This window comes from Vibrio litoralis DSM 17657, assembly GCF_000426765.1.
Classification (GTDB): Bacteria; Pseudomonadota; Gammaproteobacteria; order Enterobacterales; family Vibrionaceae; genus Vibrio; species Vibrio litoralis.
Genome location: NZ_KE384567.1, coordinates 115,344 through 346,029, shown reverse-complemented (window position 1 = coordinate 346,029; position 230,686 = coordinate 115,344). Strand labels below are relative to the sequence as shown.

At 42.5% G+C, this 230,686-nt stretch carries 201 protein-coding genes, 12 tRNA genes and 1 pseudogene (1 of these 214 running past the window's edge); 127 read left to right on the top strand and 87 right to left on the bottom strand.

The annotated features are described in order from the left end of the window. Positions 1 to 120: 120 nt before the first annotated feature. A complete protein-coding gene (locus tag K358_RS0115200; RefSeq protein WP_027697619.1) occupies positions 121 to 915 on the bottom strand; it encodes a cytochrome C assembly family protein in 795 nt (264 codons plus the stop codon). A gap of 298 nt (positions 916 to 1,213) precedes the next feature. Here K358_RS0115200 and ffh point away from each other — a divergent pair, with 298 nt between their 5' ends. The 8 genes from ffh to carB all read left to right on the top strand — a co-directional run bounded on the left by ffh (position 1,214) and on the right by carB (position 10,692). Next, positions 1,214 to 2,584 carry a signal recognition particle protein gene (gene ffh, locus K358_RS0115195; RefSeq protein ID WP_027697618.1) on the top strand — a complete coding sequence of 457 codons (1,371 nt, stop codon included), beginning with the start codon at positions 1,214 to 1,216 and terminating at the stop codon, positions 2,582 to 2,584. Positions 2,585 to 2,828: 244 nt separating this feature from the next. Next, on the top strand, positions 2,829 to 3,077 hold the full coding sequence (rpsP, locus tag K358_RS0115190; protein WP_027697617.1) for a 30S ribosomal protein S16: 249 nt from the start codon (positions 2,829 to 2,831) through the stop codon (positions 3,075 to 3,077). Between the two features lie 42 nt (positions 3,078 to 3,119). Further along, complete coding sequence (gene rimM / locus K358_RS0115185; protein ID WP_027697616.1) at positions 3,120 to 3,653, top strand: ribosome maturation factor RimM; 534 nt, start codon at positions 3,120 to 3,122, stop codon at positions 3,651 to 3,653. A gap of 28 nt (positions 3,654 to 3,681) precedes the next feature. Continuing rightward, positions 3,682 to 4,434: a tRNA (guanosine(37)-N1)-methyltransferase TrmD gene (gene trmD / locus K358_RS0115180; protein WP_027697615.1), complete on the top strand. Its 753-nt coding sequence runs from the start codon at positions 3,682 to 3,684 to the stop codon at positions 4,432 to 4,434. Between the two features lie 51 nt (positions 4,435 to 4,485). Further along, a complete protein-coding gene (rplS, locus tag K358_RS0115175; protein WP_027697614.1) occupies positions 4,486 to 4,839 on the top strand; it encodes a 50S ribosomal protein L19 in 354 nt (117 codons plus the stop codon). Between the two features lie 120 nt (positions 4,840 to 4,959). Further along, entirely contained in the window at positions 4,960 to 5,769 is an 810-nt protein-coding gene (gene dapB / locus K358_RS0115170) for a 4-hydroxy-tetrahydrodipicolinate reductase (protein ID WP_027697613.1), read from the top strand. Between the two features lie 521 nt (positions 5,770 to 6,290). After that, the gene (carA, locus tag K358_RS0115165) at positions 6,291 to 7,445 is read left to right on the top strand and encodes a glutamine-hydrolyzing carbamoyl-phosphate synthase small subunit (RefSeq protein ID WP_027697612.1); all 1,155 of its coding nucleotides are present in this window, start codon (positions 6,291 to 6,293) and stop codon (positions 7,443 to 7,445) included. 16 nt (positions 7,446 to 7,461) lie between these two features. Next, positions 7,462 to 10,692 carry a carbamoyl-phosphate synthase large subunit gene (carB, locus tag K358_RS0115160; protein ID WP_027697611.1) on the top strand — a complete coding sequence of 1,077 codons (3,231 nt, stop codon included), beginning with the start codon at positions 7,462 to 7,464 and terminating at the stop codon, positions 10,690 to 10,692. Positions 10,693 to 10,998: 306 nt separating this feature from the next. Here the strand turns inward: carB and dacB are convergent, their stop codons facing one another. Beyond that, positions 10,999 to 12,420, bottom strand: coding sequence for a serine-type D-Ala-D-Ala carboxypeptidase (gene dacB, locus K358_RS0115155; protein WP_038150264.1), 1,422 nt, complete (start codon positions 12,418 to 12,420; stop codon positions 10,999 to 11,001). A 110-nt stretch (positions 12,421 to 12,530) separates the two neighbouring features. Continuing rightward, positions 12,531 to 13,583, bottom strand: coding sequence for a porin (locus K358_RS0115150; RefSeq protein WP_027697609.1), 1,053 nt, complete (start codon positions 13,581 to 13,583; stop codon positions 12,531 to 12,533). A 720-nt stretch (positions 13,584 to 14,303) separates the two neighbouring features. Between K358_RS0115150 and greA the strand changes: the two genes are divergently transcribed. Then, the gene (gene greA, locus K358_RS0115145; RefSeq protein ID WP_027697608.1) at positions 14,304 to 14,777 is read left to right on the top strand and encodes a transcription elongation factor GreA; all 474 of its coding nucleotides are present in this window, start codon (positions 14,304 to 14,306) and stop codon (positions 14,775 to 14,777) included. Between the two features lie 248 nt (positions 14,778 to 15,025). On the opposite strand, the gene yhbY is transcribed toward greA, so the two are convergent. Beyond that, a complete protein-coding gene (gene yhbY / locus K358_RS0115140) occupies positions 15,026 to 15,322 on the bottom strand; it encodes a ribosome assembly RNA-binding protein YhbY (RefSeq protein WP_027697607.1) in 297 nt (98 codons plus the stop codon). Positions 15,323 to 15,535: 213 nt separating this feature from the next. Here yhbY and rlmE point away from each other — a divergent pair, with 213 nt between their 5' ends. The 15 genes from rlmE (at position 15,536) to nlpI (ending at position 32,127) form a co-directional block, all read left to right on the top strand. Next, positions 15,536 to 16,165: a 23S rRNA (uridine(2552)-2'-O)-methyltransferase RlmE gene (gene rlmE, locus K358_RS0115135; protein WP_027697606.1), complete on the top strand. Its 630-nt coding sequence runs from the start codon at positions 15,536 to 15,538 to the stop codon at positions 16,163 to 16,165. A gap of 40 nt (positions 16,166 to 16,205) precedes the next feature. Beyond that, positions 16,206 to 18,194, top strand: a complete 1,989-nt coding sequence (gene ftsH / locus K358_RS0115130) for an ATP-dependent zinc metalloprotease FtsH (RefSeq protein ID WP_083962843.1) — start codon at positions 16,206 to 16,208, stop codon at positions 18,192 to 18,194. A gap of 124 nt (positions 18,195 to 18,318) precedes the next feature. Next, a complete protein-coding gene (gene folP / locus K358_RS0115125; RefSeq protein ID WP_027697604.1) occupies positions 18,319 to 19,149 on the top strand; it encodes a dihydropteroate synthase in 831 nt (276 codons plus the stop codon). Positions 19,150 to 19,217: 68 nt separating this feature from the next. Further along, positions 19,218 to 20,555, top strand: a complete 1,338-nt coding sequence (gene glmM / locus K358_RS0115120) for a phosphoglucosamine mutase (RefSeq protein ID WP_038150262.1) — start codon at positions 19,218 to 19,220, stop codon at positions 20,553 to 20,555. 212 nt (positions 20,556 to 20,767) lie between these two features. Next, positions 20,768 to 21,112 carry a preprotein translocase subunit SecG gene (gene secG / locus K358_RS0115115; RefSeq protein WP_027697602.1) on the top strand — a complete coding sequence of 115 codons (345 nt, stop codon included), beginning with the start codon at positions 20,768 to 20,770 and terminating at the stop codon, positions 21,110 to 21,112. 38 nt (positions 21,113 to 21,150) lie between these two features. Continuing rightward, positions 21,151 to 21,235, top strand: a tRNA-Leu gene (locus K358_RS0115110). Between the two features lie 67 nt (positions 21,236 to 21,302). Then, a tRNA-Met gene (locus K358_RS0115105) sits at positions 21,303 to 21,379 on the top strand. Between the two features lie 328 nt (positions 21,380 to 21,707). Continuing rightward, positions 21,708 to 22,163 (top strand): ribosome maturation factor RimP, encoded by a 456-nt coding sequence (gene rimP / locus K358_RS0115100; protein ID WP_027697601.1) that lies wholly within the window; start codon positions 21,708 to 21,710, stop codon positions 22,161 to 22,163. Between the two features lie 19 nt (positions 22,164 to 22,182). After that, positions 22,183 to 23,670 (top strand): transcription termination factor NusA, encoded by a 1,488-nt coding sequence (gene nusA / locus K358_RS0115095; protein WP_027697600.1) that lies wholly within the window; start codon positions 22,183 to 22,185, stop codon positions 23,668 to 23,670. 22 nt (positions 23,671 to 23,692) lie between these two features. After that, on the top strand, positions 23,693 to 26,374 hold the full coding sequence (infB, locus tag K358_RS0115090) for a translation initiation factor IF-2 (protein ID WP_027697599.1): 2,682 nt from the start codon (positions 23,693 to 23,695) through the stop codon (positions 26,372 to 26,374). A 126-nt stretch (positions 26,375 to 26,500) separates the two neighbouring features. Then, complete coding sequence (gene rbfA, locus K358_RS0115085) at positions 26,501 to 26,902, top strand: 30S ribosome-binding factor RbfA (RefSeq protein ID WP_027697598.1); 402 nt, start codon at positions 26,501 to 26,503, stop codon at positions 26,900 to 26,902. Continuing rightward, positions 26,902 to 27,837, top strand: coding sequence for a tRNA pseudouridine(55) synthase TruB (truB, locus tag K358_RS0115080; protein WP_027697597.1), 936 nt, complete (start codon positions 26,902 to 26,904; stop codon positions 27,835 to 27,837). Before rbfA ends, truB begins: the two co-directional genes overlap by 1 nt. Positions 27,838 to 28,089: 252 nt before the next feature. Continuing rightward, complete coding sequence (gene rpsO / locus K358_RS0115075; protein ID WP_027697596.1) at positions 28,090 to 28,359, top strand: 30S ribosomal protein S15; 270 nt, start codon at positions 28,090 to 28,092, stop codon at positions 28,357 to 28,359. A gap of 440 nt (positions 28,360 to 28,799) precedes the next feature. Further along, the gene (gene pnp, locus K358_RS0115070; RefSeq protein WP_027697595.1) at positions 28,800 to 30,914 is read left to right on the top strand and encodes a polyribonucleotide nucleotidyltransferase; all 2,115 of its coding nucleotides are present in this window, start codon (positions 28,800 to 28,802) and stop codon (positions 30,912 to 30,914) included. 205 nt (positions 30,915 to 31,119) lie between these two features. After that, on the top strand, positions 31,120 to 32,127 hold the full coding sequence (gene nlpI / locus K358_RS0115065; RefSeq protein WP_027697594.1) for a lipoprotein NlpI: 1,008 nt from the start codon (positions 31,120 to 31,122) through the stop codon (positions 32,125 to 32,127). 148 nt (positions 32,128 to 32,275) lie between these two features. Here the strand turns inward: nlpI and K358_RS0115060 are convergent, their stop codons facing one another. Further along, the gene (locus tag K358_RS0115060; protein ID WP_027697593.1) at positions 32,276 to 33,166 is read right to left on the bottom strand and encodes a U32 family peptidase; all 891 of its coding nucleotides are present in this window, start codon (positions 33,164 to 33,166) and stop codon (positions 32,276 to 32,278) included. Between the two features lie 13 nt (positions 33,167 to 33,179). After that, complete coding sequence (gene ubiU / locus K358_RS0115055; protein WP_027697592.1) at positions 33,180 to 34,193, bottom strand: ubiquinone anaerobic biosynthesis protein UbiU; 1,014 nt, start codon at positions 34,191 to 34,193, stop codon at positions 33,180 to 33,182. Positions 34,194 to 34,390: 197 nt separating this feature from the next. On the opposite strand from ubiU, the gene ubiT reads away from it, so the two are divergent. The 12 genes from ubiT (at position 34,391) to deoD (ending at position 45,830) form a co-directional block, all read left to right on the top strand. Then, positions 34,391 to 34,903 carry a ubiquinone anaerobic biosynthesis accessory factor UbiT gene (ubiT, locus tag K358_RS0115050; protein ID WP_027697591.1) on the top strand — a complete coding sequence of 171 codons (513 nt, stop codon included), beginning with the start codon at positions 34,391 to 34,393 and terminating at the stop codon, positions 34,901 to 34,903. Positions 34,904 to 35,091: 188 nt separating this feature from the next. Beyond that, positions 35,092 to 35,604, top strand: a complete 513-nt coding sequence (locus tag K358_RS0115045; protein ID WP_027697590.1) for a GNAT family N-acetyltransferase — start codon at positions 35,092 to 35,094, stop codon at positions 35,602 to 35,604. A gap of 7 nt (positions 35,605 to 35,611) precedes the next feature. Beyond that, positions 35,612 to 36,067, top strand: a complete 456-nt coding sequence (locus tag K358_RS0115040; RefSeq protein WP_051241345.1) for a DNA polymerase III subunit psi — start codon at positions 35,612 to 35,614, stop codon at positions 36,065 to 36,067. Beyond that, a complete protein-coding gene (rimI, locus tag K358_RS0115035; RefSeq protein WP_027697588.1) occupies positions 36,060 to 36,557 on the top strand; it encodes a ribosomal protein S18-alanine N-acetyltransferase in 498 nt (165 codons plus the stop codon). Before K358_RS0115040 ends, rimI begins: the two co-directional genes overlap by 8 nt. Positions 36,558 to 36,720: 163 nt before the next feature. After that, positions 36,721 to 38,301, top strand: coding sequence for a peptide chain release factor 3 (gene prfC, locus K358_RS0115030; protein WP_027697587.1), 1,581 nt, complete (start codon positions 36,721 to 36,723; stop codon positions 38,299 to 38,301). Between the two features lie 166 nt (positions 38,302 to 38,467). Beyond that, entirely contained in the window at positions 38,468 to 38,623 is a 156-nt protein-coding gene (locus tag K358_RS19365) for a hypothetical protein (RefSeq protein WP_169716303.1), read from the top strand. After that, positions 38,616 to 39,446 (top strand): TatD family hydrolase, encoded by an 831-nt coding sequence (locus K358_RS0115020; protein WP_038150259.1) that lies wholly within the window; start codon positions 38,616 to 38,618, stop codon positions 39,444 to 39,446. Before K358_RS19365 ends, K358_RS0115020 begins: the two co-directional genes overlap by 8 nt. A gap of 219 nt (positions 39,447 to 39,665) precedes the next feature. Further along, positions 39,666 to 40,919: a NupC/NupG family nucleoside CNT transporter gene (locus tag K358_RS0115015; protein ID WP_027697585.1), complete on the top strand. Its 1,254-nt coding sequence runs from the start codon at positions 39,666 to 39,668 to the stop codon at positions 40,917 to 40,919. A 552-nt stretch (positions 40,920 to 41,471) separates the two neighbouring features. Further along, on the top strand, positions 41,472 to 42,245 hold the full coding sequence (gene deoC / locus K358_RS0115010; protein WP_027697584.1) for a deoxyribose-phosphate aldolase: 774 nt from the start codon (positions 41,472 to 41,474) through the stop codon (positions 42,243 to 42,245). A gap of 84 nt (positions 42,246 to 42,329) precedes the next feature. Next, on the top strand, positions 42,330 to 43,679 hold the full coding sequence (deoA, locus tag K358_RS0115005) for a thymidine phosphorylase (protein ID WP_027697583.1): 1,350 nt from the start codon (positions 42,330 to 42,332) through the stop codon (positions 43,677 to 43,679). 28 nt (positions 43,680 to 43,707) lie between these two features. Continuing rightward, positions 43,708 to 44,928, top strand: a complete 1,221-nt coding sequence (gene deoB / locus K358_RS0115000; RefSeq protein ID WP_027697582.1) for a phosphopentomutase — start codon at positions 43,708 to 43,710, stop codon at positions 44,926 to 44,928. A gap of 185 nt (positions 44,929 to 45,113) precedes the next feature. After that, positions 45,114 to 45,830: a purine-nucleoside phosphorylase gene (gene deoD / locus K358_RS0114995; RefSeq protein ID WP_027697581.1), complete on the top strand. Its 717-nt coding sequence runs from the start codon at positions 45,114 to 45,116 to the stop codon at positions 45,828 to 45,830. 220 nt (positions 45,831 to 46,050) lie between these two features. Here deoD and K358_RS0114990 read toward each other — a convergent pair whose 3' ends face one another. Continuing rightward, the gene (locus tag K358_RS0114990; RefSeq protein WP_027697580.1) at positions 46,051 to 46,653 is read right to left on the bottom strand and encodes a YtjB family periplasmic protein; all 603 of its coding nucleotides are present in this window, start codon (positions 46,651 to 46,653) and stop codon (positions 46,051 to 46,053) included. A gap of 217 nt (positions 46,654 to 46,870) precedes the next feature. Here K358_RS0114990 and serB point away from each other — a divergent pair, with 217 nt between their 5' ends. Further along, positions 46,871 to 47,872, top strand: a complete 1,002-nt coding sequence (gene serB, locus K358_RS0114985; protein ID WP_027697579.1) for a phosphoserine phosphatase — start codon at positions 46,871 to 46,873, stop codon at positions 47,870 to 47,872. A gap of 219 nt (positions 47,873 to 48,091) precedes the next feature. Further along, positions 48,092 to 49,474: a DNA repair protein RadA gene (gene radA, locus K358_RS0114980; RefSeq protein WP_027697578.1), complete on the top strand. Its 1,383-nt coding sequence runs from the start codon at positions 48,092 to 48,094 to the stop codon at positions 49,472 to 49,474. Between the two features lie 99 nt (positions 49,475 to 49,573). On the opposite strand, the gene mtgA is transcribed toward radA, so the two are convergent. Next, a complete protein-coding gene (gene mtgA / locus K358_RS0114975; protein WP_027697577.1) occupies positions 49,574 to 50,263 on the bottom strand; it encodes a monofunctional biosynthetic peptidoglycan transglycosylase in 690 nt (229 codons plus the stop codon). A 242-nt stretch (positions 50,264 to 50,505) separates the two neighbouring features. Here mtgA and fusA point away from each other — a divergent pair, with 242 nt between their 5' ends. Continuing rightward, positions 50,506 to 52,596 carry an elongation factor G gene (fusA, locus tag K358_RS0114970; RefSeq protein ID WP_027697576.1) on the top strand — a complete coding sequence of 697 codons (2,091 nt, stop codon included), beginning with the start codon at positions 50,506 to 50,508 and terminating at the stop codon, positions 52,594 to 52,596. A gap of 166 nt (positions 52,597 to 52,762) precedes the next feature. Here the strand turns inward: fusA and K358_RS0114965 are convergent, their stop codons facing one another. From K358_RS0114965 to K358_RS18865, 3 genes are all read right to left on the bottom strand, one after another. Continuing rightward, positions 52,763 to 52,975 carry a VF530 family protein gene (locus K358_RS0114965; RefSeq protein ID WP_027697575.1) on the bottom strand — a complete coding sequence of 71 codons (213 nt, stop codon included), beginning with the start codon at positions 52,973 to 52,975 and terminating at the stop codon, positions 52,763 to 52,765. Positions 52,976 to 53,220: 245 nt separating this feature from the next. Then, positions 53,221 to 54,900, bottom strand: coding sequence for an AMP-binding protein (locus tag K358_RS0114960; protein ID WP_027697574.1), 1,680 nt, complete (start codon positions 54,898 to 54,900; stop codon positions 53,221 to 53,223). Positions 54,901 to 55,002: 102 nt separating this feature from the next. Then, a complete protein-coding gene (locus K358_RS18865) occupies positions 55,003 to 55,797 on the bottom strand; it encodes a helix-turn-helix domain-containing protein (RefSeq protein ID WP_051241344.1) in 795 nt (264 codons plus the stop codon). A gap of 246 nt (positions 55,798 to 56,043) precedes the next feature. On the opposite strand from K358_RS18865, the gene K358_RS0114950 reads away from it, so the two are divergent. The 14 genes and pseudogenes from K358_RS0114950 to K358_RS0114885 all read left to right on the top strand — a co-directional run bounded on the left by K358_RS0114950 (position 56,044) and on the right by K358_RS0114885 (position 67,910). Beyond that, positions 56,044 to 56,229: a Flp family type IVb pilin gene (locus K358_RS0114950; protein ID WP_027697573.1), complete on the top strand. Its 186-nt coding sequence runs from the start codon at positions 56,044 to 56,046 to the stop codon at positions 56,227 to 56,229. A 5-nt stretch (positions 56,230 to 56,234) separates the two neighbouring features. Beyond that, positions 56,235 to 56,741, top strand: a complete 507-nt coding sequence (locus K358_RS18860; RefSeq protein WP_051241343.1) for an A24 family peptidase — start codon at positions 56,235 to 56,237, stop codon at positions 56,739 to 56,741. A 129-nt stretch (positions 56,742 to 56,870) separates the two neighbouring features. Then, positions 56,871 to 58,226 carry an ATP-binding protein gene (locus tag K358_RS0114940; protein ID WP_027697572.1) on the top strand — a complete coding sequence of 452 codons (1,356 nt, stop codon included), beginning with the start codon at positions 56,871 to 56,873 and terminating at the stop codon, positions 58,224 to 58,226. Next, the gene (gene cpaB, locus K358_RS0114935) at positions 58,223 to 58,975 is read left to right on the top strand and encodes a Flp pilus assembly protein CpaB (protein WP_027697571.1); all 753 of its coding nucleotides are present in this window, start codon (positions 58,223 to 58,225) and stop codon (positions 58,973 to 58,975) included. The genes K358_RS0114940 and cpaB overlap by 4 nt, the downstream gene beginning before the upstream one ends. A gap of 9 nt (positions 58,976 to 58,984) precedes the next feature. Continuing rightward, positions 58,985 to 60,436 (top strand): type II and III secretion system protein family protein, encoded by a 1,452-nt coding sequence (locus K358_RS0114930; protein WP_027697570.1) that lies wholly within the window; start codon positions 58,985 to 58,987, stop codon positions 60,434 to 60,436. Beyond that, positions 60,426 to 60,713 (top strand): hypothetical protein, encoded by a 288-nt coding sequence (locus K358_RS0114925; protein WP_027697569.1) that lies wholly within the window; start codon positions 60,426 to 60,428, stop codon positions 60,711 to 60,713. Before K358_RS0114930 ends, K358_RS0114925 begins: the two co-directional genes overlap by 11 nt. A 77-nt stretch (positions 60,714 to 60,790) precedes the next feature. Next, positions 60,791 to 61,987 (top strand): TadE/TadG family type IV pilus assembly protein, encoded by a 1,197-nt coding sequence (locus tag K358_RS0114920; RefSeq protein ID WP_027697568.1) that lies wholly within the window; start codon positions 60,791 to 60,793, stop codon positions 61,985 to 61,987. Continuing rightward, positions 61,987 to 62,433 carry a TadE/TadG family type IV pilus assembly protein gene (locus K358_RS0114915; protein ID WP_038150257.1) on the top strand — a complete coding sequence of 149 codons (447 nt, stop codon included), beginning with the start codon at positions 61,987 to 61,989 and terminating at the stop codon, positions 62,431 to 62,433. The genes K358_RS0114920 and K358_RS0114915 overlap by 1 nt, the downstream gene beginning before the upstream one ends. Positions 62,434 to 62,443: 10 nt before the next feature. Continuing rightward, positions 62,444 to 62,929, top strand: coding sequence for a TadE/TadG family type IV pilus assembly protein (locus K358_RS0114910; protein WP_038150256.1), 486 nt, complete (start codon positions 62,444 to 62,446; stop codon positions 62,927 to 62,929). Positions 62,930 to 62,936: 7 nt separating this feature from the next. Next, a complete protein-coding gene (locus K358_RS19460; RefSeq protein WP_083962842.1) occupies positions 62,937 to 63,941 on the top strand; it encodes an AAA family ATPase in 1,005 nt (334 codons plus the stop codon). Then, positions 63,920 to 64,873, top strand: a pseudogene (locus K358_RS18615) (TadA family conjugal transfer-associated ATPase); the annotation flags it as partial. The gene K358_RS19460 and the pseudogene K358_RS18615, both read left to right, overlap by 22 nt. A 13-nt stretch (positions 64,874 to 64,886) precedes the next feature. Further along, positions 64,887 to 65,852 carry a type II secretion system F family protein gene (locus tag K358_RS0114895; RefSeq protein ID WP_027697565.1) on the top strand — a complete coding sequence of 322 codons (966 nt, stop codon included), beginning with the start codon at positions 64,887 to 64,889 and terminating at the stop codon, positions 65,850 to 65,852. Positions 65,853 to 65,854: 2 nt separating this feature from the next. Further along, a complete protein-coding gene (locus K358_RS0114890) occupies positions 65,855 to 66,808 on the top strand; it encodes a type II secretion system F family protein (protein WP_027697564.1) in 954 nt (317 codons plus the stop codon). Positions 66,809 to 66,911: 103 nt separating this feature from the next. Then, complete coding sequence (locus K358_RS0114885) at positions 66,912 to 67,910, top strand: tetratricopeptide repeat protein (RefSeq protein ID WP_027697563.1); 999 nt, start codon at positions 66,912 to 66,914, stop codon at positions 67,908 to 67,910. Between the two features lie 84 nt (positions 67,911 to 67,994). On the opposite strand, the gene K358_RS0114880 is transcribed toward K358_RS0114885, so the two are convergent. The 10 genes from K358_RS0114880 to K358_RS0114835 form a co-directional block, all read right to left on the bottom strand. Further along, positions 67,995 to 69,473 (bottom strand): O-antigen ligase family protein, encoded by a 1,479-nt coding sequence (locus K358_RS0114880; protein ID WP_027697562.1) that lies wholly within the window; start codon positions 69,471 to 69,473, stop codon positions 67,995 to 67,997. An 81-nt stretch (positions 69,474 to 69,554) separates the two neighbouring features. Continuing rightward, positions 69,555 to 70,745 carry a chromate efflux transporter gene (gene chrA / locus K358_RS0114875; protein WP_027697561.1) on the bottom strand — a complete coding sequence of 397 codons (1,191 nt, stop codon included), beginning with the start codon at positions 70,743 to 70,745 and terminating at the stop codon, positions 69,555 to 69,557. Between the two features lie 165 nt (positions 70,746 to 70,910). Beyond that, positions 70,911 to 72,056, bottom strand: a complete 1,146-nt coding sequence (locus K358_RS0114870; RefSeq protein WP_027697560.1) for a glycerate kinase family protein — start codon at positions 72,054 to 72,056, stop codon at positions 70,911 to 70,913. A 21-nt stretch (positions 72,057 to 72,077) separates the two neighbouring features. Then, on the bottom strand, positions 72,078 to 73,439 hold the full coding sequence (locus tag K358_RS0114865; protein WP_027697559.1) for a GntP family permease: 1,362 nt from the start codon (positions 73,437 to 73,439) through the stop codon (positions 72,078 to 72,080). A gap of 178 nt (positions 73,440 to 73,617) precedes the next feature. Continuing rightward, positions 73,618 to 74,754 carry a sugar diacid recognition domain-containing protein gene (locus K358_RS0114860; RefSeq protein WP_027697558.1) on the bottom strand — a complete coding sequence of 379 codons (1,137 nt, stop codon included), beginning with the start codon at positions 74,752 to 74,754 and terminating at the stop codon, positions 73,618 to 73,620. A 100-nt stretch (positions 74,755 to 74,854) separates the two neighbouring features. Continuing rightward, positions 74,855 to 76,060, bottom strand: coding sequence for a nicotinate phosphoribosyltransferase (gene pncB, locus K358_RS0114855; RefSeq protein WP_027697557.1), 1,206 nt, complete (start codon positions 76,058 to 76,060; stop codon positions 74,855 to 74,857). Positions 76,061 to 76,467: 407 nt separating this feature from the next. Next, the gene (gene dapD, locus K358_RS0114850) at positions 76,468 to 77,499 is read right to left on the bottom strand and encodes a 2,3,4,5-tetrahydropyridine-2,6-dicarboxylate N-succinyltransferase (protein ID WP_027697556.1); all 1,032 of its coding nucleotides are present in this window, start codon (positions 77,497 to 77,499) and stop codon (positions 76,468 to 76,470) included. 136 nt (positions 77,500 to 77,635) lie between these two features. Then, complete coding sequence (locus tag K358_RS0114845; RefSeq protein WP_027697555.1) at positions 77,636 to 78,415, bottom strand: nucleotidyltransferase family protein; 780 nt, start codon at positions 78,413 to 78,415, stop codon at positions 77,636 to 77,638. A gap of 255 nt (positions 78,416 to 78,670) precedes the next feature. Next, positions 78,671 to 78,964, bottom strand: coding sequence for a YebG family protein (locus K358_RS0114840; protein ID WP_027697554.1), 294 nt, complete (start codon positions 78,962 to 78,964; stop codon positions 78,671 to 78,673). Positions 78,965 to 79,046: 82 nt separating this feature from the next. Beyond that, entirely contained in the window at positions 79,047 to 79,964 is a 918-nt protein-coding gene (locus K358_RS0114835; protein WP_027697553.1) for a LysR substrate-binding domain-containing protein, read from the bottom strand. Between the two features lie 114 nt (positions 79,965 to 80,078). Between K358_RS0114835 and K358_RS0114830 the strand changes: the two genes are divergently transcribed. The 5 genes from K358_RS0114830 to K358_RS0114810 all read left to right on the top strand — a co-directional run bounded on the left by K358_RS0114830 (position 80,079) and on the right by K358_RS0114810 (position 91,706). Next, positions 80,079 to 81,071 (top strand): TDT family transporter, encoded by a 993-nt coding sequence (locus K358_RS0114830; protein WP_027697552.1) that lies wholly within the window; start codon positions 80,079 to 80,081, stop codon positions 81,069 to 81,071. 89 nt (positions 81,072 to 81,160) lie between these two features. After that, the gene (gene recC, locus K358_RS0114825) at positions 81,161 to 84,688 is read left to right on the top strand and encodes an exodeoxyribonuclease V subunit gamma (RefSeq protein WP_027697551.1); all 3,528 of its coding nucleotides are present in this window, start codon (positions 81,161 to 81,163) and stop codon (positions 84,686 to 84,688) included. Between the two features lie 457 nt (positions 84,689 to 85,145). Continuing rightward, positions 85,146 to 88,820 carry an exodeoxyribonuclease V subunit beta gene (recB, locus tag K358_RS0114820; RefSeq protein ID WP_027697550.1) on the top strand — a complete coding sequence of 1,225 codons (3,675 nt, stop codon included), beginning with the start codon at positions 85,146 to 85,148 and terminating at the stop codon, positions 88,818 to 88,820. Continuing rightward, positions 88,820 to 91,213 carry an exodeoxyribonuclease V subunit alpha gene (gene recD / locus K358_RS0114815; protein WP_051241341.1) on the top strand — a complete coding sequence of 798 codons (2,394 nt, stop codon included), beginning with the start codon at positions 88,820 to 88,822 and terminating at the stop codon, positions 91,211 to 91,213. Before recB ends, recD begins: the two co-directional genes overlap by 1 nt. Before the next feature lie 28 nt (positions 91,214 to 91,241). Next, positions 91,242 to 91,706: a NanQ anomerase/TabA/YiaL family protein gene (locus tag K358_RS0114810; RefSeq protein WP_027697548.1), complete on the top strand. Its 465-nt coding sequence runs from the start codon at positions 91,242 to 91,244 to the stop codon at positions 91,704 to 91,706. Between the two features lie 139 nt (positions 91,707 to 91,845). On the opposite strand, the gene argA is transcribed toward K358_RS0114810, so the two are convergent. Continuing rightward, positions 91,846 to 93,183, bottom strand: coding sequence for an amino-acid N-acetyltransferase (gene argA, locus K358_RS0114805; protein WP_027697547.1), 1,338 nt, complete (start codon positions 93,181 to 93,183; stop codon positions 91,846 to 91,848). Between the two features lie 396 nt (positions 93,184 to 93,579). On the opposite strand from argA, the gene mltA reads away from it, so the two are divergent. From mltA to csdE, 3 genes are all read left to right on the top strand, one after another. Further along, positions 93,580 to 94,662 (top strand): murein transglycosylase A, encoded by a 1,083-nt coding sequence (gene mltA, locus K358_RS0114795; RefSeq protein ID WP_027697545.1) that lies wholly within the window; start codon positions 93,580 to 93,582, stop codon positions 94,660 to 94,662. Positions 94,663 to 94,846: 184 nt separating this feature from the next. Then, positions 94,847 to 95,650, top strand: a complete 804-nt coding sequence (tcdA, locus tag K358_RS0114790) for a tRNA cyclic N6-threonylcarbamoyladenosine(37) synthase TcdA (protein ID WP_027697544.1) — start codon at positions 94,847 to 94,849, stop codon at positions 95,648 to 95,650. Between the two features lie 206 nt (positions 95,651 to 95,856). Beyond that, positions 95,857 to 96,273: a cysteine desulfurase sulfur acceptor subunit CsdE gene (gene csdE / locus K358_RS0114785; protein WP_027697543.1), complete on the top strand. Its 417-nt coding sequence runs from the start codon at positions 95,857 to 95,859 to the stop codon at positions 96,271 to 96,273. Between the two features lie 176 nt (positions 96,274 to 96,449). Here csdE and K358_RS0114780 read toward each other — a convergent pair whose 3' ends face one another. From K358_RS0114780 to K358_RS0114750, 7 genes are all read right to left on the bottom strand, one after another. Beyond that, the gene (locus K358_RS0114780; protein WP_027697542.1) at positions 96,450 to 97,679 is read right to left on the bottom strand and encodes an aminotransferase class V-fold PLP-dependent enzyme; all 1,230 of its coding nucleotides are present in this window, start codon (positions 97,677 to 97,679) and stop codon (positions 96,450 to 96,452) included. A 112-nt stretch (positions 97,680 to 97,791) separates the two neighbouring features. After that, on the bottom strand, positions 97,792 to 98,679 hold the full coding sequence (locus tag K358_RS0114775; protein WP_027697541.1) for a 2-dehydropantoate 2-reductase: 888 nt from the start codon (positions 98,677 to 98,679) through the stop codon (positions 97,792 to 97,794). Between the two features lie 133 nt (positions 98,680 to 98,812). Continuing rightward, positions 98,813 to 99,628 carry a nucleoside-specific channel-forming Tsx family protein gene (locus K358_RS0114770; protein ID WP_027697540.1) on the bottom strand — a complete coding sequence of 272 codons (816 nt, stop codon included), beginning with the start codon at positions 99,626 to 99,628 and terminating at the stop codon, positions 98,813 to 98,815. 266 nt (positions 99,629 to 99,894) lie between these two features. After that, positions 99,895 to 101,238 carry an AmpG family muropeptide MFS transporter gene (locus K358_RS0114765; protein ID WP_027697539.1) on the bottom strand — a complete coding sequence of 448 codons (1,344 nt, stop codon included), beginning with the start codon at positions 101,236 to 101,238 and terminating at the stop codon, positions 99,895 to 99,897. Between the two features lie 124 nt (positions 101,239 to 101,362). Next, positions 101,363 to 101,905 carry a peptidylprolyl isomerase gene (locus tag K358_RS0114760; protein WP_038150252.1) on the bottom strand — a complete coding sequence of 181 codons (543 nt, stop codon included), beginning with the start codon at positions 101,903 to 101,905 and terminating at the stop codon, positions 101,363 to 101,365. After that, complete coding sequence (locus K358_RS0114755) at positions 101,905 to 102,480, bottom strand: YajG family lipoprotein (RefSeq protein ID WP_027697537.1); 576 nt, start codon at positions 102,478 to 102,480, stop codon at positions 101,905 to 101,907. Before K358_RS0114755 ends, K358_RS0114760 begins: the two co-directional genes overlap by 1 nt. A gap of 11 nt (positions 102,481 to 102,491) precedes the next feature. Beyond that, positions 102,492 to 103,655, bottom strand: a complete 1,164-nt coding sequence (locus K358_RS0114750; RefSeq protein ID WP_027697536.1) for a methyltransferase — start codon at positions 103,653 to 103,655, stop codon at positions 102,492 to 102,494. Between the two features lie 434 nt (positions 103,656 to 104,089). Here K358_RS0114750 and bolA point away from each other — a divergent pair, with 434 nt between their 5' ends. From bolA to dinB, 10 genes are all read left to right on the top strand, one after another. Further along, entirely contained in the window at positions 104,090 to 104,398 is a 309-nt protein-coding gene (gene bolA / locus K358_RS0114745; RefSeq protein WP_027697535.1) for a transcriptional regulator BolA, read from the top strand. A gap of 366 nt (positions 104,399 to 104,764) precedes the next feature. After that, on the top strand, positions 104,765 to 106,105 hold the full coding sequence (locus K358_RS0114740; protein WP_027697534.1) for a Na(+)-translocating NADH-quinone reductase subunit A: 1,341 nt from the start codon (positions 104,765 to 104,767) through the stop codon (positions 106,103 to 106,105). A gap of 3 nt (positions 106,106 to 106,108) precedes the next feature. After that, the gene (locus tag K358_RS0114735) at positions 106,109 to 107,353 is read left to right on the top strand and encodes an NADH:ubiquinone reductase (Na(+)-transporting) subunit B (RefSeq protein WP_027697533.1); all 1,245 of its coding nucleotides are present in this window, start codon (positions 106,109 to 106,111) and stop codon (positions 107,351 to 107,353) included. Continuing rightward, positions 107,343 to 108,113 (top strand): Na(+)-translocating NADH-quinone reductase subunit C, encoded by a 771-nt coding sequence (locus K358_RS0114730; protein ID WP_027697532.1) that lies wholly within the window; start codon positions 107,343 to 107,345, stop codon positions 108,111 to 108,113. Before K358_RS0114735 ends, K358_RS0114730 begins: the two co-directional genes overlap by 11 nt. Beyond that, entirely contained in the window at positions 108,113 to 108,742 is a 630-nt protein-coding gene (locus K358_RS0114725; protein WP_027697531.1) for an NADH:ubiquinone reductase (Na(+)-transporting) subunit D, read from the top strand. Before K358_RS0114730 ends, K358_RS0114725 begins: the two co-directional genes overlap by 1 nt. Positions 108,743 to 108,747: 5 nt before the next feature. After that, the gene (gene nqrE / locus K358_RS0114720; RefSeq protein ID WP_027697530.1) at positions 108,748 to 109,344 is read left to right on the top strand and encodes an NADH:ubiquinone reductase (Na(+)-transporting) subunit E; all 597 of its coding nucleotides are present in this window, start codon (positions 108,748 to 108,750) and stop codon (positions 109,342 to 109,344) included. Positions 109,345 to 109,374: 30 nt separating this feature from the next. After that, positions 109,375 to 110,601 (top strand): NADH:ubiquinone reductase (Na(+)-transporting) subunit F, encoded by a 1,227-nt coding sequence (gene nqrF / locus K358_RS0114715; protein WP_027697529.1) that lies wholly within the window; start codon positions 109,375 to 109,377, stop codon positions 110,599 to 110,601. 152 nt (positions 110,602 to 110,753) lie between these two features. Continuing rightward, positions 110,754 to 111,785, top strand: coding sequence for an FAD:protein FMN transferase (locus K358_RS0114710; RefSeq protein WP_038150317.1), 1,032 nt, complete (start codon positions 110,754 to 110,756; stop codon positions 111,783 to 111,785). Between the two features lie 12 nt (positions 111,786 to 111,797). After that, on the top strand, positions 111,798 to 112,031 hold the full coding sequence (gene nqrM / locus K358_RS0114705; RefSeq protein ID WP_027697527.1) for a (Na+)-NQR maturation NqrM: 234 nt from the start codon (positions 111,798 to 111,800) through the stop codon (positions 112,029 to 112,031). A gap of 183 nt (positions 112,032 to 112,214) precedes the next feature. Further along, positions 112,215 to 113,273: a DNA polymerase IV gene (gene dinB, locus K358_RS0114700; RefSeq protein ID WP_027697526.1), complete on the top strand. Its 1,059-nt coding sequence runs from the start codon at positions 112,215 to 112,217 to the stop codon at positions 113,271 to 113,273. A 72-nt stretch (positions 113,274 to 113,345) separates the two neighbouring features. Here the strand turns inward: dinB and K358_RS0114695 are convergent, their stop codons facing one another. Further along, a complete protein-coding gene (locus K358_RS0114695) occupies positions 113,346 to 114,818 on the bottom strand; it encodes an aminoacyl-histidine dipeptidase (RefSeq protein WP_027697525.1) in 1,473 nt (490 codons plus the stop codon). 748 nt (positions 114,819 to 115,566) lie between these two features. Between K358_RS0114695 and K358_RS0114690 the strand changes: the two genes are divergently transcribed. From K358_RS0114690 to K358_RS0114660, 7 genes are all read left to right on the top strand, one after another. Next, positions 115,567 to 116,862: an NCS2 family permease gene (locus K358_RS0114690; protein ID WP_027697524.1), complete on the top strand. Its 1,296-nt coding sequence runs from the start codon at positions 115,567 to 115,569 to the stop codon at positions 116,860 to 116,862. A gap of 38 nt (positions 116,863 to 116,900) precedes the next feature. Next, complete coding sequence (gene gpt, locus K358_RS0114685; protein WP_027697523.1) at positions 116,901 to 117,365, top strand: xanthine phosphoribosyltransferase; 465 nt, start codon at positions 116,901 to 116,903, stop codon at positions 117,363 to 117,365. A 153-nt stretch (positions 117,366 to 117,518) separates the two neighbouring features. Continuing rightward, complete coding sequence (locus tag K358_RS0114680) at positions 117,519 to 117,797, top strand: GNAT family N-acetyltransferase (RefSeq protein ID WP_027697522.1); 279 nt, start codon at positions 117,519 to 117,521, stop codon at positions 117,795 to 117,797. Between the two features lie 28 nt (positions 117,798 to 117,825). Next, positions 117,826 to 119,070: an esterase FrsA gene (gene frsA / locus K358_RS0114675; protein WP_404818175.1), complete on the top strand. Its 1,245-nt coding sequence runs from the start codon at positions 117,826 to 117,828 to the stop codon at positions 119,068 to 119,070. 85 nt (positions 119,071 to 119,155) lie between these two features. Further along, positions 119,156 to 119,542, top strand: coding sequence for a sigma factor-binding protein Crl (gene crl / locus K358_RS0114670; protein ID WP_027697520.1), 387 nt, complete (start codon positions 119,156 to 119,158; stop codon positions 119,540 to 119,542). A gap of 175 nt (positions 119,543 to 119,717) precedes the next feature. After that, positions 119,718 to 120,872 (top strand): glutamate 5-kinase, encoded by a 1,155-nt coding sequence (gene proB / locus K358_RS0114665; protein ID WP_038150250.1) that lies wholly within the window; start codon positions 119,718 to 119,720, stop codon positions 120,870 to 120,872. 28 nt (positions 120,873 to 120,900) lie between these two features. Beyond that, positions 120,901 to 122,151, top strand: coding sequence for a glutamate-5-semialdehyde dehydrogenase (locus tag K358_RS0114660; RefSeq protein ID WP_027697518.1), 1,251 nt, complete (start codon positions 120,901 to 120,903; stop codon positions 122,149 to 122,151). Positions 122,152 to 122,285: 134 nt separating this feature from the next. Here the strand turns inward: K358_RS0114660 and lipA are convergent, their stop codons facing one another. The 12 genes from lipA to leuS all read right to left on the bottom strand — a co-directional run bounded on the left by lipA (position 122,286) and on the right by leuS (position 135,667). Next, positions 122,286 to 123,251 carry a lipoyl synthase gene (gene lipA / locus K358_RS0114655; RefSeq protein WP_027697517.1) on the bottom strand — a complete coding sequence of 322 codons (966 nt, stop codon included), beginning with the start codon at positions 123,249 to 123,251 and terminating at the stop codon, positions 122,286 to 122,288. A 36-nt stretch (positions 123,252 to 123,287) separates the two neighbouring features. Continuing rightward, on the bottom strand, positions 123,288 to 123,980 hold the full coding sequence (lipB, locus tag K358_RS0114650; protein ID WP_051241340.1) for a lipoyl(octanoyl) transferase LipB: 693 nt from the start codon (positions 123,978 to 123,980) through the stop codon (positions 123,288 to 123,290). Positions 123,981 to 124,430: 450 nt separating this feature from the next. Then, positions 124,431 to 124,700 (bottom strand): DUF493 family protein YbeD, encoded by a 270-nt coding sequence (gene ybeD / locus K358_RS0114645; RefSeq protein WP_027697515.1) that lies wholly within the window; start codon positions 124,698 to 124,700, stop codon positions 124,431 to 124,433. Positions 124,701 to 124,951: 251 nt separating this feature from the next. After that, positions 124,952 to 126,139 carry a serine hydrolase gene (locus tag K358_RS0114640; RefSeq protein ID WP_027697514.1) on the bottom strand — a complete coding sequence of 396 codons (1,188 nt, stop codon included), beginning with the start codon at positions 126,137 to 126,139 and terminating at the stop codon, positions 124,952 to 124,954. Positions 126,140 to 126,286: 147 nt separating this feature from the next. Beyond that, positions 126,287 to 127,072, bottom strand: a complete 786-nt coding sequence (locus K358_RS0114635) for a septal ring lytic transglycosylase RlpA family protein (RefSeq protein WP_083962841.1) — start codon at positions 127,070 to 127,072, stop codon at positions 126,287 to 126,289. A gap of 4 nt (positions 127,073 to 127,076) precedes the next feature. Continuing rightward, on the bottom strand, positions 127,077 to 128,201 hold the full coding sequence (rodA, locus tag K358_RS0114630; protein WP_027697512.1) for a rod shape-determining protein RodA: 1,125 nt from the start codon (positions 128,199 to 128,201) through the stop codon (positions 127,077 to 127,079). 1 nt (position 128,202) lies between these two features. Beyond that, positions 128,203 to 130,110: a penicillin-binding protein 2 gene (mrdA, locus tag K358_RS0114625; protein WP_027697511.1), complete on the bottom strand. Its 1,908-nt coding sequence runs from the start codon at positions 130,108 to 130,110 to the stop codon at positions 128,203 to 128,205. A gap of 6 nt (positions 130,111 to 130,116) precedes the next feature. After that, a complete protein-coding gene (gene rlmH, locus K358_RS0114620; protein ID WP_027697510.1) occupies positions 130,117 to 130,587 on the bottom strand; it encodes a 23S rRNA (pseudouridine(1915)-N(3))-methyltransferase RlmH in 471 nt (156 codons plus the stop codon). Between the two features lie 28 nt (positions 130,588 to 130,615). After that, positions 130,616 to 130,933 carry a ribosome silencing factor gene (gene rsfS / locus K358_RS0114615; protein WP_027697509.1) on the bottom strand — a complete coding sequence of 106 codons (318 nt, stop codon included), beginning with the start codon at positions 130,931 to 130,933 and terminating at the stop codon, positions 130,616 to 130,618. Between the two features lie 100 nt (positions 130,934 to 131,033). Beyond that, entirely contained in the window at positions 131,034 to 132,071 is a 1,038-nt protein-coding gene (holA, locus tag K358_RS0114610; RefSeq protein WP_027697508.1) for a DNA polymerase III subunit delta, read from the bottom strand. A gap of 5 nt (positions 132,072 to 132,076) precedes the next feature. Further along, positions 132,077 to 132,796, bottom strand: coding sequence for an LPS-assembly lipoprotein LptE (locus K358_RS0114605; protein WP_027697507.1), 720 nt, complete (start codon positions 132,794 to 132,796; stop codon positions 132,077 to 132,079). Positions 132,797 to 133,072: 276 nt separating this feature from the next. Continuing rightward, entirely contained in the window at positions 133,073 to 135,667 is a 2,595-nt protein-coding gene (gene leuS / locus K358_RS0114600) for a leucine--tRNA ligase (RefSeq protein ID WP_027697506.1), read from the bottom strand. Positions 135,668 to 135,868: 201 nt separating this feature from the next. Here leuS and K358_RS0114595 point away from each other — a divergent pair, with 201 nt between their 5' ends. The 4 genes from K358_RS0114595 to K358_RS18610 all read left to right on the top strand — a co-directional run bounded on the left by K358_RS0114595 (position 135,869) and on the right by K358_RS18610 (position 141,273). Next, a complete protein-coding gene (locus K358_RS0114595) occupies positions 135,869 to 136,351 on the top strand; it encodes a zinc ribbon-containing protein (RefSeq protein WP_027697505.1) in 483 nt (160 codons plus the stop codon). A 217-nt stretch (positions 136,352 to 136,568) separates the two neighbouring features. Next, positions 136,569 to 137,939, top strand: coding sequence for an anaerobic C4-dicarboxylate transporter DcuC (dcuC, locus tag K358_RS0114590; protein WP_027697504.1), 1,371 nt, complete (start codon positions 136,569 to 136,571; stop codon positions 137,937 to 137,939). A 59-nt stretch (positions 137,940 to 137,998) separates the two neighbouring features. Continuing rightward, a complete protein-coding gene (locus tag K358_RS0114585; protein WP_027697503.1) occupies positions 137,999 to 139,123 on the top strand; it encodes a M20 family metallopeptidase in 1,125 nt (374 codons plus the stop codon). 155 nt (positions 139,124 to 139,278) lie between these two features. Then, positions 139,279 to 141,273, top strand: coding sequence for an LTA synthase family protein (locus K358_RS18610; protein WP_083962840.1), 1,995 nt, complete (start codon positions 139,279 to 139,281; stop codon positions 141,271 to 141,273). A 116-nt stretch (positions 141,274 to 141,389) separates the two neighbouring features. Here the strand turns inward: K358_RS18610 and lnt are convergent, their stop codons facing one another. From lnt to miaB, 5 genes are all read right to left on the bottom strand, one after another. Beyond that, positions 141,390 to 142,910: an apolipoprotein N-acyltransferase gene (lnt, locus tag K358_RS0114575; protein ID WP_027697502.1), complete on the bottom strand. Its 1,521-nt coding sequence runs from the start codon at positions 142,908 to 142,910 to the stop codon at positions 141,390 to 141,392. Between the two features lie 38 nt (positions 142,911 to 142,948). Further along, positions 142,949 to 143,854: a CNNM family magnesium/cobalt transport protein CorC gene (gene corC / locus K358_RS0114570; protein WP_027697501.1), complete on the bottom strand. Its 906-nt coding sequence runs from the start codon at positions 143,852 to 143,854 to the stop codon at positions 142,949 to 142,951. Between the two features lie 208 nt (positions 143,855 to 144,062). Then, the gene (gene ybeY / locus K358_RS0114565; protein WP_027697500.1) at positions 144,063 to 144,527 is read right to left on the bottom strand and encodes an rRNA maturation RNase YbeY; all 465 of its coding nucleotides are present in this window, start codon (positions 144,525 to 144,527) and stop codon (positions 144,063 to 144,065) included. A gap of 8 nt (positions 144,528 to 144,535) precedes the next feature. Next, positions 144,536 to 145,639 carry a PhoH family protein gene (locus K358_RS0114560; RefSeq protein ID WP_027697499.1) on the bottom strand — a complete coding sequence of 368 codons (1,104 nt, stop codon included), beginning with the start codon at positions 145,637 to 145,639 and terminating at the stop codon, positions 144,536 to 144,538. A gap of 85 nt (positions 145,640 to 145,724) precedes the next feature. Continuing rightward, complete coding sequence (gene miaB / locus K358_RS0114555) at positions 145,725 to 147,149, bottom strand: tRNA (N6-isopentenyl adenosine(37)-C2)-methylthiotransferase MiaB (protein ID WP_027697498.1); 1,425 nt, start codon at positions 147,147 to 147,149, stop codon at positions 145,725 to 145,727. A gap of 282 nt (positions 147,150 to 147,431) precedes the next feature. Between miaB and K358_RS0114550 the strand changes: the two genes are divergently transcribed. After that, positions 147,432 to 148,613, top strand: coding sequence for a 2-octaprenyl-3-methyl-6-methoxy-1,4-benzoquinol hydroxylase (locus tag K358_RS0114550; protein ID WP_027697497.1), 1,182 nt, complete (start codon positions 147,432 to 147,434; stop codon positions 148,611 to 148,613). 58 nt (positions 148,614 to 148,671) lie between these two features. On the opposite strand, the gene K358_RS18605 is transcribed toward K358_RS0114550, so the two are convergent. From K358_RS18605 to pth, 9 genes are all read right to left on the bottom strand, one after another. Further along, a complete protein-coding gene (locus K358_RS18605) occupies positions 148,672 to 149,709 on the bottom strand; it encodes a lactonase family protein (RefSeq protein WP_051241339.1) in 1,038 nt (345 codons plus the stop codon). Between the two features lie 164 nt (positions 149,710 to 149,873). Then, a tRNA-Leu gene (locus K358_RS0114540) sits at positions 149,874 to 149,958 on the bottom strand. Between the two features lie 109 nt (positions 149,959 to 150,067). Continuing rightward, positions 150,068 to 150,142, bottom strand: a tRNA-Gln gene (locus K358_RS0114535). A 26-nt stretch (positions 150,143 to 150,168) separates the two neighbouring features. Next, positions 150,169 to 150,253: transfer RNA gene (locus K358_RS0114530), tRNA-Leu, on the bottom strand. A gap of 211 nt (positions 150,254 to 150,464) precedes the next feature. Further along, a tRNA-Gln gene (locus K358_RS0114525) sits at positions 150,465 to 150,539 on the bottom strand. A gap of 8 nt (positions 150,540 to 150,547) precedes the next feature. Then, positions 150,548 to 150,632: transfer RNA gene (locus tag K358_RS0114520), tRNA-Leu, on the bottom strand. Positions 150,633 to 150,738: 106 nt separating this feature from the next. Then, a tRNA-Met gene (locus K358_RS0114515) sits at positions 150,739 to 150,815 on the bottom strand. Between the two features lie 260 nt (positions 150,816 to 151,075). Continuing rightward, positions 151,076 to 152,167 carry a redox-regulated ATPase YchF gene (gene ychF / locus K358_RS0114510; RefSeq protein ID WP_027697496.1) on the bottom strand — a complete coding sequence of 364 codons (1,092 nt, stop codon included), beginning with the start codon at positions 152,165 to 152,167 and terminating at the stop codon, positions 151,076 to 151,078. A 69-nt stretch (positions 152,168 to 152,236) separates the two neighbouring features. Next, positions 152,237 to 152,827: an aminoacyl-tRNA hydrolase gene (pth, locus tag K358_RS0114505; RefSeq protein ID WP_027697495.1), complete on the bottom strand. Its 591-nt coding sequence runs from the start codon at positions 152,825 to 152,827 to the stop codon at positions 152,237 to 152,239. Positions 152,828 to 152,981: 154 nt separating this feature from the next. Here pth and K358_RS0114500 point away from each other — a divergent pair, with 154 nt between their 5' ends. Continuing rightward, on the top strand, positions 152,982 to 153,200 hold the full coding sequence (locus K358_RS0114500) for a hypothetical protein (protein ID WP_027697494.1): 219 nt from the start codon (positions 152,982 to 152,984) through the stop codon (positions 153,198 to 153,200). Positions 153,201 to 153,255: 55 nt separating this feature from the next. Here the strand turns inward: K358_RS0114500 and K358_RS0114495 are convergent, their stop codons facing one another. Genes K358_RS0114495 through lolB form a run of 3 tightly spaced genes read right to left on the bottom strand, consistent with a single transcriptional unit; the run spans position 153,256 to position 155,846 of the window. Then, positions 153,256 to 154,200 (bottom strand): ribose-phosphate pyrophosphokinase, encoded by a 945-nt coding sequence (locus tag K358_RS0114495; RefSeq protein WP_027697493.1) that lies wholly within the window; start codon positions 154,198 to 154,200, stop codon positions 153,256 to 153,258. Positions 154,201 to 154,227: 27 nt separating this feature from the next. Beyond that, a complete protein-coding gene (ispE, locus tag K358_RS0114490) occupies positions 154,228 to 155,184 on the bottom strand; it encodes a 4-(cytidine 5'-diphospho)-2-C-methyl-D-erythritol kinase (RefSeq protein WP_027697492.1) in 957 nt (318 codons plus the stop codon). Then, a complete protein-coding gene (gene lolB, locus K358_RS0114485) occupies positions 155,184 to 155,846 on the bottom strand; it encodes a lipoprotein insertase outer membrane protein LolB (RefSeq protein WP_051241337.1) in 663 nt (220 codons plus the stop codon). The genes ispE and lolB overlap by 1 nt, the downstream gene beginning before the upstream one ends. A gap of 257 nt (positions 155,847 to 156,103) precedes the next feature. Here lolB and hemA point away from each other — a divergent pair, with 257 nt between their 5' ends. From hemA to ybaK, 8 genes are all read left to right on the top strand, one after another. Further along, positions 156,104 to 157,363 carry a glutamyl-tRNA reductase gene (gene hemA / locus K358_RS0114480; RefSeq protein WP_027697490.1) on the top strand — a complete coding sequence of 420 codons (1,260 nt, stop codon included), beginning with the start codon at positions 156,104 to 156,106 and terminating at the stop codon, positions 157,361 to 157,363. A gap of 69 nt (positions 157,364 to 157,432) precedes the next feature. Then, positions 157,433 to 158,521, top strand: coding sequence for a peptide chain release factor 1 (gene prfA / locus K358_RS0114475; RefSeq protein ID WP_027697489.1), 1,089 nt, complete (start codon positions 157,433 to 157,435; stop codon positions 158,519 to 158,521). A gap of 5 nt (positions 158,522 to 158,526) precedes the next feature. Next, positions 158,527 to 159,375, top strand: coding sequence for a peptide chain release factor N(5)-glutamine methyltransferase (prmC, locus tag K358_RS0114470; protein ID WP_038150246.1), 849 nt, complete (start codon positions 158,527 to 158,529; stop codon positions 159,373 to 159,375). Between the two features lie 57 nt (positions 159,376 to 159,432). After that, positions 159,433 to 159,813: a SirB2 family protein gene (locus tag K358_RS0114465; protein ID WP_027697487.1), complete on the top strand. Its 381-nt coding sequence runs from the start codon at positions 159,433 to 159,435 to the stop codon at positions 159,811 to 159,813. Positions 159,814 to 159,858: 45 nt separating this feature from the next. Further along, the gene (locus K358_RS0114460; RefSeq protein ID WP_027697486.1) at positions 159,859 to 160,674 is read left to right on the top strand and encodes a SirB1 family protein; all 816 of its coding nucleotides are present in this window, start codon (positions 159,859 to 159,861) and stop codon (positions 160,672 to 160,674) included. 93 nt (positions 160,675 to 160,767) lie between these two features. After that, positions 160,768 to 161,619, top strand: coding sequence for a 3-deoxy-8-phosphooctulonate synthase (kdsA, locus tag K358_RS0114455; RefSeq protein WP_027697485.1), 852 nt, complete (start codon positions 160,768 to 160,770; stop codon positions 161,617 to 161,619). 207 nt (positions 161,620 to 161,826) lie between these two features. Further along, positions 161,827 to 163,488: a bifunctional UDP-sugar hydrolase/5'-nucleotidase UshA gene (ushA, locus tag K358_RS0114450; RefSeq protein ID WP_027697484.1), complete on the top strand. Its 1,662-nt coding sequence runs from the start codon at positions 161,827 to 161,829 to the stop codon at positions 163,486 to 163,488. A gap of 121 nt (positions 163,489 to 163,609) precedes the next feature. Further along, positions 163,610 to 164,086 (top strand): Cys-tRNA(Pro) deacylase, encoded by a 477-nt coding sequence (gene ybaK / locus K358_RS0114445; RefSeq protein WP_027697483.1) that lies wholly within the window; start codon positions 163,610 to 163,612, stop codon positions 164,084 to 164,086. A gap of 56 nt (positions 164,087 to 164,142) precedes the next feature. On the opposite strand, the gene K358_RS19305 is transcribed toward ybaK, so the two are convergent. The 3 genes from K358_RS19305 to K358_RS0114430 form a co-directional block, all read right to left on the bottom strand. After that, positions 164,143 to 164,787, bottom strand: coding sequence for an HNH endonuclease (locus K358_RS19305; RefSeq protein WP_156888752.1), 645 nt, complete (start codon positions 164,785 to 164,787; stop codon positions 164,143 to 164,145). Positions 164,788 to 164,957: 170 nt separating this feature from the next. Beyond that, a tRNA-Cys gene (locus K358_RS0114435) sits at positions 164,958 to 165,031 on the bottom strand. A gap of 62 nt (positions 165,032 to 165,093) precedes the next feature. Continuing rightward, positions 165,094 to 165,180 (bottom strand) — tRNA-Leu (locus K358_RS0114430). A gap of 232 nt (positions 165,181 to 165,412) precedes the next feature. Here K358_RS0114430 and K358_RS0114425 point away from each other — a divergent pair. From K358_RS0114425 to K358_RS0114415, 3 genes are read left to right on the top strand one after another with little or no spacing between them, the layout of a single operon-like run. Continuing rightward, entirely contained in the window at positions 165,413 to 166,408 is a 996-nt protein-coding gene (locus tag K358_RS0114425) for an HlyD family secretion protein (RefSeq protein WP_051241336.1), read from the top strand. Continuing rightward, entirely contained in the window at positions 166,401 to 167,327 is a 927-nt protein-coding gene (locus K358_RS0114420) for an ABC transporter ATP-binding protein (protein WP_027697481.1), read from the top strand. Before K358_RS0114425 ends, K358_RS0114420 begins: the two co-directional genes overlap by 8 nt. Next, the gene (locus tag K358_RS0114415; RefSeq protein ID WP_027697480.1) at positions 167,324 to 168,436 is read left to right on the top strand and encodes an ABC transporter permease; all 1,113 of its coding nucleotides are present in this window, start codon (positions 167,324 to 167,326) and stop codon (positions 168,434 to 168,436) included. The genes K358_RS0114420 and K358_RS0114415 overlap by 4 nt, the downstream gene beginning before the upstream one ends. Before the next feature lie 103 nt (positions 168,437 to 168,539). Here K358_RS0114415 and rluF read toward each other — a convergent pair whose 3' ends face one another. Further along, positions 168,540 to 169,589 carry a 23S rRNA pseudouridine(2604) synthase RluF gene (rluF, locus tag K358_RS0114410; protein ID WP_027697479.1) on the bottom strand — a complete coding sequence of 350 codons (1,050 nt, stop codon included), beginning with the start codon at positions 169,587 to 169,589 and terminating at the stop codon, positions 168,540 to 168,542. Between the two features lie 98 nt (positions 169,590 to 169,687). Further along, on the bottom strand, positions 169,688 to 170,269 hold the full coding sequence (smrA, locus tag K358_RS0114405) for a DNA endonuclease SmrA (protein ID WP_027697478.1): 582 nt from the start codon (positions 170,267 to 170,269) through the stop codon (positions 169,688 to 169,690). 215 nt (positions 170,270 to 170,484) lie between these two features. Here smrA and K358_RS0114395 point away from each other — a divergent pair. After that, positions 170,485 to 170,561: transfer RNA gene (locus K358_RS0114395), tRNA-Pro, on the top strand. Positions 170,562 to 170,885: 324 nt separating this feature from the next. Here K358_RS0114395 and gdhA read toward each other — a convergent pair. Continuing rightward, entirely contained in the window at positions 170,886 to 172,238 is a 1,353-nt protein-coding gene (gene gdhA, locus K358_RS0114390; RefSeq protein WP_027697477.1) for an NADP-specific glutamate dehydrogenase, read from the bottom strand. 173 nt (positions 172,239 to 172,411) lie between these two features. On the opposite strand from gdhA, the gene K358_RS0114385 reads away from it, so the two are divergent. Next, positions 172,412 to 172,924, top strand: coding sequence for an RNA methyltransferase (locus tag K358_RS0114385; protein ID WP_226980970.1), 513 nt, complete (start codon positions 172,412 to 172,414; stop codon positions 172,922 to 172,924). Between the two features lie 15 nt (positions 172,925 to 172,939). On the opposite strand, the gene K358_RS0114380 is transcribed toward K358_RS0114385, so the two are convergent. Together K358_RS0114380 and K358_RS0114375 are read right to left on the bottom strand one after the other, a co-directional pair. Further along, positions 172,940 to 173,821, bottom strand: a complete 882-nt coding sequence (locus K358_RS0114380; RefSeq protein ID WP_169716302.1) for a TraB/GumN family protein — start codon at positions 173,819 to 173,821, stop codon at positions 172,940 to 172,942. Between the two features lie 97 nt (positions 173,822 to 173,918). Next, positions 173,919 to 176,705 (bottom strand): heavy metal translocating P-type ATPase, encoded by a 2,787-nt coding sequence (locus K358_RS0114375; RefSeq protein WP_027697474.1) that lies wholly within the window; start codon positions 176,703 to 176,705, stop codon positions 173,919 to 173,921. A 761-nt stretch (positions 176,706 to 177,466) separates the two neighbouring features. Between K358_RS0114375 and gltX the strand changes: the two genes are divergently transcribed. Continuing rightward, complete coding sequence (gene gltX, locus K358_RS0114365; RefSeq protein ID WP_027697472.1) at positions 177,467 to 178,894, top strand: glutamate--tRNA ligase; 1,428 nt, start codon at positions 177,467 to 177,469, stop codon at positions 178,892 to 178,894. A gap of 377 nt (positions 178,895 to 179,271) precedes the next feature. Here gltX and K358_RS0114355 read toward each other — a convergent pair whose 3' ends face one another. The 3 genes from K358_RS0114355 to K358_RS0114345 are packed head-to-tail and all read right to left on the bottom strand — an operon-like array spanning position 179,272 to position 182,298. Next, a complete protein-coding gene (locus K358_RS0114355) occupies positions 179,272 to 180,030 on the bottom strand; it encodes a DeoR/GlpR family DNA-binding transcription regulator (protein WP_027697471.1) in 759 nt (252 codons plus the stop codon). Beyond that, entirely contained in the window at positions 180,027 to 181,013 is a 987-nt protein-coding gene (gene pdxA / locus K358_RS0114350) for a 4-hydroxythreonine-4-phosphate dehydrogenase PdxA (RefSeq protein ID WP_027697470.1), read from the bottom strand. Before pdxA ends, K358_RS0114355 begins: the two co-directional genes overlap by 4 nt. Position 181,014: 1 nt before the next feature. Then, positions 181,015 to 182,298, bottom strand: a complete 1,284-nt coding sequence (locus K358_RS0114345; protein ID WP_169716301.1) for a four-carbon acid sugar kinase family protein — start codon at positions 182,296 to 182,298, stop codon at positions 181,015 to 181,017. Positions 182,299 to 182,508: 210 nt separating this feature from the next. On the opposite strand from K358_RS0114345, the gene K358_RS0114340 reads away from it, so the two are divergent. The 19 genes from K358_RS0114340 (at position 182,509) to yegD (ending at position 202,744) form a co-directional block, all read left to right on the top strand. Beyond that, a complete protein-coding gene (locus K358_RS0114340; protein WP_027697468.1) occupies positions 182,509 to 183,651 on the top strand; it encodes an iron-containing alcohol dehydrogenase in 1,143 nt (380 codons plus the stop codon). A 9-nt stretch (positions 183,652 to 183,660) separates the two neighbouring features. Beyond that, positions 183,661 to 184,539 carry a dihydrodipicolinate synthase family protein gene (locus tag K358_RS0114335; RefSeq protein ID WP_027697467.1) on the top strand — a complete coding sequence of 293 codons (879 nt, stop codon included), beginning with the start codon at positions 183,661 to 183,663 and terminating at the stop codon, positions 184,537 to 184,539. A gap of 30 nt (positions 184,540 to 184,569) precedes the next feature. Then, the gene (locus K358_RS0114330) at positions 184,570 to 185,577 is read left to right on the top strand and encodes a TAXI family TRAP transporter solute-binding subunit (protein WP_027697466.1); all 1,008 of its coding nucleotides are present in this window, start codon (positions 184,570 to 184,572) and stop codon (positions 185,575 to 185,577) included. Positions 185,578 to 185,706: 129 nt separating this feature from the next. Continuing rightward, positions 185,707 to 187,569: a TRAP transporter permease gene (locus K358_RS0114325; RefSeq protein WP_244875263.1), complete on the top strand. Its 1,863-nt coding sequence runs from the start codon at positions 185,707 to 185,709 to the stop codon at positions 187,567 to 187,569. A gap of 79 nt (positions 187,570 to 187,648) precedes the next feature. Further along, positions 187,649 to 188,800, top strand: a complete 1,152-nt coding sequence (locus K358_RS0114320; protein ID WP_027697464.1) for a sialidase family protein — start codon at positions 187,649 to 187,651, stop codon at positions 188,798 to 188,800. A 65-nt stretch (positions 188,801 to 188,865) separates the two neighbouring features. Continuing rightward, positions 188,866 to 189,342, top strand: a complete 477-nt coding sequence (locus K358_RS0114315) for a NanQ anomerase/TabA/YiaL family protein (protein ID WP_027697463.1) — start codon at positions 188,866 to 188,868, stop codon at positions 189,340 to 189,342. Continuing rightward, the gene (locus K358_RS0114310; RefSeq protein WP_027697462.1) at positions 189,339 to 190,016 is read left to right on the top strand and encodes an SDR family oxidoreductase; all 678 of its coding nucleotides are present in this window, start codon (positions 189,339 to 189,341) and stop codon (positions 190,014 to 190,016) included. The genes K358_RS0114315 and K358_RS0114310 overlap by 4 nt, the downstream gene beginning before the upstream one ends. Before the next feature lie 75 nt (positions 190,017 to 190,091). Then, positions 190,092 to 190,298: a DUF6999 family protein gene (locus K358_RS19595; RefSeq protein WP_425315040.1), complete on the top strand. Its 207-nt coding sequence runs from the start codon at positions 190,092 to 190,094 to the stop codon at positions 190,296 to 190,298. A gap of 161 nt (positions 190,299 to 190,459) precedes the next feature. Then, entirely contained in the window at positions 190,460 to 191,311 is an 852-nt protein-coding gene (locus K358_RS0114300; RefSeq protein ID WP_051241334.1) for a DUF3450 domain-containing protein, read from the top strand. Next, positions 191,311 to 192,684, top strand: coding sequence for a MotA/TolQ/ExbB proton channel family protein (locus K358_RS0114295; RefSeq protein ID WP_027697460.1), 1,374 nt, complete (start codon positions 191,311 to 191,313; stop codon positions 192,682 to 192,684). The genes K358_RS0114300 and K358_RS0114295 overlap by 1 nt, the downstream gene beginning before the upstream one ends. Before the next feature lie 35 nt (positions 192,685 to 192,719). After that, positions 192,720 to 193,229, top strand: a complete 510-nt coding sequence (locus K358_RS0114290) for a MotA/TolQ/ExbB proton channel family protein (protein WP_027697459.1) — start codon at positions 192,720 to 192,722, stop codon at positions 193,227 to 193,229. Beyond that, positions 193,226 to 193,633: an ExbD/TolR family protein gene (locus tag K358_RS0114285; RefSeq protein WP_027697458.1), complete on the top strand. Its 408-nt coding sequence runs from the start codon at positions 193,226 to 193,228 to the stop codon at positions 193,631 to 193,633. The genes K358_RS0114290 and K358_RS0114285 overlap by 4 nt, the downstream gene beginning before the upstream one ends. Positions 193,634 to 193,673: 40 nt before the next feature. Further along, complete coding sequence (locus K358_RS0114280; RefSeq protein WP_027697457.1) at positions 193,674 to 194,330, top strand: energy transducer TonB; 657 nt, start codon at positions 193,674 to 193,676, stop codon at positions 194,328 to 194,330. Between the two features lie 71 nt (positions 194,331 to 194,401). Beyond that, on the top strand, positions 194,402 to 195,676 hold the full coding sequence (locus K358_RS18595) for a tetratricopeptide repeat protein (protein ID WP_244875262.1): 1,275 nt from the start codon (positions 194,402 to 194,404) through the stop codon (positions 195,674 to 195,676). Beyond that, entirely contained in the window at positions 195,676 to 196,599 is a 924-nt protein-coding gene (locus K358_RS0114270) for an AraC family transcriptional regulator (protein ID WP_038150243.1), read from the top strand. The genes K358_RS18595 and K358_RS0114270 overlap by 1 nt, the downstream gene beginning before the upstream one ends. Before the next feature lie 162 nt (positions 196,600 to 196,761). Beyond that, complete coding sequence (locus tag K358_RS0114265) at positions 196,762 to 198,921, top strand: TonB-dependent siderophore receptor (protein ID WP_244875261.1); 2,160 nt, start codon at positions 196,762 to 196,764, stop codon at positions 198,919 to 198,921. A 412-nt stretch (positions 198,922 to 199,333) separates the two neighbouring features. Continuing rightward, positions 199,334 to 200,068, top strand: a complete 735-nt coding sequence (locus K358_RS0114255) for a siderophore ferric iron reductase (protein WP_027697453.1) — start codon at positions 199,334 to 199,336, stop codon at positions 200,066 to 200,068. 88 nt (positions 200,069 to 200,156) lie between these two features. After that, the gene (locus K358_RS0114250; protein ID WP_027697452.1) at positions 200,157 to 201,305 is read left to right on the top strand and encodes a Gfo/Idh/MocA family oxidoreductase; all 1,149 of its coding nucleotides are present in this window, start codon (positions 200,157 to 200,159) and stop codon (positions 201,303 to 201,305) included. A gap of 86 nt (positions 201,306 to 201,391) precedes the next feature. Beyond that, complete coding sequence (yegD, locus tag K358_RS0114245) at positions 201,392 to 202,744, top strand: molecular chaperone (RefSeq protein ID WP_027697451.1); 1,353 nt, start codon at positions 201,392 to 201,394, stop codon at positions 202,742 to 202,744. 276 nt (positions 202,745 to 203,020) lie between these two features. Here yegD and K358_RS0114240 read toward each other — a convergent pair whose 3' ends face one another. Next, positions 203,021 to 204,625, bottom strand: coding sequence for an ABC-F family ATPase (locus K358_RS0114240; RefSeq protein ID WP_083962838.1), 1,605 nt, complete (start codon positions 204,623 to 204,625; stop codon positions 203,021 to 203,023). A gap of 178 nt (positions 204,626 to 204,803) precedes the next feature. On the opposite strand from K358_RS0114240, the gene K358_RS0114235 reads away from it, so the two are divergent. After that, a complete protein-coding gene (locus tag K358_RS0114235; protein WP_027697449.1) occupies positions 204,804 to 205,388 on the top strand; it encodes a DUF938 domain-containing protein in 585 nt (194 codons plus the stop codon). Positions 205,389 to 205,496: 108 nt separating this feature from the next. Here K358_RS0114235 and K358_RS18590 read toward each other — a convergent pair whose 3' ends face one another. The 5 genes from K358_RS18590 to K358_RS0114210 all read right to left on the bottom strand — a co-directional run bounded on the left by K358_RS18590 (position 205,497) and on the right by K358_RS0114210 (position 212,420). Next, positions 205,497 to 206,024, bottom strand: coding sequence for an OmpA family protein (locus tag K358_RS18590; RefSeq protein ID WP_051241332.1), 528 nt, complete (start codon positions 206,022 to 206,024; stop codon positions 205,497 to 205,499). Between the two features lie 335 nt (positions 206,025 to 206,359). Then, positions 206,360 to 208,336 carry a Fe(3+)-hydroxamate ABC transporter permease FhuB gene (gene fhuB / locus K358_RS0114225; protein ID WP_027697448.1) on the bottom strand — a complete coding sequence of 659 codons (1,977 nt, stop codon included), beginning with the start codon at positions 208,334 to 208,336 and terminating at the stop codon, positions 206,360 to 206,362. A gap of 141 nt (positions 208,337 to 208,477) precedes the next feature. Next, on the bottom strand, positions 208,478 to 209,392 hold the full coding sequence (locus tag K358_RS0114220) for an iron-siderophore ABC transporter substrate-binding protein (RefSeq protein ID WP_051241331.1): 915 nt from the start codon (positions 209,390 to 209,392) through the stop codon (positions 208,478 to 208,480). Between the two features lie 70 nt (positions 209,393 to 209,462). Continuing rightward, positions 209,463 to 210,233, bottom strand: a complete 771-nt coding sequence (locus tag K358_RS18585; RefSeq protein WP_038150240.1) for an ABC transporter ATP-binding protein — start codon at positions 210,231 to 210,233, stop codon at positions 209,463 to 209,465. Between the two features lie 87 nt (positions 210,234 to 210,320). Continuing rightward, positions 210,321 to 212,420 (bottom strand): TonB-dependent siderophore receptor, encoded by a 2,100-nt coding sequence (locus tag K358_RS0114210; RefSeq protein ID WP_038150238.1) that lies wholly within the window; start codon positions 212,418 to 212,420, stop codon positions 210,321 to 210,323. Positions 212,421 to 212,684: 264 nt separating this feature from the next. On the opposite strand from K358_RS0114210, the gene K358_RS0114205 reads away from it, so the two are divergent. Continuing rightward, complete coding sequence (locus K358_RS0114205) at positions 212,685 to 214,550, top strand: ABC transporter ATP-binding protein (protein WP_027697445.1); 1,866 nt, start codon at positions 212,685 to 212,687, stop codon at positions 214,548 to 214,550. Positions 214,551 to 214,633: 83 nt separating this feature from the next. On the opposite strand, the gene K358_RS0114200 is transcribed toward K358_RS0114205, so the two are convergent. After that, positions 214,634 to 214,710 (bottom strand) — tRNA-Arg (locus tag K358_RS0114200). A gap of 205 nt (positions 214,711 to 214,915) precedes the next feature. Here K358_RS0114200 and K358_RS0114195 point away from each other — a divergent pair. Then, the gene (locus tag K358_RS0114195) at positions 214,916 to 216,178 is read left to right on the top strand and encodes a DUF2254 domain-containing protein (protein WP_027697444.1); all 1,263 of its coding nucleotides are present in this window, start codon (positions 214,916 to 214,918) and stop codon (positions 216,176 to 216,178) included. 11 nt (positions 216,179 to 216,189) lie between these two features. On the opposite strand, the gene K358_RS0114190 is transcribed toward K358_RS0114195, so the two are convergent. From K358_RS0114190 to K358_RS0114145, 10 genes are all read right to left on the bottom strand, one after another. Next, complete coding sequence (locus K358_RS0114190) at positions 216,190 to 216,684, bottom strand: DUF2878 domain-containing protein (RefSeq protein WP_027697443.1); 495 nt, start codon at positions 216,682 to 216,684, stop codon at positions 216,190 to 216,192. Further along, a complete protein-coding gene (locus K358_RS0114185) occupies positions 216,662 to 217,927 on the bottom strand; it encodes a class I SAM-dependent methyltransferase (RefSeq protein WP_027697442.1) in 1,266 nt (421 codons plus the stop codon). Before K358_RS0114185 ends, K358_RS0114190 begins: the two co-directional genes overlap by 23 nt. A gap of 180 nt (positions 217,928 to 218,107) precedes the next feature. Next, the gene (locus K358_RS0114180; protein WP_083962835.1) at positions 218,108 to 218,935 is read right to left on the bottom strand and encodes a DUF1365 domain-containing protein; all 828 of its coding nucleotides are present in this window, start codon (positions 218,933 to 218,935) and stop codon (positions 218,108 to 218,110) included. Beyond that, positions 218,932 to 220,185 carry an NAD(P)/FAD-dependent oxidoreductase gene (locus K358_RS0114175; RefSeq protein ID WP_027697440.1) on the bottom strand — a complete coding sequence of 418 codons (1,254 nt, stop codon included), beginning with the start codon at positions 220,183 to 220,185 and terminating at the stop codon, positions 218,932 to 218,934. The genes K358_RS0114180 and K358_RS0114175 overlap by 4 nt, the downstream gene beginning before the upstream one ends. After that, positions 220,185 to 220,916 (bottom strand): SDR family NAD(P)-dependent oxidoreductase, encoded by a 732-nt coding sequence (locus tag K358_RS0114170; RefSeq protein WP_027697439.1) that lies wholly within the window; start codon positions 220,914 to 220,916, stop codon positions 220,185 to 220,187. The genes K358_RS0114175 and K358_RS0114170 overlap by 1 nt, the downstream gene beginning before the upstream one ends. Continuing rightward, positions 220,913 to 221,347 (bottom strand): nuclear transport factor 2 family protein, encoded by a 435-nt coding sequence (locus tag K358_RS0114165; protein WP_211232245.1) that lies wholly within the window; start codon positions 221,345 to 221,347, stop codon positions 220,913 to 220,915. Before K358_RS0114165 ends, K358_RS0114170 begins: the two co-directional genes overlap by 4 nt. A 19-nt stretch (positions 221,348 to 221,366) precedes the next feature. Beyond that, positions 221,367 to 222,749 carry a deoxyribodipyrimidine photo-lyase gene (gene phrB, locus K358_RS0114160; protein ID WP_027697437.1) on the bottom strand — a complete coding sequence of 461 codons (1,383 nt, stop codon included), beginning with the start codon at positions 222,747 to 222,749 and terminating at the stop codon, positions 221,367 to 221,369. Positions 222,750 to 222,795: 46 nt separating this feature from the next. After that, positions 222,796 to 223,746, bottom strand: a complete 951-nt coding sequence (locus K358_RS0114155; protein WP_027697436.1) for a YbgA family protein — start codon at positions 223,744 to 223,746, stop codon at positions 222,796 to 222,798. Between the two features lie 37 nt (positions 223,747 to 223,783). Further along, entirely contained in the window at positions 223,784 to 224,452 is a 669-nt protein-coding gene (locus K358_RS0114150; protein WP_038150236.1) for a ChrR family anti-sigma-E factor, read from the bottom strand. Then, the gene (locus K358_RS0114145; protein ID WP_156888749.1) at positions 224,449 to 225,030 is read right to left on the bottom strand and encodes a sigma-70 family RNA polymerase sigma factor; all 582 of its coding nucleotides are present in this window, start codon (positions 225,028 to 225,030) and stop codon (positions 224,449 to 224,451) included. The genes K358_RS0114150 and K358_RS0114145 overlap by 4 nt, the downstream gene beginning before the upstream one ends. 414 nt (positions 225,031 to 225,444) lie before the next feature. On the opposite strand from K358_RS0114145, the gene ccmA reads away from it, so the two are divergent. The 7 genes from ccmA to K358_RS0114110 all read left to right on the top strand — a co-directional run. After that, on the top strand, positions 225,445 to 226,065 hold the full coding sequence (gene ccmA / locus K358_RS0114140; protein WP_027697433.1) for a cytochrome c biogenesis heme-transporting ATPase CcmA: 621 nt from the start codon (positions 225,445 to 225,447) through the stop codon (positions 226,063 to 226,065). Between the two features lie 3 nt (positions 226,066 to 226,068). Further along, on the top strand, positions 226,069 to 226,737 hold the full coding sequence (ccmB, locus tag K358_RS0114135) for a heme exporter protein CcmB (RefSeq protein WP_027697432.1): 669 nt from the start codon (positions 226,069 to 226,071) through the stop codon (positions 226,735 to 226,737). Between the two features lie 132 nt (positions 226,738 to 226,869). Beyond that, entirely contained in the window at positions 226,870 to 227,640 is a 771-nt protein-coding gene (locus K358_RS0114130; RefSeq protein ID WP_027697431.1) for a heme ABC transporter permease, read from the top strand. Then, complete coding sequence (gene ccmD / locus K358_RS0114125) at positions 227,641 to 227,847, top strand: heme exporter protein CcmD (protein WP_027697430.1); 207 nt, start codon at positions 227,641 to 227,643, stop codon at positions 227,845 to 227,847. Then, positions 227,844 to 228,329, top strand: a complete 486-nt coding sequence (gene ccmE / locus K358_RS0114120) for a cytochrome c maturation protein CcmE (RefSeq protein ID WP_027697429.1) — start codon at positions 227,844 to 227,846, stop codon at positions 228,327 to 228,329. The genes ccmD and ccmE overlap by 4 nt, the downstream gene beginning before the upstream one ends. Before the next feature lie 5 nt (positions 228,330 to 228,334). Then, a complete protein-coding gene (locus K358_RS0114115; protein ID WP_027697428.1) occupies positions 228,335 to 230,311 on the top strand; it encodes a heme lyase CcmF/NrfE family subunit in 1,977 nt (658 codons plus the stop codon). A gap of 2 nt (positions 230,312 to 230,313) precedes the next feature. Then, positions 230,314 to 230,686, top strand: partial view of a DsbE family thiol:disulfide interchange protein gene (locus tag K358_RS0114110; RefSeq protein WP_027697427.1) — the 5' portion only. 212 nt of this gene lie beyond the right edge of the window; the window shows 373 of its 585 coding nt (coding positions 1-373); the start codon lies at positions 230,314 to 230,316; the stop codon falls past the right edge of the window.

Here is a 230,686-nt window from a genome sequence, read left to right as displayed (position 1 = left end):
ATTTGAGGTTAGAAGTTATGACGAAATCTCATTACCCTGCCAATAGGTGTGACAATTATACCTAAGTGACCTCAAGATAGCTCTGAATTCTACATCTTGAGGTTACTTAGTGATAAAAAATCAGTTTAAAATTATTTCTCTTACAAAACGGCTGCCGAAGTAGGCCAGTGTGAGTAGGCTTGTGCCACTAATGGATAGCCAAAGTACTCTTCTACCACGCCAACCTTGTTGGTAATGCCCCCACAATAAGATGCAATATAAAACCCAAGCAATAAAGGAGAGAACACTTTTATGGGCATTAGGTGATGAGAACATACCTTCGGTGTAGATAGCACCAGTAATAAGTGTTGCGGTTAATAAAACCGTACCAATCAGTATGACCTTGAAAAGATGCCTTTCCACCATCATTAAAGGAGGAAGGTTAGGGTTAATGACCAATGACTTTTTGCTTTTTAGTTGATGATCAAGCCACGCCAATTGCAGGGCAAATAGAGCCCCGATGGTAAGCGTTGAATAAGCAAATAGCGCAATGGTGATATGAATCAGTAATTCAATTTTACCTTCAAAGTGGGTAATGAAGGTGCTTGGCAAAAAGTTAGCAGCGCATAGGTTAATTGCAGCAAAGCTATAAACGACAGGCAATAAAAACCAAAGACGTGTTTTCCACATCGAAACCGTGAGTACTAAACAGATAATAAAGCCAATTAAAGACGCGACATTCAGAATACTCATGTTCTGCCCATTAGGGTTAAAAATGAGATCGCTAATTAGCCAACCGTGAGTGGCGATGGCGAGAATGGCTAAACTAAATACCAGTTTAATTCTGATGCCAGAGCGGTGCACTAGCCCCGGGACGATCATGCAAGTCGCCGCGAAATATAAAATAACAGCAATGATTGAAAGCAAATTTTCCATATTACTCATTAAAAAATCCATCAGATAAGTGATTATAACTCGTATGCACAACATGGGCTACGTGTGTCATATAATTAAAGATTCTACCACTTTAAAGTGATGAATTATCCCTAATAAAGAAGAAAAAATAGTCAAGAATAGGAAAGTCAGTGAAACATCGAGCTTGCATCGTTATACTGTCTAGTACTAGAGAGCCAAATGGCCCAACTTAATTAGAGTAAAAAGCTGAAATATTCCTGAATCCTCAGTGTCTTCATTCGGCTTTTTCAATAAAACTTATGTTTAATTAGGCAGAATCATGTTTGATAATTTAACCGAAAGACTGTCCGGTACACTGAAAAACATCAGTGGCAAAGGGCGCTTAACAGAAGATAACATCAAAGATACCTTGCGCGAAGTGCGTATGGCGTTGCTTGAAGCGGATGTTGCCCTTCCTGTTGTTCGTGATTTCGTAAAACAAGTAAAAGAGCGTGCGGTTGGTATTGAGGTTTCTAAGTCTCTAACTCCAGGCCAAGAGTTTATTAAGATCGTTCAAGCTGAACTTGAGTCAGTGATGGGTGAGTCGAACGAAGCGCTAAATCTTGCCGCTCAACCACCGGCTGTCATTTTGATGGCGGGTTTACAAGGTGCGGGTAAAACCACCAGTGTTGGTAAATTATCGAAATTATTAACTGAGCGTGATAAGAAAAAAGTGCTGGTGGTGTCTGCCGACGTTTATCGTCCAGCCGCGATCAAACAGCTTGAAACCTTAGCGACTGAAGTTGGGACGGATTTCTTCCCATCTAGCGCTGATCAAAAGCCGATCGATATTGCTAATGCAGCCATCGATCACGCGAAGAAAAAATTCTATGATGTTGTGATTCTTGACACCGCTGGTCGTTTAGCGGTTGATGAAGAAATGATGTCTGAAATCAAAGACCTTCATCAAGCTATTAAACCGGTAGAAACGCTGTTTGTGGTTGATGCAATGACAGGTCAAGATGCGGCGAACACCGCAAAAGCATTTGGTGATGCACTACCGTTAACCGGTGTGATCCTAACTAAAGTAGATGGTGATGCGCGTGGCGGTGCGGCACTGTCGGTTCGTCATATCACGGGTAAGCCAATCAAGTTCTTAGGTGTTGGTGAGAAAACCGATGCATTAGAAGCTTTCCACCCCGATCGAGTTGCTTCACGAATTTTAGGTATGGGCGATGTTCTGTCTCTTATTGAAGACTTAGAGAAGAATGTTGATAAAGCCAAAGCCGAAAAAATGGCGAAGAAGTTCAAGCAGAAGAAAGGTTTTGACTTAGAGGATTTCCGCGAACAACTTGGCCAGATGCAAAACATGGGCGGTATGGCTGGCATGATGAACAAACTGCCAGGCATGGGTAATTTACCTGCTAATGTTAAAGATCAAGTTGACGATAAAATGTTCACGCAAATGGAAGCGATGATTAATTCGATGACCATGAAAGAGCGTGAACATCCTGAACTGATTAAAGGCTCACGTAAAAAACGTATCGCTGCTGGTTCAGGCACACAAGTTCAAGACGTTAACCGCATGCTAAAGCAGTTCACTCAAATGCAGAAGATGATGAAGAAAATGCAAAAAGGTGGAATGAAAGGCATGATGCGTAACATGCAAGGCATGATGGGCGGAGGGGGAATGGGCGGCTTCGGTCGTTAATTCTATCCCCAAGTAACTTCATCTAAATGCGTTCCGTGACATGAAGTGTTAACTCTGTCACACTATGTTTTGATGAAAACTTAAACATAAAGATACTTAAAGCTCTTGCATTGACTCTGAATAAGAGTAAAATTCGGGGGCTTTATTTTGGCACGAGGCCCCAAGTCGTTTTTATCCTCACATTGTGAGTGAAGAAACAAGGTTTGGGGCTAATTTAATTATTGAGAAAGCAAAAGAGGACGACATGGTAACCATTCGTTTGGCACGTCACGGCGCTAAGAAGCGTCCATTTTATCAAATCGTTGTAGCTGACAGCCGTTGTGCAGCAACTGGTCGCTACATTGAAAACGTAGGTTTCTTTAACCCTACAGCTCAAGGTCAAGAAGAAGGTCTACGTTTAGATCTAGATCGCGTTAACCACTGGGTTGGTCAAGGCGCATCTGTATCTGACCGTGTTGCTAAACTAGTTAAAGACGCTCAAAAAGCGGCTTAATTATTAGCACATTAGTAGTTGTAAAGGTTGAAGGTAAAAACAATGAGTAAACAACAAAACGAAAAAATCGTTGTAGGTAAGCTTGGTTCTTCTTACGGCATTCGTGGTTGGCTTAAAGTTTTTTCCTATACCGATAATGCTGAAAGTATTTTTGAGTACAGCCCTTGGTTTATTAAACAAAAGGGTCAATTGGTTCAATATAAAGTTGAAAGCTGGAAACGCCATAATAATGGTTATGTTTGTAAGCTTGAAGGCATTGATATTCGCGAAGACGCACAATTGTACGCTAACGTGGAAATCTGGATTGATCCAATCGCGCTACCTGAACTGTCAGAAGAGGAATTCTACTGGCGTGAGTTGTTTGGCATGCAAGTTTACACAACTCAAGGCTATCACCTAGGTGAAGTGACTGATTTGATGGAAACGGGCTCGAATGATGTTCTGGTAGTAAAAGCGAATTTAAAAGATGCCTTTGGCCAAAAGGAACGATTAATTCCGTTCCTTGAAGAGCAAGTGATCAAAAACGTTGATCGCACAGCTCAACGGATCGAAGTTGACTGGGATCCTGGATTCTAGACACCTAACTAGATAAGCGAGAAACACAATGTGGATTGGCATAATTAGCCTGTTTCCCGACATGTTCCGAGCCGTATCTGATTATGGTGTAACTGGTCAAGCGGTTAAAAAAGGTCTTTTATCATTAGAGTCATGGAATCCTCGTGATTTCACTCATGATAAACATCGCACTGTTGATGATAGACCTTACGGTGGTGGCCCTGGCATGTTGATGATGGTTCAGCCTTTGAGCGATGCCATTAATGCAGCCAAGCAAGCTTCACCGGGTAAGGCGAAAGTAATCTACCTATCTCCCCAAGGTCGTAAACTCGACCAACAAGGAGTAGAGGAGTTGGCAACCAATGAGAACTTGATTCTGATTTGTGGCCGCTACGAAGGAGTAGATGAGCGCATTATTGAATCCTATGTTGATGAAGAATGGTCGATAGGGGATTTTGTAATGACGGGTGGGGAAATCCCGGCCATGACGTTAATTGATTCAGTATCTCGGTTTGTTCCGGGTGTACTTGGAGATTTTGCTTCGGCAGAAGAAGATTCTTTTGCCAATGGCTTGTTGGATTGTCCACACTACACACGTCCTGAAGTGTTAAACCAGAAAACGGTACCAAGCGTACTGACTTCTGGAAATCACGAGGACATTCGTCGCTGGCGGTTGAAACAATCGCTAGGCCGTACTTGGCTTAGAAGACCAGAGCTTCTGGAAAACCTAGCTCTGACTGACGAACAGGAACAATTGCTGGCGCAGTTCATTAGTGAACAGCGGTCTTTGAAAAAAAGATAGAAGCAACTAGCCTAATAAATTTAGTATCAGTTTAATCTAGGAAATAGACACATGAGTAATATCATCAAGGCTCTTGAAGAAGAGCAAATGAAACAAGATATCCCTGCATTTGCACCAGGTGACACTGTTGTAGTTCAGGTTAAAGTTAAAGAAGGCGACCGTGAGCGTCTACAGGCATTCGAAGGCGTAGTTATCGCTAAGCGTAACCGTGGTCTTCACTCAGCATTCACAGTTCGTAAAATCTCGAACGGTGAAGGCGTTGAGCGTGCTTTCCAAACTCACTCTCCAATGGTTGATAGCATTGAAGTTAAGCGTCGTGGTGCAGTACGTCGTGCCAAGTTGTACTACCTACGTGAGCGTTCTGGTAAGTCAGCTCGTATCAAAGAGAAGCTGGCTAAGAAGTAACGCACGCTGCGTTCTCAAAGTAAACGGGTCCCATTTGGGACCCGTTTTTTTTTCTTCTTCCCATTCTTTTCTAAAAACGCTACATTCCTAATAACAAAATCATCAAAGGAGAGAGATGCAATGGTTCGTATTGCGATTGCAGGCGCAGCAGGTCGAATGGGCCGCAACTTAGTAAAAGCTACCCACTTAAATCCAAACGCTCAAGTAGGAGCAGGTTCGGAAAGACCTGAGTCATCATTAGTCGGTGTTGATATTGGTGAGCTTTGTGGTGAAGGGCAATTTTCCGTTGCATTAGTCGATGATTTATCAAAGGTTATTTCACAGTTTGATGTGATTGTTGATTTTACAGCTCCTAGCAGCACGTTAGCCAATATCGAACTTTGTAAATCGCATGGTAAAAAAATCGTGATTGGTACAACTGGTTTCTCTGAGGAAGAAAAGCAGCTTATCGATCAGGCTGCTAAAGAAATCTCTATCGTGATGGCACCCAATTACAGTGTTGGTGTGAACCTGATGTTCAAACTGTTAGAAAAAGCTGCCAAAGTGATGGGAGATTACTGCGATATTGAAGTGATTGAAGCTCATCACCGCCATAAAGTAGACGCACCATCGGGTACCGCTTTAGGTATGGGGGAAGCCATTGCTGGCGCGATGGGTAACAAACTCAGTGATGTTGCCGTTTATGCTCGTGAAGGGATTACCGGTGAAAGAACCAGAGATGAAATTGGTTTTGCAACCATCCGTGCTGGCGATATTATCGGTGAACATACCGCAATGTTCGCAGATATTGGTGAACGAGTTGAGATCACCCATAAAGCCACCGATCGTATGACATTTGCCAATGGTGCAATTAAAGCGGCCGTTTGGTTAGAAACACAACCGTCAGGCTTTTACAGCATGCAAGATGTATTGGGGTTAAATGAGTTGTAACGACTTATAGCTAGTACTTGAGTATATATTCATTTTAGAATCAGCGAAATATACCGAAAGTGTTACTTTCAACGAAAATCCGTTCAGATAGTGAGCGGTTTTTTTTGTGTTTTAGCCTGGCTGAAGAAACGATTACGTGAAATTGTTTTGTTGTTTTTATTATGGTCTATGGTGTTGCTCTGTGTTTGATGTCTGAAATTTGCAGTTATCTTGGCTGTTTTTGATGAAAAGTAGTCAGTTAATTTTTTATTGGGCGAAAATAATACTAAGTAAAGGTTTAGGCATCTTAGTGTGTGGTTAACGCCACTAAGAGATAGGTAGATTGTTGTTTTTGAGCCTTTAGTGAAATAAATGGGGTAAGTTGTCTTTTATTGTAGATTTCTTTTTCTAACACTATTGACACATTTAGCCACCATCTCTAGAATAGCGCCAATTTACCTAAATTCCATAATTATGGTGATTTAGAAAGATAAGAGCGAGAGCTTATACATTTATTTTGCATATTTATTCTGGAGGTTATCTTGAGTAATTCCGCACTGTTAGTCCTAGAAGATGGGACAGTGTTCCGCGGTCAATCCATTGGAGCAGATGGGTCCGCCGTTGGAGAAGTTGTTTTTAATACCTCGATGACGGGGTATCAAGAAATTCTCACTGATCCTTCCTATTCACAGCAAATCGTTACTCTAACTTATCCTCATATTGGCAATACCGGTACTAACTCAGAAGATGAAGAGTCCTCTTCAATCCATGCTCAAGGCTTAGTTATCCGTGATCTTCCTCTTATAGCTTCAAACTTCCGCAGTGAACAAACCCTTTCAGAATACTTAAAATCACAAAATATCGTCGGCATTGCTGATATTGATACACGTAAACTCACTCGTGTATTACGTGAAAAGGGTGCGCAAAACGGTTGTATCGTAGCGGGCCCTTCTTTTGGTGAAAAATCGCTAGATGAAGCACTGGCACTTGCTAAAGCTAAAGAATTCCCTGGCCTTAAAGGCATGGATTTAGCAAAAGTGGTTTCTACCAAAGAGTCTTATTCTTGGAAGCAAGGTTCATGGACCTTAACTGGCGGACTACCAGAAGCAAAATCTGATGCTGAATTACCCTACCATGTTGTGGCTTACGATTTCGGTGCGAAACGTAACATCTTACGCATGTTAGTTGACCGTGGTTGTCGCTTAACCGTGGTTCCAGCTGAAACCTCAGCGGAAGAAGTATTAGCGTTAAATCCAGATGGCGTATTCCTATCAAATGGCCCTGGCGATCCAGAACCTTGTACTTACGCCATTGAAGCGACCAAAACTTTCCTTGATAAAGGTTTACCTATTTTTGGTATCTGTCTTGGTCACCAGATCTTAGCCTTAGCCTCTGGCGCTCAAACCATCAAGATGAAATTTGGTCACCATGGTGCTAACCACCCAGTAAAAGATCTTGATCGTAACGTTGTAATGATCACTTCTCAGAACCACGGTTTTGCCGCGGATGAAGCAACATTACCAGACAACCTACGTGCGACTCACAAATCATTATTTGACGGTTCGCTACAGGGTATTCACCGTACGGATAAGCCGGCATTTAGCTTCCAAGGTCACCCTGAAGCAAGCCCTGGTCCACACGATGCTGCGCCATTGTTTGACCACTTCATTGAATTAATCGAACAACATAAGAAATAATTGGGAGTTGTAGAAAATGCCAAAACGTACTGACATAAAAAGCGTACTGATTTTAGGTGCTGGCCCAATTGTTATCGGTCAGGCTTGTGAATTTGACTACTCTGGCGCTCAAGCATGTAAAGCTCTGCGTGAAGAAGGTTACCGAGTTATCTTAGTTAACTCTAACCCAGCAACCATCATGACTGACCCAGAAATGGCCGATGCAACTTATATCGAGCCAATTCACTGGGAAGTGGTTCGTAACATTATTGCTAAAGAGCGCCCTGATGCGGTACTACCTACCATGGGTGGTCAAACGGCTCTGAACTGTGCACTTGATTTAGAAAAACACGGCGTACTTGAAGAGTTTGGTGTGGAAATGATCGGTGCGACCGCGGATGCAATTGATAAAGCAGAAGACCGTTCTCGTTTCGATAAAGCAATGAAATCAATTGGCCTAGAGTGTCCACGTGCGGATACGGCGAAATCGATGGAAGAAGCTTATAAAGTTCTCGATATGGTTGGCTTCCCTTGTATCATCCGTCCTTCATTTACTATGGGTGGTACCGGTGGTGGTATCGCGTATAACAAAGAAGAATTTGAAGAAATCTGCCGTCGTGGTTTAGATCTTTCACCAACTAATGAACTTCTTATTGATGAATCATTGATTGGTTGGAAAGAGTACGAGATGGAAGTGGTTCGCGATAAAGCGGATAACTGTATCATCGTATGTGCGATTGAAAACTTCGATGCAATGGGCATTCACACAGGTGACTCGATCACTGTGGCTCCAGCTCAAACTCTAACAGATAAAGAATACCAATTAATGCGTAACGCTTCTTTAGCGGTATTGCGTGAAATTGGTGTTGAAACAGGTGGTTCAAACGTACAGTTTGGTATCAACCCGAAAGATGGCCGTATGGTTATCATCGAAATGAACCCACGTGTATCTCGTTCATCAGCGCTTGCTTCTAAAGCAACAGGTTTCCCAATTGCTAAAATCGCAGCAAAACTGGCGATTGGTTATACGCTTGATGAGTTAATGAATGACATCACTGGTGGTGCAACGCCAGCATCATTTGAACCAACCATCGACTACGTTGTGACTAAGATCCCTCGTTTTAACTTTGAGAAATTTGCCGGTGCCAATGACCGTCTAACCACTCAAATGAAGTCGGTTGGTGAAGTAATGGCAATTGGCCGTAACCAACAAGAATCACTACAAAAAGCATTACGTGGCCTAGAAGTTGGTCGTGATGGTTTTGATGAAATGGTCGATTTGGATGCACCAGATGCATTGACTAAGATCCGCCAAGAATTGAAAGAAGCGGGTTGTGACCGTATTTGGTACATCGCTGATGCATTCCGTGCTGGCATGTCAGTGGATGGTGTATTCAATCTAACTAATGTTGACCGTTGGTTCCTAGTTCAAATCGAAGAGCTAGTGAAATTGGAAGAAGAAGTCAAAGCGGGCGGTTACGCTGGTCTAAACGAAGAAGTATTACGCAAAATGAAGCGCAAAGGCTTCGGTGATGCACGTTTAGCGAAACTACTTGGTGTGGCTGAAAGTGAAATTCGCCGTGCTCGTGAGCAATACAATATCCACCCAGTCTACAAGCGTGTTGATACTTGTGCTGCTGAGTTCTCTTCAGATACGGCTTACATGTACTCATCATACGATGAAGAGTGTGAAGCGAACCCAACTGACCGCGATAAAATTATGGTATTGGGCGGTGGTCCAAACCGTATCGGTCAAGGTATCGAATTTGACTACTGTTGTGTGCACGCATCACTGGCATTACGTGAAGACGGTTACGAAACCATCATGGTGAACTGTAACCCTGAAACGGTTTCTACCGATTACGATACGTCTGACCGTTTATACTTCGAACCAGTAACACTGGAAGATGTGCTTGAAATCGTACGTATCGAGAAGCCAAAAGGCGTGATCGTACAGTACGGTGGTCAAACGCCACTGAAACTGGCTCGTGCACTAGAAGCGGCTGGTGTGCCAATTATTGGTACTAGCCCAGATGCGATTGACCGCGCGGAAGACCGTGAGCGTTTTCAAACGGCAGTCGATCGTTTAGGTTTATTACAACCTGAAAATGCCACTGTAACCACAATGGAACAAGCGATTGAAAAATCACGTGAAATTGGTTACCCGTTAGTGGTTCGTCCGTCGTATGTACTTGGTGGTCGTGCGATGGAAATCGTATATGATGAGCAAGATTTACGTCGCTACTTCAACGAAGCGGTAAGCGTATCGAATGAATCTCCAGTTCTTCTAGACCTATTCTTAGATGATGCGGTTGAAGTTGACGTTGACGCGATTTGTGACGGCGAGCAAGTAGTGATTGGCGGTATCATGGAGCACATTGAGCAAGCCGGCGTTCACTCAGGTGACTCAGCATGTTCACTACCTGCTTATACCTTAAGAAAAGAAATCCAAGATGTTATGCGCGAGCAAGTTGAAAAGCTAGCGTTTGAGCTTGGTGTTCGCGGCTTGATGAATACTCAGTTTGCAGTTAAAGATGGCCAAGTATACTTAATCGAGGTGAACCCTCGTGCCGCGCGTACGGTTCCATTTGTATCAAAAGCAATTGGCGCCCCGATTGCTAAAATTGCCGCTCGCGTAATGGCTGGTCAATCTTTAGCATCACAAGGTTTCACTAAAGAAATCATTCCACCTTACTACTCAGTTAAAGAAGTTGTATTACCATTTAACAAGTTCCTAGGTGTGGATCCACTGTTAGGCCCAGAAATGCGCTCAACCGGTGAAGTGATGGGCGTAGGTAAAACCTTTGCTCAAGCGTTTGCGAAAGCGGAACTGGGTATTGGTAATGTTTACCCTGAAGGTGGCCGTGCACTGCTTTCTGTTCGTAAAGAAGACAAAGAGCGTGTTGTAGAGTTGGCATCTCAGTTAATCAAACTGGGTTACCAATTAGATGCAACACACGGTACAGCAGTCGTGCTAGGCGAAGCTGGTATTAACCCTCGTTTGGTGAATAAAGTACATGAAGGTCGTCCTCATATTCTTGACCGTATCAAGAACAATGAATACACCTACATTGTGAACACGGCAGCCGGTCGTCAAGCAATTGAAGACTCAAAAGTACTACGTCGCGGCGCATTACAAGAGAAAGTGAACTACACCACGACCTTGAATGCGGCTTTCGCAAGTTGTATGGCTCATAAAGAAGACAACCGCTCGAATGTTACCTCTGTACAAGAGTTGCATGCGAAAGTGAAAGAGTCTTTGGCGTAATAAGCAAACGTTAATAAACAAGCGTTAATAAGTAATAAAAATAAACCCACTTTAGTTGTTGTAGCTAAAGTGGGTTTTTGTTTAGTTGCGTTTCTCGGGGCTCGAGCGCTTTGCTTCTTGTCACTCGAAGTCAATACGGAAAGTTCGAGAAATTAAATAAACGCCATTGATGTGAATGTAATGATTTTAAATTGTTCACTCAACACTCACTAGTCTTTTCGGCTCCCGAGCGTAGCGTCCCCGTAACTCGTATCCACTCTTCTTTTTCGAGTCACGAGTAGCAAAGCGTCCTAGCTACGAGTACCGCTACTTTTCCTTCGTCGCCTTAATCAAATTCTGATAAAACGCTTGCTCAAATTGGGTTAGTGGTGGAATGGTGCTGGTATTATTTTGTGGGTGATAATCCGTCACTAATTGAACAAACATAGTTGTTGGTTCACCTTGCTCATTGAGTACGAAACCCGCCATATTGTGAGTGGCAAATAAAGAACCACTTTTCGCGACTATGTTGCCTTTTATTGGCGCTTTTCTCATGCTAGAGCGGTATTTTAATGTGCCGTCTATGCCTGCTGTTGGCATTAAGCGAATGAAGTCCAGGTTATGATCATTGGCTTTAATAAATTTTAATACTGAGTACAGTTGATTTGGAGTAACGCGGTTGTTACGAGACAGCCCTGAACCATCTTCTAAAACCGCATTAGATAAATCGACTTTGGCTTGTTTGTTTAAAATCTGCTTAATGGCTTCGGTGCCATTAGCAAAGGAACCCGCTTGATTAAAGTAATGTTCGCCTAAGGTTTTAGTTAAGTTGTTGGCGTATAGATTATCAGAGTCTTTTAGCATGTGCTCGAGTAGAACAGGCAATGGCACCGATAGATGTTTAGCCAGTACCTTTGTATTCTTGGCCTGCTTTTTGGTAGTAACAGCTGTTGCCAATTTAATGCTGCCTTTAAGCTTGATACCTTGTTCATCTAAGATTTGATGCAAGGTTGCCGATGCATACAAGAAGGCGTTTTGCACTGCAAAGTTAAGCGGTAATGGCTGATCTCGTTTCACTAAACAGCCTGATAAGCGGTAATGGTTAGCTGGAGTGGTAGTCAGTTCTAAATCACAGTACTGCTCTTTTTGTTGCTTACGGGTAATTGCTGTCGCTGTCGTACTGACATTGACAGGCTGATGCTTAGGCGTAAACACACGAGTGCTACCATCTGCATTGGTATAAATGGATGCCATCACACAGTTACCATTTAAGGTAATTGCGCTAGAAGGTGTGCTGTAACAAACGCCAAGAATATCCCACGGCCAACCAACCGCTTTTTCATAGCCAGTAAAAGCGCTGCTATCTAAGATAAGGTCGCCGCTAATTGTTGAGATGTTTGCATTTTTTAGCAGTTGACTAATGTCGGCGGAAGTTAAGCTCGGATCGCCAGAAAAGCGTACTACTAGATCCTTACCATTTTGCTCTAATTGTGTTGAGTAGCGAAAATCATCACCTAGTTCGATTTTAGCTGCCAGTGCGGTCACTAGCTTTAAGGTGCTAGCTGGTGGGAATAGCTGATCATTGTTTTGTCCCAATAATGTCGAGCTCGGTGACTTGGCGATTAAGCCCACTCGAGTCCCTGACGGTAGGATATCGCTACTTGGGAAATGTGGTTTTGGTAATGCAGCTTGTGATGAGAATGAACTCAACAAGAAGAAAAGATTAATAAAAACAAAAAATAAGCGCATTATTCACCTGTGGGGTAGGCATTGAAATTGAGCGCTAAGTATAAACAAAAACGCCTACTAAAATAAGTAGGCGTTTTAAGATTCTTATCTAACCTCTAAGAGGTGCTAGATTAGAATGCGTAGCGTAGACCAACTTGGATTTGGTCTTCAGTTTGTGCGTCAGTAGCAGCATCGCCGTCAGAAAGAAGGTTTAACTGGTATGCACCGTAAACAGTTGCGTGCTCACCAAAGTAACGAGCGTACTCAAAGTTCACATTGCTCATGTTTAGTGAATCAAATTGATCTTTATCAGCATCAAAGTAGTTGTATGTTAGGTTTACGTTGTTGTCGCCAAAAGTGTAACCAGCGTAAAGGTCAGCAGCGTTGAAGTCTGTTTCTGCAATAGAAGTATCAGCAGTGGAGATTGTACCGCCTTCATACGTTGCAGCAACTAAAATGCCATTTTTCGAGTAACGAGCAGCCGCTGTGTATGTGTTATTGTCGCCAGTACTGAATTGGTCATCACCTGCAGCATTAGCATCAGTTTGTGCATAACCTAAACCAAGCTCGATAGCGTCAGTGATTTTGTATGCAGCAATAACGCCAAAACCATCAGCATTTTGAGTTACAGGAGTACCATCTGAATCAGAGTCACCTTGAACACTTGCTTGAATAGTTAGCTTTTCAGTGTTGAATGCATAACGTAGAACATTGTTAGCACGGTCAGAAGTTGCAACGTTATATTCGTTGATGTAACCAGAGAACACTTCAGCCATATCGGTGAAGTTAGTTAGGTAAGTGAATGCGTTGTCTTGGTGACCGTAAGTTAGCGCACCGTAAGTTTGTGACGTTACACCAGCATATAGGTAACGAGTGTTGAATAATGCGTCGTCAGTATTAGTTGCATCTGATTGATCTTCAGTTACTTCAAACTCAGTAAAACCGATGAAAGAGATATCTTCATTTAGCTTTTGTTCACCACCAATGTTTAAGCGGATACGAGAAGCGTCTTTGTACATGTTGTCATCTTCAGCAGTTTTGTTTGCATCAGAGAAGTTAGCACGAACTTCAACACGGCCACCCATGTTTAAAGTAGAAGTGTCATCTTTGTAGATAGTTGCTGCAGAAGCTGCAGTTGATACTGAAGCAGCGGCCACTGCTAAAGCTAGTAATGTTTTTTTCATTGTATTAATCCTAACTGATTTTTAATTATCCATATATAGAATGAAAGCCATTCTATGGGGGCGAATTTTACTGCATTTTTCTTTTTAAACGTAATAAATTTCGTATTGATTTTAAGTAATTGTTATAAATTAACATAAATAAAACGCCTGGTTGTATTTATCCTAATCGTTTAATTGATTAAAGTTGGTAGCTAATGACTACTCTATAACTTTTGTTTGTATACACGCTTGTTGCATACATGGGTTTTATTTGATCCAACTAATATATAGTGCATATATTGATAGCTGGCATAAATAATTCCTACATGTGTTGTACCGTGTAAGTTCCCGCTCAAGATAGTCAAATGATCTCAAAATACCTAAAAATCATAACTCTCACAGTGGTTTTAGTTTTTTTGTTCTGGTATTTTTCATTTTATTCAGTAGGTTATGGTGGTGTCCTGGTTTTTGTGATGGAGATCTCAAGTTTGATTTTTTTAGATTTTAGCCACGAAATTGACTAAAAGTAGTTGTGTTTTAGAAAAAAGTTAAAGTTTTAAAAGTGCCTGTATTTTCAATGAAATGTGATTGAGATCTTATTTTTATAGTGACGAAATAACCAAGTTTAATTACACTAGTTGCCAATTAAATATTCTAACGGCACCTACTCAGCAACAAGTTGAGTGGGTATTTTTTGTCTGAGGTTCGCTCTTTGGAGTTGAAGTCGGAGTGAGGTTTAAAATGGATAAAGTCCCAATGACCGTGTGTGGTGAGCAATTACTACGTACAGAATTAGAAGCATTATTAAAGCGCCGCCCATTGATCTCGGCGGCAATTGCCGAAGCGCGTGAATTAGGTGATTTAAAGGAAAATGCTGAATACCATGCTGCTCGTGAAGAACAAGGCATTTGTGAAGCTCAGATCCGCGATATTGAGTATAAGTTGTCGGTTGCTCAAGTAATTGATGTGTCTAAGATGGAAAATACCGGAAAAGTTATTTTTGGAACGACGGTAACTTTGCTTGATATTGATACTGACAAAGAAGTGAAATATACAATTGTCGGTGACGATGAAGCTGACATTAAAGCTGGTAAAATTTCAGTAAGTTCACCAATTGCTCGTGGTTTGATCGGTAAAATGGAAGGTGATGAAGTGGTTATCTCAACCCCAGGTGGCGATAAAGATTTTGAAATCACTCAGGTAGATTATATTTAAGCATCCAGAGTAAGATATTTATTTAAAAAAGCCGCAGTTAATGCGGCTTTTTTGTATAAGATGGAAGCGAGGTGTGGAGACGTTTTGATCGAGTAACGAAAAGCTTAAACGTGCTTTAGTTGACGTATGCTATGTGATGCATAAGTGCTTTTATTCGCAACTCTAAGCGCTCTCTGAACTAGTAACATAAAAAAGATCGCACTAGGCGATCTTCTATTTGAAATGAATTGAAAACAGCAAGTAAGTGGTTACTTACGAGGGATCTCAATTTTACGCTGCTCGCTTTGACGGAATAAAACCAAAATTTTACCAATAGTTTGTACTTTTTCCGCTTTAGTTTCACGAACAATGGCGTCTATAATTAGCGACTTTGTTTCACGGTCTTCAGAAGCGACTTTGACTTTAATCAGCTCGTGATGGTCAAGTGCAAGCTCAATTTCCGCAAGAACAGCTTCAGTCAATCCATTTGCGCCCATTAGCACGACAGGTTTTAAATTGTGAGCTAGTCCTTTCAAGTGCTGCTTTTGTTTGGTGCTTAGGTTCATTGTGCGGCCATTTTTTTATAGTATAAGGGTTGAAAACATCTATTTTAGCGCCATCTATTGTGGAAGACTATATTTTCCGTAATAGTTTTTATATCCAAGTGACTTAAAGTCACTTGGATATGTTAATCGCAACGGCTCTTGTGATGTTTTCTGCAGTAGCAGAAGCTTTCTACCATAGAGTGTAGGAAGCGTTGAATAATCAGTAGGAATAAAATGAGTAAGAAAAAACACTCGGCTAGTTCTGGTCGTTGGTTACAAGAGCATTTTGATGATAAGTATGTAGCAGAAGCCCAAAAGCGAGGTTACCGTTCACGTGCTATTTTCAAAATTGAAGAGATTCAAGAGAAAGATAAACTCTTAAAACCTGGAATGACAGTAGTAGATTTAGGTGCAGCACCTGGCGGCTGGTCTCAATATGCTGCTGAAATTGTAGGCGATGAAGGACAAGTAATAGCTTGTGACATTTTATCTATGGATTCAATCGTAGGTGTTAGCTTTCTTCAAGGGGATTTTCGTGAAGAAGCCGTATTAGATGCCTTACTAGAACGCATTCAACCTGATATGGTGGATGTAGTTATGTCTGACATGGCGCCTAATATGAGCGGAAACCTTGCTGTAGACCAACCAAGAGCTATGTATTTAGTTGAATTAGCGTTGGATATGTGTCGACAAGTTCTAGCTCCTGATGGTAGTTTTATAGTTAAGGTATTCCAAGGCGAAGGCTTTGATCAGTACGTCAAAGATGTACGAGATATGTTTAAAGCTGTAAAAATTCGTAAACCAGACTCTTCACGTGCGCGTTCTCGTGAGGTATATATCGTAGCTACAGGATATAAACTGTAGTAATCTACTTTTAATTAATAGTGACCGAGAGGCTGACACCTTGAGTGACATGGCAAAAAATTTAATTTTATGGCTAGTAATCGCCGTAGTTTTGATGTCAGTTTTCCAGAGCTTTGGGCCTGGGGACAGTAACGGAAAAGCGATTGATTACACATCCTTTGTAAAAGACGTTGGTCAAGGCCAAGTTCGTGAGGCAAAGTTTAAGGATAGAGAAATTACCTTTGTTCGAACTGATAATTCTCGCAATGTAACTTATATGCCAGTTTATGATGATAAGCTTCTCGACGATCTTATTAATCAAAACGTGAAAGTATCGGGTACAGCACCAGAGCAACAAAGCTTATTAAGTACTATCTTTATCTCTTGGTTCCCAATGATCTTACTGATCGGGGTGTGGATTTTCTTCATGCGACAGATGCAAGGCGGCGGCGGTAAAGGCGCTATGTCGTTTGGCAAGAGTAAAGCTCGCATGATGGGTGAAGAACAAATCAAAACAACTTTTGCCGACGTTGCTGGTTGTGACGAAGCAAAAGAAGACGTAAAAGAGCTGGTTGATTACCTACGCGACCCTAGCCGTTTTCAAAAACTTGGTGGTAAAATTCCAACAGGTGTATTGATGGTTGGTCCTCCAGGTACAGGTAAAACTTTATTGGCGAAAGCAATTGCTGGTGAAGCAAAAGTACCATTTTTTACTATTTCTGGTTCTGATTTCGTAGAAATGTTTGTTGGTGTTGGTGCATCTCGTGTGCGTGATATGTTTGAACAAGCCAAGAAAGCATCTCCTTGTATTATCTTTATCGATGAAATTGATGCGGTAGGGCGTAAACGTGGTGCAGGTGTTGGTGGCGGTCATGATGAACGTGAACAAACACTAAACCAAATGCTGGTTGAAATGGATGGTTTTGAAGGTAATGAAGGTATTATCGTTATTGCGGCAACTAACCGCCCTGACGTACTAGACCCTGCATTGCTTCGCCCTGGCCGTTTTGACCGTCAAGTTGTGGTTGGCTTACCTGACGTTCGAGGTCGTGAGCAAATTCTAAAAGTACATATGCGTAAAGTTCCGCTAGCGGAAAATGTTGAGCCATCGCTGATTGCTCGTGGTACACCTGGTTTTTCCGGTGCCGATCTTGCAAACCTAGTAAACGAAGCTGCATTATTTGCTGCTCGTGGTAATAAACGCAATGTATCTATGGTTGAGTTTGAGCTTGCTAAAGACAAAATCATGATGGGCGCAGAGCGTCGTTCAATGGTGTTGACGGAAGAAACCAAAGCATCGACGGCATACCACGAGGCAGGGCATGCGATTGTTGGCCGTTTAGTGCCAGAACATGACCCGGTTTATAAAGTATCCATTATTCCACGTGGCCGTGCGCTGGGTGTGACGATGTACTTGCCTGAACAAGATCGTGTGAGTATGTCTCGCCAACACTTAGAGTCTATGATTTCTAGCTTGTATGGTGGTCGTTTGGCTGAAGAACTTATTTATGGTTCAGATAAAGTGTCAACCGGTGCCTCAAACGACATCGAACGTGCAACGGATATTGCTCGCAAAATGGTCACTCAATGGGGCTTCTCTGAAAAACTTGGACCATTGCTTTATGCCCAAGAAGATGGTGAAGTCTTCATGGGGGCTGGAATGTCTCAAGCTAAACAAGTATCGGATGAAACCGCTCGCTTGATTGATCAAGAAGTACGAATTCTTATAGACCGTAACTATGAACGTGCTAAAAAGATATTAGAAGATAATATGGATATCATGCATGCAATGAAAGATGCGCTGATGAAATATGAAACTATTGATGCTGGTCAGATTGATGACTTGATGAATCGTGCAGAGACAGTTCGTGCTCCACAAGGCTGGACTGATAGCGAAGTGAAAACTGCTGAGCCGACTGCTAAGGCACCTGATGCCAAAGTAGAAGAAGATAAGGTAGAAGAAACCAAGTCTGAGGAAGCTAAAGGTGAAGCGAAGCCTGATTCTGAACAGTCACAAGATGACAATGAATCAAAAAATAAAGATTCATAAGCTTTTATAAGCATACTCAAGCCCTGATGAAAGTCGGGGCTTTTTGCTTTTTACCTTACAGAAGAAATCATCTTTACTTTAATCTCCAATCTCTCCTAAGCAAATTGTGAGTAATATTCTTGTTATGAAATTAATTTTTAATCACAAACAACTTGATCTTAGCCGTCCTCAAATTATGGGGATTTTAAATGCCACGCCTGACTCTTTTTCTGATGGTGGCAAGTTTAATCTACTTGATAAAGCTCTCCTACAAGTTGACGCTATGATAGCGGCGGGGGCGACTATTATTGATATTGGTGGTGAGTCGACGCGTCCTGGCGCAAAAGAAGTATCGCTAGAAGATGAATTAAATCGGGTTATTCCACTGGTTAAAGCGATCCGCCAAAAATCTGATGTCTGGATTTCTATTGATACCAGTAAAGCGGAAGTGATGAAGCAAAGTATCGAATGTGGTGCTGATATTATTAATGATGTGCGCTCTCTTAGCTTACCTGGGGCGCTAGATGTGGTTGCCAAAGCAAATGTTCCTGTTTGTATTATGCATATGCAAGGTGAGCCTAAAACCATGCAAGATAATCCTGAATATCATGACGTATTACAAGATGTCGATGACTTTCTGACTCTGCGTATCGATGAGTGTGTTACGGCAGGAATTAAGCGCGAGAATATAATTATCGATCCAGGTTTTGGCTTTGGTAAAACTTTAGCGCATAATTATCATTTACTGGCAAACCTTGAACGTTTTCATCAATATAAGTTACCGATTCTTGCAGGAATGTCGAGAAAGTCTATGGTATCGAAGGCTTTGAATAAGCCAACTAGTGAATGTGTTATAGGCAGTGTGGTTTGCGCGACTATTGCTGCTCAGCAAGGGGCTCAAATTATTCGAGTCCATGACGTACAAGAAACTCAAGATGCCATGCGTATTCTTGAAATGATTCAAACTAATCAATAATTCAATTTAATTAATGGTGGTTATTCATATTTGCCATTAATAAGCCGCTTGAAGAATAAGGACAAATCATGTCAACGAGAAAATATTTTGGTACCGATGGTGTACGTGGCAAAGTTGGTGACTATCCAATTACTCCTGATTTTGTATTAAAGCTAGGTTGGGCTGCGGGCCGTGTATTAGCCAAACAAGGGACCAAGCAAGTTATTATAGGTAAAGATACTCGCATCTCTGGCTATATGCTGGAATCGGCATTAGAAGCGGGTCTGGCTGCTGCTGGGTTAAAAGCGATCTTAACTGGCCCAATGCCAACACCTGCTGTTGCTTATTTAACGCAAACATTCCGAGCAGAAGCGGGCATTGTGATCTCGGCATCTCATAATCCTTACTACGATAACGGTATTAAGTTCTTTTCATCGGAAGGCACCAAATTGCCAGATGATATTGAACTGGCGATTGAAGCGGAACTGGAAAAAGATATCGAATGCGTTGAATCAGCCATGCTGGGTAAAGCTAAGCGCATGGTCGATGCGGCAGGTCGTTATATTGAGTTTTGTAAGAGTACTTTCCCTAATGAATTAAGTTTGAAAGGCTTAAAGATCGTAGTCGATTGCGCACATGGTGCGACGTATCATATTGCTCCGAGTGTCTTTACTGAATTAGGTGCTGATGTTATTGCGATGGGGTGTGAGCCAAATGGTCTGAATATCAATGATCAAGTTGGAGCGACGGATGTAAATGCTTTACAGCAGCGTGTTATTGATGAAAAAGCAGATCTGGGCTTAGCATTTGATGGCGACGGTGACCGAATCATCATGGTTGACGAACTAGGCAACAAAGTCGATGGCGACCAAATTGCTTATATCATTGCTCGCGATGCCCTGCGTCGTGGTGAGCTGAAAGGTGGGGTAGTCGGTACTTTGATGACTAACCTAGGCATGGAAAACGGCTTGAAACAGCTAGGTATCCCTTTTGTTCGTTCAAAGGTCGGCGACCGCTACGTAATGGAACAGTTATTAGAAAAAGGCTGGAAAATTGGTGCAGAGAACTCTGGCCATGTTATTTTGCTTGATAAAGTGACAACGGGGGATGCGATTGTTGCCGCACTACAAGTGCTTGCTTCAATTGTCGGCAGTAAACTATCACTCAGTGCCTTAGCATCAGGAATGACGCTATATCCGCAAGTTTTGGTGAATGTACGTTTCGCAGGTGATAGCGATCCGTTGCAAAACCAAGCGGTACTTGATTCAGTTAAAGATGTTGAATCTAAATTGGGCGATAAAGGCCGAGTACTATTACGTAAATCAGGTACCGAACCACTGATTCGAGTAATGGTTGAAGGTGAAGATGCCCAGTTAGTTGAATCTTCGGCGAATGCAATTGCTGAAAAAGTTAAAGAGAATTGCTAAAACAACTCAAGGCTGGTGGTGAATCGTCACTGGCCTGTTTATTGTTGTTTTGTCCCTTTTTTAATCGTTTGAACCGCAAGTTATACTTTTTTGGCAATTTTCACTTGTCAGTTAGTGTCGCTTTGGTTAGTATCACTGCGCCTCATTAGGGAGGTGCGTTATTGTTTTTAATTAAAAGCAATAGCTCAAAAATTTAGAACATAGGTGGAAAAATGTTAACAGTTCTACTTGTGATTTATCTACTGGTTGCGCTTGGTGTAATTGGCCTAGTGTTGATTCAGCAAGGTAAAGGCGCAGACATGGGAGCCTCTTTCGGGGCTGGAGCATCAAATACAGTATTTGGCTCTGGTGGCTCAGGTAATTTCCTTACCCGTTCAACAGCGATCTTCGCAACAATTTTCTTTATCATCAGTTTGGTTCTTGGCCATATGTCAACAGCGAAGCATGAATCTAAGTTTGCTGCACCACAATTAAGTGTTGAGCAGAAGACTGATAAAGAACAAGTTGCTACTGATGAAATTCCAGCGCCTAAGAGCGGTGACGAAATTCCTCAGTAATTGTTACTTTGGTAACAGTTATTCTTAATAAGAATATTGCCGAGATGGTGAAATTGGTAGACACGCTAGCATGAGGTGCTAGTGCCTTATGGTGTGGGGGTTCAAGTCCCCCTCTCGGCACCATTGTTTGTAAAGCTTGTAATGTCTATTGCAGCGAGTATAATGCGCTTAGATAGAAAGCAAAATCGGACGCGGGGTGGAGCAGCTTGGTAGCTCGTCGGGCTCATAACCCGAAGGTCGTCGGTTCAAATCCGGCCCCCGCAACCAATCCTTTATAGGATATGCTGTTATAAGTTTTCGTGTTAAAAGTCTGACTTTTGACACAGCTAAGCAAAATATATGCTTAGTAATATCAGGGTCCAGCAATAAAAAACCCCGACTTATCGGGGTTTTTTATTATCTGCATAACTTGATTGGTCAAAATTGACCGTTCAAATTATTGACTATGCAGATAATGCATGGTGTTTGAATTGGGCTTTAAGCCCTTTTTTTGTTTCTGGACGATTGGCTTTAAGTGTAGCTTCTTGGTTTTGTTGGCTTTTTTATGTGTTAAAGCGACAGAGAGTGTGGAGAAGGCTTCATTTCCGGAGAGAGTATGACTGGTTTAGAAAAACAATTAACCGAATTATTGGAAGCGCCAGTGGCAGCTTCTGGTTATGAATTAGTTGGCTTGGAATTTATCCGAGCTGGTGAGCACTCCACATTGCGTATTTTTATTGATCATGAAAATGGCATCAATGTTGATGATTGTGCAGAGGTTAGCCGCCAAGTAAGCGCGGTGATGGATGTTGAAGATCCAATTACGGTTGCATATAACTTAGAAGTTTCCTCACCAGGTTTAGAACGTCCACTGTTCAAGCCTGCTCACTACCAACAATTCATCGGTCACGATGTAAACTTGGTGTTGAAAATGGCGGTCAATAACCGTCGTAAGTGGAAAGGCGTGATTACTGCTATTGAGGGTGAAATTGTTACCATTACCCTAGATGGCACCGAAGAACAATTTGCTTTAAGTAATATTTCTAAAGCTAACTTGATACCAAAATTTTAAGTCTGAAGAGGCGATAACAATGAACAGAGAAATTTTAGCGGTTGTTGAAGCAGTTTCGAATGAAAAAGCTGTTCCCCGTGAGCGTATTTTTGAAGCATTAGAAATTGCTTTAGCTACGGCAACAAAAAAGAAAAGCCCACACGAAATCGAAGTGCGTGTTGAAATTGACCGTAAAACAGGTAATTTCGAAACTTTCCGTCGTTGGTTAGTGGTTGAAGAGGTAGAATTTCCAACGAAAGAGATTTCAATTGAAGCTGCTAAATACGATAATGAAGAAATTGAGCTTGGTGGTTACATTGAAGATGATATGGAGTCGGTAACTTTCGACCGTATTACCACTCAAACCGCTAAGCAAGTTATCGTACAAAAAGTACGTGAAGCTGAGCGCGCTCAAATCGTTGAACAATTCATCGACAATGAAGGCGAACTAGTAACAGGTGTTGTGAAGAAAGCAACACGTGATGCAGTTATCGTTGATCTTGGTAATAACGCAGAATCTGTGATTTTACGTGAAGATCAATTACCACGTGAAAACTTGCGTTCAGGTGACCGTATTCGTGGTCTTCTATATGCAGTTAAACCTGAAGCTCGCGGTTTCCAACTATTCTTAACGCGTTCTAAACCTGAAATGCTGATTGAACTTTTCCGCATTGAAGTGCCAGAAATTGGTGAAGAACTGATTGAATTGAAAGCGGCTGCTCGCGATCCAGGTTCTCGCGCTAAGATTGCAGTAAAAACCAACGACCGCCGTATTGATCCAGTTGGTGCTTGTGTTGGTATGCGTGGTGCCCGTGTACAAGCGGTATCTGGTGAACTTGGTGGTGAGCGTATCGATATCGTTCTTTGGGATGATAACCCTGCGCAATTCGTGATTAACGCAATGGCTCCTGCCGATGTGGCTTCAATCATTGTTGATGAAGACTCACACTCAATGGATATTGCAGTTGAAGCAGATAACTTAGCTCAAGCTATTGGCCGTAGCGGTCAAAACGTACGTCTTGCTTCTCAGCTTACTGGTTGGGAATTAAATGTCATGACGGTAGCTGAGTTGAATAGCAAGCACCAAGAAGAATCAGTTGTTGCTATCGAAAGCTTCATGAAGCATTTAGATATCGAGCAAGATTTTGCCGAATTACTGGTTGAAGAAGGTTTCTCTACTCTTGAAGAAATCGCTTACGTTCCAGTAAACGAATTACTTGAAGTTGATGGTCTTGAAGAAGAGTTAGTTGAAGAGTTACGTACTCGTGCGAAAAATGCACTGACTACGTTAGCGCTTGCTCAAGAAGAATCATTTGAAGGTTTAGAGCCTGCTGAAGACCTACTTGCTTTAGACGGCTTAGAGCGCGAAATGGCGTTTAAACTCGCGGCTAAAGGGGTAGTGACTTTAGAAGATTTAGCTGACCAAGGTACTGATGAGTTAGAAGGCATCGAAGGCCTAAGTGAAGAACGTGCAGGCGAATTAATTATGGCTGCGCGTAACATTTGCTGGTTTGGCGACGAAGAATAATTTTCAGCAAGGAGAAAGCAGTATGACAGAACTGACAGTGAAAGCACTAAGTGAAGAAATTGGTACTCCAGTTGAGCACTTGGTAGAACAACTTGCTGATGCTGGTATGAAAAAAACCAGTACAGACAGTGTTACAGATGATGAGAAGCAAAAACTTCTTGCTCATCTAAAAAAAGGCAACGGTTCAACAAGTGACTCAGAACCGACTCGCCTAACTTTGCAACGCAAAACTAAAAGTACATTAAGTGTGTCTGCTGGTGGCGGTAAGAGCAAAGAAGTACAAGTTGAAGTACGTAAAAAGCGTACTTACGTGAAACGTTCTGCGGTTGATGAAGAAGCCCAACGTGAAGCGGAAGAATTAGCAGCACGCGAAGCAGCAGAAGTAGCGAAGCGTGAAGCAGAAGAAAAAGCAAAATTAGACGCTGAAGTTAAAGCGAAAGCTGATGCTGAAGCAAAAGCAAAACGTGAAGCAGCAGATGCCGCGAAACGTGAAGCTGCGGAAAACGCGAAAGCTGAAGAAGCGAAAGCGGCCGCAAAACGTTCTCCTGAAGAAAAAGCGCAACATGACGCTGCTAAGAAAGAAGCAGAAGCATTGAAGCGTCGTCAGGAAGAAGAAGCTCAACGTAAAGCAGAACAAGAAGCACAAAAATTGGTTGAAGAAGCTCGTAAGTTAGCAGAAGAAAACGAAGTTCGTTGGTCGGAAGAAGAGAAGAAGAAAAAAGAATCTGAAAACTCTGATTACCACGTAACGACAAACAAACATGCACGTGCAGCTGAAGATGAAGCTGACCGTCGTAGCGAAGCAAGTCGTCGCAAGAAGAAAAAGCCAGCGAAAAAAGAAGATGACCGTTTTGGTGGTCGTAATGCTCGTGGCGGACGCAACCGTAAAGGTAAATTGTCTAAACCAACGTCTATGCAACAAGGCTTTGATAAAAATGCCACTGTTGCAAAAGCAGAAGTTGTGATTGGCGAAACAATCGTTGTTTCTGAACTGGCGAATAAAATGTCAGTAAAAGGTACCGAAGTCATCAAAACCATGATGAAGATGGGCGCTATGGCGACGATCAACCAAGTGATCGACCAAGAAACTGCTGCTCTAGTAGCGGAAGAAATGGGTCACAAGGTAGTACTTCGTAAAGAAAACGAATTAGAAGAAGCGATTCTATCTGATCGTGATAACACAACTGAAGCAACACCTCGTGCGCCAGTGGTTACTATCATGGGTCACGTTGACCACGGTAAAACATCGACGCTTGATTACATTCGTCGTAGCCGTGTTGCATCAGGTGAAGCGGGTGGTATTACTCAGCATATCGGTGCTTACCACGTTGAAACTGAAAACGGTATGATTACCTTTTTGGATACTCCAGGACACGCCGCATTTACTTCAATGCGTGCTCGTGGTGCTCAAGCAACGGATATTGTTGTGCTTGTTGTCGCTGCCGATGATGGTGTTATGCCACAAACAATTGAAGCGATTCAGCATGCTAAAGCCGCTGGTGTACCTTTGATTATCGCAGTAAACAAGATTGATAAAGAGGGTGCAAACCCAGATAACGTCAAAAACGAGCTAGCTCAATACGACGTTATTCCTGAAGAGTGGGGCGGCGAGAATATGTTCGTCCATATCTCTGCTAAGCAAGGCACCAACATTGAAGGCCTACTAGAAGCTATCTTATTACAAGCTGAAGTTTTAGAACTTAAAGCGGTAACTGATGGTATGGCTTCAGGTGTGGTTGTTGAATCTCGTCTTGATAAAGGCCGTGGTCCAGTAGCAACTGTACTTGTTCAAGAGGGTACTCTACGTAAAGGCGATATCGTACTTTGTGGTCAAGAATACGGTCGTATCCGTGCGATGCGTGATGAGAATGGTAAAGAGATCACTGAAGCTGGTCCTTCTATTCCGGCTGAGATCCTTGGTCTATCAGGTGTGCCAGCTTCAGGTGATGAAGCTACTGTAGTTCGTGATGAGCGTAAAGCACGTGAAGTCGCAAACTACCGTCAAGGTAAATTCCGTGATGTGAAACTTGCTCGCCAACAAAAATCGAAACTTGAAAACATGTTCTCTAACATGGAAGCCGGTGAAGTTGCTGAGCTTAACGTAGTACTAAAAGCAGACGTTCAAGGTTCTGTTGAAGCTATCGCCGATTCATTACGTAAACTTTCAACTGAAGAAGTGAAAGTGAACATCGTAGGTTCTGGTGTTGGTGGTATTACTGAAACAGATGCAGTACTTGCAGCAGCATCTAACGCTATCATTCTTGGCTTTAACGTACGAGCCGATGCTTCAGCTCGTCGTACCATTGAAAATGAAAACCTAGACTTACGTTACTACTCAATCATCTACCAATTGATTGATGAAGTAAAACAAGCGATGGGCGGCATGCTTGCTCCTGAATTTAAGCAAGAGATCATTGGTCTTGCGGAAGTTCGTGATGTCTTCAAGTCACCTAAACTAGGCGCTATCGCTGGTTGTATGGTTACTGAAGGTGTTATCAAACGTAATAACCCAATTCGTGTACTTCGTGAAAACGTAGTTATTTACGAAGGTGAGCTTGAATCTCTACGTCGCTTTAAAGATGACGTACAAGAAGTTCGTAATGGCTACGAGTGTGGTATCGGCGTTAAGAACTATAATGATGTTCGTGCTGGTGACCAAATCGAAGTATTCGAAATCGTTGAAATTAAGCGTACTCTTGATTAATCAAGTTTCGTTACCTTTCAAAGGTATATGACGAACGGTTGTTTAATACACCATGGGGAGCATTATGTGCTCCCCATTCTTTCTGTAGAAACACTCTAAATTGAGTGAACAGATGTGAGAAAAGATATGTCAAAAGAATTTAGCCGTGCACAACGTGTTGCACAACAATTACAAAAAGAATTAGCGTCAATCCTTCAGCGTGATGTACGTGATTCACGTATCGGCATGGTGACCATTTCAGATGTAGAAGTGTCACGTGACCTAGCTTATGCCAAAGTATTTGTGACCTTCCTATGCGTCGGTGAGCAAACGCCAGAATCTAGCCTAGAAGCTTTAAAAGAGCACGAAGTTGCCGTTCGTATGGCACTTGGTAAGCGTATTCGTCTACGTCTAACGCCAGAGATTCGTTTTACTTATGACAACACTCTCGTTGAAGGTATGCGTATGTCTAACCTGGTAAGCGAAGTGGTTAGCAAAGATAACAAACGTAAGAAAGATGCTGGTCGTGAGGACGAAGGAGAAGAGTAATGGCTCGTAGACGTCGTGGTCGTCCTATTGATGGCGTTTTATTACTAGATAAACCAACCAGTATTAGCTCAAATGATGCGTTGCAAAAAGTAAAGCGCATCTATTTTGCTGAAAAAGCTGGGCATACTGGTGCGCTTGATCCTTTAGCAACCGGCATGCTGCCAATTTGCCTAGGAGAGGCGACTAAGTTTTCTCAATTCTTATTGGATTCAGATAAGCGTTATCGTGTGATCGCCAAACTAGGTGAGCGTACCGATACTTCTGACTCTGATGGCGAAGTGGTACAAACTCGCGAAGTGAAAATAGACCGAGGTTTGCTTGAGCGTTGCATTGCCAAGTTCCGTGGTACGACTGACCAGATTCCATCGATGTTTTCAGCATTAAAATACCAAGGTAAGCCTTTGTATGAATATGCTCGTCAAGGCATCGAAGTTCCGCGTGAATCTCGTAAAATTACGGTTTTTGAGATTACCTTGATTCGCTTTGAAGGTCATGAAGTTGAGATGGAAGTGCATTGCTCAAAAGGCACTTACATCCGTACAATCGTTGATGATCTAGGTGAAATGCTAGGCTGTGGCGCGCATGTTACTTACCTTCGTCGCACTGGAGTTGCGCGTTATCCCTATGAGAAAATGGTGACACTTGAGCAGCTTGAAGCCTTGTTAGAGCAAGCACGTGAGCAAGATATTGAACCTAGTGAATTACTTGATCCATTGTTATTACCTATGGACACTGCGGTAGAAGATCTCCCTGAAGTGAACATGATTCCTGAATTAGCCGAATTAGCCCAACATGGTCAACCTGTGCAAATTTTAGGCTCACCGACTGAAGGTGTGGTTCGTATGACGATGGGTGAAAAACGTACCTTTATTGGTGTGGCGAATATCGATGATGATGGACGTGTCGCACCGAAACGATTGGTGGTGTTTAGGTAAAGAGCGGAAGCGAGTATTTTAGTTCCTAGTTCCTAGTTCCTAGTTCTTAGGAGATCGACCCTCGTGGTTCGGGCGCTTCGCTTCTCGTATCTAGGGGTGAGCGACGAATAGCAAAGCACGAAACTCGAGCGGCGAGTAATGAAGAATGTCTTGCTCTTCCAGTTTTGTTCCCCTATAATCCGCGCTTCGCGTGTCGGCTGAATCAGAGATTGGCTGACACATTTATACACTCACTCTTATTAGGAGAGCATTATGTCTCTGAATGCAGAAACTAAAGCAGCAATCGTTGCAGAATACGCACAAGCTGAAGGCGATACAGGTTCACCAGAAGTACAAGTAGCATTACTTACTGCTTCTATTAACCACCTACAAGGTCACTTCGCTGATCACAAACAAGATCACCACAGCCGTCGCGGTCTACTACGTATGGTTTCTCGTCGTCGTAAACTTCTAGATTACCTAAAAGGTAAAGATCTAGATCGTTACTTCGCTCTAATCAAGCGTCTTGGCCTACGTCGTTAATTCGTCGTTTGGTTTAATACCAAGATTAGAAAGCATTTGTTTTATCTATGGCTGCTTGCTCAACAAGCAAAGATAAATTAAACAGATACTGAAAAAAGGAGCTTCGGCTCCTTTTTTTGTGCGTGTAATCTAGCCAATCTCACAGTGATTAAGCATTTATCTAGTGTTGAAATAAGACATTTCTCCCTAAGTGGTTTATACTACGACTCGTTTGTTTTAGTTAACGTGCTCATTATGTCTAACTTAAAATAAACCTCTGTTGATTAACTTTACAGTCACCGATGTCGACCATGAAGGTCGCGACTAATAACAGCCTTTTCTTGTACCGCCTTTTCACTATTGAGCGAGTTACCATTTGAAAAATCTGCTATTAGTCGCGATTGGTAAAGTAGTCACAGTGTATTGATATACTTTGAAATTATTTAATTAAGGATCTTTACGTGAAAGCAATCGTAAAAAAATTCCAGTACGGTAACCATACCGTTACTCTAGAAACTGGCGTAATGGCTCGCCAAGCAACTGCTGCTGTAATGGCAAGCATGGATGACACTTCTGTATTCGTATCTGTTGTTGCGAAAAAAGAAGCGGTTGAAGGTCAAGACTTTTTCCCTCTAACAGTAAACTACCAAGAGCGTACATACGCTGCAGGTAAAATCCCGGGTGGTTTCTTCAAGCGTGAAGGTCGTCCTTCTGAAGGTGAAACATTAACCGCTCGTCTGATTGACCGTCCAATTCGTCCACTTTTCCCTGATGCATTTAAAAATGAAGTTCAAGTGATTGCGACTGTGGTTTCTGTAAACCCAGACATTCAACCTGACATGATCACTATGATCGCAACATCAGCGGCATTAGCTATCTCTGGTGTTCCATTTAATGGTCCTATCGGTGCGGCGCGCGTAGGTCACATTAATGGTGAGCTAGTACTTAACCCAAGCCAAACTGAACTTGAGTCTTCTAAATTAGACTTAGTGGTTGCGGGTACTGAAGGTGCAGTGCTAATGGTTGAATCTGAAGCAGACAACCTAACTGAAGAAGAAATGCTAGCAGCGGTTGTTTATGGTCATGACCAACAACAAACCGTTATCAGCGCGATCAATGAGTTTGCCGCTGAAGTGGCGACGCCTTCTTGGAACTGGGAAGCGCCTGCTGAAAACACAGCATTAAAAACAAAAATCGCAGAACTTGCAGAAGCGAAAGTAACCGAAGCTTACCAAATCACTGAAAAAATGGCGCGTTACGATCGTATTCACGCTATTAGCGATGACGTAAAAGCAACATTACTAGCCGAAGATGAAACCCTAAATCCAAAAGAAATCCACGCGATTTTCCACGATTTAGAGAAAAACGTTGTACGCAGCCGCATTATTGCAGGTAGCCCACGTATCGATGGCCGTGAAAAAGACATGGTTCGTGCACTTGATGTACGTACTGGCGTTCTTCCACGTACTCACGGTTCTTCACTATTTACACGTGGTGAAACTCAGGCGCTTGTAACTGCAACGCTTGGTACACAACGTGATGCGCAAATCATCGACAGCTTACTAGGTGAGAAGAAAGATAACTTCCTTCTACACTACAACTTCCCTCCATATTGTGTGGGTGAAACTGGTTTTGTTGGTTCTCCTAAGCGTCGTGAAATCGGCCATGGTAAATTAGCAAAACGTGGTATTGCTGCAGTAATGCCTTCGGTTGAAGAATTCCCATACACAGTACGTGTTGTGTCTGAAATCACTGAATCAAACGGTTCGTCTTCAATGGCATCTGTTTGTGGTACCTCTCTTGCGCTTATGGATGCAGGTGTTCCAATTAAAGCTTCTGTTGCGGGTATCGCGATGGGTCTAGTTAAAGAAGGCGACGACTTTGTTGTTCTTTCTGACATCCTAGGCGACGAAGATCACCTTGGTGACATGGACTTTAAAGTAGCGGGTACTAACGACGGTATCACTGCGCTACAAATGGATATCAAAATCGAAGGTATCACCAAAGAAATTATGCAAATTGCGCTTAACCAAGCACAAGGCGCACGTAAGCACATCCTAAAAGTGATGGACGAAGCAATTTCTGGTGCTCGTGAAGAGATTTCTGAATTTGCTCCACGCATCTACACCATGAAGATCAGCTCTGAGAAAATCAAAGACGTGATCGGTAAAGGTGGCGCTGTGATCCGTGCACTAACTGAAGAAACTGGCACCACCATCGAAATCGATGATGATGGCACGATCAAAATTGCAGCAACAGAAGGTAAAGCCGCGAAAGAAGCGATCCGTCGTATCGAAGAGATTACTGCGGAAGTTGAAGTAGGCCGTATTTACTCAGGTAAAGTAGCTCGTCTTGCTGACTTCGGTGCATTCGTAACGATTCTTCCTGGTAAAGATGGTCTAGTACACATTTCTCAAATCGCTGATAAGCGCATCGAGAAAGTATCTGACCACCTATCTGAAGGCCAAGAAGTTCAAGTTAAAGTACTTGAGATTGACCGCCAAGGCCGTGTTCGTCTAAGTATGAAAGAAGCGGTAGAAACAACTGAAGCGCCGGCTGAACCATCAGCTGAGTAAGTTGTCTTAATCTAGACGCTGATAAAAAGAGGGGCTTCGGCTCCTCTTTTTTTATAATAGTAGTTGTCGTTCCCGTTCCCAAGGTTCTACTTTATAAGAAGTGGTTACTAGAAGAAACAACGTGTATATTGGTCGCTAACCCCATGTCATTAAACTGATATTCGAATATGCAACAACAGTTATACTGCAGAGGAGCTCGTTATTCGTGAAAAATGTTAAATGGTTTAGCCTTATTGCCGCCTTCTTTTTAATGGGTTGTGCAAACCAAGGTAACTCTTCAAATTCATGGGCATATCCGCCGATGGCGATTCCATTGCAGCCTTCTATTCAGCAAGAAGTTCAGATTGCTCGCTTAAACCAACTACTAACCCGCAAAGATGTGAGCCAAAATGTACGAGCTCAAATGTTTGCTGAACGTGGTCGCTTTTTAGATAGTGTCGGTTTAGCTGATTTAGCGCGCCTCGACTACGAACGTTCACTAAAACTCAATCCTGCACAATCGGAAGTCTTTAATGTGCTTGGGGTGTATTTTACCCAAATGAGTGATTATGACTCTGCTTTTGATGCGTTTGATTCAAGTTTAGAGCTGGATCCAAATAATCAATATGCTGAACGTAACCGTGCGATTGCTTTGTATTACGCAGGACGTAATCCTCTAGCGTTGCAGGATATGACCAGTAACTACGAGAAAGATACTTCTGATCCGTATCGCGCACTGTGGTTGTACTATATTCAGCGTGAAGACAATGCGGAACAAGCAACGGCAGATCTAAAACAACGCTATCAACAAAAAGGTGAGCAATGGGGCTGGGATCTTGTCGGCATGACACTGGGTGAACTAAGTGAAAATGAAGTCCTAGAGTCGGTTGCCATGACGACACAAAATAATGTCGAACTGGCGCAAAAACTAACAGAAGTGTATTTCTATTTAGCGAAGAATTACCAATATAAAGGTGATTACTCTAACGCGATTGCACTGTATAAACTGTCGATTTCATTGAACGTCTATGAGTTTTCTGAGCACCGCTACGCTTTCTTAGAGCTAGGTCGTATCTTTAAGTCTATTCAAGCTGAACGCGCTGAAGAGGCCCCAAAAGATAACCAAGATCAAGATAATAAGGCAAATGAAACGCAAGAAGGTGAGCCTACACCGCAGCAAGAATCGAATAATCAACAGCTACAAACTTATCAAGCACCAAAACTGAGTGCTTAATACTCTTCGTACTTGAAGTTGCAGCTTTGTTGACGGCGTTCATTCACCCCAATCGAATAGGCAAGCTATGCTCATGGGGCTTCATTCACTTGTCGCCTCACTGCAACTCCAATTACTTTGAGTATATAACGCCTGTATGCGTGAGGCGTTAGTTTTGAACTAACCCTGCCAATTGATGCCAATAGCCATTACATTGTTTACTATCGGTAATGATGCGTTTTGGGGTGTCTTGATTGGCTTTAAAGTCCGATAAAGTGGTTAAGGTTTCTGCGCCTAGAGGGCTTAAACGCACCACATCTACCAATCCTTGCATGCTTTGCAGATCATTACCTAGATTATAACAATAGCCAGATTGAGTTTGGATGCCATTTAAGTTGAACACCTCTTGGCCTTCTTGGCTGCTGACTTGAATTCCTGTTGGGTACTTAATACAGCAAGTTTCACAATCATCTTTGGCCTTATCTTCAGCGCGAGCAGTAAAGCAACGAGCAGAGTAGGCTAAAGGTAAGTATCCGTAGCTGAACACTTCCACTTCAAATTGGTCACGAATACCAATTTCATCGCATTGTTCTAATGTATTGCGTAGCCAGTCGCGAGATAATTCCACCGGCATACACCAGCGAATCATACCTTGCTTGGCAAAGACTTTAAGCGTGTGAGCATTATAAGTATTGACCGCAGCACCGACCACGAAAGGCACTTTCGCTTCGTATGCCAACTGAATAGCAGACACATCGTTAGCTTCAATCGCAAAATCACCGTTATCGATGTATTTCTTCATTACATTGACTTCACTCGGCGCTTCTAATAACGCCATGGTAGACAACACTACTTGTTTACCAGATTGAGCTAAGTCTTTGGCGATTTCAAACCACTGTGCCGGTTTCATCTCACGACGTTTCGAGCACACTGCTTCGCCTAGGTAGATAATATCGGCTTGGCTATTTTTCGCTTGTTGGTAAAAGCTTTCTACATCGGCTTTTGGCCAAAAATAAAGAATAGGGCCAAGTGAGTACTGTAAGTTTTTTGCTTGAGTCATTGTCTTGTCCTATCTACTGCCATTTACGATGATAAGCACCGAGTGTGGTTTGTGTGCCTTCGGATACATTGGCTAAGGCGGCATTCCATTGAGGTTCAACTTGATACGCTTCAGGATTCGCAAGATAGTGGTCGATAGCGACGCGCCAAGTGCGAGTGACTTGTTCCACATAAGCCGGACTACGTTGACGACCTTCAATTTTTACTGAAGCGACATTGGCAGCAAAAAGCTCAGGCAGCATGGATAATGTATTGAGACTGGTTGGCTCTTCTAGCACGTGATAACGCTGATCTTCGCCAGTAATATTGATATCAAAGCGGCCTTTGCAAAGGGTTGGGTAGCCTGCATTTTCACCTTCGCCATAACGGTCAATAAGAATGTTATTGAGGCGAGATTCTAAGCCATCTTGGGTTTCTTGCCAGCGAACATATTTGGCAGGAGAGCAAGCTCCGACGGTATTTGGTGATTCACCCGTCAGATACGAAGATAAGTAGCAACGGCCTTCCGCCATAATGCATAGACTGCCAAATGCAAACACTTCAAGTTCAACACCTTGTGGAATATTACGTGAGAGTTGTTTTACTTGATGCATTGAAAGCACGCGAGGCAATACCACACGTTTAACATTAAAGTTGTTGGCGTAGAAGTTAACCGCTGCGCTGTTGGTGGCTGAGGCTTGAACCGATAAGTGTAGTTCCATGTCTGGATATTTATTTGAGGCGTAGTCCAGTAAAGCAATATCCGCGATGATGAGGGCATCGACACCAATATCGACCGCTTGATCGACCGCATTGGTCCAACGTTCGAAGCCATTTGGGTGAGCAAAGGTATTTAACGCGACATGAATTTTTTTATTATGATCGTGTACGTATTGAACCGCTTTATCTAACTTCTTACCGTTAAAATTAAGTCCGGCAAAGTGACGAGCGTTGGTGTCATCTTTAAATCCAATGTAAACGGCATCCGCACCACAATCGATGGCCGTTTTGAGTGCCGGTAAATTACCCGCAGGGCAAAGTAGTTCCATCCTTTTTTCCCTTATAAATTGTAGGATGGGCGTCATTTTATGGGATCTATCACCGTGGGAATTGATGTAAGGCAGGTTTCAGTTCGATACCTCTACCTATAAAGTGGTTTTTTTATAAAAATGTGAGCTTTTTTGATTCAACACAGGTTAGCCGTAGTGTAGCTATGTAAAGTAAGACTCTTTATCATGGAGGTATTATGTTCTCACGTTTTCGTACTCAAGCTGTGGCTAATGCCGCGTCATTACTCGCTATTCCTAGCAAACTTATTCCGCAATCCATTCATAATAAAGTGCTATTAGAAGGACTAAAGCGTGTTTTTCATGAAGCGCTAGAAGATGGTGACTTTGAGTTTTTGCAAGACCGCTGGCTAAAGGTGTCGATTAGCGATATTGGCTTAAGTTGGATGATTAGCTTTGATGATGGCAATTTGATTGTGTCAGATAAATCTCAACAGCAAGATGTCAGTTTTTCAGGTTGCTTGAACGATATGGTTTTGATTGCGGGTCGCAAAGAAGATCCCGATACATTATTTTTCCAACGACGTCTAAAAATTGAAGGGGATACCGAGCTTGGGCTAGAAGTGAAGAATTTAATGGATAGCTTAGATTTAGATTCACTGCCTAAACCGGTCACTCAAACCATGCAGCAATTAGCAAGCTTTGTTCAACAAGGCCTAGTGGAACAACCCTCACAAACCGCGGTAGCGTAAACTCGAATCTTGGCGTCCTTTGGGTATAGAAGACCCTTGGATATAGAGGTGGTTTGACTATATAAGTTACTTGGTTATAAATGTCTGCTTTTTGAGTTTGCCCACAATTGATGTGAGAAAAGTGAGAATGATGGCGTGATTCGGTATAGAATTCACTCCCTATTTTCACAATCATAATGAGAGTCACCATGCAAATTCGTACCGAAGCTCCGGCTGATATTTTAACGATAGATGCATTACTGAAAGCGGCCTTTCCAACGCCAGCAGAAGCTAAGCTAGTTCGCGCTTTACGTGAAAACAGCCGCTTTACGCTTTCGCTAGTCGCTTGTAGTGATGACGGCGAAGTGCTTGGTCATGCTCTATTTACGCCAGTGACGGTCGATGGTGAAGACTATGGTTGGCAAGGTTTAGCGCCGGTTGCGATAAAAGAATCTCATCGCGGCCAAGGTATTGCAGAGCAGTTAATCCGTTCGGGGTTTGATTCGTTACTTGAATTTGGTTATTCCGCTTGTGTGGTACTGGGTGAACCTAACTACTACTCACGCTTTGGTTTTAAGAATGCGGAGTCATTTGGTTTAGCTTCTATTTATAATCAAATGCCGGAATTTACCCCAGGTGCATTTCAAGTGATCGCATTAGAGGATGGCGCTTTAGAAGGTAAGTCAGGCTTGGTAGAATATAGCCCTGAGTTTCAAGGTTAGTAATATCATGTTTGACGATTCCAATTCAGAGCTACACCAACCAGAATTACGCCAACAAAGCTATTTAAAGGAAATGGGTATTTCAACCTTTGAAGTCGCCCATCCTGATAAGCTAGAAGGTTATCAATCTCCTGGTATTAGTTTGCCAACTGACTGCGTTTTATTGCTGGTGGCAGATACTTGCCCGCAAGGTGAAGATGCGACGCTGTTTATTAAAGTATTAGCCAGTATGAAGTTGCAGCCAGAGCAAGCCTTGCATTTAACCCCCGGGCAATTAGCTCAATTGCAACAGCATAGTCTCAATTGGGTGTGGTTTGCCGGATGCGATGATTCAATCGCCAGCAATGATGATTTGCCCCAATGGGACTCGGTGAAGCAGCTGCATTCTCCTGCGCTTAGTGCGATTCATGGTAATACTCAAAACCGTCGAGATCTTTGGCAGCAGATTTGTTCTTATGACTAATAACCTTCGTATTACACCGCTACAAACTGAGCACCTAGATGCCGTGTGGCAAATTGAGCAAATTGCTCATAGTCACCCTTGGTCGGAATCCATGATCCGCGATCTATCTCATCAAAATTCAGCCAACTCTAGTAAGTATCAATTTGCGCTGTGGGCCGATGAGCAATTGGTCGGTTATCTGTATAGCCAAAATATTGTTGGTGAAGTGACATTACTGACCATTGCGGTGGATCCTAGCCAGCAAGGTAAAGGCTATGGACGGGCATTGATTGAGCATTTAATCGAACATAGTGAAAACGACAGTGCTGAGAGTATTTGGTTGGAAGTTCGAGAAAGTAATCGTGGCGCGTATCATTTGTACGAGTCGCTTGGCTTTAATGAAATCGATCGTCGCGTCAACTACTACCCTTCAACAAAAAGCAGCAGTGGTAAAGAAGATGCCATCATCATGAATTTGATCTTGGATGATGATTTTAATCCCTTCGCTTAACTAACCATTAAATAGGTTGAGCCTGAAACTGTGATGAGTTTGGGCTTTCAACTAGAGTTATCACAAATTTTGCGTATAATTCGCCCATCTCACATTTGTGACCCATTATTTATTTTGCTGCGCGAGTGCAGCGATAAGCTAAACTGTTTATAAGGTTTCCTTCATGTCATTCCTTTCAGAAGTTAGTAAGCGTCGTACGTTTGCGATTATTTCTCACCCGGATGCGGGTAAAACGACCATCACTGAAAAAGTATTGTTATTCGGAAACGCTTTGCAAAAAGCCGGTACGGTTAAAGGTCGTGGTTCAAACCAACATGCCAAATCTGACTGGATGGAAATGGAAAAAGAACGTGGTATTTCGGTTACTACTTCTGTTATGCAGTTCCCATACAACGATTGCCTAGTAAACCTGCTGGATACTCCGGGACACGAAGATTTCTCGGAAGATACTTACCGTACGTTAACCGCAGTGGATTCTTGCTTGATGGTGATCGATGCGGCAAAAGGTGTCGAAGACCGTACTCGTAAATTGATGGAAGTCACTCGTTTACGTGATACGCCAATTGTTACCTTTATGAACAAATGTGACCGTGATACGCGTGATCCAATGGATTTGCTCGATGAAGTAGAAAGCGAATTAAAAATGGCTTGTGCACCGGTTTCTTGGCCGATTGGTATCGGTAAAGAATTTAAAGGCGTGTATCACATTCACCGTGATGAAACGATCCTTTATGCCACTGGCCAAGGTCACACCATTCAAGAGGTTCGCACTATTAAGGGGCTCGATAATCCTGAACTTGATTCGGCGATTGGCGAAGAAGTGGCTGAGCAATTGCGTGAAGATCTAGAACTAGTGATTGGCGCGGCTCACGAGTTTGATCAAGAGCTTTTCCTGAAAGGCGAATTAACTCCGGTATTCTTCGGTACCGCTCTGGGTAACTTTGGTGTCGATCACATGCTAACCGGTTTAACCGAGTGGGCTCCAGCGCCACTTGCTCGTGAAGCCAATGAGCGTACCGTAGAAGCGACAGAAGAAAAATTCTCAGGCTTTGTATTTAAGATTCAGGCAAACATGGATCCTAAACACCGTGACCGTATCGCTTTCATGCGTATCGTATCGGGGACTTATACTCAGGGCATGAAAATGAATCATGTTCGTACTGGTAAAATGGTCAACATTTCTGATGCAGTAACCTTTATGGCCGGCGACCGTGCACGTGCTGAGCATGCTTATGCTGGCGATATTATTGGTTTGCATAACCACGGCACGATTCAAATTGGTGATACCTTTACTCAAGGTGAAGCGCTTAAGTTTGCTGGTATTCCGAACTTTGCACCTGAATTATTCCGTCGTATTCGTCTGCGTGATCCGCTAAAACAAAAGCAGCTGCTTAAAGGCTTAGTACAGCTTTCTGAAGAAGGCGCAGTACAGGTATTCCGTCCATTACAAAATAACGATCTTATCGTTGGTGCTGTGGGCGTGCTGCAGTTTGACGTGGTTGTTGCGCGTTTGAAATCGGAATACAACGTAGAAGCGATTTATGAAAGCGTTAATGTGGCAACGGCTCGTTGGGTTGAATGTGATGATGAGAAGAAACTTGATGAGTTTAAGCGTAAAAACCAAACTAACTTAGCACTGGATGGCGGTGATAGTTTATCTTACATTGCGCCAACTATGGTTAACTTAAACTTAGCCAAAGAACGCTTCCCAGATATTGAGTTCCGAGCGACGCGTGAGCACTAAGTTGTAATCATACTTACTGAAGTTATAACGAAAAGGGTTGGCGTAGTGCCAATCCTTTTGCTTTAATTGTTTCGAGACACGAGACACGAGACACGAGACACGAGACACGAGACACGAGACACGAGACACGAGACACGAGACACGAGACACGAGACACGAGGACGTTATGTTATTAGCAAAATTAAAACACTGGCTGGCACGCTATGATGCATGGTGTGAAGAGCTCGGTTTAACGCCAGAGCATAAACGTAGTTGTTGTGCTTATCGTCCTGATCCGGCGCATACCACAAAGCCGACCGATAAAAATGACTTTAATGCCTAATTACACCTTTATAGATACCCACTGTCATTTCGACTTTCCTGTTTTTTCAGATCTCAATAAAGAGTTAGCTAAAGCGCAAGAGGCTGGAGTCAGCAAAATAGTCATTCCAGCGACTCAACAATCCGGTTGGGAATATTTACAATCGCTGTCAGAACAATATCCTTCACTTTATTACTCCCTAGGCTTACATCCTTATTTTCTAGATCAGCATAATTGTCTAGAGCAAAACCGTTTTTTAAACCAATACAGTGAATCCTCGCTTGAGCAACTTGATGCGGCGTTAATTCAAAGAGATCTTAAGTGTGTCGCGGTAGGAGAGTGCGGTTTAGATTTTATGCTCGATGCGCCATTGTTAACAGAGCAAAATATCCAAAAGCAATATCAGCTCTTTGATGGCCAACTACAGCTTGCGATTAAACACGACCTGCCGCTCATTATTCATGCACGTAAATCTCACGATAAGATCTTGCAACGTTTGCGAAATAACCCTCCACAAAAAGGTGGTGTCATTCACGCTTTTTCAGGAAGTTATCAGCAGGCATTGGAATATGTGAAATTAGGCTTCTATATTGGAGTGGGCGGGGTAATTACTTACCAACGGGCGAATAAAACTCGTCAAGCAATTGCCCAATTACCACTAAACCGTTTGGTGCTTGAAACCGATGCGCCAGATATGCCGGTTTTTGGGTATCAAGGTCAACCGAATCATCCTGCGCATTTGTTAGACATATTTGATTCATTATGTGTATTACGCAAAGAGCAAAAATTCGAGATTGCCAAGCAACTTTGGCATAACAGTTGTCAGTTATTTCAAATTGACTAATAAATTGGACGAATACAAGGCAACCGTTTGCTTTGCTGTCAACATGAAAAAAGCAAACGTTTGGTGATATAGATCACGCTAAAATATGTTTTTCATTTATTTTTCATGAATAAGTGTGATTTTGGTATTACTTTGTTGCCTGTTGTCAGAGTATAATCGCCTTCGCTTTTTCGAGCTCCACTTTAAATAACTCACTTAAGAATAAGGAAGCCATATACCATGAGCCTGGTTATGAGCATTGTTGGCATGTTTGTACTGATTGCAATTGCAGTACTTCTTTCTGACAACCGCAAAGCAATTAATTTAAGAACCGTAGGTGGCGCATTTGCCATCCAATTCCTACTTGGCGCATTCGTACTGTATGTACCATGGGGTAAAGATGTATTGAGCTCTATGACTAATGGCGTTCAGTATGTAATAGACTTTGGTAACGAAGGTATCGGGTTCCTTTTTGGTAACTTAGTGAACTTCTCTGTTGAGGGCGTTGGTTTCATCTTCGCGTTTAAAGTACTACCTACTATTATCTTTTTCTCTGCGCTTATTTCAGTACTTTACTATATTGGCATTATGCAATTAGTCATCAAAGTATTGGGTGGTGCTTTACAAAAGGCACTCGGTACTTCCCGTGCAGAATCAATGTCTGCAACGGCTAACATTTTTGTTGGTCAAACAGAAGCACCATTAGTCGTTCGCCCATTTGTCCCTAAAATGACTCAATCTGAACTTTTCGCAGTAATGTGTGGTGGTTTAGCTTCTGTTGCTGGTGGTGTAATGGCTGGTTATGCTGCAATGGGTGTTCCTCTTGAGTACTTAATTGCGGCATCATTTATGGCTGCGCCTGGTGGTCTACTGTTCGCTAAACTAATTAAGCCTGAAACGGGTGAGCCTATCGATCAGCTTGAAGATATCGAACAAGCTGGTGATGATAAACCTGCTAACGTTATCGATGCTGCAGCAAATGGTGCATCATCTGGTTTACAACTTGCATTAAATGTAGGTGCGATGCTATTGGCTTTCGTTGGTCTAATTGCATTGGTTAACGGCGCTCTTGGTGGTATTGGTAACTGGTTCGGTATGCCAGAACTAAGCATGGAACTTATCCTTGGTTACCTATTTGCGCCACTTGCATGGTTAATCGGTGTTCCTTGGTCTGAAGCGACTATCGCAGGTACTTTCATCGGTCAAAAAACTATTTTGAATGAATTTGTTGCTTACTCTAACTTTGCCCCTTACTTAGCTGAAGGTGCACAAGTTGTATTGTCTGAGAAGACCAAAGCAATCATCTCATTTGCTCTATGTGGTTTTGCTAACCTTTCTTCAATTGCGATTCTTCTAGGTGGTCTTGGTGGTCTAGCACCAGCTCGTCGCTCTGAGATTGCAAGTATGGGTATGAAGGCAATTGCCGCTGGCACATTATCTAACTTAATGGCTGCAACGATTGCAGGTTTCTTCTTAACTCTATCAGCAATGTAAGTTAAGGTTTCTTTATATAGACGCCATTTTTATGAAGTGTAAAGCCGTAGCATGAACTTGCTACGGCTTTTTTCGTCTTAATAGTTATAATATTTATATGGGTATTAAGGCTTTTTGAGATACAAACCGTTTGCGTTCAGGATAGTGACTGACCTCACGGAATAAATCAGTATAATCATCAGTAAATTCACACTAACAATGTATGTTCATTCAGTTTTGTTTATCGAACTTATTAAGGATTCAATAAGTTTGTTAGTGAGATATGTTCACAACACATGATGTGTTTGCAGCCAAACTCAGGCTTTACTGGTGAGTTGGTTGTGCGGTGACAGGGATTGCAATTAGCGCGCGATACTAATCAAATGAATTAGTTGACGAGCTAAGTCTTCAAGGAACCAAGTCCGTTCATTTCTGACAACTTGGCTCTGGCGACCTTTAAAACAGATTGTTTTTGAGGAGAGTACAGAGAATCGCACTACACTTTAAACGTGTTATTTGAAGTAGTGTGAAAACAACAGTTGTCATAATAATTTTTTGATATCGGAGATAGAAATGAGCGATTTACAAGCAGCAGCTTTACGTGCACTAAAATTAATGGATCTCACCACATTAAATGATGATGATACCGATGAGAAAGTGATTGCCCTTTGTAAGGATGCAAAATCACCAGCTGGCAATACTGCCGCCATCTGTATTTATCCACGTTTTATTCCAATTGCGAAGAAAACGCTGCGTGAACAAGGTACTCCTGAGATCCGCATTGCCACCGTGACGAATTTCCCTCACGGTAACGATGATATTGAGATTGCGGTTGCTGAAACTAAAGCTGCTGTTGCTTATGGTGCTGATGAAGTGGATGTGGTTTTCCCATACCGCACATTAATTGCAGGTGATGAAAAAACAGGTTTTGAGCTTGTGAAGCAATGTAAAGCTGCGTGTGGCGATGTACTACTGAAAGTGATCATCGAAACCGGTGAGCTTAAAGAAGAAGCCTTGATCAAACGTGCTTCAGAAATTTCAATCGAAGCAGGCGCAAACTTCATCAAAACCTCAACCGGTAAAGTGCCAGTTAACGCAACGCCAGAATCAGCTGAAATTATGCTGAAAGTGATTCGCGATATGGGCGTAGCGGAAACCGTTGGCTTTAAGCCTGCAGGTGGAGTACGTACCGCTGAAGATGCTCAAGCTTATCTTGCAATGGCTGATGAGATCCTTGGTGCTGATTGGGCTGACAGCATGCACTACCGTTTTGGTGCATCTAGTCTACTAGCAAACCTTTTAAATACGTTAGGCAAAGGTGAAAAAGCGGCGGAAGGCGGCTACTAATCTTACCTAATTGATAGTAATGCTTTGGTTGTCAAAGTAACCAAAGTATTACCTTTTCCTCTCGTATCTGAATGGGTGATAGCTATGTATCTTCCTCAAGAAATTATTCGAAAAAAACGTGATGGTGAAGTACTGACGGCTGAAGAAATTAACTTCTTTATCCAAGGCGTCGCCAATGACACGGTTTCAGAAGGTCAAATTGCGGCATTTGCAATGACCATTTTCTTTAATGAAATGAATATGGATGAGCGTATTGCATTAACGTGTGCGATGCGAGATTCCGGAATGGTGATTGATTGGTCACACATGAACTTTCCAGGCCCAATCGTCGATAAGCATTCAACTGGCGGTGTTGGGGATGTGACCTCATTAATGTTAGGTGCGATGATCGCCGCTTGTGGTGGCTTTGTTCCTATGATCTCGGGCCGTGGCTTAGGGCATACTGGCGGTACACTGGATAAATTAGAATCAATCCCAGGTTATAACATTATGCCTTCTAATAAGGTTTTCGGTGATGTAACCAAAGAGGCGGGTGTAGCGATTATTGGCCAAACAGGCGACTTAGCACCGGCTGACAAACGTGTTTATGCCACGCGAGATATCACGGCAACGGTCGATAATATTTCTCTTATTACCGCTTCTATCTTATCTAAGAAGCTGGCAGCAGGTTTAGATTCACTGGTTATGGACGTCAAAGTCGGTTCTGGCGCATTTATGCCAACTTACCAGGCTTCAGAAGAGCTTGCTCAGTCTATTGTTGCCGTGGCAAATGGCGCAGGCACTAAGACCACTGCTATTCTTACTGATATGAACCAAGTCTTGGCTTCATCGGCAGGTAATGCTTTAGAAGTGAAAGAAGCGGTACAATTTTTAACCGGAGAGAAAAACTCTCGCGGTGAAGTTCGTAACCCTCGTTTACTTGAAGTGACTATGACGCTATGTGCCGAAATGTTAGTGCTTGGCCATTTAGCCGATAGTACTGACGATGCTCGAATTAAATTACAGGCGGCTTTAGATAACAGCCGTGCAGCGGAATGTTTTGGCAAAATGGTAGCCGGTCTTGGTGGCCCGAAAGACTTTGTACAAAACTACGATGCTTACCTACCTAAAGCTGAAATTGTTAAGCCAGTCTACGCAGAGCAAGCGGGTACAGTAACCGCTATGGATACTCGTGCGATAGGAATGGCTGTGGTATCAATGGGTGGTGGCCGTAAAGTGGCATCGGATAGCATTGATTACGCGGTTGGCTTTGACCAATTTATCCGCCTAGGTGAGCAAGCCGATAGCAATACCCCATTAGCGATGATTCACGCAAGAAGTGAAGCGCAATGGCAGCAAGCGGCTAACCAATTACAACAAGCGATCACGGTGTCTGATGAAACTTATCAACCGACACCAGAGATTTATCGTCAAATCCGAGCAGAAGATCTATAACGGTCACTGTTTGGCAGGAGTATCAACTATGAAACGTGCGATTATTTTAGTATTGGATTCTTTCGGTGTTGGCGCAACGCAAGATGCTGATAAATTTGGTGATGTAGGTGCCGATACCTTAGGTCATATTGCCGAGCAATGTAATAAAGGTTTAGCGGATAATGAAAACCGCAGTGGTCCTTTACGTCTACCTAACTTATCGAAACTAGGTCTAGGTAAAGCCGCTCAAGAATCAACCGGAACTTTCCCTGTAGGGCTTGATGAAAATGCCGAAATCACCGGTGCTTATGGTCATGCGGCTGAATTATCTTCAGGTAAAGATACGCCGTCAGGTCACTGGGAAATTGCTGGTGTACCAGTACTGTTTGATTGGGGCTACTTTACCGATGAGAAAAACAGCTTCCCTCAAGAGTTGCTCGACAAGATTGTTGAACGCGCTAACTTGAAAGGTTATCTAGGTAACTGTCATTCATCGGGTACGGTGATTTTAGATGAGCTTGGCGAAGAGCACATGAAGAGTGGTAAACCTATCTTCTACACTTCTGCTGATTCAGTGTTCCAAATTGCTTGCCACGAAGAAACCTACGGCCTAGACAACTTACTTGAGCTATGCCAAATCGTACGTGAAGAGCTTGAGCCTTATAATATTGGCCGTGTCATTGCGCGCCCATTTGTCGGTAATAAGCCAGGCGAATTTACTCGTACTGGTAACCGTCGTGATTTATCCGTTGAGCCGCCATCTGCAACTGTGTTGCAAAAACTGGTTGATGAGAAAAATGGCGAAGTGATCTCGATTGGTAAGATTTCAGATATCTACGCAGGTTGCGGTATTACACAAAAAGTAAAAGCAACAGGCTTAGAAGCATTGTTTGATACAACTCTAGAACAAGTGAAGACCGCGGGTGGTAACACTATCGTGTTCACTAACTTTGTGGATTTCGATTCATCTTACGGCCACCGCCGTGATGTAGCAGGTTATGCTGCAGCATTAGAGTACTTCGATAAGCGTTTACCTGAAATCCAAGCAATGCTGCAAGAAGATGACGTACTGATTTTGACCGCTGACCATGGTTGCGATCCAACGTGGCCAGGAAGCGACCATACGCGCGAACATATCCCAGTTTTAGTGTCAGGCCCTAAAATCCCAGCCGGATCATTAGGTCGCCGTGATACTTTTGCCGATATAGGCCAAAGCTTAGCAGAATACTTCGGTACATCTGATATGGAATACGGTAAGTCGTTTTTATAGACGAATCTCGTTTCTCGAATGCTCGTAACTCGATAGCGACGGCATTCGATTAAACAAATGTCTAAAAATTAATTGTCCGAGTGCTTTGTTCGAGAAGCAAAGCGCTCTAGTTACGAGAAGCGTAGCGCACGAGCTACGTACCTCATTAACGATTAAACAAAAATACATATAAAGGATATACAAACATGGCAACTCCACATATTAATGCTGAAATGGGTGATTTTGCAGACGTCGTACTTATGCCGGGTGATCCACTTCGCGCACAGTACATTGCAGAAAACTTTTTAGATAACGCAGTTCAAGTGTGTAATGTACGTAATATGTTTGGTTACACAGGGACTTACCAAGGCCGTAAAGTGTCAGTAATGGGTCACGGTATGGGTATTGCGTCTTGTTCTATCTACGTCACTGAGCTAATCAAAGATTTTGGCGTAAAGAAAATCATTCGCGTTGGTAGCTGTGGTGCGGTAAGTGACGGCATTAAATTGCGTGATGTTGTGATTGGCATGGGCGCGTGTACGGATTCAAAAGTAAACCGTCTACGTTTTAAAGATCACGACTTTGCAGCGATTGCTGACTACCAAATGGTAAAAAATGCAGAAGAAGCGGCGAAAGCTCGCGGTATTGACGTGAAAGTAGGTAACTTATTCTCTGCAGATTTATTCTACACGCCAGATCCAGACATGTTCAAAGTAATGGATAAATACGGCATTCTAGGTGTAGAAATGGAAGCAGCTGGTATCTACGGTGTTGCAGCAGAGTACGGTGCGAAATCAGTAGCGATTTGTACGGTATCTGATCATATTAAACACGGTGAGCAAACTACCTCTGATGAGCGTGCAACCACCTTCAACGATATGATTCATATTGCTCTAGATTCTGTACTACTTGGCGACAAGTAAGCAGCTAAGCAACGAAGTTAAATCTTAACAATAAAAAACCTCTTGATGGGTCGACCATCAAGAGGTTTTATTTTTTCTGTTCTTTTGGCCGTCATACCGTGCATGAGCCTAAGCGAAGAAGATAGGTAATCTCCTACCACACGTGACTTAGCCACTCGCTGTCGGAGATCCTGAACTGCGCTCCTACGTCGCTATTCAGGGTGACAATGATTACTACCGTCTATAAATCTTTAAGTAAAATATTTTCTACTTGATCTTTTGGCTTATAAAGCAGTAGTAAGCACAATAGCACGCCACTAATAAAGCTTAATATCAGCATCATATACATTAAATGATCACTATTACGGTAGCGGTGATCGGATATCGCTGTGACCTTGCCTTTTTCAAAGGTAATACGCATAAAACCAACGATAGTACCGTCATTAACAATTGGTTTAACTAATTGCTCTCGACCGATAGAAGCGGTTTTTAATGGCGTATCTAAACCGAGAATTTCTCTTACATCTTTTGCTTGATCACTGGCAACCAGCTTGATCCCTTCTGCATTGTAAATGGTGGCATCAAACACTAATTCGTCAGAGGCTATTTGGTTGGCCAGTTTGAGTAAGTTGTCTTGGTCATCATTGGCAATTAAATCGGTTGCGGTTAATGCGGCTTGTGATATTAAAAGGTTGGTTAGGGTTTCAAGCTGCTGACTTTGGATATGTTCGTTATCACGGCTGATCACAAAGCTATTAATGATAGTATAAGCAAACATTCCGCCTAGCAGGATGATCGCGACAAAGCGTAAAAAAACACGCCAAGAAAACAGCGAAGTTTGCATCAAGAGTTTCCTTTATATCGTAATAATTAACGAAAAGAAGTGAATTGTTAGTTTGGGACTTGCGTTAATAAATTGCAATAGGGTAAGTTGCTATGCATTATTGTGAGATAACGCATAAAACCCAGTTACTTGAGGGTAAACCTAGCCATTGCTGTTTGGGTAATATTAATACCGCAATGACATAAATTCTAATTGTTTGGATAAAAAAGGCAAAAACATGGACGTGTCAGCATCTTTCAGTATTCCGCAACGCAGTTTAAAAATTCAACGAAGTATGTCGTTGGTAAAGCGTTTGCCGGAATCTCGTTTGTATTCGAGTTTAGATAAACAAAAAGCTCAGTGGATCATTTTTGGTGAGCATTTAGCGATTGGTCACTTTGACCGAATTGACGTGTTTACGGGACGCTTTAACCCTGTGCTTGATTCATGGAAAGTTGGTCATTATGAAGTCGCTTTAATGGGCGGCGAGCTTATTCCTGAAATGATTGAGTTTATTCATGCGCTTGGTTTAGATTGCGCGTCTATCAGCGTACTGCCTGAATTAACCAAGCCGGGTTTAATTGTGATGGATATGGATTCCACCGCAATTCAAATCGAATGTATTGACGAAATTGCCAAGCTAGCAGGTGTTGGTGAGCAAGTATCCGAAGTCACTGAGCGAGCAATGCAAGGTGAGTTGGATTTTGAAGAAAGCTTAAGAGAACGTGTTGGCGCATTAAAAGGCGCAGATGAATCGATTCTAGCTCAGGTACGCGAGAATTTGCCTCTAATGCCAGATTTAGCAGAACTTGTGACGACTCTAAAACAACTAGGCTGGAAAACCGCGATTGCTTCAGGTGGCTTCACCTATTTCTCTGACTACCTAAAAGAAACACTAGGGTTAGACTACGCCCAATCAAATACCTTAGAAATTGTTGATGGTAAATTAACCGGAAAAGTTCTCGGCGATATTGTTTCGGCAGAAACCAAAGCTGATATTTTAGTAACCCTTGCCGATGAATATGACGTCGAACAACACAATACGATTGCGGTGGGTGATGGCGCGAACGATCTCATTATGATGGCAACTGCCGGTTTAGGGGTGGCTTATCATGCAAAACCTAAAGTTGAACAACAAGCTAAAACCGCGATCCGTTACGCCGGCCTTGGCGGAGTGTTGTGTATTTTGTCAGCGGCATTAGTACAGCAAAAACGTGTGAGTTGGAAAGCGATTCCGTAGTTATAAAAGAAGGTTTCTAGGAGTTGGTGCTGAATACATACAGCAAAAAATTACTTATTTATTTGCTTTATATCCTGAGCGATTGAAAGCAGCCTTCCAGGAACCAGGAACCAGGAACCAGGAACCAGGAACCAGGAACCAGGAACCAGGAACCAGGAACCACCATTTAACGCAGAACTTTAATCGTTCTGCTTTTATTAAACACTTTGAGATTTTTTCATGGCGAGTAAAGCAAAACGAGCGTATGTCTGTAATGACTGTGGTGCGGATTTTCCACGTTGGCAAGGGCAATGTAATGCCTGTGGTGCATGGAATACCATTACCGAAGTTCGATTAGCAGCTTCGCCTCAAGTGGCGCGTAATGAACGTTTATCTGGTTATGCCGGTTCCGTGTCTGATGCACAAGTTCAAAACCTATCAGAAATTGATTTACAGGAAGTACCACGCTTTTCGACAGGCTTTAAAGAGTTTGACCGCGTACTAGGCGGAGGGATTGTTCCCGGCTCAGCGGTGTTGATTGGTGGTAACCCCGGTGCAGGTAAAAGTACCTTATTACTGCAAACCGTATGTCGTTTAGCGGCGCAAATGCCAACCTTATATGTCACTGGTGAAGAATCTCTACAACAAGTGGCGATGCGTGCTTCACGTCTTGGTTTGCCTAAAGAGCACTTAAAAATGCTGTCGGAAACCAATGTCGATAAGATTTGTCAGATCGCAGAAAAAGAACAACCGAAAATCATGGTGATCGATTCCATTCAGGTAATGCATGTTGCCGATGTTCAATCATCGCCAGGGAGTGTTTCTCAAGTTCGTGAATCGGCCACCACCTTAACTCGTTACGCCAAGCAAAATAATGTCGCGGTATTTCTGGTAGGTCACGTAACCAAAGATGGCACCTTAGCTGGCCCGAAAGTTCTAGAGCATATTATTGACTGTTCTGTATTACTGGATGGTAGTGCGGATAGTCGCTTTAGAACTCTACGCAGTCATAAAAACCGTTTTGGCGCAGTCAATGAATTAGGCGTATTTGCCATGACAGGCCAAGGGTTAAAAGAAGTTAGTAATCCTTCGGCGATCTTCTTGTCGCGTGGTGATGAAGAAACCTCTGGCAGTTCGGTGATGGTGGTATGGGAAGGTACCAGGCCTTTGTTGGTCGAGATTCAAGCGCTGGTGGATTATTCTCAGCTATCCAATCCACGACGCGTGGCTGTCGGCCTCGACCAAAACCGTTTGTCCATGTTACTTGCAGTGCTACATAAACACGGCGGTTTGCAAATGGCGGATCAAGATGTATTTGTTAACGTCGTCGGTGGTGTGAAAGTTGCAGAAACCAGTGCTGACTTAGCATTATTAATGGCGCTGCTCTCTAGCTTTAAAGACCGCCCACTACCCAAAGATGTGGTGGTGTTTGGTGAAGTTGGTTTAGCTGGTGAAATTCGCCCGGTACCAAGTGGTCAGGAGCGCTTAATGGAAGCGTATAAACATGGCTTTAAAAAAGCGATCGTACCAGCCGCGAATATGCCGAAAGGTGGAATCACGGGGATGCAGATCCACGGAGTGAAGAAGTTATCGGAAGCGATAGATGCGTTTGATGAGTTGTAAGAACGAAGCTCGGGCGCTGCGCTTATCGTTGCTCGGTACTCGATGTGTTCTTTCGATAAACGAACAGCGTAGCGTCCGAGACACGATAGACGAGCTTCGTTAATCCATCCCCCTCAAATATCCCAATCCTAATTGATTCATCTGAGTTTCTATCCAATCAATCCGTTGCCAGACATAAGGTGTTGGGCTTTGGACATGAAACTTATAGGGATTGGGAAGCACTGCGGCTAATCGTGCGGCTTGTGACATAGAAAGTTGACTGGCTGAAATTCCATAATAATGTAGGCTGGCAGCTTGTACGCCAAAAATGCCCGGGCCAAATTCGACTATATTGAGATAAATCTCTAGAACTCTAGATTTACCCCATTCCAATTCAATCAATAAGCTGAGATAGGCTTCCAGTGCTTTGCGGAAGATATCTTTACCGGGCCAGAGATATAAGTTTTTAACGGTTTGTTGAGTTAAGGTACTGGCACCACGAAAGCGTTCGCCAGAGATCATATCTGCAATGGCTTTTTGGGTTGAAACAAAATCAATACCGTAATGTTTTGGAAAACGTTGATCTTCTGAAGCGATCACTGCTAGTTGCATATATGGGGAAATATTGTCTAAATTTACCCAGTCAGTGGGAGAGTAGTGGTGGTATTGTTCTGGTGGAAACCAAGCGCGTTGCACTTTCCAGCTCCATACGAATGGATTGATGAATTTAAGTGGCAAAGTGATGACGATGGTAACAACGAAGAAAGAGATTAATATCCGTATTAACCATTTTTTAAACCACTGACTCATGCGCTTCCTTTGCTTGAATATGTTTAAAGTAGAATAATGTGAAGCAATTAGAATAGCGAGAGTTTGAGAAAAAGCTAACCGATTAATGACGAAATAATCACTTTATATCTAAGTGACTTCAAGATGCAGAATTCAAACTGGCAAAAAAAGATTTTTTATCCAAATGCACGCAGGGGATATCAGTCTTGACAGATTGTGTTATACTCTGCGCGAACTTTATATCCTATTAATAGAGTAAGACAATGACTGACTTATCAAAATACAGAAACATTGGTATTTTTGCGCACGTTGATGCGGGTAAAACTACCACAACTGAACGTATCCTTAAGCTAACTGGTACTATCCACAAAAGTGGTGAAACGCACGATGGCGAATCAACTACTGACTTCATGGAACAGGAAGCTGAGCGCGGTATTACTATCCAATCTGCAGCAGTAAGTTGTTTCTGGAAAGATCACCGTTTCAACGTTATCGATACTCCGGGACACGTTGACTTCACAGTAGAAGTATACCGTTCTCTTAAAGTTCTTGATGGCGGTATCGGTGTATTCTGTGGTTCTGGTGGTGTTGAGCCTCAGTCAGAAACAAACTGGCGCTACGCGAACGAATCTGGCGTTGCACGTATCATTTTCGTAAACAAACTGGACCGTATGGGTGCAGATTTTTACCGTGTTACAGATCAAGTGAAGAAAGTACTTGGTGCAACTCCACTTATCATGACTCTTCCAATCGGTGTTGAAGATGACTTTAAAGGCGTAGTTGACGTTCTTGAGCGTAAAGCTTACATCTGGGACGAAACTGGTCTTCCAGAAAACTACACTGTTGAAGACGTTCCTGCGGACATGGTTGACGATGTTGAGCAATACCGTGAAGAGCTAATCGAAACTGCTGTAGAGCAAGATGATGAGTTAATGATGGCTTACATGGAAGGTGAAGAGCCTTCTGTTGAAGAAATCAAACGTTGTATCCGTAAAGGTACTCGTGACCTAGCATTCTTCCCAACTTACTGTGGTTCTGCATTTAAGAACAAAGGTATGCAACTTGTACTTGATGCTGTTGTTGATTACCTACCAGCTCCAACAGAAGTTGATCCACAACCTCTTATGGATGAAGAAGGCAACGAAACTGGCAATTACGCTATCGTTTCTGCTGATGAAACTTTCAAAGCACTAGCATTCAAAATCATGGATGACCGTTTTGGCGCGCTAACTTTCGTTCGTATTTACTCTGGTAAATTGAACAAAGGCGACACTATTATGAACTCATTCACTGGTAAAACAGAGCGTGTTGGTCGTATGGTTGAGATGCAAGCGGATGACCGTAAAGAACTGACTTCAGCACAAGCAGGCGATATCATCGCTATCGTAGGCATGAAAAACGTTCAAACAGGTCATACTCTATGTGATCCAAAAGATAAAGTGACTCTAGAACCAATGGTATTCCCAACTCCAGTAATCTCGATTGCTGTACAGCCTAAAGATAAAGGCGGTTCTGAGAAAATGGGTATCGCGATCGGTAAAATGGTTGCAGAAGATCCATCATTCCAAGTTGAAACTGATGAAGAAACTGGCGAAACCATCCTTAAAGGTATGGGTGAGCTTCACTTGGACATCAAAGTTGATATCTTGAAGCGTACTTACGGCGTAGATCTAATCGTTGGTCAACCTCAGGTTGCTTACCGTGAAACTATCACCAAAGAAATTGAAGATAGCTACACGCATAAGAAACAGTCTGGTGGTTCTGGTCAATTTGGTAAAATCGACTACCGTATCAAGCCTGGTGAGAAAAACTCTGGCTTTACGTTCAAATCAACTGTTGTGGGTGGTAACGTACCAAAAGAATTCTGGCCTGCAATCGAGAAAGGTTTTGCTAGCATGATGGACCAAGGTGTTCTTGCTGGCTTCCCAACTCTAGATGTTGAAGTTGAACTATTCGATGGTGGTTTCCACGCAGTCGATTCATCTGCAGTAGCATTTGAAATCGCAGCGAAAGGTGCATTCCGTCAATCTATGCCTAAAGCTGGCGCGCAACTTCTTGAACCTATCATGGCCGTGGACGTGTTCACTCCAGAAGATCACGTTGGTGATGTAATTGGTGACCTTAACCGTCGTCGTGGTATGATCAAAGACCAAGAAGCAGGCGTTACAGGCGTTCGCATCAAGGCTGACGTACCGCTTTCAGAAATGTTCGGTTACATCGGTTCTCTACGTACAATGACTTCAGGTCGTGGTCAGTTCTCTATGGAGTTCGCAAACTACTCACCTTGTCCTGCAAACGTAGCAGAGCAAGTTATTGCTGACGTTAAAGCACGTAAAGAAGCTGAGAAGAAGTAATTCTTTTTTAGCTGATTAAATCTTAATAAAAACCCGCTATCTGATAGCGGGTTTTTTTATGTCGGAATAATGAAGGTAGCTAGTTTCTAGTCCCTAGTTTCTAGGAAAAGCGGGTTCAGGGTACGAGGACGCTTTGCTCGAGAGCCGAAAAGCAAGATGTTCTCAACTATCCTTTTAAATCAATATAGATCTGTTCAACTTTTTCTCTTGCCCAAGGTGTGCGGCGCAAAAACTTTAAGCTTGATTTAATGCTTGGATCTTTTTTGAAGCAGTTAATGTTTACCATTTGACTGAGTTGTTCCCAACCGTAATGCTCAACTAGATCGGTTAGTAATTTTTGAAGTGTGATTCCATGTAGAGGATCGTTGTTTTGAGTCATGTTAGGGGAAACCTGCTATAAAATAAGATGATCCGAGTATAGCAAGGCGCAATATGAATAAACATAAAAGGATGAATAGACATAGAAGGTATTGACAGGAAATTGGACGTTTGAAAAATTAGTCCCCGAGCCCCGAGACCCGAGACCCGAGACCCGAGACCCGAGACCCGAGACCCGAGACCCGAGACCCGAGACCCGAGACCCGAGACCCGAGACCCGAGACCCGAGACCCGAGACCTAGAAACTTACTCTTCCCAAACAATAAACTTATCACTTGGCCAATTGGCTCCAACGTCGTGATATTTTTTCTCTAGTATGTGACGCTTGATTTTAAGAGTCGGCGTGAGAATACCATTCTCGATACTCCACGGTTCTTTAATCATCAGAACCCCTTTGATCTTGGCGTGAGATTCTAAACCATCGTTGACTTGATTGATGATCTTAATCGTTTTACGTTCATATCGCTCACGATCAAAATTCTTAAATGAATGAGGAATAACCAGTAAAATTGGTGCAGGTAAGCCCAAACCAATTAAGCACATCATTTCGACTCTAGAGTGTTCAAAGATTTTTTTCTCAATTGGTACAGGTGAGACGAACTTTCCTTTGGCTGTTTTGAACGTGTCTTTTTTACGCCCTTCAATCGATAAATAACCTTCATCATCTAGGCTACCGATATCACCAGTATGCAGCCAACCTTCATCATCAAATGATTCTTTTGTTGCTTCATCATTTTTATAATAGCCAGCAAATAGTCCCTTACCGCGAACCATGATCTCTTGGTCATTGGCAATGCGAACATCAACCCCTGGACCTACTGCGCCAACAGTGCCAATTTTATCGGCGCGGAATGGGTAGTTGATGGTGCTATAAGCGAAGGTTTCTGTCATGCCCCATGCTTCGGTAATATTCATCCCAACACTGCGATACCAGTGCAGTAGTGATGGAGAAATCGGTGCAGAGCCACAACCGAGCACGCGAGCATTTTCTAGTCCTAAGCCTGTGATTATTTTTTTCTTCACAATGCTATTTAAGAAAGGTATTGCAAGTAGGATGCTGAGTTTTTTCTGTGGCATTTTATCCAAAATACGTTGCTGGAAAACCGTCCATAAGCGAGGCACAGAAATAAACAAGGTAGGCTTGTGAGCCTTAACATCATCGATAAAGGTATCCAGATTTTCGGCAAAACTGGTCGGTACACCACCTAATACAGAAGACCCAAAAACATAGACGCGTTCGGTAATATGGGCGAGTGGCAAATAAGAGAATAATCGATCATTTTCTTGTAAACCAATATGCTCAACAATTTTTGATGCACACCATGCAAAGCCGCCATAAGTCAGCATTGCGCCTTTAGGTAGACCTGATGTACCTGAGGTATAGACTAAAGACATCAGCGTATCGTCGTTGTGCTGAGGGCGTTCTGTGCTAGGTTGATGGCTGTCGATTAAATTATTGAACTCATATTGGCAGCTTGGCGCACTGTCGTAAGGTAAAGAAATAGAGATGAGTTGTTGGTGTTTGCCTAATACTTCTAGCGTGGCTGCATCGTCATCGAGTTTACCGACAATAATCGCTTTGGCTTCACTGTGGATAAGGCAATGTTCGATAGTGTCACTGCCTGCCGTTGGGAAAATCGGTACGCTTACGTAGTCACCTAGCATTAAGGCTAAATCACAAATAAACCACTCCGCGCAGTTCTTCGAAAGCAAGGCAACTTTATCTTTAGGCTCTAGACCTAAACCTCTTAATGCCGACACTAGGCTCAACGCTTGATCGGCCACTTCAAAGAAAGTGAATTCTTTAATTTCACGGTTAATCGGCTGAGTGAGATAAACATCATTAGGTCGCTCTTTTGCCCATTTTAAAATCATCTCATGGGGAAATTGCGTGGTGGATGTTGGTTGTTGGTTGAGTTCAGTCATCATTTCCGCCTTATATAACAAGTTATTAACACTTTTAGGCTATTAACGATCAAACCACAATAAGACAAAGGTCCAACCAGTGGAATCTTGTGAACTGAAGCATCAATTTGATTGTAAATATTTTTGTCTGTAACTCGATGGGGTTATGCCAACTTTCTTTTTGAAGTGACGAGTAAAGTAAGCTTCATCACGAAAGCCACACTGAAAAGCGATGCTAGAAATTTTTTCGCTAGGTCGAGTGAGTAACATGTGCTTGGCCATTTCGGTGCGTTTTAAAGACACATAGTTACGAAATGACATACCTACCACACTGTGAAACTGGCGTGAAAAGTAATAAGTCGAGCAATGACACATTGCCGCCAGAGTTTCGATCTTTATCGGTTCATGCAGGTTGATCTGAATATGATCCAAGCAAACCATCAACTTGCGTGTAAAGTCATTGTTTAATGGGGCTTGTTCGAATGGTTGTTGACTACTAGCGGCGTCGGAGGTGTCTTGGTTATCTACTTGATTACTATATTCATGATAAAAATGGGTTTGTAGCTGCTCCACTAAAATATTGACCGGTTTAGATTCGATATCAAGGCAAAATAAAACACAGGGTGAATTAGCAATGTAGTCCATTATTTTATGGTGATGAATAACGATTAATTTTTTATTTAAGTTTTTACAAATAATTAATGCGCACTCAATTTGTAGGTATTTATTTGAATTTAAGTAATAAATTGAGGTTTGTATTTTACCCTCCGTTAACATTGACACGTTGTTTGCTGTTTCTAGTAGATCAAAATGATTGCGGAACCCTCGCTGAACACTTTGTGGTAGATCGGAGAAGTTCCCCCCTAACCATGGGATATCAAGCTTTTGGGGTGGGAGTGATTCACAATCGCTAAACATAATTTACCTATAGAAAGTCCATTTTCTAATCAATGTTAATGTCAGTATAGTGTGAAAAATAAAAACTTTTGGAAAGTTATTTTTATCAATTGGCAAGAAAGTGCAATAGCCTAGCAATAAAGTCCTATCACATTAAAAAAACAAATTCTAATCTAAAGTTGTGTCAAATATATTTTGTTTGATGCGTGTAAATGACGTTGTAGATAAAAGTTGCGTTATAAAAAACATATAGATAAGGAGTTCAATATGAACAAATTTATGCAATTAACTAAAGATTTTATTGATGATGAAGAAGGTCTAACCATTGTGGAGTATGTAATTGGTGCTGCTGCATTAGTTTTAATAGGCACTTCATTTTTCACGGATTTCTTTACTGGTCTAAAAGGAAAGCTTACATCTTCATTAGATAATATATCTACTTCTGGTAGCTAATAAGTATGACTCCCCTCACTTGGTCGGTCTTGCTGGCGATCGCAATTTACGATGCTCGCGAAAATAAAATCCCCAACCGTTGGGTCGGCTATTTGTTGTTAGCCTTTTTACTTGAAGGCAGCGTGCAACATTTCACTATCGAACAATGGTTGGAGCACACCCAAGCAGGTTTCACCATGTTTGCCGTGTGTTTAGGGTTATATTTTTTCGGCGCCATGGCTGCGGGGGATGTCAAGTTATTAGGGGTAGTGGGATTGCTCATAGGCTGGAATGGTTTGTGGCCTTTTACCCAAGCGTTATTAATGTTTGGTGCGGTGTTTAGCGTGTTTTACTGGCTAAGCGGTTTTGCCAGTAAAACACAGTCTAATCGCTCACTAAAACTGCTGACTCAACAAGCTTATATGCGAATAACCTATGGACAAAAAATGCAAGCTGGGGTCATTACCAAAACTTATGTTCCGTTTGCCCCTGCAATAGTCTGCGCACTGGCTTGGTATCACTACAACATTTAGTACTTAGTTAGTAGAGATTGGGGAATGTAAAAGCAGTAACAACTGAGCTTATAAAAAATCACGAAATGCGTTGTGAATGATATATCACAGCCAAGAATCATGGATTGATAACAAAGATAAGGGGAAGTTATGCAGCTCTCAAAGACGCCTGAAACACATGGCCACGCCCCTGTTAACCCTCCGCAAATGGCGACTTCATTAGAAGGGCTCGGTGTGCCAAGCTATGTTGCTGAAGCCTTACTTCTCAAATTATTAAACATTGAGCCTAAAATTAATCTATTGCAGTTAACTCAAAAACTGGCGATTAGCAGCAATTTGATTCAGCTGCTGATTAACCAATTAAGAGAGTATGGTTATATTGAAGTTCTCCAGCCGGATAGTTTGAAAACACCGGTTAATGGCGCGCAAGGGCTCAACAGTTCTATTTTGCGCTATCAATTGACCTCATCCGGTGAAGAGCAAGCTAAAGCGGCCTTAAAAAAAGATGGTTATGTTGGGCCGGTTCCTGTGCCATTACGTGATTATCAATATATGGCGAAGCAACAAAGTTTGCGTCATTCGCCGATCACCCAAGATTTACTACGTGAAGCGCTAAACGATGTCTATGGCGCGGATCAATATGTTGACCTCATCGGTCCTGCGATTAACTCCGGTCGTGCGATTTTATTTTATGGCGACCCAGGTACCGGCAAAAGTTATATCGCCAATCGAATTATTCGTTCTTTGAATACCCCAATTTATATTCCTTATGCAGTGTTTGTTTCTGGCAATATCGTGCGTTTATTTACTCCGCAACATCATCATGAATTAGCGCCTTCATCAGAACAAGCCGAAATCTTTTTTAATCAGCATCATGATCGACGCTGGGTACTCTGTTCTCGCCCGTTAGTGCAAGTTGGCGGCGAACTCACCATGAATATGCTGGAAGTGTCAAAATGTGAGGCGACTGGCGCATGGCTGGCACCATTACAAATGATGGCTAATAACGGCATTTTTATTATCGATGATTTTGGTCGTCAGGCCATGGCAACCGACCGTCTGCTAAACCGTTGGATAGTGCCAATGGAATATCAAATAGACTACTTATCGTTACCTAATGGACAACAAGCCACCATTCCATTTGTGACCACACTTATTTTCTCAACCAATTTGACTCCTAAAGAAATAGGCGATCCTGCTTTTTTACGTCGCTTAGGTTACAAAGTGCATTTTCCGCCATTAGAGGCTCACGATTATCAAGCTCTGTGGCAAGCGCAATGTGAGCTACAAAACTTCCTTTTTGATGAAGCGCCGCTGCAACACTTATTGCTATTACATAAGCGAGATCAAGTGGCGTATTACCCCTGCATACCGAAAGACATCACGAGAATTTGCCACGATTTGATGGCGTATAAAAAATTAGAAGCACGTATTACCCCTGTTTTGGTGGAGTCAGCGTGGCAAATTTACTTTAGTGATGAACAACTTAAGAGGATAGCGCTATGAGTCGGATACAAGTGGTGTTGCTATTTATACTCTCCATTCTACTTGGGCTTGGCGCAGTCTATTTCGCCCAACAATGGATGAGTGAACAAGTTCAGCCAGAAGTGAAAGTTGAACAAGTGGATCGTCAGCCGATTGTGGTTGCGGCATTAGAGCTTGAGCCGGGAAGAATCATTAAAGACACCGATCTAAAGCTGAAGTTGATAGAGGATTCATGGCGTAACGAATTTCAATTTGATAAGCCGGAATTAGTGATTGGTAAGGTAACCACTTCAATGATCTATCAAGATGAACCGATTACCCAACAGCGTGTATCACTACCGGGCGAAGGGTCTACCTTGGCGGCTTTAATTTCGGAAGATAAACGTGCCGTGACTATTCGCGTGAATGACGTGATTGGGGTGGGTGGCTTTCTACTTCCAGGTAATAAAGTGGATGTGATGAACACGGTGTCTTACGGGCGCAATAGTGCTAACACCAATACCATTTTAAAAGACATTAAAGTGCTGGCGGTGGATCAAACGGCTAAGACCAATGATAACAAGCCGATTATCGTTCGTGCCGTCACGTTGGAAGTGAGTCCGAAAGATGCAGAAAAGTTACTCACCGCGAAAAGCAAAGGTGACATTCAGTTGGCACTGCGTAATCCACACCAAGAAGATAAACCTGAAGTGGTTCGTCGCACCGTGTCACAACCACGAGTGACGATTATTAAAGGTACTGAATCATCGAGCATTAAAGTTCGAAATTAGGGGGCAAGTATGAAGGGATTAATACTAAAAATAAGCTTTCTTGTTCTGCTGTTATCGAGCTGGAATGTTGCGGCACTGACTCAAACCGGTAAGACACTAACGGTGCCTCATCATAAATCGGAGCATGTGCTGTTATCGGGCAATGCTCAGCGGGTGTCTTTAGGGGATCCGGATGTGCTGGATATTGTGATGCTTAAATCCAATGAATTGTTTTTGATTGGTAAGAAACTCGGTTCGACCAACTTAATGGTGTGGGACCGAAATGGCCAACTGATGGAATCAATTAATGTTGAAGTGACTCATGACTTGAACTCATTAAAGCAAAAAATCTATGAGTTTATGCCTAATGAAAAAATTGAAGTCCATAGCGCACAAGATCGTTTAGTACTGAGTGGTCAAGTGAGTAGTCAGGAGCAAATGAACAAGGTTCTCAAAATTGCCGAGACTTACACCGCAGGCCAAGCAGCAGATCAAAGCAAAGGATCTTCCGATGAGCAAATTGCCAACACTGGGGTAGTGAACCTAATGTCGATTGGTGGTGCACAGCAAGTGACGCTTGAAGTATCGGTAGCGGAAGTGCAGCGCAATCTCGTGCGTAAATTTGATGCCAACTTTAACTTTCTACAACTGAGTGGATCGAAAATAAGTTGGGGCGCGACCTCTATTCCTAATGTTGGTGGAGTCTTGCCAGCTCCGAGTACCAATGACTACGGCTTATTAGGCGCGTTTGCCGATAGCAATACTATTTTTGAAGTAGCTTTAGATATCGCCAAACAAAACGGCATGGCCAAAGTATTAGCCGAGCCTAACTTAACCGCATTAAGTGGCTCAAAAGCAGAGTTCTTAGCCGGTGGTGAATTCCCTATTCCTGTGCCCGATGGTGATGATGGGGTGACGATTGAATACAAAGAATACGGGGTAGGGCTTAAATTCATTCCAACCATTTTAAGCGATCAAAAAATCAATTTAGAACTGGTGGTTGATGTGAGTGAAATTTCCAATTCAAGCTCACTGGTACTCAACCCATCAGGCACCAACGGAACTTACATTATTCCGCCGATCACTCGCCGTAGTGCCGCTTCTACCCTTGAGCTTGCTGATGGCCAGACTATTGGTATTGCAGGGTTACTTAGTGAAAACGTAAGGGATAACGCCAGCAAAATGCCCGGCTTTGGTGACATTCCTATTTTAGGTCAATTGTTTAACAGTGAAGAGTTCGTTAAAGGTGAAACTGAGCTGGTGATTTTGGTAACGCCTCGTTTAGCTAAGCCGATTGACCGTAGCAAGGTCACCTTACCAACTGATGCCTTTATTGAGCCCAATGACTTGGAGTTTTACATCCTAGGTATGGGAGCCAGAATTCAAGATCGCGAGTTAGAAGATTCAAATACGAACAATGCTGACAATACTGAAGTTGCCACCCTTGGGGGTAGTGAAGGTCAGTTCGGACATGATTTATAAGGAGAGCACGATGAAAACGACGCAATCAGTTTTTATGAGCCTGTGGGCGGCATCGTGTTTGATGCTGGTGGGCTGCGCTAATGATAAGCCACTTGGGGTGTCAGTTGCGCAAGTTCAGCAACAGCAAGTGTATAACCCGAATGCTAGCGAAGAAAACAAAGATGTGATCCCAACGGGAACAGGAGCTCGTTCGCAAGTGGCATACGATGTGTACAGCGGGCAAACCGAACAAGGAATAAGTGGCACATTACTTGAGCCACTTACAACAGATGAATAGCGATTGTCTGTGATGCCAGTTCTAGAAGTGTAGTAGTAAACACTTATTGACTAGGCATAGCAGGGTAGGAGGTCAGGATGAACCATCATTATACGAATCGCAATAATTGTAAACTCAGGAATAAGCAACAAGGCTTAACGCTGATTTTAGTGACTTTCATGATGATCGTGATGCTGTTTTTTTCTGCCTTAGCGATTGATTACAACCATGCTATTTCTAATAAAACCCAGCTGCAAAATGTAGTGGATGCAGCCGCACTTGCTGGCGCATCGGAAATCAATCAAGCATTAATTAATGAAGAAGCCTCGATTGATCAAAGTGAAGTCGAACAAGCAATTAATACCAGATTGAGCAAGATGGTTGAACCGGATAATAGCACGGTGCTAATTGAATACCTGACTTCACCAACGGAAAAAGAGGATAGATCTTCTTCGCCCTCCATTTCTCAAACCTATGTACGAGTCGCCGTATCGGATGTGAATTTGGAAAGCTATTTTACGCAAGTTTTTGGTGTGGGTAAGCAAGTTTCGGCTTCCGCATTGGCAGGGCCGGCGGTGAAGGTAGTTAATCAAGTATGTAATGACATTATGCCAATTGGGGTATGTGATTTGCGATCGGCAGGTGATACCAGCAATGATTTTGGCTATACCGGCGGCAGTAATTATGAAGTGAAGTCCAAAAAATTCTCAGGTAATGATGATGCAATAGGCCCAGGGAACTTTGGTTTTTTGGCGTTTGATGGCCGAGGGGCGAGTAATTTGGGAGATAACTTAAGGGATGATTATGAAGGCTGCTTAACCATTGGACAACCTGAAGATGTCACAGTGTGTGATGTTAATGCTGATGGAGAAGAAGTCGGTTGTAGTGTAACCACTGAACCGGGCAATAAAAACTCAGTGAATGATGATTACAACAGCCGATTTGGTGAAGATTCGACGATTAATTCTTATGAAGACTACCTTGCGGCATTAAACAACTGTGATACCGATGCTTGTAAAGCCAGCTTAGTCGCAGAGTACAAACAGCGTATTGCTGCTTTACCGGTACTCGACTGCCAAGTCAGTGGGCGTAAATCGGTAGATGTAGTCGGCCTAGGTTGCTTCTTTTTAACAGAAAAGATTCAAGGGAATGGTAAAGATGCAATTATTACAATGGAGTACATCGATGATTGTACTGCAGGTCTAGGTGACTACGGCGAGCTCGGCGGTGAAACGACTATTGTGACCGAAGACAAAGTCCAACTTTATAAAGATCCACTGAGTGGAGAATCCTAATGAAGATCAGATCGCATCAACAAGGCTTGGCCGCTATCGAGTTTATCATTGCTCTGCCTGTGTTGTTGTTACTGATGGCGGCAATGGCCGATATTGGACACTTATTCATTCAATATAACGTACTAAACAAAACGGTACAAAATGGCGCTAATTACGCAGCGATTCGTATGCAGGAGGCAACCTTGCTAGAGCCTACACCGAATATTAATAGTGTCTCTAATGATACTAAGACAGTCGTGGTTTATGGCAGCCCGGATATGAGTCAATCCAGCGTTATGACAGGGATGAGCACGGGCGATGTCAATGTGGCTATTGATGATGCAGCTAAAACCATATCGGTTAGCGCTAGTTATCAATACAACGCATTTTTTTCACCTCTACCCTTTACCAATATTGAGGTAGGAAAAAATTTAACCGCATCGGCTGATGTACTGTACCGCAACTAAGGAGGCGAAGATGAAAACAACAACAATCAAACGCCAACTTGGCCTCACTATTGTGGAATTTACCCTAATAGCTTCCGCTTTAATGTTGACCTTATTCGGTGCCTTTGAAGTGGGGCGTTATGTTTTTACTTATCAAATGATGAATGAAATGACACGTAAAGCGGCGCGATTGGCGAGTGTGTGTACTGTGGATAGCAATATTCCCAACTTACCCAGAGTACAACAAAACTACCCACCGAACTTTCAGCCGGAAAAACTGGTGATCGATTACCTACGCGATAACGGGCAAGTGGTGGCAGATCCGGCCAATAATCAGGGCAGCATCTATTTTGTGCGTGCAAGGGTCGACAATTATCAATATCAATTTATTCCACTGTTAAATTTTATTGGCAATAGCGGCGCGCTGACTATGCCTAGTTTTGAAACCGTATTACCGCGTGAGAGTTTAGGGATTACCGTGAATAGCTCTGATGAAGAAGTGAATCAATCATGCTGAGGTACTTATGAATATGCAAAACCAATATCAGAATACTTCACCATTATTGTCGATTAAGACAACCTTAACTATTTGGGTGATTTTCCAAAGCGAAGGCTTTAAGTCTCATATCCAAAATCAGCTAGAGACACACAGTAAGCTGAAAGGTGTGTTTGTGCATGCTGTGGATTTAGCGGCACTGACGAAAAAAGATTCAATCGCGCCGGATCTCATCTTTGTTGAAGCACAAGACAACTGGATGCAAACCATTAATGAATTGCAGTCTTTATCGTATCCATTCAAAGAAATTGCAGCCGCATTGATTGTGTTTGGGGATGAGCATGATCCTATGGCGTTAAAGTCGGCGCTCAAACTTGGGGCGTCGGATTTCTTATCTCATAACAGCAGTATTGAGCAACTATCTGAACTACTAGTGCACACGGCGCAAGAAAAGCTGACCAATGTGGCACAAGGTGAAAGTTTTGCTTTTATTAATACCAAAGGCGGCACCGGCACCACGACGGTATCTATGAATACCGCTCTGGTTTTAGCTGAATATCATCCCGGCAAAGTACTGTTTCTTGATATGGATAATCAGTTTGGGGTGGCGGCTTCTTATATGGATGTCTACCCGAAATACAATATTCAAGATGTTTACGATGAGCTAGATGGGTTAGATGAATCCTCTCTTAGTGCTTTAGTGACGCAACTAGAATCAGGGCTGCACTTCCTTAGCTTATGCCAAAACAGTGTATTTAACGATATCGATAGAAATATGAATGTGGATCAGTTCTTCTCAGTACTACGTCGTTATTACGATTATATCGTGGTGGATTTTTCTCGTGGGGTAGAGCCTTTTATGTCTGAGGCGGTCTCTCATTTCACCAAAGTGGTTTTAGTGGTTCAGCAAAATATTACCTCTATTCGTAACGCCAGCTTAGTAGCTAAAACCTTGACCTTTGATTATGGGGTATCTAGTGAGCAACAAGTCTTACTGATTAACCGCTATGAAAAACGCCTTACACCTTTTTAGACGATCAACATCTACGCAATATTATTGACCGCATTGTCAGTCAGGTTGGCCGACGGATTGATGAGTCGTCACCTATGGTAGATGCGCGTCTTGCTGATGGTTCAAGGGTTAATGCGATTATTCCACCACTGGCGATTGACGGGCCATCGGTATCAATTCGCCGCTTTGCGGTTGATCGTTTAGTGATGGATAACTTACTAAGCTTTGGTTCGATATCACCACCGATGGCAAAATTTATTCAAGCCGCGGTAAAAGGTGAGTTGAATGTATTGATCTCGGGCGGAACCGGCTCAGGGAAAACCACTACCTTGAATATTCTGTCTGGTTTTATTCCCGAAACACAACGAATCATTACCATTGAAGATTCCGCTGAATTACAACTGCAACAACCGCATGTTATTCGCCTTGAAACGCGTCCTTCCAACCTAGAGGGCAAGGGGGAAATAACCCAGCGTGAGTTAGTCAAAAATGCGCTGCGTATGCGACCTGACCGAATCGTCGTCGGGGAGGTGCGTGGTAGTGAAGCGGTCGATATGCTTTCGGCGATGAACACAGGTCATGATGGTTCGCTTGCTACCATTCACGCCAATACGCCTAGAGATGCATTAAGCCGAATCGAGAATATGTTTGCTATGGCCGGTTGGACGATTTCCACCAAAAATTTACGTTCGCAAATTGCTTCGGCCATTCACATTGTGGTGCAGATGGAACGCCAAGAAGATGGTAAGCGTCGCATGACCAGTATTCAGGAAATTAATGGCATGGAAGGGGAAATCATTACTATGTCGGAAATTTTCCGCTTTGTACGAACCGGGGTCAATGACAAAGGTGATGTGCTGGGACGTTATATGGCAACAGGGATCATTCCTGAATGCCATGATGCACTGGTTAAACGGGGTATTGATCTACCGATTGATACTTTTAATGACTAGTTGAGGAGGCGGTATGCAAGATTTATGGATGTTTTTTATACTGCTATTTTTATCGGTGTTTTTTATTTCTCAAGCACTGATCTTGCCTGCGGCCGGTCGTAAGGCAAAGCATTCAGAGCTAGTGAAAAGGTTAGAAGCCAGTCGCAGTAAATTAGATAGTAAAAGTCGTTCTTTATTGAATGAACAGTACTTGAAAGGCTTAACGCCATTTGAGCGCACTTTAGTTAAACTGCCTCTTATCGCTCGCTTACAAAAAAGCGTTGAGCTGGCGGGGATCAATTCAAGCTTTGGTAACCTTTTTATCGTTACCTTAATTATCAGTATTGCCTTCGGTTTATTTTTGCTACTGGTTGGTGCTCAGTGGTATTTGATTATTGCTGCAATGGCGAGTGTTTGGGTGGTTCTGCATTTTCATTTACAACAAAAAATCATCAAAAGACTGAATAAGTTTGAAGAGCAACTGCCAGAAGCCTTAGATATTATTCGCCGGATGCTGCAAGCCGGTAAGCCGCTCAATCAAACCTTTCATGAAGTCGGCATGGAAATGGATGCGCCGATCAGTGAAGAATTTGAAAATACCTTTAACCTGCTTAACTACGGCTACGACTTACGCTTAGCGATCTTACAAATGGCCGATAGAGTACCCACCGTCTCCATGCTGGCGTTTTCTTCTGCGGTGATGCTGCAAAAAGAGACCGGCGGTAACCTTTCTGAAAACCTTGAAAAAGTCTCTATCGTATTACGTTCTCGTTTTAAATTGGCGCGAAAAATCCGTACCTTATCTGCCGAGAGCCGTTTATCTGCCTGGATCTTAGTGCTAGCTCCTTTTGGCTTGTTTCTCGGTTTAACCTTTTTAAATCCAGAATATCTTGATCCTCTTTATGATGATCCTGCTGGAATAAAAATGGTCAGCATTGGGGTAGTGAGCTTATTTCTTGGCTCAATATGGATCAAAAAAATCATTAACTTCGAGGTGTGATTATGGACAGCTTATTGAATGTTTTTGATTTTTCGCAACTCAATAATACCTCAAGAGAATGGTTGGTTTTATTGGCGATTATGCTCGCGACCATAATGGCAGTGATGGCGTGTGGCATGTTGATTTTTGGTCACCATAATTCCGTTAAGCGACGTTTAGCTTCGGTGAATGGTCAAGAGACGTCGAGCTCGAGTGCTCGTTATTCACCTAAGGTTTCCAATACATTAGAAAGTTTATCTTCTTATATTCTGCCTACCAATGAGAAAGAAAAAGAAGGCGTTCGTCATCAACTTATGCACGCTGGTTTTTACCAAAAGACGGCGGTGGCCAATTTTTATGCTATCAAGTTATTCGCTTCTCTTTTCTTTTTATTTATCGCGGCACTTGTTTATATCTTTATGGGGGGGGATGTTTCGATTCTTACCTTATTGATTGCGGCACTAGCGGCCGGTGTCTTTTTACCTAATATTGCCTTGAACCGCTTAATTAAACGTAGGCAGAGAGAAATTCGTAATGGTATTGCCGATATGTTGGACTTATTGGTGGTATGTACTGAATCTGGACTAGGTTTCGTTGCATCGCTGCGCCGCGTGAGTGATGAACTCTATATCTCTCACCCAGAGTTGGCTGATGAGTTGGATACAGTGTGCGTCAAAATCAAAGCTGGGGTGGAAATGCCGGATGCTTTTCATGGCCTGATCACTCGTACTGGCTTGGAAGAGTTCCGAGGCTTAGTGGCGATGCTGGCTCATGCCAATAAAGTGGGCGGTAGTATTGCCAAAACATTGCGAGATTATGCCGATGATTATCGTGATAAGCGTAATCAAGCAGCAGAAGAAATTGCCGCTAAGATCCCGACTCAAATGTTATTTCCGATGCTGATATTTATCTGGCCCTGTTTCTTTATTGTCGCGGTTGGCCCCGCAATTTTATCTTTAATGGATGCATTTAAATAGCTACACCTATAAATAACTATACCTATAAATAACCACACCTAAGTGAATTCGAATAGAAGCTACTTTGGGGATAAATATAAGTCGTCAATTTAAGGAGAGCAACATGAATAAATGGATAGTGATGATGATTGTTGTGGCACTACAAGGCTGCAGCTCGCAAGATCCAGTGAGTGCTTTTGATGACTCTTTGTATTCTGGTAAGCCAGTAGATAGCTTGTCTTCTAGTGAAGCGCCAAAAACCGAAACAGAAGCGATTACCCGAGGTGACAGAGCGCTAGCCAATAAAAAAATGGATTTGGCCTTGTATGAATATATTCGTTCGCTTGAGTTTGACGATTTAGAGTTCGCCGATAAGACCTTAATGACTATTGGTGACATTCATCAGGCGAGAGGAAATATACCATTAGCTGAAAAAGCCTACACAAGAGCGGTAGAAGAGAACCCGAACAATGCCGCTGCGCTTGAAAGACTCGGTGTTTTATATAGTCGAAATGGCAATTTACCTGACGGCCAAGTGTATTTCTATCGCTCGATTAATGCGGATCAAATTCGGCTAAAACAAACCGAACCTTTTGCTCGTGGTAAAGATGATGTTACGGCTGAACAAGTCGAATCATTGACGTTTGATACCGATTCACCTCTACAAGCTTATATCGGTTTAGGGATCCTCGCCGATGTAAACCAAGAAATTGAGGTTGCTCAGGCGTATTATCAAAAGGCATTAGCGATTGAACCTTCATCGAGCCTTGCCAAGCTTAATCTAGGCTATTCCTACTATATGGCAGGAGAATACAAACAAGCGCTTTTTTATACCAAGCAAGTGGTTGCCATGCAGCCGGATAATCAAAGAGCGGTGAATAATTTAGCCTTGATTTATATTCGTCAGGGGCAAGTGACCAATGCATTGAATGTGTTTATGAGAGTGATGCCAGACTACCAAGCGCTAAATAACGTAGGCTATTTGCTAATGCTCAATCAACAACAAGAACAATCGGTCCCTTACTTTAAGCAAGCTATCAATAAAAAGCCGTCTTACTACCCACTCGCGAATGATAATTTATCGCGCGCATTAGCGGAAATTCGCGCTAAGGGTGCAGCATAGAAGTTTCAGCGTGAAAAGCACTACCTAATTCCTAATTGCTGTTTATTCATTGAGTAGCCTCTGCGATGTTTCCAGAGGCATTTTTTATTTAGAGGAAATGGATTTCAATTTGGGCTCGGCATCCATACAGTTATGTTCTATCCAAAATTGCGGCATGTAGTATTCCACGTTTAAATGGCGATATTGATTATTGTCGATGCGTTGGTAGGTTTTGTAACCGATAAAAACGATGGCCCAAATCGATAATAGTATTAATGCGCCATGGCTAATGATGGTCAATCTCTTGGAGAAAGGTTGTGCGGCTTGCTGGTTTGTTGCTGTTGATGATGTTGCCAACGGTGTAGGAGCGCTCATTGCCCAAAATGAAGCCACGGAAATGACCGCCAAGCCTTGGCTAATAGGTGTGTTGAGTACACCTGAGATTAAGCTGTAAGCAAAGCCAGATAGTACCGTAATACCTAAAACTTGTAGCTTTTCATTGGCGCAGGTGCAAACACGATAAAAGGTCAGTAGTAGTAGGCTGATGTAGCATAGTGTCGCGACAATTCCCCATTCGATTGCAATATTCAGCACTGAATTGTGAGTCGTGTGGGCAATCACATCATTATTGCAAACGAAGGTATCGCCACCATGCCCCCAGAAAGAAATCATCGCGCTAGCATTGCTCCATAATGCTAGGCGGTTTGAATCGCTTAATCGAATGTCGCCTTGTCCTTCTGGCCATACACCTTGCATAAAAAATTGGGGTAAAGGGGTAAACAGCAGCCACTTAATTAATAGTCCTAGCGCGAGTAATGTGCCCAGCCATTTTAAATGCTCAATCTTATTAGGGGAGAGGATTATCCAAAGCACGATCCCACCTAAACTGGCGATAAACGCGCCGCGAGCATCTAAGGCAAATAATAAGCTGAAATGCATGACCGCTGGAATGGCATAGATCCAAGAGCTTGGTTGTTTCCGGTACTGCTTTTCTTTATGTAGGTAGGCCCAATACAGTAAAGGCAGAATCAACCAAACTTGAATATGGTTGATGTTTCTTGGGTTTACAAAACTGAAAATGTATCGGTAGTTAGGAGTGTCACCTTGCCAGGTCGCAATGCCATGAAATAGCAGCACTGACATGAAAATGCTGCAAGTCAGCCAAATATACAGGCGCAAAATGACATCGCGGTTTTGTATCACGACATTGCGCAGTAACGTGGTCACGGTGATTAACATCAATCCATAACTAAATACGGCCTGAGACTTGACCCAATACAGACTGGTGAGGTTGGCAAATAGCGCGCATGTGACTGCCAATAACAGTAGCCATTTGCTCAATCTAGATTGGTTACTCAATGAATGGATGATGTCTTCTCGTAGGCTGGAAGAGCACAAGGTCATCAGTGCACTGAGTAATAAATAAAACACAATAAAGAAGCGTTTTGAATCAAACAAGGTCGTGGGATCGAGCCAATATGGGGTAAAGCTTAATAGGATGCTGCCTCCTAAAATCAAAGACAGCAGAAATTGCGGGTAATAGCCGATATTGATGTATGAAGGGGAGACCGCACTCGTTTTCATAAAGCCTCATGATAATTATGCTTTATTTTGAGTATAGAAAGGCTGGCCTATTAAGGTGATGTTTTTGCTCTGATTCTAGATTTAATTTATTAAAAATGAGATGCCACAGCCGACAATCGCAAATGAAGCAACAAGCGCAATAATCGGAAGTTTGATACTACGTAGTACAAAAATACCAGCGACTACCGCTATCATATCGAGTGAATGGTGAATGGCTGAAACAAAGATAGGTTGGTACAAAGCGGCCATTAATAAACCAACCACTGCAGCATTCACACCGGCGATCATTGGTAGTACATGGCTACGCTGGCTAAAGTTCTGCCATTGTTTTAATAATCCAATCACCAACAAAAATCCCGGCAGAAAGATCATTAGAGTCGCTAATAACGCACCAATAATCGGCATACTCGGTAGCAACATATAACCAAGATAAGTGGCAAAGGTAAACATTGGGCCGGGCATCGCTTGAGCGGCGGCATAGCCTGTCATAAAGGTATCGTTGGATAATTGACTACCTACGGTCGATTGTAATAATGGCAACACCACATGGCCACCACCAAACACTAGACTGCCGGCTGAGAAAAAGTCTTGCAGCATGCTTGTGAACACATTGGTTGCAGGCCAAAAAATGGCGAATAAGAATAAGCTAACGAACAGTGTTAATGCCAATTTTGCTGATAGAGATAGGTTTATTGAGACGGCTGTTGAGGCATTGCCGACAGGGGGCTTAGTCGCTGTATTTTTGGCAGAAGTGACATTGAAAAAATAACTAATGCCAGCTGCGATAATTAAACAAATAATTTGGCTAATGGCAGAGGGCCAAAGTAAGCACACACAGGCAGTGAGCACACATAACGCTTGATGTTGCTTTTGCTGGCAAAACTGTTTGAACATGGTGTAAGTTGCATCAAATACCACTACCACGGCTAACAATTTTAGCCCATGAATAACGCCTTGCATCCAAGTATTATCTAGCCACTGTCGGCTAAATGCCGCTATGGCGATCATTAACAGGATAGAAGGTGTGGTGAAGCCAAGAAAAGCAGCGATCCCACCTAAAAGCCCACCACGCTGATAACCAATTGAGAATCCAATTTGGCTAGAACCTGGGCCGGGTAAAAACTGGCTTAAGGCAATGAGTTGAGCGTATTCAGATTCAGTTAGCCATTGTCGTTTTTCAACAAACGCAGTACGAAAGTAACCAATATGAGCAGCCGGGCCGCCGAAGCTCACCCAGCCAAGTAGGAAGAAGGTTTTGAATAGTTCGAACATGAAGTCAAAATGATAAAGAAAATATTTGGGTATATTGACTATAGTTTATGACAGTAGGATGAAGGGGGTTATCGTTACTCGAATCTTGGGCGCTTCGCTGCTCGTTGCTCGAATAGGCCAAAAGCCCGGATCGAGTAACGAGAAACGAAAACCGCTTTATCCGCTCTATCCTGTCATTCCTATCTTGATTGTTCTCGCGACATTTTCGGCAAGGTTAGCCATGTTCACTTCTGCTTCGGCAAAAGCGGTCTCTAAATCAAAGGGTCTTGGAATCGCAGCAAATACTGCATCAATACCGTGATCGTAAACCGCTTGGTAGTTATCGCCGACACAACCTGCTAGTGCGATTACTGGAAGGTCAAACTTCTTCGCCGCTTGAGCAATTCCAACTGGGGTTTTTCCGTGGGCGCTTTGCCAATCAATTCTACCTTCACCGGTAATCACCAGATCGGCATCTTGTAGATGATCTTCAATCGATAGTGTTTCTAATACAATGGCGATCCCCGGTTTTAAAGTGGCAGAGGTAAATCCTAAGAAAGCAGCACCAAGCCCACCGGCAGCACCTGCTCCCGGTTTATCTTTTACTTGTCGATCAAGTTGAGAGGCAATTAAATCTGCATAATCACTTAAAGCGTTATCGAGCAATTTGGTATCTTCTGCTGTTGCACCTTTTTGTTTACCAAAGGTCGTGGTCGCCCCATGCTCTCCACACAATGGATTATCAACATCACTGGCTATTACAATTTCACAATCGGCCAGCTGAGGGTGTAAGGCATTAATATTGATTGATTTAATTTGCGTAAGACCAATGCCATTACCTGAAATTATATGGCTATTACTGTCTAGAAATTTAACCCCTAGCGCTTCTAACATGCCCATGCCGCCATCATTAGTGGCACTGCCACCTAGGCCAATTATTAGTTTCTTAGCGCCATTTTCTAGCGCGTGTGCAATCAGCTCGCCAGTACCAAAGCTGGTGGTGATTTTCGGGTCACGTTGTGCACTTGGTACATGATGTAGTCCGCTTGCTGCTGCCATTTCAATCACAGCGGTGTGGCTTAACTCTCCACCTAGTCGACCATAAAAAGCGTCAACTTGATGGCCAAGAGGTCCTGTTACTGCGCAATCAATTATCTCACCTTGTGTCGCATCGACTAAAGATTGCACTGTCCCTTCACCGCCATCCGCCAGCGGGATATGTACATATTCAGCGTCTTGCCAAACTCGCTTCAGCCCGCTTTCAATGGCTTGGCAAACTTGCTTAGCAGTTAAGCTTTCTTTAAACGAATCAGGAGCAATAATGATTTTCATACTAGGACCTCAAAGTAAAAGTTAAAGTAACACTAGGCTTAATAGGTAAACCAACAGCATAGCTGTCACACCTTGGACTAGGGTTGCCATGGTTTGAGCACGATAGGCCAAGCCTACACTCATGCGACTGAATTGAGATACGACCCAGAAGAAGCTGTCATTAGCATGAGATACTGTCATTGCGCCAGCACCGATAGCCATTACCGTTAACACTCGACCCATTTCTGAATCTAAGCCTAATTGAGCAAGCAAAGGAGCAACAAGTGCAGAGGTCGTGACTAGGGCAACGGTTGAAGAACCTTGCGCCGATTTAAGCGCAGCCGCCACGATAAATGGCATGAAAATACCCACACCTAAAGTAGATAGTGTAGTCCCTAAATATTCGCCAAGTGGTGTCGCTTTTAAAACTGCACCAAATGCACCGCCAGCACCAGTGATGAGTAGGATAGGAGCTGCAGCCACAATACCTTGGCTAATTCTTTCGCTAAATTCAGTGATTTTTTGTTCTGACTTTAGAAGGCGAGTGGCTAATAAAAGGCCAATAAACAATGCCGTTAAAGGTTGACCTAGAAAGGCTAGAGTTGCTTGAAAACTTCCGCTACCAAATGGTTGACTCGGGAAGTTTGCAATAGAAGCAAAACAGATTAATACAATAGGAACGAAAATAGGTGCAAAGGCTTGAGTTGGTGATGGAAGCGTTCCGTATGATGCTTTTAGCGCTTGCCAGTCTTGATTTTCAGCCGGTGTTAGGTCGTCATTTTCAATACCATCGGGTTCTACATCAGAGAAACGGCTAGCCCAAAGCATACCGGCAATGGCAGCCACTGCCGCGACAAACACACCGACACCAATCACTAAGCCCAAATTTGATTCTAAGCCTAGGTTACCAGCCGCTGCAATAGGGCCAGGGGTTGGCGGCACAAAGGTATGAGTTGCATACAAGCCGGTAGCCAGCGCGACACTCATTGCAACACTAGAGGTTTGCATGCGTTTGGCTAATGATTCTTTTAAAGAGTTTAAAATAACAAACCCAGAATCACAAAAGACTGGAATTGATACTAAGTAACCAATAATAGACATAGTTAAGGTTGGAAACCTTTGTCCTAGGCACTTTATGACACTATCTGCCATCGTAATTGCTGCGCCACTTTTCTCTAGAATAACGCCAATAATAGTACCAAGCACAATGACTAAACCAATGTAACCTAAAATGCCACCAAAGCCGGAAGCTATGGTTTTTGCAATGGATTCAGGGGGTAGACCGTAGGCAAATGCTGCGATAAATGCAGACATTAATAGTGCTAAGAAAGGGTGGATTTTAAATTTTGTAGTCGTAATGACGATAAACGCTATTACGGCTAAGAGGATTAATATCAGACTCATCGTAGGGTAACTCCATGTTTTAATTATTATGCTACGAGAGGATCGGTTTCTCCGATTTTGGGTTGGGATCTCGTAGTTTTATTATTATCAATGAAGTTTTCAAAAATTACTTTGGACAGTTAACCAAATTATATGTCGATAAATAGCACTGGCTTTGTTCGTTTGACTAGTTTTTCGATCATTGTGTGATCTGGCAAGCAATATAGAGTTCAACTAATCCGGTGAAGTTATGTGGCGATATTTGAGTGATGCTTTCAATTTTATTTAAGCGATAGCGAAGAGTGTTTCTATGGATATACAGGCTATTAGCGCATTGAGATAGATTGCCTTGGTGTTCAAATAAACTGAATAAGGTTTTGATTAACTGTCCGGATCGGTCTTGGCTTTTGAGTTTAGCTATAGCACTGCATAATTGTGCACCTTGCCAATTTTCTGTTAATGGAGAAAGTAGCACTGGCATGCGGAAACCTTCAAACAGGTACTTAGTTTGTTTCGGTTGGTAGTGTTTGCCCAACGCGAGTACTTGCTGTGCACTTTGAAACGACAGTGGCATATCCATGACGGAAGGGAAGTATTCGCCTAGTGCAATATGAAGCTGGTGTATATCGTGTTGTTGAAGTGTATGAATGAGCTGATCAATACGCTTACTTTCAATGGTGTAGTCCCAGCGTTCAGCCGCTTGTTGGCATGGTTTGAGAACGAGGATTTGATTCATCGCAATGACAGCGATTAAGTTACTACGCTCAGGATATTCAAGCAGTTCCACGATTTTTCTGATGGTATCGAGCTGGTTGCGATTGGAGGTTTCGCTGATTTCAATTAATACCGCAACTCGTGGCTGTTCTATATTAATCGACAAGCGTTGTGCCCAACTTTCTAGTGCTTCTTTGGTTAATTCATTATTCACCCAAGATGAAATAAATTCCTCAATATGGCGTTTATCCCACTGCAATTGCTCAATCAAAAGTGAGCGCTCGATGATCATCTCTGAAGTCATTTTGACCAAAGCCGCATAGTTGCGGATCTCATCAGGGTTTCCGGTGATGCCGACCACGCCAATAATTGTGTCATCATGTTTTAAGACTAGGTTGATACCCGGTTTAACGCCTTTTAAATTCTGACTAGTTTGCTGGGTAATTTCAGTAGTGTCGCCATGTTGGATCGCCAGTAAAGCACCATCGTGCAACTGCCCAATTCGCTCAGATTCTCCGCTACTTATTATGATGCCACGATCATTCATAACGTTGATGTTAGTGTCGATGATTGCCATGGTGCGATCTACGATTTGCTGGGCAAGCTGGGTATCTAGGTACATAAAAAAGCCGATAGGAAAGTGCGTATAATAAAACACTAACCTAGTCGGCTTCTTTCGTCATGATGGAGTGATAAATTTGTGAATATGCACAAATAATAGCTTAGCTTGCTAAATGAAAAGCCTGCTTTAATGCTTGTAAATATGCTTCATCACGGCACATGCTTTTACCTGGCTCATCGGAAATCTTCGCTACGGGTTTGCCTTGGCAAGCGGTGAGTTTAAGTACGATGTTGAGGCTATCCACATTCGGGATATCGCAGGTTAATTTGGTGCCGATACCAAAACTGGTTTGAATACGTTGGGCAAAATGTTGGTAGATCTCTATGGCTTTAGCAAGTGATAAACCATCTGAAAATACCAATACTTTCGATTTAGGAGCAATCCCCAGTTTCTCATAGTGAGCAATCGCCTTTTCTCCCCATTCAATTGGGTCACCACTGTCATGGCGTAGTCCAAGAAAGGTCTTGGCAAGGATTGGCGTGAAATCGCGTAAAAAGGCATCCATGTTTATGCAGTCGGTCAGCGCAATACCTAGTGTGTCCGGATATTCCTTTATCCAATTATGCAGAGCTAATTGTTGCGAGTCGGCAAGTTCTCCTGCTAATTGCTGATGTGCTTGAAACCACTCATGAGCTTGGGTGCCAACTGGCTTTAATCCTTTGCTAAAGGCGAGGTAGTAATTGGACGTGCCATCAAATTGAGGGAAGTGATCGATTAATTGGTCGACAATATTAGCCTGCAATGCTTTAGAGAAACGACGACGCGTACCAAAGTCGATTAAAGAAAAGCCAGACATATCTAAGGTTGGGTGATCTTGTTTGAGTAATTTCAGCTTGTGGTGCAAATGCTGACAGGCTTGCTCAACACTGGCTTGTGGGTAACGACGACGTCCTCGAATTTCACTGATAATCGCCAGCAATGGTACTTCCCATAAAATCACATCTAACCATTTACCACGCAGTGTTATTTGTAGCTGCTCACCATCTTTACGGACTTCAACATTACTTTGCTGAAAACGAAATGCCGCTAAGTACTCAAGGTAGTCAGTTTCAAAGAAGGGGAGTTGTGCAAGGTAGTCTAGTTCTTCGGGCTGAAAGCGCAGTTGGCATAAGTGATCGATTTGCTGCAACACTTCATCGAAATATGGGCGTAAATCTTCTTGGCTTCGGCAATGAAATTCAGCGACCACTTCTACATCAGGGTACTGGTGAAATACTGCTTGCTGCATATGCAATTTATAAGCATCGGTATCCAGTAGTGATGTAATGATCGGTTGCGAGTGAGACGTATGAGAAGAAATGGTCATAGACAATATTTAATAAGGAGTTTATCAGAGTAGTGTACTCGATCTCGCTCCAATTGAAAAAGTCGTGCATAAAAATAGACTTGTACAGCGACTAGAGTATTTGGCCTATGATGATCCAAAAGCTTTTAGATCATCATAACCCTCCCTTATTTATACCCTTCGTACTTGAAGCCGAAGATTTGTTGACGGCGCTCATTCACCCCAATCACATAGGCGAGCTATGCTCATGGGGCCTCATTCACTTGTCGCCTCACTGCAACTCCAATTACTTTGTGTATAGATATAAAAAAATCCCGCCAAAGTGACGGGATTTCAATTAGTTAAACTGTACAGCTTTTTATAGTTTCCAGATTAATAGGTATTTAACCTACCATAACCCTAAAGCTATTTTTCTAGTATCAAATACATTAGTTATTTGAATGCAGCTCGCTGTTTAACTCAACCGCAGATTTATTAGTTAAGCATTCAATCTTGCCGGTTACCGAGTTACGACGGAATAGTAGGTCTGGTTTGCCAGCGAGATCGCGCGCTTTGGCAACTTCTACTTCATTACCAGAAGCATCAAGCATAGTCACTTTAGTGCCAGCTGTGATGTAAAGACCTGACTCAATCGTACAACGATCACCTAGTGGGAAACCAAGACCTGCGTTAGCACCTAGTAGGCTGTTCTCACCAATTGAGATCACTACTTTACCGCCGCCAGATAGCGTACCCATGATGGAAGCACCACCACCGATATCAGAACCTTCGCCAACCATAACGCCAGCAGAGATACGACCTTCAACCATACTTACACCGGTTGTGCCCGCATTGAAGTTGATGAAACCTTCGTGCATCACAGTAGTACCTTCACCCACGTGTGCGCCAAGACGTACGCGTGATGTATCAGCAATACGGATACCGGTAGGAACAATGTAATCCACCATTTTCGGGAATTTATCAACGCAATCGACAGTGAGAGTTTCGCCGTTTAAGCGAGCTTCAATTTGACGGCTTGCTAATTCAGGTAGATCGATGGGGCCTTGGTTCGTCCATGCGATGTTGTGCAGTAGACCAAAAATACCATCAAGTACGATGCCATGTGGCTTAGCTAAACGATGCGAGATCAGTTGTAGTTTTAAGAAACCTTCAGCTACAGAGCTTGGTTGCTCATCGCTTGCTAGAACTACTAATACTAATGGTTGAGAAGATTGAGCGGCTTTTTCTGCAAAATCAGCATTGGCAATGTCGCCGTTTGCTGCAAATGCATTCGATAGTTCACCAGCAAGTTTGTTGCTGATTTCAATCGCTTGGTTGCCTTCTGAATATCCTGAAACTTGCGCAATTGCCGCAACAAGAGCGTCTGATGGGTTTAATACCGGGCTTGGGAAAAATGCTTCGATGATTTTACCATCACGGTTTTTGGTAGCCGTACCAAAGGCAAGTGCGAAATGTGCCATTACTGAATAATCTCCGTTTATAGGGGGTTAAGATAAAAATTAAGTCTAATGCTAAGAAAGTATAATGATTAGCGATTTAAAACAAACCTTAATTTTCTAAGGGCATATTCTTTATTAGGCTGCTACTTGCTTCTCGCTAGGCAGCTTGCTCTAAAGCGGGAGGCGTTAAGTAATACTGCCAAACATCATTATATAGGCTTAATGACTGATTTCTAAGCTGGTCTACTTTGGCTTTTTCGAAGGTGTTGAGGTCACGGTTTTCGATCATCGCGGTGCGTTCAATATGCTGGATTTTTTCGTAGAGACGGTGCTCTTCACCACTCTTAATCTTGGCTATCTCGTCTAGGTGGAATTGTACTTCAGCAACTAAGCCTGAATGGGGCATTTGCACGAGGACTTTAAGATCTCGATAGCCAGAAGGTGCTGGAGTTTTAAAGCGGTTTTTTACTTGTAGTACGTTAGTTTGTTGGTGAAGCTGTTGATAGGCTCTAACTAGGCTCGGTAAGTCTTGCGAGACAATGGTTGCTCGAGCTAAATCGGTAATTCTATCGGCTTGTCCGTTGAGCTCTTTCTCGACTTTTTCTTTTGCTCGCTGTTGAGACTTAATACCAGCAAAGATAGGTTGTGTTTGGGTATTTAAGGCGATGCTTTTACATAGTACTTCTAGCTCATGTTGAGCTTGTGGTACTTGTGAATAGAGGTTCTCGAAATCAGCAATGGGCTGTCGAATGGTCGCTGAGTTGATATCAGGAATGCTATATAAACCGCTGAGTGAGAGTTTAAAGGCTTGAGGACAAGCTTGATTGATTTGCGGACGGGATTGTGATGATTGCGCTTGATTTAGCGGAACTGCAAGAGCAGGCGTGCGACTGAGTAGCAGCAACATGAGCGTTGTCGTACGTAAGAAAAACTTCATTAGCAACCTCTATCAGACAATAAAACGGTGTAACTAAAGGGTGTGTTTTGTCTTTAAGTGGAAACGAATTGTATTAGCTCGTAATAGATAGCTTGGGGTGAATTTTGATAGTTACAATAGCAGTTTTTAAATTGCGGAAATGTTATGGCAGTTTTAGTTTTGGCTTCAATCTGTTAGTTAACTGTAAGGGAGTGTAAAAACAGCCAGTTGCGATAGGGCGAACTGGCTGTTTAATCTGGATAGTCAACTTCAGGTTTAAGCTGCTTCGCTATCTTTATCTTCGGTTGCTTTTGGTGCTTTGGCTTTTTTCTCAGTAGGGCGACGTTTCGCACCTAGTGCAAAGAGTACTTCATCTTTGTTTTGGGCAAGGAACATAGATAACTCTTCTTTTTGGTTATCATCTTCAATAATCTTGCTGTTTTCTAACAAAGTGAAAAGCTCGTCCGCCATATCCAACATTTTGTCATAAGCGTCAGCTTCAGCCTTGGAAGTAAAAGTCATCTTTTCTTCTCCGTTGCGTTCCACCACGTACTTGACGATTACAGCCATGGTTATCCTCGTATGCAATTTTTGAATGAATTTAACTGGTTTTTTATACAGTTATTTATGGGGGATGTCCAGTAGTTATCTGTTATTTGGCACCGGTTTTCAATGATTCGAGCATTTTCCAATCGGTGCAAAATTGCATGAAGGTTTTGAGTAGTGGGCTTTGGTATTTTTCTTTATGTACTAACAGCCAAAAACGGCGCGTCATATCAAGAGGAACTTTAAGCTCTACCACTCGATGACTTTCAAGTGCCGATTGAGCCGCTAAGCGAGATAGACAAGCTAAACCAAGGTTGGCAGCGGTGGCGTTAATAATCGCTTCCGTAGTATTTAATTGAAATGATTCAGTCCAGACTTCAATTCTTGGAGCTACGGTGCGTAAGAAGAACTCACGAGTTCCCGATCCCGCTTCACGCAGTAGCCATTGAGTATTCTCGAAGTCTCTGGCTAGAACCGAATCTTGTTGCGCTAGCGGATGAGTAGGGGCGCAGATGATGCACATTTCATCTTGGTTCCAAGCTTGCATTAACAGTTGATCGGATTGAACTTTACCTTCGACTAAACCTAAATCGAGTTCGTAATCGGTTAACTTGTCACAAATTAAACGGGTATTGGAAATCAATATGCTTTGTTGTTGGTGTTGTGAATGCTGACGAAAATCGCGCAGCAGGTAAGGTACAACTTGGTTGCCAATGGTATCACTGGCACCGATTTTTAATTGCCCGTGCAGCGCTTGATCAAAGGTAAACATATGTTGAATATCTTCACTGCGGTGTAGCAGTTCATCGGCCAAAGGCAGTAAGCGTTTACCTTCTTGATTCAATACTAAACGGTTATTTACGCGATCAAACAATACGTGGCCGAGTTGCTTTTCAAGTTCACCGAGTGACAAGCTTACCGCAGCTTTTGATAGGAACAATTTTTCAGCCGCTGCCGTCAAGGTTTCATGTTGAGTTAAAGCTGTGAAAACCTTGAGTTGTTTGAGGGTGACATTAGTGGCCATAAAAATTCATCTCGTTTTGTTTTTTTTAACGCGTGTTAAGTATAATTAGATATATTAAAACAACTTGCAAGTTTATTATTGATTCATCGGTCACCTTTACCTTGTGAGGCAATTATGAATAAGACATTAAAAAACTTAGTCAGTGGTGCTCCAACCCCGATGGCAGGTTTGGCGCTTGGTATCGCAAGTTTAGGCTGGTGTTGGGAAAATGCCCTAACACTTAACCGCCATGCTCAACATTGGGGCGCGGGGATTGCTGCCGTTTTATTACTTATCTTAACGGTTAAGTTTATCTTTCATCCGAAATTGATTGCCAATGATCTTGCGCATCCGGTTGTTGGTAGTGTTGTACCGACATTCTCAATGGCAACGATGGTGGTATCAAGCTCAGTTGGTCATTTTAACCCAGCTTTAGGTGACAGTTTGTGGTTATTCGCGGTAGCGCTGCATATTATTTTCTTAGCTGCGTTTATCTACCATAGGGCAAAAGAGTTTGAAGTCCATCATATGGTGCCGAGTTGGTTTGTTCCACCGATTGGTATTATTGTGGCAGACGTTTCGTATTCAGGTAACCCAGCACTTTATTGGATTGCTTATTCGGTATTGGTTTTTGGTATCGCATGCTACGCCGTAATGTTACCAGCGATGATTTATCGGTTTATTTTTTGCCAAGAAGTACCGGATGCCGCAAAACCAACATTAGCTATTATGGCGGCACCTGCAAGTCTATCGCTTGCTGGTTACCTTACATTTACCTCTGATCCATCGTTATTGTTGGTGATGGTATTGATGTCGATTGCTATTTTGATGACGATTATTATTTATTTGTCATTTTTTACTTTGCTCAAACTACCGTTCAGCCCTGGTTATGCGGCTTTTACTTTCCCAATGGTGATCGGTGCTACCGCGCTATTTAAAACATCACATTGGATGTCAACCATGGAGGTATTAACTCAATATGCCCATCAAATTCAGATTCTTGCGGTGATTGAGCTAGTAGTTGCCACCTTGATTATGAGTTATGTAGCGCTGCGTTACTGGATGTTCTATACCCCACATAAAGTATTAGTTTCAGCGAATAATCACAAAGTTGTAGAGCACGTATAACGGAAAGAATAATTTCAGCTAAACATTTCAGCTAAACAAGGCACTTATGCTAATCTGTGGGTATCTAAACCCCGTAGCGTGAGTGCCTTGTGTTTACTGTTTACCATTCCAATCAAGTCGATGTTTTAAAGTCCTTACTGGTTGAACTTATTCGTTTAAATCCGTTAGACAATCCATTCCAAGCTGAACAAATTTTGGTGCAAAGCCCCGGTATGTCGCAATGGCTGAAAATGGAGCTTGCCAAAGAATTTGGTGTGGCAGCGAATCTCGAATTTCCTCTTCCTGCGACTTTCATTTGGAATTTGTTTACCCAAGTTTTGCCAGATGTTCCCAAGCGTAGTGCATTTAATAAAGATGCGATGACCTGGAAGTTAATGCAAATTCTGCCAACTCAACTCGAACGTGAAGAATTCTCTCCCTTAAAACGCTATTTAGAGCATGACGATGATCAATCTAAGCGTTATCAATTAGCTGAAAAAATTGCCGATATTTTTGATGGTTATCTAGTGTATCGCCCTGAATGGATTGCTGCGTGGGAAGCGGGAGAAACGGTTAAAGAACTCAATGGTGAACATCCGTGGCAGCCTATTTTATGGCAAGCTTTATACGATCAAACGGTCTCGCTGGGTCAATCGCCTTATCATCGCGCCAATTTGTATGAACACTTTATTGATATGCTGGAAAACTACGTAGGCGATTTAAGTCAGCAAGCGAATTTGCCGAAGCGTTTATTTGTGTTTGGCATTACCGCATTGCCGCCTCGTTATATGGATGCGCTGCGTGCTCTGGGCGAACATATTGATGTGCACTTAATGTTTACCAACCCTTGTCGTTATTACTGGGGGGAAGTGCGCGATCGTAAATACCTTGCCAAACTGGCCGCTAAATCTCGTCAAATCGTGCATAGTCATCAATCATCGGCTTGGCTCAAAGGTTCAATTGAACAAAATGCCCTAACCGAATCTGAAACCTTGCACACCAAAGATGCGGTGGGGAATAGCCTGCTCGCCTCAATGGGCAAGTTGGGGCGCGATAATCTGTACTTATTATCTCAGCTGGAAGCTAATGAAATTGATGCGTTTGTCGAAAGTGAGCTCGACAGTTTATTGCATGCGATTCAGCTAGATATTTTAGAGCTGCGCGAACATCAAGATGACGATCTATCCGCGACGATAAGTCGTTATAAGCCGGTAGTTTTACCTGATGATACTTCAATACAATTGCATGCTTGCCATAGTCCAATGCGCGAAGTGGAAGTACTGCACGATCGTTTATTGGCGATGTTTGATGCTGATCCGAATCTAAACCCTCGCGATATTATTGTGATGGTGGCGGATATTAACGCTTACAGTCATGCCATTCAGGCCGTCTTTGGTAATGTTGCTGGCGAGCGTTTTATTCCTTATTCAATTTCCGATCGTAGTGTTGACCAAGAAAACCCAATTCTACAAGCCTTTATGCGTTTGATGTCGCTGCCAATGCGCCGTTGTCAGGCGACTGAGTTGCTTGAGTTATTAGAGGTACCTGCGGTGATGCGGCGTTTTGCAATCAGTGATGATGAGTTTGAACGAGTCGCACAATGGATCCAGCAAGTGGGCATTCGTTGGGGACTCGATGAGAAAACCGCGCCACAATTTGAATTGCCGAGTCATAAACAAAACACTTGGCTATTTGGTATTGAGCGAATGCTACTTGGTTATGCGATGCCAGAATCGGCTGGTTTGTATCAAATCGGTGAGCAACAGATTGCCGCCTTTGATGAAGTCCAAGGCTTAGATGCAGAACTTGCCGGCAAGTTAGCGAGTTTTGTTAGCTTATTGCAGCAATATCGCGACCGTTTATCTCAAGCGCAGCAGTTTTCTAGCTGGCAGCAATATTTGTTATCGATGCTAGATGACTTTTTTGCGGTGGAACTAGAAGGCGAAGTGGTACTTGGGTCAATTCGAGAATGCATTCAACAACTCAGCCAACAATTGCACGATGCTGGAATTGCTCAAAATGAAGAGATTTCGCCGCAAGTTCTCGAACAATACCTGCAAAATCATCTTTCGAATGCCAGAGTCAGCCAGCGTTTCTTAGCCGGGCAAGTCAACTTCTGTACCTTGATGCCAATGCGTTCGATTCCTTTTAAAGCGGTTTGCTTACTGGGAATGAACGATGGCTTATATCCGCGCAGTGTCGCGCCAGAAGGGTTTGATTTGATTAATGGACGTACCCGTCATGGTGACCGTTCTCGTCGTGATGATGACCGTTACTTATTCTTGGAAGCCTTGTTATCAGCGCAGCAGTATTTGTATATCAGCTACGTGGGACGCTCGATTCAAGATAACAGTGATAAAGAGCCATCGGTGCTGGTGGCGGAATTACTGGAATATTGCCAGCAAAACTACACACTTGCTCAGCATCAAGAATTGCCGAGCGATCAATCCGGGCAAGCGTTAGTTGAGCATTTAACTCATATTCATCCTTTAGTGCCTTTTAGTATCAAAGCGTTTGATGGTAGTGATGCTGCGCTCGCCAGCTATGCCAAAGAATGGTTACCTGCTGCGCAACAAGCGAACCAACCACCAAGTGAAAACCAATCGCTGCCATTTATTCAGCCACTAGAGCCGTACTATTTGCAGCTGGATAAAGAAGCCAACGGGCAATATTGGCTAGAACTGCAAGAGTTGCTGCGTTTTTGGCGCTTGCCAGTGAAGTACTTCTTCAATCAACGTTTAAAAAGTTATTTAGATATTAGCCCGTTATTGGTCAATCAAATTGATGATGAGCCTTTTGCTATTAATGGCCTAGATAACTACTGGTTTGGCGAAAATCTACTAGATCAATGGTTGCAATCAGAAATGCCTACTCTAGAAAACTTTGAAGATTGTGCCAAAGTGTATTTGCAGCAGTATCAGGCCAAAGGGCAGTTGCCGATGTCGGGCTTTGGTGAATTGGCTGCACAAAGTTTACTGGCGAATATCCAACCTTTAGCTGCCAGCTTATTGCCTTATCTTGCAGCGCCTAAAGCGGATGTTGAGATCGCTCTTGAATTTGAATTAACGCTCGGTGGTTACAAACAAACCCACCACTTAGCCGGTTGGCTGGGCGGACAATATCAACAGGGTATGTTGCGTTATCGTAGTGGTGGAGTTCACAGCGCAAACTTATTGGGATACTGGATTGAACACTTGTGTTTAAACGCGAGTGGGTACTCACTCCCTACTCATTTATTTGGCGTTGGTAAAGGCCAGGTTCAGCAACTGGAATTAAAGCCTTTAAGCTCTGAGCAAGCCAAACACTATTTGCAATCTTTACTGGAAGCCTATTATCAAGGTATGGATGAGCCACTCTGGTTTGCTCCAAAGTGCGCCTTTGCTGGTATCGAACAAGGATATGATAAGCAAGGACAATGGCTTGGCTTTGACGATGAAGAGATCAAGCACAAAGCGTATCAAGCAATGGAAAATACCTTTAACGATAACTTTGTTTCGTCAGGTGAAGGCAGTGATCATTACATTCAACGAGTTTGGAAAGAGTGGAATAGTGAGCTGGCGGAATCATTATTCCAAAAATCGCAGCAGTGGTTATGTCCATTAATGGAGCATTGCCAAGATTGCAGTGATGATGAATAGTATAATGCTTAATGCTTAATGCTTAATGCTTAATGCTTAATGCTTAATGCTTAATGCTTAATGCTTAGTGTTTAGTGCGGATAAAAAGAAACGCCGCCAGCAAGTCATTATAGTGTAGGGCGCTTGCTGGGCGGCGGAGAGTAGAGGTAATCGTTTTGTTTCTGTCTACTTTTTTATTACCGATACGAAATAAATATCATGACGGTAACCTAAGTAGATCGTTATTAGATTGGTATTTTATATAAGCCATGTTAACGATGGCTCGATATGGCCGGCATAGTAAGTCAATCATAAGGTAATAAATGTGAGTCAATTCTCACTATCTGTTTTGCCTAGCGTTTGAGTCGTATTCATCGCTTAAAGTGAGAATTTCCTCACGAAATATATACCCAAGTGACTTCAAGATGCAGAATTCACTTGGGTATATAAACGAAGAATTTTAATTAGGACAAAGTTAATGGCGCAATCTCTCAATAGTATGGCTTTTCCACTTCACGGTGCTCGCTTAATTGAAGCGTCTGCCGGTACGGGCAAAACCTTCACCATTGCAGCGTTGTATTTACGTTTGCTACTGGGCCATGGCAAAGATGGCTCGGCACACCAAACGCCATTAACGGTAGATCAAATTCTTGTGGTGACTTTTACCGAAGCGGCCACCGCAGAGCTACGTGGCCGAATTCGCCAACGTATTCATGAAGCGCGTATCGCGTTTGCTCGTGGCGAAACGACCGATCCTGTACTTGAGCCGTTATTAGCTGAGACGACAAATAAACAATCGGCGATTGAAACCTTACTGCAAGCCGAACGGCAAATGGATGAAGCGGCGATCTTTACAATCCACGGTTTTTGCCAACGCATGCTGACCCAAAATGCCTTTGAATCGGGCAGTCGTTTTCAAAATGAATTTATTACCGATGAAAGTCAGTTAAAACTGCAAGTAGTGAGTGATTACTGGCGTCGCCATTTTTATCCATTGCCGACGGTATTAGCCGCGCAAATTCAATCGTTATGGAGCAGTCCTGAGCAGTTATTGCGTGAAATCGGCAACTACCTTTCTGGCCCTGCGTTAAGTTTTCCGAGCATCAAACTGGATGTCGATTTACCGGCGCTTTATCAGCAGCACCTAGATCGCATCGAAAAAGTGAAATCGCTGTGGCATGCCAGCCGCAATGATTTGTTTAGTTTGATTGATGGTTCAGGCATTAAACGCAATCCATACAATAAAACGCGTTTGCCAGCTTGGTTAGATGAAGTGCATGAGTGGGCGGCTAGTGAGCGAAACGATGGTCAAATTTGCGATAAATTGATTCGTTTTTCTCAAAGCACGTTAACGTCGGCCACCGATGCCAAAAAAGGCCCTGTAGCAGAGCATTCTGCGTTTGTAGCGATTGATCAATTGCTTGATAACCAGCCGGAATTTGAGTTGATTTTTAAATACCAAGCGATTCAAGGTTGTCGCCAGTTATTGGCACAAGCCAAACAGCGTCAGGCACAACTTTCTTTTGATGATCTACTCAGTCAGCTTGAGCAAGCGATAGTACAGGACGAGGAAGGTTTATTGACCAGTCGAATTCGTCAGCTTTATCCAGTGGCGATGATCGATGAATTTCAAGATACCGATCCGCAGCAATATCATATTTTCCGTGAGATTTATTTGGATCAACCACAAACTGGTTGGTTTATGATTGGCGATCCAAAGCAGGCGATTTATGGCTTCCGTGGCGCGGATATTTTTACCTATATTCAAGCGCGTAATGAAGTGACTGAACATTACACCTTAGACACCAACTGGCGTTCAAGTGAAGCGGTGATCCAAGGAGTAAATGGTATTTTCAGCTTTGATGACAGACCATTTCTCTACGATGACGATATTCCATTCCTACCAGTTAAAGCCAGCCCGAAAGCCGACAACATGCATTGGACGATAAATGGCAAAGCTCAACCGGCGATTGGATTATGGCTACATCAACCCGATGCTGGGCTGCCTGTTGCGGCGCAAGATTATAATCATCACATGGCCGAACATACGGCTCATTACATTCATCATATTTTGAGCGCCTCCCAGCAACAACAAGCGCAATTTATTGATAAAAAATCCCAAGCGCATCCGATTCAAGCCGGTGATATTGCGGTGCTAGTGCGTACTGGGCGAGAAGGTAAATTAATTAAAGAAGCATTGGCGAATCAGGGCATTGCCAGTGTTTACCTTTCCAATCGTGACAGCGTGTTTGATAGTGAAGTGGCACAAGATGTGCTGCGTTTATTGATGGCGGTGGCCAGCCCGAGTGATGAATATTCACTGCGCGCGATTCTTGCTAGTGATTTGTTTGCCTTGAATATGGCGCAGCTCGATCAGTTTAACCATGATGAAACAGCTTGGGAGAATGTGGTTAATGAGTTTGAGCAGTATCATCAACTGTGGTTAAAGCGTGGCGTTCTACCTATGATGCGCGCGGTGATCAGCCAGCGAAAAATCGCCGAGCGTTGGTTATTGGAAACGCATGGTGAACGCAAATTAACCGACTTGCTGCATTTATCTGAATTGGTGCAACAAGCCAGTTTATCGCTAGAAGGTGAAAGTGCGCTGATTCGTTGGTTGGCCGAAAATATTGAACAGCATGATGGCGAAATTAGCGAGCAAACGCAGCGTTTAGAATCTGAGCGTAACTTGGTGCAAATCATCACCATTCATAAATCAAAAGGCTTGGAATACGACTTGGTGTTCCTACCGTTTGCCAATAACTTTAAAGCTGCCAAAGTGGCGAAGTATTATCAAGCCGATAAGCAGCAAACTATTTTGGATTTATCCAAACCCGATGAAGGTTTAGCGTTGGCTGAAAAAGAGCGCTTAGCCGAAGATCTGCGTTTGCTTTATGTTGCTCTTACACGTGCGGTGTACGGTTGTATTATTGGCCTGGCACCACTCAAAAAAAGCAACAGCAAAAAGGATGAATCGACCGCCCATTTAAGTGCGATTGGGGCGATCTTGCAACATCATCAAGCCAAAGAAAGTGCCGGATTAATGGCGGCGTGTCAGCAATTGGTTAACGATGTGACGAGTGTTGAAATGTTGGATTTTCCGCAACCGCCAAGCGAGCGTTTTGCGCCAATTCAAACCGAGCAGCCTAATTTACAAGCCAAGCGCTTTAGTGCTTCTATTGATCGTCAATGGCGCATGACCAGTTATTCAAGTTTAGTTAAGCAAGGTCATCATGCGGCGCTTAGTCAAGGTGAAGCGGCGGATTTTGATGTGGCCATCGATGCGCAAAAGCCGATAGATTCGGACGCGGCGGAAAATAACAACACGGTAGAAGTGGGTGCCTCTATTGAGCTTGAAGCTGAAAGCAGCGTCGATCCTTGGTCGATGTTTGAATTTCCACGAGGCGCAAGACCGGGGACTTTCCTGCATACGATTTTCGAGGAGATCGAATTTACTGAGGCGGCAACCAGCCCGGAAAACACTCAAATCATTACCGATTTATTGCAGCAAGAACAATACGACCTGCAATGGCTGCCAGCAATTCAAGCAATGATCACTCAAGTAATGCAAACGCCTTTAGATGGTGATGGGCTGCGTTTGGGAGATAAAGGGCCCACTCAAAGGTTGGTGGAGATGGAGTTCTTACTGCCGGTTGAATCACTATTGTCTAGCCAGCTTAACAGCTTGGTAAAAGATCATGATGCGCTATCAAAGGTTGCTGGCGAGCTAGGCTTTATGCCAACCAAAGGCATGTTGAAAGGCTTTATTGATTTGGTGTTTGAACATCAAGGTAAGTATTACATCTTAGATTGGAAGTCCAACCACCTTGGTCATTCGATCGAAGATTATCATCCTGACAACCTTAATCATGCAATGATCGATCACCGTTATGATTTCCAGTATCAAATTTATGCTTTAGCCTTGCACCGTTTCTTGCAAAGTCGACTTGCTAACTATGATTATCAGCAACACTTTGGCGGTGTGTACTATCTGTTTTTACGTGGCTTTTCTGCTGAGAAATATGATATTACAGAAGCTCAAGAAGACGCTCCAAAAGGAGAGATTGATCCTCTGTACGGCGTATTTTCAGCCAAACCAAGCGAAGCTTTCTTGCAGCAATTTGACCGCTTATTAGATGGAGAGTCGGCATAATGACCCAGACTATCAACTCGTCGACGATAGAAGGTAACTCAGCGCTAGACTTGCTGTTATCACTTGAAAAACTCGGCGTAATTCGTGCCATTGACGCTCAGTTCGCTCGCTTTATCCATCAACAATGTCTGTTCGCTAATCACGATACTAGTGTGGATTTTCGCCAACAAGCGGATCATATAGCGTTACTCGCCGGCCTTGTCAGTTATGAGTTTGGTCGTGGCCATATTTGTTTGCGTTTAAATGAGCTCGATATTCCTCAAACGTTATCTTGGTCTTTTTTGACTCGCCAACACCCAGAATTGGCAAGCCGCTTTGCCAATCTATTCTCTCAATTACAAAGTGTTAATTGGTTAACGTTAGTTGAAAAATATTCTTCCCAATCAGACGCAGTGGTGGGATTAGCACAAGTAAACCAGGCCAGTTTGCAGCCACTACCGCCACCACTACCATTAGTGCTTGAACAAGATCGTTTGTACTTAACTCGTTATTGGCATTATGAATCACAAGTTGCGGATGGTTTTATGGTGCGCGCGAAAACCTTAAGCGTGGCGCCAGATGCATTTTCGGCAATGAAACAAGCGCTCGATCAATTATTTGCTCGTGACTACCGTTATCTTTGGGATGGGCTACAAAGTGGTGAGCATACGACTTCAATTGAGCGTCAGCGGTTGGTATGTGAAATGCTCGATGTGGTGCAAACCGATGGATTAGACTGGAGCCTCATTGATTCTGTGTTAACTCAAGCAACACAAGTCGATCAGCTTAATCAGCTCGATAGGTTAGTGCCTTTATCTGCGTGTTTGAATTGGCAAAAAGTGGCCGCAGCCGTGGCGTTAACTCGTCAGTTTTCGGTGATTTCTGGCGGGCCGGGAACCGGTAAAACCACCACGGTTGCCAAACTATTAGCCGCGTTAATTACTCAGGCTCAACAGCAGTCAATTTCACAAGAGCCAGTTTCTCAACAATCAACTTCACAAGCAGCGAACAGTAAACAAGCACCAATTATTAAATTAGTTGCGCCAACCGGTAAAGCGGCGGCACGCTTGACGGAATCTATTGGTCTAGCGATTGAACAATTACCTGTGAGCGATGAAATCAAAGCGATGATGCCGGCGCATTCTAGTACTATCCACCGCTTGTTAGGGGCGAGACCCAACACGGTTGAGTATAAATACAATCAATCGAATCGCTTACACTTGGATATTTTAGTGGTAGATGAAGCCTCTATGGTCGATTTGCCTATGATGTTCCGATTGCTGCAAGCGTTACCAAGTCACGCGCGTTTGATCTTATTGGGTGATAAAGATCAGCTAGCCTCAGTTGAAGCCGGCGCGATTTTAGGGGATATCTGCCAGTTTACTTCATTCGGTTATCAAGCGGAATTCGGGCATCTTCTTGTCGATCTAACGGGTTATCAAAGTCTGGTTGACCCTCAATCTGCCATCAAAGCGAATGCTATTTCGGATAGCCTATGCATGCTGCAAAAAAGTTACCGTTTCCATGCGCGATCTGGGGTAGGACAATTGGCAAAAGCGATTAATGCTGGCTCTGCGAAACAAGTGGAAAAGGTGTGGCAGCAAGGTTTTGAGGATATTCAGTTACATGTTATCAAAGCGCATTCATCCAGTTCTCAATCTTCTACGGACAGCTCTCCAGAAAGTCTCGATCTTGCACAAGCACAAAACGCGCTATGTCAGATGATGACGGAAGCTTATTCACCTTATTGCCAGCAGCTCAATCAAGCCGTCAATTCAGGTGGAGGTTCTGTCATTCAAGGGGATCTATTTGCCTCGGTTGAAGCGCCCACCAAAGCCATGATGGAACAAAAAGCCCAAGCTGTGTTAAAAGCCTTTTCTCAAGCGAGATTATTATGCGCGGTGCGAGAAGGGGAATTTGGCGTAGAGCGTATGAATCAATTAGTGGAAGACTCATTGGCTCGCATTAAGTTAATCAATCCAGTTGAAAATGAACATTGGTATGTCGGTAGACCTGTGATGATTAGCCAAAATGATAGTGCACTAGGTCTGCATAATGGTGATATCGGTGTTTGTCTATTGGATGAAAGCGAGACGACACCACGCCTACGAGTGTTTTTTGAAATGCCCGATGGACGAATTAAAGGGGTATTGCCGAGTCGAGTCCCTAAGCATGAATTGGCCTTTGCAATGACGATTCATAAATCACAAGGTAGTGAATTTACTCATACCGTGATGTTACTGCCGAATAAGATGAATCAAATATTAACGCGAGAGCTGATTTATACTGGTGTGACGCGTGCCAAATCTCGTTTAGATTTATTTGCCAATCCGGCGATCTTAGCGCAAGGTGTTAGCATAAAAACCCTACGATCTAGCGGGTTAAGTGATAAGCTAATAAAAAACAAAATATAAACAATAAACAGAGTAGTGAAGGTGAAGCATGTTTTTTGGTAACGTTGAGCGCTTGAAGTGGAGTTCTATTCTCCCAGACACATTTTTAAATTATATCCACCAAGCTTTGAAAATAGCACAAGATAACCAAGAAAATGGACGTTATGAGATTGATGGCGATAACGTTTTTTGTTTTCTAATGACACCTGAAACAGAGGCGCGTGAAGAGCGTAAAACTGAAATTCACCGTGATTATTTAGATATCCAAATTATTTTAGACGGTGAAGAAACCTTTGGTTATTCAATAGAAACCCCACAAGCTTTACTCGATAAACCAGACTACACCAACGATGTACTGCTATTTAATGAAGTGGGCAATGAAAGCTTTATTTCATTAAGAAAGGGCGATTTTATTATCTTCTACCCTGGTGAATCTCATCGTCCACAATGTGCGACACGCGAACCAATGACGGTAAGAAAAGCGGTCGTGAAAGTGCATAGGGATTTGATATAGCACGTTACTCGGAAAATACGTGTCTCGTTACTCGATGATTCCAATTAACATTCGAGTAACGAGCTACGAGAAGCCTAGACTCGGCTCTTGCTTTTTCTAGCAGCGCAGCGAATCTAGGAACTAGCCCCTAGAAACCTATTTATATTTTCAACACCAATATCTTCGATTTACGCTGGTAGTTATATAAACCGCGCTTTTCCATTGGTAGTGAGTCTACGCCGACTTCTTCAAAACCTTGCTCGCGAAACCAGTGTAGGCTGTGGGTAGTTAACACAAACAGCTTATTGATGCCCATATTTTTGGCTTCTTGGCTCATATGTTTTAACAGCATCACGCCACGGTCGCCATCGCGATAATCAGGGTGAACCGCTACACAGGCCATCTCAGCCATTTTATCTTCGATATACGGATAAAGCGCCGCGCAGCCGATGATTAAGCGATCTTTCTCGATAATGGTGAATTGGTGAATTTCCTGTTCGAGTTGCTCACGTGAGCGGCGTACTAAAATGCCTTGTTCTTCCAAAGGCTGAATTAAATCAAGAATACCGCCAATATCATGGATCTGTGCATTGCGAGTTTGTTCGGCACTCGCCATCACTACTTGAGTACCTATACCATCAAAAGAAAATAGCTCTTGCAGTAGTGCACCATCTTCTTTGTAGCTAACCAAATGACAGCGTGGTACGCCAGCGCGACAAGCGGTTAATGCACCACGTAAAAATCGGAAAGTACCGCTGGTGTAGCCACTTTCGGTATCTTGTTTTTGTTCTATTTCTTGCAATAGTGTTTCTGCGCAGCTAGGGAAGAGTTCAGGGATCACTCGACCATCTTGCGCTAAGATCCCTTGCTCAGAACAAAAGCCAATCAGCTTATAAGCTTTCAATCGAATCGCCGTTTGAGTGGCGACATCTTCATACATCAAGTTAAAGCTTTCACCCGTCACTGAACTGGCAATCGGGCCAACCACTACAATAGAACCCATATCCAACATGCGATTAATAGCATCACTATCGATACGCCTTACTTTACCACTGTGACAATAATCGACCCCATCATCGATGCCTAATGGCTGGGCGATCACGAAATTACCACTGACTACGTTGAGTTGAGTACCTTGCATAGGGGTATTGTTTAAGCTCATAGAAAGGCGAGCCGTTAAAGCCAGTTGTAACCGTCCAGCCGCTTGCATTGCAAGGTTTAAAGCCGATTCATTGGTGACTCGAATGCCTTTATGATATTGCGATTCACAATGGTTACTTTGTAAGTTGTCATTGATTTGCGGACGTGCGCCATAAACCAACACAATACGCACACCTAGACTGTGTAATAGCGCGATGTCATTAATGATGTTATCGAAATTAGCATCGGTAAACACTTCGCCACCGAGCATAAAGACCATGGTTTTGCCGCGGTGCGCATTCAGGTAGGGGGCAGATTGACGGAATCCTTTAACTAAAGCTGTACTACGTAACTTCACAACACCTACTCCTTGGTTTGTTATTTATACCCAAGTGACTCCAAGATACTGAAACTCGCATCTTTGCAGTTACTTAGGTATATAAATAGTGACTAATAATTCACTTGGTGGCAATAACTATTTATTTAATGTCATTGGTGAATTTATCGTTATTAATAATGACCGGGAATTTGTTGAAAAGCTGACAAAGATTTTGACCTCATCTGTATGCTTTTTGTTTGCTGTTTTTTCTATTGAAGTCTTTATGTTGAAATATGTTTCAATAGGTGGTTTTTGACTTGTGTGGCATGATGATCTTTGTCATTCTTCGGTCGTTTCTTTTTATCTAATTGGTGATTTTTCGTGTTTAATTCGCTTGTTGTTTCTCGTTCATTTTTTTCTTTTCAGGCCAAGCCCATTTTGACTCGTACTTTAATGTTGACTTCAGCGTTAATCTTATTTGGTTGTGCTCAACCGACTGAGCGTGGGCAGCAATATTTGGATGGTAAATTAGATACTACTTTAGAGCATGTTGATAAGATTGAGACTGATTCACCACGAGATTTTAATACCTTTGCAGCACAAGCTGAAAAGGTAGAAGAAACATCCCCATCGTTAAAAGCTAAATACCAAAACTTATATGCGCAATTAAAAGTGTGGGCGCAAGAAAGTGGTGATACGAGTGAGTTAGCTAAATATGGCGTGAATGTTGAACAATTGGCGGGTGGGGATAAAAAGGGCAATATCCTGTTTACTGGTTATTTCTCTCCTGTAATTGAAATGCGCCACACACCAGATCATTTATTCAAATACCCAGTTTATGCCAAACCTCAATGTGGTTCAGTATGTCCTACTCGCGCGCAAATCTATGACGGTGCACTAGAAGGAAAAGGTTTAGTGCTTGGTTATGCATCGAACATGATCGACCCATTTTTGATGGAAGTTCAAGGCAGTGGTTTTGTTCATTATGCGGATAACGATGAATTAGACTACTTTGCTTATGCTGGCAAGAATAACCACCCTTATGTGAGTATTGGTCGAATTCTGATTGAGCGCGGCTTGATTCCGAAAGAAAAAATGTCGATGAAAGCGATCAAAGAATGGGTGGCGGAAAATGATAGTGAAACCGTACAGGAAGTATTAGAACAAAACCCTTCTTATGTATTCTTTGATCGTCAAGCGACGGCTGATGTAGTAGGGGCGGCGGGCATTCCTTTATTACCAATGGCATCAGTTGCTGGAGACCGCAGTATTTTCCCAATGGGAACCCCAATTCTAGCCGAAGTCCCTCTACTGGATGCCAATGGCAAATGGACAGGCGTTCATGTGCTTAAACTGCTGATCGTTCTTGATACCGGCGGTGCAGTGAAAGGTGGTCATTTAGATTTATATCATGGCATGGGCGCACGTTCCGGTATTGCTGCTGGCCACTATCGACACTTTGGCCGTGTGTGGAAGTTAGACTTAACCGCGCCACCGTTGCAGATTCCAGCGAATTAAGAGCGAAGCTCGAAGCTCGGGCGTTTCACTGCTCGTTGCTCGACAACGGTAACGGGCGTGTTTTAATCTTTTTCGAGAAACGAGAAACGAGAAACGAGAAACGAGAAGCGAAGCGCTCTAGCTCCGCGTATCCTTATCCTCTATAATACGCGCTCTTTTTGATCGCGTTAATCTAAGGTTTACCATGAATACTCTTCCTCCTGCTTCTGATAGCTACAACCAACGCTTTGGCGGCACACGTCGTCTGTATGGTAATAGTGAAGTGGATATCTTGCGCGCCGCTCATGTTTGCGTGGTGGGTATTGGCGGGGTAGGTTCATGGGCGGTTGAAGCATTGGCTCGTACTGGTGTCGGTGAATTAACCTTGATCGATATGGATGATGTTTGTGTTACCAACATCAATCGTCAAATTCACGCCTTAAATGGTACGGTTGGACAGAGTAAAATTGAAGTGATGGCTGAGCGCGTTGCTTTGATTAATCCTGAATGCAAAGTTAACTTGGTGGATGATTTCATTACGCCTGACAATGTTAGCCAGTACATCGGTAAAGACTTTGATTACGTGTTAGATGCGATTGATAGCATTAAGCCGAAAGCCGCTTTATTAGCTTATTGTCGTAGTAATAAGATCAAAGTGATCACCACTGGCGGCGCGGGTGGTCAAGTCGACCCGACGCAAATTCAAATTGCTGATTTAACCAAAACGATTCAAGATCCATTAGCGAAAAAATTAAAAGATACGCTGCGACGTCATCATAATTTTAGCAAGAATCCGCAACGTAAATTCGGTATTGATTGCGTTTTCTCAACTGAGCATCTGAAATACCCTCAAGCAGATGGTAGTGTATGTGCGACTAAATCCACCGCTGAAGGCCCAAAACGTATGGATTGCGCCAGCGGTTTTGGTGCTGCGACGGTAGTGACAGCTACTTTTGGATTTGTGGCGGTATCGAGAATTGTTGAGAAGTTGATTCAGAAGTATAAATAGTTCCTAGTTCTTAGAAGATCGACTCTCGTGGCTCGGGCGCTTCGCTTCTCGTATATCGAAAAGCGGTCTGTGGTAGTTGACAGGTTAGCTAATCACATTAAAACTCACTTCGAGCAACGAGCAACGAGCAACGAGCAACGAGCAACGAGCAACGAGCAACGAGCAACGAGCAACGAGCAACGAGCAACGAGCAACGAGACCCCATTATGACTCACCCATTTGGCAGCACCATTACTACAGAGACGATCATAGAAACCATGTCTGGCTTTTCAAGTTGGGAAGATCGCTATCGTCAAGTGATCATGTGGGGAAAATTACTGCCTAAAATGGATGATGCGTTAAAGCAAGAACAGCTTCTTGTTTCAGGTTGTGAGAGTAAAGTATGGCTAGTGTCGGAATTTGATGGCGAACGTTGGCACTTTCAAATTGATTCAGATGCACGAATTGTGCGCGGTTTAATTGCTTTGGTGTTGGCGGCTTTTCATTTGAAAACCACTGCTGAGATTAACGCTTTCGATACACAAGCCTATTTTGCACAATTGGGGCTGATTGATCATTTAAGCCCATCACGTGGTAATGGGCTTAAAGCAATTGTTGAGCAAATTCAGCAATTAGTTGAGTAATACCAATCTCACTAATTATCTGATCATTCTTACTTGTGAAAAGCCTCGATAACTGCGTTATAAATTTTGATTGTAGAGCAACTACTTATCGAAATTTATGTCTTGTTCTCAAGGCTTTTTCCTTAGCAATCTCTGCTCAGCTAATTAATTTGATTGGTATAAATGAATCGATGAAATTAAAGCAGGTCGATAGCTTTATTTAGGCCTGCCAAAAACATCTCAATATCTTTATCATTGTTATAAATCCCCAAAGAAACTCTCACCGTTCCGTTGATTCCCAATGCGTCCATTAGTGGATGCGCACAATGATGACCGGAACGTACTGCAATGCCTTGTTGATCGAGTAGTGTTGCAATATCGTTGTGATGAATATCTTCACCATCAAGCTGTAAGGTAAAACTCACCACGCTGGCATTTGATTGTAAGCCAACAATATTTAGGCCATCAATGTGGTCTAACCCTGAAACGAGTTGCTTGAGTAGTTGTTGATAGTGAGCTTCTACTTGTGGTTTATCAAATTGATTTAGCCATTCAATCGCGGTAGTTAAAGCTATTGCTCCTGCCACATTTGGAGTACCAGCTTCAAACTTTCCTGGTAGTGCAGAATAAGAAGTTTGCTCAAAGCTCACCTTCTCTACCATTTTACCACCGCCATGCCACACTGGCATTGATTCTAAAATGGACTGCTTACCATATAATGCGCCGATTCCAGTCGGGGCGTAGAGTTTGTGCCCAGAAAAAACATAGAAATCACAGTCTAGTGCTTGAACATCAACGCTCTCATGCACAATGCCTTGCGCGCCATCAATTACACAAATCGCATTAAATTGGTGAGCAAGTTGAATGATGTCCTCAATAGGCTGGCGAGTCGCGGTGACATTGGTAATGTGTGCCGCGGCAACAATTTTGGTCTTTTCACTTAAAAGCGCTTGGTAGGCTTGCATATCCCATTGGCAGTCTGAGGTCATTGGCACTTTAACTACTTTAGCACCGGTTTGTTGGGAGGCGATCTGCCACGGCACGATATTGGCGTGGTGCTCCATTTCTCCAACCAAAATTTCATCACTGGCTTGTAAAATGCTACGAGCATAGGTTTGAGCGATTAAGTTTATCGCTTCAGTTGCCCCGCGAGTCCAAATGATTTCTTTACTCGAATTAGCATTGATAAAGCGTTGTACACATTCACGCGCTTGCTCAAATTGAGTGGTTGCTTGCGCCGTTAAGCTGTGACTACCACGATGCACGTTGGCATTTTGCTTGGCGTAATAGTGACTAATTGCATCAATCACACATTGAGGTTTTTGTGTGGTCGCGGCGCTATCAAGGTAAACCATTGGCGTATCATTATTAAGAAAAGGGAACTGCTGGCGAATCGCCTGAATGTCAAAGTGAGTCGAAGAAGACATTAAATAAACCTGTTACGTCAATGAAGTGGGCGAAGTATAGAACATATTAGAATGGGCTTAAACTTTTCTCGCAACTCGCAACTCGCAACTCGCAACTCGCAACAGCTACGCCTTACTCTTCTAATTGTTTCACTTTCTGAAATAGCCGTTGATGGTTTGGAACTTCAATACCATAGCGTTGTGCTTGTTTGATTAGAAATTCGGTGATGAAATCAATTTCAGTGGTGCGCTGGTGGTGAATATCCTGATGCATGGATGAAAAGTTATCGCCAGTGGCAAGCATCACTTGTTTAATGGTAGTGGATAATTCGCTTAACGATGGGCTTTGTCCAGCTGCTTGCATTACCTGATGGCACTCATTAATTAAGTTATCAACTTCTGTCTGGTATTGAGGTTGAAGCAATTCACCGTTCTTGCATTGGTAGATCGCGGTCATCGGGTTGATAACACAATTGATGGCTAATTTTTTCCATAGTGCGTCATTAATTTGGTTGTGCCACATTACTTTAGGGAGGGCGGAATCTAACACCTGAATGATGGATTCTAGTTGAGCTGTTAACTTCTCTGTCTCTCGATATGCCCCAATCAAGGTTTGACCAATGCCGGTATGTTTTACTTGTTGTGAGCTTGGCTTAAAAGCGGCTTGAGTAGTGGTGGCTAAAAATAAAGGGTGCTGATTCCACTGATCGCTAAGTTGGTCAAGTGCCCCCATGCCATTGTGAAGAAAGATAAGCGGTATGTTGGAAGCTAAGTAGTCAAACAAAGGTTCTATGGCTTGTTTTACCTGAGTGGATTTCACTGTGATGATAATTGTTTGGCAAGTGCTGAGTTGAGTTAGGTCATTGGCGGGAATCTCGAACTCCGCTTGTTCATCAAGTGCAATCGCAATGGAACGTTGTGAGTGATCGCGGGTGATCGCAAGTACATCGTGACCAGCTTGCTTCAGTTTAGTTGCCCATAGTGAACCTAGTGCGCCAATGCCAACGATGCCAATCTTCATTCGTTTTCCGTTTCTATTTTGTATATAGGAGTTTTAGTTTATCGCAAATAGTAAAATGGCGCAGACTGAATATTCAATCTGCGCCATAAGTAGCTTAGCAATAGTTTAAATCAAGCAACTAAGTTGCCAGTGATTAGAACTTGTAAGTTACGTCGAAGTAGTGAGATACACCTGTCGATTCTAGAGCGTTAGTGTCTTTGATACCGTAGACATTATAGTAAGCTTTTAAGCCATAGCCCACAGCAAAGCGTTCACTATGCCAGTATAGACCGTTAAACCAAGCACCGCCGTTTGAGGCAGTTGAATACTTATCTTTCATACCAAATTGGTAATCGATGTAGCCTTGGTATGATAAGAATGAACCATTGCTGAATGAGTAGAAAGGCTTGAACCAGTTTGTTGAAACCTGGTAACCATTCCAGTCGTTCTTGTTTGAATCGTAAGTAGCGTAAAGGTTAAGACCCATCTTGCCAAACCAAGGCATGTTGATATCAGAGCCTAGACCGATTTTTTGTGTGTTAACACCAAAAGTTGTATCACGACCACCATCCCATTCAAACAGTGAAGCAACGTAAAGTTCTTGCACTGGGCCAAATGATAGATCGTAGCCAGTCATTGCATCAATTGACATACGAGGAGCAAATTTCATAAAGATTTTATCTTTTTGTCCATTTGCTTTATCTGTATCGTCAGAATCATCATTACTTAATAGGTTAAAGATATCGACATAACCGTATAAGTCAAAGATACCAGAGCGGCCGCCAAATTCCATTTCTAAGTAATCATGAGCGTTAGAGCCAGAACTAGCTTCCGGTTTTTCTCCAACAGAATACATTAGGTTAAAGTTGAGAAACTTATAGTCATTCTTATGAATGTCATCTGAGTAGTCTGCAGCTAAAACAGGCGTTGACGCAGCAACAAGACTAAGAGCTAAAAGTGTTTTACGCATGAGTAGGGCTCTCTTTTAATCTAAGTTAATTTATAGGTACACCGATTAATGGTGTGGGCTTTAAGTGGCGCAGATAATAACGGTTTCAATCTCATTTGTAAGTGATAAAACCTGCAAACCTAAATATTTATTGTGATGGTGGTCACACTGGAGAGATCTTTGATGGAACTAGTTGCTGAAAGCTGTACAGATCTTTGAGTTTAGAACAAAAAAACGCCAAGGCAACCGCTTGCCTTGGCATTTTTCATGTTTTCGAGTAGGGGAAGTTATTGTTGGTTACGCGCTTTTTCCAGTAAATCGTGGAAATAATGACGCAATGTATACAGCATAATTAAACTTGGGATTACCATTATCGCGGTGACAACAAAAAACAGCGGCCAGCTATTTAAGCTATCAGCTAACTCTCCACTGAATGAGGCTAAGGTAGTACGGCCAAAATTGCCTAATGATGCCAGTAATGCATACTGAGTTGCTGAGAATGCTTGTCCGGTTAGTACCGTTAAGAAAGACACAAACGCTACTGTTGAAAATGCAGTAGTGAAGTTATCGACTAATACAGTCGCAAGCAATAGGTGCTCATTTGGGCCAACCGAGGCAATCCAAGCGAACATTAAGTTACTGCTTGCCATGGCTATACCACCTATCATTAACCCTTTCACGATACCAAAGCGAACGTTAAACATACTGCCAACAAAGGTAAACAACATGGTTGCGCCCCAGCCGATCAGTTTGGAGTATTCACCGATTTGTTCGTTGCTAAAGCCGATTTCTTTATAAAAGACGATCGACATGCGACCAAGAAATGCTTCACCGATTTTGAATAGGAAAACGAACAGTAATAAAGTGACCGCAACCCCCACGCCATTGCGACGGAAGAAATCCAGGAAAGGTTCAACTACGGTTACCGTAAGCCAAGCCGCCACTTTTGAGTTGACGACTTTTGCATGTCGTTTTTCTGCTTGATGTTGCAGTTGATCACGCTGTGTTTCCGGTTCACCAGTCAGTAAAGTAAACAGCATTAAGAGTACGATCACTAAAGTCATGCCGTAGTAGACCGCGTTCCAGCCATAAGCATCGGCATTGGAAAAAGCGAGGTAACCGGGAAGAGAATAGCCAGTCCACCAACCAATCACGGCCATTGCTGAGGCTTGTGGGAGTTTGCTGTTATTACTCTTAGGGAAGCTATCGATACGAAAAGCATCGATGGCAATATCTTGAGTGGCTGAAGCGGTTGAGATCGCTAATGCGAATGCAGAAATTAGAATTAAGTTATTAGTTGGGTTTAGACCAGCTAAGAAGAAGGTGCAGACCAGCATGATGATTTGGCATAAAAAGATCCAACTACGTCGCTGGCCTAGCCATTTGTGTAGCAGTGGGATTTTCACTCGGTCGATGAGCGGAGCCCACAAAAAGTTAATCGCATAAACTGCAAAAACAGCACCAAAATAACCAATGGTTGCACGGTTTAGGCCTGCATCGGCTAGCCAACCAGACATGTTTGAGCCAATTAATACCCAAGGAAAACCACTCGAACAACCTAACATGAATACCCACAATAAACGCTTATCTAAGTAGGTTTGTATGGTTGCCTTCCAAGTCATAGAGGCCATGAATTTCTCCTTGGTTGTACTCGGCTATGCAAATAAAAAAGGTAAATAAATTACTGCAGCATAGAAAAATCAGCCATCAAGTTAAGATGGCTGAACAGGTTATTGTATTTATTATGGATAAGGGTTACTTCACCGTTACTTTAGTGATGAAAATCGGTGTAACGGGTATGTCTTTCATCATGCCTAGTGAGCGAGTTGGTTTTTGACCCATAGCTCTTACAACATCAAAACCTTCTGTGACTTTACCAAATACAGCATAGCCAGCAGAGTTACGTGAGAAGTTTAAAAAGTCGTTATCGTTCAGGTTGATGAAAAACTGACGAGTGGCTGAATTCGGGTTATTAGTACGCGCCATTGCTACGGTTGCGGTTAAGTTTTCAAGTCCGTTGCTGGCTTCATTACGAATAGGTGCATAGCTTGAACGTTCATTCATGTCTTTATCAAAACCACCACCTTGCGCCATAAAGCCAGGAATGACACGGTGAAATTGAGTGCCTACATAGCTGCCATCGTTAACGTATTTTAGAAAGTTTTCTACTGTAATAGGTGCTTGTTTTTGGTTCAGTTCAATAGTGAAGTTACCAATGGTGGTTTCAAACTCAACGCTTGGCGCTGCAAAGCTTGTTGCACTAAATAGCATCAGTAATCCAAATAAGATCTTTTTCATTAAAAGTTACCTTTCATATATTTTGTCAATTCTGAATCTTTGGCAATGGTAGTCAATACACGGCTTGATACGCGGTTAATTACTTCTTCGACATCGGTTTTATCAGCAGTAAATGAGCCTGATTTGGTGCCTGAACCGGTATAGGTTCGAACGAACTTACCATTTGGTGTTTCGGCGGTGATTTTCAGAGTCACTTTACCTTCGATATCGTATTTCATTGGCGATTGGTTAACAGTCGCGAGTGCATCAACAACTTGTACATTAACAATGTTGTTGCTGTTTTTAGTCATAGTGAAGCCTTGCGAGAAGAACTGTTGATAAACTGCTGCTTCATAGGCTTTACGCACATTTTGTTTTGCGTGCATAGGTTGAGCTTGTTCTTCGTCATCATGCTTGATTACGGCAATAAATTGCGCACTGCGGATATCTTGGCTAGTGAGTGTAAAGGCTAAACCATCAGCCACTTTACTTGAGCTAAGTGTTGAAGATGGCGTGAGGTTTATCAAATCAGTCTGAGAAACACTGGCACAAGCCGTTAACACCAAAGCGGCGCATAACATAATCAGCTTTTTCATCTTATATATCCTTATTTAGTATTCGGTTTTTTATTTAAATCGTTGTTTTTTATTGCTTCTATAATGACGAATTTATTATTTTCCGCCACTATTGTCACTTGTTGATCGCCAAACAAGCGCGATAACTTGGTTGGATATTCTAAGTGTCGATTCCCTACGACCAGCAATTTACCATTATGGTTCAATGCATCTTTGGCATCGCAAAACATTTGCCAAGCGATATGATCGGTAATGGTGTTGTTTTGATGGAAAGGAGGGTTACACAATACAAGATAACTACTGTTGTCTTTCATACCATCTAAACAGTTATTAGCGATAACTTGAATGTTTCTATCTGGGCCGAGGTTCTTTTCTAAATTCTTTTGTGCTGAGGCAACCGCCATAAAGCTTTCATCAATACTGGTGATTCTCGCTTGAGGGTTAAGTTGACCGGCTTTGATCGATAACACACCGTTACCACAACCAAGATCAATGATGTGTCGTAATTCTTCATCGACCGGAATATGTTCTAGCATGAATCTTGCGCCGAGATCTAAGCTTTCACCTGAATAGACATTGGCATAGTTAGATAAGACGATATCTTCATTGTCTACTTGCCATTCACATTCTGCTGGTACTGGAATGATGGGGTGGCAATTGGCTTTTGAGAACACTAAGCGATGTTTCTTCCAAGCCAGTGAGGTTTTGGTTTCTCCTAAGTGTTTCTCAAACAAATTGAGGGTAGAGGTATGGATTTCTTTGGCTTTATTTACCCCAATCACTGGGCATTCTTCCGAAATGGAATTACGTAATTGAGATAGTTGCCAAGTTAGTAAGCGATTACTTTTTGGGAGTTGCATTAATACCAAATCAACTTGCTGAGGGATCGCTTGCAAGCAATTTAAAAACTGGATTTTAGGACATTTATTTCGCTGTAAATTTCTCAGAGTACCTTTGTGGGAAATAAATGAATCACTCATCATGGTGACGTTATGTTGTGCTGAAAACCAACATGAGAGCGCACCAAAGTGGTCGTTGAGGATGAGGATGTTTTGACCTGCAGGGAGAACCATTTCTTCTACATGATTAATCAAATATTCATCGCCAGCATCCCAAGCTTGTAATGTTTCATTGGCACGTTTAGGGAAGCGGGATAAGGCTAAGGTCCGGTCATGTAATGTTAATTCAGTCTTCATACTTTATCTTTATTCTGTGTCTTAAGGCACTTCAGGTGTTGTATTGTCGCAGAAGGTGTTTGAACAAGATAGTAGAAACATAGTTATACCCAAGTAATTTCAAGATGCAGAATTCAGAGCTATCATTTAAACCTTTAGGCAAGGAAGATTGGCGAAGGAATGTAAGCACCTTTCAAACCAATCTGACGCGGCATAAAGGTTTGAATGAAGCTCCCGAAGGGCAAGTTAAAACAAGCTTTATGCGGCGTTAAATGGAACAGAAATAGAGTAACTATGATCATGTTCAATTTGCCTTGCCTAAAGCTTGTTTTATTCTTGCTGAAACTCGCATCTTGAAGTCACTTGGGTATATGAATGTCATGGTTACATTAATTCCATTGAGCTTTGAACCGTTTTCATGGCATCTTGAAAGAAATAATTAGAAGGTGAGTAATATGATTCAAGATCTAATCGAAAGAAAACTACAAGCGGCTTTTAATCCTATTCATTTAGACGTTCAAAACGAAAGCTATATGCATAACGTACCACCGGGTTCTGAAAGCCATTTTAAAGTGGTAGTGGTGAGTGAACAATTTGAAGATAAAAAATTGATAGCTCGCCATCGTGCGATTAATGCAGCGCTCAGCGATGAGCTAGAGAATCATATTCATGCTCTATCGATTCATGCTTATACTCAATTGGAATGGCAGCAGGTGAGTGGGGCTGTACCAAAATCACCAAAATGCGCGGGTGGCGGTAAATAAATACCGAAGATTGAGGTTAATCCTTGCTCTCATTAGGGAATAGCCTCATTCGATGAGAACATTATTCTGAATAAATGAATAACGATAATTGTGGTGTGCTTCAAATATATACAATTTTGTATTTAATCCCGTTAACTTAGCTGTAAAAAAATAGCTGAATACCCCTAATGAGAATGGCAAGGCATTCATAAAAGATGCTAGAATACGCCACCTAGAAGAGCTTATTGATAAAATTAGGCCTTTTTATATGGATGTTGCGACTCTGCTTTTTACTTAAAAATCAGAGGCGGACACAAAAAAGTCGTGTCTTTAAGTTACGCAATTAAAAGAATCTTATTTCCTTAAAATAAAGTAGTGCAAGCGCGTATGATTACAATAAAAAAGGGCTTGGATCTTCCTATTGCTGGAGTTCCTGCTCAGGTGATTAATGATGGTAAGTCCATCAAAACAGTCGCCTTGCTTGGCGAAGAGTACGTGGGCATGCGTCCAACAATGCATGTTCGCGTTGATGATGAAGTGAAAAAGGGTCAAGTTCTTTTTGTAGATAAAAAGAACCCTGGCGTTCAATACACTTCACCTGCAAGCGGTAAAGTTATCGAAGTAAATCGTGGTGCAAAACGTGTTCTTCAATCTGTTGTGATTGAAGTTTCAGGTAATGACCAAGTGACTTTCGAAAGCTACACTGCCGATCAACTAGTAAAACTTGACCGTGAAGTGGTTAAGACCCAACTTGTTGAATCTGGTATGTGGACTGCATTGCGAACTCGTCCGTTCAGCAAGGTTCCAGCAATCGATTCGACCACTCAGGCGATCTTTGTTACTGCAATGGATACTAATCCACTAGCAGCAGATCCTGCCGTGATTATTAATGAGCAAGCAGAAGCCTTTACAGCAGGTCTTGATCTTCTATCTGTATTAACAGATGGCAAGGTATACGTATGTAAAGCATCAACAACATTGCCACAATCTTCTCAATCTAATGTAGAAGAACATGTGTTTGCCGGTGTTCACCCAGCTGGTTTAGCGGGAACTCACATGCATCACTTGTACCCAGTGAGCCTAGAAAATGTTGCTTGGAGCTTAAACTACCAAGACGTTATCGCGTTCGGTAAGCTATTCCTTACTGGTGAAATTTACACTGATCGTGTGGTTTCATTGGCGGGTCCTGCAATCAAAGAGCCTCGCTTAGTTCGCACTAGCATTGGTGCAAACCTAGATGATTTAACTGAAGGTGAGATTTTACCGGGCGAAGCTCGTGTAATTTCTGGTTCAGTGTTATCAGGTACTGCAGCATCAGGTCCTCATGCTTACCTTGGTCGTTACCATACACAAGTATCTGTTCTTCATGAAGGTCGTGAAAAAGAGCTCTTCGGTTGGGCAATGCCTGGCGCGCACAAGTTCTCTGTGACTCGTTCTTTCTTAAGCCACTTATTCCCAAACCGTGTGTTCAATATGACCACTACGACAAATGGTAGTGACCGTTCTATGGTGCCAATTGGTAACTATGAGCGTGTAATGCCATTAGATATCGAACCAACATTGTTGCTTCGTGATATCTGTGCTGGGGATTCTGATAGCGCACAACGTTTAGGCGTTTTAGAGCTGGATGAAGAAGATTTGGCGTTATGTACCTTTGTATGTCCTGGCAAATATGAATATGGCGATTTACTTCGCGATTGCCTAGACAAGATCGAGAAGGAAGGTTAATTCATGGGCCTTAAGAAATTTATAGAAGATATTGAACCGCATTTTGAACCTGGCGGGAAACATGAGCGTTGGTTTGCTTTATATGAAGCAGCTGCAACGCTATTTTACACCCCAGGTACTGTAACAAAACGCAGTTCTCATGTCCGTGATAGCGTTGATTTAAAACGTATTATGATCATGGTTTGGCTAGCGGTATTCCCAGCAATGTTCTGGGGTATGTACAATACTGGCCATCAAGCGATTGTCGCACTTAACCACATGTATTCTGGTGAGCAACTTGCCACAATCATTTCTGGTGATTGGCACTACTGGCTAACTGAAATGCTCGGTGGCACACTAACCGACCAAGCCGGTTGGGGCAGTATGATGCTGCTTGGTGCAACGTACTTCCTACCTATCTACGCAGTTGTTTTCGCAGTAGGTGGTTTCTGGGAAGTATTGTTCTGTATGATTCGTAAGCATGAAGTTAACGAAGGTTTCTTTGTTACTTCTATCTTGTTTGCGCTAATCGTGCCGCCAACACTACCACTATGGCAAGCTGCGTTAGGTATCACTTTCGGTGTTGTTGTCGCTAAAGAAATCTTTGGTGGTACTGGTCGTAACTTCCTAAATCCAGCATTGGCTGGCCGTGCATTCCTATTCTTTGCATACCCTGCGCAAATTTCTGGTGATGCAGTTTGGACCGCGGCAGATGGCTTCTCTGGTGCGACGGCGCTTAGCCAGTGGGCACAAGGTGGTCACGGGGCACTAGTGAATACAGTAACTGGTCATTCAATTTCTTGGATGGATGCATTCATCGGTAATATCCCAGGTTCTATGGGTGAGGTTTCTACCTTAGCTCTAATCCTTGGCGGTTTGATGATCGTTTATATGCGAATCGCATCATGGCGTATCATTGCGGGTGTAATGATTGGTATGGCTGCTGTAGCAACAATGCTTAACCTTATCGGTTCAGATACTAACCCAATGTTTGCTATGCCTTGGTACTGGCACCTTGTACTAGGTGGTTTTGCGTTTGGTATGATCTTCATGGCGACAGACCCAGTATCTGCATCATTTACTAATAAAGGTAAGTGGGCGTATGGTGCTTTAATCGGTGTGATGTGTGTATTAATCCGTGTAGTTAACCCTGCCTATCCTGAAGGTATGATGCTAGCGATTTTATTCGCTAACCTCTTTGCTCCGTTGTTTGATTATTTTGTCGTTGAAAAGAACGTCAAAAGGAGACTAGCTCGCTATGGCAAATAAAGATTCCATTAAAGGTACCCTAGTTACCGTTATTGCTCTGAGCCTTGTGTGTTCAGTTGTAGTATCAACGGCAGCAGTACTGTTAAAACCAAAACAAGTAGCAAATGCTAAACTTGATGTTCAAAGCAACATCGTAGCGGTTGCTGGTTTTGATGCGAAAAATGCAGACGAAATCCAATCTATCTACCATGAAAGCATTGAACCTCGTTTAATTGACTTCTCTACTGGAGAATTTGTAGAAGGTGACGCAACTCAATATGACATGCGTGCTGCAGCAAAAGATCCAAGTCAATCAACTAAGTTACCGGCTGATGAAGATATCGCTAAAATTATGCGTCTTCCGAATAAAGGCTTGGTTTACTTAGTAAAAGACGGCGAGCAAGTTAAAGAAGTTATTTTACCAATTAATGGTACTGGCCTTTGGTCTATGATGTATGCATTCGTTGCCGTGCAAACCGACGGTAATACAGTAAGTGACATCACATTCTATGAACAAGGTGAGACTCCGGGACTTGGTGGTGAAGTAGAAAACCCTAAATGGCGTGCTCAATTTGAAGGTAAGAAATTGTTTGATGAAAACAACCAGCCTGCAATTAAGATCGTAAAAGGTGGAGCACCTGAAGGATCTGAACATGGTATCGATGGTTTGTCTGGCGCAACGCTAACAAGTAATGGTGTTCAGAACATTTTCGACTTCTGGTTAAGTGATAAGGCCTACGGTCCTTTCTTAGCTAAAGTACGAGCAGGAGAACTGAACTAATGAGTGCAAAAGACTTAAGAAAATCTATTGTTTCTCCAGTGTTAGATAACAACCCGATTGCACTACAGGTGCTAGGTGTTTGTTCTGCATTGGCAGTAACAACTAAGTTGGAAACCGCATTTGTTATGACATTAGCTGTAATGTTTGTAACCGCATTTTCTAACTTGTTCGTATCTCTAATGCGTAATCACATTCCTAACAGTGTTCGTATTATTGTACAAATGGCGATTATCGCATCGTTAGTAATCGTGGTAGATCAGGTATTACGTGCATACTTCTTCGATATTTCGAAGCAGCTATCGGTATTCGTTGGTTTGATCATTACTAACTGTATCGTAATGGGTCGTGCTGAAGCATTTGCAATGAAAGAAGCACCATTTCCGTCATTTATTGATGGTATTGCGAATGGTCTAGGCTACGGCTTTGTATTGATCGTAGTGGGCTTCTTCCGTGAACTTCTAGGTTCAGGTAGTATCTTTGGTATGCAAGTATTGCCTTTAATTTCAGACGGTGGTTGGTATCAGCCAAACGGTATGATGTTACTTGCGCCTTCTGCATTCTTCATCATTGGTTTCTTAATTTGGGTTATCCGTACAATGAAACCAGAACAAGTAGAAGCTAAGGAGTAATCGCAGTGGAACATTATATTAGCTTAATGGTTCGTTCGATCTTCATTGAGAACATGGCACTGTCTTTCTTCTTAGGCATGTGTACGTTCCTAGCGGTATCGAAAAAAGTAAAAACCTCTATCGGTCTAGGTATTGCAGTTGTTGTTGTATTGACGGTAGCGGTACCAGTAAACAACTTGGTTTATACCTATATTTTGAAAGAAGATGCTTTAGTTAAAGGAGTGGATTTAAGCTTCTTAAACTTCATCACTTTCATCGGTGTTATTGCTGCATTAGTACAGATTTTGGAAATGGTGCTTGACCGTTTTTTCCCACCTTTGTACAACGCATTAGGTATTTTCCTACCGTTGATTACGGTTAACTGTGCCATCTTTGGTGGTGTGTCGTTCATGGTTCAACGTGACTATAACTTCACAGAATCAATTGTGTATGGTTTTGGTTCAGGTCTAGGCTGGATGTTAGCTATCGTTGCGTTAGCAGGTATCCGTGAGAAGATGAAATATTCAGATGTACCTCCAGGTCTACGTGGTCTAGGTATTACTTTCATCACGGCGGGTCTTATGGCGTTAGGCTTTATGTCTTTCTCTGGTATTCAACTGTAGGGTAAACGCCCAATAAATAAGGAATAGTCAATGGACATTATTCTTCTTGGCGTCGTGATGTTTACTCTGATCGTTCTGGCTTTAGTTTTAGTAATTTTATTTGCTAAATCGAAGTTGGTTCCAGACGGTGACATTACGATTTCCGTAAATGGCGATCCTGAGAAAGCCATTGTAACTGGTGCTGGTAGCAAATTACTTAATGCACTATCAAGCTCTGGCATCTTCGTGTCTTCAGCTTGTGGTGGCGGTGGCTCTTGTGGCCAGTGTCGCGTTAAAATTAAATCTGGCGGTGGTGATATTCTACCAACAGAATTGGATCATATATCTAAAGGCGAAGCCCGCGAAGGTGAACGTTTAGCTTGTCAAGTGAACGTGAAAACTGACATGGAAATTGAATTGCCTGAAGAAATCTTTGGTGTGAAAAAATGGGAATGTGAAGTTATTTCTAACAATAACGAAGCAACCTTTATCAAAGAATTTAAGATTGCGATCCCTGATGGTGAATCTGTACCATTCCGTGCAGGTGGCTACATTCAGATTGAAGCACCACCCCATCATATTAAGTACTCTGATTTCGATATTCCTGAAGAATATCGTGCTGATTGGGATAAGTTTAATTTATTCCGCTATGAGTCAAAAGTCGAAGAAGAAACCATCCGAGCATACTCGATGGCAAACTATCCAGAAGAAGAAGGTATTATTCTGCTGAATGTGCGTATCGCTACGCCGCCGCCTAATAATCCTGATGTACCGCCAGGTATCATGTCTTCTTACATTTGGTCTCTGAAACCAGGCGATAAGTGTACAATTTCAGGTCCATTTGGTGAGTTCTTCGCGAAAGATACTGATGCGGAAATGGTGTTTGTTGGTGGTGGTGCTGGTATGGCTCCAATGCGTTCACACATTTTTGATCAGCTTAAGCGTCTGAAGTCTAAGCGTAAGATGACCTTCTGGTATGGTGCTCGTTCTAAGCGTGAAATGTTCTACGTAGAAGACTTTGATGGTCTAGCTGCTGAGAATGATAACTTTGAATGGCACTGTGCATTGTCTGATCCTCTTCCAGAAGATAACTGGGAGGGTAAGACTGGCTTTATCCACAATGTTCTATACGAGAGCTACTTGAAAGATCATGAAGCTCCAGAAGATTGTGAATACTACATGTGTGGTCCACCAATGATGAACGCAGCCGTTATCGGATTGTTGAAAGATCTTGGTGTGGAAGATGAAAACATTCTATTGGATGATTTCGGAGGCTAATCACTAAGCCTCTGACAACAATGGCTGACTTGCTTAAGTCAGCCATTGTTTTTTAGAATCATTAGAAATGGATAGATTAGCAACGTATTTATCTCTGATTTCTAATGTTTTTTATTAATACCTCTTAAAGGAGTAAGCAAGTGAAATTACGAATGATTCAACTTGCTAAGTCAGTTCAAACTTGGCTTTTTATCATTGTTTCTGGTTTATTGTTAACTGGTTGTTCTAAGCCAGCAGAGCAAGTGCACTTATCAGGCCCTACTATGGGAACTGGCTATAATATTAAGTACATTGTTCAAGATGAGCAGCCAAAGCCTGACGTTTTACAAAAAGAAATCGACAAAGTGCTGGAAAAGGTCAACGATGAAATGTCGACCTACAGAGAGGACTCTGAATTAAGTCGCTTTAACCAGCATACTAGCAATGAACCTTTTCCAGTATCGAGTGATACCGCGGCGGTAGTACGTGAAGCATTACGTATTAATAAGCTGACTGAAGGTGCAATGGATGTAACGGTTGGACCTATTGTCAACCTCTGGGGCTTTGGACCTGAAGATCGTCCTGACGTAGTGCCAACACCTGAAATGCTATCTGAGCGTCGCAAAGTGACGGGTATTGAACACCTAAGCGAAACCGGTGATGCATTAATCAAAGATATTCCAGAGTTGTATGTTGATTTATCAAGTATTGCGAAAGGCCGTGGTACCGATGAAGTGGCAGAATATTTAGAATCTGTAGGTATTCATAATTACATGGTGGAAGTGGGCGGTGAAATTCGCGTTAAAGGTAAGAACCGTGATGGTGTACCATGGCGTATCGCGGTAGAAAAGCCGGTAGTAAATCAACGTTCAGTTGAGAATATTATCGAGCCAGGGGATATGGCGATTGCCACTTCAGGTGACTATCGTAACTATTTTGAAGAAAATGGTGTTCGCTACTCACATATTATTAATCCGAAGACAGGTAACCCGATTAGTAATAAAGTGGTTTCAGTGACGGTTTTGAATTCATCTTGTATGACCGCGGATGGTTTATCGACTGGCTTGATGGTATTGGGTGAAAAAGACGGATTGCGTATTGCCAACCAAAATAATATCCCAGTCTTATACATAGTTAAGACAAAAGATGGTTTTAAAGAACTCAGTTCAGATGCCTTTAAACCGTATTTGAAAGACACACAATAAACGAGGTGCTCTATGGCAACTTATGGAATTACATTCTTAATATTTTTGGCTATCATTGCAGCAATGTCAGTCGGCTACATCTTCCAAAAGAAAGTGGTAAAAGGCAGCTGTGGTGGTTTAGGTGCGGTAGGTGTTGATAAGGTCTGCAATTGCCCTGAGCCGTGTGATGCACGTAAAAAGCGTGAAGCGAGAGCAGCTCTAAGAGCTGAAAAATTAGCGAAATGGGAAAACGAGCGAATCATGTAAAATGGTTTAAGAGCCGTATTTCTATTTTAATGCCCCTTCTTGCAAGAGTTGGGGCATTTTTATTGCTTGGTACTTTTGGGAAATAGCGCTATTATTTGACTGTGTTTTTATACAGTGGTTGTTTCGGTTGTAGTGGCGGCTAGTTATTTTGACGACTAATTATTGTGACGGCGGATTGTGGTGATGGCTGATCGTAAAATTATTCATATTGATATGGACTGCTTTTTTGCTGCAGTGGAAATGAGAGATTTTCCTCAGTACCGCGATATACCACTTGCGGTAGGTGGAAGCAGTAAGCAGCGCGGTGTGATCAGCACTTGTAACTACATAGCGCGTCAATATGGGGTGCGATCAGCGCTATCCACGGCAAAAGCTTATCAACTATGTCCACATTTAACTTTAGTAAATGGACGAATGGATGTTTATCGCCAAGTATCAAAGCAGATCCGAGAAATATTCTCTCGCTATACTTCATTAATTGAACCGCTATCCCTAGATGAAGCCTATTTAGATGTCACCAATAGTAAAATGCTGCATGGTTCGGCAACCTTAATTGCACAAGCTATTCGGGTCGATATTGAACGAGAACTCAATCTCACCGCATCAGCTGGCGTTGCGCCACTCAAATTCTTAGCCAAGATCGCCTCCGATCTCAATAAACCTAATGGTATTACCGTTATTCCACCAGAGAAGGTTCAGCAAACGATTGATGGTTTAGCACTAGAGAAAATTCCGGGAGTTGGCAAGGTAACCATTGAGAAGCTACACCAAGCTGGTTTGTATACCTGTTTGGATGTTAGGCAATCGAATTACCGTGATTTATTAGGTCAATTTGGCTTGCTGGGCGCTTCTTTATGGAAGAAAAGTAATGGCATTGATAATCGTGAAGTGGTGGTTGAACGCAATCGTAAATCGGTAGGGGTTGAAAGGACCTTTAGTGAGAACATTTCAAGCTTTGGTGAGTGTTGGCAGGTTATTGAACAAAAGCTCTACCCAGAATTAGATAAGCGATTACTCAAAGCATCACCATCAAAGGCAATCACCAAACAAGGTATTAAAGTAAAGTTTGCTGATTTTCAACAAACGACCATTGAGCATAATGCTCAGCTATTTAAGCTAGAAGATTATAAAGAATTGCTACAAGAAGTGCTGACTCGTCAAAAGGGACGTGAAATACGTTTGCTTGGGGTGAGTGTGATGTTAAAACCAGAAGAGCTGGAAAGGCAACTGTGTTTGATTTAACGATTCTCGAATGACGAGTCTCGTTTCTCGAGGGCTAATCGAGAAACGAGAAACGCTAACCGAGCAACGTATTTACTCTTTTTCTGGAATATTTTCCAAAATAGCGATCATCTGCTCCCAGTAAAGTGCCACACTAGCGATCTCTACTTTTTCATCTGGTGAGTGTGGGAACTTAATGGTTGGGCCAAACGAAATCATATCCATATTTGGATACGGTTTTTTGAATAGACCACATTCAAGACCTGCGTGAATCACCATTATATTTGGTTTACGTCCATAAATGCCTTCATAAACATCACGGAAAATATGCATAATTTGTGAATCTGGATCTGGTTTCCAGCCAGGGTAAGCACCATCAAATTGAATATTTGCGCCCGCAAGTTCCGCTAACGATGCCAAAGTACCTTCAACCATTTCGCGACCAGAATCAATCAATGAGCGAACGAGGCAAAGAATGGTGATTTTGTCTTCTTCTGTTGTAATTACGCCTACGTTTAATGACGTTTCCACCACACCTTCAATATTGTCATCCATGCGAATTACGCCATTTGGACAACTATTCAACGTGGCAATAAAGCGTGATTGAACAGATTGAGTCAATGGTGAGAATTGGCTGCTAGCTTCAGTAATTTGGCTAGTCAAAGCGGTTTCGATTTGACCGAGTTCTTGTTGAACTAAAGCGGTGTATTGATTGTATGCTTCTGCCAGTTCAGCTTGTTTTGCTGTTGGTATGGCGATAATCGCTGCGGCTTCACGTGGAATCGCATTACGAAGACTGCCACCTTGGAATTCAATCACACGTAAATCTAAATTTTTCGCTTGATTGGCTAGGAAGCGAGCAAGGAATTTATTGGCATTACCGCGACCAGTATGAATATCACAACCAGAGTGACCGCCTTTCAAGCCTTTAACGGCAAGTTTTAGGGTAGTGTGGTCGTTTGGCATTGCGTCACGCTCTAGATCAAAAATGATTGAAGCGTTTACACCACCGGCACAACCCATGTAGATTTCACCTTCTTGCTCTGAATCGGTGTTCAGCAGAATATCCGCATCAAGCCAACCTTCCTGTAGTGCAAAAGCACCTGTCATGCCTGCTTCTTCATCAATGGTCAGTAATACTTCTAATGGGCCATGTTTTATGTCTGTTGAAGCGAGAACCGCTAAACATGAAGCCATGCCCATACCGTTATCAGCACCTAGAGTGGTCCCTTTCGCGGTTACCCACTCACCATCAATATATGGTTGGATAGGATCTTTAGTGAAATCGTGTGCTGTGTCTTCATTTTTTTGCGGCACCATATCAATATGCGCTTGAAGAACGACTTTCTTCTTATTTTCCATTCCCGCGGTTGCAGGCTTAGTAATAAAAACATTACCCACTTCATCACGTTTAACTGGTAGGTTTTGTGCTGTAGCCCACTCTACGATGTACTGAGCAAGTGCTTCTTCATGTTTTGAAGGGTGAGGTATTGAGCAGATTTTATCGAAAAACTGCCAGACAGGTTGAGGGGAAAGTTGACTGATTTCAGAATGTTGATTCGACACAAAAGACTCCTAACTGAATATTGCTACCCTGATGGTGTTAATAGGATAGTAGAAATATACCCTTGGTACTTGAAGTTACAGCTTTGTTGACAGCGTACTCTCGCTTTACTGCGGCGATAATTACTGTGGGTATGCGTAGTAATAAGTAGAATAATGCTACTTGAAAGGCGCGATGTACAGCATAGAGATAATATAAATACCTTCAATTGAGGTATATCAAACTTTAAAGGCTAATTATTATTACTTTTGTGTAATTTTATTACTGGATATTGTGATTTTTAATGCATATTTTTCTTTTTGGCAGTATTCTAAAATATAACTCGTAATTTAATTACCAGTAGTGTATTATCTCGTCACTTATTTAATGATAGTAAGCACGGAGTGATTGCTGTCTTAGATGTGTGCAAATATTGAGTTACTGATAGCACGTAGTCTCCATTATTTATGGGTACTCGTTATTGAAGAGATCTGATATTTGTTTGTAATACCCCTTATTGTTAAGAGTTGATGAACCGTTTAGGTTACAGAATTCTATCGCCGCCTACTGTTTAGGTGGCTTTTTTTTATCCAAATTTTAATTATCAGTAAAGTTACTTGGGTGTATATCGAGCAAAAATCATTAAAATTGATATTTGTATTAGATACAGATTGCTTTCATTATCATTATTTGGAAAACTACACGCCTTTTTATTCAAACGATTGCGCAATCGTTTAAAATTTGCTGCTAAGCACACTTTAGGGATACCACATGTTAGAAAAGTTATTTAAGTTATCGGAGCACGGTACCAACGTGAAAACCGAAGTCTTAGCCGGCGTTACGACGTTTTTGACGATGGCTTATATTATTTTTGTTAACCCTGCAATTTTATCTCAAGCTGGAATGGACCATGGCTCGGTGTTTGTGGCTACGTGTCTTGCTGCTGCAATTGGCTGTTTCATCATGGGCTTTTACGCGAACTACCCGATTGCTCAGGCGCCAGGTATGGGGCTAAATGCTTTTTTTACCTACACGGTAGTACTTGGCATGGGGCATACTTGGCAGGTCGCTTTGGCAGCTGTGTTCTGCTCGGGTATCCTGTTTATCATATTAAGCTTATTTAAAATTCGTGAGCTTATTATTAACTCGATCCCGATGTCATTGCGTTTAGGTATTTCTGCCGGTATCGGTCTTTTCTTAGCTTTAATTGCATTAAAGAATGCAGGTATCGTAGTAGCTAGTCCAGCAACATTGGTTACCGTGGGGGATTTAACCTCAATACCAGCTATTTTGGGGGCACTAGGTTTTATATTAACGATTGTTTTGGTTCACCGTGGATTTAAAGCGGCGGTAATGATTGCCATTTTAGCGATTACTGCAGTTGGTGTGCTCTTGGGCGATGTGGATTATGGCGGCATTATGTCTATGCCACCAAGCATGGCTCCGACTTTCTTACAGCTCGATTTCTCTGCAATTTTAGATGTAGGGATGATCTCCGTCGTATTTGCTTTCTTGTTTGTCGATTTATTTGATACTGCTGGCACATTGGTCGGCGTTGCAAACAAAGCTGGCTTTGTTGGTAAAGATGGCAAGATTCCACGCCTGAATAAAGCGCTACTATCTGACTCAACTGCTACTTCTATTGGTGCGTTGTTAGGTACATCAAATACCACTTCATTTGTTGAGAGTACGGCAGGTGTTGCGGTTGGTGGGCGTACAGGTTTAACCGCAGTTGTGGTTGGTGTTTTATTCCTTCTTGCATTATTCTTTTCACCATTAGCCGGTATGGTTCCAGCCTATGCAACAACAGGCGCATTATTTTATGTGGCTATTTTGATGCTATCGGGCCTTGTTAATATTGAGTGGGATGACTTAAGTGAAGCTGCGCCAGTTGCGGTAGTTTGCTTATTAATGCCGTTAACTTTCTCGATTGCTGAAGGCATCGCAATGGGTTTTGTGACTTATGCAGCGATTAAACTATTCAGCGGTAAAGCGCGTGAAGTGAACATTGGCGTTTGGATTCTAGCCTTAGTATTCTTGTTGAAATTCATTTTTACAGGTGCCTAATCGCATCTTAAAAACAATAACAAAGCAGGTTTTATTTTATGAGTAATAAATTCATTATCACTTGGGACAATATGCAAATGTATTGTCGTCAATTAGCGGCCAAGCAAATGCCAGCAGAGCAATGGAAAGGTATTGTCGGTGTTAGCCGCGGCGGTTTAGTTCCTGCTGCTATTTTAGCTCGTGAACTTGGTATTCGTTATGTGGATACGATTTGTATTTCTAGTTACGACCACGATCACCAGCGCGATATGAAAGTCTTAAAAACCATTGAAGGTGACGGTGAAGGCTTCTTGATCGTTGATGACTTGGTAGATAGCGGTGATACTGCTCGCCACATCCGCGAAATGTACCCTAAAGCTAAGCTTATTACAGTATGTGCTAAGCCTGCTGGCCAAGATCTTGTTGATGATTATATTGTCGATATTGCTCAAGATACTTGGATTGAACAGCCTTGGGATATGACGCTTCAGTTTGAAGAACCTGTGAATCGCAAGCAAAAGTAATTCAGCATCTTACTGACTGATTGATTAAACCCTGCACTACGGTGTGGGGTTTTTTATTTGTTTTGCGATGAATTGATTGGCATAACCTAGGCGGTAAGCGTTATTCTAGGTACTGAGATCCGAGCTATCAATTTTCATTTGAAGGATTTACATATGACTGCACTCAAACATGATCAATCTAAGCAGCGTTATGAAGTTGAAGTAGCCCCGAATTACTGGGCGCATTTAGACTATCTCGGACATAACGGCGTTTTAACCATCACTCATACTTTTGTACCTGATGAATTACGTGGACAAGGCTGCGGTAAAACCTTAATGGAAACGGTATTAGCTGACATTGATGCTCAAAATCTTAAAGTCCGACCAGTTTGTAGTTATGCCGTTGTATATTTAGAGCGTCATACTCAATGGCAGCATTTGCTGGCGAAATAATGATTAAAAGAACATGTGGAGATGTACCTTGGAACCAAGCAATAAGAATTTATCTGAATCACTGTTCAACAAGCATCAGCACGCTAAAGAAACGTCGAGTTTCATCACTTATTTATCAGATAGTCAGGACTTATTAGATGCCAATCAAAAGCGCAGCAAAAGTGCATGGTACCGTGCTCTACGTCGCATGCAATGGATATGGCAAGGTTTAGATCCTATTGAGATTGAATCAGTTCTTGCTCGCATTGCTAGCTCAGGTAACAAACATAACCATCCTGATTGGCTTGATACGATAGCAGGTTACCGCCCGGGAAATTGGTCGTATGAATGGAGCCAACAAGGCGCGATTCATCAGAAAAAAGCAGCGTTATTGAAAGGTGAAGCCGCTTCCGATGAATACTTTATTGCTAGCTTATGCTTTAGCGTTGCCAGTTACCCACACCTTAAGGGGGATAATCTCTCTATTCAGGCTCAAGTGCTTGCCAATAAAGCGTATTCTGATGCGATGGAACATAGCCCTTATGTTACAAAGCAACTGAAGATTCCATATAAGAACAAAAAGATCATGGCTAATCTTCATCTACCTCACACTGAAAAGTCGCTACCTGTTGTGATCGTGAGTGCCGGTATTGATAGTCTACAAACCGACATGTGGCGTTTATTTCGAGACTTTCTTGCCAAGCATGAGATAGGCATGCTTACGGTAGATATGCCAGGAGTTGGTGCGAATATCCATTGGTCAATGACCGAAGATTCAAGCTGCCTACATCAAGCTGTACTGAATGAGTTGCCAAATATCCCTTGGGTTGATCACTATAAAGTTGGCTTACTTGGTTATCGTTTTGCCGGTAATGTAATGGCAAGGCTTTCATTTATTGAGCAAGATAAGATCAGTGCTTGCGTCGCGTTAGGTGCACCTATTCATGAACTGCTATCTGATGCCACTAAATTCGGCATGATGCCTAAGATGTATCTCGATACGTTGGCCTCTCGGATGGGCAAAAATGCCGTGGATATCGAGAGTTTTTCAAAGCAAGTTCGAGCTTGGTCACTCAAATCTCAAGGTTTGCTTGCCGGCAGAAAAACGACAGTGCCAATTTTAGCTCTGGGATTAGAAGGTGATCCGGTTGGTTCAAAGATGGATAATCAAAGTTTGGCTAATTTCAGCCAAGGTGGTAAAGCGATTGAATTGAGAACTAAGTCAATTTCACAAGGGTATGATCAAGCGCTCAATTCTGCCGTCGATTGGCTTAAAGTGGCGCTCAAAAAGTGACATTTATGAGCGAATAGTGAACTATAGATAACTAAGGTCAATGGATTATTGATCTTCTTAATTATAATAATGTATGGAGAATTCAATGACTGACGCTTCTGCACCAACTCACTATCGTTTAATGACCGCTTTGAAAGCGATTGGCCCTTATTTACGTGAAGGTGAATGCGAGTCGGATACTTACCTGTTTGATTGCTTGTCTGTCTGTGTGGATGATAAAAAGTCCCCGGAATTAAGAGAGTTTTGGGGCTGGTGGTTAGAGTTAAACAAGCAAGAAGACAACTTTGTCGCCAACTACACTTTGGGTAAATACGATGAAAAAGGCGATTGGGTTGATATAGCCATCCCTAAAAAATCACAACTTGAAGTGGAAAGGACATTAGAAGAATTCCATAAAAAGCTTGTCGCTGTATTGTCTGGCGATTACAACTATACGATCAGCCTTCATAAAAATTCGGTTGATACAGTGTAATTGGCCTCAACATTATCAGAATATAGAACCTTGCAAGGCGTGTTTGTGGATTATCCGCAACACGCCTTATCTTTTACTTGTGAAATGGCGCTTGTATTGATACAACATCAAGATATTTTATACCCAAGTTACTTGGGTACACCATTTTATTATTTTCATTTTTGACAGGAAACACATGTCAACTCAAGCCTCTTCAAATCAAAGCGGAAACAACAGTCAACTTGAACCACAAACCATAGTGGTAAAATTGGGAACCAGCGTGCTGACCGGCGGTACCTTGGAAATTAATAAAGCTCGTATGGTTGATCTTGTGCGTCAATGTGCTGAGCTAAAAAATCAAGGCCATCAAATTGTTATTGTCTCTTCTGGCGCAATAGCCGCTGGGCGAGAGCATCTTGGCTACCCCACATTACCCAACTCGATGGCAAGTAAGCAGTTGTTAGCCGCCGTTGGGCAAAGCCGCTTGATTCAAGTTTGGGAATCTTTATTTGAATTGTACGGAATTAAAATCGGCCAAATGCTTCTGACTCGTGCCGATTTGAAAGATCGCGAACGTTTCCTTAATGCGCGAGACACCATTAACGCCTTGATTGATAACGGCATTGTACCAGTGGTTAATGAAAATGATGCGGTAGCAACAACCGAAATCAAAGTTGGCGATAATGATAACCTTTCGGCATTAGTTGGTATTTTATGTGGCGCAGATAAACTGTTGCTATTAACCGATCAGTCGGGGTTATTTACTGCCGATCCTAGAAAAAACCCTGATGCAGAATTAATCCGTGAAGTGAAAACCATTGATGAAACACTGCGTAAAATCGCGGGGGGCAGTGGTACAACTTTGGGTACCGGTGGCATGGCAACGAAATTACAGGCAGCCGATATTGCAAGACGCACTGGCATTGAAGTGGTGATTGCCGCAGGAAGTAGTCCGAATGTGATTGTTGATACCTTAAGTGATAATCCTCAAGGTACACGTTTTCTGGCTTTAGAAGAGTCATTAGAAAACCGTAAACGTTGGATCTTAGCTGGCCCTGCTTCTGTGGGCGATTTGGTTTTAGATGATGGTGCCGCTAAAGCGGTTATAGAGAGAGGCAGTAGTTTATTAGCCAAAGGAATAACGCAGACTCAAGGCACTTTCTCTCGCGGAGATGTGGTTCGTTTGCGTAATCAGCAAGGGCAATTGTTAGCCAAAGGTATTGTAAGCTATTCAGATACCGAATTAGCGCTATTGATCGGTAAACACAGCACCGAGATTGAAGCGACACTAGGCTATGCGTATGGTGCAACTATTATCCATCGTGATGATCTCGTTATTATTCAAGAATAGTTTGGCAAAAGAATTTAAGGAAAAGATTGTGGATTTAACACTAATGGGTCAAGCGGCAAAGCAAGCCGCATTTCAGTTAGCGACAGCGTCAACCGCTCAAAAAAATAAAGCACTCTCGATTATTGCAGATGAGCTTGAAGCAAACGCGAGTACGATTTTAGCGGCTAATGCCCAAGACCTTGAATTAGGGCGCCAAGCTGGCTTAACCGATGCGCTTTTAGATCGTTTGTTGCTCAATGAATCTCGTTTAGCGGGCATAGCGGCTGATGTGCGTAATGTTATCAACCTTAATGACCCAGTTGGTAGTGAGATAGACAGTAAAGTTTTAGAAAATGGCATGTCACTTTCACGTCGTCGTGTGCCATTAGGTGTCGTCGGTGTGATTTACGAAGCGCGTCCAAATGTGACGATTGATATTGCGGCACTCTGTTTGAAAACGGGGAATACCAGCATTTTGCGTGGTGGTAAAGAAACCTTCTTTTCTAATATGGAGCTGGTTAAAGTGATTCAAATTGCGCTTGAAAAAGCCGGCCTACCTGCCGCATCTGTGCAATACATTGAAAAGCCTGATCGTGAATTGGTTTCACAATTGCTAAAACTGGATGATTATGTCGATATGATCATCCCTCGTGGTGGTGCTGGTCTACACAAAATGTGTAAAGAAAACAGCACGATCCCTGTGATCATCGGTGGCTTTGGGATCAGTCATATTTTTGTTGATGAAACGGCAGATTTAGCAAAATCTATTGATGTAATTGAAAATGCCAAAGTACAACGCCCATCGGCTTGTAACTCTCTTGATACGTTGTTGGTGCATGAAAAAGTTGCTGCTGAGTTTTTACCTAAATTAGCAAAACAGCTCGGTGAAAAAGTGGCTTTAGTGGCCGAACCAAAAGCAAAAGCAATATTAGGTGAAAATGAGCAAGTACGTGATGCTCAAGAAGGTGATTTTGATACTGAGTGGTTAAGCTATACCTTAGGTATAAAAGTTGTTAGTGATATTGCGGAGGCGATTGACCACATGCAAGTGCATAATGCGAGTCACTCTGATGCCATCATGACGGAATCAATTCGTAATGCTGAATTATTCATTAACTCGGCAGGCTCAGCCGCAGTATACGTTAATGCCTCGACACGCTTCACTGATGGCGCGCAATTTGGTTTGGGTGCGGAAGTGGCAGTATCGACTCAAAAGTTGCATGCACGTGGCCCTATGGGCTTAGAAGAGCTCACAAGTTATAAGTGGGTGGGTAAGGCGGATTATCTGATTAGAAGCTAGTCCGCTGCGCGGAGGTAGCGAGTTTCGAGAGCGCTTCGCTTCGAGTCGCGAGAAAAAGCAAAAAAGATCGTGATTTTAACCACGATCTTTTCTTTTTCTAGGGACTAGGAACTCGTAGCCTAGCATCCTATTGTTTACTTAATTTCAATCCCCTGCGCTTGCATATCGGCATGGTACGAAGAGCGTACAAATGGGCCACATGCAGCATGGGTAAAGCCTAGATCTAGAGCGATTTCTTTGAGCTCATCAAACTCCGAAGGTGGCACGTAGCGCTCAACTGGTAAGTGGTGACGGCTTGGTGCTAAATATTGCCCTAGTGTCAGCATGGTCACGCCGTGAGCACGTAGATCTTTCAATACTTCGACAATTTCTTCTTTGGTCTCACCTAAGCCCATCATTAAGCCTGACTTGGTTGGAATATGCGGATGCTGCTCTTTAAACTTCTGCAGGAGTTGCAGAGACCATTTATAGTTGGCACCAGGGCGAGCTCGGCGATATAAGCGAGGCGCAGTTTCTAAGTTGTGGTTGAATACATCTGGTGGGTTGTCTTTCATTAGCTCTAGTGCGACATCCATACGACCACGGAAATCAGGCACTAAAGTTTCAATTTTAATATTTGGGTTTTTTTCACGAATCGCTTTATTACACTCAGCAAAGTGTTGTGCGCCACCATCACGTAAATCATCACGGTCAACTGAGGTGATCACCACGTATTTTAGTTTCATATCAGAAATAGTTTGCGCGAGCTTTTGTGGTTCATTGGCTTCAGGTGCATTAGGGCGACCATGGGCCACATCACAGAAAGGACAACGACGAGTACAAATTGCACCTAAAATCATAAAGGTTGCCGTACCATGATTAAAGCATTCTGCAAGGTTAGGGCAAGATGCCTCTTCACAAACAGAGTGAAGATCATTTTTACGCATGGCGGCTTTGATTTCTTGAATACGCTGACTATCAGCAGGCAGTTTTATTTTCATCCATTCCGGCTTGCGTAAGATCTCCGTCTTTTCCACGGCAACCGTCTTGGTTGGAATTAGTGCCATTTTATCAGCGTCACGATACTTAACGCCTTTTTCCATTTGGATTGGTTTACTCATAACTTCCTACTTACTTTTTAAAGCGGGCGCTGATTTTCAGCAGCTTTCTGTCGTAACCTCAACTTGGGTATATTCAAGCTGTCGAGTGATTTTTTCAATTAACACAGTTTCGACACTGGCAACAGAGTTTGGTCCGTTAACATCTTTAACTTGTATCATTTCCATGCCAGCATACCCACAAGGATTAATACGCAAAAATGGTGATAAATCCATATTGACGTTTAAAGCTAGGCCATGAAAAGTACATCCTTTTCGAATGCGTAAACCTAATGAGCAGATTTTACGCTGTTCAACATACACCCCTGGAGCATCAGGTCGTGCGGCTGATGTGATGCCAAATTCATTGAGGGTAGCAATAACGATGTTTTCGATATTGGTTACCAGCTCACGCACACCAATATTTTTACGGCGCAAGTTTATCATGAAGTAAGCGACAATTTGCCCTGGTCCATGATAAGTCACTTGGCCGCCACGGTCACTCTGTACTACTGGAATATCTCCAGTATTTAATAAATGTTCAACTTTACCAGCCTGACCTTGAGTGAAGACTGGATTGTGTTCAACTAGCCAGACTTCATCAACCGTTTGGGCATCTCTTTGGTCAGTAAATTGATGCATGGCTTGCCAAACAGGAAGGTAGTCTTGACGACCGAGTTGCCTAATCACAACATGATTTGGCGACGCAGTAGGGGATTCTAATGTCTCGGCCTGAGCTGATTGACTATCCATGAGCAAAATCCTAACGCAGAGTGATGTGTAGTGAAGGAGGCTAAAAACTGGATCAGCTAACGATTATATACCCAAGTAACTTCAAGATGCGAGTTTCAGCAAGAATAAAACAAGCTTTAGGCAAGGCGAATTGAATATGATCATAGTTATTCTATATCTGTTCAATTTAACGCAGCATAAAGTTTGTTTTAACTTGCCCTTCGGGAGCTTCATCCAAACCTTTATACAGCGCCAGATTAGTTTGAAAGGTGTTTACATTCCTTCACCAATTTTTCTTGTCTAAAGATTTGGATGATAGCTCTGAATTCTGCACCTTGAAGTCACTTGGGTATCAACTTGTTCATCAATACTAAATACGGATAAGCAGTAAGGATATAGTGGTTTGTTGTCGTTATTTGAACTGATCCAAATTTTGTTTTTATAAAACTGTCGGTTTATAAAACGTTCTCTTTATAAAACCATGCGTACGATTTCTATTTCACCAAGCTCTTTGTATAAGGTTTCAACTTGCTCAATTGAAGTGGCGGTAATCGTTACGGACACTGAGTTGTAGGTACCTTTACCACTTGGTTTGACACTTGGAGAGTAATCACCCGGCGCGTGTTTTTGAATAACACTTAAAACAAGATCTGGTAATTCTGGTTTCGCATAGCCCATAACTTTGTAGGTAAATTGGCATGGGAATTCAAGTAAATCTTTTAGTTTTGGTTGCTCTTGCATACCGTGCTCCTGAAAAGGGGAAGGTGCGATAAAGCGTGAATAGTAATGGGATTGACGTAGGATCTCAACCATCACGTACTATCCATATCGCATAGATTATGTGCTTTTATTTTAAGTCGATGGGGTATTGATTAGGAATATAAATAAAATTAACGATTTATCATATAGAGGCGTTGAGCATCAAAAAACAAAAAAGCCGCAACGAAAGCGGCTTTTGATGTTAGCAATACTACTTATTGGCTGTAAGAGACTTAGAACCAACTTTTAAATAGTAGAACAATGTAGTCGATTAGGCGGCTGAAGATACCACCTTCTTTAACATCTTCTTGAGCAACAAGCGGGTACTCAGCAACGTCTTTACCATTTAATTGATAGAATAGTTTACCAACTACTTCACCTTTGTTGATAGGAGCTTTAAGCTCTTTATCTAACACAAAGCTAGCCGCTAAGTTTTTCGCTTGACCACGAGGTACCGTAACAAAAGTATCCTCTTTTACACCTAAAGAAATTTCGCTCTTATCGCCCATCCAGATTTTTTCTTTAACAAACTCTTCACCAGCCTTGTGTGGTGCAACCGTTTCAAAGAAGCGGAAACCAAAGTTTAGAAGCTTTTTACTTTCGGCTTTACGAGAATTTTCGCTCTTAGTTCCCATAACAACAGATATTAGACGCATATCGCCTTCAGTTGCAGAAGTCACTAGGTTATAACCTGCACCGCTTGTATGGCCAGTTTTAATGCCATCTACGTGCATGCTTTTATCCCACAATAGACCATTACGGTTGTATTGAGTAATGCCGTTATAAGTGAAAGATTTTTGAGCGTAAATTTTGTACTCTTCTGGTACGTCACGAATTAACGCGGCACCTAAAGTTGCAAAGTCGTGTGCAGTCGAGTAATGCTCATCATTGTCTAGACCGTGAACATTTACAAAGTGAGAATTCACCATGCCGATTTTTTGTGCCCATTGGTTCATCAAATCAACAAATGAATCTTCAGAACCGGCAATGTGTTCAGCCATAGCAACACAAGCATCGTTACCCGAAGTGACAATAATGCCTTGGTTTAACTTATCAACCGTTACGGTTTTTCCAACTTCAATGAACATTTTTGAAGAATCAGGGAAGTTTTTCGCCCAAGCGTTTTCGCTGATCACAACTTCATCAGAGCGTGAAATACTACCAGACTTAAGCTCTTGTCCAATCACATAGCTAGTCAGCATTTTAGTTAAGCTCGCAGGGTGGCGACGCTCATCCATATTTTTCTCAGCTAAGATTTTTCCTGAATGGTAATCCATTAACACAAAGCTTTGTGCGGCAATTTCTGGAGCATTAGGCACTACGATAGGATCGGATGCAGAAGCATTCAATGAAATCAAAGATGCTGAAAGTGCCAATGAAGGTGTTAGCAGAGATTTTAGATATTTAGCTGTATTTTTCATGTGATAAATGCAATCAATATTTTAAGTGAACGTATATTTTTCGTATTCTAACAGAAACTTTTCCAGAAATCAGATATGGATCAAAGTCTACGAAAACTGACAATATCGTTTAACCGTTGGACGATAAAGAGCGAAGGTTTGTTGATTCTATTTACGCGCTCGGTGTTTCATAAAGGCGGATTGGTAGCCGCTTTGTTGAAGCTTATGAAGCACTTCATTCGCTTGGTTTTGGTCTTTCCAAGGGCCAAGCATGATGCGATTAATACTGCTCGAATTTTCGACACTGTATTGTGATGCGTATGTTTGACCAAGATTTTTCGCTAAAGTTCGCGCTTTTTCGGAATCAGAAACGGCAGCGACTTGAATCAGATATTCTTGTTTTGAATAAGCATGATCTACCTTGCTTTTAGGAACCGTAATATAGTCAATTTTGACTGGAGCAGTACCTGCTTGGTAGACACCGAGTTTGTAAGCTGCGGCGTAACTTAAATCTATAATGCGACCGTCATGAAACGGTCCGCGGTCGTTAATTCGAACGATAGCCGTCTTACCATTTGCGGTATTGGTGACTTTGACATAGCTAGGAATAGGCAAGGTTTTGTGTGCCGCAGACATGGAATACATATCGTACACTTCACCGTTTGACGTCAAATGACCATGAAATTTCTTACCATACCAAGAGGCATAACCTGATTGCGTGAAATTTTTGGTATCTCTTACGATTTTATAATCTTTACCACGTAGGCTGTAGTCACGGTTGCCACCACGGCTAAAAGGCTCATAGCGAGGATGGGCATCTTCTACATTGGCGACAGAAATAGGATCTTCAGGTGCGACATCATCAGATAGTTTGTATCGCTCATCTGGAGATGATGAGCAACCTGCTAAAAGAGTGAGGGCCATCCATAGGCCGTAACGGCAATATTTTTTCATTAATTTAATTCGCCTTTGAAAGCATTTTTCTATGAGTGTGAATTGACATTAAAATACCGAAACCAACCAACAGAGTGATCATCGAGGTACCGCCGTAGCTGATTAGCGGCAAAGGTACACCAACGACTGGTAGAATGCCGCTGACCATGCCAATATTTACAAAAACATAAACAAAGAAACTAAGTACAACACTGCCTGCCATCATTCGACCGAAAGCGGTTTGGGCTTGTGTCGCTAAATATAATCCTCGTGCGATGATGAATAAGTATACCGAGAGCAAAAATGTCACACCGATAATACCCCATTCTTCCGCGATAACTGCAAAGATAAAGTCAGTATGTCGTTCTGGAACAAATTCAAGTTGCGATTGGGTTCCATGCAACCATCCTTTGCCAGTCAAGCCGCCAGAGCCAATGGCTATTTTACTTTGAATAATATGGTAACCCGCTCCAAGCGGATCGGATTCTGGATCAAATAATGTTCTCACCCGAGTTTTCTGGTACTCGTGCATTAAAAAGAACCAGAGGATTGGAATGAACCCACCAATTGCAGCAGCTGCGGCAATGATAATTCTCCAGCGGATACCAGCGAGGAAAATAACGAAAATACCTGAAGCTGCGATCAGTATTGACGTTCCTAAATCTGGCTGTTTAGCAATTAAAATCGTTGGCAAACAGACCAAAATTAATGACACCACTAAGGTTCGAAATGTCGGTGGTAGAGGTTGCTTTCCTATGTACCTTGCAATCATTAAAGGCACAACTAACTTCAAAATTTCCGATGGCTGAAAGCGTGGACCAAAGCCTAGGCTTAACCAACGTTGAGCGCCTTTAGAGGTCTCGCCAAAGAATAATACACCGAGTAATAAGATAATCCCGATGAAGTATAAGCTTGGCGCTAAGGATTCCATTGTTCTTGGTTTTACTTGGGCGACAGCAAACATGACGGTTAGAGATAGCAACATTCTCATGGCTTGCTTGTCCATCATTTCATAGCTTTGCCCACTGGCGCTATACATGATCACAAGTCCGATTGCCATCAGTAATAAGATACCAAGTAACAACGGCAGATCGATATGAAGTCGCTCGAAAAATGAACGGTTTTGCCCGGTGGCAGGATCCATTTTCATACTACTTTTTATCCTCTTTATTTGCATCTGCCTCAGTGGATGAGTCAACAAGTACATGGTCAAAAATTTGACGGGCGATTGGACCGCCGACGCCAGACCCCCCCCCGGCATTTTCAAGTACCATCGCGACGATAAGTTTAGGATCTTCCAACGGTGCAAAGCCCATTAATAATGCGTGATCGCGTAAGTGTTCGGCAATTTCATCGGCATTATATTTCTCACCTTCTTTCAAACCATAGACCTGCGCGGTACCTGATTTGACGGCAGCTTCGTATTTTGCACCATAGAATGAGCGACGTGCGGTACCTCGTGAGCCTGTTGCAACCAAGTGCATGCCTTCTTTGGCGATTTCCCAATCAGAATCTTTAACCCCGGTAATGGTCGGAAATGTTTTGATTGGGCTCAATATTGGTTTTTGTTCCGGTTCTGTTTTATCGATAGTGGCCCGTAAAAGGTGAGGGGCACGCACTTTGCCGTGTGAAACTAATACCGATAATGCTTTAGCAATTTGCATCGGTGTTGCTGTCCAGTAACCTTGACCAATTCCAACAGGTATGGTGTCACCTTGATACCAAGGAGTGCGGTGGCGAGCCATTTTCCAGTCACGAGTCGGCATATTGGCGCTACTTTCTTCGTGCAAATCAATACCAGTATATTCACCAAAACCAAATTTATTCATCCATTTAGAGAGGCGATCGATCCCTAAATCAAATGCAATTTGGTAATAGAAAGTATCAACTGACTCTTCAATCGATTTTTTCACATCAACCACACCGTGCCCCCAGCGGCTCCAGTCGCGATAACCTTTATGGCTTCGTGCATGTGGGATATACCAAATTCCTGGATCATTACGGGTAGTTTTGGTTGTGATCACCCCTTCAGTTAATGCCGATACCGCAATAAACGGCTTGACAGTCGAAGCGGGTGGATAGATACCCAAAGTGGCTCGGTTTACTAAGGGACGGTTGGGGTCATTTAATAATTTATTATAGGCTTTGCCACTAATGCCATGCACAAAGGCATTCGGATCATAACTTGGGCTCGATACCATCGCGAGAACGCCATTGTCCTCAGGGTCTAAAATGATGATAGAGCCACGGCGGTGATCCATTAACTTAAAAGCGTATTGCTGTAAGTTAATATCTAAGTTCAGAATAATATCTTTGCCCGGGATAGGTGGTACGTATTTTAAAGTGCGAATGATACGACCTCGGCTGTTGACTTCTACTTCCTGGTAGCCTGATGTACCGTGTAAAACATCTTCGTAATAACGTTCGATGCCTAACTTACCAATATCACGTGTCGCTTGATAATTTGAGACTTTATCTTCTTCGGTTAAGCGTAAAATATCGCGGTCATTGATGCGAGACACATAACCTAAAACATGCGTTAGTACCGAGCCGTATGGGTAGTAACGTTTCAATGCTGCCGTGATTTCCACCCCTGGGAATTTATATTGGTCGACAGAAAACTTTGCCACTTGTTCGTTAGTTAACTGGGTTAATAATGGAACAGGCTTGTAGTGTCTAATGTGTAGTCGCTCTTTTTGGAAGGCGGCAACTTGCTCATCGGTAATGGTTAAAATTTTACGCAGTTCTTCGATGGTCTTATCGATATCAGGGACTTTCTCAGGCGTAATTTCAAGGCTATATACCGGACGGTTAGACGCCAGCAATTTACCATTACGATCATAAATAAGACCGCGATTGGGCGCGATCGGGACAATTTTAATTCGGTTATCGTTTGAACGAGTTTTATAGTCTTGATATTGCTCGACTTGGATGTAATAAAGGTTGGCTAGCAAAATGCCAACCAACATAATGATGCCCATAAACGCAACAATTGAGCGTCGTGCGAACAATTTTGCTTCAGCAGTGTAATCGCGTATTTGGCTACGTCTACGTCTCATTCTTTATTATTCTCGGTGGTACGGGTGATTAGCTGTGACGCTCCAAGCTCGGTATAGGCTTTCAGCCATAATCACGCGAACCATTGGGTGTGGCAAAGTAAGTGGTGATAATGACCAACTTTGATCGGCAGCAGCCTTACACGCTGGCGCAAGTCCTTCAGGACCACCAATTAAAATCGACACATCACGACCATCTAGTTTCCAAGCATCGAGTTGAGAAGCCAATTGACCGGTATCCCAACGTTTGCCTGGAATGTCTAATGTTATAATGCGATTCCCTTTAGGTACAGCGGCTAGCATCGCTTCGCCTTCTTTTTGCAGAATCCTTGCAATATCGGCATTTTTACCACGTTTTCCGGCTGGAATTTCGACTAAATCAAACGGCATATCACTTGGGAAGCGACGCTGATATTCGTAAAAACCATCATCTACCCATTTGGGCATCTTGGTTCCGACTGCAATAAGTTGAATTTTCACTTACTGGCTCCAACAGAGTGGTAGGGGGTTAACCCCACAGTTTTTCCAATTGGTATAAATCGCGAGAGGCTTCTTGCATGATATGAACCATGACTGAGCCCATATCTACCACGACCCATTCGCCTTCTTCTTCACCATCAATACCTAAAGCTTCAATGCCGGCGATTTTTGCTTCTTTCGCAATATTATCTGCAATTGAAGCGACGTGGCGTTTTGAGGTGCCAGTACATACGATCATGTAGTCAGTTATGCTTGATTTGCCTTTAACATCTAGCGTTATGATGTTTTCAGCTTTCATGTCATCTGCTTTATCAGCAAGAAAATCTTTTAACTCATTCAGTTGCAAAGTATTGCCTCTTTAATATGGTATTTAATGGTACTTCTTAATGGTAAGGGGAAATACCGGGTTTGGAAAGAAACCACCGAATTGAAAATCTATCTAGTGGTCAAATAGGTTGATCTAAACGAGATAACGCCGCTGTCGGTTGGCATAGTTCGATGGATAGTTGGCTGAGCTTTGGCCAGGGTTCTTGATCAAACGTTGTTTTGACCGACAGTTCTAATTGACACAACAGATGAACTTGTTTTTGCAAAAACGTTAAGTTTAATCGTTGTAGTGCCGATGTATACAGCGGGCGTTTGTTTTGCCAGATTCGATGTTGGTCAAATATTTTACCGAGAACTGCGCCATGATCAAAAGCTTGTCTCATTTCGATGAGTAGAAAGAGCTCTTTTTGTATGGTGCGCAGTAATATGATCGCTTCTTGGCCTTCTGCTTGTAGTTGACGCAAGATTCGCTGGGCTCGTTTGGCTTGCCCGGCGAGGAGAGCATCGGTCCATTGAAAAGGGGTAAAGTGGTTGTGTCGGCTTAGTGATGTCTCAACTCTTGGTAGGGTCAGATTACCGTCTGGGTACAATAATGCTAATTTCTCTAAGCTTTGTGCCAGTGCCAGTAAGTTACCTTCATGCCATTGCGCCAGCATTTGTACAGCTTCGGCATCGGGCGTGAGTTTTAATTTACGACAGCGTTGTTGGACAAACTGTGGTAACTGGCGCAACTCCGGGCTATTACAACTAACTAGTAGACCATTTTGATGCAGAGCTTTAAACCACTTGGTATTTTCTTGAGTACGCGACAGCTTATTGCCAATCACGACCAATAAAATGTCAGGATTTAGCATGTCTGCTAAGTTAACCAGTTCTTTGGCGTTCGCGGCGGTGACACCTGTTTCTGGAATTTCTAACTCAATAATCTGCTGATTAGAAAATAAGCTTAACGCTTGGCAGCAATCAAATATCTGATTCCAATCAACTTGCTTGTCGAGAGTAAATCGCTGTTTATCTAAGAAGCCTTTCTCTTTGGCCTGTTTATACAAAAGATCTTTGCTTTCTTGCAGCAATAAAGGCTCATTCCCCATTAGTAAATAAATAGGGAAGGATTTTCGTTCTAGATTTTCAGCCAGTTTATCGGCAAATATACGCATGGTGATTACGGCGTTTCAGTTTGAGAATCGCTGGTGACAGACTCGTCACTATCGCTTGATACTTTACTAGCGCTTGATACTTCACTGGTAGAAGTCGTTTGTTCTACGCCTTCATCAATAGTGATGGTTTCTGGTTGATTCTTAGTACCATCAATATCGGTTGGGAAATCTTGTAATTCATCACTTCCTGCTGGAGTAACGATGAGTTGGGCTTTCAAACGTGCCATTTGACGGAGAATTTGCTCAGCGGCTTGCTCTCGCATCTCTTCAACAATCAGATCTCGTTCAACCGATTTTGCCAATGCGGCTAATGGGTTATCTAAGTAACTACGAGTAATATTGACGTTAAAGGTTTTTTTGTCATAACTCGGAACCGACACACGGTAAGACACGCGGTAAGACAATTCATATTCCGCCGCTCGTGAGTTTTGGTACAAGGATAAGGTTCGACCATTATCACTGTCATCATTGGCGGCTTCACTTATTAGATGTAGGTTAGTGATATTGGAACCTGGTGAGACAACATCCACACCGTTAAGGCGTAATTGGTTTTTTACATCACGAGTAATTTGGTTATAAGAGTCAAAACTGGTAACGGAAATGGTTGAAACTTCTTCGGGTAGTAGATAGCTGCCTCTGAAGTGGAAGCCACATGCACTGGTCATCATGGCTAGGCCGATAATGGCAAGAAGACGAACATGAGAACGAGAAAACAAATGTGCCACTAATGAGTACCTCAAATCGATTTAAATATAATATCCTTCGTACTTGAAGCTCCAGCATTGTTGACTGCGCTCATTCACCTCCCTATCTTTTTATAAAGAAAGTCATAGGCAAGCTATGCTCATGAGGCTTCATTCACTTGTCGCCTCACTGCAACTTCAATTACTTTGGGTATATACGTACGGTGCTTATCTTATAAATTCTTTTGTTCAAAACCTATAAGATAAGCGTAAGCACCTTGCGATGCCTACACTTTTAATTTTTATTTGTGCTTATGATTAGTTAGCAACGATATTCAATAGCTTACCTGGTACGTAAATTACTTTGCGAACCGTTAAACCATCAGTGAACTTAGTCACATGTTCATTTCTTAAGCCCATCGCTTCAATATCATCTTTACTAATATCCGCAGGAACCGTTAGTTTCGCGCGTAACTTACCATTCACTTGAACGATGATGAGTTTTTCATCTTCCACTAAGGCTTTTTCATCAAATGTTGGCCACTCACAGCTATCGACATCCGATTCACCTAAAGCGTTCCATAATTCATGACAAATATGTGGAGTGATAGGATAAAGCATGCGAACAACCGCTTTTAACGCTTCATCAAGAATCGCGCGATCTTGTGCGTTTTCTTGTGGTGCTTTACCTAGCTTGTTCATTAATTCCATGATAGCGGCGATGGCAGTGTTGAAAGTCTGACGACGGCCAACATCATCGCTTACTTTAGCAATGGTTTTATGAACATCACGACGCAGCGCTTTTTGATCGCCGGTTAACGCTGCAACATCTAGTGCTTCAACATTACCTTTAGCAGTATGCTCACCAACCAATTTCCATACACGACGTAAGAAACGGTTTGCACCTTCTACACCTGATTCTTGCCATTCCAGCGTCATATCAGCAGGAGAAGCAAACATCATGAATAAACGAACAGTATCTGCGCCGTATTTATCAACCATTTCTTGTGGGTCAATACCGTTGTTTTTCGACTTAGACATTTTGATCATGCCTGAGTGCTCAACGTTACGACCTTGGTTATCAACCGCTTTTTCGATGCGACCTTTACCATCACGCTCAACGGTTACATCGGTTGGTGCAACCCATTCTTTGGTGCCTTTTTCATTAGTGTGGTAAAAAGCATCCGCTAGTACCATACCTTGACAAAGCAGTTGCTTGAACGGCTCATCAGAAGTCACGTAACCTGCATCACGTAATAATTTATGGAAGAAGCGTGAGTACAATAGGTGCATACAAGCGTGTTCAATACCGCCCACATATTGATCGACAGGTAGCCAGTAGTTAGCTTTTTCTGGATCTAGAATGTCATCCGCTTGTGGAGAACAGTAACGTGCGTAGTACCAAGAAGATTCCATAAAGGTATCAAAGGTATCGGTTTCACGTAGTGCATGTTCGCCATTGAACGTGGTTTCTGCCCAAGCTTTGTCTGCTTTAATTGGGCTAGTTACGCCATCCATTACCACATCTTCAGGTAGGATGACCGGAAGTTGGTCAGCAGGAACAGGATGTACTTCACCGTCATCTGTAGTCACCATTGGAATTGGTGCACCCCAGTAACGTTGACGAGATACGCCCCAGTCACGTAGACGGAAGTTAACGGTTTTCTTACCTTTACCTTCAGATTCTAATTTCGCAGCGATAGCATTGAAAGCCTCTTGGAAATCTAAACCGTCGAATTCACCTGAATTAAATAACTTACCTTTTTCAGTGTAAGCTGCTTCAGAAACGTCCGGTTGGTTACCGTCTTCATCAAGAATGACCGCTTCGATGTTTAGGCCGTATTTTGTTGCGAACTCAAAATCACGTTGATCGTGAGCTGGAACTGCCATTACTGCACCTGTGCCGTAATCCATTAATACAAAGTTAGCCACATAAACCGGTACTTCTTTGCCGTTTAATGGGTGAATGGCAGTCAGGCCTGTATCCATGCCTTTCTTTTCCATTGTAGCGAGTTCAGCTTCAGCAACTTTGGTGTTTTTGCATTCTTCACAGAAAGCCGCAAGCTCTGGGTTATTTTGTGCTGCAATGGTAGCCAGTGGGTGCCCAGCCGCAATACCTACGTAAGTTACACCCATTAGCGTGTCAGGACGTGTGGTATACACTTCAAGATCAGCTTGGTCTTTTACTTTAAAGGTTAATTCAACACCTTCAGAGCGACCAATCCAGTTGCGCTGCATGGTTTTAACCATCTCAGGCCAACCGTCTAGGTTATCCAGGTCATCTAATAACTCTTGTGCGTATTCAGTGATTTTAATAAACCACTGTGGAATTTCTTTTTGCTCAACCGGGGTATCACAACGCCAGCAGCAACCGTCTTCTACTTGTTCGTTAGCAAGAACCGTCATGTCGTTCGGACACCAGTTCACAGAAGAGGTTTTTTTGTAGACTAGGCCTTTTTCATACAACTTAGTGAAGAACTCTTGTTCCCAACGGTAGTATTCAGGTGTACAAGTCGCAAACTCACGGTTCCAGTCATAACCAAAGCCTAAGAGTTTAAGCTGGTTTTTCATGTATTCGATGTTTTCGTAAGTCCAAGGCGCTGGCGCAGTTTTGTTTTTAACCGCAGCATTTTCAGCCGGTAGACCAAACGCATCCCAACCAATAGGTTGCATTACGTTTTTGCCTTGTAGACGCTGGTAGCGAGAAACCACATCACCGATAGTGTAATTACGAACGTGCCCCATGTGCAGGCGGCCACTTGGGTAAGGGAACATAGACAAGCAGTAGAATTTTTCTTTGCTTGGATCTTCTGTTACTTCAAATATTTTGCTGTCATCCCAGTGTTGTTGAACCTTTGGCTCAATGTCTTGAGGATTATAATGTTCTGATAATTTCACTTTATGCTCTTGCATCGATGATATCCGGTAATCGTAGATTTGTGAGATCGGTTAAAACCGATAATACTTGATCAGCATAGAATACCTTAAAGGGGTTGCGCACAACAATAGGTAATGTGACCCTGTATACCTAAGTAACTTCAAGAAGCGGGTTTCAACAAGAATAAAACAAGCTTTAGGCAAGATATAATTAACTAGATGGTTAAGGAGAGCAATATGTCAAAGCGTAATCAAGACTATAAAAAGCTGTTAGAAGAGATTATTGAAAGCTTAAAGCATACGCCTGAAGAGCTAAATAAAGCGCTCGATACGCCCAAGAAGATGTGGAAAGCGACTAAAGATATGACCAAAGATGAGTACGCGCTTATTAGTCGATATGTGAAATCGGATCTTAAAGAGTTTGCGGAAAATTATGAAAAAGACAAAGAAGCGATTGCGAATGACCCATTTAGAGACGTCATTGCTGAGTCTATTTGGCAAGGCTTACTTGATATTACCGATAAAACGCAAATCGAGTGGATGGAAGTGTTTCAAGATATTGAGCATAAAGGACTCTATGAAGTTGGCGATGTGATCGGGTTGGGCGCTTTAGTATGTGAGAAATGTGGCCATAGACAGGAATACAGCCACCCTTGTGAAATCACCCCTTGTGTCCAGTGTGGTAATGGTGCATTTACTCGGGTTCCATTGAAGCCTTGATCACATTATGAGCAAGTTTGTTTCATGCGATAAATCAAAAAATGTGAATTGAAGCACTTTATTTCAGCGCTACAAGACTAAAAATTGATAGAGATTAATATTTACTGTGTTGCCTTTTGGTAGTTTCTTGCAATCAAAATTACTAAAAATTAGAAGTTTTATCCCCAAACTACTTGGGTATAGCTAAAAACTTCTAAAAGATAAAAGGCAAACACTTATGTTAGAACTATTAGTTGGTCTGGTTGTGACCATTGCAGTAGGCTACTTTATTGTAAAAGGTTATAAGCCTACTGGCGTGCTCTTAACTGCCGGTACGGTGTTACTATTATTAGCCAAACCATTAGGCCACTCAGTACTACCTGAAGGTATGGAATCAACCGGTAGCTTTTTTACTGATGCACTGTTTTTCTTAAAAAATACCTTACAAGGTTATAATGGCGGTTTAGGCTTACAAATTATGTTGTTGTGTGGTTTTGCTTCTTACATGACACATATCGGTGCTAACAACATTGTTGTGAAGCAGTTTTCTAAACCTCTATCTTTTATTAAGTCACCTTATGTTCTTTTGGTAGCGGCTTATATTGTTGCGTGCTTAATGTCATTAGCGGTAAGTTCAGCAACTGGACTAGGTGTGCTGTTAATGGCGACATTGTTCCCAATGATGACGGCAATGGGCATTTCTCGTCCTGCGGCAGTGGCAGTATGTGCTTCTCCGGCTGCAATTATCTTATCGCCAACCTCTGGTGATGTGGTTATCGCGGCACAGAAATCCGGTATTCCTTTACACGTTTTTGCGGTTGAAACCGTACTACCTGTCTCTATTTCAGCCATTATCGTGATGGCGATTGCGGCTTTCTTCTGGAACAAATACCTAGATAAGAAAGACAATACGCCAATGGAAAAAGTCGATATTTCTCATATTGATACTAGCGCGCCAGCTTATTATTCTATTCTGCCATTCCTACCAATTGTGGGTGTGTTCTTATTTAATGGTGAAACCATCCCAGGCATGACATTAGATATTTATACTATCGTAGTGCTTTCTATCTTTATTGGTGCTGTGGTTCATTACGTTTCTAATCGTTTTGATGGTAAGAGAGCGGTAGAAGATTTAGAAGTATGTTACCAAGGTATGGCGGATGCGTTTAAAGGCGTAGTGATGCTATTAGTTGGTGCTGGTTTATTTGCTCAAGGTTTAATGTCGGTTGGTGCGATTGATACTTTACTTGGTCTTGCGGATAACGCAGGTGCGGGCGCAGTGGCATTGATGTTGCTTCTTACTGCTATTACGGTGGCCGCTTCAATTGCAACAGGTTCGGGTAATGCCTCTTTCTATGCGTTTGTTGAATTAGCGCCGTCACTTGCTGCGAAAATGGGTATCAACCCAGCGTTCTTGATTATTCCAATGCTACAAGCTTCAAACTTAGGCCGTACAATTTCTCCAGTTTCGGGGGTTATTGTTGCTACTTCAGGTATGGGACAAGTTAACCCATTTGATGTGGTAAAACGCACGTTCGTGCCTGTTATTTGTGGCCTAGCCACTGTGATTATCGGTACTGTGTTCTTAGTCCCAATGATGGCTAGTTAATCATAAATTGATGTTCAAAAGCTCACAGGTTTGTGAGCTTTTATTTTTTAGGAGCGTTTATGTCTCACTCATTTGATCTTAAAACTTATATTCAACAGTTAGAAACATTAGTCAATGTTGATTGCGGTACTCGTACTCCTCAAGGGGTGGCGAAAATTGCCGATATTCTGACTCCGATGTTTGAACAAATTGGTTTTACGGTGACTCGTCATCATATTGATGATAACGCGGGCCCATGTTTGGAAATTACCAATAAGCCAGATGCGGAACAATACGATGTGATGTTAAGCGGTCACATGGATACGGTTTTTCCTGAAGGCACGGTTGCACAACGACCGCTGACTTTTGACAACGAAAAGATTTACGGTCCAGGTACCTCAGATATGAAGTCTGGCATTTTGAGTGCTTGGTATGCGTTGCAACAACTCACCGATGAAGAAAAAGATAAGCTGGCAATATTAGTCGCATTAAATTGTGATGAAGAAATTGGCTCTATGTATTCACGCCCTTGGATTGAAGCCATGGCAAAGAAAAGTAAACGAGTATTAGTGTGTGAAGCAGCCCGTGTGAGCGGTAATTTAATTCGCTCACGTAAAGGCAATGCCAAATATGAATTAGTGTTCAAAGGCGTAGCCTCTCATGCAGGTTCTGCATTGCAAGATGGAGTATCAGCAATTTATGAGTTGAGTCATTGGTCACTAGCGATTAAAGATCTAGTGAACCTAGAAACCGGCACTACCATGAATGTTGGTATTATCGAAGGTGGACTTGCTGTCAACGTAGTACCCGATTACGCCAAAGCGACCGTTGATTTGCGTTTCTGGAATAATGAAGAAGCGGAAGCCATTGATGCTAAGTTGCGAGAAATGGCAAAAACACCGTTTGAAAAAGGCGCAAGCGTTGAAGTGAATCGTTTAGCGTTCAAGCCATCGATGCAGCCAACCGATGCGACAGAAGAAATGATCAAACTCGTCAGCGAAAAAGCAGATGAACTTGGTATTCAATATGGTTGGGAAGATGCTGGTGGCGGTTCTGATGGTAACTTTACGGCGAACGTCGGTATTCCAACCTTAGATGGATTTGGTCCAATGGGAGCTGGTTTCCATTCTGATAAAGAATACCTACTGATTGATTCGATTAAACCTCGTATTGATTTATTAGTCAGTGTTTTAAAAAGCTTCTAAAAGTTCCTTAAATGTCGTGATTTTTCAGAAAATGGGCGTTATATCGTCCATTTTTTATTTATCTTGTAGGTTTAACTTGAAATTAACACCCTTTAATGGACTGCTAAAGATAATAATGTTAGTAATGTGCCCCATTTTTTAATTTGAGACACATAATGGATGTTTTGAAATCACTGTTAGGCGTTTTGTTTCCTATCGCGGCTACATTCTCAGCCGGCATCATTTTACTCGCACTTTCTCGCCTTGGTTTATGTTATTGGAAGCGTGAACGGGTGATAAATGCCAATGGTGTCAAGCCTATCTTTTTATCAGGGTTACGTATGGATATCGTGACCATGTGCTATTTATTAATCCTACCAAGCTTGCTCACTTGTTTGCTAACTGGCGTAGAACCTATCAATGATATCTGGCTTACTTTCTTGCGTGTTTGGATAGTTGCCGGTCTATGGCTGCTAGTATACATGGAGATATCAACGCCAACGTTTATTAACGAATATGACGTACGCCCAAATCGTTTCTTTGTGGAATACCTTATTTATCCTAAAGAAGTTATGAGCATGCTATGGACAGGCTATAAATTAGAGCTCTTTCTTGGCGTGATCATTTCCGCTTTATCCTTGTACGCAGGTTGGATCTTTAGCGGCCTAATTGTCTCCGATTTACCCTCATTAGCATGGTATTGGCGTTTGCCGCTTGGCCTTTTGATTGTTGGATTGTGTGTTCTAGGGGCTCGTTCAAGTTTTGGGCATAGAGGAATTAATCCATCTATGATTGCCTTTTCCAATGATAATTTAATCAATGATATGGCTTTAAATTCGACTTATTCAGTTATCTATGCGATTAAGTTAATGACGAAAGAGCAAGATTCTGCCAAATATTACCCAAAAATGAATCAAGAAAAAGTCGTTGAATTGATACAAAAATCAACCCATGTGCCAAGCAATGAGTATGCTCACCCTAAATTACCAACTCTGGTTCATCGATCTGCAAGCTATAAAGGTAAGCCTAAGAATTTAGTTATTTTATTACAAGAAAGTTTAGGCTCACGCTTTGTTGGAGGGCTTGGTGGCTTGCCTCTTACACCGAATCTTGATGCGATTTTAGAAGAAAGTTGGTATTTTACGCGCATGTATGCAACCGGTACTCGCTCTATTCGAGGAATTGAAGCGGTGACGAGTGGTTTTTCTCCGACACCTTCGAATGCGATTGTTAAGCTACCAAAAGGCCAGCAAAATTTTTATACCATAGCGCAAACCTTATTTTATCACGGCTACCATACGCAGTTTATTTATGGTGGTGAAAGTCATTTTGATAATATGAAAGGCTATTGTTTGGGAAATGGTTTTTGTGACATTCAAGATTTACCCACCTTCATTAAGCCGCAATTTGTCGGTTCTTGGGGGGCTTGTGACGAAGATCTTTACGATAAAACCCATCAGCAACTCAGTGAGCGTCATGCAACCGGTCAGCCTTTCTTTAGCTTTGTGTTTACGACTACCAACCACTCACCGTACGAATATCCTGACGGTAAAATTGAACCGTATAATTCACCTGCAGCGACTCGTGAAAATACAGTTAAATATTCAGATTTTGCCTTTGGAGAGTTTATTAAAAAAGCCAAATCTTCTGATTATTGGAATGACACTATATTTGTGGTGGTGGCAGATCACGATTCGCGCGTATATGGCGATCAAGCGATTCCGGTTGACTACTTTAATATTCCCGCGGTTATTTTCGGTGGTGGTATTGAGCCAAGAAAAGATGATCGTATTGCTAGTCAGATAGATATTCCACCGACCTTATTATCTCTTATTGGAATTGATAATTACGGCCCTATGATTGGCCATGATATGACGCAAGATATCCCAAGCGAAAAACTTCGCGCTATGATGCAATATCATAATACTTTTGGTTGGATGAATAACGATGATCAGGTTGTGGTATTTAAGGCAGATAAGCCAGTAGAAACTTATCAATATGATAATACCAGCCATCAATTGAATTCGGTTGAACTGCCTCAAGAGCTTATTGATACCGCTAATGCCAATGCCTTATGGGGAAGCTTAGCTTATAAACAAGATTATTATCATTGGGGAGAAGTCAAAGCGATGTTGGACTTGCAAGAAAAAACGAGCGTAAAAGTCGCTTAAGGTAACAATCATTGGAATTATAAAGCCGCTCAAGTGTAATCACTTAAGCGGCTTTAGTGTTTTTAAGGAGCCTAATCTTTAGAAGTTAGAAGTATTCTAGCTATTCATAGTTGAGGCTATTTCTTCGCTTTTTTCTGTTGAAACCAGACACCAAATAATCCCGAGGCACACCATAGGTACAACAGCCAAGAGCCTAAGGTTCTATAAGGTGTATTGCCTGATGTTGACGTCACTTCAGCCTTTAATACTTCCGTTTGGAACTGTGGTACTTGTTTAGTAATGCGACCTTTGTAATCTGTTACAGCCGTTACGCCGTTGTTGGTGGCACGAATAAGCGGTTTACCAAGCTCTAGGGCGCGCATACGAGCAATTTCCATATGTTGTAGTGGACCAATTGAATTACCAAACCAAGCATCATTAGAAAGCGTTAAGATGAAATCGGTATCAGGCGTAACATTTTGTCGTACTTGTTCGCTGAATATGATCTCATAACATAAAGCGGCGACAAGGTGGCGGCCGTTGGCGATGAGGTTAGGCTGGATGAAATTACCTCGTTCAAATGAGGACATTGGTAAGTTAAAGAAAGGCGCAATAGGGCGCAGCAAGTCTCCAAATGGTACAAACTCACCAAAAGGTAATAAATGATGCTTGCTATAGCGTTTAGCCGTATCGTAATCGTACGGGCCTAATCCATTTTGACCAAGCGTTAGAACGTTATTATAAAAACGCCCCATATCATCTTGCGATAACACGCCAGTAATTAAAGCGCTGTTATTGGCTTTTGCCGCGGTATCTAAATTATGTAGAAATGCTGGTAAATCAGATTCTAACGCAGGAATTGCCGCTTCAGGCCAAATAATAATATCGGTGCCCCAATTGTCACGGCTGATATCGGTGTATTTCATTAAGGTAGGCCAGCGGTGACTAGGCACCCACTTCATTTTTTGATCGATATTGCCTTGGATAAGTGCAAATGAGGTTTTGGTTGAAGGGTCAGGTTTTACCCATGAAACTTGGTTTAAAGCAAAAGCGACCAAGAAAACAGCTGTAGGTATTGCCAAGTAAGCCCATTTTCTTGTTATGGCGACTAGCGCTAAACTACCGGCAATAAGCCATAGCATGAGGGTGATCGCTTCAACACCAGAGACCGGTGCATACGCATTTAACGGGCTATCTATTTGGCTGTATCCTAACCATAGCCACGGAAAACCAGTCATTACCCAACCACGTAACCAATCGGTGATGAGCCAAATGATCGGTGCGGCAATCACTAAACGCTGGGTCGTCGTTTTCGGGAAGAAACGGTTGAGCAGGGCACCAAATAGAGCTGGGTAGAGCGCTAAGTAAGCCACCAACAAACTCATTAGAGTTACGCTGGCAATCTTAGGCATACCACCAAAGGTATCTATACTGACATGTACCCAATTGATACCTGTGCCAAATTGGCCTAAGCCCCAAGCAAAAGCAATCCAAAAACCAAACTTAGTGGACTGTTTATCAAGGAGTAGCAGTAGAATGAAAGGGCTAAAAATCGCAATTGGCCAATAAGAAAATGGCGCAAACGCAAGGGTAGTTGTCGCGCCAATAAAAGCGGCCAATAAAGGCCGCCCAATGCGCTGAATCCAAATTGTTTTCATAGGTTCAGATTGCTTTTTAGGTTAGAGAAGCTTCGCTGCTAATCGTTACTTTCAGGTACGATATTGGTTTCTGAGTTGGTTGGAATCGTGACTTGTAGTTGAATCACTTTACGGTTGTCTGCTGCCGTCACTTTAAAGTTGTAGCCATCCAGTTCAACCACTTCACCACGCTCTGGTAGGTGACCAAAGGTTAGAGTAACCAGTCCACCAATAGTATCGACTTCTTCATCACTGAAATTAGTGTTAAAGGCATCGTTGAAATCATCAATATCGGTCAATGCACGAACTGAGAAGGTGTGCTTGCTCAGTTGGCGTATATCGGCGGCTTCTTCATCATCGAATTCATCTTCGATTTCACCCACGATTTCTTCAAGAATATCTTCGATGGTGATAAGGCCAGAAACCCCACCAAACTCATCTACCACAATAGCCATGTGGTAACGCTCTTCGCGGAACTCTTTTAGTAGGCGATCAACACGCTTACTTTCCGGAACAACAACCGCAGGACGTACCACTTCATTTAATATGAATTCAGTACTGTCTGACACCAAGTAACGTAATAAGTCCTTGGCAAGTAAAATACCTTCGATATGGTCTTTATCTTCATTAATCACAGGGTAGCGCGAGTGAGTCGCATCAATGATTAAGGTCGCTAAAGAATCTAGGTCATAGTCACGGCTAATAGTGACCATTTGCGAGCGTGGGATCATAATGTCGCGCACTCGCATTTCCGATATTTCCATCACTCCTTCAAGCATATCTCGTGTGTCAGGATCGATCAGATCGTTCTCTTCTGAATCACGAAATACTTCGACGAGCTCTTGGCGATCTTTAGGATCACCTTGAAATAGATGAGCTAGGCGTTCGAAGAAGGATTTTCTACTGGGACCTTCAGATTTATCATTATTGCCTTCATTATGTGAAGGCGAGGTACTGTCGTTCATGTCTACTCTTTCGTTAACGCTATCAAAAGCGGATAGCTCGCGATACCCTTCGTACTTGAAGTAGCAGCTTTGTTGACGGCGCTCATCCACCCCAATCATTTAGACAAGCTAAACTCATGGGGCCTCATTCACTTGTCGCCTCACTGCAACTCCAATTACTTTGGGTATAATTATTAAATTATATCAATCAAAATAAGTAACGGTTCTGCTATGCTTTTTCAGAAATGTACGGGTCATCAAATCCGAGCTTTTGCATGATTTCGGTTTCAATGCTTTCCATTTCTTCAGCTTCTTCATCTTCAATATGGTCATAACCTAGCAGATGAAGACTACCGTGTACAACCATATGCGCCCAATGCGCTGACAGCGGTTTACTTTGCTCTTTTGCTTCCGCTTCAACCACTTGCTTACAAATGATTAGATCGCCAAGTAAGTCGATTTCGATACCTGGAGGCGCTTCAAAAGGGAATGATAGCACGTTAGTTGGCTTATCTTTGCCTCGGTAATCACGATTTAATTGTTGGCTTTCTTCATTTTCAACAATGCGAATAGTCACTTCTGCTTGAGGTTGAAATAAGGTAATTGCCGATTCCAACCATTGTTGTAACTGGGCCTCTGTAGGAAGCCCTGTTGTTTCTTCGACTGCAATTTGAAGATCGAGTTCAATAGACATAGTTTGTATTATTCCGCATCTTGCTCTTGCTGAGGATTAGCAGCAGTAAATAACGCGGCTGCTTGAGCTTCACGTTGTTCTCTTTCTTCTCGGCGACGCTTTTCTATCGCTTTCTTTTCTTTTTGATCTTGCGCTTCCCATTTCTCGTAGGCATTAACAATACGAGCAACCACAGGATGACGCACGACGTCATCGGCTAGGAAGAAATTAAAGCTGATGTCTTCTACTTCTGACAGTACTTCAATCGCATGTCGCAAGCCTGAACGAGCCCCACGAGGTAAATCGATTTGGGTAACGTCGCCAGTGATCACTGCACGTGAGTTAAAGCCGATACGGGTTAAGAACATTTTCATTTGTTCTACCGTAGTATTTTGGCTCTCATCAAGAATGATAAAGGCATCGTTCAAAGTACGGCCACGCATATAAGCAAGCGGTGCCACTTCAATGACATTACGTTCAATTAACTTTTCAACGCGCTCAAAGCCCAGCATTTCAAATAAGGCATCATAAAGTGGACGCAAATAAGGGTCGACTTTCTGGCTTAAATCACCCGGCAAGAAACCGAGTTTTTCACCTGCTTCAACCGCAGGGCGAGTTAATAGAATACGACGGATTTCTTGGCGCTCTAATGCATCAACCGCTGCGGCAACCGCAAGGTAGGTTTTACCTGTACCAGCAGGCCCAATACCAAAACTAATGTCATGGGTCACCATGTTGACTAGGTATTGACCTTGATTTGGCGTACGAGGCTTAATCACACCTTTTTTGGTTTTGATGAAGACTTCTTTGCCGTATTCCATCGGCTGTTCTTGGTGTTGCTCAAGAATGCCAGATTCTTTTACCGCGAGGTGAATTTGCTCGGGGTCTAAATCAGGGATCGTGCCACGTACAGGGGCCGTATCGACATACAAATCTTTGATAATATCTAACGCAGCTGCGGCAGTATGAGGCTTGCCAGTAATAGTGAAGAAGTTACTGCGGTGGTTAATCTCAACGCCTAAGCGACGTTCAAGGTGTTTGATATTGTCATCAAAAGGGCCACAAAGGCTCGAAAGTCTGTGGTTATCGGAAGGTTCTAGATTTACTTCAAGCGTTACGATTTTATTGCTCACGTTTTCCCTCGCTATAAGCGGTTCGTGCTTTTGATATCAGCCATTCGAACCGCTTTATTGAACTTATCTTAATACTAAGATGGTGTTAGGGCGTGAAAGTAACAACCCCTAATTCATCTTCTTTGCGTGTTTTTTTCATCATTTCAGCCGGAGATACTGCAGAACGTAAGCCCATTTCCGCTTCAGTACGAATTAAAGTACCACGAAGTGAGTTAGGGTGAACTTCAGTAATATGAACATCAACAAATTGACCAATTAAGTCTGCTGAACCTTCAAAGTTAACGACTCGGTTGTTCTCTGTACGGCCACGTAATTCCATCAAGTTTCTCTTCGATGGACCTTCAACAAGAATGCGCTGCTCAGTATCAAGCATTAAGCGAGAGTATCGCATAGCTTGTGCATTAATTTGTTGTTGAAGCTCATACAATCTTTCTTTCTTCTCTGACTCAGGCACATCGCATGGATAGTCTGCCGCAGGCGTACCTGGACGAGGAGAGAAAATAAAGCTAAAGCTCATGTCAAAATCAACATCTTTGATAAGCTTCATTGTATCTTCAAAGTCTTTCTTCGACTCACCTGGGAAGCCAACGATAAAGTCAGAGCTGATTTGAATATCAGGACGTGCTTTACGTAGTTTGCGAATAATCGATTTATACTCAAGGCCAGTGTGTGGGCGCTTCATCATGGTAAGAATGCGATCTGAACCACTTTGTACCGGTAGGTGTAAGAAGCTCACTAGCTCTGGCGTATCTTCATATACCGCAATGATGTCATCACCAAACTCTAATGGGTGGCTGGTGGTAAAGCGAATACGGTCGATACCATCGATAGATGCCACTAAACGTAACAATTCAGCAAAAGTACAGATATCGCCATCGTGCATCGGGCCACGGTACGCATTAACGTTTTGACCTAGTAGGTTAACTTCGCGCACGCCTTGCTCGGCAAGTTGAGCGATTTCAAATAATACATCGTCCATTGGACGGCTAACTTCTTCACCACGAGTATAAGGTACCACACAGTAAGTACAGTACTTCGAGCAGCCTTCCATAATAGAAACGAATGCAGTTGCACCGTCAGCACGAGGCTCAGGTAAACTATCGAATTTTTCGATCTCTGGGAATGAAATATCCATCACAGGGCCAGTGTTGGCTTGCGATTGTTTGATCATCTCAGGTAGACGGTGAAGGGTTTGTGGTCCAAAGATAACATCAACAAATGGCGCACGTTGACGGATATGGTCACCTTCTTGAGTCGCTACACAGCCACCCACGCCAATAACCACACCTTCTTTTTTGTCTTTTAAGGTTTTCCAACGACCCAGCTGGTGGAAAACTTTCTCTTGTGCTTTCTCACGAATCGAACATGTATTGAGTAATAATACATCTGCTTCCGCTGGATCTTCAGTTAGCTCATATCCATTTGCGGCATTAAGTAGGTCGGCCATTTTCGATGAATCGTATTCGTTCATCTGACAGCCCCAAGTTTTAATTAGCAGTTTCTTACTCATTTCACATTCGCTCGTATTAAATCAGTGTTGGGTTGAGCTTTTGCTCATCGTTATGCTAGTTGAGTGCTGTTCAAAGATCAGGCTTAAATCTAGCAAGCCGCGTATTGTACTGGTTTAAATCCAACCTGACTAGATCTTAGAGTGTACAAAGCCTTGATTGAATTATAGACATATTTTTAGTAAGGAGATGTTCTTGCTGAAAACTGAATAATTTGAGGCACATGGCTGAAAAATTTGCAGGGTAGAGTAGAATGCTCATAAGATATTTTTTTGAGGTTTGTTATGTCTAAGTTTGATGTGGTGATCATTGGTGGTGGCATGGTAGGGGCGGCTCTTGCGGTCGGGCTTGCTAAGCAAAAAAAGACAGTAGCTTTAATCGAAGGCAAATCTCCATTGCCATTTGAAGCGTCACAGCCGATGGATTTACGAGTATCTGCCATTTCAAAAGCCTCGGTTGATCTTCTAACCCAACTCGGTGCTTGGCAATCAGTAGTAGATAAACGGGTTACGCCATACTTAGGTCTCGAAACTTGGGAGCACCCTGAGTGCCGTACTCGATTTCATGCCCATGATATTAATCTCGATAAGCTCGGCTATATGGTTGAAAATCGCTTATTACAGCTAGGTTTGTGGGAACAATTTGATGCTTATCCTAATTTAACGGTCATGTGCCCAAATAGCTTAGATAGACTCGAGTTTCTGGCTGAGTCTACCAAGGTTCATTTGGATTCAGGCGAATGTTTAGAAGCTTTATGGGTAGTAGGGGCAGATGGTGCCAATTCGAAAGTACGTCAACAGGCGAATATCGGGATCACCGCGTGGGATTATCGTCAACGTTGCATGCTGATTAACGTGGCGCTGCCAAACTTAGCTGATGGTTCTCAACGTGATGTGACATGGCAATGGTTTACTCCATCAGGCCCTCGCTCGTTCTTGCCGTTAGCTGCAACGAGTGACGGTGTTCAGCAAGGTTCATTGGTGTGGTATGACAGTCCTAAGCGCATTAAACAATTGCAATCCTTATCACCGGAAGCTTTACGCCAAGAAGTGCTGACACATTTTCCTAAAGAGCTTGGTGATGTCACGGTTCTGCAAGCTGGATCTTTCCCTCTTACTCGTCGTCATGCCCAATCGTATTTTGCTAACCGTTGTGTACTGGTTGGGGATTCGGCGCATACGATTAATCCATTAGCAGGACAGGGCGTTAACTTAGGATTTAAAGATGTCGCAGTTCTGCTGGATACGATTGCGGATAAAGGGCTCTATTCTGAGCAGGCTTTTGTGGATTATCAGAAGCAAAGGCGTACGGATAATCTATTGATGCAAAGCGGAATGGATTTTTTCTATAAGACGTTCAGTAATGATATCCCACCACTAAAACTACTTAGAAATGTCGCCTTAAAAGCAGCTGAGCATTCTGGTGAAGTTAAGAAGCAAGTGCTTAAGTATGCACTAGGTCTATAAAGTCGTCGTGCAGCTTGTTTCTATTCAAGCTGCATATAATATATTCTCGTGTCTCGGCTCAGCTGAACTTCACACAAACAGGTGACGGCATCTTCTGCCTATAACCCGTATCTTCCAGTTTCCCTGTTGCAATATCTCTACGGTAGGTTGCCACGTTATGGCTGTTTTGATTGGCAATAACTAGCCACTGGCCACAAGGTGAAATAGCAAAGTCTCGCGGAAAGTCCCCACCACAATCAGTCGAAAATACATAACTCGATTCCCCGGTTTGCTTATTGAACTCAAAGCAAGCGATCAGGTTTTGTCTTCGCCCTGTTAGATAAACAAAGCGTTCATCTGGCGAAAATTTTATTGCGCCTGCTGCTTGTCCATTTTGAGTATTAGGGAAAGCAGGTCGGCTGGAAAGCACTTGCCATTTATCTTGTGGCTTATATAGAGTGATGAGCTGTTCTGAGATCTCGCATAAGATTAGTCCAAAACGTTCTTGTTTATCAAACACCATATGTCTCGGGCCGCTTTCATCGGGAAGTTCGATGGAGTAATGCTGCTCAATTGAGAACTTTTGTTCTGTGGCATCAAATGGGAAAAAGCCGATACAGTCACAACCTAAATCAACGGTGACTAAGGTTTTTGTCTCATTGAGAATCAGAGATTGATGAGCGTGTGATTCTTGATTTTCTGATGAGCACAAAGATTGACTATCGATCGTTTGTAAGTGCTGAGTGATATGGTGATTGATATCAGTAGCAAAAACATCAATATGACCAGAACCATATTGAGCGGTGGTGACTAAGTGATGCTGAAGATGATGTTGAACATAACAAGGTGCACTACCAGATAATGAGAATTCTGTTGCTAGTTCGCTTTGTTTGTTTTGTAAGCTGTACTGCTGAATAGTGGGCTTTTGAGTTTCGAGCACTTCAGAAATAACAGTCAGCGTTTGATTATGAACATCGAAATAAGAAGGGTGACGTAAAGCTATCGATGATGGCTTGAGGGATAGATGCCCAGTTGTGGTATCTATTTGTGCAAAGTACAGCCCTGTAGCTTCATGTTTATCGGTATAACCACCAATGATAAGCGATAAATCTGTCATTACTTTCCTGCCATCTCTCGTTGAAAATATCGAATAGCATTTTGCGGGGTTTTAGCCGATAAGAAAAATAATATTTACAGAGATAGGGTGATCTGAATGGAAAAAATAAAATCATGAAGGCTAGAAACAACAAAGCCCACAATAAAGTGGGTTTTGTTAAATGATGGTGCGGTCGGAGAGACTTGAACTCTCACACCTTGCGGCGCCAGAACCTAAATCTGGTGCGTCTACCAATTCCGCCACGACCGCATGTTCGTGTTTGAGAGTAGTACTCTCATTTTCTCGATAAAAAAACAAGCTGATTGGTTAAACTTGCTTTCGAGAATCAAATATCGTAAACGACATTTGATTTTAAAAATGGCTGGGCTACCTGGATTCGAACCAGGGAATGCTGGCATCAAAAGCCAGTGCCTTACCGCTTGGCGATAGCCCAACAATGATGGTTTCCCATCTTAATAATGGTGCGGACGGAGAGACTTGAACTCTCACACCTTGCGGCGCCAGAACCTAAATCTGGTGCGTCTACCAATTCCGCCACGTCCGCAGCGCTTCTTTTTGAGTATAAGAAGAAATTTATAGTTAGAAAGATAATTGGATAATCTTAATAACGTTTTATGAGCTTTTTGCTCTTCCTAGAAACTAGCTACCTAGGAGCTTTAAAAATGGCTGGGCTACCTGATATTAAACAGGGAACTCTTTTGGTGTCGACATCAAAAGCCAATTGGCTTAACAAGGACACTTGCCACTTTAGAATATGGCTGGGCTACCTGGATTCGAACCAGGGAATGCTGGCATCAAAAGCCAGTGCCTTACCGCTTGGCGATAGCCCAACAAATCATGGTGCGGTCGGAGAGACTTGAACTCTCACACCTTGCGGCGCCAGAACCTAAATCTGGTGCGTCTACCAATTCCGCCACGACCGCAAATTCGTGACTAGGATAAATCCTAGCTTTTCGATATTAATGGTAAGTTGATTGGTTAAACTTACTTATCGAATAACGATCCTTTATAAAAGTATCGTTTAAAATATGGTGGCTACGACGGGATTCGAACCTGTGACCCCATCATTATGAGTGATGTGCTCTAACCAACTGAGCTACGTAGCCTAAACTTTGTTGTTCTGTGCCTCAAGGACGGAGCGCATTATGCGTATCTGGGCCGCAAGCGTCAACAGTTTTTTTTAATAAATTGGCATTCTTGAATTGTTCGACTTTTTTTTAAACAAAAAGCTTTGTTTGTGAGCAAATACTAGTACTTAAAGCGAATTTTTTTCAAAAGAACCGTCTTTCAAAGACTTAATCCAAATAATAAAAAAGCCAGCAAATGGCTGGCTTTATACAAACGTTAAAAAAATAATGTTTGTTATTTATACGTTAAAGCGGAAATGGACAACATCGCCATCTTTTACGATGTAATCTTTACCTTCTAGGCGCCATTTTCCGGCTTCTTTAGCACCGCTTTCACCTTTAAACTGGATGAAGTCTTCATAAGCAACCACTTCGGCACGGATAAATCCTTTTTCGAAATCAGTATGGATTTTACCCGCTGCTTGAGGAGCGGTTGCGCCAACAGGGATAGTCCAAGCGCGAACTTCTTGTACACCAGCGGTGAAGTAGGTTTGTAAATCTAGTAATTCATAACCAGAACGAATTACGCGGTTTAGGCCTGGTTCTTCAATACCCAAATCAGCTAAGAATTCGTTACGATCTTCTTCGTCTAGTTCTGACATTTCAGATTCAATCGCTGCACAAACCGGTACCACAACGGCATTTTCGTCTTTTGCGTATTCACGAACTTGATCTAAAAATGGATTATTTTCAAAACCATCTTCGTTTACGTTGGCAATATACATGGTTGGTTTTAACGTAAGGAAGTTTAAATAGCCTACCGCAGCAAGTTCTTCTTTACTTAGTTCCACAGAGCGAGCCATGCCACCTTCAGTGAATACTGGAAGTAGTTTTTCTAATACTGTGATTTCATATTTTGCGTCTTTATCGCCGCCTTTTGCTTTTTTAGCTTGGCGTTGAATGGCACGTTCACAGCTATCCAAATCGGCTAGAGCAAGCTCAAGGTTAATAATTTCGATATCTTCAATTGGTGAGATGCGACCTGCAACGTGGACGATGTTTTCGTTCTCAAAGCAGCGAACAACGTGACCAATCGCATCAGTTTCACGGATGTTAGCTAAGAATTTGTTACCTAAACCTTCACCTTTTGATGCGCCGGCAACTAAACCTGCAATATCAACGAATTCCATAGTGGTTGGCAGAATACGTTTAGGGTTAACAATTTCAGCTAACGCATCTAGACGTAGATCTGGCACCGGTACGACACCAGTATTTGGCTCAATCGTACAGAAAGGGAAGTTAGCCGCTTCAATACCAGCTTTAGTTAGTGCATTAAATAGAGTTGATTTACCTACGTTTGGTAAACCGACGATTCCACATTTGAAACCCATGATATTAACCTTCTTTCATTCGGCATCGTTAGCCGACTTATGTTGTAATTTGATAACTCTTAAAGCGACTTATTCGGCTTTAAAAGTATGTAATCTATTTTGCGCTTTTGCTAAGCCGTCTTTGAGTAGGATGTCTAAACTTCTTACTGACTCATCGACCACTGCATCGAGTAACTCTTGTTCTTTGGCAGGAGCTCTACCGAGTACATAACCTGCCACGCGGTCTTTATGTCCTGGGTGACCAATACCGATTCTAAGGCGGTAAAAATCTTTGTTGTTGGCTTGCTTGGCAATAATATCTTTTAAGCCGTTATGACCGCCGTGGCCGCCACCTTTTTTAAACTTTGCTACACCGGGAGGCAGGTCGAGTTCATCATGAGCAACCATGATTTCCTCTGGTTTTATTTGGTAAAATTTCGCAAGAGCAGACACGGATTTACCAGACAGATTCATGAAGGTAGTCGGGATTAGTAATCGTAGATCTTGGCCATTAACCATAATGCGTCCGGTGTAGCCATAGAACTTACTTTCATCTTTTAGCGTCACGTTATGGACGCGAGCTAATTCTTCAACTACCCATGCACCTGCATTATGGCGTGTTTTTGCATATTCAGGCCCGGGATTTGCCAGACCAACAAGTAATTTGATAGGTTGAGTCAAAGTCTAGTTCTCTTTTCAAATTTAAAAAGCGCGGCATGATAACACATTTTATAAGTCAATGTCGCAGGAGTGTTTTTGAATTTAAAGGCAAAATATCACTTTAAAATATTTATGCTAGATTGAAGGGGACACTCATAAAAAATAAGGGAGCTTTATGGTTTCAGAAAAACAGAAATTAGCCGCACGACTAGAAGCTAAAAAGAAAGAACTCGAATCTGAATTAGCCCGATTAAAAGCGGACTCTATGGATGACATGAGCCAAAAATCAGATGATTTAGAGAGTAAATTAAATGAAACCAAAGCGCATTTGAAGGAGGTGACGGATAACTTTACCGAGGATGTTGCTAAGAGAGTCAATGATTGGCTGAAATAAATAAAAAAAGCCACTTTATTTTGTAAAGTGGCTTTTTCATGTATTCGATATCTAATTAGTTAAACATCGCAGAAATTGATTCTTCGTTGCTAATACGACGAATAGCTTCAGCAAGCATACTTGAAAGCGTTAGCTGCGTTACTTTACCCGTTGCTTTCATCTCTTCTGATAACTTGATTGAGTCAGTAATGATCACTTGGTCAAGTACAGAGTTTTTAATGTTTTCAGCAGCTTTACCAGAGAATACGGCGTGTGTTGCGTATGCGAATACACGCTTAGCGCCACGTTCTTTCAATGCTTCAGCGGCTTTACATAGTGTACCACCAGTATCGATCATGTCATCAACGATCACACAGTCACGACCTTTAACATCACCAATTAAGTTCATCACTTCAGAAACGTTAGCACGTGGGCGACGCTTATCAACAATCGCAATGTCCGTATCGTCTAACATTTTCGCTGTTGCACGAGCACGTACAACACCGCCTAAATCAGGAGATACAACAACAGGATCTTCAAGGTTTCGAGACTTCATATCTTCCATAAGTACAGGTGTACCGAAGATGTTATCAACAGGAACATCGAAGAAGCCTTGAATTTGCTCTGCGTGTAGGTCGATAGTTAGAACGCGGTCTACACCAACGTTAGAAAGGAAATCTGCAACTACTTTTGCAGTGATTGGAACACGGGCTGAACGGACACGACGGTCTTGACGTGCGTAACCAAAGTAAGGAATTACCGCTGTAATACGACCCGCAGAAGCGCGGCGCATTGCATCGATCATTACGACTAATTCCATTAAGTTGTCGTTGGTTGGGGCACAGGTAGATTGGATGATGAATACATCACTACCACGAACATTTTCATTGATTTGTACAGCGACTTCGCCGTCAGAAAAACGGTTAACAGTTGCGTCACCAAGGGAAATGTAAAGACGATCTGCAATACGTTGGGCTAGTTCAGGTGTGGCGTTACCAGCAAATAGCTTCATATCAGGCACGGTGGAAACCTCGGGTTGCGTCCAGTTTTAAATTGAGTTGTGGTTGGCTTGTTTGTAGTCAGCCAAAGTCTTATGAAGTGGTGAAGTATTCACCCCTTTGGCGATAAAGCCGAAGACACTATTACCTAACTGAGTTTGAGTATTTAACTTAGTTAGGGTTGATTCTGTTTGGTCGTTTAATTTAGCAAGAACACATTCAGCTTCATCTTGAGTATCAAACTCAGCGAAAAGACATGAACCCGTTCCGGTTAATCTCGACGGCGCGTATTGTAGCAGCCATGAAAGTTGCTTAGCAACCTCCGGATAGAGCAAAGTGACGATTTTTTCGCAATCGTTTCCGTAAGGCTGCTGCAAAAGTGTTGTAAGATCTTGCTTTGGCGTATTTCTGGTTAAATCTGGGTGAGTGAAAATTTCTGCTGTTGCAATATTTTCTTCAGGCTTGATCACAAGATACCACTTCTCATCAGGTGTCGCTGCGGTGAGTTTTTCACCTACACCTTCTGCAAATGCCGCTTGGCCGCGAACAAATACTGGCACATCCGCGCCTAGTCTAAGGCCGAGTTCAGCAAGTTTGTCGAGTGAGAAATTTAAGTCCCATGCCGTATTTAATACCACTAAGGCCGTTGCCGCATTTGAAGACCCTCCACCCAATCCACCGCCCATGGGCAGTACCTTGTGTAGATTAATCTCAGCACCTAAAGCTTGTGCATTTGATATGCCTTGTCGTTCAGCTTCATCTTTCAGTGCTTGCGCCGCTTTCCAAATTAAATTGCTTTGCAGTGGCACCCCAGAAATTTCCGGAGTAATGATGACGTTCCCTGATAGGTTAGGGGAGAATTTTAAGGTGTCACCATAATCAATGAATTGAAATAAGGTCTGCAATTCATGGTAGCCATTATCGAGACGGCCAGTGATATATAAAAATAAATTCAGTTTTGCAGGTGAAGGCCATCCAATCTGAGTAAGCGTTGAGTGTTGAGACATTATAGAATCCATTTACTGATCAAGATTTTAATTTCAGTGTCGCTTTGGTGTAACAGCATTTGTTTTGGCAAAGTGATGCTTTGTTGTTGATTCATCACGCTTTGATAATTTAAGTAAGACAGGGTCCAATCGCGGCCATCGATCGTTTTATTTAAACTTTCAACTGTATTCGATTGATTGAATGTGACGTTATCCGCTTGGGTTGGTAGACCTTTAATCCAGTCGGGTAACTGGCTCACCGGAATGGCTAGGCCGGTTAAGTTTTGAATTAGGGCATTGGCTTGTTGTGCGGTTTGAACTTTGCCATCTGAATTGGTCACCATCGCGCCTGTTGGCGTCATTTGAACAGTGAGAACAGTTTGCCCAAAAACGGACAATAGTTTGAGCTCGCTAAAAGAATTAGCCTGTTTAAGAATGAAATTTAGCGACTGGCGGTGCTCTGGATCTTTATAGCCAATCTTACCGGTCGCTTTAAAGGTGTCGAGCTGTTCAAGTACAGTTTTCTGGTTCTGCCAATCGACAGAGTAATTTTTTTGAGTGGGCGGTACGCTACTACAACCTGACAGAATAAGTACCAATGTAGCCAATATTGCTGTGGTTAGGCGTTGAACAAGAGAACGAGCACTCAATGTGGTGCGAATAAAAGCGAAATCAGAAAACAAAGCGGCTTCCTTTGGCAGTTCGTAATTGAGTGTCAACTATACCACTCTATTTGTGGTGAGAGCATTAGTAATGGAATATTTAACTTTCTGCTGTAATTAGAGAGTCAATAATAACGTTGTTTTGATCTTTTGTATCACGCAATTACAAGGCAAGAGGTTAGAAAAGTACTAATAAAAACCGATGCCTCTTTCATTAATAAGTCCCATCAAGTAAAATTGCGTCCCTTTTATAATAACTTTCAGAGTGTCCTCACTAGATGTCCTTGCTTGCTATTGGTATCAATCACAATACAGCGTCGGTTGAGTTGCGAGAAAAAATTGCATTTTCACCGGAAAAACTGTCTGAAGCTTTAGCGCAGATAGCGGTTAGTGACACCATAAAAAGCGGTGTGATTGTTTCCACATGTAATCGAACTGAAATTTATTGCGATGTAAAAAAAGGCACAGCTAAAGGTTATGTCATTGATTGGTTGATGAATTTCCATCAACTAGACTCTGATGAGTTAATGTCGAGTATTTATACTTACGAAGAACAAGCTGCGGTGCGTCATTTAATGCGCGTGGCATGTGGCTTAGATTCTTTGGTACTTGGCGAGCCGCAAATTCTAGGTCAAGTAAAGCAAGCTTATGCTGAATCTACCGAGCTTAACGCGGTTAACGGCATGACAGAAAAGCTCTTTCACAAAGCATTCTCAGTGGCGAAACGAGTTCGTACGGAAACCGCAATCGGCGGTAGTGCGGTATCTGTTGCTTACGCAGCGTGTATTTTAGCCAAACAAATTTTTGAATCGATGAAAAATGTTACCGTACTGCTGGTTGGCGCGGGTGAGACGATTGAACTAGTCGCAAAACACATTTCATCGACAGAATGTAAAAAAATTATTGTCGCCAACCGTACGCTAGAACGGGCGAAAACCTTAGCCGATCAATTTGGTGGCGAAACCATTACTTTATCTGAAATCCCAGAGCATCTTGCCGAGGCAGATATTGTGATCAGTTCGACCGCCAGCCCATTACCGATTATCGGCAAAGGCATGGTTGAATCCGCTTTGAAGAAACGTAAACACCAGCCGATGTTATTGGTTGATATTGCAGTTCCTCGCGACATCGAATCCCAAGTTGGCGATTTAGATGATGCTTATTTGTATAGCGTGGATGATTTGCAAGGCATCGTTAATAAAAATATGGAACAAAGAAAAGTCGAGGCCATTCAAGCCGAAGCGATTGTTTCCGAAGAAAGTGCGGCCTTTATGACTTGGCTGCGTTCATTGCAAGCGGTTGATAGTATTCGTGATTACCGCGAACAAGCCAATGACATTAAAAATGATTTACTAGAAAAAAGCCTTAATGCACTCGCTGCTGGTGGCGATCCAGAGAAAGTATTACGAGAATTAAGTAATAAACTGACTAACCGTTTAATTCATACCCCAACACGAGCGATGCAAATTGTTGCAGAACAAGGTGAGCCTGAAAAGCTGACCGTTATCCGCCAAAGTTTAGGTTTAGAAGAGTTGTAGCGACGCTTATTTTCAGCCTTGCTATGATTTATGCCTCCCATTTTATTGATACTAAAAAAGAATTAAATTATGAAATCGTCAATTTTGACTAAATTAGAAACACTGGTTGAACGCTATGAAGAAGTTCAGCACTTACTTGGTGACCCTGATGTTATTGGCGACCAAAATAAATTCCGCACTTTATCTAAAGAATATTCTCAGCTAGAAGAAGTGACCAAATGCTTTCAAGCCTATCAGCAAGCGCAAGAAGACTTAGCCGCGGCTGAAGAAATGGCGCAAGAAGATGACGCCGAAATGCGTGAAATGGCGCAAGAAGAAATTAAAGAATCAAAAGCGGTGATTGAGCGTCTATCTGACGAGTTGCAAATCTTATTAATTCCAAAAGATCCCAATGATGAGCGTAACTGCTTTTTAGAGATTCGCGCCGGTGCAGGTGGTGATGAAGCGGGCATTTTTGCCGGTGATTTATTCCGCATGTATAGCCGTTTTGCTGAAAAGAAAGGTTGGCGCATTGAAGTGATCAGCAGCAACGAAGCTGAGCACGGTGGTTACAAAGAAATGATTGCTAAAGTTAATGGCGATGGTGCGTATGGCGTATTGAAATTCGAATCAGGCGGTCACCGTGTACAGCGTGTTCCAGCTACTGAATCACAAGGTCGCGTCCATACTTCAGCATGTACTGTTGCGGTTATGGCGGAAATTCCAGAAGCTGAAGTCCCAGAGATTAAAGCTTCTGATTTAAAAATCGATACCTTCCGTTCATCAGGTGCGGGTGGTCAGCACGTTAACACCACCGATTCCGCTATTCGTATTACCCACTTACCAACCGGTACTGTGGTTGAGTGTCAGGATGAGCGTTCACAGCATAAAAACAAAGCCAAAGCGATGGCAGTTCTGGCTGCCCGTATCATTAAAGCGGAAGAAGAAAAACGCGCGGCGGCTGAGTCTGATACCCGTCGTAACCTATTAGGTTCTGGTGATCGCAGTGACCGTATTCGTACTTATAATTACCCACAAGGCCGTGTGTCGGATCACCGCATTAACTTAACCTTATACCGTTTAAACGAAGTGATGGAAGGCGATCTACAAAGCCTGGTGGATCCAGTTATTCAAGAATACCAAGCCGATCAACTAGCCGCGCTATCAGAGCAATATTAATCTCAATGATCAGTATTGAAGCTAACCTACAGACCGCGATTGAAGCATTGATCACCAGTGGTTCCGATACGCCCGCACTGGATGCCGCAGTACTGCTGTGTCACGTATTGGATAAACCGCGCAGCTATTTGCTCACTTGGCCAGAGCGCGAGCTTGATGCGGTCCAGCAAGTTCAATTTGATGAACTATTAGCTAAGCGTATCGAGGGTCAACCGGTAGCTTATATTGTAGGTGAGCGAGAGTTCTGGTCATTACCACTGGACGTTGCGCCTGCTACTTTAATTCCGCGTGCCGATACTGAAAGGCTGGTGGAGTTAGCACTAGAAAAAATTCCTGCCATTGACGGGGATATTTTGGATCTCGGTACCGGTACTGGAGCCATTGCTTTGGCACTCGCTTCTGAATTTCCTGAGCGTCGTGTGATTGGTATTGATTTACAGCCACAAGCACAACAACTTGCCACCCGTAATGGACAAAAACTCAACCTAGCTAATGCATCGTTCTTGCAAGGTAGTTGGTTTGAACCATTAGATGATAAAGCTGAATTTGCCTGTATTGTGAGTAACCCTCCTTATATTGATAAGATGGATCCTCATCTTGCTCAAGGTGATGTTCGTTTTGAACCTCTGACGGCGCTAGTCGCTGAAGAAAAAGGGCTTGCCGATCTCAGTCATATTGCTGCCAATGCGCGTCAATATTTGAAATCAGGTGGTTGGCTATTAATGGAACATGGTTACGATCAAGGTGCTGATGTTCGCCAAATTCTAATGGATGCAGGTTATCAGCAAGTAACAACCGAACAAGATTATGGCCACAATGACCGTGTCACACTAGGTTGCTGGTTGAACGCTTAACTATCGAATAAAGACAACAGTTGGCATGATGCTGACTATCAAAGGAAGAGATAAACAATGTTATATACCTCAATGAAGCACGTACATTTATTGGCTATTGCACTCAGTGTTTTATTCTTAACGGTTCGTTATATTTTAATGATGATGGATTCTCCATTACTTCAGAAAAAGTTCTTCAAAGTCACGCCTCATATTGTAGATACCGTGTTATTACTATCGGGTATTTCACTTATTTTCATCACAGGCTTTATGCCGTTTACCGCTGCGGGCGCTTGGCTAACCGAAAAAATTAGCTGCGTTCTAGTGTATATCGCACTTGGCTTTGTCGCTCTGAAACTTGGTAAGAATAAAGTGATTCGTAGCGTGGCATTCTTTGGTGCTTTAGGTTGGTTGTATTGGGCTGCACATCTTGCGATGACCAAAGTTCCGACGTTATAAACATTGTTTCAAAACCGATAGCTTTAACTTGAGTAGTTTGACGTAATGACTGATTTAGAATTATTTGAACAAGAAATTGATGAATGCAGCTTGGTGGAAGGAGCGTTAGCGCTAAATGCGTTAATTTTTCCTGAGACCGATAAGCCATGGGTGATGCATACATTAAATACTATGTTTGAAGAGCTTGAACATGCGTTAGTACATGAAACTGATGAAAAGCAAAAGTTCGAATCTTTCCTACGCTTTTTTTACCACGATTGGAATTTTTCTGGTGACAGCGAGCAGTTTTTTGACTCATCTAATGCGCGAGTGGAGCTGGTATTAAAGCGCCGTAAAGGGATCCCCGTTAGCTTAGGTGCGTTGTTGGTCTACTTTGGTGAGCGTTTAGGCTTTCCAATTGTAGGCGTAAGCTTTCCGAGTCAATTTATTGTTAAAGTGAATTGGCCAAATGAGGCTCCACTGTACATTAATCCGTTTAATGGCGAATATGTGTCTAAGTCTATTTTACGCGCTTGGTTGATTGGTTATGAAGGGCCATTAGCCAAGATAAAACCTCAAGATCTTGCCGCTTGTGATAATCCAAGTGTTTTAGGTCGTTGGCTAGCGGTCATTAAAGGGGCTTTGATACGTGAAGATAATTTTGCTCAGGCATTAATGTGCACAGATATTGCGCTAAGCTTTGTACCAGACGATCCTTATGAAATACGCGACCGCGGTTTTATTTACCAACAGCTTGATTGTCAGCAATTAGCAATGGAAGATTTCCAATTTTTTATTGATAGCTGCCCGGAAGATCCCTCTTCTGAAATGCTTAAAATTCAGGTGAACGCATTAAGCGGGCATCAAGTAACGATCCATTAATAGAGATGCATTAGTAGAGATTCACTAATAGCGACTCACTAATAACTTATTCATTAATTTCAAACATAGCGTTTGAAGGACGGAGCGAACAGTATGCAACAGAAAACCGTTAATATCGGCAACATCCCAGTTGCTAATGATAAACCTTTTACTCTTTTTGCTGGCATGAACGTACTTGAGTCTCGTGATCTTGCGATGCAAATCTGTGAGCACTATGTAAAAGTCACTGAAAAGCTAGGCATTCCATACGTATTTAAAGCGTCTTTTGATAAAGCAAACCGTTCTTCAGTGCATTCTTACCGTGGTCCAGGCTTGGAAGAAGGCATGAAAATCTTCCAAGAGCTGAAAGATACTTTCGGTGTAAAAATCATTACTGACGTGCATACGGAAGCACAAGCACAACCAGTTGCTGATGTGGTTGATGTTATTCAATTGCCAGCTTTCTTAGCTCGTCAAACTGACCTTGTTGAAGCGATGGCAAAAACGGGCGCAGTCATTAACGTGAAGAAACCACAATTTATGAGCCCGAACCAAGTGGGTAATATCGTGGATAAATTCGCAGAATGCGGTAACGATAAAATCATCTTATGTGAGCGCGGTTCATGCATGGGTTACGACAACCTAGTGGTTGATATGCTTGGTTTTGGTGTTATGAAAAATGCATCAAACGGTAGCCCAATCATTTTTGATGTGACGCACTCGCTGCAAATGCGTGATCCTTCTGGTGCCGCTTCTGGTGGTCGTCGTGAGCAAACAGTAGAGCTAGCAAAAGCAGGCTTAGCAACCGGTATTGCGGGTCTATTTATCGAAGCGCACCCAAATCCAGACCAAGCTATGTGTGATGGCCCGTCTGCATTGCCACTCGATAAGCTAGAACCATTCTTGAAGCAAATGAAAGATCTTGATGATTTAATCAAAGGTTTTGAGCATATCGATATTCGATAGTTTGTATAAAGCTTGCCAATAAACTTTAAAAACCAGTCAGTTGTATGACTGGTTTTTTTATATCTATAGAATCGTTTTCTTGTGATCGTGACATCAATTCTATGGGCTAATTATTCTTAAAGTTAATCAATCTATTACACTTTGTGAATTAATCTATTTGTACGTAGTTTTCCCTTTCTATACTTCCCACTTTACAGGTATTCATCGATGAAACATTTTGTACTAAAAACGTCAGTCGTCGCGATTGCTCTAGCTTCTGTTGTCGCTTGTTCTAATCAATCAGGACATGAGTGGCAAGCGGATAAAACTTATAAGCTTACCGTACTGCATACCAATGATAACCATGGCCGCTTTTGGCATAACCAAGATGGTGAATATGGCATGGCGGCACGTAAAACCTTAATTGATAGCATTCGTCAGCAAGTACAAGCTGAAGGGGGCAATGTTTTACTGTTCTCTGGTGGTGATATTAATACCGGTGTGCCTGAGTCTGACTTGCAAGATGCTGAGCCTGATTTTAAAGGCATGGATAAAATTGGCTACGATGCAATGGCAGTGGGGAACCATGAATTTGATAATCCATTATCGGTACTAATGAAGCAGCGTGATTGGGTTAATTTCCCAATGCTTTCTGTCAATATCTACGATAAAAAAACCGGTGAGCGATTATTCCAGCCTTATAAAATTTTCGATGAACAAGGGATCAAAGTTGCGGTCATTGGTTTAACGACCGAAGATACCGCCAAGATTGGTAACCCTGAATATATTGGCGATGTTGAATTTCGAGATCCGAAATCTGAAGCTAAGAAAGTGATTGAACAGCTACAAGCTAATGAAAAGCCCGACCTGATTTTCGCGGTGACGCACATGGGCCATTATGACAATGGTTTAAGTGGTGCCAATGCGCCGGGTGATGTCACTCTCGCACGCTATTTGCCACAAGGTGAGCTGGATATGATAGTCGGTGGACACTCACAAGAGCCAGTGTGTATGGAATCTGAAAACCACAGAAAACAAGACTACAAGCCAGGTGATGAATGTGCGCCGGATAAACAAAATGGCACTTGGATTGTTCAAGCTCACGAATGGGGTAAATATGTCGGTCGCGCCGATTTTGAGTTCAAAAATGGTGAACTCAACATGGTGAGCTATAACCTTATTCCGGTAAATTTAAAGAAAACCATTAACGTAAATGGTGAGAAGAAAAAAGAGTTAGTACAAGCTGAGATCCCACAAGATCCAGAGTTAAAAGCTTTCCTACAGCCATATCAAGATAAAGGCCAAGAGCAGCTAAACGTGCAAATTTCTTATTCGAATAGCAAGCTTGAAGGGGATCGTAACGTAGTGCGCTATAAGCAGACGAACCTAGGCCGCTTAATTGGTATGTCACACATGGAACGAGTGAATGCCGACTTTGCGGTGATGAACTCTGGCGGTGTGCGTGATTCAATTGCCGCAGGTGATATCACTTACAAAGACGTGCTTAAAGTGCAGCCATTTGGCAATATCGTCACCTACATGGATATGAAAGGCAGCGACTTGTTAGATTACCTCAATGTCGTGGCGACCAAGCCGGTTGATTCGGGTGCCTACGTGCAGTTTGCTGGTATATCAATGACAGTTGCCAAAGACAAAGTGAGTAATGTTGTTATTGGTGGCAAACCGCTTGATGCAAACAAAGTTTACCGTTTCTCGATCCCAAGCTTTAATGCCGCGGGTGGCGATGGCTATCCAAAAATTGATGATAAACCGGGCTTTGTGAATACAGGGTTTGTTGATGCTGAAGTACTAAAAGACTACCTAGAAAAACACAACCCAATCAATGCAGCTGATTACCAGCCGGATGGTGAAATTAAATACCTTAATTAACCTAAAGTATTGAACTAAAAGTCAGTCTATTTAAGAATGTACTTGAGTAACTTAGGTATAAAGCAGCGCTAAATTGAGCGCTGTTTTTGTTTGTAAAGGTAATCGCTTATAAAGGCAAATTATGACACCGGCAATTAACCTCGCGAAAAAGAAAAAAATCCCGAATACGGTTCATCAATACAAGCATGATCCTAATGCAGCAAGTTATGGGCTAGAGGCGGCAGAAGTCCTTGGACAAAATCCTGCTCAAGTATTTAAAACCTTATTGTTTTGCCTTAATGGCGAAGCGAAGAATCTTGCAGTGGCGATCATTCCGGTTGAAAACAAGTTAAACCTCAAACAAGCCGCCAAAGCCGCCGATGCTAAAAAAGCTGAAATGGCCGATCCGGATATCGCACAAAAAACTACAGGTTATGTAGTAGGGGGAATTAGTCCGCTAGGCCAGAAAAAAGCCTTACCAACCTTTATTCATCAATCAGCCACCAACTTTGAAACCATCTGTGTGTCAGCAGGAAAGCGAGGCTTGGAGATAGAACTTGCACCACAGGATCTGGCTAGTTTAACGAGGGCGAGATTTGTGGATTTGTGTTTGGGGTAAAGGGCGGGATAACAGAGTTTTAGAACTTCGATATTAATGGTGTAATGAAACTTTGCCTATAACTTATGTATTATTTTTCTTAATTGCTCTACAGTCAGCGGTGGTGTTTTGCGGTGGAGCATTGCATGACAATTAGGGCATACAGGAACAAGGTCATTCACTGGATCTATCTCATATTCCTCGCAGATCTCGCTTATTGGAATAATGTGGTGAACATGAATGAAACCCGCACCAAGATTGCCATAAGTTTGCATAAAGTTAAGATCACATACTTTACACGATGCACCGTGATGTGAAATACAGACCTCTCTCGCCTTTAGGTTACGTTCAAAGCGGTTTACTTTTACAGTAAGTGAGGCTCCTTCAACATAAGCTATAGACTTCTCAGGATAGGTTTCATTAACAAGAATAATCTTGTCTATAAATAGGGAATAAGCTTTAAGTGCCATAACACAATTTTTGGCATGGTTTTCTGTTAAGTGCTTACGGAGGTGGAGTATAAAATCGCGGTAAACGTCTACTGATAGGTTATAAATATCTGATACAACATCCATATTAAAGCACGCGTTCACATCATCAAGCCACTTGACGTACTTGATTGCATCCTCAAGGTGAAGTTTATTACGCTTATGCGTTAGGTAATTTACAAACTCAGAATGAAATAGGATTGGAGGTTTATTTTTAATCTGTTCTATTCGCATAGTATACTTTTAATTTATATCTATTTTTATGGGTTAATATGGCGTTCGAACTAAGGTAAGTCTAGCCTTCTTTTTAGGAAAAGAGTGTGTTTGGTAACACTGTCGAATATTAAATCACTTTCCAATAGACGTAAAAAAGCCTGACTATTTCTAGTCAGGCTTTCTAAATCTGGAGGCGCCTCCCGGAGTCGAACCGAGGTCCACGGATTTGCAATCCGCTGCATAGCCACTCTGCCAAGGCGCCATAGAATTTGGGTGTTAATTTGAAAAGATATTTTCAGAGGTATAACTAAAGCAAGATTTAGATGGTGCCCCGGGCCGGACTTGAACCGGCACAGCGCGAACGCCGAGGGATTTTAAATCCCTTGTGTCTACCAATTCCACCACCAGGGCACATGTAATCTAAATTACAGGGCACTTAACTGAAAAGTTAGAACACCATCATCTTCGCTTGAAGACGGAACATACTTTATAGCATTCAACGCAGAGGTAAACATTTTTTTTCAAAAACAAGGTTTAAGTGCCTGCTTTTTGGGCTTTTTGCTTTGTTTGTAGCCAAGGAGAGGTGCATTATATACATTCTTCTATCATGTTTACTTATGGGCCTTCTCAGAGGAACAAGGTGATGACTATCTTTAAGGTGAGTATTTTGGCTATTAAAAACTGGCGAATGATTTGCGGGATCAGTTTGGTATTGTTGACTTTAAGTGCCTGCTCACCAACCGAATCTCCACAGGCTTCTGGAACATTAGAGCGAGAGCGTATTAGCTTACTTGCCACCTCAAGCGAAATCATTACATCATTGCCAGTCAAACAAGGCAGTGTAGTGAAAGTCGGCCAAGTGATTGCTCAATTAGATCCTATTACACAAAAAGCTATTTTAGCTAAAGCCAAGGCTGAACGAGATCAACAACAAGCCAACTTAAATAAAATGCTTAATGGTGAACGTTCAGAAGATATTGATGTGGCGACAGCGAATTTAAATAGTGCGAAAGCGGAATTGCTGGATGCACAAAAGCACCTGAAACGCATCAATGAATTAGTGAATAGAAAACTCGCCTCAATCGCAGATCAAGATAATGCGTTAGCAGAAAGGGACACTAAGCAAGGTCAGTATGACTCTGCCTACAAAACATGGCTGAAGCTTACCAGCGGGAACCGCATTGAAGATATTGAATTTGCTAAAGCGCAGTTGGCCGCGAAAAAAGCAGAAGTTAGATTACAACAACATAAACTCAAACAACTAACGATTGTCGCAACCCGAAATGGCATTCTTGATTCGTTACCTTATAACTTGGGTGAACGAGTCACACAGAATTCGGTGGTGGCGATTATTCAATCTAATTCTGCGCCATACGCTCGTGTTTACCTTCCTGAACAGTATAAGTATTCAATTCAAGTCGGCAGTTCATTAATGGTACATATTGATGGAGTCGAGCAGGGATTACAGGGAAAGGTGCGTTGGATTTCCGTTGACCCTGCTTTTACGCCTTATCGAAATATGACCGAAGAAGATCGTTCTCGTTTGGTGTATTTAGCGGAAATTGATTTGCCTAAAGAAGCGTCAAAATATGCCGCGGGTATCCCTCTACAGGTGGACTTGGAGTCTGAACATGAGTGAGATTGCTATTTACGCTCGTAATGTCGTGAAGAAGTTTGGTCATTTCACTGCGATTGATGATATTTCCATTTCCGTGCCGAAAGGGTGTATTTATGGCTTTCTTGGGCCGAATGGATGCGGTAAATCAACCATGATCCGCACACTGACGGGCTTGCTCACGCCGACTTCCGGTGAAATCGATGTTCTAGGGTTACGTATTCCTAAAGATGCTGAGAAATTGCGTTTAAATATTGGTTATATGAGCCAAAAGTTTTCACTTTATGATGATCTCAGTGCTGAAGAAAACTTGGTTTTTATGGGGCAAGTTTATGGCATGGATAAGCGTAAGTTAGCCGAACGCCTAGAAAAACAACTAGAAACGTATGGTTTAGACCAATTACGTAAGCAACGAGTTAAAGGCATGAGTGGCGGGCAAAAACAACGCTTATCTCTTGCTTCGGCCACGATGAACAACCCTGAGTTATTGTTTCTTGATGAGCCAACTTCGGCTGTCGATCCGGAAAATCGCCGCGACTTTTGGGAAAAGTTATTCGACTTATCTGATCAGGGCACCACAATTTTAATTACCACGCATTACATGGATGAAGCCGAAAAATGTCACCGTTTGGCCATTATGGAAGCGGGCAAGATGCGAGCTGATGGTGAGCCGGAAGAACTCATGGATAAGATGGGGGTAAATATTGTTGAAATTAAAGCGGATAATCTTCGTCAGTTGAAAACAAATTTATTGAAGCAGCCTGAGATCCGTACCGCAGCACAGCTTGGAGTGAGACTACGAGTCTTGGTATATCAATCGGTTAGTGATCCTATTGACTGGTTGCGACAAACATTTTCTCAATTAGCGGATTGTGAAATGAATTTAGTGCGCCCAACATTAGAAGATGTGTTTGTCAGCGTGACCGGAGAGGGCCGTCAATGAGCAGCCTTTTTCGTATGAAAGCGATAATGGTGAAGGAATTTCGTCAGTTATCACGAGATAAACTCACCTACGCCATGATAATCATGATCCCGTTGATCCAGTTGTTATTATTTGGCTATGCGATTAATACTGTTGTGCGTCAAATTCCGGTCGCGGTGGTCGATCAAAGTCATAGCCAAACCTCGCGTTGGTTAGTGGAATCGATGAAAGCATCACAAGTGGTTGATGTGGTTAAATATTATCAATCCACAGCAGAAGGTCAGAAGGGGATTCAAACCGGTGAAGTGCGAGCCGTTTTAGTGATCCCTTATGATTTAGTACAAAGGCAAGCGCAACAAAGGGTGCAAGCACAGTGGATGATTGATGGTTCTGACAGCATGATAGGTTCGGCAATTTTAGGATTAGAAAACATGCCAGTGGCCAATACCTATAAATTGTCTAATCTACCTGTTGATTCCAAAGCGACCAATCAAACCTTTGAAATGACAATGTTTTATAACCCAGCGCAACGGTCGGCGATTAATATTGTACCGGGGTTGTTAGGCGTTATTTTGACGATGACGATGGTGCTATTTACCAGTATTTCTATCGTCAGGGAATCAGAACAAGGGAACTTGGAGCTGTTAATTACAACGCCTGTGAGTTCATTTGAGCTAATGATCGCTAAAATTATTCCTTATATATTTGTTGGTCTACTGCAAGTGGCGATTGTTTTAGGCTTAGGTTACTTTATTTTTGATGTGCCAATAAACGCGTCATTAATTGATGTTTTTCTTGGTTCCCTGGTCTTTATTTCCGCAAGTTTGACACTAGGTTTAGTGATTTCCACGATTGCCAAAACGCAACTTCAAGCAATGCAATTGACCCTGTTTATTATTTTGCCTTCCATTTTATTGTCTGGCTTTATGTTTCCAATCGAAGGAATGCCTGTATTGGCACAATGGATAGCTGAAGGATTACCAGCAACACACTATATGCGGATTATTCGGGCACTAGTGTTAAAAGGTGCAGAGTTAGGGGATTTGTATAAAGACGTGTTGTGGTTGTTGGGTTTCACTGTGGTAGGGATTGCGGTTGCAGCGTTAAGATTTAAGAAAACCCTTGATTAGAAAGATGTGATTAACAATAAACGATTGATAATAAAAATACCGGTAGCGCTTTGATAAGTCGCTACCGGATTAGTTATTTGTTGGGGTGGGTATTATTTAATGATTATTTCTTTGGCGTCCATTTTTTGATGGTACTGCTATTTGAGTTACCAAAACGCGAGCCTTTACTCGCCGGTTTTCTTGATGGCGACGCTTTTGGTTTGTCTTGATTACGAGTACGGTTACCGCCAGAACGTTCGCTTGTCTTGCCATTACCACTTTTCGCGTTGTGGCCACGAGGTTTACGTTCAAACTCACCTTTACCGCGGTAAGTTTTAAATTGAGTTTCGCGTTCTTTTTCCGCTTGTGCTTGCTTGCGCGCATCGTGCAATTTAGCATCCGTCGCTTTTGCGATGGTGTGCCCATCGGCAGCCAGTTTAGAGGCTTCTTCGGTGTTAACGGAACCTTCAATCATGTTATGAATTTCAGTGATTTCAGCATCGGTTAAGTAACGCCATTTACCATTTGGTAGACCATCAATGGTGATGTTCATAATGCGAACGCGACGTAGTTTATAAACATCGTAACCCAAGGCTTCACACATACGACGAATTTGGCGGTTTAGGCCTTGAGTCAAAGTCATGCGGAATGAAAAATCCGTTTCTTTGCTTACCTTACAAGGTAGGGTTGTGGTATCTAAAATATCGACACCGGCTCCCATCTTAGCAATAAACTCTTCGGTGATTGGCTTATCAACACGTACTACATATTCTTTTTCATGGGCATTACCGGCACGTAAGATCTTGTTGACGATATCGCCGTCATTGGTTAAAAAAATCAAACCATCAGAAGGTTTATCTAGGCGACCAATTGGGAAGATACGTTTACGGTGACCAATAAAATCAACGATATTGCCTTCAACGTGACGTTCGGTCGTACAAGTAATTCCCGTTGGTTTATTTAGCGCAATATAGATAGGTTTTTCTTTGGTCTTAATTGGTTTGTTATCAACCTGAACATCATCACCCGGTAGCACTTTAGTCCCCATTTCAGGAATAATGCCATTAATGGTGACACGACCTTGGTCGATAAGTTTGTCGGCCTCACGGCGTGAGCAAAAGCCTGAATCGCTGATGAATTTATTAAGACGAATAGCAGAGGTTTGATTAGTCATAGTGATCTCTTTTGACGTTTCACAACGGAAATGCTCAGCTATATCTTAAAAAGATAGCTTGAGCGATGAAGGTGGCAGAGTTTAGCAGATTTGCTGATTTAACTCATTCGTTTTTGGTGACGCTCGCGGTTATCCAGTTTCATTTCAGCGCTTTTCTTAATCAGGACATACACCGCACCGGTGCCGCCATGAAAAGGCTGGGCGCTATGAAAGCACATCACATCAGAAATTTGCTCAAGCCATGCGGCAACATAGCTTTTCAACAAGGCTGGTGGGTTAGAACGTTCACCTTTACCATGCACAATGAGTACACTGCGAGTATCAAGGCGCTGTGCTTGGCGTAAAAACGACACCACATCTTCACGAGCTTGCTCTAAAGTGCGACGGTGTAAATCTAACTTGGCGGTAATCGGGTACTTACCTAAACGTAGTTTGCGGAACACGCCGTCTTGAACGCCATCTTTTTTGTACTCCAATATATCATCAGGTCTTAGTTGTGGGGCATTATCCAACGATAGATATTCGTCATACTCTTCTGCTAAAGATACGGCTGCTTTGCGTCTGGCAAGGTGAGCTTCAGTGAGACTGCGTTCTTTGGTGCGAATGGTCGTGTCTTGCTTTATCGGTTTAACATCACCCATCATTTGTTGAAATAAGTCTAAGTCGTTATCGTCTGTCATAATCATCACCACTTGATGGAAAGCTGTTATACCTTTCGTACTTGAAGCTGCAACTCCAATTACTTTGACTATATAGATAAATTATAACGGTGGAGAGGGATATGGGAATCGTATCTGATTATAAAATCAGCAAACGAACGTTATTTTTTAAAATCGTAAAATAATTGCCTTAAACCCCTTGCGCTTGCGAATAAAATCCGTAATATACGCATCTCCGGTGAATAGCGCAGCTTGGTAGCGCATCTGGTTTGGGACCAGAGGGTCGGGGGTTCGAATCCCTCTTCACCGACCATATTAAGAAAAAGGCTCTGCAGAAATGCGGAGCCTTTTTTCGTTTTAATCCCGACGGGTCGGGGGGTCGCCTGAAATTAGAATCTTGGCTCTTCACCGACCACATTAAAAAAGCCGTATTAGCAATGTGAGGCCTTTTTGTATTTAAGCCCGACTAATCGGGGGTTCGTCTGATATTAGAATTCTGGCTCTTCACCGAGTACTTTCAAAAAGGGCTCTGCAGAAATGCGGAGCCTTTTTGCATCTACCCCACCAGGAAGGGGAGCGCCTGATATTAGAACTTTAACCAAACGCCATCTTCAATAAAAGTAGCGTTGATTTTCGCTTAGACGACACCTTGTTCGATCATTGCATCGGCAACCTTTCTAAAGCCAGCAATATTAGCACCTAACATTAAGTTACCAGGTTGACCAAACTCTTTACTTGTTTCGTTCGCATTATCAAAAATGTTTTTCATAATGGCTTGTAAGTGGGCATCTACTTTCTCGAAAGTCCAATTCTGCATACTGGCATTTTGTGCCATTTCAAGCTGACTGGTTGCCACGCCACCCGCATTAGCCGCTTTCGCTGGACCATAAGCGATTTTAGATTCAATAATAGTTTGAACCGCTTCTGGCGTGGTTGGCATATTTGCACCCTCACTGATTAAGTGACATCCATTACTGAGCAATGCTTGGGCGTCAGACAGTGTCAGTTCATTTTGTGTTGCGCATGGGAAAGCTGCGTCTGCTTGATAGCGCCACACGCTATGACCATCTTCTGGGTAATCGTCCACGGGAGTATACTTTGCTTCTGGGTAGGTGGCTAAATAGGCTTCTAAGCTGGCACGTTGTACTTCTTTGAGTTGTTTGAGCAGTTCAAGGTCGATACCTTGTTCATGATAAATTGTGCCTCTCGAGTCACTGCAAGTTACTGGGGTCGCACCGATTTGATATAGTTTTTCGATAGCGTAAATAGCCACGTTACCCGCACCGGAAACTAAACACCTTTTTCCTTTTAATGAGCTTTGTCGATCATTGAGCATGTATTCTGCAAAATAAACCGCGCCATAGCCGGTGGCTTCTTTTCTTACCAGTGAACCACCCCATAGCAAACTCTTTCCGGTAAGAACACCTTCATAACGACCAGTTAAACGCTTATATTGACCAAATAAATAGCCGATTTCACGAGCCCCAACCCCTATATCCCCTGCAGGAACGTCTGTAGTTGGACCAATATGGCGGTATAGTTCATTCATAAAGGACTGACAAAAACGCATGATCTCGCCATCAGATTTGCCTTTAGGATCGAAGTTCGATCCGCCTTTACCGCCACCAATTGGTAATCCAGTCAGGGCATTTTTGAATATTTGCTCAAAACCAAGAAATTTAATAATGCCAGCATTGACTGAGTGATGAAATCTTAAGCCGCCTTTGTATGGACCAAGGGCAGAGTTAAATTCAATTCGGTAACCTTTGTTTACTTGAACTTGGCCGGTATCATCAACCCAAGGAACACGAAACATGATTTGACGCTCTGGTTCGACGATTCTTTGGAGTATAGCTTGCTCTTGGTATTGTTTGTTACTTTCAATCAGGGGAACAAGTGAATGTAAAACATCTTCAACAGCTTGATAAAATTCCTTTTGAGCAGGGCTGGTGTGTTGTAGTGAGGAAATGGTATCGTGAATATGAGTCATTTATACTTCCTTGATATGGCTAAAATTATGAGAGTGCGATTATTTAATGCTACTTTTGATTGAGATTCAATCATAACAATCTGATGGTTTGTTAAGCATCGTAACTTAACGCTTTGATGATGCATATTTGTTTTGCTATTATCGCGCGACCGTTTTCTACTATGACTTTCTTTATGCCGATTAGTAATACTCACGTCATTCTCGGTTTAACTAACCCAAAAAGCCCATCTAATGTCGGTGCGGTGATGCGTGCTGCTGGTTGTTATCGCGCGGATGCGGTTCGTTATACTGGCGTGCGATATGAAAAAGCCGCCAAGTTTCATACCGATACCAAAAGTGTTGCCCGTCATATTCCACTTGATGGGGTAGATGACATGCTGCAAGGCTTAGATGCAGATACCAAGATCGTGTGTGTTGAATTAGCGGAAGGGGCGATTGCTCTACCTGAGTTTGTGCACCCAGAAAAAGCATTATACGTGTTTGGCCCTGAAGATGGCAGCATCGAACAGTCGGTGGTATCGAAAGCCGATGCAGTGGTGTATGTGCCAACGGTAGGGTGTATGAACCTAGCTGCCACGGTCAATGTTTTGCTGTATGACCGCTTAGCTAAATCATCAAACGTTGAACAAGGCGACGAGCTTATCCGTAAAAGTCGTGATAACCGCAATCATTTGCAAGTTGTTTAATTTTTTCAAAATAGCTTAAAGTGGACAATAACTGTCTGTGCTGGTGGTGACTTGAGTAACCTGATAACCATGCTCTACCAGTGCTTGAATCAAGTTTTGTTCAGCGATTAAATGCAAAGCACCTACCGCAATCACATATTGGCCTGTCGGAGATAAAAACGATGGGTCAGTTATTTTGTTTATCCAATCTCGGTTACGGCTATACAGTAAATCATCGCTGGTTTGCTGATCCCATTCTGATGTTTCCAGTAATTCGAGTAAGTTGTCTTGATCGCCATCTTGCCAGCTTTGAATTATGCACGAATAAATATCTTCAGTTTGCGGCTCTTCATCACTGATCGCATCAAGCAATAAGCTTTTGCCGTTATCCGGTAGGTTTTGCAATACATCAAGTTGTTGGGCAAGGGTTTCAAATGTCAGTAATGGAACTTTTAATGCTTGAGCTTGTTTTTGTATGGTTTGATCAACGCCTTCACTAGCATCATAACCAAGTGATTCAAATGTTTGATTTTCAATGCTGACTGCGGTTAACCAAGGCGGTAAGTTGAGTAATACTATCGGGTCTAGCTTGAGCTGTTTGGCGGTTTTCTCAAGTTGCTTTCTTTGTTCTGAAGTTAGAACTTGCTTGGTGAGTGTCACGCCATCAAAGTTTATTTGTGGTATGCTTTCTTCAAGGTTAGCTTCTAATACTAATCCATCACTGGTTTTCAAAAATTGCTCTAACACTTCCGGCAATGGGTACATGCTTTTATGCCCCAAATGAATAGTCCCAATTAGCATCAATTGTTGTTGCCCTTTAGTCGCTTTCCAAACCAATGGTTCCGCGTGGCTTGTAGTGGCAAACAATAAAGAGGGCAGTGACAATAAAGAAAGTAGAAGAGGTCGCCAGTTTTTCATATCAGCCATGTACCTTGAATCACTTGGAAGTAGAGTTCGGTTTTGTCTTAAAGATAGAATAGCATGATGAAAGTGGGATCATGCTATTCCGTTCTGGTTATTGTTTTGGTTTAAATAATCTTAAGCGATTGGCATTACTCACCACGGTAATCGATGAAAGCGCCATTGCCGCACCAGCCACGACTGGGCTGAGCATGATACCGAAAAATGGATACAGAACACCTGCCGCCACCGGAATACCTAAACTGTTATAAAGGAAGGCGCCGAGCAAATTCTGCTTGATGTTTTTCACCGTCGCTTTCGATAATTCAATGGCATGTACCACCGCGAGTGGTGACGATTTAAGTAGTGTCATATTGGCATTTTCTATTGCAATATCAGAGCCACTTCCCATTGCAATGCCCACATCGGCTTGAGCTAATGCCGGCGCATCATTAATGCCATCGCCTACCATCGCCACTACACGCTTACCTTCATCTGAATTTTGCAGTGCGCGAATATGCTGCGCTTTTTGATCAGGTAGTACACCTGCAATCACTTTATCAATTCCAAGTTGTTGACCAATCGCATTAGCTACCGATGGATGATCGCCCGACAGTAGTACGACTTCGATGCCTATTTTGTGCAATTGCTTGACGGTTTGTTTCGATTCTTCACGCAATGGATCCGATACCCCAATGATGGCGGCGAGTTCACCATCTTGAGCAATCAGGATTGGCGTTTCGGCATTTTTTTCAAGTTGTGAGAGCGCATCGCGATGTTCAGTTAGCGATACTTGGTTTTCCTCTAAGTAACGCGGACTACCAATCCAATATTGATGACCACTTACGTTACCTTGCACCCCTAGGCCACGCTCGGTTTGGTAGTGATCTACCTTAGTGTTGGAGATATCAATTTCGGTATGGGTTTGCTTAATATACTGGCATACCGCTTGAGCTAATGGATGCTCCGATTGTGCTTCTAGCTGATAAACATCACTCCATAGGCTATCCGGATTTGAAAGTAGGCAAGTTTCACTTTGCACACTCGGTTTACCTTGGGTCAGCGTGCCGGTTTTATCAAATACGATGGTCTGAATTTGGCTGGCCGTTTGCAGCACTTCGGCATCTTTAATTAATATTCCGAGTTCTGCTGCTTTGCCGACTCCAACCGTAATTGATAGTGGAGTAGCAAGGCCAAGCGCACAAGGGCAAGCAATAATTAAAACTGTGGTCACCACAACCAACATATAACTGGCTTGTGGTGTTGGGCCAAATAGATACCAAACTGCTGCAGCAATGATGGCAATCATAATGACTACCGGCACAAATACCGAGGATATTTGATCCGCTAAACGAGCCAGCGCAGGCTTACTACTTTGAGCTTGGCGGACTAACTGAATAATGCGCGCTAGGGTAGTCTGTTCGCCAACCATAGTCGCTTTAATCAATAAGCTACCGTCTTGGTTGATGGTGCCGGTAAACACTTTGTCGTCTTTTTGTTTAAGCGCAGCAATCGGTTCACCGGTGAGCATAGCTTCATCAAGATAAGATGACCCCTCAACAACCACACCATCAATTGGAATACGTTCACCGGGTTTGACTCGCACGACCATGCCAGTTTGAATGTCTTTTACGGCAATGTGCTTTTCTTCACCATCTTGATACAGCGTGGCGGTTTTCGGCTGTAGGTTAATCAAGCCTTGTAGCGCATCGGTGGTTCTTGCTTTAGCTTTTGCTTCTATATAGTGGCCGAGCGAGATTAAACCAATGATCATGGCGCTGGCTTCAAAATACACATGGCGTGCTTGTTCAGGAAACCAATTTGGCGCAATGACTATCAACATGGAATACAACCAAGCAGCGCCAGTACCAAGCGCGACTAAGGTATCCATAGTGGCACGCTTGTGAGTCAGCGCCTGCCAAGCATTAATGAAAAACGGTTTGCCAGCGCTTGCCAATAGCGCGAAACAAATGATGCCAATGATTCCCCAAGCCCATTGGGACTGAGGGCTAGTGATCATCATGCTGCCACCAAGTACACCCCACAACATTAAAGGAACGCCAATCACAATGCCTGCAACTGCACTGTTACGATGCGCTTTTTGGGTTTTGCTAAATTGAGCTTGTTGTTGCTCACGCATTTGGTCGTCATTTTGAATGCGTTCGGCTTGGTAACCTGCGGCTTTTACTTGTTCAATAATTTGTGCTGATAGAGACTCTGATTCTTGTTCAACGCTGTTTTGCTCAAGACGACTGTTCTCAAGGCTATTATTTTCAAGATAGGCCCAGGCGGTTTGTTCGGCTAAATTAACTTGAGCGCGAGTCACTTGCGGATGGGAGGCAATGGCTTTTTCAACAGATGAGACGCAACTGGCGCACGTCATACCAGAAATTAAGAAATGCAAAGCGGTTGATGAATCGTTGATTTCTTCTAATTGTTGAGGCGTTGGCTGTTCTACCTGTGGCGTAGCCGTGGCTTCAGTAGAAGTAACAGGTTTTTCTGTCTCAAATGCTGCGCTTTCTACTTGTTTGGCTTGATAGCCAAGCTGCTCAATAACCTCACTAATATCAGAGGCTTCATGGTTACTAGTGAGTTGTAGTGAATACTTACTCACTTCCATTTGGCTAATGTCAGGAAGCTCACTTAAAGCGGTTTCTAGTTTTGCCACACAACGTCCGCAATTTAAGCCGGTGAGTTCAAAATGCAAGGTTTGCTCTGCGCGATAACCAAACTCGCTTAGCGCATGATTAATATCCCCTAATGTTGCTTCGGTCTTTAGTTCTGCTCGAGTAGGGCTTATCGACTCAACTTGAGTATTGTCGAGCGCTTCTAATTTAGCGCGCGCTTTTTTAGCGCAGCCCATGCAATTTAGCCCATGCAAAGTTAGTTGATAATGATTCATAACGGCCTCTCAAGCACTGATTATCTAGGGAATTACTGCACTATAAACCTTCCCACAAGGGTAGGGTCAAGAAAATGAGCACAATATAATTGGCTGTCTAGGCGAATTGGCTGGTGGTTTTAGTGTGTCATGGGGCTCTGGGGGCAAGCTAGCTAAAACCATTCCTTTCACAGTGAAATAATCACGGAAGTCTGAGTTAACAGCAACACCAAGTGGTCTCATGGCGTTATGTTGTGAGCCACTTGCCGAATGAAGGTGGCCGCCATTCATTCAAAATCCTAAACTGATATAGCTATACCCAAGTGACTTCAAGATGCAGAATTCAGAGCTATCATCCAAACCTTTAGGCAAGGAAGATTGGCGAAGGAATGTAAGCACCTTTCAAACCAATCTGACGCAGTATAAAGGTTTGAATGAAGCTCCCGAAGGGCAAGTTAAAACAAGCTTTATGCGGCGTTAAATTGAACAGAGATAGAATGACTATGATCATATTCAATTTGTCTTGCCTAAAGCTTGTCTTATTCTTGCTGAAACTCGCTCCTTGAAGTTACTTGGGTATAAAAAAGGAAATGTCTTATCGATGTTTCCTTTTTTTTGTTTTAGTTACCGCAGATGAGATTACTTCGAGCCAATTTATTGGTTGGCTATTTTAGTGCCTAGCATTGGGTGCTAGAATGTGTCCAACATTTTGCCACTGTATTGGTTTCACCACGCAGTGAGTCAAAAACCTGTTTTGTAAAACACTCGATAAGGTAATTTTGATGACGGTTAAAACACGTTTTGCTCCTAGCCCAACAGGCTATCTTCACGTAGGCGGTGCTCGTACTGCTCTTTATTCTTGGTTATACGCAAAAAGCCAAGGCGGTGAATTTGTTTTACGTATCGAAGATACCGACATTGAACGTTCAACCCAAGAAGCGGTTGATGCAATTTTAGAAGGCATGCAATGGATGGGTTTGGATTGGGATGAAGGTCCTTACTACCAAACTAAGCGCTTTGATCGTTACAACGAAATGGTTGATAAGCTATTAGCTGAAGACAAAGCTTATAAATGCTACGCATCAAAAGAACTTCTTGATGAAATTCGCGCTGAACAAGAAGCGAATAAAGAAATGGCGCGTTACGATGCCAATCACCCAAAAATTGTTGCCGTAAACCAAGCAGCAAAAGACGGTGATCCATGCGTAATTCGTTTCCGTAACCCGAAAGAAGGTTCGGTAGTATTTGAAGACCAAATCCGTGGCCGTATCGAAATTTCAAATAGCCAATTGGATGACTTAATCATTCGTCGTACTGACGGCTCTCCAACTTACAACTTCTGTGTTGTGGTTGATGATTGGGATATGGGTATTACTCATGTGGTACGTGGTGAAGATCATATCAACAACACGCCTCGCCAAATCAACATCTATGAAGCACTAGGCGCGCCAGTTCCGACTTTCGCTCACTGTGCAATGATCTTAGGTGATGACGGTGCCAAGCTTTCAAAACGTCATGGCGCAGTAAGCGTAATGCAATACCGTGATGAAGGTTACTTGCCGAACGCTCTAAATAATTACCTAGTGCGTCTAGGTTGGTCTCATGGCGACCAAGAGATCTTCTCTCGCGAAGAGATGATTGAATTCTTCAGCTTAAATGCAATCAGCAAATCAGCATCAGCATTTAACACTGATAAACTACTTTGGTTGAACAACCACTACATCAAAACGTCTGAGCCTGAGTACGTAGCAGAGCACCTACAATGGCACCTAGATAATCAAAACATCAACATCGAAAATGGCCCTGCGATTACTGATGTGATCAAACTGGTTGGCGAGCGTTGTAATACTCTTATTGAATTAGCGGAACAATCTCGCTACTTCTATGAAGATTTCTCAGAGTTTGAAGCTGGCGCAGCGAAGAAACACTTACGTGGCGTAGCAAAAGGTCCTCTTGAGTTAGCGTTAAGCAAAGTCGAAGCCTTGAGCGATTGGACAACTGAAAACCTACACGGCGTTATTGCGCAAGTATGTGAAGAGTTAGAAATCGGCATGGGTAAAATCGGTATGCCACTTCGCGTAGCCGTAACCGGTGGTGGTCAATCTCCGTCTGTTGATGCAGTAATGCAGTTAATTGGTCAAGAGCGCGTGATTGCTCGTATCAAAATGGCATTAGCTTTTATCGAAGAACGTGAAGCAAACGCTCAGTAATTGAAGTTGCAATAAAACACCTTATAAAAAAGTCGATCGATTGATCGGCTTTTTTTGTTTTTATGTATACCCAAGTAACTTCAAGAGGCAAGTTTATCGAGCCGTGGCAAAGCGGCAGAGGTAGAGAGATTAGAATATAAATGGGGGCAATAATACCTGAGTATGTTGGGATATTGAATGAATCTAATAAATGGGCAATGCTAATCCAGTATTGGAATATGACATTGTTTCAACTGGAGACTCATTTTGAAGGTTGCGTAGATGGCGTCTTAGATATGTAGTCAAAATTAACTGACGCAGAATTCTAAACGCCCTCATAATTTTGATCTTAAATTGGTATGAAACAGTGAAATTTTTTAACAACGCCATACAGGAAATTAAACAAACACGGTTTTTATGCCCGTCTGCTTTAATTTTTCTTGGTCTTTAAGAGGTAAATGAGAATCACATACAATGTAATCTAAATCTTCCAGATCACAGGCTTTAAATAGCGAATATTTGCCAAATTTACTGCTGTCAGCAATCAATACTTTCGTTGTCGCACTTGAGATTAAATCATGCTTTAGAGCCGATTTTTCTTCTGTTGGTGTCGTGATTCCTTTCTCGATACTCCATGAATTACAAGTAATAAAAGCAACATCGGGATTAATATTTCTCAATAAAGAGCGGCCATGCTCACCGATAGTGGATTGACTGCTATCATCCACTTTCCCACCAGCAACGAACACTTCAATTTGCTTAAATTCCGACAAAAATAAAGCAATATGCAAATCCACCGTAATCACTCGCAACGGCAACTCAATAAAGTGCCGAGCGAGAGTTAACGCAGTGGTCCCAGCATCGAGTACAACAGAGTCTCCCGCTTTAACTAACGACATGGCAGCCGCTGCAATCAACCTCTTTTCACGAATATTTTGGATCATTTTCTCGTGAGTAGTGGGTTGATTGGCGACAAAACGATTTAAAGAAACCCCGCCATGTGTACGAGATATTACGCCTTGTTCATCTAATTGAATTAAGTCTCGACGAACCGTCGCCGGCGATGCAGAGACAACTTTTACCAAGTCCTCCACCGTCGCCAAGTTATAAGACTTTAAATATTCTATTATTTTTTCAACTCGATGCTGATTTTTCATATATTGCTTAACTTTACGGCTAGTTCAACAGAAACGATCATGCTCTCTGGATTTGCTTTACCTTGCCAAGCAATATCAAATGCGGTGCCATGATCAGCGGAAGTACGGAAGAATGGTAACCCTGCTGTGATATTAACACCATCATAAAAGCCCATTAATTTTAATGGTATATGGCCTTGATCATGATACATGGCCACAACAATATCATATTTGCCCTGATGGGCTTGTAAGAAAACCGTATCAGGAGGACAAGGGCCATACACATCAATGCCTTCTTCTTTCATGGTATTTATCGAAGGAGTGACGATATTGATTTCTTCTTTACCAAATAATCCGTTCTCACCCGCATGAGGGTTTACGCCTGCAACGGCAATTCTAGGATGCTCAAAGCCCGCTTTCTTCATAAAAGTGTCAGCAATCCCAATAACCGTATTAATTCTTTCTTGATTTAAATTTGTTAAAAAATCAAGCAAGGCAATATGAGTCGTAACATGGATCACCTTCAATGTATCCGTATACAAGACCATTGCATAATCTTTAGTATTGGTTAGTTTGGCAAGTAGTTCGGTATGGCCGGGATATAAATGCCCAGCAGAATGAAGCGCTTCTTTATTCAAAGGGGCGGTGGCCACAGCAGCAATATCACCAGATAAAGCTAATGATGTCGCTTTTTCAATACAACGATAAGCCAAATCACCTGCTTGTGGTTGAACTTTACCAAATTCAAAGCTGCTAATATCATCTAGCGGTATATCAATAACATTCACGATATTAGATGAAAAATTAGCCTCACTTACCTCATTAATAACGTTTATTTCTACTGGAGCGCACAGGCCTTTTTCAAGGGTCAATTTCAATATATCGACACTGCCAATAACAACACATTGACGCCCTTTAACTGAAGGTGCTTCCAATGCTTTCATAATAATTTCAGGACCAATACCTGCCGGATCGCCCATCGTGATGCCAATAATGCCGCTCATATTAAATCCTCTTTTCAATAAAATGGATAACTTGTAATAAAGTCGTTGGGTCGCCAAACCCGCCCGCCTTTGTAAAGACAGGAATAGATGTAAGTTGTGGGTAGGATAGATATCCCCAAGGAACACAGCCTGCTGTAATACCTTGAAGTTTGAATTTACTTATATTTAATTGATGACAGAGAGCCAATGCGATATCACCACCACATAAGAAGAGAGAGCCTGGTTTTTGCTTGGTGATGATCTTTTGAGTTAACTCTGCGAGGGTGAATTTCACCTTATTGCCAAGCTCTTGGCGAGAAAGGCCTAAACGGTTAGCAATATTGATAATCTGGTGTCGTTGCTCCACATCACTGCAAGTTCTCAAAAAACAATGTTGCCCTGCTGCTAAAAATTTCACGGCTTGCCCCACAACCATTGAGCAATACTGTTCATGGTTTAAAGACAATAATGCTTCTACGTCAATATCAATCACGTGAGTATTATCTGATCCTTCAAGCCGTTTTTGCTGCTGCACACTCACTTCACTCATCGATCCAACAATGCCTAACATTGATATGGCATCTGTCTCGATTAACCTTGATCTATCAATAGTTCGTTCAACTAATGGCGGCACTACATGCGTCATATCTCCAGTCGAAACTAATAACACCTTGCTAGATAGCGATATGGCTGCTTGATAAATAGAACTTAAATCTTGAGTGTTCTCGACATCGCAAATGACTACCTGTGGAGGGGATTGATGATGCAACATAAGTATTTCTGTGAGTTGTGGAGAGCGTACGTCATTAAGAAAGATATTCTGAATTGGCCAATCTGTTTGTGACGAAATAATATCGCTAATACGAGAGGATCGAATAGGTGACTTAGGATCGCTAGCAAACTCGGTCTCTATCAATGGTAACTTATCCACATAACAAACGCCCTGTATAGTAGTCCTTCCCACACTAGGAGCACCGATCGCGACAATAACCAATGGAAAATCATCACCCGCAAGTGCTTCTATTTCTGCACCAATATTTCCGCGAAGTGTTGAATCCACTTTTTTCAACAATATTTTTTGTTGTGAAAGCTGAGGAAAGCTGGACTTTATCTTATGGATTTTAGCCTGAGCAACAGAGCAATCATCATCGCGACTGTCTGTGCAGAAAATGTAGTGGTGATCGGCGGATAGGTCGAGAATGCCGTCATCTTGTTGCAAAATGACGGAAACGTTACTTCCAGAATTCACTAGACCAATACCAATGTCATTAGCACCAGTAAAGTCATCCGCTACGATATAATTCAATGCCTGCCCCATGTTTATTATCACTTCTGCTGCTTAATTTGACCGTATCAGCATCATAAACAAGAAATACGCACAAATAAACAACAAAATGATTAAACTTAATCATTTTGATTAAATGAGAGCAAGATCAAACTAATTTTTCTATTATTGAATTAGGATTGTGTTTAATTAACAAGCAATGTGATTGAAATAAATCAACTGAGGGATGGTATGAATATTTTTACATCGGTATTAAGTGGCGATACAAAACAAATTACAGAAGTGACCCGTCACTGCAATAATCTATTGTTAATGACCGATAAGAATGTCTCTGGGTTACCGGCTATACAATCGCTCATTAATGAGCTAAAACGAACCACACATCATATATCTATTATTGATGATCTTCCCGCCGAGCCAACGGATCAAGATGTCGCTACACTCATTAATCAACTTCCACAAAACATCGATATGGTACTAGGTATTGGTGGCGGCAGTGTATTAGACATAAGTAAACTGATTTCCGTTCTCTACGCTGAGCAAGGTGACAAAACAAAAAGTGACATTTTTCAGTCATTACTAAAGGGCGAGAAACCTAGCCAAAGAATTACACTAGCATTAATACCAACTACGGCAGGTACCGGTGCAGAAGCAACGCCCAATGCAATTATTGCCTTGCCTTCACAAGCAACGAAAGTCGGCATTATCTCACCAATAATGCTGCCAGATTACGTGTTACTTGCTCCTGAACTTACTTTATCAATGCCTCACCACATTACTGCATCGACCAGCATCGATGCTTTGTGCCATCTAATTGAATGCTTTACCGCCAGTATTTCTAACCCTGTTGGTGACAATTACGCCTTAATTGGTATGCAAAAGTTCTTCACCAATATCGAAAAAATAATTGACCAACCTGAAAACTTACTGGTTCGTTTAAATTTATTGTGGGCTTCTTATTATGGTGGGGCAGCTATATCTCATGCAGGCACGCATCTAGTTCACGCCCTTTCTTATCCGCTTGGTGGTAAATACAAGATCCCTCACGGCCTAGCCAATTCCTTATTACTAGTTCCGTGTATGAAGCATATTTGTACACATTCCAATGAAAAATTTTCACAAGTTTATGATTTATTACCAAGTGCTGATTTATCACTAAGCAAAACAGAAAAAGCAAATCAATTGGTCATTTACCTTGAAAGCTTAGTGAATAAATTACAACTTCCAACCAAGCTTAATGAAATTGGCATCGACAAATCTCAAATAGCCGAACTAGCTAAAAATACGATGGAAGTAACACGTTTACTCAATAACTCTCCAGTCAGCGTGACTGAACAAGAAGTTTTTGAAATCTATAACAGTATTTGCGAATAAGGAATCATGATGAAACAAGCAATTTCAGGACCATATGTTGCCATTATCACTCCATTTAACCCTGATGGTTCGTTGAATGAAAATGGCTTAAGAGCCCAAGTGGAACGTCAAATTGGCTTTGGTAACAATATTTTCTGCAATGGTACCAATGGTGAGTTCTTTGTATTAAATGATGAGGAAAAGCGGCGTGTGACTGCGGTATGCATTGATCAAGCAAAAGGCCGAGTGAGTGTGGTTAGCCATATTGGTGAGCTCACACTAGAACAAACCATTGCACATGGTAAAGACGTGCAATCGCTAGGTTTAGATGCCGTATCCGTTATTACACCATGGTTTTCAGCGCTAAGAGAAAGTGAGTTAATCAATTATTACCGCCAAGTCGCCGATAGCTTAGATATTCCGGTTTATCTTTATAATATTCCAGCACGTACTGGCAATACGATTACTCCAACTATCGCAGATGTATTGGCAAGTCATCCCAATATCTATGGCATAAAAGATAGTGCTGGTTCATACGAAAGCTTATCAGGATTCTTAGAGATCTCTCGTAAACATAATAAGTTTGATGTACTCACTGGCCCAGATTCTTTGATCTTAACTGGCTACCAAGAAGGCTGTATAGGTTGTATTTCTGGCATTGCCAATATCGTCCCGGATCTTGTTAACCAAATTTATACAGGATTCAAGAGTGATGATTTGCAATTAGCCAATCAAGCCCAAGAAAGAATTAATTACTTGAGAGGAAATTTATATCCAATTGCTTTTGCACCTGCGGTAGTTAAAAAGACCATTAGTTTACTTGGTGAAGATGTCGGTGAAAGCCGTTACCCAGTATGTTTTACGGATGATGATATCAATAAAATAAAAACAATTATTCATAACCAATAATCTGAAACAAATAACAAAAGGACTAGAGTGATGATGACAAAAAAAATCAAAAATAAGCTACTTAATTATGCAAAAGGAATTGTAATTGCAGGATTATTAATTGCACAACCAGCATTTGCGAAAACCTCAAGTATTATTTCTCAACCGCCAGGTAATGGGTGGTATACCTATGGGACCACCTTTTCTCAACTTATTCCCAAGACAACAAATGGTGAGTATAAAATCAAGCTAATCCCTCGAGGAGGCGGTATGACTAACCCTGTCGCCGTCAACCAAGGTAAAGCCGACTTTGGCTTCGCAACATCAAATGCAGCGGTATGGGCCCGTGATGGTCTAACCGATATTTATAAAGGTCGTACTAACAAAGAGCTCAGAATGGTTCTGGATAATGTTCAACAAGCTTACACAATAACTGTCGCTCGCAAAGGTTGGGTTGAAAGCACAGGTAATGACACTTGGGAGAAAATCATTAAAGCAGATAAAGTTGTTATTGCGATGAAGCCAACGGGTTCTCAGGTTCCAATTATTGCTGACTATATTTTTGAATCTCTTGGTACTGATTTTGAAACACTAAAGAAGGAAGGAAAAATTGTTCAAATGGGTAGTGGTCAAGCTAGCCAAATGATGCGTGATAATGCAATTGATGTGTACATCGATAACGTTCCTGCTATGCACCCTAATCTAACGGAAATGACTTTAACAAGTGATGTTACTTACATTCCTTATTCTAAAAAAACTCTGACTGATTTAGCGAAAGTTGGTCTACCTACAGGGACTATGCCTGCAGGTACTTATGATGACCAAACTGAAGACTATGTTAATCCTGTTAGCGCAACGGTATTTTTAACCAATTCAAAAGTAAGTGACGATATTGTGTATAACGTGACTAAAGCCTTAGTTGAAAACCAAGCCGAAATTAAAAAGACACATTCACCACTAAAATTTTGGCACCCAGAAGACATTGGTTCTCATGAACAAGTTATAGAACTTCATCCAGGTGCTGAGAAATATTACCGTGAGAAAGGTTGGATTAAATAACCTTCAGTTATAAAAAAGTCTAAGAGATGTATGTTCTAATATCTCCGCATGCATCTCTTATCGTGGGCCTCTATAGGTAGACCCCGCTGATTCTGTAGATAGGATATCGCCATGAAATATCGTCATTTAATGAACACTATAACGGCAGTGATTAGCATTGCTTACCTAGTGTTTCTACTTAGACAGTTCTTTTCCCCGGTTTCACCACTGACTGCTGCAAGTATCCACGTATATATGGCAACAGCACTTGTTTTATGTTTTAAGCCTTTAGATCTTAAGAACAAATCTTTTCTCTATTTAGGAAGAGCGCTCAACCTTGTATTTGTCGGGTTAACACTCACTGTTGTATATCATTACTATACAGCTATTCCACGATTAGAAACCCGCTTAGAGATGATTGATGACATTCTATTTTCAGATAAGTACGCATTTTGTGTTGGCTTACTAATGTTGTTTGAAGCGGTAAGACGTTCGGTTGGCTTCTCATTATTATCCGTTGTTATTGTTTTCATTATCTACGGATTCTTTGGTCCATATTTTCCTGGCTGGACTGCATATGATGGTTTCAGTCTAGATACCATGACTGAACTGATTAGTATGCAAGCTGATGGGTTATTTGGTATCACAGCAAGCACAGCAATTAACTTTGTATTTTTCTTCATCATGTTTGGTTGCGTTTTCACTATGACTGGTGGCGGTAGTGTTTTCATTGATTTAGCAATGAAAGCAACCGCATCTCTAACTGGTGGTGCAGCTAAAATGTCATTATTAGGCTCTGCTTTATTCGGTATGGTAAGTGGTTCAGCTGTTGCAAATACAACATCAACAGGTGTACTAACAATTCCAATAATGAAACGTTCGGGGTACAGCAAAGAACAAGCTTCAGCGACAGAAGCTATTGCATCTACTGGTGGTCAACTAATGCCACCAATAATGGGCATTGCTGCCTTTGTTATGGCTGACATGCTTGGTATTCCGTATTCAGAAATTGCTGCTGCGGGTATAATTCCGGCAGCTGCGTTCTACTTCGCACTATTCGTTATTATCGATCTACGTGCTCGTAAAACAGGTATTGGTAACATTGCAAAAGAAGACCTACAATTTGAACCGATTCTGCCTCGTCTTCACTTGATAATTTCTCCGGTATTTTTAGTTATTGCGCTGATTTCAGGATACTCGGCTCCTTATGCAGCGTTTGTAGGCACGGTAGTTGCTTTGTTCGCTCCTCTTCTACGTAAAAATACTCGTTACAGCTACAAAATCATTTATCCGATGATTTTGGATATCGCTAAGCAGATGTCTTGGGTATCGGTTCCGCTAGCATCAGTAGGAATCATCATGGTACTGGCAACTCAATCAAACCTAGCATTTAAATTTGTAGAGATTCTAAGCTTAGTTGGTCAGGATAACCTCTACCTATCTTTAGCTATGGTTATTCTGGGTTGTATAATCATGGGTATGGGACTACCTACAGTGGCGGCATACATTATTGGTTCTATTATCTTTGCTCCTGCACTTATTTCGATGGGGGTGGATGTTCTTGCAGCGAACATGTTCATTATGTACTACTGCGTACTGTCAATGGTTACACCACCCGTAGCACTTTGCGCATACGCAGCATCAGCAATCGGAAATGCCGATTCATCTAAAACAGGGTTCATCGCATTCTCTTATGCTCTTGTTATTTTTCTAGTGCCATTCAGCTTTATCACTGACCCAGTTGTACTATGGCAAGGTAGCTGGTATCTAATTCTAATCGCTTTCTTTGGTATGTTAATGGCTACATTCTGTTGGGCAGTATTCCTACAAGGCTGGCTGAAGAAGAATTTAACTATTATTGAACGAATGTTGTTCTTAGTAGCAAGTTTAGGGATCGTCATAGATAACTCAGCAACACCATTATGGTTTTTCTTCATAGCTGTGGCCATAGGTCTAATTGTATGGTGTTGGAAATCATCACCCAGCAAAATTCCTAATGCAACGCTAGTTTAAATCCTTCTTCAAATTAGCCCTCAAAAGTGAGGGCTACATTAACCTATTTATGAAACATCTACACAATGGAGTGTATTCAATGAATCAAGACGTCATTACGGTTGTTCGAGATGGAAAATTAAAAGTTACAGATGATAATATTTCTATAGCAATGCTTCCTTCTAACTACCCGCAAAACCACGCATCGAATTTATTAGTACTACCAAATGGTGACATCCTGTGCACCTGGTTTGCGGGTACACAAGAGGGGGTATCTGATATTTCCATATTATGTTCTCGTTTACGTAAAGGTTTTGAGGTTTGGGAAGCAGCGGTTAAATTGTCAAATGATCCTGAACGTTCAGAACAAAACCCAGTATTATTTTTAGACCCAGACAATATTCTTTGGTTGCTTTGGACTGCTCAAGTATCCGGTAATCAGGACACTGCAATTGTTCGTTACAGAAAATCAGAGGATTTAGGTGAGACATGGCAAGATATCGATGTACTTATTGATAAGCCTGGAACATTTATTCGTCAGCCAATTGTGGTTCTCGATAATGGGAATTGGTTATTACCTATTTTCAACTGTACAGTGAAATCCGGTGAGAAATGGGTGGGTAACTACGATACAAGCAGTGTGAAAATTTCTGAAGACAAGGGAAAAACATGGCGTGATGTGGCTGTTCCTGAAAGCTTGGGTTGTGTTCATATGTCGATTGCACTACTCAAAAATGGTTCTTTAATTGCTGTTTATCGTAGCCGCTGGGCTGATAATATTTATCAAAGTTATTCTTATGATAATGGTGAAACATGGACTAAGCCTAAAGCAACGGAACTGCCTAACAATAACTCATCAATTCAGGTTGCTGTTTTAAATAATGGTGATTTGGCCATGGTGTTCAACAATATGAGTGCAGCAGGAGCAACCGATCGCCGTAGCTCTTTGTATGATGAAATTGAAGATGACAGCGGTGCGATAGAGCCAGAAATCATCGACGGTAAAAGTGCATTTTGGGGGGCCCCAAGAGCCCCTATGTCATTGGCAGTATCGAAAGATAATGGAGATAGTTGGGCTATCGTCGCGAACCTTGATGAAGGTGATGGCTTTTGTATGACGAACAATTCACAAGAGAAACTTAACAGAGAATTTTCTTATCCGACCATTACTCAATCAGAAGATGGCGTTATTCATGTAGGGTACACCTATTTCCGCCAGGCAATTAAGTACGTTCGTATTAACAATTTGTAATAAATCAAACTATGTATGTAGCCCTCTAACTTTATTGGGCTACCTCTTTGTTGAGGGATACCGTCATGATATGTGGAAGCTTATTTTCATTACAAACAGCGGGGTTACCCGCGTCATTTAAAAAAATTCTTTCTTTACCTCAATGTACATTTGAAGCTTTAGTGAGTGCGGGTGATCAAAAATTACAACTCGCAGATGAGGTGTGGTTTTGTAATATAGGTCCGGCATCAACTCAAGAATCCGAATTGCGTCATACGGAGTTTCACAAATTATACGCCGATATTCAGGTTGTCTTAGAAGGTGAGGAAATCATCAATTATGGTGTCCTTAATTGTATGGCTGAGGAGGCTACTGAGAAAAAAGCAGATTTGCTTATTTTAAGCCAACCAAACCTAACACAATCAGTGCATTTGAAAGCAGGCGATTTTGCAATATTTTTACCTGGTGAACCTCATCAAGCTCTGTGTATGGTTACTGAGCCACAGTCAGTGCGTAAAGCGGTATTTAAAGTGCCGTTATCCATGATTAAGGAGCGTCTATGAGCCGTCATGCATTAGTGACAGGAGTAAGTTCTGGCATCGGTCAGGCAATTGCGGAAATGCTATTATCACAAGGCTGGCGGGTGACAGGGCTAAGCCGGACCAAAGTGGAGCATGATAACCCTTATTTTGCCGGCCATTCGGTTGATTTATATGATACTGATAATTTACTGGAGTGCCTACAGTCATTGCCACAAGTTGATGCGGTGATACATGCGGCAGGAAAAATGGTGGCCGCGCCGTTAGGTGAATTAAATGTAGAAGAGAGCCGCACTATATGGCATCTCCATGTCGGCGTGGCTGAAATATTGGCTAATCACTTTGCTGATAAGTTAGGTGAAGGAGGGCGTATTGTTATCATCGGCAGTCGAACATCTAAAGGTGTCGCTGGTCGCTCTCAATATGTTGCGACTAAATCTGCTTTATATGGCATGGTTCGTAGTTGGGCTGCTGAACTTGCTCCTAAGGGAATCACGGCTAACATCGTGGCGCCTGGAGCAACAAAAACGCCGATGTTGTTAAATCCAAACAGGCAATCTTCCCCTCCTAAGTTACCACCAATGGGACGGTATATTTCTCCATATGAAGTAGCAGAATATGTGAATTTTATTCTTTCCCCACACGCAGGTGCTATTACTGGTCAAGAGCTTGTTATGTGCGGAGGAGCATCACTGTAACTTCCCCAAAATATGGAATTTAACTATCAAGATGGCCTTCACTATTAAAAAGGGGCAGTCCTAGGTAACTAGTCGATATCTAATGTTGATCAGTCGCTTGCGATACGAATTGGTCAGATAATAGGAGATCCATCTCTGCCAAATATGGCTTACAACCATTACCCTTTGTATTTTGTAGGTCCATGGAATCTAGGCCAACGGTTCTTAATGCATGGTTTTTTTACTGAACATTTATATGCAGAGTTGGAATCTCATAGAACAAGAGGGGAAAATAGGAAATAAATAAATTTTTTAGAAGGTAACCTGATATTAATCAAAGTGAATTGTATTTTATTTCTTAATGGTAACTATTATCATTAACTTTTGCGTTTTTATCATATAGAATGTTTTCTTCACTGAAATCCGTTGGTTTACCTGACGTCTTATATTGAACGGACTTAATCATGCAGTTTCCATCATCAATAACACTTCCTCGTTATGCGCAAGCGAGTGGCAAGCTTAAAGGTATTACTTTAGCTTTATTGGCCATTTCTAGTTTTTCAGCCCAAGCAGATTCTTTAGATAATGCACGCAGCATTGAGCGTCAAACCAATCAAGTGGCGAAAAATGCACAGCAAAAGATTGATGCTAATTCCGACCAGAGTTTCCAGTTGCAAGCGGAAGTTGAACGCCTGCAAGATCAAGTTGATAACTTGTCGTTATACCAAACTCACTTGAAAAAGCTGGTGGAAAGCCAAGAAGCGGAAAAAGTCAGCATTGATGAGCAATTGACCAATATTGAAGAAACTCGTCAAGGGGTTGTGCCTTTGATGTATCACATGATTGATGGCCTGCAATTCTCATTAGAGCAAGGTGCTCCGGTTCGTTTTGCTAGCCGTGAAAAGCGTCTCGATGAATTGAAAACCCTAATGGGACGTTCTGATATTTCTGATGCAGAAAAATACCGCAGAATTTTAGAAGCTTACCAAATCGAAATGGACTATGGCTCAAAGCTTGGCCTTTATGAAGGGCAGATTAAGCTAAACCAAGATAATGACGGCCAAGATGATACACGCCAAGTAGATTTGTTGTATGTCGGTAAAGTGGTGTTACTGGCTCGTAGTAAAGATGCGCAACATGCCTGGTTATGGTCTCAAGCTAAGCAACAATGGCAAGAAGTGCCAGCAGAACAAAAGCCGGGTATCAATCAAGCCTATGCATTGGCCAATAAGCAACAAGCGCCAAGTTTATTGCATTTACCGCTTTCTGTGACTCAAGCATCCGCGTCTAATTCTTCAACTCAGGAGACAAAATAATGAAGTTACTGTCTCTTCTTATCACTTCAATCAGTTTAGCGATTGTGAGTGTCAGCGCATCAGCCGATGATCTTGCAAGCCTAGATAACAAAGCGAAAGCTGAACAACAAATAGAAAATGCACACAATCAACAACGTGTGGCGTTAAGTGCTAAGCAACGTGCTGCGCTGCAAGCTAAGCGTGATCAACTTGCTAAGCAACTGGCAAAAATTGAGCAAGAAAACGCCCAATTGAGCGATACCTTTTCTGCCAACGAAGAAATTTTGGCAGAGAAAGAAAAAGAGCTTCAGTTAGCGACAGGTAGTTTAGGCGAATTGTTTGGCGTAGTTCGTCAAGCCGCCAAAGATGTTCAGCTAAGTTATGAAACGTCACTACTTGGCGAACAAGGTAAAGCGTTTAATACCACATTAGATAAAGTGATCAGTACCGATACCTTGCCATCTTTAAAATTGCTGAATGGCCTATGGCAAGCGATGCAATACAAGGTGACGACCGGTAGTGAAGTGGCTTCTGTGACACTTCCTTTCGTGCAAGGTGATGGTAAAACACAGCAAGTTAACGCACTACGCATTGGCGACATGGCATTACTCACCGAGCAAGGTTATGTGAAGTGGGATTTTGCTCGTCAGCAAGCTTCTAACTATTTAGCGCTACCATCGGATGCTCCAACGCTGGCAAGCTTTAAGCAAGATGCGAATCAAGCCATGCTTATCGATCCTACTCGTGGCGTGATGCTTGAACAATATGCCCATAAGCCAACCTTGATGCAACGCATCGATCAAGCGGGTGTAGTTGGTAAAGTCATCATTGCGATTTTAGTGATAGGCTTAATCATTGCGTTGGTTCGCGGTGTTCGCTTAATGATGACGCAGCAACAAATTTCAAGGCAGCTAAAACAGCCAGAAAACCCAACTGATGATAATCCATTAGGCCGTATTCTTAATGTGTATAACAAAGAGAAAAAGCAATCAGTGGAATCACTAGAGCTTCGTTTATTAGAAAGTATTCTTGATGAACAACAAGGTTTGGAGCGTGGTTTGTCGATGCTGAAGTTATTCGCCGCTCTTGCGCCAATGTTGGGCTTACTAGGTACCGTAACCGGCATGATCGAAACCTTCCAAGTGATCACTCAATTTGGTAATGGCGATCCAAAAGTGATGGCGGGTGGTATTTCTATGGCCTTGATCACTACGGTACTTGGTTTAGTCGCCGCAATGCCGTTGTTACTCGCGCATAATATTCTTTCAAATCGCGCAGAAGTGATCCGCAATACGCTTGAAAAACAAGGCGTGAGCTTAGTGGCTCGCCGTGCGGAAATAGAATCGGACAAAGCCAATTTATCGGCAACCAATTTAGCCGGAGCTAATGCGTAATGTTAGCTTGGATTTCCACTCAATTCCCTGAACTGATGGACTCTCATCTTTTAGAGTTCATGGCGCGTGGTGGGCAAGTGTTGTGGTGGCTAGGTGCGGTCGTGCTTTTGTGTTGGGTGCTGATCATTGAACGTATTCTGTTTTTAAGTGTGTCTTATCGTCACGCTAAAGCAGGCTGGGTAGGGCAATGGAAGCAGCGCTGCGAACACGACTCTTGGTATGCACTGGCACAAAAGCAAGGAATGCTGCAGCAAGCTCATGTAATGCTGACGCAAAACTTAGACTTGATTAAAGCGCTGGTTAGCCTATGCCCAATGCTCGGTCTACTCGGTACGGTAACAGGCATGATCACTGTGTTTGATTTGATGTCGATTTCAGGTAGCAATGACCCTAAATTAATGGCTTCAGGTATTTCAATGGCAACATTACCAACAATGGCAGGCATGGTTGCCGCATTAGCTGGAATGTTTGCCCATTCTCGTTTAGTGAAAGTCGCGACTCGTAAAGAGATGCACTTAGAACAACAATTAAGGAGCGGCGAATGAGATTAGTTCGTCCCACAAAAGCAAAAGAAGAAGCGCAAGTCGATTTAACCTCGATGCTTGATATCGTGTTTATCATGTTGATTTTCTTCATCGTAACCAGCTCATTTGTTAATGAATCAGGTGTTGAAGTCAATCGACCTCAAGCCTCTCATGCGACGGCGCAAAAAGATGCAGGCATTTTTATTGCCGTGACTGCCGCCAATGATGTGTATATCGATAAACGCCGCGTGGATGTTGAGCGTGTAGAAGCTGCATTAGAAAAAATTGCGATTGATAAACCGGATGCAAGCTTAGTGATTCAAGCGGATAAGCATGCTTATAACGGTACAGTAGTTGAAGTGATGGATGCAGCCAAAGGTGCAGGGATTTCAAAAATTGCTTTAGCCACGGCTGATAAGTCTTAAGCGAGAATGGATGATGAGTGACAGCAGTACAGCTCACAATATGAATAACGCATCGTTACGTTTATTGATTGCCATTCCGCTTGGCCTAGTCACGGCGGTGGCGTTATTTGCATTTATGTCTTGGATGGTCGGGAGCGTTAAAACCGGCGTGACTGATGACCAAGGGCCATTAGCGTTTGATGTGGTGATGCAAGAGCAAGATTCCGATTCACAACGTCGTCAGCGCCAATTGCCTGAGCCACCAAAAGTACCAGAGCAACCCCAGGCATTATCAACACCAGCGACGCCAGCTGCCTCGATGCCGTCAGTACAAGCACCTCAAGCAGCACTAGATACTAGTATGGCATTCTCAGATGTTGGTGTGGCGATCAATATGCCGAATATCAATGTCAGCGATAACATTTCGCAAGGGGTAGGCCAACAGCAGCAAGCGATGCCGTTATATCGTGCTCAGCCGACTTATCCTGCTCGCATGCTTAAGCGCCGTGTTGAAGGCTACGTGGTGATGTCGTTTACCATTAATGAACAAGGTCGCCCTGAAGATATTGAAGTGGTTGAAGCTGAGCCTTCGAAAGCTTTTGTTCGTCCAGCCGTTCAAGCGTTGCGAAACTGGAAATATCAGCCACAAATTGAAGCTGGTAGTGCGGTTAAGCAACCCGGTCAGCAAGTGAAAATTGAATTTAAGATCAGCCAATAAACCCATTGTCATTATGGTAATGAGTAGTCAGAAGATTATAGAGAATGATGGTCAAACTTATAATGTTGAATATGGATAAGTTATTTCACAATCTTTCGCTTTCTTTGTTAAATAAGAAGGCAATATTGGCGTGTCTGGTAACCAGTCTACTTGCTGTGTCATTCAATAGTAGTGCCGCAGGCGTAACGCCTTATACCGGTAAAAAGCTTACTCAAGCTAGTGAATTGGCACAAAATGATCACCTTGATAAAGCGATTCGAGTGTTAACGTCTTATGATCCTAAAGCCGACTATGACAAAGCGTTTGTCAATCGAGTTTTAGCGATCTACTACTGGCAAGCCGAACAACCAAAATCATCTATTTCAGCACTAAGAACCTCGGTAGGTTTAAAGGTGTTAGAGCCTAAAGTGCAATGGCAAGCCAATCGCATGCTAGGGGATATTTTGTATTCTGAGCAAGATTTCGCCAATGCAGCCAAAGAGTACCGTAATACGTTAGCGGTAAAATATACCCCAAGCAGTGCAGATAAAACGCAATTTAAAAAAGACACTAATGAAGTCTATTTTCGTTTAGCCGCCGCTTATTACCAACAGCAGCAATGGGCGCAAGTTCGTCGCTCAATTGTGAAGTACCAAGCACCGGATGCACAAAAGCGTCTGCAAGCATTACGCATGCAAGTGATTGCCGAGTTGCGATTGAAGCAATGGGGCAATGCTGAAGGGACGCTGAGCAATTTGATCCGCCTTGAGCCAAATAATAAAGCATGGTGGCAGCAACAAATTTCTACTCAGCTACAGCAACATAAAAATCAATCGGCACTTGAAACCTATTCACTGGCGAAAAAGCAAAATCTCGAATTTACCGCCAATGACTATAAGTCGTTATCTCAATTGTATGCACAAAATAAGATCCCAGAGCGTGGCGCGAGAATTTTACAAGAAATGTTTAATGCCTACCCAGAGAGCAAGACGATAGATAATCAAAAGATGCAAGCTTATTACTATCAAATGGCACGCGAGTGGCCGCAAGCGATTAATAGTTGGGAAGCGTTAGCTAAACGTGATGCTCAGTATTATTGGCCGCTAACTCAGTTGTATATTCAACAAAAAGAGTACAACAAAGCCAACCAAGTGATTGATAGAGCCCAGCCTTATGCAAAGAAAGCCGACTTTGGTTTAGCGAAAATTCAACTATTGTATCGTTTAGATAAATACAACGATGCACTGGCAGAAGCCAAACGTCTTAATGAAGTATTACCATCGGCTTCTGCACAAACTTGGATTGTATTCCTAAATAATAAACTGCAAAGCCAGCAGCAAGACATCCCTCAAGGGGTAGCCTCTTAATGACTGAGTTGGTGAGATGCAGCGTGCAATCTGCCCAACTAACCAGAATAGAAAAGGTGCTGGAGTATATTCATCAGCATCTTTTTTTACCTCTATCGCTTGATGATATCGCGCAAAAAAGCTGTTGGTCACGCTGGCAATTACAGCGAGTTTTTACCGCTAAAACGGGTGTCAATGTTGCTCAATATATCCGCGAATTAAAACTGAGTCGCGCTGCAGAAAGCTTGCTAGATTCCCCATCGGAACGAGTGATTGATATTGCACTTTCCTTTGGTTTTAATTCAGAAATTAGCTTTAGTCGCTCATTTAAACAATTCTTTGGTTGTTCGCCAAGAGAGTACCGTAAGCGTGGTATTCGCAGCGGTTTACGCCAGCCGATTACCAGCATATCTTTCTCTAGTAGTGATGTTGAGCACTCCCCATCGACACCATCACATCTTAGTTTTACCCAAATTCGCATTGAATATAAGGCTGCATTTAGTGTGGCTGGCTATCGGGGGGAGATCAGTGGTCTGTTTTCGTCGCAACCAGATTTTCAACAGGCGGTGCCGGAAATTTGGCGAGCGTTTGATGCGGTGCAACAATCGATACCTACATTAATTAATACAGAGAAGAAACGCTATGGCGTCATTGATACGCTGTCATTAAATTCTGAACGCTTACACTATTGGGCCGCAGAAGAGCTACAAACAGCGACATTTCAGCCATTAAATACGCTTGAAATTCCCACACAACAATACGCTGTTCTCCCACATAAAGGTCCAATCGACGGCCTAAAAGATAAATTAGAATGGCTATTTACTCATTGGTTACCGCAAAGTGGTTATCGTGGGGTAGATGGTTTTGAACTAGAAATCTATCCTGAGAATTATCAAATGAATTCAGCGGATGCTTATATGGAATATTGGCTGCCGATTGAGTAAATGTTTTGAGCAACAACATTTAACCTTTCAAAAAAGTTCCCTCCAACCTCAAACATGCACCAAATTGTTAACTTTCTCTAGTTGCAAATGGATATCATTTAGAAATGATAATTATTATCGTTAATTGATACCCATTATTTGTAGGAAAGGGAAAGACCTCGCGTGAAAAACATTAATCATAGTTCGAATTTACTTGCCGCTAGCCCACTAGCTTTAGCGATTACCAGTATTCTATTTGCCCCTAATTTGATGGCGGAAGAAGCGGATACAGTGGCGACAGAACAAGAAACCATTACGATACTCGGCCAAACCTACCGTAATACTGCGACCAAAACTTCACTTGAACCAGAAGAAACGCCTCAGGCTATTTCTGTTATCAATTCTGATGAGTTTGAAAATCGTGGCGTGTCATCGGTTCAGCAAGCTCTGCGTTATGCTCCGGGTGTAAATGCAGAATTGAAGGGCGGTAGTGTCACCATGTATGACAACTACAACATCCGTGGTTTTGAAAACAACCAGATGTACTATGATGGGCTGGTTCTACAATACCTAGTTGGTTGGAACTTACAGCCACAAATTGACCCAATTGCCTTAGAGCGTGTCGAAATATTTAAAGGGCCTAGTTCCGTATTATATGGCGCGATGCCTCCGGGTGGGATGGTCAACTTAATCGCCAAATCACCACAAAAAGAACGTAATACTGATTTTTCGATTGCCACAGGTTCGCGCAACCTAGTCAAAGCATCACTTGATACGACTGGTCAGTTTGGAGACTCTAACGTTTATTATCGTCTTATTGGCTCGGCTTCTCATCGTGATGGACAAGTCGATTACACCGAAGAAGAACGCTACGTGTTTGCACCGTCTATCGATTGGTACGTGACTGATAATACCCTTGTAAACTTCAATTTTTATTATCAGAACGATCCTAATATGGGCATGAACTCAGCAATGCCAGCGTCTGGTTCGGTATGGAATAACCCAAATGGCAGCATAGATAAAAATGCTTCGATGGGAGATAAAAACTGGAGCAAGTTTGAGCGTGAGTTCTGGATGGCTGGTTATAAGATCGATCATTCATTTAATGATAATTGGTCATTCTTGCAAAATGCTCGTTATATGAAAGCCGATCTTTATCAGGAAAACACCTACCATGCAGCGGCGGGTTGGGATCCTTCTACAGGTAGCTTAGATCGCTACATCTACAGTACTGATGAAGATTCAGAAGGCTTTACGATTGATAATCAGTTATCCGGTCGAGTCGCAACAGGCCCAGTTGAGCATAACTTATTATTTGGTGTTGATTATCAGCATTTAAAAGGCAGCTCAAACTACACTAGCTATGGGTATGATGGTGGCTATACCGCTCCAAGTTTTAATGCCTTCGCCCCGAATAATAACCAAATCGATCGCTCAAAAGTGACCGCTTCTGGTGTGTATATCGATGATGTGAAAGTCGAACAATTGGGCTTCTACTTCCAAGATCAAATGCGCATTAACCGTATCGTATTAATGGCCGGTGGCCGCTTTGATAATTATGAAGCGACCAGTGACTACGCTGGCACTATCACCAAAACCGATCAAAATAACTTTTCTTATCGCGTTGGTGCGATGTATGAATTCGATTCTGGTTGGTCTCCATACATCAACTATGCAACTAGCTTTGAGCCAGTAGCCGGCGTTGATAGTAGTGGCGATAGCTTTGAACCATCGATAGGTCAACAAGTTGAAGGTGGTGTGAAATACTTATCTGCCGATTATGCAACTTCTATGACCGCTTCACTATTCCACATTATTAAAAGCGATGTAGTGGTACCTGATCCGAATGATCCAAGCTATCAAGGTAAAATCCAAGTGGGTGAAATTCGCTCGCAAGGCTTGGAGCTAGAAGGGCGCACCATGCTAACAGATAGCTGGGACGTATCGGCAAGCTACACTTATACCGATATGGAAATCACCAAAGATACCACTGGCCTTGAAGGTAAAACACCGATTTACGTACCTGAACACGCCGCGACTTTATGGACTAACTATTACGTGTATAACGGTATTTTAGGCGGCTCTCGTTTCGGTGCTGGTGCACGTTATATTGGCGAGCGTCAAATGGATGCAGCCAACACCGACACAGTGCCAGATTACACGGTAGTTGATTTGTCATTAGGTTATGATTTGGCGTACTTAACCAATAGTCTAAAAGGCGCAGCGGTTAATTTAAGCGTTAATAACTTATTTGATGAAGACACTTACGCTTGCTATGACTCAGCAAACTGCTGGTATGGTGAAGAGCGTACAGTCGAATTTAAGTTTGATTATAAGTTCTAGTGTCTGTCGCTTAGCAAATAACTGTAAAGAGCTAGCCGTTGGTTGGCTCTTTTTTGTTGTGAGATGCGGGGCGAGAACCGAGGACGCTTCGCTCGAGACACGAGTAAAAACTACAAATTAAAAAAGGCTCGTCATCCTGAACATGAGCCTAAGCGAAGAAGATCCAGGATCTCCTACAACACTTGACTCACTTAAAGACAAATTAAGTCTTAACGCGCTTTGGGAGATCCTGAACGACACTCGTGCCTCGTTTTTCAGGATGACGATTTTCTTTCGGCAATATCTTTTCATGCTACTCGCAGCACATCACATGAAACAACTTTTCACGCATTTTAAGCATCTTTTTACTTTGTAATCTAAATGAAAATTAGTATCATTGCGTTTAACGTAATTAAGTTTGATGAGTCTTGCAGTGAGTGATCCTAGATACCAACAATTATTCCATTATGCCGATCATGTAACGCCTTATCTCCGAGGTGAATTATTTGACGGCGAACTAGTGCATGCGCCGCTAGGTGATGATTGGTTACTCTCAGAACATAACAATCAAGAATTGCTACAAGACATCTACGCAAAACTCCAACTTTCTCATCCTGAAGCAGGTCATGCTTATTGGTTAAACCGTACCTGGACATTGCTTATCTGGCAGCCGGTTTATGTCAGTTTTATCAGTATTTATGGTATTCATGCATTGCCAGCTATGTCGACCATTGCCCAGCAGTGGCGCGGTGATGCCAACTTTGTGGCAGGCTTTACGCTGCAAGATGTGCCTATGCATGATGGTGAGCCTGAAGAGTTGATTAAGATTGCCGCTAACGAGTTACTGCCGTTATTTGAAGATTACCGTAGCCAACTTGATGAGAATGTACGTATTCGTCCGGGATTTACCCAGTATTTATTAGCGGATTTGTTGGTAATGGCTCTATTACGTTTGCAAGATTTGCATAAAGACCTGCCACAGGAGTATATTCCTCAACATGCCAAACGCTGGCTAGAAGCGTTTGGGTTATCGACAAAAGCGATGGATTCACTGCATTACGATGTCGTTGCCAGCAAATGGCATTACGTTCGTACCACCTGTTGTATGGTGTATCGCTGCGAAGGTCGAGGTTTATGTGATAACTGCCCACGAACGGCAAAAGACTGAGGATTAACTCGTTTTCAACCCATTCGTTTCCAGCCTAAGCTAAGCCTTGCAGAACAAGCTTAACTATATAGGCAAATAGGAAGATGAGATGAAAATAGGTATTGTTGGACTAGGCGGTATTTTTGAGACGGCTTATTGGCCTGCGTTTCATCAGTTTCAGATTGAACATTCAGACAAATCTATCCAGTTGGTTGGCTATGATCTTAAGTATAGTGACCTTAAACATAGCGAACACACTTCAAACTCTCAATTTCCCAATCTCAGCTTCACGACTAGTTACCAAGATTTATTGTCATTTGACCTCGATTTACTTCTTATTCTAACGCCTCCAGACACGCATTATTGTTTGCTAGTTGAAGCGCTTCAATCTGATATCGCTTCAATTGTGATAGAAAAGCCAGTAGTAGCAAACCTTGAACAGCTATCTCAATTGCGTTCGTTATTGCAAAATCCAGCTTATGCTACACGAGTATTAGCGCTTGATCATTGGAGTGGTCGATATGGTATTCAATCGTTATTAAGTGGTGAGTTAGATTCGTCGTGGGAACTTCAAATTGATGATTCTAGCGGCAAAACAATACCATCGATTAAATCTGTTGATGTCCAAGATATTGTTAAAGTAGAAGGGCACTTATTGGAGCCTTGTGGTTTAAATCAGCAAGGTGAGCCGATTGCGCTGAACTTTGCTACCGGTTTAGAAGATAGCCGCCAATTCTTTCATCCAGAAGGCGTAATTCTTGATATTGGTACTCATGTTCTGACGATGGTGCGTGAGTGTTTAGCCTGCATTCTTACTGAAGCTAAGGTTTTTGACTACCGACTGCAACTACAAGTTAAGGTCGCTCGTGATCGTTTAGGTCATGATATTCGCTTTGGTGATTTTAAAACCGCAGAAGGTGAGGCGGTACTCGAAGGCCATTATGGTCCAGTAAAGCTTATGCTGCATTTGAACAAATACGCTGGGCTTAAAGGTGGGCAAAAGGGTATGACGGTGCATTTAGCCGATGGGCGAAGCTTTACTCTTGATCGCAAAGGGTCTGATGACCTGATGATCTACCATGATGGAGCCGATACTTGGCAATGGGTTCGTTATGGCGCTTTGTACCAGCACACTATCTTTGAGTTACTCTTAAGCCTTCCCCTTGAAGGTGACACTATCGCAGCCATGACTTCACGTCGTATGGATGAAGTAGAAAGTTTGTTGAACATTCAGCAAGGCTTACGCGGTAAGCATTGATTTAGTCATAGAGTAAACATTCACTGCCATTTTCATCCTATCTAAGCTAATATCAGCGGCCTTTTTTGAGTGTCGCAGAGGTAGGTATGTTTATTGGCTTTGACTATGGGACGGCGAACTGTTCTGTTGCAATGATGGAAAATGGCAACCCTCGCTTATTGCCACTAGAAGGTGACAGTCATTTTATCCCTTCGACTATTTGCGCTCCCACGCGGGAATCGGTCGCTGAATATCTGTATCGTTTTATGCAAGTTCAGCCGAAAGATACTGCTGGTGAACAAGCCTTACGACGCGCAATTAATCTCAACCGTGAAGAAGATATAGAGCTGCAATTGGGCGATGTTCAATTTGGTCAACAGGCGCTGGATACTTACCTTTCCGACCCACAAGAAGTCTACTACGTAAAATCGCCAAAATCCTTTTTAGGCGCGAGCGGGTTGCATGCCACTCAATTGGTATTTTTTGAAGACTTGGTTTGCAGCATGATGAAAAACATCAAGAGCCAAGCCGAGCTTTCTAGCCAGCAAGACATTACTCAAGCAGTGATTGGTCGCCCGATTAATTTTCACGGACGTGGTGGAGAAGGGGCGAACCGACAAGCCGAAAGCATTTTATTACACGCTGCTACTCGGGCAGGCTTTAAAGACATTGAATTTCAATTTGAACCAGTTGCTGCCGGTTTAGAGTACGAAAGTACTCTGAGCCAAAATCAAACCGTACTGGTGGTGGATATCGGTGGTGGTACGACCGATTGCTCATTGATTGAAATGGGTCCGGGTTGGCAGCAAAAAACTGACCGAACAGAGAGCTTACTAGGGCATAGTGGACAGCGTGTTGGTGGAAATGATTTAGATATTTATCTGGCGTTTAAACAAATTATGCCTTTATTTGGCTTTGGCTCGCAAATGAACAGTGGGATTGAAATGCCGATTACTCAGTTCTGGAACCCCATCGCGATTAACAACGTGGTGGCGCAAAAAGGTTTCTACGAAGCGGCGAACTTCAAGTCGTTAAAGCTATTACAAAAAGAAGCCAAAGAGCCAGCGAAGTTAGCTCGTTTATTAGCCGCCTATCAACACACACTAGGCTATCAAATTGTGCGTAAAGCGGAAGAGGCTAAGATTGGCTTATCGGATACTCAGAAACATTCATTGATAATACCTGTAGCTTCAGAGATGTTAGAGCTTGATATTAGCCTAGAGCAAATGGTGGAAGCGGTAGATACGCCAGTGCAAAAGATGATGGATTTGGTCACTGAAGTGATGAAGCAAGCTAGCAAAAAGCCGGATGTGATCTTTATGACCGGTGGTAGTGCTCGCTCGCATTTCTTACGACAAGCTTTAGAACAGCAACTACCCAATGTACCGATTGTCAGTGGTAATTATTTTGGTTCGGTGACAGCAGGTTTAGCTCGCTGGGCACAGACGGTGTTTGCTTGATCTGAATTTTGATGAATTAAAACCAATCGTACTAATTATCTGCTCATCCTTGCTTGTTAAAAAACTCGATAACTTCGTTGGAAATTTTGATTGTAGAATAACTACTTATCGAAAATTTTCGCCTTGTTCTCAAGCTTTTTTTCCTACGCAATTTCTGAACATCTAATTAGTGTGATTGGTATAACCGTATCAATAAAAAAGGCAGTGATCGCTAAGATTACTGCCTTTTATTTATGTGCTTCGATTTTGTGGTTAAGCTTTTGCTACTAAGCTTTTTTAAGCCACAGCCATCATTTTCTTCTGATGATCTAAGTACTCATCATAAGTACCTTGGAAGTTCACTAATTTCTTATCCTTCACATCAATGATCGATGTGGCAAGTGATGAAACAAATTCGCGGTCGTGGCTAACAAAGATTAAGGTGCCTTTATAGACTTTAAGCGCTGAGTTTAAAGCTTCAATCGCTTCCATATCCATGTGGTTGGTTGGCTCATCCATCACTAATACGTTGATGTCTTGCATCATTAGCTTGCCAAACAATAGACGGTTCTTTTCACCACCAGAACAGTTACGCGCTTTTTTATTCGCGTCATCCGCAGTAAAGAGTAGGCGACCTAAAATGCCACGTACCATTAAGTCATCATGTTTGGTGGTACGCCATTGTGAAATCCAGTCAAAGATGCTCAAGTCGTTATCGAAATCTTTGGTGCTGTCTTGCGGGCAGTAACCGATAGAGGCATTTTCCGACCATTTCACCACACCTTGGTTTTGTTCCAAGTCTTTCACTAGGCAACGTAGTAGAGTGGTTTTACCCACACCGTTCTCGCCAATCACTGCAAGGCGAGTACCGGCTTCAAGTAATATATTACCGCCTTCAAACAGTAATTCATCTTCAAACGCGTGGCCGAGTTCTTGAAGCTCTAATGCTAAACGGTGCAGTTTTTTACCTTCACCAAAATCAATCGATGGGCTGATACGGCTTGAAGATTTCACTTCATCCAGTTTGATTTTATCCATCTTCTTAGCACGAGAGCTGGCTTGTTTGGCTTTAGATGCATTGGCACCAAAACGGTTTACAAAATCTTGTAGTTCGTTAATTTCGGCTTCTTTCTTAGCGTTACTAGAAAGTAGTTGCTCACGTATCAAGCTCGACGCTTCAAGGAAGTATTCGTAGTTACCCGGGTAGATGCGCAGTTCACCGTAGTCGATATCTGCCATGTGAGTACACACTGAGTTTAAGAAGTGGCGGTCATGCGAGATGATGATCATAGTGCACTTACGCTGGTTCAATTCTTCTGCCAGCCAGTTGATGGTGTGGATGTCCAAGTTGTTGGTTGGCTCATCGAGCAACAAGATATCTGGGTTAGCAAATAGCGCTTGAGCCAGTAACACACGTAGTTTCCAACCCGGTGCAACTCGTTGCATTAGGTCAAAATGGAATTCTTCTTCGATACCCGCTTGGATCAGAATATCACCCGCACGGCTTTCCGCTGTGTAGCCATCCATTTCGGCAAATTCGCTTTCAAGCTCTGCGACTTTCATGCCGTCTTCTTCACTCATTTCAGGTAAAGAGTAAATCCGGTCACGCTCTTGTTTGATTTCCCATAATTTACGATCGCCCATGATCACAACATCAATCACGTTATGTTGTTCAAAGGCAAATTGATCTTGGCTTAGTACGCCCAGTTTTAACCCTGGAGTGATAGAGACATTGCCAGAGCTTGGGGTAAGCGCACCGCTAAGGATTTTCATGAAAGTTGATTTGCCGCAGCCATTGGCGCCAATTAAGCCATAACGATTGCCGTTGCCAAACTTGGCTGAGATGTTTTCGAATAAAGGTTCAGCACCAAATTGCATGGTGATGTTTGCGGTTGAAATCAAAGAAATATCCTTAGGTGATGGGTAGCACTGAATAGCAGGTAGAACGCATCAAAATTGAAGTGTAAATAGGCGGCGGATTATACAGCTTTATTGCTTAAAGAACAGACAAGAAAGTTCAGGATTAACGAATAACAAATGTTATGCTGATTTTACTATTCTAATTTTGGGAGTTTTATAAATGGCTAAGCAAAATGCACCATCATGTGAGAGAAATAAACAACCGATCTTAGACGTGATTGCTCCGCACTTTTCCAAAGCATCTCAAGTGTTAGAAATAGGTTCTGGCACTGGGCAGCATGCCGTGTTTTTTGCTAAACATCTGCCGCATTTAATTTGGCAAACCAGTGATGTTGCTGACAACCATGACAGTATTAATGCATGGATAACAGAGAGCACGCTATCCAATATTCAATCGCCTGTGGAGTTTATGCTCGGCCGTGATCAGTGGCCATCTATCAAGGTAGATGCAGTATTTACCGCCAATACTACGCATATCATGCAACCGCAAGAAGCCAAGACGATGATGGCGTTGGTCGCCAAGCAATTACCGAAAGAGGGTGTGTTTTGTCAGTATGGCCCGATGAAAGTGAACGGTGAATTTACTAGCGAAAGTAATCAAGCGTTCGATCACAAGATTCGCAGTGAAGGGCGCGGCGGAATTCGTGATATTGAAGAGCTAAAAGAATGGGCAGCAGGAATAACGTTAACTGAGGTTCACCCTATGCCAGCTAATAATTTTCTTTTGGTTTGGTATAAGAAGTAAAAAGAATTGGTTAAATAAAAAAGAGTGACGCCGTAATCGACTTCACTCTCTTAAAGTACTTACTTAGCTAACTTCACCAAATAAGGTGAGTAGTAGGTAGTAAAACTATTATTCTGCAGCTGGCTCTTCAGTTTCAGTAGCTTCTGGAGCAGCTTCAGCAGGTTGTTCGATTTCAACTGTTACGCTAACGTCAGCACGGCGGTTTTGAGCACGGCCTTCAGCTGTTGAGTTATCAGCAACTGGAGATGCTTCACCTTCAGCGCTAACAGTAATTAAGCTAGCATCGAAGCCTTTACCCGTTAGGTAATCTGCAACTGCTTGAGCACGTTCTTCAGATAGCTTTTGGTTGTATTCATCAGTACCAACGCTGTCAGTGTGACCAACGATAGTGATTGATTTTAGGTTAGCTGCTGTTGCTTTGCTTACAGCTTCGTCAATTGAGTCAGTTGTTTTTAGAGTAGCCGAATCAAAATCAAATAATAGATCAGCACTTAGGCTAACAGGAGCCATTACTGGTGCAGGCGCTTCAGTTTGAGTTGTTGCTGGAGCTTCTGCTACTTCTTCACTTGAACTACAACCCGCAAGAGTTGCCATTAGACCTAGAGCACAAGCCATTCCTAAAACATTCTTTTTCATATTTTTTTCCATTATTGTTACTCCGATTTTAACTATAAAACGTTGTCGTTTTGTAGCCCTTCAGCTAAGCAGATTCCTTTAGAGCCATCAATGAGAACTTAATTAGTGATTCTAAATATAGTTGAAGATTACATTTTATTACAACTGCTTGTATTTAATTTATGTATGGCTTCAACGTCCACTTACAGTATGGGTAATAATAAATGAAAAACAAGCATTTACCAATTAAACCCTGTTAAATGTATGTTATTTTTCATGAAAAGAGTGATATTTAGGTTGCGATTCTTACCTTATCCTGATTGCTTTTTTAAAAAACATCACGGAAAGATTAAATATTAATGTCCTTTTTGCCCTCTGATTAATAAGAGCAAAAAGTAGCTCCCGCCAACAATCGAAACAACGGTGCCAGCTGCCACTTGCATTGGGAATAAAATGCTCTGCCCAATCCAATCGGCAATTAGCATAAGTAAGCCACCGGTAAGCCCTGCAACCAATAGTTGACTACGAGCTTGTTTTGCACCAAGCATCACAGCCATATGTGGAGCTAATAAACCTACGAATGCCACAGGGCCCATGGTGGTAGTAACCAATGCGCAGAGTAGGGCTACGCAGCAAAGTAGAATGACGCTAGTGGCTTGTACATTTAACCCGCGAGCGGCAGCAAATTGACGGCCTGCTGAAATAAGCGTTAGCCAACGAGACACACTGATTAACGCTGCAAAAATAACCGTAACGCTAAGTGCTAAAACAATCGCCCCATGAGCGGTGACTCGATATGTCGAACCGGCTAACCAACCGATAATGGTGTAGCTATCCTGAGTACCTTTTGCTAGTGCAAACTGAACTAAAGATTCGATTAATGCACTGATGGCGATACCAATTAAGATCATACTCGATGGCGCAAATTGATTTTTACGCCCTAACAGCAGTAGAACGGCAAGAACGATCATACTGCCGGCAAAGGCAATCAATGAACCTGATGCAAAAATATTGGTGCCTAAAAAGACAGTAGTACCTACTAATGCGAAGGTTGCGCCAGCGGAGATACCAAGAATGTCTGGGCTCGCCAGTGGGTTGTAAATAAGACGTTGCAATACAGTACCGGCGGCCGCTAATGCAACACCTGCGGCAAGCGCAGTCACAAAGCGAGGCCAGCGCAGATCCCATGTAAAACTATCGGGAATCGCCCAGTGAAAACCAGTATCTGTCATGGATAAAGTGGCACTAATAAACAGCATAAAGCATGTCATCGTGATTAATGTCGGTATCGCTAGATTAGACAGATAGGCTTTACTCGGTGGGAGCTTGATGGAGATTTGGTCTTGTGCTTTTAATGCTCGGCGGCTAAACCAAACTAAAGCGGGGGCTCCGATAGCTGCTGCTGTAGTACCGCTTGGTATCATTTCTTGAGTGAATTGGCTAATTAACAGAGCCAGTATATCAGTGGCTAAAAGCGCGATACTACCAATGATCATACTGGTATACAGCTCAGCTTTCGGTGTTCTCGCGCCTATGGCACGGGCAATATTGGGTGACAGTAAACCAATAAAGCTAATTACACCAACTGCGGTGATCGAAGCAGAGACTACCCATAGGCCAAGTGCGATCAGAACAATAAAATAAGGAATAACATTGAGCCCACGAGCGGCTGCGCCCTGATGCCCTAAGCGCATTAAGTTTAAAATACGTGGTGCGATAACCAGTAATATTAGAGCAACCGAGAGTCTAGGCAGTAGCCATTGCACCATTTCCCAGCCATTCTGAGCAAGATCGCCAGCACCCCAGATAAATACGTTTTTAGCGTATTGATCGTTAAGCAAAATAATCGCTGTGGCAATTGCGCCAAACAAGATGTTGACGACCATGCCGGATAAAATAAGCGGTAGACCAGTGATGTTTTTCGGTCCGGCAATGGTGATCACAAGCCCCATCGCAAACATTGCCCCGACCATTGCCGAAAGCGCCATGTAATCGCTAGCAAGGTTAGGAAACCAGACGTTGACAACGATGAGAGCAAGCCAAGCGCCAGAAGAAGTACCAAGCGTAAGCGGAGAAGTCAGCGAGTTTTGAGTTAACTGCTGCATCAAGCTACCGACTAAGCCAAGCATCGCGCCGACGATAATCGCCATCACCGCACGAGGCAGTTGCGCGTAAACAAAATTGAAATCGGCAAACTCTTGCGCTTCCGCACCCAGCAATAAATGCCATTGTTGAGAGATGGATAATGGATTAGCGATCTGTAGGCTAGCTACCGCGATTAGAAATAATGAGGCGAAAGTAGCAATGATGATAGGGAGGCGAAGGGAAGACATGTTGGGTTCCTAGTTTCGAGTTCCTAGTCCCTAGGTTGGAGCCTAGTAGATTAGTGGATCTTTATAGCATTTTGGTGTTGTTGATTTGATTGGCATTAAAGCGATTACTTTAGCCGCCAAGCTTTTCCTAGGAACTTTTATTTATGGCTTTATCTCTAGTAAGCTTTCCGTTATCGATTCTGCAATATACTGCATCGACATTGCACCGCCATAATTCCATACCGATTCTGCTTCATTAACATGACCATTGCGAACAAATGGCATCGCTTTCCAGAGCATGGATTTATTCAATTTCGCTTTTTGTGCGTCGGAAAATGGACCAAAATAAATCACATATCCATCTTTGATGTGCTGTAAGTCGGTGATACGTTTTTGTACGATTCCCCACTCTTTAGCGGGTTGCGGGAGCGCCGTCGTTAAACCGAGTTGGTGGATCACGTAGTCAGTGGTTGAATTGCTCGCGTATAAATAGATAGAAGTTTGGTTAGCAAAACGCATTGCAGCGACACTTGGCATTTCACCATTAAACGCGGTTTCTAGTTGTGATTTTAAATCGGCAAAGCGTTGGTTCATTGCATTGAGCTTTTGTTCCGCTAAATCAGTTTTACCGACAACGGCTGCAATGTTGCGGAAGTTCTCAATGGCGGCTTTTGCGCTGTTTTGATCGGCATTGTAGGTTTGGTAATACAGCACCGGTGCAATAGTCTGCAGGCGAGGGATCAGATCTTTTTGTGGTGAGGCTGCCAAAATAAGGTCAGGTTTCAATTCCGCTAGCTTTTGCATATTAGGCTCAGCACGAGTACCTAAGTCTTCTACACCTTCCGGAATCGCCGGTTTGACAACCCAAGTGGTGTAGTCTTTGATATTTGGCACGCCAACGGGAGTAACATCAAGTTCGAGTAATTGTTCAGCAAGATCCCAATTTAACGCCACAATACGTTTCGGGTGACTATCTAATTGATGTTGGCCAAGGCTATCGGTGACGGTAATCGACGCGAAACTTGGTAGGCTAAATAACGCTATGGTTAAAGAGAATAGTTTGAAGAATGTTTTCATATTGAAAATGGTTCCTAGTTTCTGGTCCCTAGTTCCTGGGAAAAGCGATAATCGATAAATCTTCAGGCTTTCAAATCACGACGGCTATTTTTTGATCATCTTGCTGTGGGTGATCTAAAAGTTGGATATCGGTTTCGTATAAATCCGTTAATCGTTGACCGTCGAGTAGTAATTCTTTTGCGCCGCTAAACGCTATCTTGCCTTGCTTTAGCGCCACGATATGAGTGGCATAACGCAGCGCCAAGTTCAGATCGTGCAAGATGACTAAAATGCCACAGCCAGTTTGCTGGTTCAGTTCTTGCAGCAAATCCATTAAATGGTATTGATGATGGATATCGAGGGCAGAGGTCGGTTCATCGAGAATCAGCACTGGAGATTGCTGCGCCAATAACATGGCAACCCAAGCGCGTTGACGTTCACCGCCAGAAAGTTTATCGGCAAGGTTATCAGCATATTGTTCAACGCCGGTTTTTTGCATCGCTTCGACAATGATTTTCTCATCATCATTTTGCCAACGACCAAACACACCACGCCAAGGGAAGCGGCCTAAACGCACTAATTCTTGCACGGTAAGCCCTGCAACGTCTGGCAACTTTTGCGGTAAAAAGGCAATTTCTTTAGCTAGTTGTTTTTGGGAGAAATCTGAAATTTCAGTCTGGTTGAGTGTCACTTGCCCAGAGTCGGCTTCCGATTGTCCTGAAAGCAGGTTAACCAGTGTCGATTTACCGCTACCATTATGACCAAGCACAACCGTCAATCCATCACTTGGAATGGAAAGTTCATCAATCGATAAAATATCGCGATTATCTCGGTGAACACGAACTTGGTTGAGTTTGAACATATTTTTCTCTGGGGTTATTTATTAGGTACTAGAAAACAAAACTAGGGCCATTGTACTCAATAGCCCTAGTGAGTTTAAGGTGTTTATTTACCACATGTAGTTAATGGTTGCGGTTGCGGTCAACTCTTCACCGTAGTAACAGTAGTAATCACAGCTAGAAACGTACTCTTTATTCGTTAAGTTATTGACGTTAACTTGTGCACGCCATTTAGGAGTAATGTCGTAGCGAGCCATGGCGTCGTATAAGGTAACTGCTGGAACGTGTAATGTACCTGCTCCATCTGAAGTTGAGCCAACCGAAGTTCCCATATAACGAACACCTGCACCTACCACAAAGCTATCCAGACCTAAGCTAGAAAAATCATATTCCAACCAACCTGATGCCATATGGCGAGGAATTAGAGCAGTACGCTGTTCATTACCTAAACCATCATCCGATTTTGCATCGGTATAGGTGTAGTTTGCTCTTGCCAGTAAATCTTTGGTGACGTGAGCAACGCTTTCTAGTTCCACACCTTGTGATGTTAATTCTTGGGTTTGAGTTTGTTGAGCCGTTGTTGGATCATACACTAGGCCGTTTTCTTGGCTTAGGTTAAACCAAGCAAAGTTAAAGTAGCCATTAAAGAAAGATGGTTCGTATTTGAAGCCAGCTTCGGTTTGTTTACCTTCTAATGGTTTATAGGCTTTACCGGTTGAAGCATCCACCGATGCAATGACTTCAAATGATTCAGAATAACTAACATAAGGCGTAAATCCGAAGTCAGTGAGATACATAACTCCACCGCTGAGCGAGAAGTGATCATTGTGAATATCTTCGTCGCTAGTGACATTTTCATTTTGTAGGCGAACGATATCGTAACGGCCACCTAATTTAGCAATAAACTTTTCATTGAATTTGATCTGTTGCTGAGCATAAACGCCTAGCTGTTCTTTTTTGATATTCACCGGAGTGGCGCGATCATCAATCGGAACAATGTTGCCATGTTGCGGATGGAAAGCATCGATGTTTGGTGTCGTACCACCATACGGGCCCCAGTCATCCGCTTCCATGCTGTCATTTTTGAATTGCTGTACATCCACGCCAAGTAGGGTGGTGTTATCGGTATTACCTAACCCCCAGTTAGCGATGAATTGGTTATCCATGCTTAACATTTGAGTTGAGCCATCACGATAAACAATCCCACGCCCTAAATCCGCACTGGTTTCACTACCAAATGCATAAGTACTGCGAAGTAGTAAGTCAGTATAAGCGTAACGAGTATTTTGCTTGAATTGCCAAGTATCGTTGATGTAATGCTCTAGCTCATAACCAACCGAGTATTGATTACTTTCATTTTTATCGTAATCAGGTTCGCCATAGTTAGTACTAGGATCAATTTTACCTTGTGGTGTATCAATCAAAGTACCATAAGCGGGAAAGAAACCAGCGGTTGGTACACCATCATCTTGCTGCCATGAGGCTAAAAAAGTAATCGAAGTATCAGAGTTTATGTCCCACGCGAGGCTAGGAGCTAGGTAAACTCGATTGTTATAGGTATCGTCAAGCGTACCGTCTTGTTTGCTCATCAAAGCGACTAAACGAAAACGAACGTCGCCATCTTCATCAACAAAGCTGGTGGTATCAATTCCAATTTTTTGTAGATTTCGACTACCACCGGTTAATTCAAACTCACCACCTTCAGTGTAACCTGGACGTTTGCTGACCGCATTTACAACACCACCCGGAGGCGCTTCACCGTAAAGTAAAGATGCTGGACCTTTTAGGACTTCTACTTGCTCTAAGCCGTAAGGTTCGAGGTTCCAAGTATAGTAGCCTGTATTGAACAAGCGGTTACCATCGAGATAAGTCGCCGCATCAAAGCCACGAATTTTGAACCAATCGGTATTATTGTCTGAACCATAAGGTTGGGTCATTACACCAGGTTGATAGCGCAGCGCTTCATCCAATTTTTGCGGCTGCTGTACAGATAACTGTTCGTCATCAATCACAGATACACTGCGTGGAGTTTCAGCGAGCGGTGTCTCAACCTTCAACGCTGAAGCGGTTACTGTGATGGTATCTAAATTTTCAGTTGAAGCTTCTTCTTCAGCAAAAGAGGGTAGAGCGATAAGGGCTAAAGAAAGACTAAGCGCAGGTTTCATAATGTGAGAAACCGCTTGTGAAACAGGGTGCAAAGCGAAAGACATAAATCAATCCGTTGTTTTATTAATTGCGAATCATTATTGTTTAGAATTGTATTCATTTTTAAAGGCTCTGACTAGAGTTTATTTGCAAAATTATTAATAAAGGAAAGAAGATCATGATCGATATCAATGGGGGGTGGGAAATTGACCATTTTACCTTTATGATAGCGGCACATTTCTACTGCGCGATTAGTCGGTAGCACATGTCTTTATTGAGTCTCTCTCGATTCAACTTTTGAACGCCTCACTTCTGAATGGAACCATTTTATGTTCAAGTTTTTTGAAGGTTTAACTAAGCCTTTCCCTAAAGATACGGTCAATACTCCGCCGAGTACCTTGTTTGCTTTTTGCATGCATTACAGCCGTGATTTTTTATTGCCTATTCTGTTTATGTCGATTCTGAGTGCGTGTATCGCCATTATTGAAGTCTCTTTAATGAGCTTTATGGGCTCGATTGTAGATATGCTTTCAACTCATACGCCAGAAACACTATGGGATGCTGAAGGTGCACGCATCATGGGAATGGGATTGGTGATTATCGTGGTGATCCCTGTGATTGGCTTTTTCCATTCGATGATCATGCACCAAACGTTACTTGGTAACTTTCCTATGTCGATTCGTTGGCTAGCGCACCGTTACCTACTTAATCAAAGTGTGACTTTCTACCAAGATGATTTTGCTGGGCGAATTGCCACTAAAGTGATGCAAACGTCGCTAGCTATCCGTGAAACGGTAATGAAGTTCGCCGATATGCTGGTTTATATCACGGTCTATTTTTTGTCTATGTTTGTATTAATGGCGCAGGCTGATTTATGGCTGATGGTTCCGGTATTTGTTTGGCTGGTGGCTTATGTTCTGACTCAAGTTTACTTTGTTCCGAAAATGAAACGCATTGCCACTGAACAAGCCGATGCTCGCTCTTTAATGACGGGAAGAATTGTCGATAGCTATACTAATATCTCGACTGTGAAACTATTTTCGCATACTAATCGCGAAACGGAATATGCAGAAAAAGGCATGCAGTCATTTTTGAAAACCGTTTATGCGCAAATGCGTCTGGCGACGGTTTTCCTATTTAGCATCGACATGCTTAACTATCTACTACTTTTCTCAGTTGCCGCATTATCGATTGGTTTATGGATGAATAGCATGATCACCGTGGGTGCAATTGCAGTGGCGATCAGCTTGGCATTGCGTATTCAAGGCATGTCGAAATGGATCATGTGGGAAATCAGCGCCATTTTTGAAAACATCGGTACCGTGGTAGATGGTATGAATACGCTTTCTAAACCAGTTGTGACTCAAGATGTTGAAAATGCACCAGCACTTAAAGTCGATAAAGGCCAAATTGAATTCGATAAGATCAGCTTCCACTATGGTGAATCAAACAAAGCTGTGATCACTAATTTGAGCTTGAATATTAAGCCGGGGGAAAAAGTTGGCTTAGTCGGTCGTTCTGGTGCGGGTAAATCAACACTGGTTAATCTACTACTGCGTTTTTATGACTTGGAAAGTGGTACGATCCGTATTGATGGTCAGGATATTTCTAAAGTCCAACAAGACTCGTTGCGCGGTAAGATTGGTATGATCACGCAAGATACCTCGTTATTGCATCGCACGATTCGTGAGAACATTCTATACGGTCGCCCTGATGCGACAGAAGAAGAGCTTCTTGCGGCGACTAAGCAAGCCCATGCGCATGAGTTTATTGAAACCCTAACTGATACGTTTGGCAATGTAGGTTACGATGCAGAAGTGGGTGAGCGTGGGGTGAAATTGTCCGGTGGTCAACGTCAACGTATCGCGATTTCTCGTGTGTTGTTAAAAGATGCGCCAATCTTGATTATGGATGAGGCGACATCAGCACTTGATTCAGAAGTGGAAGCGGCCATTCAAGAAAGCTTATATGAATTGATGGAAGGTAAAACTGTTATCGCCATTGCACACCGTTTATCAACCATTGCGGCAATGGACCGTTTAATCGTACTTGACCAAGGTGAAATTCTTGAACAAGGATCTCATCAAGAACTATTAGCGCAAGGCGGTATTTACGCACAACTTTGGGCACACCAAACTGGTGGGTTCTTAGGGAGTGATGAAGCCGACTCAGTTGAGGATGAAAAAGTATCGTAGTTTATTACTCTAGATAAACCCATTTATCAAGTGAAGGCTTGTTGCTTCGGTGGCAGGTCTTTTTTGTGGTTTTTTATATCTAATGGTGTCCCCAGTAGGAGTCGAACCTACGGCCTTCCCCTTAGGAGGGGGACGCTCTATCCAGCTGAGCTATGGGGACCAAAAGACTAACCTTGAGAATAATACGGATTTTAGTTAGATAATCCAATAGCCCAATAGGTTTCTACGCTTGAATGCTGCACAAGCGTTGTTTTTTTGTTCATAAGTTCAATTCTTGATGAATTTTAATTGCTTAATGTCCTCCTTAACTCTTTAATTAATTGGTGCTTATTTTATTAACACCAATAATGAGTTAAGGATAATTTATGGCGGCTAGCTATTCTCGAGATCACCTGCGTTTTTTATATAATCGCCTCAAAGATAAACTGTGGGTGAAGCCATTATGGATGTGCTTTTGTTCTATATGTGCAGTTTTTATCGCTAAGCTTGCCGACCATTATAATGCAGGTTTATTTGTTCCTCCGATCAGCCTCGACTCTATTGTGGCCTTGCTTGAAATTATGTCATCGAGCATGTTGGTGATTGCCACCTTTTCTGTTGGCTCGATGATAGCCGCTTACACTTCAGCAAGTACTTCCGCTACGCCACGGGCTTTTAGTGTTGTGGTGTCTGATGACGTATCTAAAAATGCTTTATCACGATTTATTGGCTCATTCATTTTTAGCATTGTAGCACTGACCGCAATCAAAAATGATGTATTTGAAATCACCGGTTTATTTGTACTGTTTATTTTAACTTGCTTGGTTTTTGCGTTAGTTATTTTGACGTTCATTCGCTGGGTAGATCGCTTAGCTAGGCTTGGTCGAGTCGGGAATACGGTTGATCGGGTTGAGCATGTGGCAATGCAGTCATTAATTCGTTTACGTAATGCTCCTAATCGTTCTGGTGCGCCTTGTGTCGATGCGGAGCAAGGTGAAGCGGTGGTAGCAACGTCGGTTGGTTACATTCAACATATTGATATTAGTCGTTTGCATCACTGGGCTGAAGATAATGATGCAGTAGTAGTGTTATCCGCATTACCCGGAAAATTTGTCGCGCCCGGTACGGTGATTGCTAAGGTGATATCTGAGAAATCAGAACAAGAATTTGATTACAAAAGTGTATTAGCGGCCTATCAAATAGGGGCCGATCGTTTGTTTGATGATGATCCTCGTTTTGGTTTTATTGTGCTATCTGAAATTGCAGGTAAGGCGTTATCGCCAGCGGTCAATGATCCCGGTTCTGCGATTAAGGTTATTGGCAGTTTCGTAAGGCTGTTTGTGTGTTGGAGTGAACCGGTTCCTGAAGGGGATGAACAGCAATCCTATTATGATCGCGTACAAGTGCCAGAAGTGAGTATTGACGATATGTTTGATGATGCTTTTACTGCGATTGCTCGTGATGGTGCAAGTTGTGTCGAAGTGGGAATTCATTTACAAAAAGCACTGACCGCGTTGTGCATGGTTGGTGATGATAAAATGAAAGCGGCAGCGAGACGCCATGCCGAGCTTTCATTAAAACGTAGTCAGATAGCATTATCCTTAGACGAAGATCTACAAGCCGTTAAAAGTGCCAGTATGCTTGGGTAGGATTAATCAATTTAAGTATATCGCTCACGGCTTATTTTTGCCCAGTAACCTAGAATGGGTAATAAAATCGTCCATGCAATCGCATAACCAAGAATAAAGGAGGGTTGAGTAAACTCAGAGGTAAACACGCCCAGTTTCAGAGCGCTCCAGTAACTTAAAGTGCCGAACACTTCGCCCAAAAACGCCACCCAATACCAAGCCAATTTGCTCAGCCACAATAAGCTGTGATTTAGACATAATATAAAATGACACCACAGTAGGATTAACCAGATTGGGATCCATTGCTGATTCACTTCCAATATGCCAATCCACACCATCAATTGATCTACCAAAATACCAACTAGTGCTGCGATTAATAAAAAACCGTCAGCTTTACGCGTTGGTGTGAGGGCAAAGTGCACCCCTAATAGTCCAAGCATAAAAAAAGGAGCGCTAGCAGGAAACGAAGCCGCTAACGCCCAACAGGATTGGAATATTATGAAATTAATAATTGAGAATCGATGCATCGTGATTATCTAGATAATTAGGTTTACGCATCACAATATGATGGGTGCTGATCACTCTTTCCATAAATGCCCCTTCGCAATAACAGAAGTAGTAATGCCACAAATGTTTGAATTGCTCGTCATAGCCAAATGGCTGAATACTGTGCCAATTGCGTTCAAAGTTGCTGCGCCAGTCGGCCAAGGTTCTAGCGTAGTGCAGGCCGATATCTTCAATGTTATCGATCATCATATCGGTGGTTTGTGCCACTTGTTGATTAATGACATTTAATGACGGTAGGCAGCCTCCGGGAAAGATATATTTTTGAATAAAGTCGGTGCTTTTTCGATACTGATCATAACGTTGATCGGCAATGGTAATCGCTTGTATCAATAATTTGCCGCTTGGTTTTAACAAGTCATTACATTGCTTAAAAAAGGTCGGTAAAAATTGGTGGCCGACTGCTTCAATCATTTCAACCGAAACCAGTTTATCGTATTGACCTTCTAGGTGACGGTAATCTTGCTTGAGGAGCGTAATTTTATCTTCAAGGCCAAGCTGCTTAACTTGCTGTTGGGCATAAGCAAATTGTTCATCAGAAATGGTGGTGGTGGTGACGTGGCAACCGTAGTGTTGAGCGGCATAAATCGCCAGTCCACCCCAACCAGTACCTATTTCCAGTAGTTGATCGCTTGGTTGTAAATCAAGCTTATCGCAAATTGATTTGAGCTTATTGGTTTGCGCTTCGGCCAAAGTATCACTGGGTTGGTTGTAGAGTGCGCAAGAGTACATCATGCGATCATCAAGGAATCGAGTGTAGAGTTCATTACCTAAATCATAGTGTGCCAGAATGTTCTTTTTAGAGCCGGACAATGTGTTGGCATTCAATCGATTGGTTAAGAGGTTTTTGAAGGTGTAAATCCAACTGGTTTTCTTTTCGATCTGATCAAGTTGAGTTTGATGACGTGCAAAAATACGAATCAAAGAGGTGAGATCTGGTGTGCTCCAACGTTGTGCGATATAGGCTTCGGCGGCGGCGATGCTTCCACCTTTGATGAGATCACGAAACACATTGTCATCATGGATCGTAATATGGCCTTTTAATTGTGCGTTAGGGTTACCTACGAAAGTCGCTTGGCTGCCTTCATCAATTTCAATATAGGCATCATCCATTTTGTTGAGTAGGTTAAACACGAGGTGACGACATTGATTGCCGAACCAACCACTTTTGCTTTTATTGTTTTGTAGGGATTGAGTCTGTTCCATCATCAACACTCCATGGTTATTTTTATACCCTTCGTACTAGAAGCTGTAGCTTTGTTAACGGCGTTCATTCGGCCCAATCACATAGGCGAGCTATGCTCATGGGGTCTCATTCACTTGTTGCCTTACTACAACTTCAATTACTTTGGGTATAAGACTTATATTTTTTTTAAGATCTATATTTTATGTTTTGCTATAAGGCACAAACGGGACTTTTTTACGAAATAGCTTTAGTGCTTGCCAATAAATACCCTGTAAAACTTTAAAGTTCATAAAAGGTAGTGCTAGCCAATCTAGTTTGGTGGCAGATTGGCTTGTGTTTGGTCGCTTGGTTTTTGGGTGACTGGCTTTCATGTCCAGTTTGTTTTTCATATCTAGCTTGCTAAGCGCAATCGTGGCATCAAATACTTTTTTACCTTGTTGGTCTTTGTCATGGTTTTCGATATGAACAAAGGCTTTGTCTTCTGGTGCATTAACTCGCCATTTATATTTCATATTCATCTGCATAAAGGGTGAAACATGAAATGCTTTATCCGTCATTTGGTCGCTTTGCATGTTCACTAAATACATGTCTACTAAATAATAGTGCCGTTGGTTCCATGGAGTATTACTCACTTCGGCGAGCATGTACTTACAATTGCCTGATTTTTCAAAACAAAAGTAAAAATTGACCGGACTAAAATACACACCTAAACAGCGACATTGTGCCAGCATTACTGCATTTTCACCGTCCCACTCACCACCTAAATTGGCGACTTTGCTTTTAATACGTTGCAGCAATTCACCTGGTTCACTTTTAATGTAATCTTTTTGCGCAAAGCGAACTGGTTTGTACCATTGAGTGCCAAACGCCCAATGTTGATCATTCAAGCTATCGAGTTCAGCAACATTAATGCCCAGCATAGTAATCGGGTAGTTAAAGCTATGTAGAACCGGAGAAAAACGACGATGCCGCACCTTACCTTTGTAGATACCATGCTGAAAATCGAAAGGTTGCGCACTGGTGGTCATAACGAAATACCAAAGCGTTGCGCGACTTCAACCGCACTGCGCACGCCATCTTCATGGAAACCGTTATGCCAATAGGCGCCGGCAAAATGGGTGTGGTTTTTTCCACAGATCTCTAAGCGGCGCTGCTGAGCGGCTAGGCTGCTTTGATTAAAAACCGGATGCGAGTAGTGAAAAGTCTGGAGGATTTTGTTGGCATCAATTCGGTCTGTGTTGTTGAGTGTCACGCAAAAGGTAGTGTCCGACTCAAGCTCTTGAAGAATGTTCATATTGTAGGTGACGCAAGCTGGGCGATTCTGGTTTGAATCTAAGTGGTAATTCCAACTTGCCCACGCTAAGCGACGTTTCGGCAATAAATTGGTATCGGTATGCAGCACCACTTGGTTATCTCGATAAGGCATGCTTGATAAGATTTCCTGCTCTTGGGCATTGGCATCACCTAATAACTGTAAAGCTTGATCAGAATGGCAAGCAAATACCACGTCATCGAATTGTTTAGATTGACCACCTTCAAACAGTAAATTGACACCTGAACTGGTTCGAGAGACCGACTTTATTTGGCTATTCAATTCGATATTGTTTTCGAATGATTTGATCAGCGGGTAGATATATTGCTTTGAGCCACCTGGGATCACAAACCACTGCGGACGGTTTTGAATATCAAGTAGTCCGTGGTTATAGAAGAATCGCACAAAGAACTTGAGTTGAAATTGAGTCATTTCTACTAGGCTGCTTGACCAAATAGCCGCGCCCATTGGTAGGATGTAGTTTTGGCTAAATGCCTGATTAAACTTATGTTGCTTGAGAAAGTCGCCTAGGGTTAATTCGACATCGATTTCGTCTTGTTCATACAAAGCTTTGCACAATTTATTGAAGCGTAGAATTTCTAAGATCAAACGCCAGAAGCTTGGTTTGAGTAGGTTTGAACGTTGAGCAAATAAGGTATTAAGAGTGCTGCCGTTATATTCCAAGTTAGCGCTAGGGTTCATCACGCTAAAACTCATTTCGGCTTTTTGTTCAGTGATACCCAATTGGTTTAATAGCTTAATAAAATTTGGGTAGGTGCGTTCGTTATAGACAATAAAACCGGTGTCGATTGCATAACATTTTCCATCAACTTCAATGTCTTTAGTTGCGGTATGACCACCGATGTAGTCATTCTTTTCAAAAACGGTGACGTGATGCTCTCGGCTTAAAAGATAAGCGGAAGTTAAACCTGAAATACCGGAACCAATGATCGCAATATTCTTCATTATTTAGTAATCCTTACAGCTAGTGTCTTCCATACTGGAAACGGTAATAAAGCGAATGCTTTGAGTAACCAAGTAAATATTCTCGGGAAATGAATTTCGTTTTTATTGTTATTGATACCTTTGAAAATGATATCTGCCGCCTTTTCTGGGAGTGTCAAAAATGGCATTGAGAAATCGTTCTTATCGGTGAGCGGCGTTTTAACAAAACCGGGGTGGATCACGCTGACATGAATATTGTCTTTTTTCAGATCGACGCTCAAAGTACGTGCTAAATACGTCGCGGCAGCTTTGGATGCGCCATAAGCTTCTGCTCTAGGCAGCGGTAAAAAAGAAGCGCTGGAGCTCGTTATTGCCAAGTTGCCACCTTGCTTAATCAGCGGCAGCCAAGCTTCCAAGCAGTAACCAATCGCAATGAGATTGGCAGTGATAACTCTTTCAAAAAGTGCGCCATCAAACTGTTTTGCATCATCGATATATTCACAAGTTCCGGCATTGAGCAGCAATATATCTAATGCAGGTAATTGGCTTACACTGGCTTTCACCGCATCAAAATCAGTGATATCGCACAGCAATGGCAGTATATTTGGGTGCTGTTCGCATAGCTGCTGTAGCTTTTCACTGCTGCGTCCTCCCGCCCAAACTTGATAACCTGCATTTGCGTAATGCAGAGCTAAGGCATGCCCAATACCAGACGATGCACCGGTAATCAAAATACTTGGTTGGTTACTCATGAGGTTGCCCTCTGCTTTATGTATTTGATGCCTGCGCCAATCACTGGAAGCTGTTCATACAGCATGCTGCCAATATCAAAGTAATCTCGGTGGTGAGTGATTTTTTGCTCATCAAAGGTAAGGTGAGAGTGACCATCAACCAGAATCAATTGCCCGGATTTTAGCTTGGGATGCTGTAAGTGCATGGTCCAGTAAATAGCGGCTTGTTGGTCTTGGCAGAAAGCGTCGTGAATATCAAAATGACAATGGATGACATTGGCATACAGATTTTCAAAGTAGTGATGAAGGTTGTCGATACCATCAACTTTATGCAGCGGATCTTGAAATTGAACTGACGAATCATAGATCTCCGCCAATAAATGCAAATTGTCTTTATTGAGCTTTTGATATGTTTCTATAAAGTTGGAAATCCGTTCCGAAGCCTGCATCATATCTTGTCTCCTTATCGATCTATCCTGCTTTATAGAAACTTAGCGCTTGCTGCCTTGCGGTTGGGTGGTCGACAATGGCAGGCCAATAAGTTTCAATATCGTTTTGTTTTATATACTCGTGTGGAAAATGCAGGTGTTTCAAAGGTACATTTTCTAACTCTGGTAAATACTTACGGATGAAGCTGCCATCTGGATCATATTTTTCACTTTGAGTGATGGGATTAAATATTCGAAAGTAGGGCTGAGCATCACAACCGGTGCCTGCCGCCCATTGCCAACCCCCATTATTGGCACTGAGATCGCCATCAATTAAGTGCTGCATGAAAAACGTTTCACCTAGTCGCCAATCCACTAGGCAATGCTTGGTGAGAAAGCTAGCGACAATCATTCTTAAGCGATTATGCATCCAGCCAGTTTGCACTAATTGCCTCATGGCGGCGTCGACAATTGGATAGCCGGTTTTGGCTTGTTGCCAGGCGGTTAATAATTGAGGCGAGTTTGGCCAAGGCAAATGGTCGTATTTGTCATTGAAGTTATGATGCTTATTGAGTTTTGGAAAGTGGTGTAATAAGTGACGATAAAAGTCACGCCACGCCAATTCATTAAGCCAACTCCCTTCCGGCTGTGAAATCATTTCCAGAGCATTGGGGGAATGGTGAGAAAGTTCGGCAAACACGCGTTTTGCACTGATCGCACCAATCGCTAAGTAGGGAGATAAACCTGAGGTTGCTTTTATCGCAGGGTAGTCTCGGTTTTGATGATAGTCTTGATACTTAGTGGTTAGAAACTTAGGAAGCACTTGTTGCAATATGGTATTCGCCAAAGGCCATTTGCTGGAGTCTTGTTTGGTGGCGTTAAACGTAATGACAGGGTTGCTAACCGGTTTTAATGATGGCAAACAAACCTGTAAAGGTGCGGCATGGGTTCTTGCCAATGAACTTGCCCACGCTTTTTTAAATGGTGTGAATACTTTGTACATTTCATTCTGGCCATTGAGAACCGCCCCTTTAGACACAATCACGTCAGCTTCAAACAGCGTTAAGGGCAGGTCATTGTCTCGTAAGGCTTGGTCGCGCTGCTGTTCGTTGAATTCGACTTCTTGGTTAGCAAAAATAGTCTCAATATTTTGCTGCTGACAATATGTTTTGAGCGTTTGCGCTTGCTCTGCAAAATCGCTGGCTTCAATGTGTTTAAAATGAATGCCGGACTGGCCTAATTGTTGTGAAATCAAATTGATATGTCGCTCAATCAAATCAATTTTTATTGGTGCCATATCATGCGCTTGCCATTGCGAGGGCGTAGAAATAAATAAAGCATGAAAGGGCTGACCAGCGGCTATCGCGTGGTATAGGGCTGGGTTATCGTCGATTCTCAGATCATTGCGAAACCAAACAAGATTCATGGCTTACCTTTTGCTTGTTAATTTTATATAGCGAAAAACAATAATTTTAGATGTAGCGTAATTTAAGCTCTTGTGGATAGGGCGATAAATACACTTGAGCCGCTAAATATTGCTGGGGAAATTCTTTTAGATAATGATTAATCAAAGTTAGCGGCACCAGTAGGGGAACCAACCCTGCACGGAAATCATTGATATGAGTGGATAGCTCACTTTTTTGCTGTTTGGTTAAGACTTTTTTGAAGTAGCCTTGCAGGTGTTGCAGCGTATTGGTGTGGCTTTTATGCGTTGCCACATGCTTTAACCCCGACATTAGAATTGAGATGTATTGTTGCGCCATCTCTTCTAGTTTGAGATCGGCACGAGCAAGTAGACGGCCAGTTTCTTTATAGCTGATTAAATGGTGGCTCATTAGTAAGTACTTACGTTCACTATGGAATTCAATCAGTTTGTGTTTAGTCAGGCCAGAGGATAATAAATCCTGCCAATGACGATAGGTAAACACACGGAGCATGAAATTCTCGCGTAATGCAGGGTCCATTAAGCGACCATTTTCTTCACATGGTAGGTTAGGATTATGTACCATGATTTGCTTGGCGAATAAGCCTATGCCAGAAGCGGTGCTACCTTTACCGTCTTCTTGATAAACCTTAACTCTTTCCATGCCGCAGCTCGGGCTTTTTTGACAAAAAATAAAGCCGCTAAGGTGATCGATTTTACTGGCGACGGTTTGACCGTATTCGGTTAAGTCTTGTGTGACATCACCATCGCCATCAGGACGACTGACATGTATTCCATCACTTAGTTGAACTTGACGAATAGTAGGACGAGGGACCGGCAAGCCAATCGCCACTTCTGGGCAAAAGGCTTGATAGTTAACAAAAGGGGCGAGTTGACTCATACAGAAATCAGAGCGTTTGTGTCCTTTATCAAAGCGCACTTGCTCTCCGGCGACACAGGCACTGATACCAATTTTCGGTTTTTGAACTGGTAGTTTCATACTACGGCGACTCCTTGCTGCCTAAGATTAACTGAATTTAATAAATAAATTGCCCGATAGGATTTAATAGCTTTGAGATCCCTTGGGTAAATTGCAGCGCATCATTGGATACGGTGAAACATAAGCATCCTGTGGTAGTGGTGGGAGTATGCTCATGTTCTCCAGTTAGCCAAATGAAGTCACCTATTTGGTATTTGCCCATTTGATCTTCAAATTCACCGTCTAGTAATAACGTTAGTTCAAACCCTTTATGAGTATGCATTGGAACACTACCACCGGGTTCAATATGCAATAAGCTGGTTTTGAGACTACCTTCTTGTAAGTCAATTCGAGAGCGAGTGAGTTTGCCGAGTTTTTGCGGTTTTTGCAGCACCAGAGATTGCAGCGCTCTTGGCAAGGTGTAGTGCTGTCCTTTAAATTCGATGGTTTGTTCTACTGCCTTGTCTGAATAAATTTGAGCATCAAACAGGGCATCATCTTGGGTGATTTGCGCGATCATATCGGCGAAATCGTCTTCATGATCTTGCTGATAAGAAGTCGATGATGTTGTGAATTCTTGCTGAGCGGCTTGTTGAGTAATGCGATCGACAGTCGTTTGGCAGTCGCGGCATAATTCAAGATGGGCAGCGACGGCGATGCTCAACGATGCAGGTAGCTCGCCACTTGCAAAAACGCTCATCAATTCATGTGTTGGATGGTGTCTCATGAATTCTCTCCCATAAGATGTTTCAATTTAGCGATTGCCAGTCTTAAACGTGATTTTACAGTGCCTAAAGGAATATTAAACTGGGCGGCTAGTTGCTCTTGCGATAAATCTTTAAAGTACACGCCTTCAATCAATTGGCGTTGATCGTGAGAAAGACGACTCAGGTGACGCTCAATTTTTTTGCTCATCAGGTGGTCATCAAAACTGATGGTTTCGGTTGCCTCTGCTTCAACAAGTGGCCAAATGTCATCACTTAATTGATCTTCTTTATGAGTACGCATTTTTCGTAGCATATCGAAAGAAGTATTACGCATTATGGTGTACACCCAAGTGGTAGCTGCGCCTTTTTCCATATCGAATAAGTGCGCCTTACGCCACACATTCGTCATGGTGTCTTGCAATAATTCTTTGGCGGTTTCTGGGTTGTTGAATTGTTTGATGCCAAAACGCTGTATTTTAGGCGCAAACCAAATAAACAGACGTTGAAAAGCCTGCTTGTCGCGTTGGTTGGCAATATCGCACAGCCACTGTTCTAACGGTGGTGTCACTTCATTATCGTCGTTGATTTCCGTTCTCATTGTTATCTTCTTGCCAGTGTGTCTTTGAACACCTAGCTGCCGAGTGACTGGATACATAATGACAAATACCTAATGACAATTGATACCTGTATTACGCGTGTGATTAGTAATGGGATCACTTTTATTTTTTAATGCTTAGGTGTAGTCCATTTTGACTCAAATCATTAAAATCTCAGTTGATAACCAGTATACCCCTTTAGGGTTATAGGTATGATATGTCAGTCCGTTATCATCGGAATAAGATTGACACCTAATGTAACGTGTTCTTGAGTTTTTATTCATTGAATTAGCCGTATTTTGGTTATTTTTGTGATTATCTGAGCATTCGTTGAATGCTTTACATGTTAACGCTTTCGAGTGTGTTTTCCTGTGGTAACATAAGCGCCCCTTAACTTTAACTATAGATGAAGATTTATGCTGGAAGTGCGTGATTTAACAGCGATTCGTGATGACCGAGAATTATTTGAGTCAGTAAGCTTTTCTGTTTCTGCTGGTGATCTCGTTCAAGTTGAGGGCCGTAATGGTTCGGGCAAAACCACCATGCTGCGAATTATTACTGGTTTAGGTGATAGTGAAGCCGGAAAAATACTTTGGAAAGGCGTTGAAACACATAAAGACCGCGATGCCTTTCATCAAGATTTGTTGTTTATCGGACATCAAACTGGCGTTAAGAAAGAGCTGACTGCATTTGAGAACCTTTCCTTTTATCAGAAACTAAATGGCTCAACCGGCGTCACAGAAGATGATATTTGGATGGCGTTAGCCAAAGTTGGCTTGGCAGGTAAAGAAGATATTCCAGCCGGTAAGTTATCGGCGGGGCAGCAACGACGTGTCGCACTCGCACGTTTATGGTTAAGTCGTCATCCACTTTGGATTCTAGATGAGCCGCTGACGGCCATTGATAAGCAAGGTATTAAAGTGATTGAAGCTTTGTTTATGGAACATACACAAAATGGCGGAATGGTGTTATTTACCACTCACCAAGATATGTTTACCGAAAGGGATCAACTTAAAACCATTCGGTTGGGAGAGTAAGTAATGATTTCAAGTATGCTGGCGATTGTTCGCCGCGAGTTGTTAATTGCTTATCGCCGCCAAGCCGATGTATTTAACCCTTTGTGGTTTTTTATCATTGTGATTACGCTGTTTCCTTTAAGTATTGGCCCAGAGCCGAATTTGTTAGCACGTATTGCAGCTGGCATCATTTGGGTAGCAGCATTGCTTTCGGCTCTGTTATCTTTAGAGCGCTTATTTCGAGACGACTTTAATGATGGGGCATTAGAGCAATTAATGTTATTGCCAATCCCTTTGCCATTGGTGGTGATTTCTAAAGTGATCGCCCATTGGTTGTTAACTGGGCTACCGTTAATTTTAATTAGCCCGTTACTCGCGGTACTGTTATCGCTAGATTTTCAGACTTGGTTGGCGGTGGTCATTACCTTATTACTCGGTACGCCAACCTTGAGTTTTATTGGTGCGATTGGTGTCGGTTTAACGGTTGGCCTACAAAAAGGTGGCGTACTGTTAAGTTTGCTGGTTTTGCCTTTGTATATTCCAGTGTTGATTTTTGCCACTTCTGCGATTGAAGCTGCCACTAGTGGGTTCGGGTATTCTGGCCAATTGGCGATTTTAGGGGCGATGTTATTGGGTTCTGTAACCCTGACGCCATTTGCGATTAGCGCATCGTTACGCATCAGTGTGAATTAATAAACTATATAAGCTTGTGGTTGAACCGTTTGTGGTAGAGCCATTTGTGGTAAAAACGGCAAGCAAATACGATTTAAGTTAGAAATTATAAAGTAGAGCAAAAATAGCCTACAAAACAAAGTGAGAAGCAAAATGTGGAAATGGTTACATCCATACGCAAAAGCTGAAAAAACCTATCAGCTATGCGGAACGTTATTGCCTTGGTTTTCTGTCTTGGCATTTGGGCTATTGCTAGTAGGTACGATTTGGGGGCTGGCTTTTGCGCCTGCCGATTACCAACAAGGTGATAGCTTTCGCATTATTTATATTCACGTGCCTGCTGCTATCTGGTCGATGGGCATTTATATGTCGATGGCGATCGCGGCATTTATTGGTCTCGTTTGGCAGCTAAAATTATCGAATATGGCCGCTTTGGCAATGGCTCCAATTGGTGCCGTTTATACCTTTATCGCTTTAATTACAGGTGCGGTTTGGGGCAAGCCAATGTGGGGCGCATGGTGGGTATGGGATGCTCGCTTAACCTCAGAACTGATTTTATTGTTTCTCTACCTAGGCGTTATTGCACTTTATCACGCGTTTGATGATCAAAAGACCGCCGCTAAAGCCGCCGGTATTTTGGCAATTGTAGGTGTCGTTAATATCCCTATCATCCATTATTCAGTAGAGTGGTGGAATACCCTACACCAAGGCGCAACCATCACTAAAATCGGTAAACCATCGATTGCTCCTGAAATGTTGTGGCCCTTATTGTGCAATATTTTTGGTTTTGCGTTTTTCTTTGGTGCGGTCGCTATGGTTCGCTTCCGTACTGAAATAATTCGCCGTGAAAGTCACCGCCCTTGGGTGTTGCAATTGGTAAAACAAAATGCAACTAAAGGCCAAACTGCATCAGAGGTGAAGTAAATGTATTTTGATTCGTTTAGTGATTTCTTCTATATGGGTGGTTATGCCGCTTATGTATGGGCTTCATTTGGCATTACGTTTTTCAGTATGCTGGTTTTATATTGGAAAAGTGTTTCAGATGGCAAAACCTTACTAAAAGAAATTCAACAAAAAATTGACCGTGAAGAACGTCGTCAAGCGGCGAAAAAAATGGAAAACACACTATGACACCTAGACGTAAAAAAAGGCTCGCAATCATTTTGGCTATTCTGATCGGTGCAGCAGGAACGGTTGGTTTAACCATGTATGCGCTTAATCAGAATATGAACTTATTTTATACGCCGACAGAACTGGTCAATGGTAAGCCCGATGGTACCATGCCGCACGTTGGTGAGCGTTTGCGTATAGGTGGTATGGTGGTCGAAGGCTCGGTTAAACGTGACCCTGATTCTTTGCAAGTGAGTTTTGACCTCAAAGACCTTGGCCCTACGGTGACGGTAACTTATGAAGGTATCTTGCCTGATTTATTCCGTGAAGGTCAGGGGATCGTTGCTCAAGGTATATTGGTTGATGCAACAACTATTGAAGCGTTTGAAGTGTTAGCTAAGCATGATGAAAATTACATGCCTTCTGAAATTGAAGAAGCGATGCAAAAGAATCATAACCCCGATTATGACTACGAAACTCACACCATAAAAAATCAGGAATAAGTGCAATGATTGCTGAACTTGGACATTTTGCCTTAATTCTTGCATTAGGGTTTTCTATTTTATTAAGTGTTCTGCCTATGTATGGCGCGAGTGTTAATAATCGTACCTTAATGGGGATGGCTCGTCCTCTGTCTTGGGGGATGTTTTTAACGCTAGTGTTTTCATTCGGGGCGCTACTTTGGGCGTTCTATAGTAATGACTTTACCTTACAGTATGTCGCCAGTAACTCGAACAGTTTACTGCCTTGGTATTATCGCTTAACCGCTGTATGGGGCGCGCATGAAGGCTCGCTGCTACTTTGGGTGCTTATTCAAGCTATCTGGACAGTTGCGGTGGCAACCTTTAGTCGCGGAATGCCACAAGAGTCGGTATCTCGCGTATTAGCGGTAATGGGGATGATTTCGATTGGCTTCTTGCTGTTTATCATTCTGACATCAAATCCATTCTTACGTACCTTGCCTTACTTCCCAATAGATGGTCGTGACTTAAACCCATTACTACAAGATCCGGGCTTAATTATTCACCCACCAATGCTATACATGGGTTATGTAGGCTTCTCGGTAGCGTTCTCATTTGCTATTGCATCATTAATGACGGGTCGATTAGATACTGCTTGGGCTCGTTGGTCTCGTCCGTGGACAACCGCAGCGTGGGTATTCTTAACGGTTGGTATCGCACTAGGCTCATGGTGGGCATATTATGAACTTGGCTGGGGCGGCTGGTGGTTCTGGGATCCCGTTGAAAATGCCTCTTTCATGCCTTGGCTTGCCGGTACCGCACTAATGCACTCATTGGCGGTAACTGAAAAACGCGGCACCTTTAAAGCATGGACAGTATTGCTGGCGATCAGCGCATTCTCGTTGAGCCTGTTGGGTACCTTCTTAGTGCGTTCGGGTATTTTAGTATCGGTGCATTCATTCGCATCTGATCCTGCTCGCGGTATGTTTATTCTGGCTTTCCTTGCGTTAGTGATTGGTGGCTCTCTGCTACTATTTGCACTCAAAGGGGCTTCAGTCCGTGTGCGTGGTAACTACTCACTTATCTCTCGTGAAAACGCCTTGTTATCTAACAATATTTTATTAATAGCGGCATTGGTTGTGGTTCTGATTGGTACGTTATTGCCACTTGTTCATAAACAACTAGGCATGGGTTCTGTATCGATTGGTGCGCCATTCTTTAATACTTTATTCACTTGGTTAATTGTGCCATTTACCTTGATTCTAGGTATTGGCCCAATGGTGCGCTGGAAGCGTGATAACTTGGCGGAAGTGAAAATACCGATGCTAGTGTCATTGGTGGTTTCAGTGGTTGGCGCAACAGCGATTGTATTCATTTCCTCTAAGCAATTTATGCCGCTTGCAACGTTGGGTTGGTTCATGGCGATTTGGATCTTTTCAATGCATGGCTTTGAGTTACACCAACGCGCGACTCATCGCCATACTTTCTTTAAAGGTTTAACCAAGTTACAACGCAGTCATTGGGCGATGATGTTGGGTCACATTGGGCTTGCTGTCACGATCATTGGTATTGCGATGGTGCAAAACTACAGCATTGAACGTGATGTACGTTTAGCACCAGGCGATAAGTTTGAAATTGAAGGTTATCAGTTTGACTTTGCTGGTGTACGTGACCATGACGGCCCGAACTATGAAGGCTTTATTGCTGATTTCATCATTAGTGAAGACGGTAACTATGTAAATGAACTGCATGCTGAAAAACGTTTCTACCATACGGCTCGTTCTATGATGACTGAAGCGGCAATTGACCGCGGTTTCACCCGTGACTTGTATGTTGCAATGGGTGAGCGTTTAGAAGGTACCGATGCCTGGGCGGTTCGCATTTACTACAAACCGTTTATTCGCTGGATTTGGTTTGGTGCGATTTTAATGTCGATTGGTGGTGCGTTAGCGATCAGTGATAAACGTTACCGCTTCCGTAAAAAAGCCGAAAAATCAACGGAATCAGCCGAGAAGGAGGCGTAATCATGAACCGTAAAATCTTGTTTGCACCTTTGGCGTTATTTGCCATCTTGGTTGTAGTCTTTGCCACGCAGTTAACTCGCAATGCTGATGGTGATGATCCCACTAAACTAGAATCAGTATTGGTGGGTAAGCCTGTACCTGAATTTAAGCTAGAAGATTTATTCCAAGAAAATAAAACTTATGATCAAAGCTTATTTCAAGGCCAACCGTTGCTACTTAACGTGTGGGCGACTTGGTGCCCAACGTGTTATGCCGAGCATCAGTTCTTGAATAAGCTTTCAGATCAAGGTGTAAAAATCGTTGGTTTGAATTACAAAGATGATCGTGAGAAAGCCAAGAAATGGTTAAGAGATCTTGGTAACCCATATCAGGTCG

Bases quoted from the DNA above. Each gene is read 5' to 3' on its own strand.
- K358_RS0115200 (WP_027697619.1), bottom strand. From the start codon at position 915: ATGGAAAATTTGCTTTCAATCATTGCTGTTATTTTATATTTCGCGGCG.
- ffh (WP_027697618.1), top strand. From the start codon at position 1,214: ATGTTTGATAATTTAACCGAAAGACTGTCCGGTACACTGAAAAACATC.
- rpsP (WP_027697617.1), top strand. From the start codon at position 2,829: ATGGTAACCATTCGTTTGGCACGTCACGGCGCTAAGAAGCGTCCATTT.
- rimM (WP_027697616.1), top strand. From the start codon at position 3,120: ATGAGTAAACAACAAAACGAAAAAATCGTTGTAGGTAAGCTTGGTTCT.
- trmD (WP_027697615.1), top strand. From the start codon at position 3,682: ATGTGGATTGGCATAATTAGCCTGTTTCCCGACATGTTCCGAGCCGTA.
- rplS (WP_027697614.1), top strand. From the start codon at position 4,486: ATGAGTAATATCATCAAGGCTCTTGAAGAAGAGCAAATGAAACAAGAT.
- dapB (WP_027697613.1), top strand. From the start codon at position 4,960: ATGGTTCGTATTGCGATTGCAGGCGCAGCAGGTCGAATGGGCCGCAAC.
- carB (WP_027697611.1), top strand. From the start codon at position 7,462: ATGCCAAAACGTACTGACATAAAAAGCGTACTGATTTTAGGTGCTGGC.
- dacB (WP_038150264.1), bottom strand. From the start codon at position 12,420: ATGCGCTTATTTTTTGTTTTTATTAATCTTTTCTTCTTGTTGAGTTCA.
- K358_RS0115150 (WP_027697609.1), bottom strand. From the start codon at position 13,583: ATGAAAAAAACATTACTAGCTTTAGCAGTGGCCGCTGCTTCAGTATCA.
- greA (WP_027697608.1), top strand. From the start codon at position 14,304: ATGGATAAAGTCCCAATGACCGTGTGTGGTGAGCAATTACTACGTACA.
- yhbY (WP_027697607.1), bottom strand. From the start codon at position 15,322: ATGAACCTAAGCACCAAACAAAAGCAGCACTTGAAAGGACTAGCTCAC.
- rlmE (WP_027697606.1), top strand. From the start codon at position 15,536: ATGAGTAAGAAAAAACACTCGGCTAGTTCTGGTCGTTGGTTACAAGAG.
- folP (WP_027697604.1), top strand. From the start codon at position 18,319: ATGAAATTAATTTTTAATCACAAACAACTTGATCTTAGCCGTCCTCAA.
- glmM (WP_038150262.1), top strand. From the start codon at position 19,218: ATGTCAACGAGAAAATATTTTGGTACCGATGGTGTACGTGGCAAAGTT.
- secG (WP_027697602.1), top strand. From the start codon at position 20,768: ATGTTAACAGTTCTACTTGTGATTTATCTACTGGTTGCGCTTGGTGTA.
- rimP (WP_027697601.1), top strand. From the start codon at position 21,708: ATGACTGGTTTAGAAAAACAATTAACCGAATTATTGGAAGCGCCAGTG.
- nusA (WP_027697600.1), top strand. From the start codon at position 22,183: ATGAACAGAGAAATTTTAGCGGTTGTTGAAGCAGTTTCGAATGAAAAA.
- infB (WP_027697599.1), top strand. From the start codon at position 23,693: ATGACAGAACTGACAGTGAAAGCACTAAGTGAAGAAATTGGTACTCCA.
- rbfA (WP_027697598.1), top strand. From the start codon at position 26,501: ATGTCAAAAGAATTTAGCCGTGCACAACGTGTTGCACAACAATTACAA.
- truB (WP_027697597.1), top strand. From the start codon at position 26,902: ATGGCTCGTAGACGTCGTGGTCGTCCTATTGATGGCGTTTTATTACTA.
- rpsO (WP_027697596.1), top strand. From the start codon at position 28,090: ATGTCTCTGAATGCAGAAACTAAAGCAGCAATCGTTGCAGAATACGCA.
- K358_RS0115060 (WP_027697593.1), bottom strand. From the start codon at position 33,166: ATGACTCAAGCAAAAAACTTACAGTACTCACTTGGCCCTATTCTTTAT.
- ubiU (WP_027697592.1), bottom strand. From the start codon at position 34,193: ATGGAACTACTTTGCCCTGCGGGTAATTTACCGGCACTCAAAACGGCC.
- ubiT (WP_027697591.1), top strand. From the start codon at position 34,391: ATGTTCTCACGTTTTCGTACTCAAGCTGTGGCTAATGCCGCGTCATTA.
- K358_RS0115045 (WP_027697590.1), top strand. From the start codon at position 35,092: ATGCAAATTCGTACCGAAGCTCCGGCTGATATTTTAACGATAGATGCA.
- K358_RS0115040 (WP_051241345.1), top strand. From the start codon at position 35,612: ATGTTTGACGATTCCAATTCAGAGCTACACCAACCAGAATTACGCCAA.
- rimI (WP_027697588.1), top strand. From the start codon at position 36,060: ATGACTAATAACCTTCGTATTACACCGCTACAAACTGAGCACCTAGAT.
- prfC (WP_027697587.1), top strand. From the start codon at position 36,721: ATGTCATTCCTTTCAGAAGTTAGTAAGCGTCGTACGTTTGCGATTATT.
- K358_RS19365 (WP_169716303.1), top strand. From the start codon at position 38,468: ATGTTATTAGCAAAATTAAAACACTGGCTGGCACGCTATGATGCATGG.
- K358_RS0115020 (WP_038150259.1), top strand. From the start codon at position 38,616: ATGCCTAATTACACCTTTATAGATACCCACTGTCATTTCGACTTTCCT.
- K358_RS0115015 (WP_027697585.1), top strand. From the start codon at position 39,666: ATGAGCCTGGTTATGAGCATTGTTGGCATGTTTGTACTGATTGCAATT.
- deoC (WP_027697584.1), top strand. From the start codon at position 41,472: ATGAGCGATTTACAAGCAGCAGCTTTACGTGCACTAAAATTAATGGAT.
- deoA (WP_027697583.1), top strand. From the start codon at position 42,330: ATGTATCTTCCTCAAGAAATTATTCGAAAAAAACGTGATGGTGAAGTA.
- deoB (WP_027697582.1), top strand. From the start codon at position 43,708: ATGAAACGTGCGATTATTTTAGTATTGGATTCTTTCGGTGTTGGCGCA.
- deoD (WP_027697581.1), top strand. From the start codon at position 45,114: ATGGCAACTCCACATATTAATGCTGAAATGGGTGATTTTGCAGACGTC.
- K358_RS0114990 (WP_027697580.1), bottom strand. From the start codon at position 46,653: ATGCAAACTTCGCTGTTTTCTTGGCGTGTTTTTTTACGCTTTGTCGCG.
- serB (WP_027697579.1), top strand. From the start codon at position 46,871: ATGGACGTGTCAGCATCTTTCAGTATTCCGCAACGCAGTTTAAAAATT.
- radA (WP_027697578.1), top strand. From the start codon at position 48,092: ATGGCGAGTAAAGCAAAACGAGCGTATGTCTGTAATGACTGTGGTGCG.
- mtgA (WP_027697577.1), bottom strand. From the start codon at position 50,263: ATGAGTCAGTGGTTTAAAAAATGGTTAATACGGATATTAATCTCTTTC.
- fusA (WP_027697576.1), top strand. From the start codon at position 50,506: ATGACTGACTTATCAAAATACAGAAACATTGGTATTTTTGCGCACGTT.
- K358_RS0114965 (WP_027697575.1), bottom strand. From the start codon at position 52,975: ATGACTCAAAACAACGATCCTCTACATGGAATCACACTTCAAAAATTA.
- K358_RS0114960 (WP_027697574.1), bottom strand. From the start codon at position 54,900: ATGACTGAACTCAACCAACAACCAACATCCACCACGCAATTTCCCCAT.
- K358_RS18865 (WP_051241344.1), bottom strand. From the start codon at position 55,797: ATGTTTAGCGATTGTGAATCACTCCCACCCCAAAAGCTTGATATCCCA.
- K358_RS0114950 (WP_027697573.1), top strand. From the start codon at position 56,044: ATGAACAAATTTATGCAATTAACTAAAGATTTTATTGATGATGAAGAA.
- K358_RS18860 (WP_051241343.1), top strand. From the start codon at position 56,235: ATGACTCCCCTCACTTGGTCGGTCTTGCTGGCGATCGCAATTTACGAT.
- K358_RS0114940 (WP_027697572.1), top strand. From the start codon at position 56,871: ATGCAGCTCTCAAAGACGCCTGAAACACATGGCCACGCCCCTGTTAAC.
- cpaB (WP_027697571.1), top strand. From the start codon at position 58,223: ATGAGTCGGATACAAGTGGTGTTGCTATTTATACTCTCCATTCTACTT.
- K358_RS0114930 (WP_027697570.1), top strand. From the start codon at position 58,985: ATGAAGGGATTAATACTAAAAATAAGCTTTCTTGTTCTGCTGTTATCG.
- K358_RS0114925 (WP_027697569.1), top strand. From the start codon at position 60,426: ATGATTTATAAGGAGAGCACGATGAAAACGACGCAATCAGTTTTTATG.
- K358_RS0114920 (WP_027697568.1), top strand. From the start codon at position 60,791: ATGAACCATCATTATACGAATCGCAATAATTGTAAACTCAGGAATAAG.
- K358_RS0114915 (WP_038150257.1), top strand. From the start codon at position 61,987: ATGAAGATCAGATCGCATCAACAAGGCTTGGCCGCTATCGAGTTTATC.
- K358_RS0114910 (WP_038150256.1), top strand. From the start codon at position 62,444: ATGAAAACAACAACAATCAAACGCCAACTTGGCCTCACTATTGTGGAA.
- K358_RS19460 (WP_083962842.1), top strand. From the start codon at position 62,937: ATGAATATGCAAAACCAATATCAGAATACTTCACCATTATTGTCGATT.
- K358_RS0114895 (WP_027697565.1), top strand. From the start codon at position 64,887: ATGCAAGATTTATGGATGTTTTTTATACTGCTATTTTTATCGGTGTTT.
- K358_RS0114890 (WP_027697564.1), top strand. From the start codon at position 65,855: ATGGACAGCTTATTGAATGTTTTTGATTTTTCGCAACTCAATAATACC.
- K358_RS0114885 (WP_027697563.1), top strand. From the start codon at position 66,912: ATGAATAAATGGATAGTGATGATGATTGTTGTGGCACTACAAGGCTGC.
- K358_RS0114880 (WP_027697562.1), bottom strand. From the start codon at position 69,473: ATGAAAACGAGTGCGGTCTCCCCTTCATACATCAATATCGGCTATTAC.
- chrA (WP_027697561.1), bottom strand. From the start codon at position 70,745: ATGTTCGAACTATTCAAAACCTTCTTCCTACTTGGCTGGGTGAGCTTC.
- K358_RS0114870 (WP_027697560.1), bottom strand. From the start codon at position 72,056: ATGAAAATCATTATTGCTCCTGATTCGTTTAAAGAAAGCTTAACTGCT.
- K358_RS0114865 (WP_027697559.1), bottom strand. From the start codon at position 73,439: ATGAGTCTGATATTAATCCTCTTAGCCGTAATAGCGTTTATCGTCATT.
- K358_RS0114860 (WP_027697558.1), bottom strand. From the start codon at position 74,754: ATGTACCTAGATACCCAGCTTGCCCAGCAAATCGTAGATCGCACCATG.
- pncB (WP_027697557.1), bottom strand. From the start codon at position 76,060: ATGACCATTTCTTCTCATACGTCTCACTCGCAACCGATCATTACATCA.
- dapD (WP_027697556.1), bottom strand. From the start codon at position 77,499: ATGGCACATTTCGCACTTGCCTTTGGTACGGCTACCAAAAACCGTGAT.
- K358_RS0114845 (WP_027697555.1), bottom strand. From the start codon at position 78,415: ATGAAGTTTTTCTTACGTACGACAACGCTCATGTTGCTGCTACTCAGT.
- K358_RS0114840 (WP_027697554.1), bottom strand. From the start codon at position 78,964: ATGGCTGTAATCGTCAAGTACGTGGTGGAACGCAACGGAGAAGAAAAG.
- K358_RS0114835 (WP_027697553.1), bottom strand. From the start codon at position 79,964: ATGGCCACTAATGTCACCCTCAAACAACTCAAGGTTTTCACAGCTTTA.
- K358_RS0114830 (WP_027697552.1), top strand. From the start codon at position 80,079: ATGAATAAGACATTAAAAAACTTAGTCAGTGGTGCTCCAACCCCGATG.
- recB (WP_027697550.1), top strand. From the start codon at position 85,146: ATGGCGCAATCTCTCAATAGTATGGCTTTTCCACTTCACGGTGCTCGC.
- recD (WP_051241341.1), top strand. From the start codon at position 88,820: ATGACCCAGACTATCAACTCGTCGACGATAGAAGGTAACTCAGCGCTA.
- K358_RS0114810 (WP_027697548.1), top strand. From the start codon at position 91,242: ATGTTTTTTGGTAACGTTGAGCGCTTGAAGTGGAGTTCTATTCTCCCA.
- tcdA (WP_027697544.1), top strand. From the start codon at position 94,847: ATGAATACTCTTCCTCCTGCTTCTGATAGCTACAACCAACGCTTTGGC.
- csdE (WP_027697543.1), top strand. From the start codon at position 95,857: ATGACTCACCCATTTGGCAGCACCATTACTACAGAGACGATCATAGAA.
- K358_RS0114780 (WP_027697542.1), bottom strand. From the start codon at position 97,679: ATGTCTTCTTCGACTCACTTTGACATTCAGGCGATTCGCCAGCAGTTC.
- K358_RS0114775 (WP_027697541.1), bottom strand. From the start codon at position 98,679: ATGAAGATTGGCATCGTTGGCATTGGCGCACTAGGTTCACTATGGGCA.
- K358_RS0114770 (WP_027697540.1), bottom strand. From the start codon at position 99,628: ATGCGTAAAACACTTTTAGCTCTTAGTCTTGTTGCTGCGTCAACGCCT.
- K358_RS0114765 (WP_027697539.1), bottom strand. From the start codon at position 101,238: ATGGCCTCTATGACTTGGAAGGCAACCATACAAACCTACTTAGATAAG.
- K358_RS0114760 (WP_038150252.1), bottom strand. From the start codon at position 101,905: ATGAAAAAGATCTTATTTGGATTACTGATGCTATTTAGTGCAACAAGC.
- K358_RS0114755 (WP_027697537.1), bottom strand. From the start codon at position 102,480: ATGAAAAAGCTGATTATGTTATGCGCCGCTTTGGTGTTAACGGCTTGT.
- K358_RS0114750 (WP_027697536.1), bottom strand. From the start codon at position 103,655: ATGAAGACTGAATTAACATTACATGACCGGACCTTAGCCTTATCCCGC.
- bolA (WP_027697535.1), top strand. From the start codon at position 104,090: ATGATTCAAGATCTAATCGAAAGAAAACTACAAGCGGCTTTTAATCCT.
- K358_RS0114740 (WP_027697534.1), top strand. From the start codon at position 104,765: ATGATTACAATAAAAAAGGGCTTGGATCTTCCTATTGCTGGAGTTCCT.
- K358_RS0114735 (WP_027697533.1), top strand. From the start codon at position 106,109: ATGGGCCTTAAGAAATTTATAGAAGATATTGAACCGCATTTTGAACCT.
- K358_RS0114730 (WP_027697532.1), top strand. From the start codon at position 107,343: ATGGCAAATAAAGATTCCATTAAAGGTACCCTAGTTACCGTTATTGCT.
- K358_RS0114725 (WP_027697531.1), top strand. From the start codon at position 108,113: ATGAGTGCAAAAGACTTAAGAAAATCTATTGTTTCTCCAGTGTTAGAT.
- nqrF (WP_027697529.1), top strand. From the start codon at position 109,375: ATGGACATTATTCTTCTTGGCGTCGTGATGTTTACTCTGATCGTTCTG.
- K358_RS0114710 (WP_038150317.1), top strand. From the start codon at position 110,754: ATGATTCAACTTGCTAAGTCAGTTCAAACTTGGCTTTTTATCATTGTT.
- nqrM (WP_027697527.1), top strand. From the start codon at position 111,798: ATGGCAACTTATGGAATTACATTCTTAATATTTTTGGCTATCATTGCA.
- dinB (WP_027697526.1), top strand. From the start codon at position 112,215: ATGGCTGATCGTAAAATTATTCATATTGATATGGACTGCTTTTTTGCT.
- K358_RS0114690 (WP_027697524.1), top strand. From the start codon at position 115,567: ATGTTAGAAAAGTTATTTAAGTTATCGGAGCACGGTACCAACGTGAAA.
- gpt (WP_027697523.1), top strand. From the start codon at position 116,901: ATGAGTAATAAATTCATTATCACTTGGGACAATATGCAAATGTATTGT.
- K358_RS0114680 (WP_027697522.1), top strand. From the start codon at position 117,519: ATGACTGCACTCAAACATGATCAATCTAAGCAGCGTTATGAAGTTGAA.
- crl (WP_027697520.1), top strand. From the start codon at position 119,156: ATGACTGACGCTTCTGCACCAACTCACTATCGTTTAATGACCGCTTTG.
- proB (WP_038150250.1), top strand. From the start codon at position 119,718: ATGTCAACTCAAGCCTCTTCAAATCAAAGCGGAAACAACAGTCAACTT.
- lipA (WP_027697517.1), bottom strand. From the start codon at position 123,251: ATGAGTAAACCAATCCAAATGGAAAAAGGCGTTAAGTATCGTGACGCT.
- lipB (WP_051241340.1), bottom strand. From the start codon at position 123,980: ATGGATAGTCAATCAGCTCAGGCCGAGACATTAGAATCCCCTACTGCG.
- ybeD (WP_027697515.1), bottom strand. From the start codon at position 124,700: ATGCAAGAGCAACCAAAACTAAAAGATTTACTTGAATTCCCATGCCAA.
- K358_RS0114640 (WP_027697514.1), bottom strand. From the start codon at position 126,139: ATGAAAAATACAGCTAAATATCTAAAATCTCTGCTAACACCTTCATTG.
- K358_RS0114635 (WP_083962841.1), bottom strand. From the start codon at position 127,072: ATGAAAAAATATTGCCGTTACGGCCTATGGATGGCCCTCACTCTTTTA.
- rodA (WP_027697512.1), bottom strand. From the start codon at position 128,201: ATGAAAATGGATCCTGCCACCGGGCAAAACCGTTCATTTTTCGAGCGA.
- mrdA (WP_027697511.1), bottom strand. From the start codon at position 130,110: ATGAGACGTAGACGTAGCCAAATACGCGATTACACTGCTGAAGCAAAA.
- holA (WP_027697508.1), bottom strand. From the start codon at position 132,071: ATGCGTATATTTGCCGATAAACTGGCTGAAAATCTAGAACGAAAATCC.
- leuS (WP_027697506.1), bottom strand. From the start codon at position 135,667: ATGCAAGAGCATAAAGTGAAATTATCAGAACATTATAATCCTCAAGAC.
- K358_RS0114595 (WP_027697505.1), top strand. From the start codon at position 135,869: ATGTCAAAGCGTAATCAAGACTATAAAAAGCTGTTAGAAGAGATTATT.
- dcuC (WP_027697504.1), top strand. From the start codon at position 136,569: ATGTTAGAACTATTAGTTGGTCTGGTTGTGACCATTGCAGTAGGCTAC.
- K358_RS0114585 (WP_027697503.1), top strand. From the start codon at position 137,999: ATGTCTCACTCATTTGATCTTAAAACTTATATTCAACAGTTAGAAACA.
- K358_RS18610 (WP_083962840.1), top strand. From the start codon at position 139,279: ATGGATGTTTTGAAATCACTGTTAGGCGTTTTGTTTCCTATCGCGGCT.
- lnt (WP_027697502.1), bottom strand. From the start codon at position 142,910: ATGAAAACAATTTGGATTCAGCGCATTGGGCGGCCTTTATTGGCCGCT.
- corC (WP_027697501.1), bottom strand. From the start codon at position 143,854: ATGAACGACAGTACCTCGCCTTCACATAATGAAGGCAATAATGATAAA.
- ybeY (WP_027697500.1), bottom strand. From the start codon at position 144,527: ATGTCTATTGAACTCGATCTTCAAATTGCAGTCGAAGAAACAACAGGG.
- miaB (WP_027697498.1), bottom strand. From the start codon at position 147,149: ATGAGTAAGAAACTGCTAATTAAAACTTGGGGCTGTCAGATGAACGAA.
- K358_RS0114550 (WP_027697497.1), top strand. From the start codon at position 147,432: ATGTCTAAGTTTGATGTGGTGATCATTGGTGGTGGCATGGTAGGGGCG.
- K358_RS18605 (WP_051241339.1), bottom strand. From the start codon at position 149,709: ATGACAGATTTATCGCTTATCATTGGTGGTTATACCGATAAACATGAA.
- ychF (WP_027697496.1), bottom strand. From the start codon at position 152,167: ATGGGTTTCAAATGTGGAATCGTCGGTTTACCAAACGTAGGTAAATCA.
- K358_RS0114500 (WP_027697494.1), top strand. From the start codon at position 152,982: ATGGTTTCAGAAAAACAGAAATTAGCCGCACGACTAGAAGCTAAAAAG.
- ispE (WP_027697492.1), bottom strand. From the start codon at position 155,184: ATGTCTCAACACTCAACGCTTACTCAGATTGGATGGCCTTCACCTGCA.
- hemA (WP_027697490.1), top strand. From the start codon at position 156,104: ATGTCCTTGCTTGCTATTGGTATCAATCACAATACAGCGTCGGTTGAG.
- prfA (WP_027697489.1), top strand. From the start codon at position 157,433: ATGAAATCGTCAATTTTGACTAAATTAGAAACACTGGTTGAACGCTAT.
- prmC (WP_038150246.1), top strand. From the start codon at position 158,527: ATGATCAGTATTGAAGCTAACCTACAGACCGCGATTGAAGCATTGATC.
- K358_RS0114465 (WP_027697487.1), top strand. From the start codon at position 159,433: ATGTTATATACCTCAATGAAGCACGTACATTTATTGGCTATTGCACTC.
- K358_RS0114460 (WP_027697486.1), top strand. From the start codon at position 159,859: ATGACTGATTTAGAATTATTTGAACAAGAAATTGATGAATGCAGCTTG.
- kdsA (WP_027697485.1), top strand. From the start codon at position 160,768: ATGCAACAGAAAACCGTTAATATCGGCAACATCCCAGTTGCTAATGAT.
- ushA (WP_027697484.1), top strand. From the start codon at position 161,827: ATGAAACATTTTGTACTAAAAACGTCAGTCGTCGCGATTGCTCTAGCT.
- ybaK (WP_027697483.1), top strand. From the start codon at position 163,610: ATGACACCGGCAATTAACCTCGCGAAAAAGAAAAAAATCCCGAATACG.
- K358_RS19305 (WP_156888752.1), bottom strand. From the start codon at position 164,787: ATGCGAATAGAACAGATTAAAAATAAACCTCCAATCCTATTTCATTCT.
- K358_RS0114425 (WP_051241336.1), top strand. From the start codon at position 165,413: ATGACTATCTTTAAGGTGAGTATTTTGGCTATTAAAAACTGGCGAATG.
- K358_RS0114420 (WP_027697481.1), top strand. From the start codon at position 166,401: ATGAGTGAGATTGCTATTTACGCTCGTAATGTCGTGAAGAAGTTTGGT.
- K358_RS0114415 (WP_027697480.1), top strand. From the start codon at position 167,324: ATGAGCAGCCTTTTTCGTATGAAAGCGATAATGGTGAAGGAATTTCGT.
- rluF (WP_027697479.1), bottom strand. From the start codon at position 169,589: ATGACTAATCAAACCTCTGCTATTCGTCTTAATAAATTCATCAGCGAT.
- smrA (WP_027697478.1), bottom strand. From the start codon at position 170,269: ATGACAGACGATAACGACTTAGACTTATTTCAACAAATGATGGGTGAT.
- gdhA (WP_027697477.1), bottom strand. From the start codon at position 172,238: ATGACTCATATTCACGATACCATTTCCTCACTACAACACACCAGCCCT.
- K358_RS0114385 (WP_226980970.1), top strand. From the start codon at position 172,412: ATGCCGATTAGTAATACTCACGTCATTCTCGGTTTAACTAACCCAAAA.
- K358_RS0114380 (WP_169716302.1), bottom strand. From the start codon at position 173,821: ATGAAAAACTGGCGACCTCTTCTACTTTCTTTATTGTCACTGCCCTCT.
- K358_RS0114375 (WP_027697474.1), bottom strand. From the start codon at position 176,705: ATGAATCATTATCAACTAACTTTGCATGGGCTAAATTGCATGGGCTGC.
- gltX (WP_027697472.1), top strand. From the start codon at position 177,467: ATGACGGTTAAAACACGTTTTGCTCCTAGCCCAACAGGCTATCTTCAC.
- K358_RS0114355 (WP_027697471.1), bottom strand. From the start codon at position 180,030: ATGAAAAATCAGCATCGAGTTGAAAAAATAATAGAATATTTAAAGTCT.
- pdxA (WP_027697470.1), bottom strand. From the start codon at position 181,013: ATGAGCGGCATTATTGGCATCACGATGGGCGATCCGGCAGGTATTGGT.
- K358_RS0114340 (WP_027697468.1), top strand. From the start codon at position 182,509: ATGAATATTTTTACATCGGTATTAAGTGGCGATACAAAACAAATTACA.
- K358_RS0114335 (WP_027697467.1), top strand. From the start codon at position 183,661: ATGAAACAAGCAATTTCAGGACCATATGTTGCCATTATCACTCCATTT.
- K358_RS0114330 (WP_027697466.1), top strand. From the start codon at position 184,570: ATGATGACAAAAAAAATCAAAAATAAGCTACTTAATTATGCAAAAGGA.
- K358_RS0114325 (WP_244875263.1), top strand. From the start codon at position 185,707: ATGAACACTATAACGGCAGTGATTAGCATTGCTTACCTAGTGTTTCTA.
- K358_RS0114320 (WP_027697464.1), top strand. From the start codon at position 187,649: ATGAATCAAGACGTCATTACGGTTGTTCGAGATGGAAAATTAAAAGTT.
- K358_RS0114315 (WP_027697463.1), top strand. From the start codon at position 188,866: ATGATATGTGGAAGCTTATTTTCATTACAAACAGCGGGGTTACCCGCG.
- K358_RS0114310 (WP_027697462.1), top strand. From the start codon at position 189,339: ATGAGCCGTCATGCATTAGTGACAGGAGTAAGTTCTGGCATCGGTCAG.
- K358_RS0114300 (WP_051241334.1), top strand. From the start codon at position 190,460: ATGCAGTTTCCATCATCAATAACACTTCCTCGTTATGCGCAAGCGAGT.
- K358_RS0114295 (WP_027697460.1), top strand. From the start codon at position 191,311: ATGAAGTTACTGTCTCTTCTTATCACTTCAATCAGTTTAGCGATTGTG.
- K358_RS0114290 (WP_027697459.1), top strand. From the start codon at position 192,720: ATGGACTCTCATCTTTTAGAGTTCATGGCGCGTGGTGGGCAAGTGTTG.
- K358_RS0114285 (WP_027697458.1), top strand. From the start codon at position 193,226: ATGAGATTAGTTCGTCCCACAAAAGCAAAAGAAGAAGCGCAAGTCGAT.
- K358_RS0114280 (WP_027697457.1), top strand. From the start codon at position 193,674: ATGAATAACGCATCGTTACGTTTATTGATTGCCATTCCGCTTGGCCTA.
- K358_RS18595 (WP_244875262.1), top strand. From the start codon at position 194,402: ATGGATAAGTTATTTCACAATCTTTCGCTTTCTTTGTTAAATAAGAAG.
- K358_RS0114270 (WP_038150243.1), top strand. From the start codon at position 195,676: ATGACTGAGTTGGTGAGATGCAGCGTGCAATCTGCCCAACTAACCAGA.
- K358_RS0114250 (WP_027697452.1), top strand. From the start codon at position 200,157: ATGAAAATAGGTATTGTTGGACTAGGCGGTATTTTTGAGACGGCTTAT.
- yegD (WP_027697451.1), top strand. From the start codon at position 201,392: ATGTTTATTGGCTTTGACTATGGGACGGCGAACTGTTCTGTTGCAATG.
- K358_RS0114235 (WP_027697449.1), top strand. From the start codon at position 204,804: ATGGCTAAGCAAAATGCACCATCATGTGAGAGAAATAAACAACCGATC.
- K358_RS18590 (WP_051241332.1), bottom strand. From the start codon at position 206,024: ATGAAAAAGAATGTTTTAGGAATGGCTTGTGCTCTAGGTCTAATGGCA.
- fhuB (WP_027697448.1), bottom strand. From the start codon at position 208,336: ATGTCTTCCCTTCGCCTCCCTATCATCATTGCTACTTTCGCCTCATTA.
- K358_RS0114220 (WP_051241331.1), bottom strand. From the start codon at position 209,392: ATGAAAACATTCTTCAAACTATTCTCTTTAACCATAGCGTTATTTAGC.
- K358_RS18585 (WP_038150240.1), bottom strand. From the start codon at position 210,233: ATGTTCAAACTCAACCAAGTTCGTGTTCACCGAGATAATCGCGATATT.
- K358_RS0114210 (WP_038150238.1), bottom strand. From the start codon at position 212,420: ATGTCTTTCGCTTTGCACCCTGTTTCACAAGCGGTTTCTCACATTATG.
- K358_RS0114205 (WP_027697445.1), top strand. From the start codon at position 212,685: ATGTTCAAGTTTTTTGAAGGTTTAACTAAGCCTTTCCCTAAAGATACG.
- K358_RS0114195 (WP_027697444.1), top strand. From the start codon at position 214,916: ATGGCGGCTAGCTATTCTCGAGATCACCTGCGTTTTTTATATAATCGC.
- K358_RS0114190 (WP_027697443.1), bottom strand. From the start codon at position 216,684: ATGCATCGATTCTCAATTATTAATTTCATAATATTCCAATCCTGTTGG.
- K358_RS0114185 (WP_027697442.1), bottom strand. From the start codon at position 217,927: ATGGAACAGACTCAATCCCTACAAAACAATAAAAGCAAAAGTGGTTGG.
- K358_RS0114180 (WP_083962835.1), bottom strand. From the start codon at position 218,935: ATGACCACCAGTGCGCAACCTTTCGATTTTCAGCATGGTATCTACAAA.
- K358_RS0114175 (WP_027697440.1), bottom strand. From the start codon at position 220,185: ATGAAGAATATTGCGATCATTGGTTCCGGTATTTCAGGTTTAACTTCC.
- K358_RS0114170 (WP_027697439.1), bottom strand. From the start codon at position 220,916: ATGAGTAACCAACCAAGTATTTTGATTACCGGTGCATCGTCTGGTATT.
- K358_RS0114165 (WP_211232245.1), bottom strand. From the start codon at position 221,347: ATGATGCAGGCTTCGGAACGGATTTCCAACTTTATAGAAACATATCAA.
- phrB (WP_027697437.1), bottom strand. From the start codon at position 222,749: ATGAATCTTGTTTGGTTTCGCAATGATCTGAGAATCGACGATAACCCA.
- K358_RS0114155 (WP_027697436.1), bottom strand. From the start codon at position 223,746: ATGAAACTACCAGTTCAAAAACCGAAAATTGGTATCAGTGCCTGTGTC.
- K358_RS0114150 (WP_038150236.1), bottom strand. From the start codon at position 224,452: ATGAGACACCATCCAACACATGAATTGATGAGCGTTTTTGCAAGTGGC.
- K358_RS0114145 (WP_156888749.1), bottom strand. From the start codon at position 225,030: ATGAGAACGGAAATCAACGACGATAATGAAGTGACACCACCGTTAGAA.
- ccmA (WP_027697433.1), top strand. From the start codon at position 225,445: ATGCTGGAAGTGCGTGATTTAACAGCGATTCGTGATGACCGAGAATTA.
- ccmB (WP_027697432.1), top strand. From the start codon at position 226,069: ATGATTTCAAGTATGCTGGCGATTGTTCGCCGCGAGTTGTTAATTGCT.
- K358_RS0114130 (WP_027697431.1), top strand. From the start codon at position 226,870: ATGTGGAAATGGTTACATCCATACGCAAAAGCTGAAAAAACCTATCAG.
- ccmD (WP_027697430.1), top strand. From the start codon at position 227,641: ATGTATTTTGATTCGTTTAGTGATTTCTTCTATATGGGTGGTTATGCC.
- ccmE (WP_027697429.1), top strand. From the start codon at position 227,844: ATGACACCTAGACGTAAAAAAAGGCTCGCAATCATTTTGGCTATTCTG.
- K358_RS0114115 (WP_027697428.1), top strand. From the start codon at position 228,335: ATGATTGCTGAACTTGGACATTTTGCCTTAATTCTTGCATTAGGGTTT.